Genomic DNA, 175,524 nt, shown 5'->3' on the forward strand with positions numbered 1-175,524 from the left:
TAGCGCGGTGTCTGGGCCAGGTCGCCGGCGACCTTATTGCCCTCGGCGTCCGCAATCAGATAATTGAAGCGACCAATGGTGGGCAGGTTGCGCTGGTCCTGCAGGTACTGCTCGACACCCGCCAGCTCCTGCCCCGCATACACCACCTGGAGTGTTTCCAGTTCATCGAGGATGGAGGACCGCAGGTCGGTGAAGTAGCCGTAACTAAAGTACCCATAGAGGACGGCCAACAGTAGAAACACGGTGGCACTGAGCGCAGTCACATACTTGGCGATGTAGCGAAAGGTGAGGCTCTTGACGACGTCGAGGAGCTGCATGGTCGCCTAGCTATCGCCGAGGCTATAACCGGCACCACGCACGGTAGACAGCAATTGCGGCGTAAAATCCCGGTCGATTTTCTGGCGCAGTCGGGAGACGTGCACATCGATCACATTGGTTTGCGGGTCGAAATGATAGCCCCAGACATGCTCAAGCAACATGGCGCGGGTAACCACCTGGCCTTCATGCCGCATCAAGTACTCCAGCAGTTTGTATTCCCGCGGCTGCAGGCTGATCAACTCTCCGTGGCGTCGTACCTCCTGCGTGAGCAGGTCCATCTCCAGATCCGCCACCTGCAGGCGGGTTGGCACTTCCGTACCGACCTCACGCGCATGCCGGGCAAGGATTTCCAGCCGAGCCAGCAACTCGGCCATCGCAAACGGTTTGACCAGATAGTCATCGGCGCCGCAGTGCAGGCCCTGTACACGGTCATCAACGCTGCCCAGGGCACTCAGCAACAGCACGGGGGTGCGCTGCCCTCCCTCGCGCAGGCTGCGCAACAGCGCCAGGCCATCCAGGCGCGGCAGCATGCGATCGACCACCAGCACATCGTGCTGGCCACTGCGTGCGGCGGCAAGTCCCGACTCGCCATCAGCACAGTGGCTACAGACATGCCCGGCCTCCTGCAGCTCCGACACAATGAACTCGGCAACGGCACGGTCGTCCTCCACCAGCAGCACTTTCATCCGTCTATTCCCTGCGTGATTGATCGCGCAATGTAGCACTGCCCTGTGCGGCCGAACAATTTACAATGCCGTAATACGCGGCCGCGACGTTGACAGTGCTAGAATCGCTCCCGTCGCCACGACGCGCCCGCCCCCGCTACAGGCACCAGGAGACCGCATGTCAGAACCCGATGCATCAGGCCCGCCATCGCTGCTGCGCAGGCTCGCGGCCCTGCTCTACGACACGCTGTTGGTCATACCGCTGATTGGTGTGACGGTAGCCATCGCAAGCGCAATCGAAATGTGGCTGCTCGGCATTCGCGAGGGCAGCGATTACTACCAGATGAATCCCCAGGTGGTGCAATTACTGAGCATAGGCTGTGTGGCGGTGTTTTTTACCCTGTTCTGGCGCAAGGGCGGCCAGACACTGGGCATGCAGGCCTGGCGCATAAAGCTCGTGGATGAAACGGGCGCCACACCGGGCACTGGGCGCTGCCTGCTGCGCTGCGGCGCTGCTCTGGTCTCTTTACTGCCTGCGGGGCTGGGCTACTGGTGGTGCTTGATCGACAAACGCGGACTGTACTGGCACGACCACCTCAGTGGCAGCCACCTTCTGCTGCTGCCCAAGCGCGAGAAATAACCGCCGCCGACCACCCCCGTCAGCGGGTACGCAGCAGTAGCACCAGCCCCACGCCAATACACAGCAACACCGGCGTCAGCGCAGCATAGAGCGGCGGGAATCCGAACACCAGGCTGGCGGGCCCCAACAAGTCCTCACTGATCTGGAAGGCCACCCCCACCAGAACACCCGCAAAAATGCGCAAGCCCAGGGTACCGTCACGCAAAGGGCCGAAAATAAACGCTATCGCCACCAACACCAGACCGGCTATCGATGCCGGCTGCAGCAGCTTGCGCCACATGGCAATCTCGAAATCATCGGCATCCAGCCCCTGCTGCTGCAGATAGTGGCTGTAGCGCTGCAGATCGATGAGCGGCAAGCGCTCGGGGGAGACCACTTCCATGGTCAACAACCGCGGTGTAATACCGGTATCCCAACGCAGTGTTTCGGCCCGCGTGCGGGTGGTTTCCCAGCTGCTGAAATCGGTTTTCACCACATCTTCCAGCACCCAGTGATCCCCGGCGAAGCGGGCCCGCTGCGCGCCCAGCGATGCGATCATCCGACGACGCTCGTCCAACTGCACCAGCAGCACACCGCGCAGGGCAGTTTCACTTTCCACCGCGTTGAAATACAGGTAGGAATCGCCCTCGCGGTTCCAGATACCGTAGCGGCCGGCAAGGCCGCCGGGCGCGCTTTGCGCCAGAGCCCGGCGGTTTTCGGCCAGCTGTTCCGCCGGCGGGGCGACCACCTCCCCCAGCACAAAGCCGACCAGCGCTACCAGCAGGGCGTATTTCATCACCACCACCACCAGGCGCGCGATGGACACGCCCGCACCGCGCATAATTGTGAGCTCACTGGCCGTGGCCAGCTGGCCGAGGCCCACCAGGCTGCCAATCAACGCCGCCGATGGAATGAACTCGTACAGGCGGCCGGGCACGGTCAGTGCAATGTAGGCCGACATTTCCAGAAAGGTATAGCTTTCGCTGAGGCGACCCGACTCATCGATAAACACGGAAACGACATCAATCCCCACGATGACCAGCAGCACCAGAAAGATGGAGGCCAGCAATGTGCGCCCGATATACCAGTCAAGCAGACGCATCGGCAACTCCCCTGGCCCTGCGGGCATACCAGCGTCGACGCAGCGTGTCGCCGTACAGCAACCCCAGCGCCAGGGTGCCGTAGAGCAGGTGCACCGCCCAGAAGACCAGCGGCCCCGCACCCTCTTCCATGGCGGCGCGCGCCTTGGTCAACAACACGAGGTAAATGAGGTACAGGGCGAAGGCCGGCGCCATCTTGATGTAGCGACCACGCCGGTGGTCCGTGCGGCTCAGGGACAAGGCAATCAGGGCTACGATTGGCACAGTGACTGGCAGCGACAGCCGCCAGTGCAGCGCAGCGCGCTCTTCGGGCAGCGTGGATTCCAGCAGCGCCCGGGTGGGCCTGGCATCAACGCGCGGCACGCTGCGAATACCGCCTTCCGGCTCTGGTATGCGCTCACCAAAACGCTCGAACTCAACCACCTCGTAATCCAGCTCGCCGGGCTGGCCGCTGTAGCGGTAGCCATCGCGCAGCTCCAGATAGCGCGCACCCGTTGTGCTATCGAGGACGATCTCGCCCTCAGAGGCGACGGTAATCGTCAGCCGGGTGCCGCCGCCGGGTGCGGCGGACTGCTGCGAAAGAAAGACCGAGTGCATGACGCCGCTATCCGGGTCGATGCGCTCGGCGTAGCTCACGATACCGTTGGACTTGCGATACTGGAAACGCCCTGCCGCCAGAGTCTGCAGCCCCTGCGAGGTTTCCGGGTCATCCAGCAGTGCCGAAGACCGCGCCGCACCCAACGGGGTGACCAGCAGGCTCAGCAGCGCCACTAGCGCCATCACCAGCAGCGCCGATACGAGGGTATAGCCAGCCAGACGAGTGGGGCTTACCCCACAGGCCGACAGCACGACCATTTCGCTCTCGACATAGAGCCGGCCGTAGGCCATGAGGATGCCCAGAAAAAGGCCTAACGGAAGAATCAACTCCAGAAAACCCGGCAGGCGGAAGAACATCACGGGCAGCAGGATATCACCCGCCAGATTGCCTACCGCAGCCTCCGCCAGATACTTCACGAAGCGACCACTGAAGATGATCACCAACAGGGTGAAACTCACCGCGACAGTATGTTGCAGGACATCGCGCGTCAGATACGCCAGGATTTTCATGCAGGTCCAGGTTGCAGCGTGGCAAGCGCCCGTGCCGGGCGATCGCCAGAGGTTCAGTTTCTTCGCTGTACATCATACACTAGCGGTCTTTTCCACGCCCACGAAAACTAGCAGGCACAGACCATGAGCACTCTTACCTTTACCGCCCGCGCCAGCGCGGACCCCAGCAAAACCAAAACCCGCTGCGCCATTGTTGCCGTGTTCGGTAGTGAGCTGTCCGCCACGGCTACCGCACTGGATAGCGCCGGCGCCCTGAGCAACACCCTGAAGCTCGGCGATTTCCAGGGCAAACCGGGGCAGACTCACCTGCTGCCCGGCATCGGCAATGCCGAACGCGTCATGCTGCTGGGTTGTGGTGATCGCGCCCGTTTCAGCCACGCAGCCGCGCGCGAGGCGTTTCAAGGCCTGAGCACCGCGTTGAATGCCAGTAATGTAACAGAGGCGCTGCTGCACACGGCTGACCTGTTGAGCGATGCGGTCGATGGCGCCTGGCTGCTGGAGCTGGTCGCGCGCACCCTCACAGTCAGCAGCTATCGCTATACGCGCACGGTTTCCAAGCCCAAAGATCCGCTCGCGTTGAAAAAGCTCGTGGTCAACCCGGGCAAGGGGCTGCCAGCAAAGCGCGCGCAAGCAGCGCTGGACAATGGCGCAGCGCTCGGCCGCGGCATCAATTACACCCGCGAACTGGGCAACTTGCCCGGCAATATCTGCACACCGTCGTATCTGGCCAGCGAGGCGCGCAAGCTGTCTCGCGGCAACAGCAAGGTCCGCACGCAGGTGCTGGAAGAGAAGAAAATGCGCGAGCTGGGCATGGGCTCGCTGCTCTCGGTATCGGCGGGCAGCGACGAACCCGCCAAACTCATCGTCATCGAATACCGCGGCGGAAAATCCGGTGCAGCACCGCAGGTTCTGGTGGGCAAGGGGATCACCTTCGACTCCGGCGGCATTTCCATCAAGCCCGGAGCCAAGATGGATGAAATGAAATACGACATGTGCGGCGCGGCCAGCGTGCTGGGCACACTGCAGGCCGTGATCGACATGGCACTGCCGCTGAACGTCACCGGCATCATTGCTGCGGCAGAAAACATGCCCAGCGGGCGCGCCACGAAACCCGGCGATGTGGTCAAGAGCATGTCCGGCACCACCATCGAAGTACTCAACACAGACGCCGAGGGCCGCCTGGTGCTCTGCGATGCCCTCACCTTCGCCAGCCGTTTCAAGCCCGCCGCGGTGATTGACATCGCGACACTCACCGGGGCCTGTGTGGTTGCCCTGGGCTCCCACGCCTCGGCCGTGTATGCCAACGACGAAGCGCTGGCCGAGCAACTGCTGAGCGCTGGCACCGACAGCCACGACCGCGGCTGGCGCATGCCGCTGTGGGACGACTACCGCAAGCAGCTGAACAGCAACTTCGCGGATCTCGCCAATATCGGCGGCCCTGAAGGTGGGTCGGTCACCGCCGCCTGTTTCCTGGCGACCTTCGCCGAGAACTATCCCTGGGCGCACCTGGATATCGCCGGTTCCGCCTGGAACAGCTCGCCCAAGGGCGCCACCGGCCGTCCGGTGGCCATGCTCACTCGCTACCTGCAGGGGCGGGCCGCGGACTGACATGACGCGGGTAGGCTTCTACGTCATCCAGCAGGCGGGCGAGGCACAGCGCCTGCAGGTCGCAGCGCGTTTGGCCGACAAAGCGTTTCAGCGCGGCCATCGCATCTACATCCATGCCCGGGATCAGGCGCAGGCGCGCTCACTGGATACACTGCTCTGGTCCTTTCGCCCGGGCAGTTTCCTGCCCCATGGCCTCGCTGGTGAACCCGGTTCAGACCTGGTCGCCATAGGCTGGGGGGAGGAACCTGCCGGGCATGACGACCTGCTGATCAACCTGCGCTTGGAAGTGCCGGCGTTTTTCGGCCGTTTCCACCGTGTTGCCGAGGTGGTTACCCAGGATAACGCCAGCCTTGCGGCACTCAGGGAATCCTGGCGCTTTTATCAGTCGCGGGGTTACCAGTTGGAAAAGCACGACCTCGGCGGCGTATAATCCCGCGCTTTTCGCACCCGGACAGCAACCGCGATGGACAAGACCTTTCAACCTGCCGCAATCGAAGCACAGTGGTATGACCACTGGGAACAACAGGGGTACTTCAAGCCCCGCGGCGGCGAGCACAGCTACAGCATCATGATCCCGCCGCCGAACGTGACTGGCAGCCTGCACATGGGCCACGGTTTCAACAACGCGATCATGGACTGCCTCATTCGCTACCACCGCATGTGCGGCGACAACACCCTGTGGCAGGTGGGCACCGACCATGCCGGCATCGCAACACAGATGGTTGTGGAGCGGAAGCTGGCGGCGGAGGGCACGTCCCGCCACGACCTGGGGCGGGAAGAGTTCCTGCGTCGCGTGTGGGACTGGAAGGCGGAATCCGGCGGCAACATCACCCGCCAGATCCGGCGCCTTGGCTCCTCCGTCGATTGGAGCCGAGAGCGCTTCACCATGGACCCGGGGCTCTCCGCGGCCGTTGGTGAGGTGTTCGTGCAGCTGTACGATCAGGGGCTGATCTACCGCGGGAAACGTCTGGTGAACTGGGACCCGGTATTCAACACCGCCATTTCCGACCTCGAGGTGCTGAACGAAGAGGAACAGGGCTCACTCTGGCATTTCCGCTATCCCATCGAAGGCGAATCCGGACACCTCGTAGTGGCCACTACGCGCCCGGAAACCGTTCTCGGCGACAGTGCCGTTGCGGTACACCCGGAGGATCCGCGCTACCAGCATCTGGTCGGCAAACAGGTCCGCCTGCCGCTCACCGACCGCCTGATCCCCATCATTGCCGACGATTACGTGGACCCGGAATTCGGCTCCGGCTGTGTGAAGATCACCCCGGCACACGACTTCAACGACTACGAAATCGGCAAACGCCACAACCTGCCGCTGATCAATATCCTCGACCGCAACGCGCATGTTCTGGGCGAATTCACGGTACTCACCTTTGCCGGGTATGCTGCCCAGCACGGGGAGCGGGCACCCGCTGAGTATGCGGGCATGGAACGCTTCGAAGCGCGCAAGGCCATTGTGGGCGCCTTCGAGACCCTGGGCTTGCTGGAGAAAATCGAACCCCACACCCTCAAGGTGCCCCGCGGTGACCGTTCCGGCGCGGTGGTGGAACCCTGGCTCACGGACCAGTGGTACGTCAGTGTGGCGGACCTTGCCCAGCCCGCCATCGAAGCGGTCGAGGACGGGCGCATACAGTTTGTGCCCAAACAGTACGAGAACATGTATTTTGCCTGGATGCGCGACATCCAGGACTGGTGCATCAGCCGGCAGCTCTGGTGGGGACACCGCATCCCGGCCTGGTACGACACACAGGGCAAAGTCTACGTGGGGCGCGATGAGGCCGAGGTGCGGCAAAAGTATGCGCTCGCGCCGGACGTCGCGCTGCAACAGGACGAGGACGTACTGGACACCTGGTTCAGTTCCGCTCTCTGGACCTTTTCGACCCTGGGCTGGCCAGAAGACACAGCAGACCTGCAGGCGTTCCATCCCAGCAGCGTGCTGGTAACCGGCTTCGACATCATCTTCTTCTGGGTGGCACGCATGATCATGCTCACCCTGCACTTCATCAAGCACCCGGACGGCAGCCCCCAGGTACCGTTCAGCACCGTGTACGTCCATGGCCTGGTGCGCGACTCGCAGGGCCAGAAGATGTCCAAGTCCAAGGGCAACGTGCTGGACCCGATCGACCTGATCGACGGCATTGAACTTGAGCCATTGGTGGAAAAACGCACCCAGGGCATGATGCAGCCGCAACTGGCAAAGAAGATCGAGCAGCAGACCCGCGCCGAATTCCCGGAGGGCCTCGCCGCCTACGGTACCGATGCGCTGCGCTTCACGTTCTGTTCGCTGGCCTCCACCGGTCGCGATATCAAGTTCGATATTGGACGCATCGAAGGCTACCGCAATTTCTGCAACAAGATCTGGAACGCCGCACGCTATGTGCTGATGAATTGTGAGGAGCACGACTGCGGCACCGACAGTAGCCTGCCGGTGCAGCTCAGCCTGGCCGACCGCTGGATTCTCTCGCGCCTGCAGGGTACCGCCGACGCCGTCGCAACCGCCATCAACCAGTATCGCTTCGACCTCGCCAGCCAGGCACTCTACGAGTTTATCTGGAACGAGTATTGTGATTGGTATCTCGAACTGTCGAAACCCGTGCTCTGGGACGAGCAAGCGGACCCTGCACTGCTGCGTGGAACACGCCGCACGCTGATCACCGTCATGGAAACCTGGCTGCGGCTGCTGCACCCCTTCATGCCGTTTATCACCGAAGAGATCTGGCAGCGCGCCGCGCCGCTGGCGGGGATTTCCGGCCCCAGCATCATGCTGCAGCCCTGGCCAGAGAGCGATCCCGGTGCCGTGGACAGTGCCGCAAATGCGGATATAGAATGGTTGAAGGCGGTGATTGTCGGTATTCGTAACATACGCGGTGAAATGAATGTACCGCCGGGGCGGGGCGTGGACCTGCTGTGTCGAAACGGCAGTGAAACCGACCGCAGGCGCCTGCATGACAACGCCAGCTTCCTGAAAAAGCTCGCGAAGCTGGATAGCATTGAATGGTTGGACGCCAGCGCACAGGCCCCCGTTGCCGCCACCGGCCTGGTGGGTGACCTGGAGCTGCTGGTGCCATTGGCGGGGCTGATTGACCGCGATGCGGAACTGGCCAGACTCGGCCGGGAACTGGAGAAACTGGAGAAAGAGCGCGGCCGCCTGCAGGGCAAACTCGGCAACAGCAACTTTGTTGACCGGGCACCGCAGGACGTTGTCGACAAGGAACGGGAAAAGCTGGCGGCGCTGGAGCAGGCGCTGCAAAAGCTGCGCGGTCAGGCAGACTATATCGCGCGCCTGTAGGCTCAACACTCGGTGCACGTATTCAGGAGCCAACGCGAGCGGCGCGTTGGCCATAATAAAAAGCAGCAGAGAATACCGAGGAAAGGGGTATGAATGAACGTGTAAGTGGCACGGTAAAATGGTTCAATAATGCCAAGGGTTTTGGCTTTATCACCCGGGAGGAAGGCAGCGAAGACGTTTTCGTGCATTTCCGGTCAATCCAGGGTGACGGTTATCGCACTCTCAATGAAGGGCAGGCCGTTGAGTTCAGCCTGGTTGAAGGGCCCAAGGGCCTGCAGGCCGAGGACGTGCAAAAAACCTGAGTCGCGGTTCGCCGTGTCGCGCGACACGTCCCGGTTCATCGAATATACCCGACCTTGCTTGCCCGCGGGCACTAACGCCGCGGGCCGAGTTACATGCGCCTGGCTCTCCATCACAGGCATTCACCCTACCGTTAACGAGGAACAACATGCGCTTCATGTCCCAACTGATTGTCACCCTGCTCTTTGCCCTGGCGCTGTCCGCACTGGCGGGCTCACTGCTGGGCCTGCCCTTCCCTGACCTCACCCTGCTGCTGCTGTTCGCTGTGGCAACGACCGGTTCCGCGCTGCTGGGTGCACTGTGGCCCGTATCGACGGCGCAACCCGCACCCAGGCAGCAGAAAAGCAGCAAAAAGGCAGCGGTAAAACCGGCGCGCAGCGCGAAGCCGGCACAAGCGGGTCGTGAACAGGGCACCGTCAAGTGGTTCAACAGCGCCAAGGGCTTCGGCTTTATCACCTGCGATGACGGTAGCGAGGTGTTTGTGCACTTCCGCGCCATTCGCGGCGAAGGCCGTCGCAGCTTGCGCGATGGGGAACGCGTTGCATTTCATACGGCGGCGAGCGACAAGGGCCCCCAGGCCGAGGACGTAGAACTGCTGGAACGGTCGCACTGAGATGGCAAACAGCGGTGGTAAACCAACGCGCACCGAGCGCCGCTTTCGCGGCATGGTTATGCCCACGGCGGCACACCCAGCGATTCGCCGCGTGCGCCGTCAGGGCAAACTGCCGAGCATTCACGGTAACAAGCTGTGGAAATCCAGCTGTCTGCTGCTGGATTACCTGCACAAAAATCCGCCCGCCCACACCGCACAAGTGCTCGATGTCGGCTGCGGCTGGGGCATCGCCGGGATCTGGTGTGCATCCAGACTGGGCAGTGCAGTGACCTCGCTGGACGCGGACCCGGATGTGTTCCCGTACCTCGACGCCGTGGCGACACTCAACGGCGTGAGCACCCGTCCGCAGGTGAAGCGGTTCGAGCAGATCACGACCCGTGAACTGGCACGCTACGACATGCTGCTGGCGGCCGATGTGTGCTTCTGGGATGAACTGGTGCGCCCGGTCACCAACCTGGTCAACCGGGCGGTGAAGGCCGGCGTGAAAACAATCATCATCGCGGACCCGGAGCGCTCCACCTTTCTCGACATGGCACAGAGCTGTGTTGACCGGCACTGTGCCGAACTCCTGCCCTGGCGCTGTCGCGGCAGTGTGGAAGCGCGCGGCGCGCTCATGGTGATCGAAAACGCCTGATGGCCTCCCGGTCCAGATAGCGGTAGGTGCGCTCTATGGGGTCACTCGCAACGGGCACGCCCGCTTCCATACGCGGACGAAAACGTGTTCTCAGCAGTTTGCGATACAGCCGCATGGCAAAGCCTTTGTCCGCTTCATCCAGCGCTTCTGTTTCCACATCCTGTGCCACACCCCGATCGTTTATCCGATAGCGTGCCGCAACAAGCGCTCCACCTGCCCCCGGGTCGCGAATGAAGGCACCGTTGTCGGGCAGCTCGACCGGCGCGCCGAACCACGCCTCGAGCGCAGACTGCTGCCCTGTGGTTTGCAGATGCAGCGCCACGGCGCGGTAATCCTCCAGCGCATCGCCCTGTGCACCGTTCCACTGGCGCCAGTCTGCAAGCGCCAGCCAGGCCCGGGCGCGGAGTGCCTCATCCCGCAGGTCCGGTGCCGCAATGAACGTAGCCAGGAGCTCCGTACCCCGGCCCTCCGCCAAACGTTGTATTGCCGCCAGCCGTTGTTGATGAATATCCAACTCCTGCACCGGCTCCTGGCGAAAACCAAAAGACGGTGACGCAGTGCTGCGGACCGCAAATGTATCGGGGCGGGCCCGGGCCTGAATCAGATAGAGGTTGCGCAACTGGCTGTCGACAAGGTGCCAGCGCTCAGCGGCCGGCAGCGTATTGTCCACGGCCAGCAACAGTTGCTCGTTGCTCTCGAAGAGTTGCACCAGGCGCTGATCGTCGCTGCTGTCCAATTCCCGACGCAGGGCCTCGCGCTGCCAACGAAAGTACTCAGCCGCCCCGCGGGCATCCTGCATTGCACCGGTTCCGTGCAACAGACGGTAGTAGTAATCATAACGGGCATCCAGCGCGCGCCAGTCCCCCAGGCTGCGGTGCACGGCCAGCAATTCCTTGATCAACGGCAGCTGGTTCTCACTGTACAGTCCCTCGTTGACGCGCATTACATGCAGGGCGCGGTTGAAACTGCGCAAAGCCGCACCGGGATCACCAGCCTGCGACAGACTGCGACCCAGTTCGGCCAGAGGCTCAGCAAGCCCGGGCGCATACGGTCCCTGCACCGTTTCCATCTCCTGCAGGCGCTCCCGTTGCCGCGTCGTTAGTGCGGGATCGAGCGCCGCGGCCGGGTCGAGGCGAGCCGGTAGCGGGGCCTCATCCGGCCATGACTTGCCCGCGCGAATAAAGTCGTGCCCGTAACTGATGCCCGGCGCGGCCCAGGCTGCGGCCAGCGGAACGGCACAGAACAACAGGCAACAAAGTACAGCCAGCCATTGTCCGCCCGGTACCGATCGTCCCTGCTTCATCGCCAGCCCCTCGTCACCACTTGCCTCCTCCGGGTGCCGCTAGAGCAAGCCGGGCATTAATGATATAACGGCGGGCAGACAGACTCATCATTCTTCCTCCACTTCATCGGCGACCCGGAGTCACCTGCATGAAACAGCTCGGCATTCTGGACGCTGCCTTCATCAACCTGGAGCGCGGCAGTACGCCACAGCACATCGCGAGCCTGGGAATTTACGACCCGTCTACCGCCCCGGGCGGGAAAGTGCGCTTCAAACAGCTGATTGCAACCTTCGAAAGAAGACTGGATAACCAGCCCCTGTTTCGTACCCGGCTGGTTCAAGTGCCCGGTGGCCTGGACCGCCCTTACTGGGTGAAAGACGAGCGCTTCGACGTGGAATTCCACCTGCGGCATATCGCCCTGCCGAGCCCGGGGGACTGGCGTCAGCTGTGCATTCAGGTTGCGCGCCTGCATTCCCGCCCTTTGGACATGTCCAAGCCACTGTGGGAAGCCTACATTATTGAGGGCCTGGACCGTATTCCGGGCCTGCCCAAAGGCAGCTTCGCTATCATGGTCAAGATCCATCACTCACTGGTCGATGGCATGGGGGGCAACTCCATCGCCGCCCTGATCCACGACCTGGTGCCCGACCCCGCCCCCGCCGACAGCGATGAGCCCCTGCCACGCCTGGTCGATATCACCCCCGGTATGGCGGAATTGCTCTCACGCGCCACAGTCAACGGGATCAAGAATGTGGCGGGCGTAGTCAGCGGCGCCGCGGGCAACTCCCTGCGGCTGGCACGCTACGCGGCGGGCGTGGCTACCGGCGACTATCCCGGTATCGATATGCAGGCGCCGAAAACCCGCTTCAACCACTCGGTAAGCCCGCACCGGGTGTTCACGGCAGCTGAGTTCAGCTTGCAGGATTTCAAGGCCATCAAGGATGCCGCCGGCGTCAAGATCAACGATGTGGCACTGGCGGTTGTCGGCGGCGCCCTGCAGCGCTACCTGGATGACCTGGGAGAGGCACCGTCCGCGGCACTTGCGGCGGCGATTCCAGTCAACATGCGCGCGCGCCGCGAGTCCAGTGAAGACCATAACCAGGTCGGCTCGATTTTCACCTCACTACACACCGACATTGCCGACCCCGCCGCCCGTTTACAGGCAATCCACCATAGCTCACTTGATGCGCAGCGGGCCGGCGACGCAAGCCCGCTGGTCGATATGCTGAAGCTGGCCGGCGTATTCACGCCGGCAATCACGCGTCCGGTTGCGAATTTCTGGGCACGCAACCACCTCTCCAGCTACCTGCCGGTCAACATATCCACAGTGGTGTCCAATGTTGCCGGCCCGGACCAGCCGCTGTACTGTTCCGGCGCCCGCCTGATGGACTATTACGGTCTGGGCGTGCTGACGCCGGGCGTGGGGCTGTTCCACATGGTATTCAGCTACTGCGGCAAGATGACCGTATCGGTACTCGCCGACCGCGCCATGCTGCCGGACCCGGAGCACTACAAGCGCTGCCTTGAGGCATCCTTGCAGGCACTGGCGGCTGCCGTGCTACCACGCACGCGGCGCACGCCGGCGCCACGCAAAGCGCAAAAAAAACCCGCCAGAAGGCGGGTTTGAAAGTGTCACTTACTGGACCTGGATGGGCGTTTCCGTCACTCAGCAACGGAAACTCTCATGACATGGGAACAGTGTAGGTTCCAGGCCGATATACATCCAATGTATTTTTATTATGTTCGCCATGAAAATGATTCATAATTGACCGGTGGACACGCTCACCCTGCACAAGACCGACCTCAACCTGCTCGTGGCCCTGCAAGCGCTGCTCGAGGAGCGCAGCGTGTCGCGCGCTGCCGAGCGCCTGCACATCACTCAACCGGCCATGAGCAAGACCCTGAGTCGCTTGCGGGCACTGTTCGGCGACCCGCTGTTTACCCGCAGCAACCGCGGTATGCAGCCCACGCCCCGAGCGCTGGAACTGGCTGCAGAACTGAACAGTGTGCTGGACGATATAAACCGCCTGGTATCAGGGTCGCGTTTTGACCCTTACACCTATAGCGGTGAGGTCACACTGGCCTTGTCGGAATACGTGGGTATTGCCCTGCTACCGGCATTCATCCAGCGCCTGCACCGGCTGGCCCCGCGCCTTTCCATTCGCACCATCACCCGGCTGGAACATCAACTTGATGCCCTGGCGACCGGCACCCTCGATTTTGCCATTCACATTGCCCAGTCCCACTATCCAGCGGAGTACCGTGCTCAGCAACTGGTAACGGCACCAGCCGCCATTCTGGTACGCGCGCAGCATCCGCTCACCACGGGGGAGGTCACCTGGGACCGCCTCGCCAGTTTCCCGCTGATTCGCGTGTATGTGCCCGATCTGGAACAGGCCGAGCTGGCCCGCAGCTCGGACGCTTTCATGCGGGTGCGCAGCCCGTCGCAGGGATCTCTGGAAACCTCACACCTGATGACGGCAATGGAAGTACTGCGCAGTACGGACTACTTTCTGCCCGGCCCAGCCTATGTACTGCAGAACTCGCATATCACCAGTGGTATTGTCGCCCTGCCAACGCCCCCCGGCAGTGACTACGCCCTGAAATACATGCTGGTCGCGCACCGCCGCACGGATCAGTCACCGCTGCACCAGTGGCTGTGGGCGCAGATCATCGACACAATTACCGAACTGGAGGCGCGATGAGTAAAAGCAAGCGGCGCGACATACCCGTATTTGCCACGCCATTAATCGAGACACATTGCCACCTGGACTACCTTGATGCCGCAGAACTGCAACATACCCTGGTCCGCGCTCGCCAGGTGGGCGTGGAGCGTATCGTTACCATTGCCGTATCGGCGGCCAATCTGGACAACGTGCTGGCGCTGACCAGAGCGGCACCGGACATCTGGGGCACGCAGGGCATTCATCCGCACGAAGCCGAGGGCTTCGATAGCGCGGTCGAGGCGCGGATTCGCGCGCATGCGGGCGACCCACGTATTGTGGCGATCGGCGAAATCGGCCTGGATTACTACTACGACCATGCGGACCGGGCGGTGCAACGCAAGGTATTTGCTGCGCAGCTGGCGCTGGCAGTCGAGCTCGATCTGCCGATCGTGGTGCACACCCGGGAAGCCGATGAGGACACCCGCGCCATACTCGCCGAATACGCGCCGCAACTGCAGCGCAAGGGGGTGATCCACAGCTTCACGTCGGGGTTGCCGCTGGCGGAATTCTGTCTTGATGCCGGGTTCATGCTCGGGTTCAACGGTATTACCACTTTCAACAGCGCCGACAACGTCCGCGCCGTGGTGACCGCAACACCGCTGGATCAGCTGGTGTTGGAAACCGACGCTCCCTACCTCACACCCGTGCCCTACCGGGGACGGCCCAATGCACCGTTCTACCTGCCTTTCATCGCCGAGCGGATCGCCGAGGTACTGGAAATACCTGTGGAAACCCTGCTGCAGGCCGCCTACCGCAACAGTCTTGCCCTGTTTTTCCCCGCGACAGGCGAATAATGGGGGCAATTTCCCCGCGCGCTGCCCGCAAGCCTCAACCCGGCAGCCTGTCGGTGGTAGACTAGGCGCCTTTTGCGGGCCGTACGCCAGGGCCCGGCAGCAAATGGGACGCTATGGAATACATTGTCGGTCAACGCTGGGTAAGCCACGCGGATGCGCAGCTGGGTTTGGGCATTATCGTCGAGGTCGAGCCGAGGCGCGTTACGCTGAGCTTTCCCGCCGTTGGCGAAGAGCGCACGTACGCAGCTGAGAGCGCCCCACTCACCCGGTTACGCTTCAAGGCAGGGGATCACATCTCCACCGTACAGGGGCTGGAACTCGCCATCACCGAGGTGACCGAGAGCGCGGGCCTCCTGCTCTACACGGGTACGGACCACCACGAGGAAAGCGTGACGGTGTCCGAGCTGGAGCTGGACCCGTTTGTGCAGATCACCACACCGCAGCAGCGCCTGCTGAATGGCCACTTCGACAAGACCAGCGACTTCGCGCTGCGCGTGGCAACATTTACGCACCTGGACCGTTTGCAGCGTTCCGCCGCCCGCGGTCTGATGGGCTCGCGCACCAGCCTGCTGCCCCACCAGGTGTATATCGCCAACGAAGTGGGGCAACGTCACTCCCCGCGCGTGCTGCTCGCGGATGAAGTCGGCCTCGGCAAAACCATTGAGGCAGGTATGATCCTGCACCAGCAACTCTTGACCGGGCGCGCATCGCGGGTACTTGTGCTGGTACCGCAAACACTGCTGCACCAGTGGCTGGTGGAAATGTTGCGTCGCTTCAACCTGCATTTCGCCCTGTTCGACGCCGAACGACTGGCGGAGGCCGATCCGCTCGACATGCTGGACGAGGATCCGCTGCTGGATGTGGAAGAGCACAACCCGTTTGACGCCGAGCAGCTGGTGCTGTGCAGCCTGGATCTGTTCCGCGATTCCCAGGAGCGCCAACTGCAAGCGTTGACCGCAAACTGGGACCTGGTGGTGGTCGATGAGGCGCACCACCTGCACTGGTCGCCGGACAACCCGGGAGAAGACTATCGCTTCGTGGCCGCACTGGCCCGCCAGAACCCCGGGCTCCTCTTGCTCACCGCCACACCGGAGCAGGTCGGTCTGGAGAGCCACTTTGCACGCCTGCAGTTGCTGGACCCGGAGCGGTTCCACTCGCTGTCCGCCTTCCGCGAAGAAGAGCAGCAGTACCGGCACTGGAGCGACCTGACGCTGCGCCTGGAGCGCGGCGAACGCCCTGCAGGGCTACCGGAGGGGCTGGACGCGGATGCACCGGCAGAAACGCTGATCGAGCAGATCCTCGACCGCCACGGCACCGGGCGCGTGATGTTCCGCAACACCCGTGCTGCCATCAGTGGTTTTCCCCAGCGCGTGCTGCACCGCTACCCGCTGGAACAGCCCGATGCCTACCGCCACGCCAACAGCGATATCGCCGAGGCACTGCATCCGGAGTCGCCCTACCACGACGACAGCTGGCTGTCCTTCGATCCGCGCGTCGCCTGGCTGGAGCAGACGCTGAAGGCCCTGCGCCCGGCAAAGGTGCTGGTCATCTGCGCCCGGGCGCAGACGGCGGTGACGCTGGAGCATTATCTCCACCTGCGCGCCGGCATCCGCTCAGCAGCCTTCTACGAGGGGCTGTCCATCATCGAGCGAGATCGCGCCGCCGCCTATTTCGCCGACGAATCGGCTGGCGCACAAACCCTGGTGTGCTCTGAAATCGGCAGCGAAGGCCGCAACTTCCAGTTCGCCCACCACCTGATACTGTTCGATCTGCCCCTCAACCCCGACCTGCTCGAGCAGCGCATCGGGCGCCTCGACCGCATCGGGCAAACAGAGGACGTGCAGATACACGTGCCCTTTCTCGCAGGCGGTGCGCAGGAAGTTCTCCTCGAATGGTACGACCGCGGCCTGAACCTGTTTCGTGAAAGCTGCTCTGCAGGCACCATGATCCTGGAGCGGTTCCAGGCCCGCCTGCTACCCCTGCTGCAGGACCCGGATGCCACCCTGGAAGCGCTGATTGCCGATACCGCCGCCTTCACCGAGAAAACCCGGCGCGAACTGCGCGAAGGTCGTGACCGCCTGCTGGAGCGCAACTCCTGTAAGGCAGACGTGGCGCAACAGCTGATCGCGGAAATCGCCGGCAACGAAGAGGACGACGCGCTACAACAGTATCTGGAGGCACTGTGCGAGGCCTATGGCGTAGAGCACGAGTACCATTCAGAGCACGCGCTGGTGCTGCGGCCCACCGACCATATGCTGACCGGACACTTCCCCCACCTGCCGGAAGACGGCACCACGCTGACGTTCTCCCGCAGCAAGGCACTGGCCCGGGAGGATATGGCCTTCCTCACCTGGGAGCACCCCATGCTGGTAGAGGCGATGGACATGGTGCGCTCCACCGAGCTGGGTAACGCGGCTCTGGGCACGATAAAATTGAAGGGCATTGCGCCCGGCACCATGTTGCTCGAGTGTGTGTTCACCATCAATTGCGTGGCACCGCGCGGATTGCAGCTGGAGCGCTTCCTGTCGCTGTCCCCGTTGCGCCTGCTGGTCGATGCCCGCGGCAAGGACCTCGCCGCGCTGGTGCCACATGAGCGGCTGAACGGCCTGGTCGAACGTGTCAACAAGAGTACTGCCCTCGCCATTATCAAGCAGGTGCAACAGGACGTGGACAACAAGATGCTGCTCGCCACCCGCCTTGCCACGGAGCGCCTCGCGCCGCTGCTGGCAGATGCAGAACAGCGCATGCGCGCGGAGCTGGGTGCGGAACTCGAGCGCCTGCAGGCACTGCGCGCGGTAAACCCCTCCATTCGGCAGGAGGAGCTGGACCATATGTCTTACCGGATTGAAGAATCGGCGCTGCATATCGGCCATGCCAGCCTGCAACTACAGGCGCTGCGCCTGATCATTACAACCTGAAACCAGGGAGACCTCTACATTCCATGCTAGCAAACCTACGTATCTGCGCCCTGCTGGGTTTTTCACTCCTGGCGACAATGGCTTCTGCGGACTATCTCAACACCCGAAACGAGTTCCGCACGACACAACCCGAAAACGTTGAAGCGCTGGTCGTTCTCGTGCCCGAATTCGAGGGTGCTATCGCCGCACCCGAGGGCTGGCCCGGGGCGACTGCAGCGCAATTTCAACGCGCGCTGGAGGCACAGGCTTTCACCGGTGCGCTGGGTGAACAGTTTGAAATTCTTGCCCCCACCGGGCTTGAGGCGCAGCGGCTGGTCGCACTCGGCGTGGGCGCTGGGCAGAGCCTCCCGCGCGCTGATGCGGAATCGGTGGGCGCGGCACTCGCCACGCTATTGTCAACGCGAGCGTCCAGCACCGTGGCGGTGAATACCAGTCTGTTACCGCAGGGTAGCGACCACGGCAGTACCGTGGCAGCGCTGGCCCACGGCGCAGACCTGGCAAACTACCGCTTCGACCGCTACAAATCGGCACCGGAACCGCGCCCGGCGCAAACGTATCACTGGCTGACAACCACCCCGAATACCGCCGAAGAGCGCTACACGGAACTGCGCGCACTCGCCGAGGGCGTATTCACCGCCCGCGAGCTGACCAACCTGCCTGGCAGTGATGGCTACCCGGCAGCATTCGCCGAACAGGTCAGGTCACGGCTGGAACCCCTGGGGGTCAAAATCACCCTGCTGAAGCCCAAGCAGATCCTCGAGGAAGGTATGGAGGCTCTGTATGGTGTCAGCCGTGGTAGCCAGCACGGCTCGCACCTGTTGATCGCCCAATGGCGCGGCAGCAAAGCAGCCCCCATCGCGCTGGTCGGCAAAGGCATCACCTTCGACAGCGGCGGCTACAACCTGAAGCTGGACGCCAACTCCCTGCTCGCCATGACCGGCGACAAGGCCGGTGCAGCGGCAGTGGCCGGCACTATCGAAGCACTGGCGCGCCAGCGTGTCCCCATTCACGTTGTCGGCGTTATGCCCCTGTCACAGAATGCAGTATCCGGTACCGCGCAGTTGCCCGGTGACGTGGTGACCTCCGCCAGCGGCATTACTATTGAAATCGCCAATACGGATGCCGAGGGACGCCTCGTGCTCGCAGACGGTATCTGGTACGCGCGGGAGAAATTTGAGCCGCGAGTCATTGTCGACATCGCCACCCTGACCGGCTCGAAAGTGCGCGCCCTGGGCAGTGATTACGCCGCTGTGTTCAGCACCGACGACAACCTGGTTGCCAGCGTTACCGAAGCCGGCGAGTTGACCCGCGAGCGCGTCTGGCGGCTGCCCCTCGGGCCCTATGAGAAAATCATCGACAGCACGGTGGCGGATATTCGCAACACCGGGAGCCCCGGTGCGCAGGCGGGCGCGGTGTTTCTGCAGCGGTTCGCGGGCGAGACTCCCTGGGTGCATATCGACATGGCCGGCAACGGACGCCATGACGCCGCGAGCCTACCACCGCAAACCGGCGCCACAGGCTACGGTGTTCGCCTGCTCACCGAGTGGGTGAAACTCTACGCGCGCCCTCCGGCACAGTAGCAGGCACCGACTGCCGCCGCTGGCCCGAGGCCAGCCGGCGGCAGGATTTTCAGGACTCCGCTACCAATCCGCCATCGAGTACCAGCACGTGACCGGTCACCCAGGCAGAGGCACGGGCACTGAGGTAAATGGCCGTGCCCGCGGCGTCTTCCGGCGAGCCCAGCCGGGCGATCGGGAAACCTTCAACCAACTCCGCTTCATGCGCCAGCATGTGCGCCGTCATCTTGCTCGGGAACAAGCCCGGCGCTATGGCGTTGACGTTGATGCCCTCTTTCGCCATATCCGCACCCAATTGCCGGGTCAGCTGGTGTACCGCAGCCTTGCTGGCGCTATAGCCGTAGTTGTTGCCATGCGCGTTGGTGATGCCATTTACTGAGCCGATGTTGATCACCCGGGCCGGGTCGTCGTCGCGGCGGGCAGCGCGTAGCGCCGGCAACAATTGCTGGGTGAGAAAGAAAATCGATTTGACGTTCAGGTCCATGACCTTGTCCCAGCCACTCTCGGGAAAGTCGTCTATGTCCGCACCCCAGGTGGCGCCCGCGTTATTGACCAGGATATGCACCGCGCTTTCCCGCTCACGTACCGCAGCGGCGAACTGGGTGATGCCGGACAGGGTGGAGAGGTCCGAAGCGATGGGAATACACTCCCCCAGGGCAGACAGGCGCTCCGCCGTCGCCTCCAGCTCCTCGGCCTTGCGTGCGGTGATGTAGGTCTTCACGCCGTTGGCCACAAAGCCTTCGGCAATCATCGCCCCGATACCACGTGAGCCCCCGGTCACCACGGCCACTTTCCCACTGACGTCAAACAGGTTGTGCATGCTTTTTCTCCCTAAAAATGAGTCATCAGGCGCCATGGCGCGGGCTGGCACCCGGTGGGCCTGCGGACGGTGGACAGACACCCGCCGCACAGAGCGCCCGGAGTACCGTCGCACGCGTCTCCGCTGGGTCAATCACGGCGTCGATTTCGAGAAATGAAGCCGCTTCCGACGCCTTGCCCGCTTCGTACATCTGCGCCAGCAACTGATCAAACAAGCGCTCGCGCTCTGCAGGATCGTCCACAGCCTCAAGCTCTTTACGGAAGCCCAGGCGCACCGCGCCCTCGAGCCCCATGCCACCGAACTCGCCGGTGGGCCAGGCGGCGGCATAGACAGGCGCGACAAAACTGCCGCCGGTCATGGCCATGGCGCCCAACCCGTAGCCCTTGCGCAGAAAAATCGCCACGACGGGCACCTGCAGGCTGGCGCCCGTGATAAACAGGGACGACATGCGGCGCACCGCCGCCTGCCGCTCACTCGCCGGCCCCACCATAAAGCCCGGCGTGTCGGTCAGCGACAGCACCGGCAAACCGAAGGCGTCACACAGGCCGAGGAATCGCGCCGCCTTTTCCGCCGACTCAGCGTCTACGGCACCGCCGAGTTGCTGGCAGTCGTTGGCGATCAGTGCAACCGGCAGCCCTTCGAGGCGGATAAAGCCGGTGATGATGCTGCGCCCATACACCCGGCGCAGTTCCAGAAATGAACCCGTGTCGGCCAGGGTTTCAATAACCTTGCGCACAGGGTAGGCCCAACGGCGGTCCTCCGGTACGGCGTCGCGCAGGGGCTCCTGCCCGGCGCATGACCAGGCCTGCACCGGCCCCTGGAAATAGGCCAGTAACTGCTGCGCCAGGGCCGTGGCATGCGCTTCGTCATCTGCCGCAATGTCCACGACGCCATTCTTCAGCTGCTCTTCCAGGGGACCGATGTCCGTGGCCGCGACCTTGCCCAGGCCGCCCCCTTCAATCATGGCCGGCCCTGCCATACCAATCCACGATGTCTGCGTGGCAATAGTGAAATCGGCACAGCCAAAAAGGGCTGCATTGCCCGCAAAGCAGTAGCCGTTATTCACGGCAATGCGGGGCACCTTGCCTGCGAGACGTGCCCAGGTGCTGAATGACTCTATGTGCAGACCAGCGATGTGCGTGAGAACATCGGTGTCACCGGGCCGGCCGCCGCCGCCCTCGGTGAACATGATGACCGGTAACGCGTGCTGCTCCGCCAGTTCGCACATACGGTCCAGCTTGCGGTGATGAAAAAAGCCCTGCGTGCCGGCGAGTACCGCATAATCGTTGACTACAACCGCCGCACGCGCCGCCTGCGCACCCACCTGATCGGCGTTGATTGTTGCCGTGCCGGTAATGATGCCGTCACCCGCGGTGCTGCTCTGCAGCTCAACATAGTCGCGGCGCGTGCGCTGGGCGGCGACAGCCAGCTGACCGTATTCCTGAAAGCTGCCGGCGTCCACCAGATCGTCAAGGTTCTCGCGTGCCGTGCGATACCCCGCAGCGTGGCGCCGCTCGCGGGCCTCGTTTCGGTAGTCGTCCCCGGTGCGCCGCAAACGCTCGCGCAGGGCCTGTAACTCGGGGCGCAGAGACTCCTTCATGCGTTACCTGTCATGGTCGAACCCCGGCGCTGGTGCTTCGTGAACGCAGCCTACTTGCCTTGCCAGACGGGGGCGCGCTTGCCAATAAACGCTTCCACCCCCTCAACAGCATCGGCGCTGCCGATGCAGATTTTCTGCAAGCGGGCTTCCTCGGAAATCGTGGCGGGCAGTTCCTGCTCAAGGGCGAAGTTCAGGGATTCCTTGGCATAGCGCAGTGCCAGCGGCGCCTTCCCTGCGAGTTCCTGCGCCCACGCCAGGGCATCGGCAACCAGTGTGTCTGCCGCCACGACCCGGTTGCACAGCCCGAGCTCATGACAGCGCTGCGCCGGGAGTTTCTCGCCGGTCACGATCAGCTCGTATGCGCGTTTGCGTCCCAGAGTGCGTGCCAGGTGCCAGGTGGCGCCACCGTCCGGCACCAGGCTGATCGCCGCGAATGCCTGATAGAGGTAGGCGTTCTCGGCCATAACCGTGAGATCACAACCCATGGCAAAGGCGCTGCCCACGCCCGCTGCGGCGCCATTCACAGCGCTGACCCAGGGCATTGGGGCCTGGTGAATAGCCATCAGAACCGGCTTGTACTCCTGGTTCAACTGGCTCTCAACATCAAAGTCGGCGCCCGTAACCTCAGCGAGATCGGCGCCGGCAGAGAACGCTCGCCCCGCTCCGGTAAGTACCGCTACGCGAATCTCAGGGTCGGCATTCACTTCCTCCACGGCCTGCAGTATGTCGGCCCGCAGCGCAGCATTGAATGCGTTGAGGCTGTCCGGGCGATTGAAGCTGACCAAGGCCACGCGCTCGAAACGCTCCACCGTCACGGTGTCGTAATTTGCCATAGTGTCTATCCTTCCTGCATGCGTGTTTAGCCAATGGTGCCCGCTTCGCGGAGTGCCTGGATTTCGCTTTCGGCAAAACCCATGGCGGACAAGGTAGAGACCGTATCCTCACCCAGCCCACGCGGACCGTGCGCGACGCTCGACGGCGTGCGACTGAAACGCGGAGCCGGTGCCGGCTGGGTCACACCATCGACTTCGACATAGGTTTTGCGCGCCACATTGGCCGGGTGGCTGGGCGCCTCCGTAAATGAGAGTACGGGGGCGAAACACACATCGGTACCCTCCATCAGCTCGCACCACTCAGCCTGGGTCTTCTGTTTGATGACCGCTGCCAGCTTCTCGGTCATCTCCGGCCAGCGCGCCGCATCATGCTGATTGCCAAATTCAGCGTCCGGCAAATCTGCCAGCTGCATCAACAGCGCGTAGAACTGCGGCTCAATGGAACCGAGAGAAATGTAACGGCCGTCAGCACACTCGTAGGTGTCATAGAAATGTGCCGCACCGTCCAGCAGGTTGGACTCACGCTGCGTGGCATCCCAGGCGCCAACGGCTTCAAAGCCGTGGAACATCCACATCAACTGTGCGGCGCCATCGACCATGGCAACGTCAATCACCTGCCCTTTGCCGGAGTTCGCGGCCTCCAGCAGAGCTGCCAGCACGCCGTTGACCAACAGCATACCGCCGCCGCCCATGTCGCCCACCAGGTTCAATGGCGGCACCGGTTTCTCGTCGCGCCGACCGGTTGCGAACAGTGCACCGGTCAGTGAGATGTAGTTGATATCGTGGCCAGCGGCGCGGGCCAGGGGGCCATCCTGCCCCCAACCTGTCATGCGTGCGAACACCAGCCGCGGGTTGCGAGCAAGACAGACATCCGGGCCAATACCGAGCTTCTCACAGACACCCGGGCGGTAGGGATCGATCAGCACATCGGCGTTCTCGACCATGCGCAGCAGGGTCTCAACGCCCTCCGGCTGCTTGAGATTGAGTACAACAGACTTCTTGCCGCGCGCGCTGACATCCTTCAGCTGCTTCAGGTCCGCCGCATTGGCACGCTCAATGCGAATCACCTCGGCACCCATATCGGCCAGCATCATGCCGCCCATGGGAGCCGGGCCTATACCGGCCAACTCGATTACGGTAAAACCGTTCAAAGGTCCCATGGTGATGTCTCCCTAGCGAGGCTGCATACGAATGGCACCGTCCAGACGGATACACTCGCCATTCACGTAATCGTTTTCGGCAATGAACACGGACAGATGAGCGATCTCCTCGGCGCGACCCAGTCGGCGCGGGTAGCAGACACTGCTGGCCAGCGAGTTGTAAGCCGCTTCCGGCAGGCTCTCGAACAGGGGCGTGTGAATCAGGCCGGGAACAATCGTGTTGACCCGGATGCCATAGCTGGCCAGATCGCGCGCCATAGGCAGCGTCATACCGACAATGCCACCTTTGCTGGCACTGTACGCTAACTGGCCGACCTGCCCTTCCATCGCCGCAATAGACGCCGTATTGATGATTACGCCCCGGCCGTCATCACCGTTGACAGGTGAATTCTTGGCCATCTGCTCGGCGGCGTAGCGGGCTACATTGAAGGTGCCCACCAGATTGACGTTGATCACCGGCAGGAACTGATCCAGCGGGAAAGGGCCATTCTTGCCCAGGGTTTTGCAGGCACTGCCGATGCCGGCGTAGTTGTTACAGATATGCAGGGCGCCAAACGTTTCAACTACGCCTGCCACGGCGTCACGCACCGACTCTTCATCGGCCACGTTGACATTCCAGAACGCGACATTGTCGGCGCCGAGGTTGTTGATGACGTCCTGCGCATTGGCCTCGTTCATGTCGAAGATGGCGACCTTGACGCCCTTGGCGACATAGGCCTCGACGGTGGCCCGACCCAAACCGGACGCTCCGCCTGTGACGATGGCTACTTTTCCTGTCAGATCCATGATGTTCTCCTGCTGGTCTATTGTACGTTGCGGTGGTCAGAAATTCCGTGTGTTGAACGGCGTGTAGTTGTCCGACAGGCAATCGCGGCTGATGATAATCTTCATCACCTCGGAACTGCCCGCATAAATGGTTGCAATCTTGGCGTCCGTGCACTGTCGACTGATGGGGTATTCATCCATGAAACCGGCGCCGCCATGCAGCTGCACACCCAGATCTGCCGCGGCAATTTGCAGCTCGCTGGTGACCAACTTGGCCTTGGCGGCATCCACAGCCGTCAGGGCGCCATTATTGAACGCGCGCACGCACTGGTCGACATAAATCTGTGCGATATCCAGTTCTGTGCGCATTTCCGCCAGCTTGAACTGGGTATTCTGGAACGCCGCCAGCGGCTTGCCAAACGCCCGGCGTTCGCGCACAAACTCCGCCGTCAAATCCCAGGAGAGCTGCGCGGCGGACAAATAGCCACAAGCACCGATCAGGCGCTCCTCGGCTAATCCTTCCATCAGATAGATGAAACCCTTGCCCGGCTCACCCAGCACATTGGCCTTGGGCACCTTGACGTCGTTGAAGAACAATTCCGCCGTGTCCTGCGCCTTGAGCCCCATCTTCTTCAGGTTTCGGCCACGTTCGAACCCCTCCATGCCACGTTCTACAAGAAACAGCGTCATGTGGTGAGGGTTGTTTTCGGGATCGGTCTTGGCCGCAACAATGACCACATCGGCGTTAATGCCGTTGGAGATGTAGGTCTTGGAGCCATTCAGCACCCAGTGGTCACCCTGCTCAACGGCGGTGGCGCGCATGCCGGCGAGGTCGCTACCGGCATCGGGCTCAGTCATGGCGATGGCAAGTATGCGCTCGCCGCTTACGCAGCCGGGAAGAAAGCGCTGGCATTGCTCCTCACTACCAAAGCGTGTGAAATACGGACCTACCAGACGACTGTGCAAGGTGCTGTACCAGTCGCCGGCACGCGCGTAGGCGGTCTCCTCGATGATGATCTGTTCAAAACGGAAGTCGGGGTCACCCATGCCGCCGTACTTCTCTTCTGGCCACACCATCAGGAAACCCTGATCGCCCGCTTTGCGAAAAGCGGCGCGATCGACAATACCCGCCTCTCGCCAGGCCTCCATATGTGGCACAATCTCCGCAGCGAGAAACTTGCGGTAGGCATCACGGAACATGTTTTGTTCATCCGTAAAATCGCGTTGCAGCATGCTTTGTTGCCTCTGGTAGTTGGCGGATTAAAACGACAGTATGGTGAGCACGGAACCCGCCAACAATGACCCGTGCAGACAATTTTATTGACCTAAACTAACAGCCATCTGCGACCGAGCCCAAGTCCGACATGACGAGCAGCCTGCTTGATACAATCACCCCCCTCCTCTGCGGCGCCATGCTGGCGCTCGTCGGCGCACAGCTGTTCATTCTGCACGTACTGAGCGGCGTGCGCACACCGCCGCGAGGTCTGGGCCTGTTCACCCTGTACTTCCTGTTGTTGCTGCTGGCGGTGGCCGCCGTGTCGGTGGCGCAATTCACCGCTTTCAGCCTGCCGCCAGGCGTCGCCTTTGCCGCCTCGCTGCTCAGTAGCAGCCTGCTGCTGCTGGCCGGGATGCAGCGCAGCGAAGCCCGCACCGGCCGCGCTGCCATCGCTACATTGGCAGGGACCGCCACGCTGGGCCTGCTGGCACTGCAAGCGCAACACGCTGCCCTGCTCTACACGACCGCCAGTGCAGTGCTCGGCGTCGCCATTGCCCTGCTGCATGCACGCCGCAGCTGGCGTGGCGGCAACGCGGGTGACGTGCTGGTCGCCCTTGCGGGGGTTGCCCTGACCCTCGCAATGCTGGAGTCGCTACGCCTGCTGCTGAGCCCGGCGGCCATGCCGTTTGGCGGTGTCGCGGCGGCGTTGCACGGCGCTGCCCATGTGCTGGTGATGCTCGGCTATCTGGTGGCGATGATGCTGGAGCAACAACAGCAACTCCTGCGCATGAATACGCTGGACCCTCTAACCCGCCTGCTCAACCGTCGCGGCCTGGAAAGCGCGCTGCATGTCACCCTGGCCAACGCCGCCCGGCACGGCCAGCCAACCGCGGCAATCATGCTGGACATTGACCATTTGCGACAGTTGAACAGTAACTTTGGCGACGGCGCAGGGGACCGCGCACTGCAACAGGTGTCGCGCTGCCTGGAGACCGAATGCCGCGCGAGCGATGTCATCTCCCGCTACGACGACGACACGTTCCTCGCGGTGCTGCCGAACTCCACGCTGGAGGGAGCGCGCAATCTCGCTGAACGTATCCAGGAACACCTGGCGACGAAGGGTTTGCATATCGATGATCACCCCATCCCGCTGACGGTGAGCCTTGGAATAGCCGATGCCCGCGCCGAGGGCACGCTGGAGCAGCTTTGCGCGGATGCGCGACGCGCCCTGATGTTGGCCAAGCACACCGGTCGCAACCGGGTGGCCGCCGTGGAGCACCGGCCGCTGCAGATTTCGCGCAATGGCGGGAAGACCTGATGCGCGACCTGTCCATTTCGGTTTATTTCGCGCGCGCGGTGCTACGCAACGCCGTGGCGATTGGTCTCGATCCGATGGAGCTCCTGCGCAAGAACCGTATCTCTCCGCGCCTGATGCTGGAAAAGGGCGCGCGTATTTCCATCGAGCGCTATGCCAACCTTCAGGTAAGCACCATGCTGGCGATGCAGGACGAAACCCTGGGATACTCCACGCGGCGTCTGCCCATCGGCACCTGGTCCATGATGTGCCATGCTGTTATCGGCTGTGAAACGCTGGGCCAGGCACTCAATCGCTACTGCCGCTTCTTCCAGCTCTTCGAATCCTCCCCCTGGCCCTGCTTTATCGAAGAACCCGACCAGGTGAGCTTGCGCCTGCAAGCCCAGGAGGGCACCACCCTCGAAGCCTGGCCCGTTGAGTTGATGCTGTTCAATGCCCACCGCTTCAGCAGCTGGCTGGTACAGGAACACCTCCCCATCCAGGCGGTGAACCTGGCCTACGCGCCGGCCGCACAACCGGAAGACTACCGTCACATGTTTCTGGCCAACCCGGTGTTCTTTGAAGCACAGCACAGCGAGCTGGTGTTCTCCCGAGCGCTGATGGAAAAGCGTATCACCCAAACCGAGCAGGGTCTGCGGCACTATCTGCGACACCCGGCACTGATGATGCTGACGCAGGATTTTCCGCGCAACAGCTGGACAGCCCGGGTGCGTGACCAGATCCGCCACAGCCTGCAGGAAATGCCCGAGCTTGGCACCGTGGCCGACGCTCTGGATATTCATCCGCAGACCCTGCGCCGGCGCCTCGCCGCAGAGGGCGCTACCTTCAAGGACATCAAGAACCAGCTGCGTCGCGATACGGCCCTGCATTTTCTCGGCAAGCAAGGCATCTCTATTGAAGAGATCGCACACCGCTCGGGCTTTTCCGAAGCCAGCGCATTCATCCGCGCTTTCAAAAGCTGGACAGGGCTGACTCCCTACACCTACCGCAAGGGCTTGTAGGCACCCACTGCGACCCGGCATCAATTGTCGTATAGTGATGGCTCACGATAGATTTCGGAGGTCGACCCGTGCGCAGTGCCGTTAAAGGCCTGATCATCGCCTACACCGTATACCTCGCCTGCAGCATGCTGATCCTGTTGCCGGCACTCAATATCCTGCCGCATCGATTCCTGCAGGACCAGTATGGCCGCCAATTGAATACCGAGCTGATTCTGTTCAATCCATTCACGCTCGCGCTGCAGGTGCGTGAGGCCGCCCTCAGTGAGCCAGACGGTGAGCCCTTCATGGCCTTCAGCTACGCCGAGGTAAACCTGTCGCTGACCTCGCTGATCCACGCCAGCCTGGTGCTCGATAAAGTCGCTCTGCAAGATCTCTCGGTACACCTGCGCCGCGAAGAGAATGGCCAGCTGAATATTGCCGATTTCCTGCCCGCTGACAGCCCGGATGACGACGAGCCCGATGCACCACTCCCGGGTATCACCATCGCCGACCTGGCCCTCAGCGCGCGCCGTATCGATTTCACGGATAACAGCCATCCGCAGAACTACAGCACACATATCGATGACTTCAGCCTGGCGGTGACCAATCTGTCTACCGTGAAGGAGGCGGGTCAACCTTATCGACTGAGCGCAAACACCGAAGGCGGAGGTCAGGTGCTGTGGGAGGCAGAGGTCTCACTGCCGGCAAGTCAAAGCAGCGGCCGACTGCAGTTGACAAACATTGACCTGCGACCGGCGTGGCGGTTCGCACGCCCGTGGGTCACCTTCGCGCTGGCGCGAGGCCAGCTCGATATGGGACTCGACTACACGCTTGATTGGTCCGATGCCCTGCATTACACCCTTGCGGGGGGCACACTGGGTATTCGAGACGTGTCGTTGACCCCGGGCGAGGATGCACAGCTGCCCGACACCGGCATTGCGCTGCAGGCGCTGAACCTTGCGGGCTTCAGCGTCGATAGTGCACCGCAAACCGCGACCCTGGATTCACTGAAAATACGCGGGCTAGAGGTCAGTGGCTGGAGCGAAGGCAGCCGCGTCAGCCTGGCCGAGATGCTGTTGCCCCCACCCGGCGACGCAGAGGCAGACAGTGCGCCAGAGCCACCGACAGAGCCCGCTGAATTCGACTGGTCGCTACAGCTGAAACTCGCGGAAATGGAGCAGAGCGCCCTGCACTGGCGCAGCGAATTCACCGAGCCGGCCCTGCTGCAGGTAACACCGCTGACCGCCGAACTGCGTGATGTGCGCTGGCCCGCCAGGGAGCCATCGGCCTTCTCCCTGTCGCTGGCAATCAATGATGCCGCCAAATTCGATCTCGCGGGCGCCCTGCATGCCGGCACCGGCGAAGGCGATGTCGCTTTCGCGCTGGAGTCCCTGCCGCTGGCCTGGTTTGCACCCAACCTGCCCGCGGTGCTGCGAGCCGAGATCGGCAGCGGCGAAGCGCGTACCGCAGGCACCGTACGGCTGGAGAAATTCCTGCCCCAAACTGTCAACGCCGACGGCGCCGTCATCGACTTTTCCATGCGCCTGCGCGGAGCGGACGATGCGCTGACGCGCTGGGACAGCGTGTCCTGGACGGGGCTCGATGTGCAGCCACTGGCTCGCAGTGTGAACCTGAACGAGCTGCACATAGAGGGCTACCAGGGACGTCTGCACATACAGGAGGACGGGCAGCTCAATGTACAACGACTGTTGGCGCAGGAGGCCGCAATAGAAGCCCCGCAAGCGCCGCCCAGCGAAGAACCCGAGCAACCTGCCGATACCACACAGGAAGCACCCTGGACGGTGGAGCTACCTGCGATTTTCGTGTCCAACAGCACCTTGGATTTCCTCGATGAGTCGCTGCCGATCCGTTTCCGCACGGTGGTCGGTGATCTCGATGGCAGCATCACCGGCCTGAGCAGCCGCAAAGGGCAGCCTCTGGAGGTAGACCTGAAGGGGTCGGTGGATGGTTATGCACCAGTGACGTTCTCCGGCACCGCGAGCCCCCTGCAGGAGCCGCCCTCACTGGACCTCAGGCTGCGCTTTCGCGGGCTGGATATGGCCCGCCTGACGCCCTATTCAGGGACCTACGCAGGCTATGCCATCGAAGACGGCGTGATGACTGTTGACCTGCGCTATGGCCTGGAAAACAACCGCTTGCAAGGCAACAACCAGATCGTGATTGACCAGCTCAAGCTCGGAGAGCGCATTGAAAGCAGCAAGGCGCTGGACCTGCCGCTCCGCCTGGGCATTGCCCTGCTGACCGACAGCAACGGCGTGATTGATCTTGCAGTACCGGTCAGCGGCGATGTCAACAATCCCCAGTTCAGCCTTGGCAGTGTCATAGCGGGGGCTTTTGTCAATTTGCTCACCAAGGCCATCACCGCACCCTTTGCCCTGCTGGCAAACCTGGTGGGAAGCAGCGAGGACCTGGACACCGTGGACTTTGCGGCCGGCAGCAGCGAACTGGATGACCATGGTCAGGGCAAGTTGCGGGATCTGGCTGCAGCGATGCAGCAAAGGCCCGAGCTGTCTTTACAGATCAGCGGCAGGCTGGAATTGGACAGTGACCGCACTCAGTTGCAACGCCAACTTGCCCGCTCAGCGCTGCTCGACGCCGGGCTGAGCGAACAGGACATCCGCGACCGCACCCGGGCCTGGGAGGACGTGGTGACAAATCTCTACGCCGAACTCCCCGCGGCAGAACCCACCGACGCCGATGCAGAGGGCCCGTCTGTGCTGCAACAGGCGCGGATACTCCGCGATCAGTGGCCGGTGCCGGATGAGGCACTCACCACACTCGCCACGCAGCGCGCCACCACCACGAAGGATTTCCTGCTCAATGAAGGTATCCCGGCAGAGCGACTGGGCGTCACTGCCAGCGAAGAAGAGAGCACCGAGAAGCGCTTTAGCGGCGTGGAGCTGGCGATAACGGTGGACTGAAGCGGCGCCGGCCGTCAGCCGGCTGGGCGTAGCACGCCACTGCAATAGCGGCACAGGTAGCGAGCGCGCCCCTCGCGCATGCGGTTGTGACGCACGGTGGATACCGCGTGCTCGCGACAACCACAGTGGTAGGGATGGCGGCGCTGGCGACGCATCGGCACACCGTCCAGCGCAAGATCGAACGTCACCCGGGGCGGACGCCCAAACAACTGCATCACCTGCTGCCACTGCGGCCCGTGCGGCTTCAGGCGTCGACGCGGATAACGCATATGAACCACATAGTGTGCGACTTCGTGCGGTACCGTGTGTTGCAGGTTTTCGTCGAAGTGACGGGCAAAAATCCAGGGGTTGTAGCGAATACTGCAGCTCGCTCCCTGCACCCGGAACATCCCCGCACTGCCGCCACTTAAGTCAAAGAGCACGGTGGGCAGCGCAAGTGGTTGCGCCAACAGGGCCACTGCACGGTCAACCCAGGCCTGGGTTGCAGCGATCACCTGCGCACGTTGCGCCGTGCCAATCGGCTCGATGGGTACGCTGGCGGATTTGTCGTCGCTGCTCATGGGCCCATTGTAACCGCGATGTGCGTGCGGCTTCACCACGCCTGTTCGTGACAGAGTGCCAGCCACTCGCGCAGTGCGGCGGTATGAAATTTCTGCCGGTGCAGCACAATATGCAGGCGCCGCGTGAAATCGCGATGCGGAACCCGCAAGGGTACCAGAGAGCCGCGGGCAAAGGCCTCAACCAGGCTAATGCGCGACAGGCAGCCGACGCCCAGACCCGCCTCCACGGCACGTTTGATAGCCTCGGTGTGCTGCAGTTCAAGGGCCAGACGCAATGCAGGCAGGATGCCATGCATGGCGCGATCAAAGGTCTGCCGGGTACCGGACCCCGGCTCCCGCACAATCCACTCCAGCGACAGCAGGTCATCATCAGTGAGCGCGCGGCGCCGCGCCAGCGGGTGGCCGGGCGCCGCGAACACGGTAAGCTCATCCGCCTGCCAGGGCTCACAGCTCAAATCAGCGTGGCTCAGCTCACCCTCAACCAGGCCGATATCGAGTTCATAGTGTGCCACCTTCTCGGCGATGGCCGCCGTATTGGCCACGCTGAGCGCCACATCGGCCGCCGGGAAGCGCGTACGAAAAGCCGCAATCATGGGGACCGCAAGATAATTGCCGATGGTCAGGGTGGCACCGAGCTGGAGCCGTCCGCTGACCTCTTCCCCCAGCATGCCCTGCTCCAGCGCGCGCGCCCGATCGAGCAACTCCTCCGCTGCGGGGCGCAGCTGTCTTCCCAGCTCGCTGAGGCGCAGCCGTTTACCGAGGCGGTCGAACAGCTGCACATTGAATTGCTGCTCGAGTTCGCGCAGCGAGCCGCTTGCGGCTGACTGCGACATGGCAAGGTCCGACGCCGCCCGGCTGATGTTCTCGTGTTGCGCCGTGGCAATGAACACCTCCAACTGTCTCAGGGTGTAGCGCATAACGGCTCCTATATCGGTTTTACAGCTATCATATATTTATAAAAACTGTTTTACCAATATACACCCCGTGCTTACAGTAGCGCCACTGCATACGACTACTCGGGAGAAAGAACATGGCGACGTTGCTGCGCGAACGCGTTACCGAAGTACACCACTGGACAGACCGCCTGTTCAGCTTCAAGACCACGCGCAATCCGGGCTTTCGCTTCGAAAACGGGCATTTCACCATGATTGGCCTGGAGCGCGAGGGACGGCCGCTGTTGCGCGCCTACAGCATGGCCAGCGCCAACTACGAGGACCAGCTCGAGTTCTTCAGTATCAAAGTGGCTGATGGCCCCCTCACCTCACAGCTGCAGAACATCCGCGTCGGTGACGAACTACTGGTCAACAGCAAGGCGACGGGCACGCTGGTCCTCGACAACCTCCTGCCGGGGCGCAACCTCTACCTCCTGGGTACCGGCACCGGACTCGCCCCCTTCCTGAGCATCATCAAGGATCCCGCCATTTACGAGCGCTTTGAGCGGGTCATCCTGGCGCACGGTTGCCGCAACGTGAGCGAGCTGGCCTATCAGGATGCGATTACCCGTGAGTTGCCGGCGCATGAATACCTCGGTGACGAGATTCGCGGCAAGCTGATCTACTACCCTACCGTCACCCGCGAAGCTTTCCGCAACACCGGCCGTCTGACCGACCTCCTGCACAGCGACAAGTTGCCGGCCGATGTGGGGCTGCCGCCAATCGACCCCGACAATGACCGTTTTATGCTCTGCGGCAGCCCCAGCATGCTGAAAGACATGGGCACCCTGCTCAACGGGCGCGGCTTCCAGGAATCACGCCACGGCAAGGCCGCCCACTACGTCATTGAGCGGGCCTTTGTGGAAAGCTGATTAATCTGCGTCAGCGACCTGCAGGGATTCGCGGAGCTCGCGCTTGAGAAACTTGCCACTGGCGTTTCTCGGCAGGGGCTCCGGCAAAAACCAGATATACCGTGGCACCTTGTAGGGTGAAAGCTGGCCCGCGCAATGGGCCCGCAGTTGCGTGGCGTTGAGCTCGACGCCGGGCTGCAGATACACCGCGGCCCCCACCTCCTCGCCGAGGCGCTCATCCGCTACCGAGAACACCACACACTCCGCCACCGCGTCATGGGCAAACAGCGCGTTCTCGACTTCTGCGCAGTACACATTTTCCCCGCCCCGCAGCACCATGTCCTTGGCCCGGTCGACCAGAAAAATAAATCCGTCCTCATCGATACGCGCGATGTCGCCCGTATGCAACCAGCCGTCGGTGATCGACTCGGCGGTGGCATCTGCGCGGTTCAGGTAACCCTTGATGACCGGCGCGCCGCGCACCCAGAGCTCACCGATAGCGTTGACACCGAGGTCCTCACCCGAGGGCCCCACACACTTGGCCTCCAGCGTGGGCACAGCGGGGCCGACGCTGGACGGCTTGTCGACAAAAAATTCCGCTGACACCGCGGCGATGATGCCTGATGTTTCGGTCATGCCGTAGCCTGTATTCGGTCGCGCCGCCACTGAACGGGCCTGTATTTTCTCCACCAGGTCCGGTTGCAGCGCCGCCCCCCCGCCGCCCAGCACCAGCAGCGACGAAGTATCGCGACGGGCAAAATCCGGGTGCATGAGAATCTCGCGCGCCATCATGGGCACGCCGTTGAATGTGGTAATCGTTTCTTCTTCAATCAGCCGCAGTGCATCCGCCGCATCCCACTTGTACATGTGCACCAGCTTGCCCCCGGCCAAGGTGGTGGCATGCGCCACACAATTATTGGCGGTGACATGGAACAGCGGAGTTGCCAGCAGGGAATTGGGGGCGGGGGAAGAACCCGGCGCTGGTGGCGTTGTGCCCTTGGCCAAGGCCACTGCCATGGGCTGCACGGTGTTGATGAACGCCACATTCATTACATTGGCAACACAGCCCCGGTGCGTGAGGCGCGCCCCCTTGGGGCGCCCGGTGGTGCCTGATGTGTAGAATATACAGGCATCGTCTTCCGGGGCGATCGCAACCGCCGGCAGGTCCGGCCTGGCGTTGATGACCTCAACCCAGTCTGTCGCCCAGGCTGGCGCTTCGTCCTGCAGGCGCACCGCAACGACCTTCATGGTGGAAAAGCGCTCACGGATCTCACTGAACCGCTGCAGTCGCTCGCGATCACAGATCAGCACCCGTGGCACCGAATCCTCCAGAGCAAATGCCATTTCCTGCGCAACCCACCAGGCGTTCATCCCCACCACCACAGCTCCCATGGATGTGACCGCCCAGTAGGCGAGCATCCACTCGGGATAATTGCGCATGGCGATCGCCACCCGGTCACCGGGGCCAACCCCCGCATCGTGCAACCAGCGTGCAATACTGGCGGTGAACGTGTGGGCTTCGCTGTAGGTACAGCGCTCGCCGCTGAATACCAGGTAATCCTTGTCTGCGTGCCCGGCGGTGCTCAACCAGATTTCGCGCAGCGAAGGCGGCGCGTGGCGGAAGGTGCGAATCGGGACACTGCCCACCGTCTCGGTTGTCACCTCAAACGGCTGCCCCGGCCCTGTCAATTCCTGCCATGCCTGCTTCAAATGCTCGTACACAGTAAAACCTCTGTTAGACTTCTGCTGGTGAGGAAGCGGCAGCATACCCCGAGCCGTTGGCATGCTCAACGCTCGTCCACGGTGTCGGCGCAGGTCAACAATATTGTCGCCCCGCGTCATTGTTGCAGCCCTCGCGGCGCGCCAGACTACACGTTTAATAACACAAGCCAAGGGATCATCATGAGCTCGCAGCAACTGGATACCAGGCGCCTCTCCGCCTACCTGGCAGACCACCTGCCCGACATGGACGACAGCCTTACCGCAGAGAAATTCCCCGGCGGGCAATCAAACCCCACGTTCAAGCTGACCGCGGGCGAGCGCTCCTACGTATTGCGGCGGAAACCGCCCGGTGAATTGCTACCGTCCGCCCATGCGGTCGACCGTGAATTCCGGGTTATCAGTGCGCTGCAGAACACTGACGTGCCCGTGCCCCGAACCCACGTATTGTGTGAAGACGACTCGGTCATTGGCTCAATGTTCTATGTCATGGAATACATGGAGGGCCGTATTCTCTGGGACCCGGTGCTGCCGGATGCCGCAGACAACGCAGAGCGCAGTGCAACCTACGATGCCATGAACGCGACCATGGCAGCGCTGCACAATGTCGACGTCGACGCGGTGGGCCTGTCTGACTACGGCAAACCCGGGAACTACTTCGAACGTCAGCTGGCGCGCTGGACCCGACAATACCGTGCCTCCGAAACCGAAACCGTGGCCAACATGGAAACCCTGCTGACCTGGCTGCCGGCGAACATGCCGGCGGACGACGGCACCGTGAGCCTGGTACACGGCGACTACCGGCTGGACAACATGATGTTCCACCCGACCGAGCCGCGCGTGATTGCCCTGCTCGACTGGGAACTTTCCACCCTCGGCCACCCCCTCGCCGATCTCGCCAACCAGTGCATGGCATGGATGCTGCCGCGCGACAGCAGCATGAAAGGACTGGCCGGGGTGGACCGTGCATCACTGGGCATCCCCACGGACGAGGAATACATCGCGCGCTACTGCGAGCGCACCGGCCGCGCGGGCATCGAGAACTGGAACTTCTACCTGATCTTCTCGCTGTTCCGCCTGGCCGCCATTGTGCAGGGCATCAAGAAGCGTGCGCTGATCGGCACCGCTTCCAGCCAAGAGGCCGACGCGAGGGCAAACCTGGTGGGGCCCCTGTCACAGCTGGCCGTTGACCTCATTCGCTGACGACTGCGACCGCGGCGGCGACTGCGCCGAGTCGCCGCCAAGAGAAGCATCCAGCAGGCGCCACCGCGCGTACATGGAGGCATACCCATCACTAGAGGTGGCACACGCCAATGCCCGATACACTCTATTACGATGGCCAATGCCCTTTGTGCACACGTGAAATGGCCAAACTCGGAAAGTTATGTGATTCACAGCTGCAGCTGGCCGACATTCATTGCCTGGCGCCGGAAGCGAGTCTGGAGCAGACGGACGGTTCAGCGCCCACAGACGCCCTGCCATCGCGGGACGCGCTGCTGAAAACGCTGCACCTGCGCACGGCAGAAGGCCAATGGCTAACCGGCATTGATGCCAACGTTGCGGCCTGGCAACACACCCGGCTGGGCCCCCTGTGGCGCTGGCTGCGCTGGCCGCTGATACGCCCCGTAGCCGATCGGGTTTACCGGCTCTGGGCTGAGCGCCGCTACTGGCGCCTGTACTCTTCATAGGAAGCACACATGCATTTCACCGCACACGATATCGGCGCGATGGCGTCTCGCTACCGCGCCGCATTTGTCAATTCCCTGAGTGGCTTCAAGCCCGCCAACCTGGTGGGTACCGCCGATGCCGCCGGCAACAGCAACCTGGCCATCATCAGCTCCGTGGTACACCTTGGCTCACACCCTCCCCTGCTGGCATTGATCGTGCGCCCCAGCCCGGTTGAGCGCCACACGCTGGAAAATATTCTCGACACGCGGTGCTACACCATCAACCACGTGCACCAGAGCTTCATTGAAGCGGCGCACCAGACAGCGGCGCGGTATCCACGAGAGCAGTCCGAATTTACCGCGACCGGATTAGGCGAGCATTGGGTGACCGGGTTTGCGGCGCCTTTCGTGCGGGAAGCTACTGTGCGCATGGGCCTGGAGCTGCGCGAACACCACCATCTGCATATCAACGATACGCATCTGGTGATCGGGGAAGTCGTGCTGGTTGATGTGCCTGATAAGGCCCTGGGCGAGGATGGTGCCATCGATATCAATGCCGCGGACAGCGTAGCCCTGAGCGGGCTGGACAGCTATTACACGACCTCGCGCGTGCGCCGCATGGCCTATGCGAAACCGGACCTGCCGCCGAGAACCATTGACTGAGCGTCACTCCTCGGCCTGTTCCAGCTCCTGCACCTGGTAGTCCAGCTCGGCCATTTTCTCGTTGAGCAGACTGCGGGCGTCAGCCAGCCCACGATTATAGAAATAGGGACCGAGCTCTTCTGCCAGAAAGTCCACCAGGAACTCGGCGTCAAAGCTGCCGATTTCCTGCTGCAATTCATCGCGCAAGTACCCCTTGACCTTGCTCGCCATGCGCTCTTTCTGTTCCCGCGAAAACTCCGGCGCCTTCACGCCGCAGCCTCAATCATGCTACCACCGTCATGCAACTGCTCGCCCCGGCTCTCCCGACGTGTCTTTCTTTGCCGAGGCAGCTGACCGCGACGGGCTCTTGCGCCGGGTCTTCACCCGCGCCTTGGCGCTGGTACGCTTGCTCTTAGGGGCAGCATCAAGCGCCGCCAGCTGTTCGCGCTGTGCTTCACGGTCAGACCGCGTCGGTGGTGGCCGGCGCCGTGAAGCACGCGGTCGCCGGTATTTTTCGCTATCGGGGCGCAGATCGCCGTACTCGAAGCGATTGAGAATCTCTTCCATCGCCCGGCTGATCTTGGTGCAGATGCGTATGGCCTCAATGTTGGGGAAGGCCGAGTGCGCGCCCCCTTCCATCAGCGCCACCAGCTCCTTCTCGGACAGGTGGGACAGAATCTTCGCCGGGTTGTACCAGCGAAAACTGGGCACAATGTTGATATCGCCGCTGTACTCCTGGTCAATCAGGGAGTGGATACCGTTCATCAACAGGTTGAAGCGCGGCCAGTTGTCGCCGTTCTTTTGCACCACACCGCGGTAGAAATTGAGCACTTCGCGGCCGATACCCACGCCCAGAGTGCCCAGGGCCGCACTGAGGCCATTGCTCTTGTGGTTGCCGCGCAAAAAAGGCGTGGCAATGGGGTTCACCATGCTGACGATATAGTGGTTTGTGCTGAACAGCCGCGACAGCCGCTTCGCCGGCAGGTCGTCGGCGATGGAGCCATCAACCCACTTGCGCGTAGGCAGGTAGGGTTGCGATTCGCCGTGCACGTTCTTCGCCATCAGCATTACGGGCGGGAACACCCCAGGGACCGCGCAGGAGGCCATCACAGCCGAACGCACATAGACGTTGGGGGACGTAATGGCGTTCAACAGCCGTGAGCGCTGATGCGTTTCCGCCGGCGCAACTGTGATGCTGATCTGGCGCCCGGTCTTTTCGTAGGCTTCCTGAAAGGTCATTTCGGGAATGAGGCGAGCGATAATGTTCTCCAGGTCGCGCACATCAATTTGCGGATTGCGCCCGAAGAACATGCGTGAAAACACGCTCGCCTCACGCTCGGCCTCGAAGTGCACGTTGCCGGGATCAAAGAAATGCCGAAGCTCTTCGTCCGTGTGGGAGCCAACAACGCCCGCCACCAGGGAGCCTGCGCTGGAGCCTGAAATAACACGCGGCAGCAGGCCCTGTTCCAGCAGCGTCTTGACCACGCCGAGGTGATAGAAGCCCAGCACACCGCCGCCACTCAACATCAGGGCTGACCGACCGAAGCAGATGTTGGCGCGATAGAAGAAGTCGAGCTTCTGCTGCAGGGTGACGTCATCGCTCTCCAGCTCGGCGAGATAGCGCAGCGAATCGGCCACCTCGTCAATGTACTGCTCGATAAGATGCTTGGTACCGAACTTGGCATTCTGGTAGAGCGCGCTGCGCCCCATACCCCCCATGTTGCCGTGAATACCCTCGTTGAGAGTGAACAGCAGGCCCTGATAATCGTGGCGGGAGCGCAGGCTGCGCAGGCGGTCGAGACGCAGCCGGATCTGGCTGTAGTCGTATTGCGTAGTCTGGTCCACCTCGCGCCAGCGGCGCTTGCCGGACTGCTCGTCGTGCGCGATGGCGGCCTCGCGCCACTCGTCGTAATTTGAACAGCTCGCCATCTGGCGTTCCAGCTGGGCGAGTTTACGGGAAGTTCTCATGGGCTACCTCTTTGCCGGAGACTCTCTAAAGGATACTGCAAAGGCCACCGGCAATACAGGTTAAATCTGGCCAGAGCCTGTGCACCAAAAACGCCGCGCACAGGCTCTACTGGCAGCCCAGTCGTAGTCAGGAAGGTTTGTCGCTGTCCTCTTGCCCCGGCAAATCCCGGTGCACACCGCGGTATTCCTCTACCAGATGGCGCTTGTACAGCTTGCCATTGTCCATACGCGGCAACTGCTCGTGGAAGTCCAGGGAGCGCGGCAGCTTGATGTGTGAAAGGCGCTCGCGCAGCCACTCCATGATCTCGATCGCCACCTCATCCGTCGCATCCGCCCAATTCATGGGCTGTACCACGGCCTTCACCTCCTCGCCAAACTCCTCGTTGGGAATACCGAACACGGCAACGTCCGCCACCTTGCCGTGCGTGATCAAGAGGTTTTCGATTTCCTGCGGATAAATGTTCACACCGCCACTGATGATCATGAAGTTTTTGCGGTCCGTGAGGTAAAGGAAACCGTCCTGGTCCAGGTAGCCCAGATCACCTGTGGTCGCCCAGCCCCGTTCGTTGAAGGCCTCAGCGGTTTTTCCCGGTTCGTCGTGGTAGCTGAACTGGACCTGTTCACCGCTGAAGTAAATGGTGCCGATTTCACCCGGCGGCAGTTCGTTACCCTCGTCGTCCACCACATGCACCGATCCCATCAGCGAGGGACCCACAGAACCTTTGTGCGTGAGCCAGTTGGCGGAGTCGATCATCGTGATACCAATGCCCTCACTGGCGGCGTAGTACTCGACAATGACCTCGCCCCACCATGCGATCATCTGTTCCTTTACTTCAATCGGGCACGGGGCCGCAGCATGAATGGCAAATTGCATGCTGCTGACATCGTAACGCTCACGCACGTCCTCGGGCAGCTTCAGCATGCGTACGAACATGATGGGCACCCACTGGCTGTGTGTCACCCGGTGCTCTTCGATCAGGGCCAGCGCAGCTTCGGCATCGAACGCCTCCATCACCACGCTGGTGCCGCCCTGGTACAGGGCCATCATGTTGTAGTGCAGGGGTGCCGCGTGATAAAGCGGCGCGGGTGACAGGTAGACCGTTTCCTCACCAAAACCAAACACCGCGCCCAGACTACCCGCCAGCGGGTGTACCGCATTGACGTCGTCGCTGGCAGGCGGCAGGAATACGCCCTTGGGCTTGCCGGTGGTGCCCGATGAGTAGAGCATGGGCACACCATTGGCCTCGTCCGCGATGCGCTCGGCCGGCTGCAGGCCAATGCTGTCATCCCAGGACTCGTAGCCGTCCAGAATGCCATCCACCATCAAATAGTGTTTGATGCGCGAGGTCCCCAACGCAAGGATTTCGCCTGCCACAGCTGCCAGCGAGTGAGATGCGATGAACAGCTTGGCCCCACAGTTTTCGAGGATGTAAGCGGTTTCATCACGTTTCAGGTGGGTACTGATGGGCGTGAAAATCAGCCCCGCTCGCTGGGCTCCCCAGCAGATTTCCAGGAACTGGCGACAGTTCACCAGCATCATGCCGATATGGTCACCCTTCTTCAGGCCCAGTGAGCGAAACAACTGTGCCGCCTGGTTGCTGCGCTCGTCGAGCTCGGCGTAGGTCACCACCTCGCCGGTCGCGCCCATGATGATGGCTGGCTTGTGAGGGTACGTCTCTGCGGTTATTGCGGGATGCGGCATGTCACGATCCTTGCTGCTGGCTATGCGGGATAGCGGGCCATCATAAGACGCGATATGCAGCGAGGCAATGTATCAGCGTGCCCGCATCAGGCCCTGCTGCGATGCGGAGGCGACCAGCACCCCTTCGCGATTATAGAAACGCCCGTGGGCGAGACCGCGACCCGCAGCAACGCGCTCCGCCTCCACCGTGTGCAGTAGCCACTCATCCGCCCTGAAAGGGCCGTGAAACCACAGCGCGTGATCCAGGCTCGCCAGTTGAATGTCATCACGCAGGTAAGAGCGACCGGTGACAGCGAGGCAAACGTCGATCAACAGCGTGTCGGAAAAATAGGCCAGCAGGCTGGCATGGACGGCGTCCGGCTGGTTCAGGGAACCGTTGGTCTTTACCCAGGCTGAGAGCACCGGCGGCAAGGGGCGTGGATTGTGCCAGTCGACCGCGGTGACCATGCGTACGTCCAGATCTTCTCCCGTGACCAGTGGAAAGGAATCATCGAAATCGCCGGTTTCAAGCGCTTTCTGCCGCTCGCTGATGAGGCTCTCAGGTGGCGGCACCTCCGGTGCCGTGCGCTGGTATTCAGCACCCGCGCCGGTGGTCTGGAACGATACCGATGACACCAGTATCGGCTTGCCGCGCTGCAGGGCCACCACGCGCCGGGAACTCAGGCTGCCGCCGTCCAGCGCGCGATCCACTTCCAGACGGATCGACTCGGCCGGGTCTCCGGGGCGCAGGAAGTAGGCGTGCTGGGAGTGCACCGCCCGCTCGACCGGCACAGTGGCAGCGGCCGCACGCAAGGCCTGTGCCAATACCTGACCGCCGAACACGCGCGGGGCCCGCGGGTGCATGTTGTCGGCGATGAACACATCCTCACTGACAAAACGTGGCGTGAGTACCTGCAACAACTGGTCGAGCATGAGGTGAATCCACTATGATGCGCTGATGTAACGCGCATTATCCCGGATACGGCCCGCCAGCTCCAGACACGAGGCCCACCCAAACCCAGCGAGGATCCTGATGCACGCTTCGCCCACACCAGCAGCTCTGCGCCAGCGCATTCGCGCGGGTGAACACACGGGCAATACCTCAGGCTGCGCGCCCGGCTTCGTTCAGTGCAACATCGTGATTCTGCCTGAGGCCTGGGCGAACGACTTCCTCCGTTTCTGCCAGGCCAACCCCAAGCCCTGCCCCCTCATTGCCGTTGCCGCCGCCCCGGGTGACCCCGCCCTGCCGCTCCTCGGTGACATCGATATTCGCACCGACGTACCCCGCTACCGGTTGTTTCGCAGCGGCGTTTTCGAGACCGAACTCAGCGACCTGAGCGCCCTCTGGCAGCCCGACCTGGTGACCTTTGCACTCGGTTGCTCATTCTCCTTCGAGGAGGCATTGATCGCCGATGGGCTGGATGTGCGCAATGTGTCCGAGGGGGTGAACGTGCCCATGTACCGTACAGACCTGCCCTGCACAGCGGCGGGCCCTTTCGCCGGCAACATGGTGGTCAGCATGCGTCCCATGCGCGCCGCCGACGCGATTCGCGCGGTACAGATCTGTACCCGCTTCCCCTCGGTGCACGGCGCTCCGGTACATCTCGGCGATCCCGCCCTGATTGGCATCACTGACATCAACAGGCCCGACTACGGCGATCCGGTAACCATTGCAGCAGGCGAATTGCCAGTATTCTGGGCTTGCGGGGTGACCCCCCAGGTAGCCTTGGAGCAGGCAAAACCGCCCCTTGCCATTACCCACAGCCCGGGCTGCATGCTGGTCACCGACCTGCGCAATAGCCAGCTGGCGGTGCTCTGATCGCGCCCTTTACCACAGGAAACCACCGTATGCTCCTCAACTGCGACCTCGGCGAAAGTTACGGTAGCTGGCACATGGGCATGGACGAGGCCGTCATGCCGCATATCGACCAGGCCAATATCGCCTGCGGCTTTCACGCCGGCGACCCGCTCACCATCGACCGCACACTGGCGCTGGCCGCGCGGCACGCGGTGCAGGTGGGCGCGCATCCTGCCTATCCGGACCTGGTAGGCTTCGGCCGGCGCAGCATGGCCCTGAGCGAGCAGGAACTTGCCAGCAGCCTGCGCTATCAGGTTGCCGCGCTGGACGGCATGGCCGCCTGCCACAATCTGCAGGTGGCCTACGTCAAGCCACACGGCGCGCTGTATAACGACATGATGGTTGACCCCGTCGTGCGCGCCGCGGTCATGCGCAGCGTTGCCAGTTACCACCGCCCCCTGGCACTCATGCTACAGGCGACACCCGAGGCTGAGGCCCACCGCGAGGAAGCGCAGCAACACGGGCTTGCGTTGCTGTTCGAGGCCTTTGCCGACCGTTGCTACGCGGACGACGGCCGGCTGCTGTCGCGCCGCCTGCCGGGCGCAGTGCATGACCGTGAGCGCATGCTGGCCCAGGTACGGCAATTGCTTGATCATGGCACCATCACCACCCACGGGGGCAAGGTGCTGGCCCTGGCCGTTGACTCTCTGTGCGTACACGGCGACAACCCCGAGGGTGTCATGGCCATTGAGGAGATACAGCAGTTGACCTCGGTAGGTTCGGAGCACCCATGCAGCTGAAACATGCCGGTGAAAATGCCGTGCTGATGTCCTTTGCCGAGGAGAACGCCGCCGCGCCCCCCGGCCCCCGCGAGGCGGCACAGGTTCGCGCCGCAGCTGAGGCGGCTCGGGGGGCCCTGCAGGGAGACCTGATCGACCTGGTGCCCTCCTATGCCTCGCTGCTGGTGATCTACGATGCCCTGCGCACCGACCATTTCAGCGTTGTGCACCGTTTGCAGGCGCTGCAGGGGGCCATCGAAGCGGCCACCGCCGGTGGCGGCGGCCGCGAGATCGAATTACCCGTGTACTACAGCCCGGAAACCGGTGCTGACCTGGAACGCCTGGCGCGGGAGGCGGACCTGACTGTGGCCGAGGTGATCACGCTGCACTGCGCCACCCAATACACCGTCTATGCCATTGGCTTCGCACCCGGCTTTGCCTACCTCGGCCACGTCGACACACGTATCGCCGCGCCGCGACTGACGACCCCGCGACAGCGCGTGCCACGGGGCGCGGTGGCCATTGCGGACCGGCAGACCGCTGTCTACCCCGCCGTGTCACCCGGGGGCTGGAACCTGATTGGCAACTGCCCGCAACGCCTGTTTGATCCGCACCAGGACCCGCCCATGCCGGTTGCCGTGGGCGATAGCGTGCGCTTTGTCGCGATTGATCGGCAGCGTTTTATCGAACTGGGAGGCGAGCTCGCGTGAGCCTGCGTGTGCGGCAACCGGGGCTGCTCAGCCTGCTGCAGGATCGCGGCCGCTTTGGCCAACACCATCTTGGCCTCACCACCGGCGGCCCCATGGACCTGGAGGCGTTTTTACTCTGTCAGCGCTTACTGGGCAACGATCCGAACTGCACGCTGGTAGAGTGCAGCTTTGGCGGCCTGGAGCTCGATGTGGAAACCGACACTCTGCTCTGTGTAACAGGTGCCGAGGCGCCGCTGCTGATCAATGGTCAGCCGCGGGACCTCTGGACCGGTCACCGTGTTCAAGGCGGCGACCGGGTGCAGCTCGGCCACGCTGAACACGGTTGCCGCAACTACATTGGTGTGGTCGATGGCTTTGCGGTAACCCCGCAATTCGGCAGCACGGCGACCGTGCTGCGCGAGGGACTCGGAGGCCTGCGCGGCGAAAAGCTGGCGCCCGGCGATGTCCTGCCGTGCCGGCCGGACACACAGCGTCAACGGCTGCAGCTGGCCGCAGCCGAACGACCCCGCTACGGTGCGCAGCTGACGGTACGTGTGGTGCCCGGCTACCAACAGGCGCATTTCCCGAGGCTGCAGCAACGACGCTTCTACAGTTCCCCGTGGACGGTATCGCAGCGCGCTGATCGCATGGGTTATCGTCTGGAGGGCCCGCCCATCAAGGGCGATATTACCGGCATTGTCTCAGAAGGCATTTGTCTGGGCGCGATCCAGGTACCGGCCGATGGCCAGCCTATCGTTCTGCTGAATGACCGGCAGACCATCGGCGGCTATCCAAAGCTGGGCGCCGCGCTCTCGGTCGATGCCGCACGCATGAGCCAATTGCGGCCCGGCGCTACCGTGCACTTTGCCGCCATCAGCCCCCATGCGGCACACAACGCCTTGCACCTGCAACACTGGCGCATGCGGCAAATACCGCTGCAGTCACCACCTGAGGAGTAAACGCCGTGGACGAACAGGCCCTGAGCGAAGCCATCGAGACCCTGTTGGTGGCACGCAATCCACGTCAGATGCAGGTAGCCCGCGCCGCGCTCCCCGCGGGCTACTACCTGCGTGCAGCACAGCGCTTGCGCGATATCCGCGGTACCGTATTGATCGGCACCGGCTTTCCGGTCGCAGGCACCTTCGAGACCGATGGCCCGGTCGGCGCCATTGCCCTGTACCAGGCCCTGCAGGCGCTCGGGGCCGAGCCGATGATTGCCTGTGCGACACCGCTGGCTCAGGTGCTGGCGAGCGCCTACCGGATCCTGCCGCTGGAGCGCGAGCCAGCGGATGACGGTTCGGCGCTGGCCGCCGGCTGGCTCGCGACCCATGCACCCAGCGCTATTATTTCTATCGAGCGCCCGGGGATGGCGGCCGATGGCCGCTACTACAACATGCGCGGAGAGGACATCAGTGCCGGTTGTGGCGTATTCGACCCCTTCCTGACCCTGGCCGACTGCCCCACGATCGCCATTGGCGATGGTGGCAATGAGATCGGCATGGGGAATATTGCCAACGCCATCGCCGGGTTGGACATACAGGTATCGGTCACCCCCTGTGACGAACTGCTGGTCGCTGACGTTTCCAACTGGGGTGCCTATGGTCTGCTGGCGTTCCTGGGCCTGTGGTCAGAACGCGATCTGCTCGCCGAATTCTCGCCACTGGCCACCCTGCGCTACCTGTCCGAACGCGGCAGCGTGGATGGTGTCACACGCAAGAACACGCTCACAGAAGATGGGCTGCCGCCCTCCGAAAGCGAATCGGTCATCCGCCAGCTACGCACGCTCACCGGGTTTCTCGAGGCAGCGGCGTGAGCACTTTGCACTCTCAACACAAGGAACGGCTATGAGCATCGTTTATCTCAACGGCAGTTACCTGCCCATGGATGAAGCCCGCATTTCCCCCATGGACCGCGGCTTCCTGTTCGGCGACGGCATTTATGAAGTGGTGCCGTCCTATGCCGGAAAGCTGGTGGGCTTTGGCCCCCACATGCAGCGCATGCAGCAGGGCCTCGATGCGATTGAACTGAAAGTACAACTGGACGAGGCCGAATGGCGCACCATCGCCAAGGAGCTGCTGGAGCGCAACGGCGGCGGCAATCTCGGGCTGTATTTTCACATCAGCCGCGGTGCGGATCTGCGGCGCAACCATGCCTATCCCGAAAACATCGCGGCAACGCGCTATGCCTTTGTTTTTGATATCGCGCCGCCTCCGGCGCCCGACAAGGCCGCCGCGCGCAGCTTTCACGTTTCCACCACGGAAGACCTGCGCTGGCGACGCTGCAACATCAAATCCACCGCCTTGCTTGGCAACGTGATGCACTACCAGCACGGCCACAGCCGCGGCCACGGAGAAACCCTGCTTTACAACGAGGCCGGTGAATTGACCGAGGCCGCTGCGTGCAACGTATTTATCGTGAAGGACGGTGCAGTGGCAACGCCGCCCCTGGATCACCAGAAACTGCCCGGCATCACCCGACTCATGCTGCTGGACATCCTGCGCAAGCACAGCAGTATTCCAGTGAGCGAACGCATCGTGACCATGCAGGAGGTCCACAGCGCCGATGAGGTGTGGCTGACCAGCTCCAGCAAAGAAGTTGCCCCGGTGCTTTCCATAGACGACCAGCCCGTGGGCGATGGCCAGGTCGGCGATGTCTGGCTGGCCGCGCAAACGCTGTTTGCCCGGCACCGGTACGACTACTGATGGCACGCCCCTGCGAAGCGCGCCTGGACCTGGCCGCGCTGCGCCACAACCTGGCGCTCGCGCGCACGCTGGCGCCACAATCGAGCCTCATGGCGGTGGTCAAGGCCAACGCCTACGGCCACGGTGCCATTACCATGGCCCGCGCCCTGGAACCGCTGGCAGACGCACTGGCGGTGGCCTCCCTGGAGGAGGCACTGGAACTGCGTGGCGCAGGTATCCAATGCCCGCTGCTACTGTTGCAGGGTGTATTTCACCCCGATGAGCTGCCACTCGCCGCCGAGCAGCAGCTGTGGTTGACCATCGATAACGCCACACAGGTCGCATGGTTGGAGCAGGCCACGTTGCCAGCGCCTGTGCACTGCTGGCTGAAAATCGATACCGGTATGCACCGCCTGGGCGCACCACCGGGACAGGTCGCGGAGCTCCATCGCCGCCTGCTGGCCTGCGGCAAGCTCGCGGGGCCACCTGTACTCACAACACACTTCGCCTGCGCCGACCAGCTGGACCATCCCGCCACCGCCGTGCAGCTCGAGCGCTTTGAGCAACTGACCGGACCGCTTGCGGGTGTGCGCAGTGCCGCGAACTCGCCCGCCACCCTGGCCTGGCCGGCCAGCCACTACGACTGGATTCGCCCGGGTTTCATGCTCTGGGGCAACTCCCCGTTCACTGTACCCCACCCCCAGGCCGACACGCTGCGCCCGGTGATGACCCTGGCTTCCAGCGTAATCTCCCTGCGCGAGGTGGAAGCTGGCGAGTGCGTCGGCTATGGCGCCACGTGGCAGGCCACGCGGCCCTCGCGCATTGCCACCGTTACTGTGGGCTACGGTGACGGCTACCCGCGCGGTGCGGGCAACGGTACCCCGGTGCTGGTCAACGGCCATCGCGCCGCACTGGCGGGCCGTGTGTCCATGGATATGATCACCGTGGACGTCACCGATCTACCGCCTGTGGCGATCGGTGACCCCGTGGTGCTCTGGGGCAACGGGCTGCCGGTTGGCGAGGTTGCAGAGCACGCGCAAACCATCGGCTACGAACTGCTGACCCGCATGCCTGCGCGGGTGCCACGACGTGTGGTCGTCGACTGACCCTCTCAAGGCGCATCTCAACGATCTGGAGCGCGTCGCAGCCGTCTGTGATATACTGGCCGGCCGTCCAGCCTGAAGAGACCCTGATATGTCTGCCAAGCCACAACGCGCGCCCGCCAAGAAAAAACAGCCCGCGGCGGTAGAAACCTCGAATTCGATCGAAGAACAAACGCGCGCTTTCTTGAAGACCGGGGGCAAGATCCAGAACATCCAATCGGGCATCAGCGGACAACCGGGCGGCTATGCCGCACGTCCCTCCGGCGCAGGCCGCAAATAACAACCGCGCCAGCAGCGCATCCAGACAGCACGGAAGCGCGTACACTCTCCATCGGTCTTACCTGAGCGGGAAGCACCATGGACAATATTCTGGAACCCACCGTCAACACCCGGGACGGCATCCAAATCCGTACGGTCGCAGCTGCGCATGCGGCGCTGGCATTAATACTGTTGGCGCTGTTCGCAGCGGCAAATAACTGGTACCAGTCCTCATCACTCATACTCGCCGCTGTGCTGGGCGTGGTGAGTGGCGCTGCGGCGGGCGGCATCATTTGCACCCTGGTGCACGAATGGTTTCATTACCTCGGAGCCCTTGCCGCGCGAGGCCAACACAGCCGTCCGGCACGCCTCGCCCTGTTTGCCTTCGAGTGGGACTTCAAAAGCAACAACCGGCATCAGTTTCTCGTCATGAGTTACGCCGGTACGCTGGGCTCCCTGGTCGCCATCGCATTGTTCGCGATTAACATTCCACCGGCAACGCCCTGCAGCATTGCCTTGCTGGCAGCCAGTGTGGGCAGCCTCGCCTTTGCCGGCGCCATCGAATGGCCCGTCATCGCCCGCGTGCACGCCGGCGGTGACCCGCTTGGCGAGCTCTCGCGCACAACGCCGGGCGTCGTTAAGCGCAGCGCCACTATTGGCCTTGTAGCGTTACTCATCACCGCCTACGCCCTCGCCTGACTCGCTTCCCCCGTGCGCATGCTCCGGGCATCCGGTATCATGGTTCTTTCGGCAATTCTCTGCGGAGTCGCACCTCTTGTCGCAGCCCCTACAACCGCCGCTCGCCGATGGCAGCCTGCTGGCGGCTATCGACCTCGGTAGCAATTCTTTCCACCTGATCGTCGCGCGGGTGGAACACGGCGAAATGCGCCCGGTGGAGGCGCTGGCAGAGAAAGTCCAGCTGGGCGCCGGCCTGGTGGATGGCAAACTGTCCGCAGAAGCCATCGCGCGAGGCCTAGATTGCCTCGCCCGCTTCGCCCAGATGCTGGGCAGCGTGGACCCGGAAAGAATCCGCGTGGTCGGCACCAACGCCCTGCGCATGGCGGATAATCGTCGGGAGTTCACCCTGCCCGCACAGCGCATCCTCGGCGCGCCCGTCGACGTGGTTTACGGCAGGGAGGAAGCGCGGCTGGTATACCTGGGTGTCGCCCACACCCTGGCGGACGACGCCCAGTCACGACTGGTGATCGACATCGGCGGCGGCAGCACCGAGCTGATCATTGGCCAGCGCTTTGAGCCGCAGCGGCTGGAGAGCCTGCAAATGGGCTGCGTATCCTTTTCCGACATCTGCTTTGCCAACGGCAAGGTGAGCCGCAGCAACTACCGCACGGCCTACGAACGGGCGAGGCTCGAAGTCTCTCACATCCGCTACCACTTCCACTCTCGCCACTGGGCGGAATGCGTGGGTTCCTCGGGCACCCTGCAAGCCATTGAGTCAGTGCTTGTCAGCCACGGGTGGAGCGATGGCGGCATTACGCGCAAGGCGCTTTCCCGGCTGGAAAAGCGCCTGCTGCAGTTCAAGCACTTTGATGCCATCGAACTGGAGGGGCTGAGCAGCCAGCGCCGCAACGTTATCGCCGCCGGCGTGGCAATTACCAGCGCCCTGTTCGACGAGCTTGGCATTACACGCCTGCGCACCTCGCGTGGCGCCTTGCGCGAAGGCGTGATCTACGACCTGATGGGGCGACTGGGGCACGAGGATGTGCGCGAACGCACCATTAACGCCTTGATGCAGCGCTACAGTGTGGACAAGGTGATGGGCGAGCTGATGGCGCGGCGCGCGCGCACGCTGTTCAACGCCAGCCGCGAAGGCTGGTCACTGCGCAAGACCGACCGGGATCTGCTCGAGCGCACGGCACTCACCCATGAGGTGGGCATGGCGATCTCGCACAAGCACTACCAGCGACATACCGCCTACCTGCTGCAGAACGCCGACCTGCCAGGCTTTTCGCAGGAAGAGCAGGAGCAGATGGCACTGCTTGCCGCCACCCAGCGCGGCAAACTGGACCACCCCCTGTGGGCCGCAGTCACCGACGCCGACCGCCCCCGGTTATTGCGCCTGATCACCCTGTTTCGGCTGGCGCTGCTGTTCAAGTACGTGGAACAGTTGGAGGCGCTGCCCGACTTTGCGGTGCACGCGCACGAAAACACGATTGGCCTGGAGTTTCCGCCCGAATGGCTGCAACGCCATCCGCTGACAGCGCGGGAACTGGAGCAGGAAGTATCGCTACTCGGCAAGGAAGGTCTGCAGCTCACCCTGCACTGAGCTAGCATAGCCTGCGCAGGGCTTCCAGCAGCGCAGCCCGTTCAGTCAGCCGGCAGCGTGTCCTGCGCCACGATATCTGCCAGGTACTCGAGCAAAATCTCATTGACCGCTGCCGAGGCTTCCAGCTGCACCATGTGCCCTGCGCCCGGGATCATGCGTACAGTGCGCAGCCGGGGGAATATGGCGCGAATCTGGCCGATTGGGTCGTCGCCATGAAACCCCTCCAGATCCACATCGTGCTCACTGCCGAGGAAATACGCTGGCACCTCGCTCTGCACGCCTTCGAACGGTTTGCGTTGCGCCCATTTCAGGTCAAATGCCCGATACCAATTGAGGCCACCGGTGAAGCCGCTGCGGCTGTATTCGGACACGAAAAATTCCAGCTCCAGCTCGGAGAGCCACGGCCAGGGTAAAGGCGGCGGCTCCTCCATGGCATCGATGTACGACGTGCCGGGGGGATGTTGAAACATCTCGAAGTAATTGCAGGCACCGCTCAGGGTGTGAAACACCTTGTGCAGGAAGCGTCGTGGTTCCGCGGCCAGCTCCCGGTCAGCGCGTGGCGGCTCGCGGAAATACTCGATGTGCAGAAAGTGTTGCTCGCCCATGCGGCGGTATTCGGTCAGCGGCGGCTCGTCGGGGTTGTGCGGGGCCGCCGGGTTTTCCAGGCCAATGACCGCGATCACTTGCTCGGGATGACGCAGGGCCAGGTCGTAGACCGCGAAGGCGCCGAAATCCAGGCCGGCGAACACGGCACGCGGTTCACCCAGGTGTTCCAGCAGCCCGAGCAGGTCGGCGGTGATGTGGTCAATATCGTAGGCTTCCACCGCCGTCGGCGCATCGGTCTGCCCCATGCCACGCATATCCGGTGCAATCACACGATAACCGGCCTGCGCCAGCGCGCTGATCTGTCGGTGCCAGCTGAACCAGAGATGGGGAAAACCATGACACAGCACCACCGGCATGCCCGAGCCCTGTTCAACGTAGTGCATACGGATGCCATTGATGGTGGCGTGGCGATGTATCCATTCCATGCTCGGGGTCCCCTGGACTGCGTCGGGCCGGGAAAGCCTGCGCATTCTGTGATTGAAATCCGGCCCATCCTGATGCATAAGGAAGCGTGACCTGCTTCATCTGCCGCCAGGGAAGTGCTGCCCATGCCTGAAGTGTACTCCGCATCATCCACCGCTGTGAACCGAACCGCGCGAGCTGAACACAGGCGACCACACCCCGGGGACGCTGAGACACGGGAGCACCGGACATGAAGCTGACCGGACGCTGGCAATGGCTACAACGCAAGGTCTCCCGCAAGCTGTGGCTGATCGCCCTGCTCTACACGTTTGCCGGGCTATTTTCGGTGTTGCTCGGCATCTGGCTTGCACCCTGGATTCCACCGCACATGTCCGGCCTGGTGACACCCGATGCAGTGGGGCGCATTCTCAACATCCTGGCGTCCAGCATGCTCGCAGTTGCCACCTTCTCACTGGCCACCCTGGTCACCGCGCACGGCTCGGTGACGGTGAGCACCTCACCGCGCGCCACGGCCCTGGTTATGGACAACGAGGTATCGCGGCACGCCCTCAGCGTGTTTATCGGTACGTTTCTGTTCAGCCTCATTGGCCTGGTTGCGTTGAATGCCGGCATCTACGGCGACCACGGGCACATTGTGCTGTTCCTGATGACCGTCATGATCATCACCTTGATTGTGATCGCGCTGATACGCTGGATTGAGCACCTATCCGAGCTGGCCAAGGTGACGTCGACGGTAGAGCGGGTAGAGGCAGCCGCCACCCGCGCCCTGACAGGACGGGCGCGCTTCCCCGGCATTGGTGCGCGCCCCTGCGACGATGTTGCCGCACGTATTCCCGCGACTGCAGAGCAGGTGCTGACAGATCAGCTGGGCTACGTAGAACACATCGATGTCGCGGCGTTGCTGCAGTGCAGTGCCGAGCACGGTGTGGAAATCTACGTGCGGGTGGAACCGGGCACGTTCGCGCACTTGCGCACGCCACTGGCCTGCGTGGCCGGGGCCCCCTGTTCGGACGTGATCATCGACACGATCAGGGCTGCATTTTCCATGGGCACGACGCGCACGTTTGACTACGACCCGCGTTTTGGCTTGATCGTACTGGGGGAAATTGCCTCGCGCGCACTGTCACCCGGCGTCAACGACCCCGGCACCGCCATTGATGTCATCGGGCGCGCCACCAGGGCGCTGTCAACCTGGGCGACAACGGAGGCGGAAGATGAGGGTGATTCATCGACCCCGGATGCCAGGGTGTGGTTTCCCACACTGGCAGTCGATGACCTGCTTGAAGACGTATTTGGGTCCATTGCCCGCGATGGCGCCGCCAACCTCGCTGTGCAGATCAGGCTGCAGAAGGCCTTTGCCGCCCTCGCGCAGCTGGGGCACGAAGCATTACGACAAGCCGCCTGCCGCCATTCTGCACTCGCCTGGCAACGCGCGTACCAGGCCCTCGCCATGGACTTTGAACGCGATATGCTGCTGCCGCTCGTGTTACAGCGTGAGGACTGAGCTGGCGGCTAGCGCTTACAGGTTGACCCAGCTGTTCAAGGCACGCAGGCGAAACTGCTCCCCATCCTGACTGAGCACAACAGAATCGGGCAACACCTCCTCTACCCGAACGCCGCGCCCCACCGACTGCCCGGCGGATGCCTGCTGACCGTTGATTGTCACGCTGGAGCCGCCGTCCTGACGGTAATCGTGCTGCAAATACATCAGGGTTGGAATGGCATCCTTGCGCTGCTGCGACAGCTCGCCGAGAAAAGGCGCCGGGTGTTCCGCCAACCGCACGTCTTCCAGGGCCTGCTCGGCCGCGGCCGCCAGGGCCGCAATATCCACGCTGCTCTCCGTCTCCGTGGATGGCTTCGTCTCGGTCGGGCTCGCCGCGGCGTCCTTCAGCGCACGCTCGTCGCTCACGGTCGCCGGTGGCGTTGCCACAGGCGCTTCCTGCACGGCCGGAGAGGTACCGGCATACAGCGCGCTTACATCATCCGCGCTGGCTTGGGGTTCAGGGGACGGTTCCGCTGCGCTACTTTCGACCGCGGCTGGTGTCGGCGCATTAGGCTGCACGGCGCTGGCAGCGGCATACCCGGCGCCTACAGGCTCTACAGAAATCGGCGCGGCCGCGTCTACAGACGTCGGCGGCACTCCGTCTGACTGCACTGCCGTCGATGATGTCACCTCGGCGTGTTCGGGAGCTGACTGCACTGCTGGACCTTCAGCACGGTTGAACAGCCCGCCGAGCAGGAAACCGGCAAGCAATATCAGGCCGGCAGCGGCTAACAGCCACAGCCAGCGCGCACTACGCCAGTTGGCTTCGGGTTCAAAATGCACGCTGTCCACGCCCGGTACCGGGCTCGCATTCTGCTGCTCACGGCGCGAGCGGTTCAGCGCTTCCAGGATCAATGACACTGGCGATGCTCCTTCACTGCGGCGCGGCCACTCATTGCCCTGCCGCCTCTGCCGCGAGCCGTTGGGCCGCCTCCGCCGCGGTCAGGTCGCGTCCGGCCAGAATATTCAGGCGCAGCAGAGTCTGCTCGCCCACCACCCCGTCAGCGCGCAGCTGCTGGCTGGCCTGAAACAGGCGCACACGCTCCGCCAGCGCGAGTGAGTACGCGCCGGTAGAGAGCGGTGTGGCCTGACCATCGAGCTTGGCAAACAGGCCGGCGATATCGGCCACGACAGGGCCCGAGTCCGCCCGACCCACCGGGCCGGAGAACCCCTCCGGAGGACGCCAGAGCAACCGGTAAGCACCCCGCCAGCGCGGCGCCAGCTGCGTGAAAGGCACGCGCTGCAGCCCCGCTTCCGACCACAACAGGGCGTTGCCCGCAGCCTCCCCCAGGAACACTGCGGCAGCCGCAAAGCGATCCGCGGTAATCAGGTCCAGGAGCACCGGCCGGTTGAGTGCGATCACGTCCTGCCAGGTGTCGGCGGTACCGCGGTGGCAGCTCAGGGGAAAGCGCACACTGTCGTCACAGAGAAGTTCCAGCGGCGGAGCCGGCCCCGCCGCCTGCAACTGCCAGAGCGCTTGCAGGCCCTGCGCCGGGGCAAGTTCCCAGGAAGGTGTGGGCGAGGCCACGGCCGCAGCCGGCGTGGCAGGCAATGCTGCAGCATCCTTGCCGACATCGGTCGCAGCGGGGGCCGCAGGTGCGGGGGCCTGTGTCGGCACCGGTGCCGGTGCAACCACTGGCACCGCGGGCTGGCCGACTCGTGCCAGCCACCACACCGCTGCGATCAGCAACATGATCCCGGCAGCCGCTGCTACAACACGCAACTGCTGCCGCCGACGCGATGCCGGGCCCTCTTCCCCCAGTACCTCTGCAATGGCCTGCGCCAGCACCTGCCGGTCGGCCTGTGTCCGGTTGCGACCATACGTGCCCAGCAAAATACGATCGCACAGTACATTGATCAACCGGGGAATACCGCGAGTCGCGCGGTGAATCCCACGCACCACGTCCGGCGGAAACAGCTCGCGGCCAGCCGGCAGGCCGGCAATCTGCAACCGGTGACGAATATACGCTGCGGTTTCCGCCGGGTTCAGCGGCGCCAGCGTGTAGCGCGCGGTGATGCGCTGGTTGAGCTGACGCAGTTCAGGCCGCTGCAGCAGCTGCGCGAGCTCAGGCTGGCCAATCAACACAATTTGCAGCAGTTTCTCGCTGTGCGTTTCGAGGTTGGTCAGCAGGCGAATCTGCTCCAGCACATCAAAATCAAGATGCTGTGCCTCATCGATCAACAGCACCGTCTTGCGCCCCTGGGCGTGGTTCTCCAGCAGGTAGCTATGCAGGCTGTCGGTGAGGGTTTTCAGCGAAGGCTGGTTGCCGTCGTAGGCAATGCCCAACTCATCGCACACGGTGGCAAGCAACTCCTGCGCATTCAAGGCCGGGTTCAGCACAATGGCGATATCGGTATCGGGCGGCAGTTGCTCCAGCAGGCAGCGGTTGATTGTGGTCTTGCCGGTACCCACCTCGCCGGTGAGCAGAATAAAGCCCCCGCCACTGCCCACACCGTAGAGCAGGTGCGCCAGCGCATCGCGGTGCCGAGGACTCATGAACAGATAGCGCGGATTTACCGCGATCGAGAAGGGGGTTTCACTGAGGCCGAAATACTGAAGGTACATAGTTGCCTGCGCTGCCTGGGCCGGAGCAGTGGAAAGCCGGTGTCACACCGCTACAGCGGCTTACCGGACCGGTGTATGTACCAGGTCAGGGACACATCCACGCCGTGTAGTCGCCGGTACCTTCGTGAATGGATTCACGTACAACCGCATTTCCACCCATCGTCAGTGCACGTTCGCGCGCGAGGTTGTCGAGTTCAACCCGAACCTTGTTTTCGCCGCGCTCAATGCCCGCCACTTTCCACGCCACGTTCGTGGTAATGCTGCCAAGGCGTTTGCACTGCGCCACTTCAGAAGCTTCCAGCAGGGGCAGGGCTCGCGCGTCATCCGGGATTTTGACCCAGGTACAGCCTGCCACCAGCGCGGATACAACCGCAAGCGTGGCCAAAGAGCGAACCGTGTGCGCGTTCATGCGTTACCTCCAAAAAGTCAGCCGGCAGATTACCACAGGCGAGGCACTGCGGGTACAGCTGCCCGCCCCTCACGCCGCTGCGATGCAGCCTCAATCGTGGTCCGCCGGAGGGGCTCTGGGAGACCGGTAGACCGCCTAGAGGATTACCGTGCGCTGTCCGTTCAGTTGCACTCGCTCCTCGCAATGCAGCCGCACCGCATGCGACAGCGCCGTCGCCTCGGTATCGTGCCCCAGGTGAATCATCTGCTCCACCGAGACCTGGTGGTCAATCGCCTTCACTTCCTGGGCGATAATCGGGCCTTCATCGAGATCCGACGTGACGTAGTGTGCCGTGGCCCCGATGACTTTTACCCCACGATCATAGGCCTGGTGATAGGGTCGGGCGCCCTTGAAACCGGGCAGGAAAGAGTGGTGGATGTTGATCGCGCGCCCTGCGAGTTCAGTACACAACGCATCCGAGAGGATTTGCATATAGCGCGCCAGCACCAGCAGGTCAGCCTGCTGTTCGCGAAACAGTTGCAGCAACTTCGACTCCTGCACCGCCTTCTGTTCCGGGCTGACTGGCAGGTAGTGATAGGGCAGCCCGTACCATTCCACCAGTTCGCGGCAGTCTTCGTGATTGCTGACCACGCCAACGAGCGTGGCCGGCAGTGCACCAGCGCGCCACTTGGTCAGCAGCGCCACCAGGCAGTGGTCGTAGCGGGAAACCGCCAGCAGCACACGCGGCAGTTCGTCCGCCGGTCGCAGCCGATAGCGCATGCCCATATCGTCGGCGAGCAGCGCAAAACGCCGACTGAACTCGGTAAAGGGCACCGTCATCGCGCGATCATCGAAGACACACCGCAAATGGAAGGTACCGCTTACCGGGTCACTGAAATTGGAAATCTCGGTGATGAAGGCGCCCGCTTCCAGAAACAGCTGGGAGTAACGCGCCACGACACCGAGTCGGTCCGGACACTGGAATGACAGAATATAGGCGCGCGGCACAGCGCCCGATGTTGGCTCGGTCACGAAAATCCTCTCTCAGGTTTGGTCGCACCCGGGGGCGAACCGTCAGAAGTTGAACCCGTTGCCGGATACCACCGGTACATTGGTCCACAGATCATTGGGGTCACGATACCAGCCGGCCGCCGCGAGTGCACCGCCATCGAGATTAATTGTCGTGCCGGTCACCCAGGCCGACAGCCCGGAAGCCAGAAACAGCGCGCAACCCGCGGCGTCCTCCGGTGTACCAAAGCGCTCCAGCGGTATCCAGCGACGGGTATGCGCCTGATGCTCGGGTGCAATCAACTCCGAAGGCCGCACCTGCGCGGTCTCGGTGGTTTCCGGGGCAATGGCGTTGACGCGGATGCCATCCGGACCGAGCTCCAGCGCCAGGCTGCGGGTGAAGCCGGTTATCGCGTGTTTGAAGGCACAGTAGGTCGTTACCATGGGAATGCCGCGGAACGCCTCGATGGAGGAGATGCTGATGATGCTGCCGCCGCGACCGCGGGACTGCAGCAGTGGGATAGCGGCGCGGGTGACCGTGAAAATATGTTTCAGGTTGACGCCGTACAGCTGCTCAAGGTCTTCATCGGTGCAGGCCGCAAACGGTTTGATGATGCCGAGGAAATCACCCACGTTGTTCACCAGCACATCCAGGCCGCCAAAGCGCGCTTGCACCTGGGCCATCAGCGCATCGACAGCTGCCCGGTCGCAGACATCGGTCTGCGACACCAGCGCTTCGGTTGCACTGGCATCCAGAGCCGCCTGCAGGTCGGCACAGCGGTCGGCATCTTTCTCGGCAACGACCAAGTGTGCGCCACGTGTCGCGAAAGCTTCTACAATGGCACGGCCAATACCGGCACCGCCACCGGTAACCAGAACGATCTTCCCTGTGAAATCGAGATCCTGCATATCCGTCTCCTGCTTAAATTATTCGAGCAGTTGATATACCAGATGCGCCTGCGCAATGCATGCGAACGCGCCTGCGCAGACCACGCCCCCCGCACAGAGTTTATGTAGTTAGGCCGCGCCGCGCAGGCCGGGCCGGGCCGCGTAGGCCGGGCCGCGCAGGGATCCGCCGTTACTTGTAGGTCACCACCAGGTAGCCCCGCAGCGGTGTGTCACCCAGCGACTGAATGCTGTGCTCCACATCCGCCCGGTAATGCGCCGAGTCGCCGGCCGCCAGCTGGCACTCGGTGTTTCCCGCCACCACCTGTGCCGCACCCGCCGCCAGGGTCAACAGTTCGCGCGTACCGCTGTAATGCGGCGAGCTGTCGAGGCTCGCACCGGGCTGCAGGAGCAATTCGTAGAATTCCACGTGTTTTTCCATATGCAGTGGCGACAGTGTGCGAATCTGGCATTCGTCATCGGCACGGAACAGGCTGGAGGGGTCGTCCGCCCTCACTACTTCAATCAGGCCACTGGCCAGCGGGTCATCCACCAGTTCGCCTATACTGAGTCCGAAGGCCTGGGCGATACGGAAGGTTACCGCCAGCGTTGGGTTGGCCTGACCGCGCTCAATCTGGCTCAACATGGAGCGGCTGACGCCGGACGCAGCTGCCAGCTGATCGAGTGTGAACCCGTGAACCTGGCGCAGTTCGGTGACCCGCTCACACAAGACCTTGCTGGCGGGGTCCAGCGCTGATTTGGACATGCAATTTTCCAGTTTAGTAGAAGGATTTCTTGTATCCGGGATATTACCCATCTACTATACCGGATAAATTCCACTATAGTGAAATACCGTTATGCAAGCACTGGTCAAGAAAGAAGCACGTCCCGGCCTCTGGCTGGAGGAGGTACCGGAACCGGCATTCGGCATCAATGACGTGCTGATCAAGGTCAAGCGCACCGCCATCTGCGGCACGGACATGCACATTTTCCACTGGGATGCCTGGGCGCAGAAAACGGTGCCAGTTCCCATGATCGTCGGCCACGAGTTCGTCGGCGAGATCGTTGAAGTCGGCTCCAACGTAGTGGACTTCCACCCTGGCCAGATTGTCTCCGGCGAGGGCCACGTGGTCTGTGGCCGCTGTCGCAACTGCATGGCCGGCCGCCGTCACCTGTGCGCTAAAACCAGCGGCATCGGGGTGGACCGCTCCGGCGCTTTCGCCGAGTACATGGCTCTACCCATGTCCAACGTGTGGGAGCATTCAGCAGGGATAGATCTTGATGTCGCTGCCCTGTTCGACCCCTTCGGCAACGCCGTCCACACCGCATTGCAATTCGACCTGCTCGGGGAGGACGTGCTCATCACAGGTGCCGGGCCTATCGGTGCCATGGCCGCTGCTGTGTGCAAGCATGCCGGTGCGCGCCACGTGGTGATCACCGACGTGATCGATAAACGCCTGGAACTCGCTGCCACCCTGGGCGCTACACGCACCGTAAACGTGACCCGCGAGAGCATTGCCGATGTCCAGCAATCGCTGGGCATGGACGAAGGCTTTGATGTGGGCCTGGAAATGTCCGGCAACCCGCAGGCGTTTCGCGATCTGCTGGCCAATATGTGTCACGGGGGCAAGGTGGCGATGCTGGGCATCCCCAGCGAGAACACAGCGATAGACTGGAACACGGTCATCTTCAACATGCTCACCCTGAAAGGTATCTACGGCCGGGAGATGTACGAAACCTGGTACAAAATGTCGGTCATGATCGAGTCCGGGCTGGATATTTCGCCCGTGATTACCCACCGCATGAGCTTCCGCGACTTTCAACACGGTTTCGATGTGATGAGCTCCGGCGAGGCGAGCAAAGTCGTACTGAACTGGGAGGACTGAAACACCATGTACAGCGCATTTCAGGAACACCTGGCCGGCCAGCTGGCCGATATCGAGTCCGCGGGGCTGACCAAGCACGAGCGTCTCATCACAACGCCCCAGGGCGCGCACGTAGGTGTGGCAGAGCGGGAGGTGCTGAACCTCTGCGCCAACAACTATCTCGGCCTTGCCCAACACCCCGCCGTGAATGCTGCCGCGGCCGAGGGCCTGCGCGAGTGGGGCTATGGCATGGCTTCCGTGCGTTTCATCTGCGGCACGCAAACCCTGCACAAACAGCTGGAACAGAGGCTGTCTGCATTTCTCGGTATGGACGACACCATCCTCTACCCCTCCTGTTTCGACGCCAATGGCGGCCTGTTCGAAACCCTCCTCGGTGCAGAGGATGCGGTGATCTCCGATGAACTCAACCATGCCAGCATCATCGACGGCATACGCCTGTGCAAGGCGCAGCGCTTCCGCTACCGCAACAACGACATGGGCGACCTGGAAGCACAGCTACAGGCGGCAGACGCCGCCGGTGCCCGTTTCAAGTTGATCACCACCGACGGTGTGTTTTCCATGGACGGCTATATCGCGCGCCTGGATGAGATCTGCGATCTCGCCGAGCGCTATGGCGCGCTGGTGCATTTCGACGACTGTCACGCTACCGGCTTTCTCGGCGCCAACGGCAAAGGCACACACGAATACCGCGGCTGCATGGACCGCGTGGACATCATCACTGGCACCCTGGGCAAAGCCCTCGGTGGCGCCAGCGGCGGCTACACCGCTGCGCGACAAGAGGTGGTGGACCTCCTGCGCCAGCGCTCACGCCCCTATCTTTTCTCCAACACGGTAGCCCCACCGGTCGTAGCCGGCGCAATCAAGGCACTGGAACTGGTGGAATCCGAACCGGACCTGCGCCGGCAGCTGATCGAGAATACTGCCCGCTTTCGGGAGGGACTCGAAACACTGGGCTTTGAGCTGTTGCCGGGGGAGCACCCCATCGTGCCCGTTATGCTGCACGATGCAGCAACGGCAGCGAAGTTTGCCGATGCCATGCTCGCCCGCGGCGTTTACGTGGTTGCCTTCTCCTTCCCGGTAGTGCCGAAAGGCAAGGCGCGCATTCGCACGCAGATGTCGGCAGCGCTGAGTGCAGACGATATTGAGCAGGCACTGAGTGCTTTTGCCGCCGCACACGCTGAACTGGCATCCTGACGCAGGCGCACGGAGCAGGCCTCACCGCAGCATTCCGGGTTCGCGGGCCATCATGGCGGCGGCTGTCACCGCCGCTGCGTTTCAATGCGCGCAGAGCCTGGATTCCGTGCAGTGAAGGCAAGGTCCATAGGCGATTGCTTGCCAATAGCCCCTCCTCTCTGCCTATACTTGTTACGCCCCTCTCGCGTTTTGAGTATTTTATGCTGCATTCAACCATCGAGTCTGTCACCGATCGTATCCATGAACGGAGCCGCGATAGCCGCAAGCGCTACCTGGACAAGGTAGACACTGCGAGCCAGCAAGAGGTGAGCCGCAAGCGGCTGTCCTGCGGCAATATCGCCCACGCCATGGCAGCCTGCAATGACGAAGGCAAGTCGCTGCTGGCCTCCGACCGCGCCGCCAACCTGGGTATTGTCTCAGCGTACAACGAGATGCTGTCTGCGCACCAACCCTACGTTGATTTTCCGGACATCATCAAACGGGCCGCACGTGACGCGAATGCGGTTGCCCAGTTCGCGGGCGGGGTACCCGCCATGTGCGATGGTGTAACCCAGGGTCGCGACGGCATGGAGCTGTCGCTGTTCAGCCGTGATGTGATCGCCATGGCGACCGGCGTGGCACTCTCCCACGATATGTTCGACGGCGTACTGTGCCTGGGTGTGTGCGACAAAATTGTGCCCGGCCTGCTGATTGGCGCACTCTCTTTTGGCCACCTTCCCACCGTATTCATTCCTGCCGGGCCCATGCCTTCAGGCTTGCCCAACAAGGAAAAAATTCGGGTGCGCCAGTTGTATGCTGAAGGCAAGGTTGGCCGCGATGCGCTGCTCAAGGCCGAAAGCGAGTCCTACCACAGCCCCGGCACATGCACATTCTACGGCACCGCCAACAGCAACCAGATGTTGATGGAAATCATGGGGCTACACCTGCCTGGAAGCTCCTTCATCAATCCCGGCACCGAAATGCGCGACGCGCTGACGGCGGCAGCAGTCAAACAGCTCGCCAAAATCACTAAACAGGGGGACGCGTTCACACCGCTGGCGGATATTGTCAATGAGCGCAGTCTGGTCAATGCTATCGTAGGGCTGCTGGCAACCGGCGGCTCTACCAACCACGCCATTCACCTCATTGCGATCGCGCGAGCTGCCGGCATCTTGATCAACTGGCAAGACATGTCGGAGCTCTCGTCAGTAGTGCCCCTGCTCTGTCGCATCTACCCGAATGGCGAGGCGGACGTGAACCATTTTCAAGCCGCCGGTGGCATGCCATTGCTCGTGCGCGAGTTATTAAGCGGCGGGCTACTCCATGATGACGTCAAGACGATTCTCGGCCAGGGGGGGTTAACAGCCTATTGCAGCGAACCCTTCTTCAACCCCGGCGGCCACGATGAACCGCTTGAATGGAAACCGGGTGCTACCGCGTCGGCGGACCCGCAGGTGCTTGCCAGTATAAAAACACCTTTCAGCCCGGAGGGTGGACTCAAATTGCTGACCGGCAACCTGGGGCGCTCCATCATCAAGGTGTCTGCGGTCGCCAAATCACACCAGAAGTTGCGCGCGCCTGCGGTGGTTCTCTCGCACCAGGACGAACTGAAAGAAAAGTTTGAAGCCGGGGAACTCGAGCGGGACTTTGTCGCAGTGGTCCGCTTTCAGGGCCCCAAAGCCAACGGCATGCCGGAACTGCATAAACTCGTGCCGTATCTGGGTATATTGCAGGACAGGGGCTTCAAGGTTGCCCTCGTAACCGATGGCAGAATGTCTGGCGCTTCGGGCAAGATTCCCGCCGCGATACATTTATCCCCGGAAGCACTGGATCAGGGCCCGATCGCAAAACTCCGGGACGGCGACACCATTGAGCTGGACGCCGAGGCGGGAGCGCTGAATGTACACGCAGCGGATTTCGATTCCCGACCGGCGATACCAGGCGACGGACAGCCCACCCAGGGGATGGGGCGAGAAATGTTTCAGGTGTTTCGCAACCAGGTTAGTGCCGCGGAAGACGGTGCTAGTGTGTTTCAGCAGTAGAAGACGACCATACCGTTATGACAGACCCGTTCGATATCGTGATTTTTGGCGGCTCAGGCGACCTGGCCCTGCGCAAACTGATACCCGCGCTGTACAAAGCGTTTACCGCAGAAGAGCTGGCGGAGGGCACGCGCATATTCACCACCACGCGGAGTGAAGAAGCGACCGCAAGGTATCTCGAAACGGCCCAGGATAGTCTGCAGGAGTTTCTGGTTGCCGAGGAATTCAACGACACGAAATGGGCAGCGTTCAAGACGCTTCTGTTCCCTGTTACGCTGGACATTGCAAACCGCGACGCAGGGTGGAAGGAGCTCAAAAGTGCGCTGAACACCCTCCCGGACGCCACGCGCATCTTCTACCTTGCCACACCACCCGCCGTATTTGGTGCTTGCTGCAAGCACCTGAGCGAAGAAGGCTTGATTTCAGAATACAGCCGCCTGGTGGTGGAAAAACCACTGGGCTACGACGCAAAATCAGCCGAAGCCATCAACAACGAAATCGCCACGTATTTTGAAGAAAAATCCATTTACCGTATCGACCACTACCTGGGAAAGGAAACCGTGCAGAACCTGCTGGCGCTGCGGTTTACCAATTTGATTTTCGAGCAGTTGTGGGATGCAAAGTCGATCGACCATGTGCAAATCACCATTGCCGAGACGGTGGGACTGGAAGGCAGAGCGGGGTTCTATAACGAGGCCGGGGCACTGCGGGACATGGTGCAGAACCACCTGCTGCAGCTTTTGAGTCTGGTGGCGATGGAGTCACCACACACCATGAATGCTGAAAACATTCAAATGGAGAAGATCAAGGTTCTGGAAGCCCTGCGCCCTATCACCGGCGCCGACGTGATGAAAAACACGGTCCGCGGTCAATATGTGGCGGGCGGCCATCAGGGCAAGCTGGTGCCCGGATACCTTGAGGAGCTGGGATCAACCCATAGCGCAACCGAAACCTTCGTTGCCCTGCGCGTTTATATCGACAATTGGCGCTGGGCGCGGGTACCTTTCTATTTACGTACCGGCAAACGCATGAAGTCCCGCTTTGCGGAAATCATGATTCAGTTTAAAGAGGTTCCGCACCGCGTCTTCAGCGCCGGCGCCGGGAAAATGGACCCCAATCGCCTGGTGATTCGCCTGCAGCCCGAAGAATCCATTCAGCTGAGTCTCATGTCGAAAAACCTGGACACGTTGGACATGCAGTTGCAACCCACCGCTCTCAACCTCAACTTTTCCGACACCTACAAACATTTGCGCAGTAGCGCCTATAAGCGCCTGATCCTGGACGCTGCCGCCGACAACTCCAGCCTGTTTATCAGCCGCAAGGAAGTCTCCACCGCATGGGCCTGGATTGACCCCATCATTGAAGCCTGGCAAGCCTCCTCCAGCTCACCGGAGTTGTACCGCGCAGGCTCCTGGGGCCCCGACGAAGCCGATGCACTGCTCGCGGAGGACTGCCACGCCTGGTACAACGCAGGTGATATCGAGGAAGTCTGCGCGGATGATTGAGGAGTTCTTTTTCGCGCAGAGAGCCGAGTTATTCGAGGCGCTCACGACACACTGCGCCAATGTCTTGCGGCGTGGCATCGAAGCACATGACCACGCAACGGTTTTCGTTTCGGGCGGCAGCACCCCATTGCCCCTGTATCGCCAGCTCTCGCGTCAGGAACTGTCGTGGGAAAAGGTTGATATCGCCCTGGTTGATGAGCGCTGGGTAAACCCCGGCCAGCCCGGAAGCAATGAGACGGCTATCGTCGACAGCTTACTCAAGAACCGGGCATCCGAGGCCGCGTTCTTCGGTATGAAAACCGCGGCTGCAACTGCCACGGACGGCGCAGTGGAGTGCGAAACGAGATACAGGCGCATCCATTGCCCCTTCGACCTCTGTATTCTGGGGCTGGGGGCCGACGGCCATACCGCATCGCTTTTTCCTCATGCAGGGAACCTGGCGTATGCGCTTGACGCGAACAACGCCCGGTTATGCACGCCTATCCAAGCCAGGGAAAGCGCGGTGACGGGCAAGCTCACTGAACGCATGACGCTCACACTGAACGCGATTCGCGCCTGCAACACCATTATCCTGCTGATTACCGGCGAGGAGAAACTCGAGGTGTACCGAACCGCACTTCATTCCCGGGACACTCTCGGCCTGCCTGTGAGCGCCTTGCTGCACGGCGCTGGCAGCAAAGTATCCGTATACTGGGCGCCCTAGAAACCCCGAAACCCCGTTCCACCCATCGCGAGCGAACACAATGACGAAGCAATTGAACACTGTACTGACCACAAGCCCGGTCATTCCCGTTATCGTCATCGAGCGCGCAGATGATGCCGTGCCCCTGGCTGAGGCGCTGGTGCGCGGTGGACTGAAAGTGCTGGAAATCACCTTGCGCAGCGAGCACGGCCTGACAGCCATTGCAGCCATCAAGAAACACGTCCCCGGGGCGATCGTGGGTGCGGGCACTGTTCTCTCTGCGAGCGACTTCCAGGCATCTGTCGATGCCGGTGCCGAATTTATTGTTAGCCCCGGGACAACAGCCGCACTGCTCAAGGCGGCAACGGCAAGCGGCACCCCGTTGCTTCCCGGTGTGGCAACGCCGAGTGAGGCCATGACAGTTCTGGAACATGGCATTCACTGCATGAAGTTTTTCCCGGCTGAAGCCGCTGGCGGCACCCGCATGCTCAAAGCCATCGCCGGGCCCATGCCGCAGATTAAATTCTGCCCCACAGGCGGCATCAACCTGGCGAATGTAAAAGACTACCTGGCGCTCGATAACGTCTTGTGTGTCGGTGGAACCTGGATGCTGGACAGCGCCGCAATTCGGTCAGGGGATTGGGCTCAAATAGAGGCAGGCGCCCGTGCTGCGGCCGGGCTTTCAGCCAGGCGCTAAAGCTGCGGGCGCCAACGGCGTGTCGGCGGCGTAGCTCGGGATCGCCTACTCCCCGAGCATTCAGCCACCATCAGTTTCCTTGCCATCCACCGTTGCCAGAATGGCCTGAGCCTCGTCACACCAGGCCAGAAAGTGCTCTCCCTGACGGATGCCTGCCAACAGGGCCAGAAACACACCCTTGCGCCTTACCGGCAGGGCCGTGGGGTCTGCATAGTGGCGTCGGCGGATTTTTTCGTACAGATAGAGGCGCTGCATCATCTGCTCTCGACGCTGGCCAATCTCCATCGCGAGATGCGCGGCGTTGCTTTCGGCAAGGTTGTACAACTTGACGAACAGGTCGTCCTTGCCCTCCTGCACGCGCGAATTGCCCATCACCCACTCCGCCATGGCGCTGCGCCCGGCGCCGGTAAGCGCGTAGACGATCTTGTCGGGCTTGCCCGCCTGGGCGACCGTTTCGCGCTGCAGCCAACCGCGGTCGGCCAGCTTGTGCAGTTCCTGGTAGATCTGTTGATGGCTGGCGCGCCAGAACAACCCCAGGGAGATATCGAACGCCTTGGCCAGTTCATAGCCCGACATGTCGTCTTCCAACAGGGCGGTCATGATTGCGTGAGAGAGTGCCATGGCTGCTGCTGAGTACCTCGTATCGCGTGCGGCGTGAGCTTGGCAGCTTAAACCCGGAACGCTTTTCATGCAAAAGGTTGCATATCAATTAAATATGCAATAAATTGCATAAAACTGCAACCCGTAATGGAGTTTCACCCCATGGCACTACCCGCTGTTCTGCAAGACAAACTGCGCCTGCCCGCCGTCGCCGCCCCCATGTTCATCGTTTCCAACCCGGACCTGGTGATTGCCCAGTGCAAGGCCGGCATCGTCGGTTCATTCCCGGCCCTGAATGCGCGGCCCGCGGAGCAGCTCGACGTCTGGCTGGAGAAAATCACGCGTGAACTGGCGGCGTGGGACGCAGAACACCCCGACACACCCGCGGCACCGTTTGCCGTGAACCAGATTGTGCACGGCTCCAACGACCGTCTGCAGCACGATCTGGAAATGTGCGTGAAGTACAAGGTGCCCATTGTCATTACCTCTCTCGGTGCGAAGGAAATGGTAAACGAGGCGGTACACAGTTATGGCGGGATCGTGCTGCACGATGTGATCAACAACCGTTTTGCCCACAAAGCCATCGAGAAGGGTGCGGACGGCCTGATCGCCGTGGCCTCCGGCGCCGGTGGCCACGCCGGCCCCCTGTCGCCTATCGCCTTGATTCAGGAAATTCGGGAATGGTTCGACGGCCCGCTGCTGCTTTCCGGCTCAATCGCCACTGGCGATGCCATCCTCGCCGCACAGGCCATGGGGGCAGACCTGGGCTATATCGGCTCGGCGTTCATCGCCACCAAAGAAGCCAATGCCGAGCAGGCCTACAAGCAGGCCATTGTCGACCACGGCGCCGGCGACATTGTCTACAGCAACCTGTTCACGGGAATCCACGGCAATTACCTGCGCCCCTCTATCGAGGCCGCCGGGCTGGACCCGGACAATCTGCCCGAAAGTGACCCGTCTGCAATGAACTTCGGCTCGGGCGGCAACAGCGACGCCAAGGCCTGGAAAGATATCTGGGGCTGCGGCCAGGGCATTGGCGCCGTGAAGGAAATTCTCTCCGCGGGTGACCTGGTAGCGCGCCTGCAGCGCGAATACGCCGCGGCGCGCGCCCGCCTGCTGGGGAGCTAGGCCGCGGCCTCAGCGGCGGCCGGGAAGCCCGGCGAGTTCGCTGAACTTGACCACGCGGGCGTGTACCGGCGGGTGCTCACTGGCACCTATCCAGCGCCAGCACAGGGTGCCCGTGTGGTGGCCCGCGGTTTCCACCCAGTTCGCCTGCGGCGGCTTCTCGTGCGCCACCACGATCACCACCCCGCCGTCCTCTTCATAGGCGGCGGTGTGTTTGTTGAAGTGAATCTGGTGGTAACGGAAGTCCAGTGATTCCATCCACCAGTTCTGCAGCACGAAGTTCCACGTCTGACAGGCCGGCACCACGGGCGCCTCAATCAACAGCGCCTCGTCCGGTGCGAGCTCCCAGGCACTGTGAAAATAGTAGATATTGGGGTCGCCGCCAATGGCCTGGCAAAATGCTTGGTCCGCTGGCGCCACCTGATTCAGGGTCGGTAGGAAGCTCGCCGCCCAACCTTCAAACAGCCCGGTGGTGCTGCGCATGAACTGCACCGCGCCCTGCAAGGCACGGTCGAGCTTTTCCGGCGATAGCGGCTCGGGCCGCTCGTGCTCCGCGCCGATACGCTCTATGCGAATTTCCGCGCGCGTCTCGCCACGGCGATCCTGGAACGTCTGACGCACGTTCAGCGAGTTGGTCTCGGGCCCCATGGGCAGCCAGTTGCCCGGCTGCTGGCGCTGGCTGACAATGATCTCCAACGTACCGTCGGGGTTGATATCCATGTCCCGCGAGTCGAGCCAACCATCGGTTTTCATGCCACCGCCACTGCTGTAACGATTGATCACGGTACCAAAGCCCAGATAATTCACCGTGCCTCGCGTCCCCGTTATCCGGTAGTCATACTGCGGATCGATGGTCGCCGTCTGGTAGTGGTTATCCGGGTTGTCGGCACCGAGCTTGATGGTTTCGTGTGCCGGGCAACGCAACTCGGGAAAGCGCGGGTCACCCGCTTCGAGGAAGCTCTCCAGCCCGGCGCGCAACATACGCGATAAATAGCGGTAACCCTCGGCGCGGGTAAACGCATCCTGCGGAGCGTTCTCGGCGTCCACCAGACTACCCGCCTCTTTCAGCGCATCGCAGAACTCACTCCAGGTACTGCCATCCATCACGCGCTGTTCTGCGTTCGCCGGTTCATTCATACCGTTGCCTCTTCATCCAGTGTCAGGTCGTAACGTTGCATGTAGTCCTTGAACAGTGCCGCCACCTCTTCACGAGTGATGGCGTAGTCCTCAAGCCGATAGCGGTGCAGCCCGTGTTTGCCGCGCGGGTGATTGTCCAGCCAGGCCTGCATACGCTGCCGTACATCCGTTTGCAGCGGCATGTCGCGCAGGGCATACAGCTGTTCCAGCACTCGCCATGGGTTGGCGACGAATTCATCGTGATACACATCGAGGAATTGCCCCGGGTGCGTCGGTTCCAGCGCGGCGCGATCTGCTTCGAATGTACGCGTATAGGCGGTCAGCATGGTCATCCAGTCACGGCCGATTTCCGCGCGATCAATGCTGTCGCTGCTGCTGCGCCGCAGCACCTCGCTGAAGCTGCAACCTGAACCGACAAACGCCAGCGGTGCGCGGTGGGTCTGGACGATAATGGCATCGGGGTACACCCGCAGTATCTCCCGCAGGCCGAGCTGATGAAATGGCGCCTTGAGCACCCACTGCCCGGGATGCCGCGACTGCAGCAGCTGTAACTGCCGGCGGTGATAGTCGTAGCTGTCAGAACGACACAGATTCGCATACAGCCAGTTGGCGTAACTGGGCACGTGAAAGAGCGCGGAGTATTCAACCGACATGAAATTGCGGTTGAGCAGCATGTAGCACTCGTCCGGCTCTTCGGCATCAATCAGGTGAGTCTGGCGAAAGCCGGGGAGAAACGTCTCGGTCAGGGCCACGCCCTCGGCGCGCGCCGCAATACGCGGATCGCTGGTGTAGGACGCCGTCTCCGGAGGTGGCACAGGCTGCTGGGCCTCCCACAGGCGCAGGGTGCGATTGCGGGGATCCTGGTTCAGCAGGTGATGCAGGGCCGTCGTGCCGGTGCGCGGCAGGCCCAGAATGAACACCGGGCGCTGTACCTGCTGCTCGCCAACCTCCGGGTGAGAGGTGAGGTAATCTTCTATCTCCAGGCGCCGCGAGAGCCCGTCAAGGATGGTCATTTCAGCCCGCATGTGACCAAACTCATTCAGCCTCGCTTCGGTGTGCAGCGCCTCGAGCAGGCGCTCCAGTGCCTCGTAAAAGGCCGGGTCGCCAAAATCTTCCAACCCGGTATCCACCATCGCCTGTTGGCGCAATGCTTCCAGTTCCAGCACAGGGACTTCCTTTTCATCGTCATTATTATTATGGCGTTTCCGCCGCGCTACACTCTACAAAGCTGCGCGCGGGCAAGCACCCCCGAAAGCGAGACTGCCGGTTGCTGGTATAACAAACGAGACCAGCGACCCGCCCACCAGCTCTGGCTCAGATGGGGGAGCCCGGAGGAGCCACGTGCGGCTGCAATCCCTGCAGGACACCCGGCGTGTCCAGCAGGTGCTGTATCTGCAGTCGCCCGAAACGGTAGTGCGCGCGCCAGGCAGGTGAGACCACTTGTGCCTGCTGCTCCAGCCAGCCATGCAGTGCCAGCAGTGCGTCCAGGCTTTCTGCGCGTACCTGGGGCTGCACCTCGGCGGTGCGCGCCAAACGCAGCAGCCGCGCCAGCGCTTCCATATTGACAACCCGCTGCAGTGCGCCGGTATTGCCCTGCGCGGGCTCCGCATACCAGCTGCGCTTGAGCACGGCATCCAGCAGCTCCGGGAAGCCGGGCTGGGCGGCGGAGCGGGCCTGGTTATTGTTCATGCGCACCGCACGGGTGGGGTTCAGCAACATATCCAGAGTCAGGCCCGCGGCGGTGGCCGCTGCCGCATGAGGGTCGAACACGTAGCCGGTGTCGCGGGGGAACAGCTCGCGGCCGTCGCCATACCCCGGTGGGCGCGGCGGTATCAGCGCCAACAGGTCCGCAGGCATGGCCAGCACATCCGGTGCCAGCGTTGCCAGCAACGCCTCCAGCGCGGCGCGCTGCTGCGCGGGCAGCACCGCGGCCACGGGCACCTGCCCGTCACCACGCAATGCATAACTAAACACCTGACCACCAATGAGTGTGGCCGCCGCCTGTAATTGATAGCGATGCATCAGGTACATCGGCACCAATACATCCTCCAGCTGGGCCAGAGGTCGACCCAGCCGCACACTGCGCTCGGAAAAGCGCGCCAGCACGCTAGCCCGCAGGTCCATCAGCCGATTCAACTCTTGCACCGGATCACTGCCGTTGTCCCACAGACTGCCCAGCGGGTGTGCCGGGCCGGCACCGACGGCGAAGGCGTCGCCACGGGAATGCACATCGGCCACATAGTGCAGGCCCGCCGCATAGGTATCGCGAACAATCTGCTCTCGCGCCGCGGCGGCATCCACCGCATCGGGGAAATGCTGGTAGCCATGCAGAATGGCTCGCTTGTCCCACTCACCGAGGCCCGTGGTGTAGGCCTGGGAAAGATCAGGCTCGCCCGCAGCGTCCAATATGACGTACGGGTGGGGGTAATCCATCACCGACGCCCGCCCGTCCGCACTCGCCGCAAAGTTGTGCTCCAGGCCAAGGGTATGACCCACTTCATGCGCCGCGAGCTGACGAATACGCGCCAGGGCAAAGTCCAGCATGGCCTCAGGCACACTGCCGTCTTCCGCATAGGGCGCCAGTAACCCTTCCGCCAGCAGGTAATCCTGCCGCACGCGCAGCGAACCCAGGGTTACATGGCCCTTGATGATTTCCTGGGTGCGCGGGTCGCGCACGCTGGCACCGTAGGACCATCCGCGCGTGGAGCGATGTACCCATTGAATCACGTTATAGCGCACATCCATCGGGTCGGCGTCCTCGGGCAGGAGACGAACCTGGAAGGCGTTGTCATAACCCGCCGCTGCAAAGGCCTCATTCCACCAGGCGGCGCCTTCCATCAGTGCACTGCGCACCGGCTCGGGGGCTCCCCGGTCCAGATAGTAGACAATTGGCTCCACGGCCTCACTGCGTTCCGCTTGCGGATCCTTCTTCTGCAGTCGATGGCGCCAGGCATAGGGCTGGCGAACCGGCTCACCGATGGGCACCGCATAGTCGACCCGTTGCCGATCGTAATCCGGGTCGATAAAGCCCGCACGCGGGTCGTAGGGCAAGGGCTCGTAGCCGGGCTCGGGGAGGCGAACGAAGGAGTGATGCTGGTGCACGCTCAGTGACCGCGGATCGGGTGTGACGGTGGCCAGCTGCTGGCCGGCAGGTTCGCCTGCCAAGGTGACCAGCGCATCCACCTCGGTGTTATCGGGAAAAGCGCGGGTACGGGGCAGGTAAATGGCAGAGCGATCCGGATCAGCGCGGTAATCACCCTCCTCGCGGTCCTTCAGCCGCCGCGCGACACCGTGCACATCGCTGACAAAGTAATCCGTGCCATCCACCAGCACACGATCGCCGCTGCGGGCCACCACGGGGAAACTGGCCAGCGCGGAACGGGCAAAGGCCTCCTCCACGGCGCGACGCTCGTCTGCGTTGCTGCTGCGCGCCGTGTACACGGGGTTATCGGCCATCAGTAGTACCTTGTCACCCACCCGGCTGAACCGCGCCAGACGGGTGTTGCCGAGCTGCCCCCGATCAAGGCCCAGATCGTTGGAACCGACACCGCTGGACAAGCTGCTGACGTAAATGAAGGGCTGCTCGAAGGCGGTAATTTCCAGGTACAGACGTCCGCCTGCGTCGTCCCAGTAAAGGTTCTGGAAGCCCGCCAGGTACTGCATTCCCGCCGTGTGGGCCTCGACTTCCGGAACGCCAGACGTGCCACCCTCTTGTGCAGAATCACTGCAGGCGGCCAGCACAAGTACTGCACATGCCCAGAAAAGGCGCTTCACCATATCCCCTCCTGTGGCGTGGCCAGGCAAAGCGGCTACAGCCCGCGCCGCGTGCGCACGGCAGCCGCCAGTTCTTCAAGTAGCGTTTCCGTGTGCTCCCAGTCGATACACGGGTCGGTAATACTCTGGCCATAAACCAGCGATTCACCGGCGACCACATCCTGGCGCCCGGCGATCAGGTTGCTCTCGATCATCAAGCCAAAGATGGCGCTGTTGCCCCGCGCCACCTGGGCGCCGATATCACGAATCACATCCACCTGCCGCGCGGGTATCTTGCGACTGTTGGCGTGGCTGGCATCCACCATGATGCGTGCGGGCAGGCCCGCCTTGCGGAGCATGGCGGCCGCATCGTCCACCGAGAACATGTCGTAGTTGGGATGCTTGCCACCGCGCAGAATGATGTGGCAATCCTCGTTGCCCGCTGTCTGGAAAATCGCGGAATGGCCCTGCTTGGTCACCGACAGGAAATGGTGCGGCTGGGACGCCGACTTGATGGCGTCTATCGCCACCTGTATGTCGCCATCGGTCGCGTTCTTGAAGCCCACCGGGCAGGACAGCCCCGAGGCCAGTTCGCGGTGCGTCTGGCTCTCGGTGGTGCGTGCCCCGATCGCGCCCCAGGCCACCAGGTCCGCCACATACTGGGGACTGATCAGGTCCAGGTATTCGGTGCCGGTCGGCAAGCCCATGGCGGCGAGGTCTGCCAGCAATTGACGGGCGAGGTGCAGGCCCTTGTTGATCTGGAACGTGTTGTTCAGGTCCGGGTCGTTAATCAGCCCTTTCCAGCCCACCGTGGTGCGCGGTTTCTCGAAATACACCCGCATGACCACCTGCAGGTCGGCCTGCAGCGACCGCGCCACACGCTGCAGACGCTGGGCATAATCCCGGGCCGCATCGGGGTCGTGAATGGAACAGGGGCCCACGACCACCAGCAGGCGGTCATCCTTTTCGGCCAGAATATCGTGGATGCTGCGGCGTGCCGCACTCACGCTCTGCGCCGCCGCCTCGTCCAGGGGGATATCACTGATGAGTTGCTGGGGCGCAACCAGTTCATTGGTGCGCCGGATGCGCAGGTCGTCTGTGTTGGTGGTCATGGGATCCCGATATCTGGTTCAGAGCCGACCACTATACCACCGGGCACTTGCTGCTGGCAGCCTGAGCGCCGCCGGACCGCCCGATCCCGGCGAGATCAGAGGGGAAATCAACGTCGCTGAGAATACCGGGGTCGGCAACTGCCAGCAGCGTACGCTGCGCACCTGCCTCGCGCACCAGCGTGCGTGCACCCATGTCTCCACGCAGGCCTGCAAGGCGGCCAAACCAGCGGCTACCAAAGCCCACGGGGTGACCGCTGCTCCCCCGCCAGGTGGGCACCACGATGGCATCCTCCCCCAGCGCCGCGGCCACCTCGGCAAAGGTCGACGCTTGAATGGCAGGCATATCCGCCAGTGCCACCAGAACTCCCTGCCATGCCGGCAGCTGCGCAACGCCCTCCGCCAGCGTGCTACCCATGCCGCAGCGCGCGCGCTCGCAGGCGATCACTTCCTCCGGCTGCAAGCCTGACTGCTGAGCCAATTGCGCTTCACCGGGACGCAGGCAGACCCGCAGCGGCAGGCCCGTGTCACGAATCACAGCGATGGAAGTAGCCAGTACCGTCTGCCCGGAAGGGACCTGCGCGCGGCGCTTGTCACGGCCAAACCGTCGCCCCTCACCGGCGGCGAGCAACAGCACGCCAACGGTCACGCTGGCCGGCGCCCGCGGCGCAGGCTCACCAACTGCGCCATGATCGATACCGCAATTTCCAGCGGGGTCTTGCTGCCGATATCCAGGCCCACCGGCGCATGCAAAGCGGCCAACTGCGTATCGCTCACGCCGAGCTGCCGCAGCCGTCCCAGGCGTTTCTCGGTGGTTTTCTGGGAGCCCAGCGCGCCGACGTACCAGGCCTCGGTTATCAGCGCCTCCATCAGCGCCATGTCGTCGATGCGGGGATCGTGGGTGAGTGTAATCACAATGCTGTGGCGATCACTGGCGTGCGTGCGCACGGCGTCATCCGGCATGCCGTCCAGCAGGGGCACGGCGGGCCCCGGCCACTGCGCACGCACGCTTTCGCGGGGGTCCACCACCAGGACATCGTAGTCCATCGCCAGTGCCAACTCCGCCAGGGATTGGCTGAGTTGACCCGCGCCCACCAGCAGCATGCGCATTTGCGGGCCGAAGGTCTGCACCAGTTCGGCTTCCAACAGCTGCAACTGGCCGTGAGTCGCAACCGGTAACCATTGCGTGATACCGGTGGGAATCGACACCCGGCGCTGCAGGCAGCGCCGCTCCGCCAGCGCCGTTAGCGCTGCCTCCAGCCACGCCTCGTCCCGGTTGGGTTGCAGCCGCTGCACCAGTACCTGCAAGCGGCCGCCGCAGGGTAAACCAAGGCGTTCATTCTGCTCCGCGGTCACGCCATACGGCACAAGCTCGGCACCCGCCACCGGCAGTGCGGCGGAGCGCAACCGCTGCATCAGGTCTTCCTCGATACAGCCACCAGAGAGCGAGCCCACGTGCTCACCCTGCGCATTGCACACCAGCAATGAACCCGGAGGTCGTGGTGAAGAACCCTGCGCGGCGGCGACCGTACACAACCAGACGGCGGTCTCCCGCCGCTGCAGCCAGGCAAGCGCCGCCTCGAGAACGGCCTGATTGGCACTCTGCACGGCTACGCCTCGCCGTCTGCGGCTGGCTGGGCCGCCCAGTGAGCATCCAGCAGCCTGCCAATAGTATTGGGCACTACCAGGTGCGCCGCGTACCAGGTGTGCAGGCAGCGAATACGCCCTGAGTCGGCGATTCCGCCAATGCCGCGCTGTCGTAACACGTCGGCAAAGCCCAACTGTTCCAGCGCCTGACGCTCGTCCGGCGTCAGGTGTTCATCACGCAGTTTGATATGGGCCGCGTGGTCTTCGGCCATGCACTTCTGCAAGGCCGGGTCCTCATCGACCTGACGCTGGAACCGCGCGATCAGCCCACTCGCCTCCTCCCGGTCAATCCGGTAGTTCAATGCGGGGTCGACCAGCCAGAACATGGTGGGAAACGGCGTGCGCTCGACCAGCGAAGCGACACGAATCACCCGCGGGTGACCGGCCTCATCCGCTACCGCAATCTCTCGCAGGCCGCGGGGCTCGCGGCCGAGGCGTTCTGCCACCTGCGCTCTCTGTGTTGCCAAAACTGTCATGACTGCCCTCATCGCACCACGAGCTGTGCATTCTACGCCAAGCAAGACGACAGAACGACGCCTGCAGCACCCGGACACAATCTGGACAATTGACAGCCCGCCCTGTGGGCTCTACAGTGCGCGGCGTACCAGGTGCCTGCCGCTGGTGTCGCTTGACACGGCTGGGCAGGTTAAATGGGAAGTGAGGTAAGGCACAGCGCCGATCCCTCCGCTGCCCCCGCAACGGTAAACAGAGTCCTCTGTGAGCCCGATACCTGCCTGTTACGAGCAACGATGGAGCGGAGGGCTTCATTGAAGGTTGCATGATGCCTCCCCGCATTGCGTTCCCTGATCCCCTCCCTCAATCGCCACCCGTGTCACGGCATTGAGGACTACCTATGAAAGCAGTAAAACTCGCCGGCGCCGTTGCGCTGGCTACCAGCCTGCCCGCCCTGGGCAATACCACTAACCCGGCGCTGGAAGAAATCGTTATCAGCTCTTCGCGCGTCGCCATGCCCCTGCGCGAAGTTGCCACCTCGGTATCGATCATCAGCGCCGAGGACATCCAGCGTCTGGGGTTCGCCAGTCTGCAGGATATCCTGCGCACGGCACCTTCCGTGGCGGTCACCAACAACGGGGGCGCGGGCAAGGTGTCCTCGCTGCGGATACGCGGTGAAGAGGCGTATCGCACCCTGCTGCTGATTGACGGAATCAACGTGTCCGACACCACGGCACCGCAGTTCGGTCCACGTCTTGAGCATCTGCTAAGTAGCGGTGTACGGCGGGTGGAAATCCTGCGCGGACCCCAGGGACTGATGTACGGCGCTGATGCCGGTGGCGTTATCAACATCAGCACTCGCGCCACACAGCCCGGTGCGGGGGGACAGCTCGCCGCTGAAGCCGGGCGCTACGGCACCTCGCAATACAGCGCGGAATTTCACGCCGGCAACGAGCATCTCGATGGCAACCTGTCACTCGCTGACTACAGTACCGACGGCTTCAATTCGCGCACGACCGACACCGATCCAGCAGACGACGACGGCTACGACAACCGCACCTTGCACGCGCGGGCAGGCTGGAATGTCAACGATCAACTGCGGCTGGAACTGGTCGGCCGCGATGTCGACAGCGACAATCAATACGACAACTGCTTTACCGTCGATACCTTCGCACCCAGTAATCGCTGTGCAGACAGCTACGAGCAACAGGCGCTGCGTGCAGCCGCCAGCTTCCGTGGCGAACAGTTCCAGCACGAACTTGCCTACAATCGCAGCGAAACAGAACGGCAGCTGTTTACCGCTGGCCTGCCGGGTTTTGGCACCGAGGGTGACCTGACCCGTGTTACCTACCTCGGCAGTTATGCACCGGGGGAAAACCTGCAACTGGTGTACGGCGTCGACCACGAGACACAGTCACTGAACGATGGCACGTTCGACACCGAGCGCGACCAGACCGGCTACTACCTGGAGTACCAGGGCAGCGTCGCCGACCAGCTGTTTTTTACTGCCGGTGCACGCTACGACGACAATGAAGACTTCGGCAGTCACGACTCCTACCGCGTCAGCGCCGCCTACCTGCTGCCGGCCCTCAATGCCGGTGAAGTGAAACTCAAGGCCGCCTGGAGCACCGGATTTCGCGCGCCCAGCCTGTATGAAGTGGCCTATAACAGAAGCTTTTTTGCCAGCCCGCCCGCAGCAGGCATTGAACTGCAGGAGGAACGCAGCGAGGGCTATGAGCTCGGTGCCGGGTGGTACAGTAACAGCGGGCTGGTGCTGGAGGCGGTGTATTTCACGCAAAAGCTGGAGGACGAAATCTACTTCGACCTGGAGAACTTCTCGGGCTATTTGCAGGGCAGCGACAACAGCGACTCCAGCGGCGTTGAGCTGACGGCCGACGTACCTCTACCAATGCGACTCAGCCTGCAGGGCAACTACACCTACAACGATACCGAAACCGCGGCCGGTGGCCAGCGGGTGTATCGCCCGCGGCATCTCGCCAATCTGGGTCTGCAATGGCATTCACTCGGGGAACAGCTGCTGCTCAGCCTGAACCTGCGCGCATCCCGTGATGCCCAGGAGTTTGATGGCTCGAAGCTAGACGACTACGAAGTGGTCGACATGAACGTCCGCTACCGCTTCACGCCGCGCCTTGAAGTGTATGGCCGGGTCGAAAATCTGCTGGATGCGAGCTATGAGGAAATCCCCAGCTATCGCAGCAGCGAGCGCGCCGCCTACGCGGGCGTTCGCTACAGTTTCTAGGAGCACCACCATGACAGACGAGCGCAAGAACGAACGACACAAGAAAGCCATGCAGAAGCAGAAGGCGAGTGTGGATGCCAGCATCAGCGCCGCCAGCACAGAGCGTGGGGTCAGTATCCTGCTCACCGGCAATGGCAAGGGCAAATCCAGTTCTGCTTTCGGCATGGTCATGCGCGCTCTCGGCTACGGTTACAAGGTGGGTGTAGTGCAGTTCATCAAGGGTGAACAGCTCTCCGGGGAGGAAATCTACCTGCGGGAGCAGTGCCCGCAGGTAGATTTCTACCAGATGGGCACGGGGTTCACCTGGGACACCCAGGACCGCAGCGCAGATATCGCGGCCGCCCAGCGCACCTGGGAGCAGGCCGCGGCCATGCTGGCCAACCCTGCGTACCACCTTGTTGTACTGGACGAACTCACCTACATGCTGGCCTTCGACTACCTGCCTGAGGAGACGGTGCTTGCCGCGCTTGCCGGCAGGCCGGCCGAGCAAAGCGTGGTGGTCACCGGCCGTGGCGGCGGCAAGGCACTGCAGGAGATCATGGACACCGTCTCGGAAGTGAAGGAAATCAAACACGCCTACAACGCCGGCATCAAGGCCCGGCTCGGCGTTGATTACTAACGTCATCCACCGTCGACGGCGGGCGCAGCGCTTGCTGTTGCTGCTGGCCGCCTCGCTGCCGCTCGCCATGCTTCTCGCGCTGGGCAGCGGCGCAGTCAAAATCGCTCCGGGTGACACGGTGGCCGCACTACTGGGCGTTGACCGCGGCCAGGCCAGCCTCATTGTGCAGCAGATACGTCTGCCGCGTGTGCTGTTGGCCGGCATCATCGGTGCCACGCTGGCGATGAGTGGCGCGGCCATGCAGGGGCTGTTTCGCAACCCGCTCGCGGACCCCTCCCTGATTGGCGTAACAGCGGGCGCGTCGCTGGGCGCCTCACTGCTGATTGTGGCCGGGGGCAGCAGCCTGACGGGCTTTATGGGCCTGAGCCTGGTCTCGCTGGCGGCTTTCGTCGGCGGCGTGCTCGCCGTACTGCTGGTCTACCGCTTGGCCAGCTCTGACAACGGTACCTCAGTCGCCACCATGTTACTGGCGGGTATCGCGATTACCGCACTCGCGGGTGCGGCCGGCAGCCTGCTGGAGTTTTTCACAGACAACGAGCGCCTGCGCCAGATCAGCCTGTGGAAAATGGGCGGCCTTGATGGTGCCACACTGCCCCGCCTGTTGCTCGCCACGGTGGTAGCAGGTTCCGTGCTTCTGGCGCTTCCGCGCTATGCACTGCCACTGAATACACTGTTGCTCGGCGAATCCGAGGCCCGGCATTTGGGTATCGCGGTCAACCGCACAAAACTCGCGCTGATCACCTGGGTGGCCATCGGTGTGGGGACGTCGGTGGCCCTGGTGGGCACCATCGCCTTCGTCGGTCTGGTGGTACCGCATATCGTGCGCCTGCTGATCGGCCCCGACCACCGTACCCTGCTGCCCGCCAGCGCGCTGGGCGGTGCCATTCTGCTGGTGTGCGCAGATGCCCTGTCACGGACCCTGCTGGCCCCCACGGAATTGCCGGTCGGTATCATCACCGCACTCATCGGCGTGCCATTCTTCATCTCGCTGCTGCGCCAGCGACACCACTATGGTATGCAAACGTGAGTTTGCTCGCGCTGCAGAGCGTGGATGCCGCACCCTGGGGCGACCCGGTGCTGACGGACATCAACCTCCGACTTGAGCCCGGCGAAGTCATCGGGCTCATCGGCCCCAACGGCGCCGGTAAATCGAGCCTGCTGCGCCTGCTTGCCGGCGACTTTGCAGCCACGAGCGGCAGCCTGCGCTTTGCGGGTCGCGCGCTGGATAGCTGGCCGCGGCAGCAGCTTGCGCAGCGGCGGGCTTTCCTGCCGCAACTCTCCCTGCTCAATTTCCCCTACACCGTGGAGGAAGTGGTGCTGCTGGGGCGCACGCCGCACAGCACCGGCCTGCGTGCCGATCAGGACATTGTGCGTCAGGTATTGCGCGCGACAGATACACTTTCTCTGCGCAACCGGCTGTATACCCAGCTGTCGGGTGGCGAGCGGCAGCGCGTACAGCTTGCCCGCGTGCTGGCGCAGCTGTGGCACAGCACGGACATGAGCGGTACGCTCCTGCTGCTGGACGAACCGACAGCAGCGCTGGATCTTGCCCATCAACAGCAGCTGGTCACGGTCATCGCCGACATCGCCGCGCGGGGTTGTGCCGTCATGCTCGTGGTGCACGATGTCAACCTGGCCGCTAGCGTCAGCGATCGGCTGCTGGTGCTGGACGCAGGGCAGGCGGTAGCCAGCGGCAGCCCAGAGGCCGTCCTCACACCGGCTCTTTTCCGGGAACTGTTTCACGCCGAGGTGCTGGTGCAGCCGCATCCCAACGGGCGTCAACCACTGGTTATTGGCCTGTGAATCGTATTCTCGCGTTGTGCTGCCTGCTGACGGGCTACGCTGGCACCCTCATCGCCGGGACCGTGACGGTAGTGGATTTCGCCGGGCGCACCGTGACACTGCCAGAGCCCGCACAGCGCATCGTGGCGCTAGCCCCACACATTGTGGAGAACCTCTATAGCGCCGGGGCCGGCGACCGCCTGGTGGGTGTAGTGAGCTACAGCGATTTTCCCGCACAGGCCCGCAGTCTTCCCCTCGTGGGCTCTTTCAACGCTTTCAGCCTGGAGCAGATCCTGGCCAGCAAACCCGACCTGATACTGATGTGGGGCTCCGGCAACGGGGCCGGCGCTCTGGAGAAACTCGAGCGGCTGGGCATTCCCGTCTATGTCAGCGAATTACGCTCACTCGACAACATCCCCGCAAGCATCCGCCGCCTGGGGCAACTGGCGGGTACCGAGGCGCACAGTGAAACCGAGGCACAACGCCTTGAGGACGGATTTGCGCGGTTGGCGGCGGAGTACGGCGCCGCGCCGCCCCTGCCAGTGTTCTATCAGATATGGCACCAGCCATTGCAGACCGTGAACGGTGAACACCTGATCAGCCAGATCATTACGCTTTGTGGCGGCAGGAATATTTTCGCGGATGCAGCAACACTCGCACCCCGGATCAATCTGGAATCCGTTCTCGCGCGCAATCCGCGCGTAATTGTGGCCGGCGGCATGGAGACGGCACACCCCGAATGGCTCGAGCACTGGCGACAATACCCGGGGTTACGGGCGCTGAGTGGCGGCCTGCTGTCGGTCAACCCGGACCTGATTCAGCGCCCGACCGCCCGCGCCCTGGACGGGGCGCGGGACCTCTGTAGAAAACTGGAGGCCGTGCGCACCGGGAAATAAGCGACCCTGAGGCTACTGATCACCACCGCCCTGGGCACCTTGCTCAATTCCTTTCAGGAACTCGCCTAGCTTGCGTCCGGCCTCCTCGGGGGACATCTCTTCCATGCCCTCAAATTGCTCACCCATCTCCTCCATCCGCGCATCCATTTCACGCGAGGCACGCTCGCTACCCAAGCTGGTGAAGATGAACAGGACCGCAAGCACGCCGAACACAATCTGCGCCGTCCTGCGCGGCCGGGCATGCACGGCAACGCTCGCCTCAACCAACAGCCATGCCCCCCAGGCGATCGTTACGATGCCGCCGATGTAGGGCACAATGCCGAGCAACGCACTAACCGGGTAGAGCGCAGCGAGAGCCGCCTGGCAACGAAATGCAGTCTCGTAATCCTCCGTCGACCCCATAAGCTTCCAGATGACATAGAGCACGGCGGCCCCGATAAAGGCACCGAGCACTGCCATCAATGGGCCGAAAATCAACGCACCGAACACCGCGGCCAACAGGCCACCGGCAGAGCCAAACAATGCGAAGACTGCGGCGATGACGCCCGCCACGGCGCCCATGACGGCCACAAATAAGACCGGGTCACCGAACCCGCCGGTCTTTTCCATCGATTGAAAATAGTTGACTGGCCGCGTGATCACCTCGCGAGCCTGCGCGATGATCTGCTGGATATCGAAACCGTTATTTACGCTCATGACGCCTCCATTCCTGTTTATTGCTATTGTCAGGGACCGCAGGGAAATACTACGTGCGCAACGGCACAAATACCATCGGTATGGATTTTGCCAACGCCACTGGTATTCTCCTTGTCCAAACCAGACAGGTCTCCGGTTAACATGGTCACTTTGCACAAAAAGTTGTTCGCTACTCTGTTCTCCCTACTGCTCCTGTCCTCGGCGGCGAAGGCAGCAGACTACGAGATTCTCTACCGCGCCAAAGTGCACCCGGACAGCGATGTTGCCCGGGTGGAGATACGCCTGCGCGGTGAACGACTGCCCAGTCAGCTGACCCTGAGCCTGGACCCCGAAAGACACCGGTCGGTAACAGCGGAGCATGGACTGCGCCTCGACGACAACAGCGCCGTATGGAAACCGCGCGAACCGGAAGACAGCCTGCACTACGAGTTTGTCATTGACGAACAGAAAGCGAGCGGCAGCTATGACTCGCTGCTCACTGAGCATTGGGCAATACTGCGCAGTGACAAGCTGGTTCCGCCGATTGCAGCGCGTGTACCGAAAGGCCTGGAGGGGCAGGCAGAATTACAGTTCCTCTTGCCCGAGGGCTGGTCGGTTGCCGCGCCCTATCCTACCCGCGAGGAAGATAGCGCGAGATACCTGCTCTCGGACCCGGGGCGCATTTTCCCGCGTCCCAAAGGGTGGCTGATCCTCGGGGAGATCACCAGTCGACAGGACATCATTGCCGGTACCGACGTGCGCGTTGCTGCACCGGCGGGCCAGGGTGATCGCCTGCAGGACACCCTCGCGTTCATCGGCTGGAACCTGCCGGCGGTCAAAGCGGTGTTACCCGGGTTTCCCGACCAGTTGCTGATCGTGACGGCGGGCAAACCCATGTGGCGCGGCGGCCTGTCCGGCACGCGGTCGCTGTTCATGCACGCGGATCGCCCGATGATCAGCGGCAACCGCACCAGCAGCTTGATCCATGAGCTGATCCATGTCGGCACCGGTATCAGCGGCGGCAAGCGGGCGGACTGGATCGTCGAAGGGCTGGCGGAATACTACGCCTCCGCCATCCTGTTTCGCACCGGCGGCATGAGTGACTGGCGCTACGAGCAGGTGCTCGAGTGGAAAACCGACTGGGCCAGGGAAGCAGACACGCTGTTCGCGCGGCGTTCTTCCGGGCCGGTGACGGCCCGCGCCGCCATTTTCATGCACCGGCTCGACCAGGCGCTGGCAAAGGCGACAGACGGTGCCGCGGGCATTGATGACGTCGCCCGCGCACTGGCGCAGGATCGCGGTCGTGTCTCCCTGGCACAGCTCAAGGAGATCGTCGCCGAACTTGCCGGGGACGCGGTCAATGTGGATGCACTGATCGCAGGCCTGGAGAACGCCGGCTGACCCAGCGCGGCATGACTTTTTGCCGAAGATAATTGCGCCCCGCAGTCTGTCACGCCGGGCGAGCTGGCAGTATGATCTGCGCCGTATTCCCTTGCCTGCCGGTCGCCACACCCCATGCGCCAACATCCCTTTCTCGCCCGTCTGTGCAACGCCTGCCATGGCGCAGTGCTGGCATTGTTGTGTGCCGCTTCAGCCACAGCCACCGACATCGTACTGCCTCTCGAGCTGGACCTGGCCATCGTGGAAGAGGCGCTCGCGGTACAGCTGTTCACGGGGACGGACGCGAAAGCGGAACTGTTCCACGATTCCCAGTCCTGCAACGCGCTGACGCTTTCCGAGCCCAGGGTAGAAGGCACCGAGTCTGGCCAGCTGCGTGTCACCAGCCGTATTGAAGCGCGGATAGGATTGTTGCTGGGTGGGCGCTGCCGCCTGCCAGTCGCCTGGAACGGACTCATTGAAACCTTTGAAGATATTCGGGTGATGCCAGGCAGCGATCAGGTGTCGTTTCGCGTGACCGACTCCAACATGCTCAGCAGCGAGGATGGCAGCCGCAAATTGCCGGGCATGATCTGGGACTGGATCAAGGGCCAGGTCCACCCGCGCCTCAGCGCCATCACGCTGGACTTCGGCCCGGCACTCACCGAGTTGCGCTCGCTTATTCACGATGCCCTACCCGCGGATCTCGCCGAGCGCAGCGCGGTCGCTCACTCGCTGCAGTTGCGGGGAGCAGAGGCCCGCCCGGGCGCAATGACGGTGCTCCTCACCCTGCAGGCACCCAGCATACCCACGCTCGCCACGGCGACGGGCGATACGGGTCCTCTCAGCAGCGCGGAACTCGCCGCGTGGGACGAGGCCTGGCAGGCATGGGATGCCTTCGCTACCTGGCTGGTCAAGGATCTGGCTGCACCAGCGGACCCGGAACTGCGCGCCGAGTTGCTGGCCCTGTTGATGGAGGCACGTTACGAACTTCGTCAGGCACTGGCCAGCGAACGCACGGGGACGGACCCGGTACGTAGCCTGTTCCTTTCCACCTGGACACGCCTTGCCCCGCTGCTGCGCGAGAATGCGCCTGCCATTCCCGGCGGTCGCAGCCTGGAGCTGGCGGCCTTTCTCAGCGCCGGGAACGCGCTGCAGGCGCTGGACAACGCCGCGCCACAGCTCGGCCTCGCAGTCGACAGCCAGACCCTGCGCCGACTCGCGCGCCTGCTGGCGCCCAGCGTCAGCGACGACGAACTGGCCTACAGCACGGCGGTGGACCCGGAACTGCGCACGCTGCTGGGCTTGCCGGCGCAACTGGACAGCGAGCCTCTGGGGGAAACCACCGCGTCCGGCCCTTTTGCCTGGCTGATTCGCCCTGCGCACGCCAGCTCGGTGAGCAAGAGCCTGATACAGCTGCTGACCGGCTGGGTGCCGGCAACCGCTGACCTGGACCGCTATCTGCTGGCCATGGAGCAGCTGCTGGATGAAAGCATTGCCGCAGAGCGCGCGCGCGGCGCAGTACCCAGCGAGTTCTTTACGCTGTATCAGGATCTGGTGCGAGCTACCGCCTGGCAGGAGTCCTGCTGGCGCCAGTTCGTGGAAGAAGGCGGCAAGGTCACCCCAATTCGCTCCTCTGCCGGCTCAGTAGGGCTCATGCAGATCAACCAGCATGTCTGGCGCAATATTTACGACCTCGAGGCCCTGCAGAATAATGTCGGCTACAACGCACGCGCGGGCAGCGAAATACTCTCACACTATCTGGTGGACTACGCCATCAAACGCGGCGAACACAAAGTGAACGGCAACGTCGACGACCTCGCGCGCGCTACCTACGGCGTGTACAACGGCGGGCCGCGCCACCTGACGCGCTATCGCCAGGGGAGCAGAAGCGCTTACCTGCGCGGCGTCGATGAGGCGTTCTGGGAGAAGTACCAGGCCATTCGCAGCACCGGTGCCGCCGCGGTCAAGCAGTGTTACGGCGGTGCCTGAAGCGCCAGCCCGAACAATTCCCCCGTCATAAACAGCACAGCGGTGCCAGACAGCTGCACCCGCTCGCCCTGCAACGCGATGCCTACCTCGCCGCCTCGCGGCGATATCTGGCGAGCCGAGAACACGGTTTTATCGAGTTGCTGTGCCCAGTAAGGCGCGAGCCGGCAATGGGCAGAGCCGGTGACCGGGTCTTCCGGTACACCCAACCGGGGCGCGAAAAAACGGCTGACAAAGTCGTGCCGCTCACCGGGCGCCGTGGCGATCACACCCAGCGCATCCTGCTCGCCGAGTCGCGCGAAATTGGGCTGCAGCGCAGCCACTTCGGCCTCGCTCGTATAAACCGCGAGCAGGTAATTGCCGCCCGCCTGCACCTCCAGCGGCGCGCAACCCAGCGCCTCACCGAGGCCTGGCGGCACCGCGCAGGGCGCTGTCGGCACGGCGGGAAAGTCCATCACATAACGCGCGCCTTCACGCCGAACCCGCAACTCACCACTGCGCGTGTAGAAGCGCACACACTCCCCGGTGTAACCCAGCTCGGTGTACAGCACATGAGCACTGGCGAGCGTTGCATGACCGCAGAGGTCCACCTCCGCAGCAGGGGTGAACCAGCGCAGGTCGTAACCCTCTCCCGCCGCGACAAAAAAGGCCGTCTCTGCAATGTTGTTTTCCATGGCAATGGCCTGCAGCAGCGCATCGTCCGGCCAGGCACCCAGGGGCACCACGGCAGCCGGATTGCCCTCGAATACCTGCTCCGCAAACGCATCGACCTGATACTGACGCACCGTCATGACTGCACCCCGCCAACCGCCGGCTGAAACAGCCTCGACTGATCCGCGGCATAGGTGTACACCACATCCGTACTGGAGTTCAGGGCGGTTTCCGCGGAATCCTGGATTACACTGATCACGAAGCCAACCGCCACAACCTGCATGGCCACATCCAGCGGAATGCCAAACAGGGAGCAGGCCAGCGGCACCAGCAGCAGGCTACCCGAGGGAACACCACTGGCACCGCAGGCAGAGAGCGCGGCAATCACGCACAGCAGCAGCGCGCCGCCCAGCGACACCTCAATGCCCAGCGTATTCGCGGCAGCCAGCGTCAGCACGGTGATGGTGATTGCGGCGCCGGCCATGTTCACTGTGGCGCCAATCGGGATGGTTACCGTATACAGCTCCTCGCTGATACCGAGCTTCTTTGCCAGGTTCAGATTCACCGGAATATTCGCCGCCGAACTGCGGGTAAAGAACGCGGTGATTCCCGACTCCTCCAAACATTTGAGGACTATCGGGTAGGGATTGCGCTGCACCACCAGAAATACCAGCAACGGGTTGACCACGAGTGCCATGATCAACATGCAGCTCACCAACAATACCGCGAGGCTGGCGTAGCCGGCCAATGCGTCCAGACCCGTCGTTGCGACCGTACTGCAGACCAGACCGAAGATGCCCAATGGGGCGAGACGAATCACGTAGCGCACAATGTCGCTGACACCGATGGCCAGGGTCTGCAGGTGTTCGCGAAAACTGCTGCTGGCGCGCCGAAAGCTCAAGCCGAGTAGAATTGCCCAGGTAAGGCAGCCAAGAAAATTACCCGTGAGCAGCGCGTTCACCGGGTTATCGATCAACTTGAACAACACATCAGATAACACATCGCTGACGGCTACCGGTGGGCTTCCCCCGGCCACCCCGGACAGCACGATTTCCTGCGGAAATGCAAAGCTCAGACTTACGGCGACCACCGCAGCACTCACCGTCCCCGTCAGGTACAGCAGCAGGGTGAATGCTGACTTGCGCCCATCACTGCCGCTTTCATGCCGGTTGGCAATTGCGGACATCACCAACAGCATCACCAGCAGGGGCGCAACGGCCTTGAGCATGCCGACAAACAGTGCCCCGAGCAGCCCCAACGGCTCGGCAACCGCGGGCGCGATAGCGCCCAGCGCAGCACCGAGAGCAACACCGATCAGAATCTGGGGCACCAGGCCCAGTGACATCAAACGCATGCAGCGGCTCTCCGATAATCAGTGTTCACAACCCTGGGCGCTCCCTAGACATCGAGATGTTTACCCAATGGGAGCTCGCGAATGCGTTGCCCGCTGGCGGCAAAGACCGCATTGGCAACGCTTGGCGCAACAGGCGGTGTAGGCGGCTCACCCACGCCGCTGGGGGGCGCAGCGCTGGGCATGATATGCGTTTTGATCACCGGCGGCACCTGTTGCATGCGAGCGATCGGGTAATCATGGAAATTGGACTGCTGTGCCTCACCTCGTTCGAACGTGATCTCGCCATTGAGAGCGAGGCTCAGGCCGAAGATCATGCCTCCCTCCATCTGCGCATGCACGCGATCGGGGTTGATGACGCGACCGGCATCCAGCACGCCGTGCATTTCCAGCACCCGCAGCTGGCCATCGCGCACCTCCACCTTACTCGCCACCGCCATATTGCTGAGAAAACTGTTCGCCGCCGAGAATCCCCAGCCCTGGCCCGCCGGGAGGGATTGCTTCCAGGGCACGCGCTCAGCCAGCGTGCGGATCACGCCGGCCAGACGCGCGGTATCGTAGGGAAAATCCTCCAGCGAGCGGCCATAATTGCTGTAGTTGAACCCTTCGCCGGCAAAGTCGAGCCTGCGATCCTCGCCGAGCAGATCCAGCCAGAATGCGATGGGGTCACGCCCCGCCGCGTGTGCCAGCTCGTCAACAAAACTGCCAACGCCAAAAGCATAGGGAATGTTGTATACCGAGCGCAGCCAGCCGATGCGCACATGGGCCGGAGCCGGGTGACTCTCAATGCGCAGGTTGGGCACCGCAAACGGCACGCTGGCAAAGGTTTGTGACAACCCTCCTTCGCTGTTCATTTGCACCGAGGGGTCAAACGTGGCGCCAATCGGGGGTGCAGCTTCACGCGCCAGCCACGCGGTCACCTGCCCCTGCGCATCGAGCGCACCCTGGAAATGCTGCGCGCTGCAGGCATGGAAGTAGTCGTGACGGATGTCGTCCTCGCGGCTCCACACCACCTGCACCGGACGTCCGGCGCGACTCGACAGCCGCGCCGCCTCCACGGCAAAGTCCGGCTTGGACTTGCGCCCGAAGCCACCGCCAAGCAGGGTGACATGCACCACAACCGCATCCACGTCCAGCCCAAGGGCCTCGGCAACCGCCTTCCGGGTTGCCTGCGGGGTCTGGGTGCAGGCCCAGATCTCACAGCTCCCCGCGGCAACACGGGCCGTTGCGACCGGCGGCTCCATCGAGGCGTGGGCGAGGTAGGGGGTGCGGTAGGTGGCCCGAACCATCTGCTCGGCGCGCTCCAGTGCTGCGCTGACATCGCCGCGCTCGCGCCGCACCTCACCCGGGCCACTCTCCACCAGGGCTGCAAGACCATCCAGATACTGCGTCGCACTGTGTTCACTGTGCGCGCTGGCTGACCAGCGCAGCTTTAACGCGTCGCGTCCGCGCAGGGCACTCCAGTTATTTTCGGCCAGCACCGCCACACCTTCGATCGGATTGAACCCGGGTGCGCCGTCCGCTGCTTCCAGCGTCACCACATCAACCACACCGGCCATCGCGAGCGCTGCGTCGCTTTCCAGTGACTCGATTTTTCCCTGCAGCCAGGGGCTGCGTTCAATACTGGCATACAGCATATCGGGGAGCTGCACATCAATGCCATAAACCGCCTCGCCTGCGAGCATGGCGTCGAGGTCGACAATCGGCAGGCTCTGCCCCACGTAACGGAAATCTGCCTCGGCTTTCATGCGCAGGGTCGCCGTGTCCGGCATGGGCAGCTTTGCGGCGCGTGCCGCAAGCTCGCCAAAACCGAGTGTTTGGCCACCGGGGCCATGCACCACATGCTCGCGCGCCCTGCACTGCGCCGCCGGCACGCCCCAGGTATCGGCTGCAGCCGTCTCCAACAGCGTGCGCGCTGCCGCGCCCATCTGCCGCATGACCAGATAAAAATCGCGCACCGAACGGGAGCCGTCCGTGTTCTGGCTGCCGTACGCCGGATTGGCCTGTGCCTGTATGACCTTTACACGCTGCCAGTCCGCCTCCATTTCATCCGCAACGATCTGCGGCAGGCCGGTGCGAATACCCGTGCCCATTTCCGAGCGATGCGCGACAATCTCCACGATGCCATCGGCGCGTACGCTGACAAAAATATTCAGCGCCGACCCGGTGGCCTCATCCAGAACACCCGCGAGCGCCCCGGGGCCCGGCACGCGAGCACCAAGCACCAGTCCACCAGCGGTGAAGCCTGTGAGCTGCAGAAAACGGCGCCGGGAGACTTTTCGCAGTGTGTTCATGCCTCGTCCTCCGCCTTCTCTACCGCCGCATTGGTATATTGGGCACTCTTTATAGCAGCGTGAATGCGCGGATAAGTACCGCAGCGACACAGATTGCCCGACATGGTGCTGCGAATTTCGTCGTCTGATGCGCCGGGGTTCGCTGCCAGCAGCGCACTGGCGGCCATTATCTGCCCTGGCTGGCAGTACCCGCACTGGGGCACGTTGTGCTCGCGCCAAGCCTGCTGCAGAGGGTGCTGGCCATCGGCGGATAGCCCCTCGATAGTCGTGATTGCGCCGCCGCTGGCGTCGGCGACGGTCACTTGGCAGCTGCGCCGGGCCTGGCCGTCAAGGTGCACCGTGCAGGCACCGCACAGTCCCTTTCCACAGCCGTACTTGGTGCCGCGCAGCTGCAGCAGGTCACGCAGTGCCCAGAGCAGGGGCATGTCAGGCTCGCAATCCACTTCCCGCTGCGTTCCATTCACCGTGAGCTTCATCAGCAACCTCCTGAGGGGGATAGAAAACGCTACTCTATACCCTTCAGCTTGCAGGGCAAGTTGAGACCTGCCGGCGCGGCACGGGGTCTTGCCAAGCACACTGCGTCTGCTACCCTCCAGCCCAACCAAAACACCTTAGCGAGCGTACAACCGACCATGAAACCAGCAACTATCGCCCTCCACGCCGGCTACGATGGCGACCCAGCCACCAATGCGGCAACTGCCCCCATTTACCAGACCACCTCCTACACCTTTAACGACACCCAGCACGGTGCCGACCTGTTCGACCTCAAGGTGCCCGGCAACATCTACAGCCGCATCATGAACCCCACCAATGCTGTGCTGGAAGCGCGGATGGCCGCGCTGGAGGGCGGCATTGGTGCGCTCGCCGTGGCATCCGGCATGGCTGCCATTCGCTACGCTATCGAGGCCATTGCCGAAGTCGGCAGCAACATTGTCAGCACATCACAGCTCTACGGCGGCACCTACAACCTGTTCGCCCATACATTTCCCCGTCAGGGCATTGAGACACGCTTTGCCCAGGCCGACGATTTCGACAAGGTTGCCGCGCTCATTGACGACAACACCAAGGCCCTGTTCTGCGAGTCAATCGGCAATCCGGCCGGCAACGTGGTCGACATCGCGCGCTGGGCGGAGATTGCGCACGCGGCTGGCGTACCACTGATCGTCGACAATACCGTTGCCACACCCACGCTTTGCCGGCCCTTCGAACACGGTGCGGATATCGTGGTGCACTCGCTGACCAAATACATCGGCGGCCACGGCACCACGATCGGCGGTGCCATCGTGGACTCAGGCAAATTTGACTGGGCAGCGCAGCCGCGGCGTTTCGCCATCATGAACACGCCCGACCCTTCGTATCACGGCGTGGTCTACACCGAGGCCATGGGGCCTGCCGCCTTTATCGGCCGCTGCCGTGTGGTGCCATTGCGCAATACGGGGGCCGCGCTGTCTCCACACAGCGCATTCCTGCTGATGCAAGGACTGGAAACACTGGAGCTGCGGATGCAGCGCCATTGCCACAACGCCAAGAAGGTTGCCAAGTACCTGCACAAGCACCCGCAGGTTGAGTGGGTCAACTATGCCGGGCTGAAAGACAGCCCCCATCGCGCCACCTGCAAGAAAATCTGTGGCGGCAAGGCATCCGGCATTCTCAGCTTCGGTATCAAGGGAGGCAGTGAAGCCGGCGCCCGCTTCATCGACGCGTTGCAGCTGATTCTGCGTCTGGTCAATATCGGCGACGCCAAGTCCCTCGCCTGTCACCCGGCCAGTACCACACACCGCCAGCTTAACCCGGAAGAACTCGCCTCCGCCGGTGTCAGCGAGGACATGGTGCGTATCTCCGTGGGTATCGAGCATGTCGACGACATCATCGCCGACATCGAACAGGCGCTGGAGGCGAGCCAGAGCTGAGCTGAAGCTGCGCGGCCGTCACCGTTTCCGATACGGAATATCGCAGTAGGTGATCGGCTGCGCCGGCGTCGCGCCGGCGTTACGCAAATAGAGCGACAGGGAATTCATCGACAGGTCGATGTTGCTGGTGGGCCCAAGAAAAACATGTTCGATGGCAAGTTCTGCTGAGGCATTGCGCAGGCAGAATGGATACCAGGGAATGAGCATGGAGGTGCCTTCCCTGAACTGCACCGGCGCGGAGGCGGGATCGGAAATCGTGGGGGACACGATCCGCCATTCCTGCTCTTCCTCAAAAGCCGGGTGCTTGAGAACAGCCGAAATACGCAGAAGATCACCTTCGATACTCTGGAACAACGCCATCCAGCGTTCGTTTTCTGACTGTGCCCTGTCGTCGCTTGGCGTTTGCCCTGCGAGCGTTTCAAGCGTATCGATAATCTCATTGATCATTTTCGCCTGAAGTGCCGGCTCGTAGACGCACTGGCCCACCTCAAAGCCCTGGCGCAGCGCACAGTCCAGAATATGCGCTGGATCGAAGCCAAGGCTGACACCCTTGCCGTGCACACTGTAACCACGCCACTGACTCAACAGATTGCCGTTGCCCCGAAACGATGCGCAGAACAGCATTGGGCCACTCACCACACGGTGCGTCAGCCAGTCGAGGAAGGTGGTCAACAGTGCCGGGTTATCCACCCCTGAGAGAATACGCCGGGTTACGTGGTCACTGAGCAAATCCAGTGTATGACGCAATTCCGTGGAATCGTTCATGTAGCGTATATCGCTACAGCGCAGTTCCGCCGCACCCACAATGCCCAACAACCCACTGAGCGTGGTGTAGTGGTACAGCGTTTCCTGCGGCGCATCCGCAAACAGGCGCTGTGATATCAGGTCGAACACGCGGCACGGCTCCCGGTTTGCACTGTCATTGCCACACTACCATTGCCGCACTACGCGCCTGCTATGACAGTCAAGGGTTACAGCAGCGCTTCAAAGTGGTCGGTAAGCACGCAGTCCCGGCGTCGCGCATCGTACTCACGCAGGGGCTCCACATCCTCCGCGCGAATCACCTGCTTGGCTACAGCCTCCTGCAGCGCTTCATCCAGCGTGTCCGCCTCCAGCTCGCCTTTGCTCCACGCTTTCTGCAGGGCCACAAAGGGCTTCTCCACCGCCAACAGCATCTGGTAGGTACTTTCCACTCTACCCACCGCGTCCTCGGGATCGATACTGAGGTAGACCCGCTCGGACAACGTGCCGCGTACCGGGTTCGGGGCCATGATGAGGTCGCCGAGGTCGCGCACCATGGCGTCATTCGGTGCTGGATAGATACGCCCCAGCGGCAGGCAAAGCGCACGCAACGCCAGTCCCAGCGCACGCGGCTGGAAGTTCGCACAATACGCAATCAATGCTTCCTGGGCGAGATGCAGCGAGCGTTGTAGCGCATACGCCGCGTGCGCATCCGCCTCCTTGCTGCGTGGCTGCGTGGCATGAAACTTCAACAGACTGCTGGCAATCAGCAACTGGCTGTGCAGGTCGCCGAGGCGGGCCGAGAGCAATTCGCGCCGTTTCAGGTCACCGCCCAGCACACCCAGTGCCACATCGGCGCAGATCGCCAACGCGGCGCTGAGATGGTTGATACGCTGGTACCAACGCTTGCTGAAATCATCGGCCCCTGAGGGGACTCCACTGAAATGCGCGCCGCTGAGGCCCAGCATGAGGAGCCGTGCAAAATTGCTACCCGCATGCCCAAGATGACTCATGAGCAACGGTTCAAACGCGCGCAGCCCCTCGTGCTCCTCCTTCGCCTCAAGCGTCTGCATCTCGTCGAACAGATACGGGTGGCAGCGCATGGCTCCCTGACCAAAAATCATCAGTGACCGGGTAAGAATATTGGCACCTTCAACCGTGATCGCCACTGGCAGCGCGTGATAGCCCGCCGCAAGAAAGTTGCGTGGGCCCAGCTGTATACCGCGACCGCCCACCACATCCATGCCGTGATTGACCAGCGTGCGCATGAGCTCGGTTGCGTGGTACTTGGCCATCGCGGTCATCACCGAGGGCGTGCCGTCTTCCAGGGAGCGAGTGATCAGTTCACGCAGCGCCTCCAACGTGTAAGCACCCGAGGCAATCTCGGCGGTGGCTTCCTGTACACCCTCAAACTTGCCAACTTCCATGTTGAACTGCCGGCGGATGCGCGCGTATGCACCTACCATCAGGTAGCACATCGCACCGCTCGCCGTGGACAGCGCCGGCAGGGAGACACCGCGACCGGCGCCCAGGCATTCGATGAGCATCCGCCAGCCCTTGCCTGCCATCGCGGGGCCGCCGATGATCCAGTCGACGGGGATGAACACGTCGTGCCCCTGGATGGGCCCGTTCATGAAGGGTGCGCCCGGGTTGTGCCGGCGGCCTATTTCCACACCCGGATGCGTCGCCGGCAACAGGGCGCAGGTGATGCCGTAATCGGTTTTTTCCGGATCTCCCAGCAGGCCTTCCGGGTCCTCCAGTTTGAACGCCAGTCCAACTACGGTGGCCACGGGTGCGAGCGTGATCCAGCGCTTGTGGAAATTGAGGCGCAGACCAATAACCTCCTCGCCCTCGAACTCCCCCTTGCAGACCACGCCGAGGTCGGGAATTGCTCCGGCGTCGGAGCCAACTTCAGGGCCCGTGAGGCCAAAACAGGGTAACTCGCTGCCATCGGCGAGTCCGGGCAACCAGCGCTGCTTCTGCGCCTCGGTACCGTATTTGACCAACAACTCACCCGGACCCAGTGAATTGGGCACCATCGCCGTGACCGCCGCGGTTATCGAGCGGCTGGCAAGCTTGCCCATGATTCGGCTCTGCGCATAGGGACTGAAATCACGACCGCCAAACTCCTCGGGGATAATAAGCCCGAAGAAGCCCTTCTCACGCAGATAGCTCCATACCTCCGGCGAGAGATCCTGACGCTGGTGCACGTCCCACTCGGTGATCATGCTGCACAGGGTGTCGACTTCGTTGTCCAGAAACGCCTGTTCACGCTCACTCAGCGCTGGAGGGTGCGTTGCGGCGAAGGCCTGCCAGTCCGGCTGGCCACTGAATAACGACTTGTCCCAGCCCGTGGTGCCGGCCTCCAGTGCCTCGCGTTCGGTACTGCTCATCGACGGCATGGCCTTGCGCAGCAACTTGTAGACGGGGGCAACCAGATACTCCCTACGCCAGGACTCAACGTTCAGCATCAGAAGCACCGCAAGGGTGGGCAGAAATATGAACCACATACCGCCCTCCCCCAGAGACAGGAGCAACGTGCCCAGGCCGACCAGCACCGAGCCCGTGGCGAGGGACGGGCGCAGCAGCAACACGGCAAGAACAAGCAGGATATAGAGAACGATCGACAGCAACATGGCGGAACACCTCGTGCAAGCGCACCGGGCCGGTGCGTAAGGAACAGCCCACAACCTACCATAAAGCATTCAGGCGACTGCGCACAATCACGGGCAGAACGCCGCGCAACCACCCGGTCGACGGGCAAACTGGCCAGCCCCCGGTCATAAACGCTATACTCAGGGCCTCGCTGGACCACCTCCAATAATAGCGCCGGCTTTTTCACATTCGGCTGGCGACACAATGCATACAGTCTGGACGATGGCCAACTCATGAGTTCTGAAAATTTCGGAGGCAACAACATGGCTTTTGAACTTCCCGCACTGCCCTACGCACGTGACGCTCTGGCGCCGCACATTTCCGCCGAGACCATCGACTACCACTACGGCAAGCATCACAACACCTATGTCGAAAAACTCAACGGCATGGTTCCCGGCACCGAGTTTGAAGGCAAGTCACTCGAAGAGGTGATCAAGACCAGCTCCGGCGGCGTGTTCAATAATGCGGCGCAAATCTGGAACCACAGCTTCTACTGGGAATGCCTGAGCCCGAATGGTGGCGGCGAAGCCAGCGGCGCTGTAGCCAAAGCGATTGATGCCGCCTTTGGTTCCTTTGCCGACTTCAAGAAAGCCTTCACCGATGCCGCTGTCGGCAACTTCGGGTCCGGCTGGACGTGGCTGGTGAAGAACAGCGATGGCAGCGTTGCCATTGTTAACACCAGCAATGCGGAAACACCGCTCACCGACAGCAGTGTCACACCGTTGCTCACCGTGGACGTGTGGGAACACGCGTACTACATCGACTATCGCAATGCGCGCCCGAAATACATGGATGCCTTCTGGGCGCTGGTCAACTGGGACTTCGTGAACAAGAACCTGGCCTGACCCTACCTCCGCCGGTGCTCCCACCGGCGGCACTTCACCCCAGCGGCAATGCGGTGGTGGCTTTTATTTCTTCCATCACGAAGCTCGCAGACACATCGAACAGATCCGCTTCAATCAGGCGTTGATACAGGCGGTCGTAGCCGGGCATGTCTGCGACGACCGCCTTCAACAGGTAATCAAGCTGCCCACCCAGCCGATACACCTCGAGTATTCCTTCAACATCCTGCACGATCCGGTTAAACCGCTGCGCCCAGTCTGCATTGTGCTGGTTGGTGCGCAGGGTGATAAACACCGTGAGGCCCAACCCCACACTGGCCGGATCGAGCAGCGTAACCCGCTGGCGGATGACGCCCGCTTCCTCCAGTTTCTGTAACCGGCGCCAGCACGCCGACTTGGAAAGCGCCACCCGCTCCGCCAGATCGCTCACCGACAACGCCGCATCCGCCTGCACCAGCCGCAGAAGCTGCCTGTCCTGATTATCGAGCACCAACATGTTGCGATTTCCCCGAGATGAAACGATTATGCCACTATAAAACAATTATTCGGAACAATGTGCCCAATATTACTCATTTATGCGCACAAATTCGGACAATGTGCCACGACGTCAAAGGTACACTGTACCCTTGAATCTGGCTCGTTACCCCCATCGCGCAGGAGCAACCGCATGTCCTCTCTCATCGCCCGCATACGGGATGCCGTCATTGGACGGCAGCAGCGCATAACCACCCCTTTCGGAGAGAAACCGCTGGTCTATGCGGACTACACCGCCTCAGGACGCAGCCTGGATTTCATTGAGGACTATATCCGCGAGCAGGTCCTGCCGTTCTATGCAAATACGCACACGGAAACCGCCTACACCGGTGCGCGCACTACTGCGTTGCGCGAATCCGCGCGCAGCACGATTCGCGCAGCGGTCAACGGTGGGGTGAACGACAAAGTCATCTTCTGCGGCTCAGGCGCCACAGCCGCAATCAACAAGATTATCGACATCATGAACCTGCGCCTGCCGGCCGATCTCGACCAGCGCTATCAACTCGCGAGCGCCATTCCCGAAACGGAACGCCCGGTGGTATTCATCGGCCCCTATGAGCACCATTCCAACGAACTCCCCTGGCGCGAAAGCCTGTGCACGGTTGAGGTGATTCCATTCGATGCACAGGGGGCCATTGATCAGCAGGCACTCGCGGCCGCGCTGGAAAAGCACGAGGAACGCAGGCACAAGATCGGTAGCTTTTCGGCGGCCTCGAATGTGACAGGTATCAAAAGTGATGTCAGCGGCATTACGCGCCTGCTCAAGCAACACGGCGCCCTGGCGTTCTGGGACTACGCCGCTGCGGGCCCCTATGTTGCCATCAACATGAACGGCGCCGATCCGCTGGATGCTATATTTCTGTCGCCGCACAAATTCGTCGGCGGACCGGGCACGCCCGGCGTACTGGTGGCCAAGGCTGCACTGTTCCAGAACCGCGTACCAGCACTGGTGGGAGGCGGAACAGTGAGCTGGGTAAATTCCACAGCGCATGTCTACGCAACCGATGTGGAGCGCCGGGAGGAAGGGGGAACACCCGCCATTATCGAATCCATTCGGGCGGGGCTGGTGTTTTCGCTCCAGCAAGCAGTGGGTACCAGCAACATTGCCGCACTCGAAGGAGAGCTCGCGGACCGCGCATTGCAGCGCTTCAGCAAGTGTTCGAACCTGGAGGTGCTGGGACACCCAACAGCGGCCCGCCTGCCCATTTTCTCACTGCGTTTTCGCCACGGCGAGCGCGATCTGCACCATGGGTTTGTGGTCGCGCTGCTCAACGACCTGTTTGGTATTCAGGTCCGTGGCGGCTGCTCCTGCGCGGGGCCCTACGCCCACACCCTGTTGGATATCGACCGTGACACAAGCGAACACTTTGAGCAGGCCATCATTGCGGGCGACAGTCTCATGCGACCGGGCTGGGTACGGGTGAACTTCAACTACTTTATTGGCGCAGAGGAATTCGACTACCTGCTCCGCGCCATCGAACTCGTCGCCGAGCATGGGTGGCGCATGCTGCCCAGCTACGCATGGAATGCTGCACACGGTGTGTGGCGACATCGCCAAGGGCACAAGACGCCGATGCCGTCATTTGCCACACCTGGCTGGCTGGAGCAGGCTGATACCCCCGAGGACCGCCCCACTGCGCTGCCCCTGGGCCCACAACTGTTACAGGCAGAAAGAATGTTGCAGCAGGAACCCGGAAACACACAGGCCTGCCCACTCCAACTGACCCCGCAAAACGAAGCGTTGCGCTGGTTCGTGTTGCCACAGGAAGTGACCAGCGGACCAGCAAGCGCAACTGCTTGACGAAATTGAACACGCCCCCTGCTCGCTCGGCGGCTCTCTCCGGTGCGGGGCGAGAAGCGCCGGCGTCTGCTACACTCGGTTCACCTTTTTCACTGCAGGGTTCCGTATGCCGCAGGACGTGACACTGTGCATTACCCCAAGGGAGCGTTTCAGCTGCGCTGTTGCCTCCCTTGAGGACATCATACGCAATACCAGCGCGGGCTACGCATTGGTGTATATCGACGCAAAATCACCCGCATCTATTGCGCGCGAGCTCAAACAACTCTGCGCTGAACACGGTTTCACCTACGTCCGGCACGATCATTACCTGGCGCCCAACCAGGCCCGTAACATGGCACTGGAGCACTGCACCACACGCTACGCCGTATTCGCCGACAACGACCTGTTCGTGACGCAGGGATGGCTGGAAGGGCTGCTCGACTGTGCTCGCAGCACCGGCGCATGGGCGGTAAGCCCGGTTATCCTTGAAGGGGGGACCACGCCACAGGTGATCCATATGGCCGGCGGTGAGCTGAGCGAGCATCGCGCCGACGGCTACAATGCGGTACATCAGTCGCACCGCTACATGCTGCATGCGCTGCGCACCGTACGCAGCGAACTGGTGCGCGAAGCCGTGGGCATGTTTGAGTTTCATTGCGTGCTGTTAGACAGGCAAGCCTTCGCGGAAACCCGCTTCCTCGACGAGGCATTCCTCTCGCACCACGAGCATCTGGACCTGGCGCGTGAAATCCGACTCGCCGGGGGACAGGTGTTCTTTGAACCGACTTCCGTGGTGCGCTACGACAATGCCTCACCGTTCCAGCCCTGCGATCGCGAATTCTTTGAACTGCGCTGGTGCCTCGAGTGGACCGAGAGTTCACTGGAACATGCTCGTCGCAAGTGGCACCTGGCCCCGGGCGATGCCGGGCTGGAACGCGCTGCGCGCTGGACGGAAAAACACCGCCGTCTTTTTGAGAGCACGCAAAAATCCTGGTCTGTACGAGTGCTTCCCATCGTGATGCGGCGCGCTGTGCGCCGATGGGTGCAGAACATCAAGTCAAAGCCAGCCAGCGCGCGTCCCTGACTTCAGATGCTCGTCTTCGATTTTGCACAAACCAACCTGCAGCTACGGAGACAGCTCGTCGCACTCGGCTACAGTGAGCAGGATGTCGCCCGCGTCGATACGGCCTACCAGCTCGGCGTGCCACTGTTTTCGGCGCAATACCGGGCCAGTGGCAAGCCTTTCATTGCGCATCTGGTGGGTACCGCCAGCATTCTCGCCTCGCACCATGCAGCTGCAGATACACTGATCGCGGGGCTCTTGCACGCCACGTTCATGACAGGCGACTTCGGCTTTCACCCCGGTCGGCGCCGCAGCCACCGACAGCGAGCCTGGTTGCGCCATCACCTTGGTGCACCGGCAGAACAACTGGTTGCCACCTACGATGCGCTCCCCTGGAACGCTGCCGCCATTGCCACCTACAGGCAGACCTACCCTACGCTTGATGCCATTACACGCGAGGCCATGCGCATTCGCCTGGCGAACACCTATGAAGACTTCATGGATGACGCCCTGTGCCTGCGGCGCGGAGGCAAAGCACTGCTCTATCGGGATCCAGGCGTCCGGGAGAGCATTCTGGCATTGACCGATCTCGCTGACTGGCCAACGCTGAACCGTTTGCTCCGCGATGCGTTTCAGGATCTCGAGAACACGTGGGCAACGATGTTGCCCGCTGAAAACCGGAAGGGCACCTCTGCACTGCGCCTGCCCGCCTCCGCCCGCCGCCGTCTGATGCCAGCCGCAGAGGGCTGGCTGGCTCGGCGAATCAGACGCCTGCTGGCGAAAAGGACATCCGCCCCGACGGCACAGGGCTGAATGCGGGTCCATCACACGCGCTCCCGATTCGGCGCAAGAAACGTCGGAGCAGCCGGTGCCGAAAGGTTTGGCGAATTTGTAAAAAATTTACAATGCCGTTGAGCTAAAGCTGTCACAAAACGTTGCACTATAGGGTCGCTGAAACGAGCTGTTGGCGCGCAAGTGCCAGTACCCAGTATCCGCGTAAGCACAGGTGTACGCTATGCCAATAAGAATGAAAAGCGCGCTGCTGCCACTGCTGGTAATTGCTGTCGCGATCGCCGGCTATGCCGGGCTGCACGCAGCCGCCCCCAAACCGGAACAGGACACCACACCAGCACGTCCGATCAGCGTATTCACCGCCACGGTACGCGCGGAAGAAACACGGTTAACGGTGCACACACAGGGTGAAGTACGCGCGGCGACCGAGCTGGACCTGGTCGCCCAGGTAGGCGGGCGCATCGTAGCGGTTGCACAGGAGTTTACCGAAGGCGGCCGCATCGCGGCAGGCGAACCCCTGCTCGAGATTGAAGACACCGATTACAGGCTGGCGCTGAGTGAAGCCCGCGCTGTCGTCGCCGAGGCCGATGTCAGGGTGCAGCAGGCGCTGGCTGACGCCGACGTCGCACGGCAACAGTTGCGCAACGAACCCGGCGCCTCCCCGCTGGCTCGCAAACAACCGCAGCTCGCCGAGGCACAGGCTGTTCTGGAAGCAGCCAACGCGCGTCTGGAGCAGGCGGAACTGAATCTTGAGCGCACCCGCGTGCACCTGCCCTTCGACGGGCGCCTGCTCAGCACCCAGGTCAATGTCGGACAATATGTGACACCCGGCACCCCGCTGGGACGGGCCTTCGCCACCAGTCGAGTGGAGGTGCGGCTGCCCCTGAGTGATGATCAGCTGGCCGCACTCGACCTGCCGATTGGCTTCACCGCGGAAACGGGGCAGGAACCCCCAGTCACGTTCAAGGCCACCGTGGCGGGTAAGCAGCACCAGTGGCAGGGACGCCTGCTGCGCCTGGATGCCGCCCTGGATCCGGGATCACGCATGCTCTACGCCATGGCAGAAGTGCAGGACCCCTACGCGAGCGGCGCCTCGGCAGAAGGCATGCCCATGGCAGCCGGGCTTTTCGTCGAAGCCACGATACCCGGGCGCAAGCTGGAGGCAGCCCTGCTGATACCACCTGCCGCGCTGCGCCCGGGCAACAAGGTTCATGTACTTGATGACGATGGCCGCCTGGCGACACGGGATGTGGAAGTACTGTCGCGCAGCGCCACACGCGTCGTGGTAGGACGCGGCCTGCGTGCCGGCGAGCAGGTGATTGTGTCTGCTATACGCAACCCGGTGCAGGGCATGGCGCTGGCGGCGATCGCCGAGCCGGAGAACGGATAAGTGCGCAACTTCATTGGCTGGTGGGTACACAACCCGGTTGCGGCCAATCTGCTTATGCTGGGCATTCTGCTCGCCGGGGTACTGGGCTTCGTCAGCATGGAACGCGAAGCCTTTCCGCGGTTCGAAGTGCATCAGGTCGAAATTGAAGTCACCTGGCCCGGCGCTGCCCCCCAGGAAGTCGAGGAGCAGATTGTATTGCGCATCGAGGAATCCCTCGACGACCTCGATAACGTCAAGCGCGTATCGTCTACTGCGTCCGAAGGCCTTGCGCGGCTGGAGGTCAGCACCTGGCCCGATGTCGACCTCGACCAGTTTCTGAACGATGTGAAAAACCGGGTCGACGCGGTAACAGCGCTGCCCCGGGATATCGAGCCGCCGCGGGTAAAACGCAGCGACTTCCGCGAGGAGATGATTCGCATTGCAGTGCACGGTGCGGTCAGCGAGCGCGAATTGACTCGTCTGGCCGAGGATCTGGGCGACGAGGTCGCCGCGTTGCCGTGGATCTCACTGGTCGAACTGTTTGGCACACGCCGTGAAGAAGTGACCATCGAACTGTCGCAGGCCGCCATGTTGCGCTATGACGTCAGCTTCGACGAGGTTGCCAACGCCATTCGCGGCAGCTCCATCAACCTGTCATCCGGCCAGGTGCGCACCGCAACCGGGGATGTGAGGTTGCGCGCACGCAATCTGGCCGACAGCAGCGAAGACTTCAGTCGAATTGTACTGCGCCAGAACGCGGCAGGCGCGACGGTGACTATCGGCGATGTGGCCACGGTGATCGACGGCTATGAGGAAAACGAGATTCTCGCCACGCTCAATGGCGAACCGGCGGTTCTCATCCAGATGCTCGCTACCGACAACATGCAGGTGGTCAAGGCCAGCGAGGCCGTAAAAGCGTGGATGCAGCGCACGCGCCCCAATCTTCCGGCAGGCATCAGCCTCACACTCTGGTTCGATACCGCCGACATCTACGAAAGCCGTATGGACCTGATCGGCAGCTCCGCCTGGCTGGGCCTGCTGCTGGTGTTCCTGGTGCTGATCATGTCACTGCGGCCCAAGGTCGCCCTGTGGGTGACGGCCGGCATTGCCGTCGCCTTCGTAGGGACCTTTGCCGTGTTGCCCGCCAACGATGTCTCGCTCAACGTGATGTCCACGTTCGCGTTTCTGCTGGTGTTGGGCATTGTGGTGGATGATGCCATTGTTGTGGGCGAGAGCATTCACCAGCACGCGCACACCGGCGGGGGAACGGAAGCCGCGATTGACGGTGCGCTGGCTGTGGCGCGGCCGGTGATCTTCGCCGTGCTCACCACCATGATTGCCTTCGCACCGTGGTTTTTCGTGGACATTGAAGGCGGCAACATGACGCGCCAGTTTTCCATTGTGATTACCGCCGCGCTCACCATTTCACTGATCGAGGCATTCTGCGTACTGCCCTCTCACCTGCGCCACCTGGAGCACCGCGAGCACATCGGCACCTGGAGAAAGCGGCAGCGACAGTTCGAGGAGAGCATCGTTGCCTTTGCCAACACGCGCTACCGTCGCCTGCTGACACTGGCCACAGAAAACCGCTATCTCACCGCCAGCCTGTTCACCGCCGCTTTCATCATCAGCCTGGGCATATTCACTGCGGGCTGGGTGAAATTTACGTTCTTTCCGGAAGTACAGAATGAACAGGTGCACATCAATGTGGTGATGCCCAGCGGGGCACCCTACTCGCGCTCGCTGGCGGTCCTGGCGCGGCTGCAGGAGGCGGAAAAGCAGCTGATTGCAGAAGTCGAATCGCGCGCCGCCGCCGAGGGTGGCAGCGGCAAACTGGTGCAGGGCTGGTACACCCGTTCGCGCCGCGACAGCGTCATCGCCATCGTCAGCCTGTCCCCCCCGGAAGAGCGTGCGCTGTCTGCCCGCGAAACCGCCGAGCGCTTCCGCGAACTGGTTGGAGATATTCCGGATGCGGAAGAAATCGAAGTCAGCTACACACTCAACGACCAGGGCGCGGCAATCACCTGGGTACTGCGTCACCGGGACCTCGATGTGCTGCGTGCCGCCAGCAGTGATCTGCAATCCCAGCTGCGCAGTTATCAGGGAAGCTACTACGTGCGCGACAGCCTGCGCGCCGGCAGCGAAGAGATTCACCTGAGCCTGCGCCCGGGCGCGGAAAAACTGGGGGTGAGCCTTGCCGATGTATCCCGGCAGGTGCGCCAAGCCTACTACGGTGAAGAAATCCAACGCCTGCCGCGGGAACACGGGGATGTGCGCGTCATGCTGCGCTACCCCTCGGAACTGCGCGAACAACTCGCCAGCCTCGACAGCTTCCGGGTGAGAACCGGCGACGGTCGCGAAGTGCCATTGTTGACCGTCGCCGCGGTAGAAGTGAACAACGCCGTGGACCGGATACAGCGCCAGGATGGCGAGCGCATGGTGCGCATTTCTGCGGAAGCAGCGCCAGAGCTGGTGAGTGACATGAACAAGGACCTCACGGATAATTTTCTGCCCGTGCTGCAGGAGCGCTATCCGCAGCTGGTGGTCCTGCGCGGCGGTGAACAGGAAACCGAGCAGGCCTTTTTCGACGAAATTATCGCCCTCTACGCGGTTGCCCTGTTCGCCATGTATGCACTGATCGCCGTCGCTTTCCGCTCCTATGCACTACCGTTACTGATCATGACCGCCATCCCTTTCGGCTTCATGGGGGCGATTTACGGCCACCTTCTGTTCGCCACACCCATGGCCCTGTTCTCCTATTTCGGCATCGGTGCCGCTGCGGGTGTGGTGGTCAACGACAACCTGGTACTGGTGGACTATATCGGCCGTTTGCGCGAACGGGGCCACACAGCACTGGATGCCGTGTTGGAAGCGGGGGTGGCGCGCTTCCGGCCAATTCTGCTGACCACAGTCACCACCTTCGTCGGGCTGCTGCCGATCATGGCTGAACGCTCGACGGACGCACAGTTTCTCAAGCCCGCGGTATTGTCGCTCGCCTTCGGCGTGCTGTTCGCCCTGCTGGTCACGCTGCTGATGGTACCCGCGCTGTACCTCATCGGGGAGGACAGCAAACGCCTCGCCCGCCGCCTGTGGCCGTGGGGAGCGCCGGCTCCCGCACGCCCCGCTGAGTACAAACGGTAAAAATCACGCCTTCGTACATTGCTTTGTCACACACTGGCGCTATGCTGCGCTCCGCTGGCTGGCTGGCACAAAGATTGCTCCACCTACATTGCCAGTGCCGGAGAAGCGGTTGCAACAGGCACTTCACCCCGGGCATGCACGGCAACGGTGCGCAAGCGCACTGTAACAGGGCTTCGAATGACAGGGAGAGCGATGCAATGGAAACTGACTTGATCAACGCAGAAGGAAAATTCCGGCGCACCGTCGGGGATGTTGTCGTTGCCGAGATGCTCTTCATTCAGGCGACGGTGGAGAGCGCCTCCGTCATCGGCACCGGGCTACAGCAACTGGGCCACCACCTTATGGCCGCGCCCAGCGACCCGCAGCAACCGATCGGGTCCATTGCCAGCCTGCTGCAGGCCACGGCCGATCGCGCGCTGGAACCCTATAGCACACGGCTCGGCTATTTCCGCCAACTGCGGACGCTTTGAGTCGAGCTCACTCGCTCTTGGCAGCCTGCATTCTGGCAAGCTGCTCTGGCGTTGCCTCCCGCTGATACTGCGCCTTCCATTCGTCGTAGGGCATACCGTAAACGCGCTCTCGGGCCTGATCCCGGCTGAGCGACACCCCCTCCCCGGCCGCCGCCTCGGCATACCAGGTGGCCAGGCAGTTGCGACAGAAGCCCGCGAGGTTCATCAGGTCGATATTCTGCACATCCTTGCGTGCATCGAGGTGTGACAATAAACGGCGAAATGCGGCCGCCTCTATGGCCTGTTGTTGTGACATGAACAGTTCCCTCCTCTATCTTTAATCGCCCATGGGGGCGACACTGCTCAAAATAAGCTGCACCAGGCGTGTTTGCCGGGTGACACCGGTTTTGGAAAAAATGGCGCTCAGGTGCGACTTTCCTGTGTTGCGAGAAATGTGCTGCTGCCTGCAGGCTTCGTCCAGTGTGGCGCCGCCGGCGAGTAACAGACTCAGGGTAGCCTCGGCCCGCGTCAAGCCGAACAGCGTCATGAGCACATCGACCGGTGCCTCCCGCTGGTATTCCGGGTCCGAAACAAAAATCGCCACCGAGGGGTTGCGGCTGCCATCCGGCGCTGCCACGAGAGGCAGTGGTCGCATCAGGATGCCCGGTCCGGCACTGTTACCACTGTCGAGACGCAGGGCCTTCACCAGGCCGGGCTCTCCCCGGAGATGCGCCTGCATAACATCGTCCAGGCACTCCCGAAAAGCCTGCTGATCCGCGCGGTGTACCAGACGCAACTGCCCCTCGTGCTCCGTCAGCCAGCGCCCCTCCGCCAGTAGTCGCTGACCGGCCTGGTTGCTGTGGCGAATGCGCGCGCGCTGATCGAGGATAAACGCGGCCAGCGCCATGCGGTCCACCGCCGCCGCAAACAGGGCGCGCTCACTCTCCACACGGGCAATGCGGGCGTGCAGGCGTATGGTCTGCTGGATATGTGGCAGCAGGCAACGGCACAGCTCGCGCTCACGCGCGGCAAAATTATCCCGCCCCGCTACGCGGGCAAACCGCAAGCGCGCGGTATTGCCCAGCTCATCACCGAGGTCTGCGCCCATAATGTGCCGGATGCCCGTGGGCTCCACATACTGACGGAAGTAGGCCGATTCGTAATAGTCCCCAGGCGGCACCAGGGCATCCACGGTGAACACCTCACCGGGGGGCAGGTTAACAAACGGATCCAGGGCAAAAAAACTTTCGTTGTAGGCGTTGACCGCATCAGGCGAAAGCACCACCGAATTGATCACCAGCCCGGAATCCCCCTCCCGCGGGGCGCGCAGAATCAACGTGACATAGTCCGCAGCCAGCGCCTCACCCAGCAGGCGCAGAAACTCCTGCCAGGGCGGATCGGCCACCGGCCCGCGCGATAGCGCCAGCAGCAGTTCGTTCATCGGTGCCGAAATCAAATAGTCGCGCATGCTAGGTACCGGCTGAGTATGGACAGATTGTCACGCCTGCAGCGGAGGTGGTCAAACTCCCTGCCAAAGCCTCACGCGGCGCGCAGCCGGGCGATCGCCCGCGCCGCCTGTGCGTCTTCGGCAGGGTCAGCGGGCATCGGGAACGTGATACTGTCAGCCAGCCCCGAATAGCGGTTGCGCAAGGTGTTTGCAATGTCTTCGTAGGGGCCGCGGGGCACGAAGACCTCAAGCATCTCATCAGTCACAACGGACGAGAGATCGTGCCAGCGACCCTCTCGGGTCAGGGCCTGCAACTGGGCACCGCGCTCCTGCCAGCCAAACAAGTCCAGGCTGGGCCAGTACGCCGGCGTGGAGTAGAGAAAACCCAACAGACGCCGCTGTTGCTCCCACTGTGCAGCAACCGCCTCCTCATCCACGCCTGTGGCCACCAGCGGACCAAGAATGAGTCGCAGAGACTGCGCGTCGCGTCCGGCGCGGTCAAGGCCTTCCTGCAGACGCGGCAGGCACACCTCGCGAATATACTCGGGCGGCGTGTTGGTGGGGTGCGTGATCATACCGTCGGCGACCCTGCCCACCATACGCGTCATGGCGGGGCCGACGGCCCCACAAAACACCGGAATAGACGGGTGCTCAATCGGCCCCGGGTTGAAGAATGGCTGCAGACGTGTGAAGCGGTAGTGCTCACCCTCGAAGCACAGGCGCGACCCATGCTGGAAGCTGTTGAAAATTGCCTTCAACGACTGCACATACTCACGCAGTTGCGGCACCGGCGACACCCAGCGCGCTGAGTACCGCTCTTCGATGTTCTGCTTGATTTGCGTGCCGAGGCCGAGTTCGAAGCGCCCGCCGGACAGGCGCTGCAAATCCCAGGAAGCCACGGCGACTGTCATCGGGCTGCGCGGGAAAGCAACCAGCACCGAGGTTCCCACACGTAACCGGCGCGTTGCCTGCAACGCCAGCGCCGCCAGCAACAAGCCATCATGGATCGCATCGGGCACCTGCAGGCCGTCAAAGCCCATCGCCTCCGCCCGGGCCGCATGTGCACCAATGTCCCAGGGACCCATGGATTCCGGCGTCGTTGCATAAACCTTGAACATGTATTGCCTCCCACGTTTACAGCGGCCAACCGAAAAATACTACCCCGACACCAACGCCGCGGCGAGATCAGTCATACGACGGCGTGCTGGTCGAATCCACGGTGGCGCTGAAGTGGCGTGACAAAGGCGATATCCGTGACCCAGAGGTACACCGCAAGCTGGTCGCCGACGGGGACTTTAAACAGAACGCGCCATCAAGCCTCTCGGGGCAAGCGTATGAACGGCAGCAGCACCAACCCCAGCAGCAGCGCGCCAATGAAACCGACAAACGCCGCACCGTAGCTGCCGCTGGTGTCATAGATCAGCCCCGCCAACGGTGGACCAATCAACGTAAGTGGCATGATCACCGGGTTCATGAGCCCCATGACCCGACCGTAGTTGGCCGCACCGAACAGCACCGCCAGCAGTGACCCCCAGACCGGCAGCATGCCGCCGGCAGCGAGACCAAGGCTCGCACTGCCAATGACCAGGCCGGCATAGGTTTCACTCACCAGATAACAGGACACACCCGACAGCACTAACACCATAGACGCCGCCAATGCGGCACGCAGGTCAAGGCGATCCGCGATAGCGCCAAAACTGAGCTTGCCGACAATGCCCGCCAAAGCGATCACCGAGACGAGAAATGCGGCGCGCTCAGCCGGGGCTCCAACGCCCAGAGCAAAGGGGACGAGGTTTGCCAACAGCGCTGAATACACGCCAAAAAGGAGGCCCATCGCCATTGCCACCAGCCAGAAATTACGGTCGCGCAGCAACGCAGAAGTCGACAGCGGCGGCGGCACAAACGCCGGCCCCGAGGGTGGTGCATCGCCATCCGGATGCAAGCCGCGGTCTGCCGGACGGTTAGCCACCAGCCACACGGCGGGCAGTGTGACCAGCAGCGTACCCACGCCGAGAATGCGCAGCGCATTGCGCCACTCATAACTGTCAATCAGCCACTGCACCAGCGGCGGGAACACAAAACCCCCCACCGATGTACCGACTGCGGCCACGCCGAGTGCAATTCCGCGACGGCGCGAAAACCAGCGGGCGAGCAGGGTTGAGGTTGTCAGCGGGCCGAGCAGGTTGATGCCCAGGACCATCAACCCGGCATAGACCAGGGGCACCTGCCAGCTGGCCGTGGTCACTGAAAGCAGTACATACCCCAGCGCCAGACCCAGCGCACCCAGCAACATCATGCCGCGCAGTGAGCCGCGGTCTATCAGCCCGCCGAGGAACGGCGAAATCAAGCCTCCGGCCAACGTCATGCCCGTCATGCCGAGCATCATGGTCATACGGCTGGCATTGAAAGCCTCCCCCAGCGGTACCGCCACCACGCTGTAGGAATACATGATGCTGCCATTGCTGACCATCAATACCAGAAAGGCAACACCGACCAGCCACCAACCGTAGAACATCATTGCGCTCCGCTTACAGGGGCATGTACTCGCCGCCATTGACGTCGAGCGCAGCACCGGTCACCACACGCGCATAGTCGGACCCGAGAAACACGGCGGCCTTGGCACAGTCGCCATCGTCCGGAATATGGCCCAGCGGAATACTGCGCGTGACCTCGGCCATGAGCTCTTCCTTGCTGCGGCCTGAAGCCTGGGATTGCCAGTCGAAATAGCCCTCTACCGCCGGGCCCCACATCCAGCCCATATGGCAGCTGTTGACGCGAATATTGTCGCCACCCAGCTCCAGGGCGAGGTGCTTGGTTGCCGCGCGCAACGCGGACTTGGACGCACCGTAGCCCCCCTGGGTGGCCAGCGGCTTGTGCTCCACCATGGTCGCAATCATGACGATGGCGCCACCACCGCCGGTACGCATATGGGGAATACAGGCCTGGGTCAGTTGCATGGTGCCAAAGAAATTCACCTCCATACTGCGCCGCCAGCCATTCAGGTCAGCCTCGGCGATCGGTTCAAAGCTGCCCGGGTCGTAGGCGCTATTGAACAGGACATCAATACGCCCAAATGCCTCTACGGTGGCATCAGCCAGCGCCTTGCACTGCGCCTCATCGGCAATATCCGTCACAACCTTGAGTACTTGGGTATTCAGGCCCAGCGCCTGAATCTCGGCTTCAGCGGTATCCAGTTTCGCCGGCGTGCGCGCCGCCAGCACCACAGCACTGGCGCCCTCCCGGGCCGCCAGGGTGGACAATTCCTGACCCAACCCGGGGCCAATTCCTGAGACGATAACGACCTTGTCTTGCAGCAGCATGAGACTTTCCCTCTGTTGTTATATGACGACGCGCTTTCCGCAGCCGCACCATTCTGGCAGGCATGAGGGGCAGAGCAAACGAAACCGGTTAGAGACTCCCGGGCAGTGCAGCAGTTCGAACCGGGCCCCGCCGCTACCCCTTGGTCACGCGTATTGCAATGCAACCTGCGTCTGGCCGACGCAGTCACGCAGCTGCTGCAGGAGCTCATCGCTGGGGGTGACCGCCCAACGCTCGCCCAGCCGGATGCGCGCGCGACCGGCCGGCTGCTGGTACCACAAGGATACCGGGCAACGTCCACCTCCCGCGGCGCCGAGAGCCTGCGCCAAGCGGTCGGCAAGCGCATCGTCAAGGCTGGCCTGTGTCACCTCAATGGTCAGTTCGGCCGCGTGAGATTCGCGGATCGATTGCAGGCTATGCACATCCCGCGCACGCACCGACAATCCGCCTGAATAATCATCGTGGGCCACACTGCCTTCAACAATGACAATCTGGTCCTTCACCAACAGATCGCGCTTTTCACTCAATGTTTCCGGGTAGACGGTAACCTCGATGCGCGCGCTGCGGTCGTCCAACTGCAGAATCGCCATGGTGTCACCACGCTTGGTTTTCATCGTGCGGCTGGCCACGATGAGGCCGGCGAGCATCTGGTTACCCTGCTTGTCGGCGCGCAAATCACCAATCAGCGTAGGCGCGAAACGCTTCAACTCTTCGGCGTACTCATCAATAGGGTGACCGGTAACGTACAGTCCCAGAGTGTCTTTCTCGCCACTGAGTCGCTCGCGCGCAGACCAGGGGCGCGCGGAGCGAAACGCCGCGTACACATCGCCCGCCTCTTGGGACGCATCCGACACCACCTCGCCAAACAGGTCTGCAATGCCACATTCACGGTTGTTCGCGCTTTGCTCTGCTGTTTTCAAGGCGTCGTCCAGTGCCGCCAGCAGCACCCAGCGGTCGGTGTTCAGGCGATCGAATGCACCGGCACGAATCAGCGCCTCAATCGCCCGCCGATTGACCTTGCGCGGATCAGTGCGAGCACAGAAATCGAACAGGTCGCGAAACGGGCCGCCCTCGTCGCGCGCGCGCAGCAGGTTTTCCACCGGGCCCTCGCCGAGCCCCTTGATCGCACCGAGGCCGTAGATGATCGCGTTTTGCGCATCGACGGTGAACATGTACTGCCCTTCGTTGACGTCCGGCAGCCGCAGCGCCAGCTGCATGGCGCGGCATTCCTCGACAAACACCACGATCTTGTCGGTGTTCTGCAGTTCCGAACTCATCACCGCCGCCATGAAATGCGCCGGGTAATGGGTTTTCAGCCAGGCTGTCTGGTAGGAGACCAGGGCATAGGCAGCGGAGTGCGATTTGTTGAAGCCATAGCCGGCAAATTTTTCCACCAGGTCAAAAATGCGGATTGCGAGTTCGCCATCGATGCCCTTGCTGCGGGCACCCTCCTCAAACACCGCGCGCTGTTTGGCCATTTCCTCGGGTTTTTTCTTGCCCATTGCGCGACGCAGCAGGTCGGCCTCGCCCAGGCTGTAACCCGCCAGCTCCTGGGCGATCTGCATGACCTGCTCCTGGTAGAGAATAATGCCGTAGGTCGGCTCCAGAATGGGCCTGAGCAGCAAATGCTGGTACTCACGGTCCGGGTAGGAGATTTTCTCGCGGCCGTGTTTGCGGTTGATGAAGTTATCCACCATGCCCGACTGCAGCGGGCCCGGCCGGAACAGGGCCACCAGGGCGATGATGTCTTCAAAGCAGTCCGGCTTCAGGCGTTTGATCAGATCTTTCATACCGCGGGATTCCAACTGGAATACCGCGGTAGTTTCCGCCGCCTGTAGCAACCTGAAGCTCGCTGCATCGTCCAGCGGGATCGCGCTGATATCCAGCACAGCTTCACCCTGCTGTGCGCGCACGGCGTTGATCATGTGCACAGCCCAGTCGATGATCGTCAGGGTACGCAGGCCGAGAAAGTCGAACTTGACCAGCCCGGCGTCTTCCACGTCGCCTTTGTCGTACTGGGTTACCAGGCCACCACCTGCTTCATCGCAGTACAGCGGCGAGAAATCCGTCAAGCGGGAAGGCGCTATCACCACGCCGCCGGCGTGCTTGCCCACGTTGCGCGTAATGCCTTCCAGTTGCACCGCCATGTCCCAGATTTCCAGTGCCTGGTTATCCTCGGCGAGAAAGTCGCGCAGCACTTCCTCCTGTTCCAGGGCTTTTTCCAGCGTCATGCCCACTTCAAACGGGATCATCTTGGACAGCTTGTCACCCAGGCTGTAGGGCTTGTTCTGCACCCGGGCGACGTCGCGCACCACGGCCTTCGCCGCCATAGTGCCAAAGGTAATGATCTGGGAGACGGCTTCCCGGCCGTAGGTATCGGCGACATAGTCAATCACCCGGTCGCGCCGATCCATGCAGAAGTCGACATCGAAGTCGGGCATGGACACCCGCTCCGGGTTGAGAAAGCGTTCGAACAGCAGGTCGTACTGCAGCGGATCGAGGTCGGTGATCTCCAGCGCGTAGGCCACCAGCGAGCCGGCACCGGAGCCACGGCCAGGCCCCACGGGAATATCGTGCTGTTTGGCCCAGCGAATGAAGTCCATCACGATCAGGAAGTAGCCGGGGAAACCCATCTGGATGATGGTATCCAGCTCGAAATCGAGCCGCGCACGATATTCCACCTGCCGCTCGTGGAAGCTGTCGCTCGACGGGTCGAAAAGACGCACCAGGCGCTGGTCCAGCCCCTCGTGAGACAACTGGCGAAAATAGGCATCCATGGTCAGACCGGCGGGCACCGGATAGTCCGGGAGGTAGGGCTTGCCCAATTCCAGCACCAGGTTGCAGCGCCGGGCTATCTCCACGGAGTTCTGCAAGGCCTCCGGTATGTCGGCAAACAGCTCTGCCATTTCCGCCGGTGAGCGCAGGTACTGCTGGTCGGTGTAGGCGCGCACGCGCCGCGGATCATCGAGGGTGCGCCCCTCGCGGATGGAAACACGCGCCTCGTGCGCCTCGAATTCGCTGGCGTCAAGAAAACGCACATCGTTGGTGGCCACAACCGGGCAGGCGAGGCGCCCGGCAAGGTCGACGGCCGCATGCAGGTGCGACTCATCACCTTCACGCCCGGTGCGATGCAGCTCCAGGTAAAACCGACCCGGGTACAGCGTCATCCAGTGGGCCGCACGCGCCTCGGCCTGCGCTGCCCGACCGGCCAGCAGTGCCTGGCCCACGTCCCCTGCCGCACCGCAGGACAGGGCAATAATCCCCTCGCTGCGTTCCGCCAGCCAGGCTTTATGCACATAGGGCTCGCCGAGGTACTGGCCTTCAGTATAGGCGCGGGAAATCAGCACCGTGAGGTTGCGGTAACCCGCATCGTTCATCGCCAGCAGGCACAGCGGGTAGGCGCGCTCCGGGTCATCCTCGTCGAGAACACGCAGGTCCACGCCAAAAATCGGCTTTATACCCGCGCCCAGCGCCGCCTTGTACACCTTCACCAGCGCGTAGAAATTGCAGCAGTCGGTCACTGCCACCGCAGCCATGCCCAGTGTCGCCACGCGCTCGACAAGCGGCTTGACACGGACCATGCCGTCAACCAGGGAGTATTCAGTGTGCAGCCGGAGATGTACGAAATCGCTCATGGGGCAAGTTTACCCCCGGTGCGTCTCCGGCAACAGGTTTTTGACCGGCGCGAAGCTGCGGCGGTGCACCGGAGACACCCCCAGCTGCCGCAATGCCTGCAAATGCTGCGCTGTGGGGTAGCCTTTGTGGCTGGCGAAGCCGTAGCCCGGATAGCACCTGTCGAGTTCCGCGAGCTCGGCATCCCGCTGCACCTTGGCCAGGATCGAGGCCGCGGCAATTGCCGCGACACTATCGTCACCGCCGATCACGGCCTGGGCCGGATAGGACCAGACTGGCAGACGGTTGCCATCAACCAGTACACCCACGGGCTGGGGCTGCAGCGCTTCGACCGCGCGGCGCATGGCCAGCAGGGACGCCTGCAGCACGTTCAGACTGTCGATTTCGGCCACTGACGCTCGCCCAATCGCCCAGGCCACGGCCTGTTCGCGGATCTGCACGGCCAGGATTTCCCGACGCTTCGCACTCAGCTTTTTGGAGTCACGCAGGCCGGCCACGGGATTGGCCGGGTCGAGAATCACTGCCGCTGCGACCACGTCGCCCGCCAGTGGCCCGCGGCCAACTTCGTCAACACCGGCCACGCCGGGGGTATTCGGGTCTATACCCGGCAGATCGGTCATCGTGCGCGGTCGCTCAGCAGAGCCTCTATCGCATCCGCGCAGCGTTCGCCGAAACCGAGCGCCAGAGACTGATGGATGGCGGCGAACGCCTGGCGTTGCTCGGCGGCGACCTTGGCGTTGTACAGCAGCGGCTGCACGGCCGCCACCAGGCCCGACGGCGTTGCATCCGCCTGGATAAGCTCTGGCACCAGCGCCCGCCCTGCGAGAATATTGGGCAAGGCGGCAAAGGGAATGCGCACCAGCCGCGACACCAGCGCCCAACTCAGGGGCGCCATGCGGTAGGCGACGGCCATCGGCCGCTGTACCAGCAGGGCCTCCAGCGTGGCCGTCCCAGAGGCCAGCAACACCGCGTCCGCCGCTGCCATAACGTCCCGGGAGCGCCCCTGCACCAGCGTGAGTGGGAGATTTGGCGCCTGTTGCAACAAGCTGGCAATCTGCGCCTCGCGCTCTACATTGGCTGCCGGCAGGGCAAAGCGCAGCTCCGGGTCCGCCGCCGCCAGGCGCCGCGCCACCTCGAGAAACAGCGGCGTCAACGCGGCCACCTCGCCACTGCGGCTGCCCGGCAGCAGGGCCAGCAGGCGTCCCTCCTCTGCCAGCCCCAGCGCGCGCCGGGCGTGCTCCCGTTCGGTGAATAACGGAATCTCGTCCGCCAGCGGATGGCCAACAAAGTCAGCGCCGATACCGTGCTGGTGGTAAATAGCGGTTTCAAAGGGAAACAGGCACAACATGCGGTCCACCGCCCGGCGAATGGTGCGGATACGCCCCTGCCGCCACGCCCATACCGAAGGGCTGACCAGATGCACCGTTTTTATACCAGCGCGGCGCAGCCTGGCCTCCAGACGCAGGCAGAAATCGGGAGAATCGATGCCGATGAAAACGTCCGGGGGATTGGCCAGGAAGTGCTGATAGACACTGCGTCGAATGCGCAGCAATTCCGGCAGACGCTTGAGGGGCTCAACGAAACCCATGACCGAGAGGCGGTCCATCGGGAACAGGCTGTGCAGACCCTGCGCCTGCATCAACGGCCCGCCGATACCCTCAACCTGTAAATCCGGGTAACGACGCCGCAGGGCTGAGAGAAGACGTGAGCCCAGGATATCGCCGGACGCCTCGCCAGCGAGTATGCCAACGCGCAGGCGACTGCCCGCCACTAGCGGACGATGCCGCGCTCCGAGGCGCGTATGGAGTCAATCATTACCTGCACCTCGGGCGTGTCGCGCAGCATGGTCTCCAGGCGCTGTATCGCCAGCTCCAGGGTCAAACCCTGCCGATAAACGATCTTGAAGGCACGCCGCAGCTGACTGATGGCCTCGGAGGAAAAACCGCGGCGGCGCAGCCCCTCGATATTGATGGTCTTGGCTTCTGCGGGGGCGCCACTGACCGTGACGTAAGCTGGCACATCCTTGCCTATCGCCGTGCCCATGCCGCTGAAACTGTGCGCGCCAATCTTGCAGAACTGATGCACCAGCGTGTAGCCGCTGAGGATGGCCCAGTCACCCACCTTGACGTGACCCGCAAGCGCCGTGTTATTCACCAGGATCGTGTGGTTGCCGATACAGGAGTCGTGGCCGATGTGCACATACGCCATGATGAGATTGTTGTTGCCAATCGTCGTTTCCGCCCGGTCCTGCACCGTGCCACGGTGAATCGTCACATTCTCGCGAATGATGTTGTTGTCACCAATCACCAGGTAGGTGGGCTCATCGCGGTATTTGAGATCCGGGGTCGCCTCGCCAATCGTCGAGAACTGGTAGATATGGTTACCCGCGCCTATCCGCGTGGGACCTTTGATCACCACATGCGATTCTATCTTGCAGCCCGGGCCGATCTCGACGCCGGGACCTATCAGCGTCCAGGGGCCAACCTCAACGTCGTCGGCAACGGTGGCTGAGGGGTCTACGATGGCCTGGCTGTGAATCATGGCTCAGCGATCGGCACAGAGAATCGTGGCAGAGGCACACAGGGCGCCGTCGACATCGGAACTGACTGCAAATTTCCAGATGCCGCGCCGATCGGAGAGAATCTTTGCCCGCAACATGACCTGGTCGCCCGGCACACAGGGGCGTTTGAAGCGGAGGTCATCGGCGCCGACAAAGTAGTACATGGAACCATCGGCCGGGGTTTTATTCATGGATTTGAACCCCAGAATACCCGCCGCCTGAGCCATCGCTTCCAGCAACATGACGCCGGGGAAAACAGGTTTCTCCGGGAAGTGACCGTTGAAAAAAGGCTCGTTGATGGTGAGGTTCTTGCAGGCGACGATGGACTCGCCAAGGTTCAACTCCAGCACCCTATCCACGAGTAGAAAGGGATAACGGTGCGGCAAATGGTTACGAATTTCGGAAATGTCCATGATCAAACTGCGGGTCCCCCATGATCACTGCTGTTGCTGTTTTTCCAGTCCCGCGAGGCGCTTCTGGATGCTGTCCAACTGTGCAAAACGCACAGCGCTGCGCTTCCAGTCCCGGGTGGAGGCCATCGGCGTTCCCGACGAATAGGAACCGGGCTCGGTAATGGACTTGGTCACCATGGTCATACCCGTGACATGCACGTTGTCGCAGATTTCGACGTGACCAACAACACCAACGCCACCCGCGAGCGTGCAGTTCGCGCCTATAATCGTGCTTCCCGCCAGCCCCGTGCAACCGGCTATCGCGGTATTTTTGCCGATGTGACAATTGTGAGCGATTTGCACCAGGTTATCGATAATCGCGCCATCTTCGACCACGGTGTCTTCCAGGGCGCCACGATCAACCGTAGTACAGGCACCGATCTCCACGCGATCACCAATGCGTACGCCACCGAGTTGGTGGATTTTCTGCCAACCCTCGGGGCTGGGGGCAAAACCAAAGCCGTCGGCGCCAAGCACGGCATTGGCGTGCAACGTGCAATGCTCGCCGATCACCACGTCGCGGTAGAGCACAACCCCGGGGTGCAGGCGCGTACCCGCGCCGATGCGGCAGCGCTCGCCGATCACGCAATTGGCGCCCAGAACCACATTGGCGCCGATGTCAGCACCGGCATCAATCACCACATTGGCACCGACTGACACGCCTGCAGCCAACGTGGCCCGGGGGGACACTGTCGCACTCGGGTGAACGCCGGGCTCAGCGGCGCTTTCATCGACAAACAGCGCGGTGGCCCGGGCAAAGGCCAGATAGGGATTCTCTGCGAGCAGACAGGCGACGGGGCAACGCTCGGCCTGGTCTGGCCGCAGAATAACGGCGCCCGCCCGGGTCTGCTCCAGCTGCCCCAGGTAGCGGGCATTCGCCAGAAAGGACAACTGGTTCGCATCAGCTCGCCCCAGCGGCGCGATACCCGTCACCGTCAGCGCTGGGTCACCGCGCAGGTCGACCCCCAGGAATGTGGCCAGCTCTCCCAGGGTACGCATAAGGGCTTACTCGGTGAAAGCCTGGTTGAGCTTGTCCGTTACCTTGGCGGTAATGCTGTAGCCCGCGTCTGCGTGGATCACGGAACCGCGCTGCAACAACAGGCCAATGCCTTCGGTGGAGATCAGCTCTTGCAGCACTTCCTGCACTTTGGGCGACATTTCCTGCAACAGCTGCTGACCTACTTCTTGCTCTGTCTGCTGCAGCTTGCCCGCGACGTGCTCGAGGTCAGCCTGTTTGCTGGCGAGGCTGCGGCGCGCTGACAACTGCTGGTCCTGGCTCATGACCGCGGAATCCTTCTGGTAGTCCTTGACCATCTTGTCCAGTTCTTCCTTCAGGCGGTCGAATTCCGCCTTGTCGGACTTGTAGGCGTCATTGCTGCGCTCGGCAGTCAGGCGCTTCTGCGCGTGGTCCGTTTGCAGGATCGCCTGCTCCAGGTTGACCACGGCGATTTTGCCCTGCGCCCAACCGAGGGTCGGCAGCAACAGGGCGGCGGTAATACATACGGTTTTGAGGACTTTAGACACAATACACTCCAATGTCAGAAAAAATGATCAGAAACCCCGACCCAGTGTGAACTGGAAAATCTCGCGCTCATCTTCGGGGGACTCGTTGAGCGGTTTGGCAAGACTGAAACTCATGGGGCCGAAACCGGTAATCCATGTAACACCGACACCGACCGAGTAACGGAGTTCATCCGCATCGATATCAAAGCAGTTCAGCTGGTTGCTGGAGCACTTGGTGTTGAACACGTTACCCACATCGAAAAAGAACGCAGAGCGCAGCTTGCTGCGATCCTTCAGGAACGGCAACGGGAACAGCAATTCGACGCTGCCTTCAATCAGGGCGTTACCACCGAAGGGGTCAGGCGTGGTGTCGGGCACGCTGAAGGTCAGCTTGCCGGTATTCGGGTCGTAGCGGTAACCGAACTGGCTGCCATCGGGGCCGCCCACTTCGGTCGCGTTACCGTCCTCGTCAATCGCGGTCACCGGCTGGTTGATGTCATACAGTGCCGCGGGGGTGCCACGAGGGCCGAGAGTGTTGCTCTCGAAGCCGCGCACGGAGCCAAAACCGCCGGAGAAAAAGTGCTCGAAGAACGGCAGGTTAGTGGTATCGCCGTAGCCGTCACCATAGCCCAGTTCGGTGCGGAAACGCACAATCCATTCCTCGGTAATGGGCATGAACTTCTCACCGCGGTACACCAGCTTGTAGAACTGTGCATCGGAGCCCGGAACCGCGACCTCGAACACCAGGGACTGCGCCTCGCCCCGCGTGGCGAGAATACCGCGGTTGAGCGTGGACTGGTTCCAGCTCAGCGAGGTGGTCCAGTTGAGGTACTCATCGCCGTTCAGGTCGAGGAACCCGGGCTCCTCGGGAATGGTCAGCGCACCGTCAGGCAGTTCCTCCAGCGGGCGAAACACTTCCGGTGCTGAAAAGGTGCCGTCGGGCAACAGGTTGCTCTCGAAGAAGCCCTCGACGCCATCGATCAGGCGCGGGCTGGCCTTGATCTCCTGCACGGCAAAGCGACCGGCGGTGATATCCGTATTGGCCACCCCGAAACTGAACCCCAGGCGCTGGGTCTCCTTGATGGGGTAACCAAAGTTGAGCGCTGCACCGAGGGTGTCGGTGGTGTAGCGCGCCACGTTGATCTCGGACAGGTCGGTAGAGCGGTAGAAGACGTTGAAACCGCGGCTCACGCCATCTTCGGTGAAATAGGGGTTGGTGTAGCTGAAGTTGTACAGGTCTTGGTAGCGCGACGAGTTGAGGCCAATGCCGATACGCCGCCCGGTGCCCAGGAAGTTGTCCTGCTGCAGGTTCAGGCCGAAGATCAGGCCGGCATCCTGGGCGTAGCCAAAGCTCGCGCCGATGCTACCGGAGGACTGCTCTTCCACTGTGAAGTCGACGTCGATCAAGTCATCATGGCCCGCCACTTCGGGCGTTTCCACGGTCGCCTTGCTGAAATACCCCAGCCGTTCCAGGCGGATACGGGACTGCTCAATCGCAGAGGCAGAAGCCGGCGCGCTCTCCATCTGGCGCATCTCGCGACGCAGCACTTCATCCGCTGTTTTCTGGTTGCCCTCAAAGCTGATCCGGCGCACGTAGGTGCGCTTGCCCGGGTCAACAAAGAACTTGAGGCCCACGGTGTTATCGTCCTCGTTCACTTCCGGTATGCCGGTGACCTTGGCGAAGTTGTAGCCCTCGTTGCCCAGCCGGCGGGTAATGAATTCTTCGGTGGAAGTGACCTGCTGCTGGGAGAAGGTCTGCCCCTCCCCCACGAGGATAAAGCGTCGCAGGTCGCTTTCGGGCAACACCAGGTCACCCGAGAGGTCGACACTGCTCACCGTGAACTTCTCGCCCTCGGTGACGTTCGCGGTAATGTAGACCGAGCGCTTGTCGGGAGACACGGAGACCTGCGTGGAATTGATGGTGAACTGCAGGTAACCGCGGTCGAGGTAATAGGAGTTGAGCTTCTCCAGGTCCCCGGTCAGTTTCTCGCGGGAATATTTGTCATCGTTGGTAAAAAACGAAAACCAGCCGGTCGTCTGCAACTCCAGCAGATCCGTGAGTTCCTCGTCGCTGAACACCTCGTTGCCCACCACGTTGATGTGCTTGATGGCGGCGACTGTGCCCTCGTCCACATCAATATTGATCGCGACCCGGTTGCGCGGCTCGGGCAGTACTTCCGTTTCGATGTTCGCATCGTAGCGACCCTGTTGAACATACTGGCGCTGTAGTTCGAGTTGCATACCTTCCAGGGTCGAGCGCTGGAACACCTGACCGATCGCGAGGCCGGCACCGCGCAGGCCATCGAGCAACGCCTCGGTTTCGATTGCCTTGTTACCTTCGATATTGATTTCACTGATACTCGGCCGCTCGGCAACAATCACCACCAGCACGTTGCCATCCCGTCCGATACGGATATCGTCAAAGTTGCCGGTCGCAAACAGGCTGCGGGAGGCCGCGCGAATGGCCTCGGCATTAACCAGGTCCCCCACGGCAAGCGGCATCGCGGCAAACACGGAGCCGGCGGAAATACGCTGCAGACCCTCCACGCGAATATCCGCGACGATAAAGGAGGCGTCCTGGGCCTGGCCCAGCGGAGCGAGCAGCAGCAAAGCGAGTGCCAGCAGCAGATTAATGCGTTTTTTCAAAATAGTCCCAACCACTGGTGAGGCCCGACCCCAAGGTCCTTGATGTGTCATTGCCCGGGTTGCCCAACCCTACAGGCGCGCGAAATCGTTATATAAAGCCAGAGCCATTACCCCGAGAATCAGAAACAGGCCCAGCTGATAGCCCACCATTTGCACCTTTTCGGGCACTGGACGCCCCGCCAGCAGCTCCACGGTGTAATACAGCAAATGGCCACCATCAAGCACCGGAATGGGCAACAGATTCAAAACTCCGAGGCTGACACTGAGCAGGGCCAGAAAGCCGATATAGGACTCCAGCCCCGACTTTGCCGAGGCGGACGCCACTTTAGCAATGGTGATGGGGCCACTCAAGTTTTTTGGCGAGATCAGGCCCTGGATCATCTTCTTGATTGAGCTGAGAGTAAAGCCCACCAGGTCTCCCGTGCGCACAAATGCCGCACCCAGCGACGCCACAGGCCCGCGCTCGAACTCCCGCAACATGCCTTCCGGCAACTCCGGCATGGACACGGCGATACCCACCCGACCGATCGTTTCGCCATCCGCGAGGGTTGCCGCCTCGGGGGTGATTTGCATTGCCAGCGCGTCATCGCCGCGCTCCACCGCCAGGCTGATCACCTGCCCGGGGCGCGCTCGCACGTACTCCACCCACTCCATCCATTCCGCCATGAGGGTGCCGTCGGCGCTCAACACGCGGTCTCCCGCCATCAGGCCGGCGCGCTCCGCCGGGCTGTCCGCAACAACCTCGCTCACCACGGGTGGCACAGCGGGCGCATAGGGGGTGATACCCAGGCCAGCCAGCAGATCGGGGGATTCGTCAGCGCCCAGCCACTGCTGCAGGGTTCCCTCGGATTCGTAAATCATGCCCGAGTCAGGATACTTGACGCTGAAGTGGACGGTACCGGTGTCGCCGATACGGTCCAGCAGGCGAAAACTCAGGGCCTGCCAGGTCGGTGTTTCCTCGCCATCAATTGCGACGATCTCCTGCCCCGCCTCGAGGCCGGCGATATCCGCGACAGACCCGGCCTTAACCGCGCCGATAATCGGAGCGTAGCCGCTTTCGCCCGCCATGAACAGAAACCAGTAGGCGACGATCGCGAGCAGGAAGTTGGCAATGGGGCCGGCCGCGACCACGGCAATGCGCTGCAACACCGGCTTGCGGTTGAACGCCAGCGCCTGCTCGCCCGCCGCCACCTCGCCCTCTCGCTCATCGAGCATTTTCACGTAGCCGCCCAGCGGAATGGCGGCCACACAGAACTCCGTTCCATGGCGGTCATGCCAGGTGTACAGGGATTTGCCAAAGCCTATCGAAAAACGCAGCACCTTTACGCCGCAACGACGCGCCACCCAGAAATGACCGAACTCGTGCACAGCAACGAGCACGCCCAGGGTGAGCAGCGTTATTGCGATAGTGTAGGCCAGATCCATTACTTTTCTCCGCCGGGGTTCGGCCGGCCGCCACAGCGCGCCACATGCCATGCCGCAACGTCGCGGGCATCCCGGTCCGCTGCTTCGACCACGCCAAGCGAGGTGGGTTCAACAGAGGGAACGGCAGAGAGCGTCGCCTCGATCACCTGGGGAATGGCAGCGAAGCCGATTCCGCCCGCCAGAAACGCCTCCACGGCGATTTCATTGGCCGCATTGCACACAGCCATGGCGGTGCCACCCGTAGCGGCGGCCTCCCGCGCCAGCCGCAGGCAGGGGAAACGGGTTTCATCCGGGGCTTCAAAGTGCAGTCTGGAAAGTGCCACCAGGTCGAGCGGCGCGACCCCCGCATCAATGCGCTGCGGCCAACCGAGGCCGTAGGCGATGGGCGTGCGCATATCGGGGTTACCGAGCTGCGCCAGCACGGACCCGTCTACATACTGCACCAGCGAGTGCACAATGCTCTCGGGGTGCACCACAATCTCCACCTGTGAAGGTGCGACATCAAACAGCCAGCAGGCTTCGATCAACTCCAGCCCTTTGTTCATGAGGGTTGCGGAGTCCACCGAAATCTTCCGCCCCATGGACCAGTTGGGGTGGGCGCAGGCCTGCGCCGGCGTCGCGGCCGTGATGGCCTCAGCCGACCAGCTGCGAAACGGCCCGCCGGAAGCCGTGAGGAGAATCTTGCTGACCCCCTCCAATCCGGGGGCACCAGCCTGCGCTGCCGGCAGGCATTGGAAAATGGCATTGTGCTCGCTGTCTATGGGCAGAATAACGGCACCCGCCTTGCGTGCGGCCGCCATCAGCAAGTGCCCGGCCATGACCAGGGACTCCTTGTTCGCCAGCAGCAGGCGCTTGCCCGCCTCCGCGGCTGCCAGAGTCGAAGGCAACCCCGCCGCACCCACGATCGCCGCCATCACGGCATCGACCTCGGCGTGAGAAGCCACCTGCTGCAGGCCCTCCGGACCCGCCAGCACCTCGGTATCGCATTCCCCGGCAAGCACTGTGCGCAGGGTATCGGCCGCCTCCGGGTCCATCATCACCGCATAGCGCGGTTGAAACTCACGGCACTGTGCGGCGAGTGTGTCGACCGACCGGTTGGCGGCCAGCGCCCAGGCGCGAAACCGCTGAGGATGACGCGCAATCACGTCCAGCGTACTGACCCCGATTGACCCCGTGCTTCCCAGCACTGCCACCTGCTGCACCCCTGCCACGGCTACCACCCCGCCAGCAGAAGGCCGAGGGCAAATACCGGGGCTGCACTGCACAGGCTATCCAGGCGATCGAGCAACCCGCCGTGCCCCGGCAGCAGTGAACCGCTGTCTTTCACGCCGCTTTCACGCTTCACCATGCTGACCGTCAGGTCACCGACGACAGACGCCAGCGCCGTGGTCACGACCACGGCAATGACCGCAGCGAGGGAGATATGCGCCATACGTGCCGGCAACAGTGACCACAGTGCAACCGCCAGCAGCGTTGCACAGGCCACCCCGCCCCAGAACCCTTCCCAGGTCTTGGCGGGGCTGACATGCACGGCAAGCTTGTGGCGACCGAAGCGGGTGCCGGCAAAATACGCACCTATGTCCGTAACCGCCACAATGACCACCATGGCGACCAGCAACAAGCCGCCGCGCGGAAAGGCCAACAGGTACACGGCCGCCAGCCAGGCACAGGCGAGAATCAGCAAACCCATAAGGCTACGCATCAGGCGGCTGCGCCAGAGGACCGCGCTGGCCGGATAGCTCTTGACCCACAACAGGGAAAACGACCACCACAGGCAGGCTATACCCAGCACCGGCTGCACCTGCTCCCGCTGAGGCGCCAACCCCAGCTCCGCGTAAATGAACAACGCAGCCAGCAGCAGGCCAAGTATCACGACATACACACCGCGCGACAGGGGCCCCTGCCAACCGGCGAGCCGCGCCCACTCCCAGCCACCGAGACAGACCACGGCCGCGAGCAGGCACGCCAGCCAGAACAGCGGCAGAAACAGGACCGCGGCCAGAAAGAGGCCAGCCATGGCCAGAGCAGTGACTACCCGTTGTTTAAGCATCCTGTGCTCCGGAGGCCAGCGCATCGGACTCACGCACGCCAAAACGGCGCTCGCGCCGGGCGTAGTCGGACAGTGCGCGGGCGAATTCCAGCTCACCAAAATCAGGCCACAACGTATGAGTGAAATACAACTCGCTGTAGGCAAACTGCCACAACATGAAATTGCTGATGCGCGCATCGCCTCCGGTGCGAATACACAGGTCGGGGGCCGGCAGGTCGCCCAGCGCCATGGCACGCGACAGCGACGCCTCGTCGATATCCTCCACGGTCATCTCGCCCGCTTGCACTCGCGCCGCAAGTTGCCGGGACGCCTGGGTAATATCCCAGCGGCCGCCGTAGTCAACGGCGAGCACGACCGTGGCTACCGTATTGTCTCGGGTGAGGAACTCGGCGTTTGCCATCAGGCGCTGTAACCGGTCGCTGAAACGGCGGCGCTCACCCATGAAGCGCAAGCGCACACCATCCTTGTGCAGGTCGCGGACCTCATTGCGCAGATACCGCGAGAGCAGCGCGAGCAAGGCACGCACTTCGGGACGAGGACGCCCCCAGTTTTCGCTGCTGAAGGCGAACAGGGTAAGCACTTCAATGCCATGCTGCTGACAGGAACGCAACACGCCGCGGACGGCCTCGACACCCGCGCGATGCCCCGCGGCGCCGGGTAGAGACTGGCGTCGCGCCCAGCGGTTATTGCCATCCATGATAATGGCGACATGACGCGGGACCGGGGTGTGTTCCGGCTGGCCTGGTGATTCGCGGCTGGGCATGCGGCCGGCGGGCTCAAATTTCCATCAGGTCAGCTTCTTTTTCCGCCAGCATTTTCTCAATGCGGTCCGTGAAGCTGTCGGTCAGTTTCTGCACCACTTCCTGACCGCGGCGCTCGTCGTCCTCACTGATATCCTTCTCCTTGACCAGCTCTTTCAGCATGCTCATGGCATCACGGCGGGCATTGCGCACCGAAACACGCGCCGCCTCTGCTTCCGCGCGCGCCTGCCGGGTGAACCCCTTGCGCGTCTCCTCGGTGAGCATCGGCATGGGAATCCGAATCACCTCACCGGCGGTGGAGGGGTTGAGCCCGAGGTCCGACTTGAGGATGGCACGCTCTATTTTCGGTGTCAGGGAGCGATCCCATGCCGTCACCATGAGCGTGCGCGCATCTTCCACGCTGATGTTCGCTACCTGGTTCAGGGGAGATTCGGAGCCATAGTATTCGACGCGGATACCGTCGAGAATACTGGGGTGGGCCCGACCCGTACGGATTTTGTTGAAATGATGCACCAACGCCTCGACACTTTTTTCCATCCGCTCGTGGGCTTCGGCTTTGATATCTTCAATCACCTTTGGATCTCCTTGCGCTGCTATAGGGCTACTGGATCAGGGTCCCTTCCTGGCCACCGCGCACGATACTGAGCAGCGCACCGCGGTCTTCCATTTTGAAGACACGCACAGGCATGCGGTGATCGCGGCACAGGCAAATCGCCGTGAGATCCATCACTTCCAGTTTCTTGTCCAGCACCTCGTCGTAACTCAGCACCTGGTACTTCACGGCATCGCTGACTTTCATCGGGTCTGCAGAATACACGCCATCTACCTTGGTTGCTTTCATCACCAGCTGGGCATCCACTTCAATGCCCCGCAGGCAGGCCGCGGAATCGGTGGTAAAGAACGGATTCCCCGTACCGGCGCAGAATATGACCACGTCGCCGTTACTCAGGGCACGAATCGCCTTGCGCCGGTCGTAGTGATCGACAACGCCGCTCATGGGGATGGAGGACATGACCTGTGTTGCGATGTTCGACCGCTCCAGCGCATCACGCAGGGCCAGCGCGTTCATCACGGTTGCCAGCATACCCATGTGATCACCGGTTACCCGGTCGAGCCCTGCAGACTGCAAAGCCGCACCCCGGAACAGGTTGCCCCCGCCGACGACGATGCCCACCTGCACTCCAATACCCACCAGTTGGCCGATTTCCAGCGCCAACTGGTCGAGGATACGGGGATCAATCCCGAACTTCTCGCTACCGGTCAGGGCCTCGCCACTGAGTTTTAGCAGTATCCGTTTATACTTTTTGTCGCCTGAAGCCTGTGGCATAACGGTTGTCTCCCGAACTGAGCGCATAATACAGGACAAACCCGCCGCACCCTAGTGCCGCGCCGGAGAAAGTCCCGCCGGACCTTCTGCCCCGCCCATAAAAAACGGGGCCGAAGCCCCGTTTTCATTGACCTGACGAGCCTCAGCCCTTGAGCTGGGCAGCGACCTCGGCTGCGAAGTCGACCTGCTCTTTCTCGATACCTTCACCCACCTCGAAGCGGACAAACGACGCGACTGACGCGCCTGCCGCCGAGACCAGCTTGCCTACCGTGATATCAGGGTCTTTGACGAACGCCTGCTCGATCAGGCTGTTTTCGGCCAGGAATTTCTTGATGCGCCCACCGATCATTTTCTCGACGATCTCTGCCGGCTTGCCAGAGTCCTGCGCCTGCACCGTGTAGATCTCGCGTTCCTTCTCGATCACTTCGGCCGGCATGTCCTCAGCAGAAACCACCTGCGGATTCACCGCCGCCACGTGCATGGCAACGTCTTTTGCCAGGTCCTGGTCGCCGCCCTTGAGCTCTACCAGTACCGCGATGCGGTTGTTGCCGTGCACATAGGCGCCGACAACGCCGGCATCGGCTGTTACCAGGGTGATACGACGCACGCTGATGTTTTCACCGATTTTCTGTACCAGCGACTCGCGGGCTGCTTCCAGGTCGCCCGCCATCAAGGCGGCCACGTCGGTTTCGCGGCTTTCAAACGCGGCATTCACAACCCGGCTGACGAAGCCGAGGAAGTTCTCGTCGCGCTCCACAAAGTCGGTTTCGCTGTTCACTTCAACAATCACGCCGTAGCTGCCGTCTTCGGCAATGCGCGTGGATACCACGCCATCCGCCGCGGTGCGGCCCGCTTTTTTAGCCGCCTTCATGCCACTGGACTTGCGCAGTTCTTCAATGGCTTTTTCAACATCACCGTCGGCGGCTGCGAGGGCTTTCTTGCACTCGAGCAAGCCCAGACCGGTGCGCTCACGTAGTTCCTTGACCAATGCTGCAGACATGGGTTTCCTCCTGCTACAGCCCACTGGGGGCCGTGGATTCCTGAAAAGTGCCTCCGCCGGGGAGGCCGGGATAATCCGGGGTTGACCGCGGCGGCCACCCCGGATTGCGAGGCTTACTGCGCCGCTGGCTCGGCGGCGGCGACTTCGACGAACTCGTCGCGCACGACATTCTGGTCACCACCATCCGCCTTGCCCGCAAGGCAGGCGTCGGCCACGGCAGAAACGTATAGTTTGATCGCACGGATCGCGTCGTCGTTGCCCGGGATCACGTAGTCCACACCGTCGGGGTTGCTGTTGGTGTCAACAACGCCAATGACCGGAATACCCAGCTTGTTGGCTTCGGTAATGGCGATGCGCTCGTGGTCGACGTCGATCACAAACAGCGCGTCGGGCAGGCCACCCATATCCTTGATACCGCCGATGCTGCGCTCGAGCTTTTCCATGTCACGGCTGCGCATGAGCGCTTCCTTCTTGGTCAGCTTGGCAAATGTGCCGTCGGCCTGCTGGGCTTCCAGCTCGCGCAAACGCTTGATTGACGCGCGAATGGTCTTGTAGTTGGTGAGCATGCCACCCAGCCAACGGTGGCTGACATAGGGCATACCGGCACGGTCTGCCTGCTCCTTGATGATCTTGCCCGCTGCACGCTTGGTGCCCACGAAGAGGATCTTGTTCTTGTTTGAGGCCAGGCGCTGAATCAGGCCGAGCGCCTCGTTGAAGGCGGGCACCGTGTGCTCGAGGTTGATGATGTGGATCTTGTTGCGGGCACCGAAGATGAAACGATCCATCTTGGGGTTCCAGTAACGGGTCTGGTGACCAAAGTGTGCGCCTGCCTGCAGCAGGTCGCGCATGCTTACTTGCGACATGATAAGTACCTTTCTTGTATCGGGTTAGGCCTCCACATATCCCGTGCGCCAAACCGACCGAGGCCGGCACCCTGACGCAGGTGTCGATATGTGTGCGACGTTAGGTTTTCTTCCTCGAGGCAGCCCCGTTCCGGGCCCACTTGCGACGAAGGCGCGCTTTATACCACAGTCACGCCCAGCAGGGAAGCCGAAATGGCGCGGCCTGGGCACCTCGCTCCCGGGCCACAACCAGTGTTCACACGGCCTGGCACCGGGAGCAGGCAGGCCGGGAGGCGGCCGGCGCGCGCTGCAGGCATGAGGTTACTCACAGGCCCCGCGAATCCTGTAGAATACCTCGCGACGCCCCGCTGCCGTGGCAGCGCCCACTGGCAACCGCCCATCAGGCTTAACGACAGGTAATGCATGGCAGTTTCTATCAAGACAGCAGACGAAATCGAGAAAATGCGCGTAGCCGGGCGCCTGGCCGCCGACGTTCTCGAAATGATACGACCCCGGGTAGAGCCCGGCATCACCACCGGTGAACTGGACCGGATATGCCACGAGTATATAACGGGCGTTCAGCATGCCATTCCCGCTCCGCTGGACTACCACGGCTTCCCACGCTCGATCTGCACATCGATCAACGAGGTGGTGTGCCATGGCATCCCCTCGGATACCAAGAAACTGAAATCGGGCGATATCGTCAACATCGATGTCACCGTGATCAAGGATGGCTACCACGGCGACACCAGCATCATGGTCGAGGTGGGTGAGGTCGCACCCCACGCCCAGCGCCTGATACAGGTGACCCAGGAGTGCCTGTACAAGGCGCTGGACCTGGTGCGCCCGGGCACCACCCTGGGCGATATCGGTGCTGTCATTCAGGAGCATGCCGAGAAAAACTACTACTCAGTAGTGCGTGAGTACTGCGGACACGGCATCGGCAAGGTGTTCCACGAAGATCCCCAGGTGCTGCACTACGGCAAACCCGGCACCGGCCTGGTGCTGGAAGAAGGCATGACCTTCACCATTGAGCCCATGATCAATGCGGGCCGCCGCCACACCAAACTCAACGCCAAGGACGGCTGGACCGTCACCACCCGCGATGGCCGGCTCTCGGCCCAGTGGGAGCACACCCTGGGTGTGACCGCCGACGGCTGCGAAATCTTCACGCGGCGCTCCGATGAAAACTTCTGAGTCTGCCGACGCCACCTACGTAAAGAGCCCGGACCTGCCGAAGGAGCTGTTTGATCGCGCCGCTTTTGCCAGCGCCATCGCTTCCGGTGACACGCTGCAAGCCGGCAAGCAGGCGCTGAAAACCGCAGCCGACTATCTGGACTCACAATTCAATGCCGGCACCCGTGTTGCCGAACTACTGCACCTGCGCTCCTGGTTCATGGACGTGCTGCTGGGCACGCTGTGGGACGGTCGCGACTGGTCGGGCGTGGAGCCCGCCCTGGTCGCCGTCGGCGGCTATGGCCGCGGGGAACTGCACCCCCACTCGGATATCGACATTCTGGTGCTGCTCGGCGAAGACAGCGAACCCTGTCACGCGCAGCTGGAAGGTTTTGTCACCCAGCTGTGGGACCTGGGGCTGAACATCGGGCACAGTGTGCGCACCGTCAGCGAGTGCTGCAACAAGGCGCGCAAGGACATCACCATCCTCACCAACCTGATGGAAACACGGGTCATTCGCGGGCCGCAGGCGCTCATGGACGCCGTGCGCGCCCGTACCGGGCCGGACCAGATGTGGCCTAGCGCCGACTTTTTCCGCGCCAAGCTGGAAGAACAACGGGCCCGCCATGCCAAATTTGCCGACACCGAGTACAACCTGGAGCCGAACGTCAAGAGCTCGCCGGGCGGCCTGCGTGACCTCCAGATCATCGCCTGGATAGCCGAACGCCACTTTGGCGTGGACTCGCTGGAGAACATGGATACGGGCGAGTTCCTCACCCCTGACGAGCGCCGTATGCTGCTGCACGGGCGCGATTTCATGTGGCAGGTGCGCTATGCCCTGCACATGGTCGCCGGGCGCGAGGAAGACCGCCTGTTGTTTGACCACCAGCGCGCCCTGGCGGAGCTGTGGGGCTTCAAGGACGGCAAGAAACTCGCGGTGGAGCAGTTCATGCAGACCTACTACCGCTGGGCCCTGGCACTGGGCGAGCTGAATGAGTTACTGGTCCAGAACTTCGACCACGCCATTCTGCGGGCCGACCAGCTGGACGAAGTGCGCATACTCAACGAGCGCTTTCAGGTACGCAATGGCTACATAGAATCGCTGCGCGGCGACCTGTTCAGCAGCCAACCCAATGCCTTGCTGGAGGTGTTTGTACTCGCGGGCCGCGAGCCCGGCATCATCGGCGTCGGCACCGCCACCATACGCCTGATTCGAGAGCACCGGCACCTGGTCAACAGCGCTTTTCGCGAAGACCCGGAGAACCGCGCCAGCTTTCTGGACATCCTGCGCTCGCCACACAACATGACCCGCCTGCTGCGGGGCATGACCCGATACGGCATTCTCGGCAACTACCTGCCTGAATTCGGCAGAATCGTCGGCCAGATGCAGCACGACCTGTTCCACACCTACACCGTGGACGCCCATACCCTGGAGGTCATCCAGTACATGCGGCGCTTCCAGAAACCGGAGTTCGATGAACGTTTCCCGGTCAGCAGCCGGGTCGCGCGGCGCCTGCCCAAGATCGAACTGCTCTATATCGCGGGCCTCTATCACGACATTGGCAAGGGCCGCGGCGGCGACCACTCCGAGCTCGGCGCCGTCGACGCCGCGCGTTTTTGTGCAGAACACGGGCTCGGCGAAGAAGACGCCGACCTGGTAGTGTGGCTGGTGCGCAATCACCTGACCATGTCGGCGGTTTCCCAGCGCAAGGACATATCCGACCCGGAGGTCATTCAACAATTTGCCCACCACGTGGGTGACCTGAACCGGCTGGATTACCTGTTCACGCTGACGGTGGCCGACATCAACGCCACCAACCCCACACTCTGGAACGCCTGGCGCGGCAGCCTGCTGCGCCAGCTGTATACCGGCACGCGCCGCGCACTGCGCCGGGGCCTGGAAAACCCGGTCGATAAACAGGTGTGGATTGACCAGACGCGCAAGGCGGCCGCGGACCTGCTGGAGTACCGCGGCTTCACCACGGAGGAACTCGACGATCTGTGGCGCGAACAGGGTGAGGACTACTTCCTGCGCGAAAAACCCGAGGATATCGCCTGGCATACGGAGGCCATTGCCGGCCACTACGAACGGGACCAGCCGCTGGTGCTGATTCGCAACAGCTCGGATTCCAGCGTCGCCAACGCCACGCAGATCTTCATTCATGCGCGCAGCCATGCGCAGCTGTTTTCGCGCGTCTGCGCGGAACTGGAGCAGCTGGAACTCAGCGTGCACGATGCGCGTATCTACAACGCGCGCGACGGCATGAGCCTGGACACGTTCTTCGTGCTCAATTCCGACGGCAGCCCGATTGCCGATGAAAGCGCGCGCCTGCGACACATTCGCGATCAACTCACCCGCTCACTGGCCGTCGCCGATTTTGACCACGCGCCGAACATACAGCGCCTTACACCACGACAGATAAAGTCCTTCCCGGTGCCCACCGAAACCAGCATGTTTCTCGACGAAATAAAGCAGGTGACCGTGCTCGAAGTGTCATCCCGCGACCGTCCGGGCCTGCTGGCACGTATCGGCCGTATCTTCGTCGAGCACGATGTGGAGCTGCAGGCGGCGAAGATCCAGACCCTCGGGGAACGGGTTGAAGACGTGTTCTTCATCACTGACGCCGAACAGCGGCCACTGAATGACGACGCGCTCTGCAAGGCCATCCAGGCGGCAATCAAGGTGCAGCTTGACGATCAACTCGAGGATCAGTAACGGCCCATGAATGTCCTGCTTGACGCGTTGCACCCCTACCCCTTCGAGAAGCTGCGTGCGCTGTTCGCCGACCTGACGCCGGCCAGCGGTCAAGCGCACATTGCGCTGTCGATTGGTGAGCCGCGCCATGCCTCCCCGCCTTTCGTGCTTGAAACACTGGCAGCGAACCTGCCTCTGCTGGCTAACTACCCCGCCACCCGCGGCGAAGCCGTGCTGCGCGAGACCATCGCCGGCTGGCTGCAGCGACGCTTCCAACTGCAGAGCGTCAACGCCGAGTGCGAGGTGTTGCCCGTCAACGGCACTCGCGAGGCACTCTTTGCCTTCGCCCAGGCGGTGGTCACGGCAGGTCCGGGAGCCACCGTTGTCAGCCCCAACCCGTTCTACCAGATCTACGAAGGCGCGGCGCTACTGGCCGGTGCGCAGCCCGAATTTGTCAACGCTACCGCCAGCAGTGGCCACCTGCCGGATTTTGCCGCCGTACCGGCAAGCGTGTGGGAACGCTGCCAACTGTTGTATATCTGCACGCCCGGTAACCCCAGCGGTGCAGTCATGAGCATTGAGCAGCTGCAAACGCTGGTAGCACTGGCAGAGCGCCACGATTTCATCATCGCCAGCGACGAGTGCTACTCGGAAATCTATAACGACGAAGCCAACCCGCCTCCGGGACTGTTACAGGCCTGTGCCCGGATGGGCAATGACCGGTTCAAGCGCTGTGTGGTGTTTCACAGCCTGAGCAAGCGCTCCAATCTGCCCGGGCTGCGCTCTGGCTTTGTCGCCGGGGATGCAACGGTACTCGCCGAGTTCCTGCGTTACCGCACCTACCACGGCTGTGCCATGCCATTGCATCACCAGCACGCAAGTATGGCGGCCTGGAACGACGAGGAGCACGTGCGTGCGAACCGCGCGCTATACCGGCAGAAATTCGACGCCGTGCTGCCTATCCTTCAGGGTCACCTGCAGGTGGAGCGCCCGGACGCGGGTTTCTACCTGTGGCCGGAAACACCGGTGGCCGATACGGAGTTTGCCCGGCAGCTCTATCAGCACGCCCATATCACCGTCGTACCCGGCAGCTTCCTCGCCCGTGAAACCGCCGCCGGCAACCCGGGCAGCAAGCATGTACGCATGGCGCTGGTAGCCTCTCTGGAGGATTGCGTGGCAGCGGCTGAACGCATGGTTCGCGTGATCGAGCAGCTGTAGGCCATGCTACCCAAAGCACAGCGCGTCGCGTTTATTCAACAGCGCCTGCAGGAACTCTACCCCGAGCCCCCCATTCCACTGGACCATCGCGATCCCTTTACACTGCTGATCGCTGTATTGCTCAGCGCCCAGTGCACCGACGAACGTGTCAACCAGGTGACCCCTGCCCTGTTCGCCCTCGCCGACAACCCGCAGGCCATGGCGCAACTGGAGGTCGAGCAGATCAGGGCCATTATCCGCCCCTGCGGCCTGTCGCCCCAAAAATCCACCGCCATCAAGCGTCTCAGCGAAATCCTGCTGGCAGAACACAGCGGCGCGGTGCCCGCCGATATGGAGGCACTAGAACGCCTACCGGGCGTGGGGCATAAAACCGCCGGCGTGGTGATGTCGCAGGCTTTCGGTGTGCCTGCTTTCCCGGTGGACACACACATCCACCGTCTGGCGCAGCGCTGGGGGCTCAGCAGCGGCAAGAGTGTGGTGCAGACCGAGCGCGACCTGAAACGGCTATTCCCGGAGAGCAGCTGGAATCGCCTGCACCTGCAGATTATTTTCTATGGTCGCGAGTACTGCAGTGCCCGCGGATGCGACGGCCGCGTCTGCGACATCTGCCGTACCTGCTATCCCGGGCGCAAACACCCCAAACGCACGCAGAAAGCCTGAACAGGCATTCGACGACTGCGAACGAGCCTGTCTCACCGGTTATTTTTTGCTATCCTTGCGCTCCCCGTTTAGCGCCAGAGAGACAGCCATGATCACCGTCTACGGCATCAGCAATTGTGACACCGTAAAGAAGGCTCGCCGCTGGCTGGAGCAACATGCGATCGAATACCGGTTCCACGATGTGCGCAGCGATGGCCTGACACCGGAACAGGTGCGGGCGTGGCTGCAGGAGCTCGGCTGGGAAACCCTGATCAATCGCCGTAGCACCAGCTGGAAGGCACTCGCACCGGCCGCGCGGGAACAGATGGACGACACCCACGCCCTGGCCGCAATACTGGAGCAACCGACCCTGATCAAACGGCCTCTGCTGGATATCGGCCACGAGCGCCACTGCGGTTTTTTAGCACCGGCCTGGGAAGCACTGCTGCTACGGCACACTCTTTGAACCCAACCCGCCACAGGCGGACCCGTCAGGAAACACGTTTTATGAAGCATGCGGCATACGCCCTCGGCCTGGGCTTGGGCACCCGAAACAGCAACGGCGACTGGTTGGAGGTGTTCTTTCCCAACCCGGTGCTATCACCCTCCGACGAGCTGGTGGCGGCTTTGGGCACAAGCGACAACACCACCACGCTTGAGCGCGAGCAGCTGTTGACACTGGAGGCTGCGCTGGCCGGCGCCGGAGAGACAGAACAGGCGCAGATTGCCGCGCACCTCGCCAGCAGCCACGCACCCGCCGTGGTTGTCATCCTGCGTGAAGACGCGGCACCAAGCACGGTTCCGGAAGCCTACCTCAAGCTGCATCTGCTGTCGCACCGGCTGGTCAAGCCGCACGGCACCAACCTGCAGGGGCTGTTTGCGATACTGCCCAACGTCGCCTGGACCAGCGAGGGTGCCATTGACATCAGCGAGCTGCCGGCCCGGCAGCTCGCCGCCCGCCTGCGCGGTGACACGCTGGAAGTCAGCTGCGTTGACAAGTTTCCGAAAATGACCAACTACGTGGTGCCGACGGGCGTGCGCATCGCGCACACCGCCCGCGTGCGCCTCGGCGCCTACCTCGGCGAAGGCACCACCATCATGCACGAAGGTTTCGTCAACTTTAACGCTGGCACAGACGGCCCCGGCATGATTGAGGGCCGCATATCTGCCGGCGTCATGGTTGGTAGCGGGTCCGATCTGGGCGGCGGTTGCTCCACCATGGGCACCCTGTCGGGCGGCGGCAATATCATCATCTCCGTAGGGAGCGAGTGCCTGATCGGCGCCAACGCCGGTATCGGCATTCCGCTCGGCGACCGCTGCACGGTAGAAGCCGGCCTGTTCGTCACCGCGGGCACCAAGGTCGTCGTCCTGGATGCCAGCGGACAGCCTGTCGAAACGGTCAAGGCCCGAGAACTGGCGGGCAAGTCCGGTTTGTTGTTCCGCCGCAACTCCGCCAATGGTGCCGTGGAGTGCCTGACCAATCGCTCGGCGATCGAGCTCAACGCTGAACTGCACGCGCACAACTAGCCTCGGGGCAACGCTATGGAACGCACGCTGGCTTTGACCTGCGAACTGATTCGCCGCCAGTCGGTTACGCCCGAGGATGCCGGCTGCCAGGCCTTGATGATGGAGCGGCTACAGCAACTGGGCTTTACCTGCACCCGCCTGCGCTTTGGCGAGGTGGAAAACTTCTGGGCGGTGCGGGGCGAGAGTGGCCCACTGCTGGTCTTCGCCGGTCACACCGACGTTGTGCCCACCGGCCCGGAATCCGGCTGGGACAGCCCGCCTTTTGAGCCCACCCTGCGCGACGGGATGCTCTATGGACGCGGCGCCGCCGACATGAAAGGCAGCCTGGCAGCCATGCTCGTGGCCTGCGAGGACTTCGTGGCCAGCAATCCGGAGCACAGCGGCCGAATCGGGTTCCTGATTACCGCGGACGAAGAGGGGCCTGCGCACAACGGCACGGTGAAGGTTATTGAGCACCTGCAGCAACAGGGCGAGCACATCGACTGGTGCCTGGTTGGCGAACCGTCAAGCAGCGCACGGCTGGGGGATGTGGTCAAGAACGGCAGGCGCGGCTCTCTGGGCGCGGTACTCACTGTGCGCGGCGTTCAGGGCCACATCGCCTACCCACAACTGGCAGACAACCCGATTCACCGCGCATTACCCGCCCTGCATGCACTCACCTGTCAGGTGTGGGACCAGGGCAATGCCTTTTTCCCCGCCACTTCCCTGCAAATATCCAATATTGCCAGCGGCACAGGCGCAACCAATGTGATTCCCGGTGAATTGCAGGTGGTCTTCAACTTCCGTTTTTCCACCGAAGTCACTGCCCACGACCTGCAGCGGCGCACCGAAAACCTGCTACGCGCCCACAAGCTTGACTACAGCATCGACTGGCACCTGAGCGGCGAGCCGTTCCTCACTCCTGCCGGCAATCTTGTGCAGGCGGTTGTCGAGAGCATTCGCGATGTCACCGGTCTGGAAACGGAGCTGTCTACCGCCGGGGGCACTTCGGACGGGCGATTCATTGCCCCGACCGGTGCGCAGGTCGTCGAGCTCGGCCCCGTGAACGCGACCATCCACAAACGCAACGAATGTGTGATCGCGGCAGACCTGCCGCAGCTCGCCCGCCTGTATCAGGGTGTGCTGGAGCGACTACTGCTCCAGTAACTGCAGCTGCTGCTGCAGATTGGCGCGCACCATCTCCCGGTTCATCTCACCGGGAATCACCGCCACCTCGTCACCCTCCAGCGCGGCGAGGCTCTCGGCCACTACGGCATCGGCCTCCATCCACAGGGCATCAGGGAAACGCGTCTTGTCAAAACCGGCAAAATGCGGCGTATCGTGTATTTCTGTACGTGTCAGCCCGGGGCAGAGGCACTGCACACGAATGCCGTGCGCTGCCACCTCGGCCTGCAGGGACCTGGAAAACGCCAGGAGAAATGCCTTGCAACCGCCGTAGACAGCGGTTTTCTGCAGCTCGAGATAGGCCCCGACGGAAGCGACATTGATGATCGCACCACCGCCCTGCTCACGCATTAAGGGCAGCGCGGCGCGAACCAGTTCCAGGGGGGCGTCAACCTGCAGGCGCACCATTTGCAACTCAACCTCCAGCGAACTGTCGGCAAAGTCACCCAGGGTAGAGAAGCCGGCATTATTGATCAGCAGATCCACCGGCCCCTGCTGCCGCAGGGCCTCTACAGTGCGCGTTACACCCTCTACAGTGGCGAGGTCGGCAACTACCGGGTATACGCGGGTTTGCTTCTCGAGCTCGGTGCGCAGGGCCTGTAACTGCTCGCCGCGACGCCCTACTGCGATGATCGTCTTGCAGCGGCTGGCGAGCTGACGGCAGTATTGTGCGCCCAGCCCGGACGAGGCGCCGGTTACCAGCGCAATTCCTGTGTTATGCATAACTTCTGGCCTTGTTCCAGCGGATGTGCCGCGCGCAGACAGCGCACGCGAGGTGTCGTACCATGCCTGCGGCAGGGCATCACATCTTGAGGAGAAAACCCATGACACGCAAGCGCACAGCGTTGATTACCGGAGCATCCGCGGGGCTCGGCGAGGAGTTCGCACGGCAGCTGGCAGCACAGGGCTACAACCTTGTGCTCGTGGCGCGACGCAAGGAAAAGCTGCAGGCCCTCGCTGCAGAGCTGGCCAGCGCACATCGCTGCGACACGCGGGTAGAAGCGGCGGACCTGTCGGATCCCGCGGCGCCCCAGGCGCTGTACGACAGCCTGAGCACACAAGGTGTGGAAGTCGACTACCTGATCAACAACGCCGGGGTCGCCGGCTCCGATTTGCTCCAGGACCGCGACTGGGCAGATCACGAGGCGTTTTTCCAGCTGATGATGCTGTCCGTGGCGAAGCTCTGCCACCTGTTCATACCCGCCATGCGCGAGCGCGGTTTTGGACGGGTAATCAACATTGCTTCCGTGGCAGGCCGCATACCGCGTGCAGGCGGCTGCAACTACGGCCCCAGCAAGGCTTACCTGATCGCGCTGTCGGAGGACCTTTCCCTCACGCTGCATGGCAGCGGTGTACAGGTTTGCGCCCTGTGCCCCGGCTATACGCATACTGATTTTCACAGCACAGCGGGCCTCCAGGACATGAAAGACGGCATGCCCGAGTTTGTCTGGTACCCGGCGGAGGTGGTGGTCAGAGAAGGCCTGAACGCGGTAGAGCGCGGCAAACCCGTGTATTTGTCAGGCCGCCTTTACCGCCTGCTGGACCCATTTTTGCAATCGGTGTTTACCCGGCGGCTGTTTCGTATCGCCGCGCGCCACTGAGGCTCGGTCAGGCAGGCCCAAGACGACGCAGCACGTACACATCGTAACGCACCGCTTTGCCGACAATCGCATGTGAGGGCTGCCGCCCGGCAAGGCTGACGGCCCGTGCGGGCCGCTTGACAACGACCCGGGAGACATCCTGCTGCAGCGCCCACGCAAACAGTGCCGCCGCGTCGCCGCTCGTGTTGTGGTCGGCAAACAGCGCCTGGAACAGCGCCATGTCCTTTTTCACCGCCGCAGATTTATCCCGCTCAGGGAACATCGGGTCGAGATAGATCACATCCAGCGCGGCAAATGCAGCCGCTGGTACAGTGGCTGCCTCTCCGCGATGCAGACGCATGCGATCAAGCACTGCGTTGAGCCAGCTGTCATCGGCCCGCCTCGCGCGCTCCAGGCCATCAGCCAGCAGCGCGAGCACCACGGGTTCACGCTCGGCGAGTGTTACCGAGCAACCGAGGTCGGCGAGCACGAAGCTGTCACGCCCCAGGCCAGCCGTTGCGTCGAGCACGGCCAGTGCGGGCTTCTTGCCCACCCCCACCGCCTTGCCCAGCAGTTCGTTCTGACCACCGCGCCGCCGATGACGCATGGTGGCGCCACCAAAGTCGACGGTAATCGGCCCCGGTGCATGGCCCCGCCGGGACACGGCTTGCAGGGAGACTCCCTCCGCGCCCAACCAGAGCACCGCCTGAAAACCGGCGCTATACGCTGCGGCTGTTGCCTCGACACAGGGCAAATCCAGGTCTTGCGCCAGCGCCCAGGCCTGCTCATGCAACGCGGCATTGACAGCGGCTACGGCGATCACGTCGCTCAAAGAATCAGGTTGGAGAGGCACGCTGTTCAGGCCGGCGGGCGGGGCGCCAGCCACTGGTCAAGCCGCGCACAGTTGGCCGCGATGGACTCCAGGTAGGGATTTTCGCCTTCAAAGTAGCTGCTTGCGTAGTGATAGGCGCCGGCAAAGTCCCGCTCCAGGCGCGACCCCGCCACGCCGTGGACAAAGCCGGGGGTACGCCGAAGCAAGTCGTCGCGCGAGCGGTAGTGGCAGTGCTCCGGCTGGACCGTATGCTCCGGCGCCGCCATGCCGCTGGCGACAAACTCGTCGTACAATGCGTGGCGACATTTCTCCAGGTAATCGGGTGCCGCCAGCTGTGCCAGCAAGTCTGCGGTGCCCAGCAATGCGCCCAATTGCCACTCCTGGCGGCTGCGCACAGTCAGATGTTCCGGCTTGCGATGGCAGTTGGTGAAATGCACCAGCCGGGCGCATACGGGTGCCATGCCCGTCAGCCCTACCCGCGGAAACTGTGCGCGAATCAATGCCGCTCCGCGACGAACATGGGTACGCGTGTACGCAGCACCGGAGCTGTTTCGGCGGTCCCCGCGGCGACGAAGGTAGCCGGCGTCGTGAAACAGCGCGCTGGCAACCCCGGCCAGTGCGAGATCGGCATCAAACGCCCAGGGACCGGGCCAGCGCTTTTCGCGCCCCGCCATCAGCCTCGCCATAGCCAAGGTGACATCCAGCACGTGCTCCGTGTCGTGGTAGCCGGCATCACAACCGTGGTACTCCGGATGCTCGCCGGTATAGAGCTGGCTGAACAGCCCGCTCAGTACATCCAGTGCGGACCAGTCTCCACCCGGCCAGTGTGCCTCTAAAATGGCGCCCACTTCCGCCATCACAGCGGACACATCACCCAATGCCACCTGGCCGGTGATATCGCGGCGGGGGTTGTCAGCCGGAATTATCATGCTGACTCAGTTGCTCTCCTGCGGTTCACGCTCGAAACGATCCTGTAGCAAAGAGGCCAGCTCTTCAACCTGCTCCTGTAGCGTGGGCTCATCGATGGTGAGGCCAGGCACCACCGCCGCAGTGTGTTCATTGCCGATGGTCGTATCCGGCGCAGCCGTGCGGGAATCATCCGGCAGGGCACTCTCGGGCAGGCCAAGCGTGAGGGTGCGGTCTTCGAACTCAATCGTGAATTCGAGGTTGTAGGCTTGCCGGGACAGACCGTGCTTGTCAGTAATGAGCAAGCGTCTTGCCACCCGTCGGTCGTCATCGCCACCGGCGCCGGACAACCGGCAGTGCAGGCGCTCGACCGTTTTACCCGCAAACTGTATGCCCTGCAGCGCGCTCAGGCCGTCGTTGCACTGCTCGATGAAATCTGGCGCGGACACCGGCCCCGATGGCTCCGTCGCAGGTTCTGGCGCACACTGCGACGCCGTTTCGAAATGCCCGACAAGAACTTGTTGGGGTTGCGCCTTTTCCGCCATGCGCGCCAGCTCTATCGTGACATCACCCACGATATAGCTGTGCACCGTTGGATTGACACCCTCAGCCTGATACAGCTCGTAGTGGCTGCCAACGTGATAGGCCGCACGGATTACGGGCACCGTATTGCCGTGCGATGCGCGACGCGCCACCGCGTTGTCCGCCACGACCAGGAGCAGGAAAAAGAACAAATCGCAATTGGCCTGCGCCCCTAATGCGCGGTTCCAGACGTAGTAACCATCGCCGGTGGTGGTGCGGGAGAAATGCACCTCTATGCCTTTGGCCAACAGCTTGTTGTAGGCGGAGTTCAGCGAGTAGGAGAGGCTGTTCAGCTGGCTGGCCTGCTCAAAAGGCGTAAACAGGGAAAACTCGGCGATGTCGAAAAGCAGCACCGCGCGATCGCTGACATAACTCAGACCGTAGCGCTTGATCAGCTGCTCGACTGCGCTGACCACCGCCGGATCATCGGCCAGTGGCGTATCCAGGCGGATGAAACCGGGGGCAATATCCAGCCGGTTGGCAATGTCGAAAAACTCCTCGCGGGGCTTGCAGCGGCTACCGGAAATCAGTTCGCGCACGAAGGCTTCGTTGTCTTGCGCGCCGTCGACGCCCGGACGGGCGCAGAAATTACCGAGGAAATAGTGCGGCACGAAAATCACCAGAATGCCACGCTCGTCCGCACTCCAGCAGAGAACAATGTTCTGGCCGAGGCGCCACTGCTTGCGCAGGGCACTCTCCAGCGCCTTGAGGTTACCGCGCTGGGATATACTGATTGTTCTGTGATCTGTCGCTGTGCCGCTGGTCATGCCCGCGGATTCACCCGTCCTTGCCGTCATAGCCCACTCGATTCTGTTCGCCCAAGCCGCTACCATTATAGGGTGCCGTGGAGCTTGAATCCATGCGCGATCCCGGCGCACACTGAGCGCCACCAAAAGGAAGATACCGCATGCCCTGCCGATGGCTCATCTGTATAACCCTGAGTGTACTGGCAGGCTGCCAGCAATACGACTTCAGTGTAAACGAGCGCGTGGTCTACAGCCCACGTCCCCTGCTGACGGATTTCCGCATTGATGACTCCGCGCTGCGCGGCTGCCTGGAGCAGGCAATCAACGACAACAAGATCAGCAGCATGGGTGAACTACAGACACTGGACTGCAGTGGCGCGGGCGTGCGCAGTGTCGCAGGCCTGGGCAGCTTTTCCAGCCTGAGCTGGCTCAACCTCGGGGGCAACGCCATCAGCGACATCCGGGAGCTGGCCGTGCTGCTGGAGCTGCGCAGCGTGATGCTTGACGACAACCAGATAGAAGATGCCGGGCCGCTCTACCGGCTGCCGGAACTGGCGGTGGTCAACCTCGATGGCAACAGCGCACTGCGTTGCCCGGGGCCGGGCAGCTGGATATCACTGGAGCGCCTCACCCTGCCCCGGCACTGCCGCTAGGGTCAGCCAGTCGAAACCGGCATTCTGCGCGGCGAACACCACACGCTGGTCGCCGGCACCCATCACGGTCTCCAGCGCGGCGGCGGCTCGCTGCGGGCAGTTATTCTGTTCACTGATGTGCGCGACCACCAGGTGCTGCAGCGTCTCGGTCCCTAACTGGCGCAATAACTCGGCGGCCTGGTGATTGTTCAGGTGCCCCCAATCACTGGCCACGCGCTGTTTCAGGGAGGGCGGATAGCTCCCCGCCCAGAGCATATCCAGATCGTGGTTGAATTCCAGTACCAGCGCATCGCAGCCGCGAAAGCGTTCGACCACATGGCTGGTAATGCTACCCAGGTCGGTGAGCACCCCCAGAGAGCGCCCCGCGTGCGCCAGTCGGTACTGGCAGGGTTCGCGGGCATCGTGGGGCACGGCAACAGGCTCTATGGACAGGTCGCCTATTTGCAGGCGCTCTTCACTATTGAAACAGTTAACCTGCGGGCATCCCTCCAGACGGCCGCTGCGCAGCGTGCCATGGGTAAGGTAGACCGGGATGTTCCACTGCCGCGCCAGGCGACTCACCCCCGCGCTATGGTCGCTGTGCTCATGGGTCACCAGAATCGCGGTGAGATCCTCGGGAGCAAGGCCGAGAAGCGCCAGGCGACGGCGGGTCTCGCGCACCGAGAACCCGCAGTCGATCAGCACTGTTGTCGTGCCGCCAGAAACGACCGTCGCGTTGCCCTTGCTGCCGCTGCCCAGCGATGCAAAACGCAGCATGTCAGCGCCTCAGTTGATATTGCCCTTGAGTAGGGTCAGCAGAGCCTGCTGATCGCGCTTCTCCAAGGGCGCCGCACCGGCCACCGGAGCAATGCCAATGGTGACTGCCTTGTCTCCCGCTGCTGCGACCCTGACCAGGAAATCGCGCCCGATCATCGGGTTCTCGTCTTCATCGGAGAACATCCAGGAGAACCAGCCGCCGTCTTCGTCTGCCGCTTCACCGAGGAAACGCGCATAGTAGAGGCCCTCACTGCGATCGCGATCGGTGATTTCGAAACGTGAGTCCTCAAGGGCCTTGCCCACCGAGGCCCACGCCCGGGTGAACGGCAGCCCCAGACGCAGCATACTACCGCCACCCGGTGCATCTTCCAGCGTCAGCTTGCCCTCGGCACTCATGGCGCGGTCTGCGAGCATCGAAACCGGCGCGGAATCGGCGCTGTTGGCAATGAATTGCGATACGGCGCGCAGCATTTCCTGCTCCTGGGCCGTGTCGTCGGATAGCGCCGGCCACTCCGTGACATCCCCCGCCTGGTGCATCTGCAACACGTGTAATTCACTGCTGCCACGCTGCACGCCCTGCTCGATGCGGAAGCGGAAACGCGAGGCCATGGTCTGCCCCTCCAGCTCCAGCCAGCCTGTTTCAATCAGACCAGCCTGCGCATCCACACGCCCCACGCCGATGCCGGCAGAGGTGAGAAAGCTGCGCACCTGCGGCCAGAGTTGACCGGGTGCGACCGCGATCAGGGCCCAGCTCTCGTCCCCGAGCGACTGGATACGCACCACATCCTCCCCGGCTCCCGCCACCAGGGGCGTGGGGCGAGGAACCTCGAATTCACCCTCCAGCAGCGCCTCGTCCTGCACCGGAGGGATGGGGTAGATTTCCTCCAGTTGTGCCGTCTCCTTGCCCTCCGGCACCTGAATGGGCGCTTGCTCACGCGCATTCTTGTAGTCGTCCGACGTATCGGGGAACATGCCCTCGTCACCGAACAGATAACTGCAGCCCGCGAGGCCCAGCGACAGACCGAGCAGCGCCGTGCGCGATACCAGCTTCATACATTCCGCCATCAAATTCCCGCTGCCTCCAAAGCTGCAAGGACCTGCGCATGGTAGCGCTCATCCAGAGGCGTCAAGGGTAAACGAATACCCGCCTCAATCAAGCCACGCTGCTGCATGGCCCACTTTACCGGTATCGGGTTCGCCTCGAGAAACAGCGCGCGGTTGAGGCCGGACAAGCGCTCGTTGATCCGTGCCGCCTCGCTGCGTTCACCCGCCATGGCCAGACGGCAGAGCTCGGCCAGCGGCCGCGGCGCAATGTTCGCGGTCACCGACACATTGCCGTGGCCACCCGCAAGCATGAGCTCCATGGCTGTGGGGTCATCACCGGAATAGATGGCGAAATCCTCCGGGCAGCGCGCCTTGAAGTCGGGTACCCGCGACAGATCCCCGGTGGCATCCTTGATACCAACGATGTTGTCCAGCTCCGACAGGCGCACAACGGTGTCGTTGTCCATATCAACCGCCGTACGCCCTGGCACGTTATAGAGAATCTGGGGGATGGTGACCGCAGCAGCCACCGCCTTGAAATGTTCGTACAGACCCCGTTGCGTCGGGCGATTATAGTATGGCGTGACCAACAGACAGGCATCCGCCCCGTTGCGGGCAGCCACGCTGGTCAGCTCGATTGCCTCGCGGGTGGAATTGGCGCCAGTCCCCGCGACCACGGGGATGCGGCCGTCAACATAGCGCACGCAATGACGAATCACCTCAAGGTGCTCCGGAACACTCAGTGTCGCGCTCTCTCCCGTAGTGCCAACGGCGCCGATGGCACTGGTGCCCGCCGCAATATGCATGTCCAGCAAGCGCTCCAGGTTACCCCAGTCGAGACTGCCGTCCGGGTGCATTGGCGTCACAAGCGCGACAATACTGCCGGTAATCATGGGAACATCTCCAGAAATGTGCCGGGCGCCGACCACTGCCGCTGAACGCCGGAATAAAGAAGAGCGCAATTATCCATGCATGCAACGCGAAGACAACCGCGATACGCTAAAATGCACCGCGGGCGCGCCGCACGATTCTGCGCCAAAACGAGCCACGGAGTATACCATGAGACCTTCCAGCCCCGCCCAGTGGTTTCTCACCGCGATCCTCCTGCTGCCAGCCGCACTGGCAGGAATGGCACTGCCAGCCAGCGCCCAGCAGCCGGTCACGGTCAGCCCACCGTCCAAGCTCACCCTCTCATTCATGGCGCAGCAGCGCGCCAGCATCGACGAGCTCGCCCGGCGCGAGCTGGGGCAAGCCATCAGCGGCGACCCGGACCGCGACATCCGCCTGCTGCAGCGATTGCTTGACCGGGGCATCGTCAAGGCCGGGGACGTTAGCACGCTGCAGGCCATGGGCGTTGTGCTGGGCGACCTGCTGGCCAGTGAACTGGGGCTGGACTGGGTCATGTACGACGACGCCAGCGGGCGCAGCCGGGCCCTGCACGATGCACAGACCGACACCTACCTGTTTCCGGTGACCATGATCTCGCGCCGCCAGCAGGTGGGTAACGAGAAACCGGTGGCGGCCATCTACGTAGATGCCAAGGCCGTGGTTGAGCAGGCGCGACCCAGGCTGCCTTTCCAGTGAAGCGTCAGCCGCGGCTGGCTGGCCATACCACGGGATTGGGTTTAGCATGGTCTGCCTTTCCATCAGGATGCCCCCGGGTATGAACCAGCCGGCCGCCGGCTTCGAGTTGCACACTGACAGCTCACCGACATCTGCCACCCTCAGCCTCTACGGCAACTGGGTCGACGCCGATGTGGTTCCCGCCTTTCCACAGCTCAGGGCAGAGCTCGCGGCTGCAGGCGCCGATGAGCTGCGTCTCGACTGCACTGAACTGGGCGACTGGAACACGCTGCTGATGTCCTTCCTGCTGCGCTGTGCAAGCTACTGTGCGGAGCGCGACATCACGCTGAATACCGAGGCATTACCCGAGAACGCGAGGCGCTTGCTGTCGATCGCGACCTCCGTGCCGGCCCACAACCGCAAAGAGGCGGCCTCCCTGCCCTGGTGGCAGCTGCGCAGCCCATCGAAGGCGTTGCGTGAGTTACTGGATGACCTGCGCGAGTCACTGGCTTTCTTCGGTGACATCTGCCTAGCGCTAGGCGCGCTCATTGCGGGCAAGGCCAATACCCGTTTCGCGGATTTCCGCACTTTCTGCTACCAATCCGGCCCCGATGCCTTTGCCATCATCAGCCTGACCAGTGTGCTGGTGGGCATGATTCTCGGTTATCTGGGCGCGGTGCAACTGCAGCAATTCGGCGCCGGCATTTATGTGGCCGACCTGGTCACCATCGGCCTGCTGCGCGAAATGGGACCGTTGATGACCGCCATCGTCATGGCCGGGCGCACCGGCGCCGCCTATGCCGCCCAGCTGGGCACCATGCAGGCCAACGAGGAGATTGACGCCGTGCGCACGCTGGGCGTCTCGCCGATAGAATTTCTGGTGGTACCGCGAGTACTGGCGCTGCTGGTAACCATGCCATTGCTGACCATCTACGCGAACCTGCTGGGCATCGTCGGCGGTGGCATCGTGGCCGGCGGCATGGGAATTTCCATGCTGCAATACACCAGCCAGGCCGGACTCGCTGTGAGCCTCGCCCACATCGGTGTAGGCCTGCTGAAAAGTGTGGTCTTCGCCGTGCTGATCGCCATTGCCGGATGCCGTTCCGGCATCCAGTCCGGGCGCAATTCCGCCGGGGTTGGCAGGGCGGCAACAGAAGCGGTGGTGACCGCCCTCGTCTACCTGATTGTGGCTGACGCGTCCATCAACATCCTGTTCCAGCACCTGGGTATCTGATGGCGGCCGCTGAACGCGAAGTGCATATCGAGGTACGCGATCTCACGATGGCGTTTGGCAGCAATGTCATTCAACGCGAGCTCAGCTTTCCGGTCTACCGCGGCGATATCTTCGTGATCATGGGCGGCAGCGGCTGCGGCAAGAGCACGCTGCTGAAACACATGCTGGGGCTACTTGAGCCGGCGGCTGGCGAAATTCTGTTTTCCGGCACCAGCTTCACGCGTGCCAGTGCAAGCGCGCGCGATGTCATGCGCCGCAGCTGGGGCATCACTTACCAGTCAGGGGGCCTTTTCGGCGCCATGACGCTGGAAGAGAACGTGGGCCTGCCCCTGCAGCTCTATACCGACTACACAGCGACGCAGATCAAGGACGTGGTACGCTACAAGTTATCACTGGTCGGCCTGGGTGGTTTTGAAAGCTACTACCCCGCGGAAATCAGCGGCGGCATGAACAAACGGGCAGCCCTGGCGCGTGCGATCGCACTGGACCCCCAGATCCTGTTCTTCGACGAGCCGTCCGCCGGGCTGGACCCGATCAGTTCGCGGCTGCTGGATGACCTGATCCTGCAACTGACCGAATCGATTGGCGCCACTGTGGTGATGGTCACCCACGAATTGCCGAGTATATTCGCCATTGCCAACAACAGTGTTTATCTCGACGCCAGCACACGCACGATGATCGGCTATGGTGATCCAAAACAGCTACGCGAACAGAGCGAGGAGGCCGTGGTGCGACAATTCCTGACACGCAGCGCCGCCGCGGGAGAGGCCGAATAATGTCCGACGAAAGAGCACACAGTGTCGCCATTGGCGGCTTTATCATCGGCGCTTTGCTTATCGCCCTGGCGACCCTGTTGTTCGTACTGGGTTCAGGCCTCGGCAGTGATCGCACCCGTGTGGTGATGGTCTTCGACAGTTCCGTCAAGGGTTTGAGCGTGGGAGCCCCGGTCACCTTGCGCGGCGTTGAAATCGGGCAGGTGACCGGCATCAACCTGCTGCTGGACAGCAACACGGCCAAGTTAATCATGCAGGTAGAGGCCGACCTGTCGGGCGAAAGCATACAGATGACCGAGCAGCCCTCCGTGGCACTGATCGACGACCTCATCGGGCGCGGCCTGCGCGCCCAGCTGAACCTGCAAAGCCTGCTCACCGGCCTGCTCTATGTGCAGCTCGATTTCCACCCGGAAACGCCCGTGGCTCTTCCCGCCATCGACACGGAATATACCCAGATTCCGACGATCCCGACCGAACTGGAGCGGATTGTGAGCCAGATCGAGGGGCTGGATATTGCCCAGATGGCGGCAGACCTGCAGAGCATCGCGACCAACGTGAACGCCTTTGTGCAGCAGGCTCCCTTCCAGCAATTGCCGGCCGATATCGGGCAAACACTGGCGAGCCTCCGCTCGCTCACAGCGCAAGTGGAAAGCACACTGTCCACTGCCGGCCCCGGCATCGACCGCGTGCTGGACAATTCCAATACGCTGGTGAGCGAAGCCAAGAATGCGCTACCCAGGCTGACCTCACTGCTGGAAGACAATATGAACGTGCTGCGCAGCGCAACGGAGCGTTTCGAGGGCACCATGGGAGAAATCGACGGGCTGGTATCCGCCGACTCCGCTACCACCTATCGTCTCAACGAAGCACTGCGCGAACTTGCGCTGGCCGGCAGGGCTCTGCAGATGTTGGCAAAAACACTGGAGGAGCAACCCGAGTCACTGCTCCGAGGCAAAAGCGAGAACAGCCAATGACCCCGATAAAGCTCTTCGCCATCGCCGCTACCCTATTGCTGGTGGCCTGTGGCAGTTCCCCGCAGCACCAGTACTACCTGCTCAATAGCAAGACCCAGGCACCGGCGTCGGGCCAGGCGCCCTCGCTGGGCGTGGGGCCCATCACCATACCGGAGTACCTGAACCGTTCCGGCATGGTATACAGCGAAGACGGCAACCGGCTGCACGTTGCCCGCTACGAGCGCTGGGCCGAACCGCTGGCAGATGGTATCCAGCGTGTGCTGGGGCTGAACCTGTCCGCAGCGCTGGGCACGCAGAACATTCGCCCGCACCCGTGGGCGCGCAATGATATTCCCGAGTACGCCGTGCAGATATGGCTGTTGGGTTTGAACGCTGGTGGCAACGAGGCTGAGCTGGTGGCGGAGTGGCGGGTGACCCGCCGTGGCGAGGAGCGAGATAGCGAGGTCACTCAGCGCATCAGCCGCCTGGCGACGTCGCTCGCGGGGCCCGACTGGCAGGCCGCCAACACCGCCGCGGCCTACAGCGAACTACTGCAGCGCCTCAGCGACGAGATCGCCGGCGTGATTCGCACGCAGATGGAAGGGGCTGCGAGCGATCAGAACTGATCGCTGCGCAGCATGGCGTCCGAACCACCGTCAACAAAGAACACAGAGCCGCAAACGAAATCCGCCTCGTCGCTGAGCATAAAGCGCATCACATTGGCGATTTGCGCCGGCTGCGCGGTTTGGCCCCAGGGCACCATGGCGCTGAAATCACGCATCACGCTTCCCAGCTCTTGATCTGCAAACACCTGCTGCGTCAGGGGGGTATCGGTAATACCAGGGGCTACCGCATTCAGGCGCACGCCGGCTTTGGCCCACGCCACCACATTGCGCCGCATCCATACCGTCAGCGCGTGCTTGGAGGCGGAGTACACCGTCTGGCCCGCTTCCGCCTGTGCCGCATCCAGCGCTGCCGGCTCATCCCCGGCGAGAAATGCCTGAGCCAGCGGATGTGAGGTCTGGGTCATGGGCGCCGAGTTGGAGCTCACCAGCAGCACCGTACCGCGCCGCTTTCCCACCAGATCCTGCACGCCCGTGGCCATGGCTACCGCCGCGAAATAATTCACGGCAGCAATGATGCGCGGCGGTGCTACCGGCGGCAGACCGGCGCAGGGAATAAACCCGTCGAGGCCATCGGCAGCGCGCTCGCGCACAGCAGTCAGGGCGTTGTCACGGCCTTCCTGCGTGGAGAGGTCAGCAATGATGTCACCCTCCTTGATATCAATCGAAATGACTTCGTGCCCCGCCGCGCACAATTGTTCACGCAGCGCAGCGCCAATACCTGTCGCACCGCCGGTCATGGCATAGCGTTTTTTCATGCTGGAACTCCCTGATTATGATTGCTCGAGAAATCAGGCTATTGTCGCCCGTGCGGCGGCGACTGTGTGCATGGGCCTGAAATGCGTCGCCGCAGGCACAACTTACTGAACCGGAGATTCCGCTTGAGGATCACGCTACCCAGTTCTCGCTCGAAAGAGGCTCTCGAATGAGTCAACCCATTCCATCACTGATACCTGCGCTGTGGCGTCGACTGTTGTCGGCCGCCTGTATCCTGATGCTGAGCGCATGCACTGCGGATTCAGACATATCCGGGGGGCCAGCCCACCCCGCTGAGGCCACGGACATTGTGGCACCACTGGGGGTGGACGCTATTGCGGGCGACTGGCAGGGTGTGTTGAGCTGCGGCGGCCGGGATTTTCCGGTTAGCCTTGCTGTGGCGCCTCTCGACGACAATCAACTGGAAGTCAGATGGACTGTCGAGTCGGCCCTGGGACGGCAGGGCTACGTGTCCCCCGACGGTCGCACCGAAATCAAAGACCGACTGCTGCAGGGTGAGCACGACCCCATCACGGGGCATGCCGCTGTTCTGGAGCAGGTCCAGCTCCGGCCACTGGCGCTGCAACTGCTGTTTGGCGATGACATTGCGTTGCTCGGCTATCAGCGCTGCGACCTTGGGCTCTTACAGCGGGCACCCGCCAACGCCTTGTCCGAGCTGCAGAACGAACTGGTGCTGATCCAGGAACCCGTCGTGATCAGCGCCGAGGATCAGCAGGGCGAATGTCCCAAGGAACTGCAGGCGTGGATTCAAGCAGGTTTGGACCTGCCACTGGATAGCAATGGCCGCGGTGATACCAGCGCGCTATGGACTGCAGCGGTGACGCAACCCATCTTCGGCAAACCGGTGGCAAAACTCGGAGCACAGCAGCGAATAGAGCTGCGGCGAGCACTGGCGGGGCGCTGCATGGTGAGCGGCGACCGCCGGCAGAAAGCTGTGGTCAGTGCGCTCATGCATATCACCGACTACCGTTCTTTTCGTGATGGACGCTTGATTCAACTGGCCCAACCTCTCGCACAAGCGTGGCTGGCGGACCGTGCACAACCACTACTGCAAACGGTTCCGTTGCCCTTGCTGTCGCAGACAACAAGCCAGGCGCTGGGTCGTATACCCCACACGTTCAACTTTGACCGCATGTTGGCGGGAACGGCTGGTTACGATGCGCGCACCTACGCGCAACAGATGGTAGCAGTGAACGATGCGCTTGCGGCGCGTCGTCGGGAACAGGACTACCTGGACAACATGCGCAATGCGCGCTTCTTCACGCTGCTCGAGTTGTGGCAAGCGGCGCTGGCACGAGAGGACATAGCCGACGCGCCAACTGAGGCGCTAGTCACGGCAGAGCTGGTGAGCAAGGCAGAAGCGCACATCCATCAAGCGGCAACCGCGAGGGATGCCGCACAAATGGCAGACTGGGTGGCCGGTGTGGAGGCTGGGTTGGTTTGTAGCGAGGAGACACAAGAGGCCTGCGCGGACGCTGCGGAATTGTTTACCGAGGGGCTGCAGGTGTTGGCCAACCAATTCGCGAAAGACGAAGCCAGCGCTCTGGCAACACTGGGTGACCAAACACCAACGCTGCAAAACCTGGCCGCACTCGTGGCCAAAAACGGCGTGCTTTTACGCACTTACGGCCTTGCGGTGAGGTACGGTGACTTTCCCGAGGTCCTTGAGGACTACCAGGCCCTGCGTTTTGACTGGCAACGTGAGTTGGAGGAGGCCCTTACAGCACAGCTCACAGCTGCGCGCACCACCTCCACACTGACGGCGCTGGATGCACGCTACTTTGCGGCCAGTGATTTAACGGCGCGCGCGGAACGCCACCTGAAGCGCCTGGGGAAGGTATACGATCAGCAGCTCTCCGGATCGCGTCCCTTCGTTGATACAGGCGCAGACGCCTACCTCAATGCATTGTACAACCAGGAATTCGCGACCCTGGCCCGAATGGACGCGGAGCTTCTGTCCGCTGTGGCGCCGGTGTTCCGCTTCATGGCACAGCAGATTAACGCGATCAGCGGTCTGTTGGGCAACGCAGGGCGCCCCTTGAGCAGCGCCGCCCGCGAGCTGAACACGCCCAGCGCGGTGACGGCCGTCGCATTGCGCTACCTGTTGGATTTTGAGGACCAGTACGCAGCTTGCTTGGGCCCGGATGCTGCCACCATCACGTTTACGGAGCGCGTGGATTCGGTCACTCGCACCGGCAACGGTATTGAGCTCAGTCGCATTCGCGGCGTACCCGTGTCCACTACCTACCGCATCAAGCGCGAGCACCTGGATGTCTTCCAGGACGTGTTCAGCCGCCCTGAATCCCCCGGCGCAGAGGGCGTGTTCGAAGCGCTGTTCGGGCTGCAGAAAGTCAACGACCTGACCCATGCTGTGACCGAACTTATGGATCAGCACCGGTGTGACTCTGAAGCGGTGCAGGGCTTTGAAAAGGGGTTGTTAGCGTACTACGCGAATCGCAAAGGTCTTTGGGGGCGATAGGCATCCACAAACCTCCGAAGGACCAGCCAATTCTGGAACAAAGATGCTATCCATACTGGACCCTGGGAACTCCAGATCACACATAGGGGCTGATCTCGGCCGGACGGCATGGCGCACTGCTACACCGAATTGTCGCGATGCGGCCTGCTCAGCCAAAGAGCGAGTGCTGCGAGCATCACCACAACCCCCGCCACAACAGCGGCACCCGGCACGCCCAGCACAGCGCTTTCCAGGTTCCCCGAATGGATGGAGCCGCCGTAGCCATCTGCAAGGACATGCGCCACCAGTACGCCGCCCATCACACAGACATTCAACAGGCTGGCAACACCTACTTCATCGCGCCACCAGGCGAGCCACAACGCCAGCAGGCCGAGCGCACAATGGGTTGTGAGCTGCCATACCTCATGCAGGCGTGCGTGGGGCGGCCATGCATCATTGAACACATGAGACGGGTTGATCTCCAGATACGGAATCACCAGCGCATACACCAGCACCCCGAATGTGACACACGCCTTGGCTAGCATTTTCTTTGCCATCAGGGTGCATACCGCGCTCATGCCGCTTTCCCGTTGACGGATGCTGCGGGCGCAGACCAGACACCTGAGGCCGCCACGCGCGCCACATACTCCGCAAGACTGCGCGCCGGGCGGCCCAGCACCTGCTGGACGGTATCGGTGGTGCCTTCATTGCGGCCATCAAGCACATGCACGAACAGCTCCTTGATCAGCCAGGCAATGTCATCCGGCAGGCCCTCGGCCTTCGCACCCGTGAGATAGGCGTCCACCGGCACCGGAATGAAGCCGATGTCGCGGCCGCTGGCCTCGGCAATGGCGTGAACGCACTCGGCAAACGTCAGCAGCTCTGGACCAGTGACCTCTAGCAGCTGATTGCGCAGTGCCGGCTCAGTAAGCGCCGCAACCGCTACCTCGGCAATGTCGTCCACATCAATAAATGGCTCGCGGGCTCGCGGCTGCGGCAATACCAACTCACCCGCTTGAAGACCCTCAAGCATGAAACTCTCGCTGAAGTTCTGCATGAACCAGCTGGCACGCACCACATTCCAGATCAGTCCGCTGTTGACCAGCACCTGCTCCGCGCGCTCGGCGCCCTCTTCACCGCGGCCCGACAGCAGCACCACGTGCTCGACACCCTGCCGCCTGGCGAGCGCGACAAAAGCGCGGATGTCGTCTTCGGCCTGCGGCACCGCCAGATCCGGATAGTACGTCACATAGGCCGCGCTTGCGCCGGCCAGTGCGGCTGGCCAGGTGGCCCGGTCTTGCCAGTCGAACGGAATCGATGCGTTGCGCGACAGTGTCCGCACTGCCCGTCCCCGCTCGCTCAACCGTGTGGCCACTCGCACACCCGTCTTGCCGGTGGCCCCAATCACTGCAATCACTTCGTTGTTCATACTTCCTCTCCGATCCTGAAGGTCTGTTGGATGCGGGTGATCAGCCACCCGATGAGGCCAGTCTAGAGGGTGAAAACTTGATTTTTAATGCCTGTATAGCCATATTTATTTGCAGTTTATCCAAAAAGGTAACCCGTATGGCCTGCCAACGGCCCAGAGACATCCCTGCCCGCGCCGACACCCTGGGCGAGACGCTCTACTCCCTGAGGCTGAACGGCGCGGTGTATGCCAACTCGGAACTGACCGCCCCCTGGGGCATAGAGATGCCGCCCATGGGCGGCATGATGATGTTCCATATTCTCACCGAGGGCGGCTGCTGGCTGCGCTTCAACAACAACGAGAACCTCTATCTGCAACCCGGCGAGCTGGCGCTCATCCCCAAAGGTGAAGGCCACTGCATTGCCCACCAGGAAGACCAGCCCTGTGTGCCGTTCTTTGATATTCCGGTGACCAAACTCTCCGAGCGCCTTGAATACATGCGCTATGGTGGCGAGGGAGAAAACGGCGCAGGTGAAGAAACGCGTCTGATCTGCGGGGTGCTCAGCTTTGATCATATCGCCGGGCAGAAGCTGGTCAGCCAGCTGCCGCAGATCATTCACATCCAGTGCGATCAAGCCGACCGGCCCCACCCGCTGCAGTCGATGATCGAGTTGATGGAACAGGAGGCCGCGTCCATGGCGCCGGGTGGTGAAACGGTAATGGCGCACCTGGCGGATATCATCGTCATCCACGCAATCCGCTACTGGATTGAACACGCGCCGGACAAAAGCAGGGGCTGGCTATGCGCCCTGAAAGATCCGAAGCTGGGCAAGGCACTGGCCGCCATCCACGCCCAGCCGGAGGCCCACTGGACCGTAGAGCGGCTGGCAGAGCAGGCGGGCATGTCACGCTCGGGCTTTTCCGCACGCTTCACCGAGGTGATCGGCACTTCGGTAAAGCACTATTTGACGGACTGGCGCATGAACCTCGCGCGCATGAAAATCCTGCAATCCCCGGTGACGCTTACCGAGCTGGCCCAAGATCTGGGCTATCAATCGGAAGCGGCGTTTTCGCGGGCCTACAAGCGGGTGTTCGGGGTGCCGCCACTGCGGCAGAAGCACGACGCAACATAGCACTACAGCTTCCGACGGGGGAAAATGCGCCCTCCAGCGCTGCCACTCATCATGCTACAGGCTCCAGGCACAACAACGAAGACCCTGTCTGCGTTGACGCTTTCGCCAAAGCCGGGCCATAGCGCCCGGAAGGGAAGGTCTGCATTGGTATACCCACCACCGGAGAAGCGCCCCACCCCGGCCACCCGGTTGCCTGTAACAGGTGCCGGGTAGTACCCTGCAGGCCGCGATTCGGCGGAGTATCCCCATGAATGAGAAACCCCAGGCACCGGCCATTGAAGGCTGGTTCACAATGGATGACAAGCCCCGGCTGATCGGCACTCAGTGCTGTGCCTGTGGCACGTATTTTTTTCCCAAGCAGCAGCGCTACTGCAAGAATCCGGGCTGTGACAGCACCGACTTTCGCGAAGTGGAGCTGAGCAGGACGGGCCGCGTGTGGAGCTACACCAACGCCTGCTACAAGCCGCCGGCGCCATTTGTGGCGGCTGAGCCGTTTGAGCCCTATACCATCGCCGCCGTAACGCTGGAGGAAGAGCAGATGACGGTGCTGGGGCAGGTTGTCACCGGCGTCAATGTCAGCGACCTCAAAGTAGGCATGGCAATGGAGCTGGTGCTGGAGCCACTGCATGAAACCGATGACGACATCAAGATGACCTGGAAATGGCGGCCACTGGCAGAACAGGGGGAGCAGCACTGATGAGCAACGATATCGCCATAATTGGTGCCGGTATGCACCCCTGGGGCAAGTGGGGACACAACTTCGTTGAATACGGCGTCGCGGCGGCGCGCGAAGCGCTGGCTGATGCCGGCATCCCCTGGCAGGACGTCGGCTTCGTTTCCGGCGGCGCCACGGTGCGCTGCGGCTATCCGGGCTATGTTGCAGGCGCCACCTTCGCCCAGGCACTGGGCTGGCAGGGCTGTGAGGTGAATACTTCCTACGCCGCCTGTGCCTCAGGCTCGCAGGCACTGGCCGCCGCGCGCAACAAGATTCTCGCGGGCGCCTGTGATGTCGCCCTGGTCATCGGTGCGGACACCACCCCCAAGGGCTTCCTCGCCCCCGCCGGTGGCTACCGGCCGGAAGATCCGGACTGGGTGCGCTTTTACCTGGGCATCACCAACCCGACCTATTTTGCCCTGTACGCCCGGCGCCGCATGGACCTGTACGGCGACACGCTGGAGGATTTCGCGGCAGTCAAGGTGAAGAATTCGCTCATCGGCAGCAAGAACCCGCGCGCCCGCTACCGCAAATGCTTTACGGCGGAAGACGTCGCGGCCTCCGCCATGGTGGCGGATCCCCTGCGACTGATGGACATCTGCGCCACCAGCGATGGCGGTGCCGCACTGATCATATGCAGCGCCGACTACGCGCGGCGTATTGGCAAAGCCGATGCCCCGCGCATTGCGGCCATTTCCACCGTCACGCCGAGCTTTGCCAGCGCGGTGGTGGAAATGCCGGATATCGCCACCGACTCCGCTGCGGCTGCAGGCATCGATGCGCACAGCTTCCGTGCAGCACTGCCCGTCAAGGCCTATGAGGAGGCTGGTATCGGCCCCGAGGACGTTGACGTTGCCGAGGTGTACGACCTGTCGACGGCGCTGGAGCTGGACTGGATTGAAGACCTGCAGCTGGCACCGCGCGGTGAAGCGGCGCAGTTGCTGCGCCGTGGCGATACCGCGGTCGGTGGCAAAATTCCGGTGAACCCCTCAGGCGGCCTGGCCTGTTTCGGCGAAGCCGTGCCGGCACAGGCGCTGGCCCAGGTATGTGAACTCACTTGGCAGCTGCGCGGCGAGTGCGGTGACCGGCAGGTAGACGGCGCGAAAGTGGGTATCACGGCCAATCAGGGCCTGTTCGGCCACGGCAGCTCGGTCATTATCAAGCGCTGAGTTGCGTGCCGCTGAGGCTAGAGCCGGGCTATATGCTCGGCTGTCGCCAGCACTCGGCGCGCCTCGTCCACATGCATCAATTCAATCAGCTTGCCGTCGAGCACCGCAACGGCGGCACCCGCCTCCGAGGTTTCCTGCCACAGCTGCAGTAGACGCCGGGCGCGTTCCACCGCGGCCGGCGAAGGCCCGAACACGGCATTGGCGATTTCGATCTGGCCCGGGTGAATCAGCGTCTTGCCATCGAAGCCCAGCGCCCGCCCCTGCTCGCAGACCGCCTCCAGACCGGTTTCGTTGCCGATATCCAGGTAGACACCGTCCAGCACCATAACCCCGGCCAGCCGGGCAGCCAACACGCAACGTTGCAGCGCGTAGGACAGCCCACGGCGCGCCTCGTCCGGCGGCAGGCGCAGTTCCGCGCAAAGGTCAGTCGTGCCCATCAGCAGTGCGGCCACGCGCTCGCACGCCGCGATCTGCTCAACGTTGGCAATACCCGCGGGGGTTTCGATCATCGCCCAGATTGCCATGTCACTGCGTCCGCAGGCATTTAGCAGATCGGTCACCGCCTGCAATTGCCCGGTGGACTCCACTTTGGGCAAGCAGACCGTGTGCAACCCGGGGGCTGCCGCAACTGCCTGCAGGTCATCGCGGCCCCAGGGCGTTGACAGGTCATTGCAGCGCACCACCAACTGTCGGGCGCCATAGCCACCAGCCGCAAGCTGCGCGACAACCTGGGCACGTGCCGAGTCCTTGGCGTCAGGGGCCACAGCGTCCTCAAGGTCGAAAATAATGGCATCCGCGGGCAGGCCGCGCGCCTTGTCCATCGCGCGCTGGTTGGACGCGGGCATATACAGCGCCGAGCGCGGCGTCATCTTCATTCCTGTGACTGCTCCTCTACAGGTGGGCGCACGGATGCGCGCTTCAGGTAGGCGACAAGATCCGCACGCTGCTGGGGGTCGGGTATGCCGCGGGCCATCATCGTGGTGCCGGGAAACATGGCCAACGGATCCGCCAGCCAGAGGTAGAGCAACTGCGGGGTCCACACGAACTCGGCATTGCGGAAGGTCTCCGAGTAGTAGTCGAAGCCGGGTTGCTTGCCGGCCACCTGGCCAAAAATACGGTACAGGCTCGGGCCGTTGTTATGGCCGACCTCCGGCTCGGGATAATGGCAGGTACGGCACTGGCCAAACACCAACCGGCCGCGCTCGGCGTCACCCTCAGGCATCGCCGCCGGATCGGATGGCGCCTGCGCCTGCACCATGAGCGTGGACAGTAGAAGCAACAGTAAAGCAACACACCTCATACTGACACCTCACTCGCCGCCGCAACGCCGGCACGGCGCCCGAAGAACGTGCAGTCACCCACAGACAGGCCACTGGCGATGTAGGGTGCCACCGGCAGGCCCGCTGTGGTGCGCCCGGCCGCGTACAAACCCGGTATGGGCTCACCGAAGCCACCGATCACACGCCCATTGATATCCGTATGCAGGCCGCCGAAGGTATGTGCGGTAAAGAAGGCGCGCTTGACCGACAGGTCCCAGGCCTTGAACGGTGGCTTGTCCAGTGGACGCAGATACTGCGCCTGTTTGTGGAACAGCGGATCCCGGCCGATATCGGCAAAACGGTTGTAGTAGGCCACGGTATGCTGCAAAGCCCCCTGGGGGAAGTCGGTGCGCGCCGCCAGGTCGCCGATGGTGGGTGCTTCAGCGACCGGCAGGAAGTTATCCTGGGGGTAGTCGAAACTGCTGCTGGCGTCAGTGATGAGCCAGGCCCGTCCCTCCTGCTGGTAGGCGATAGCATCGCCCAACACGCCGTAATAGCTGTCCTCCGGGACAAAGCGCTGCGCGTTGGCGTTGACCACAATGCCCGCCAGCGTGGACTCAGGGGGGTAAATGGGCGTGATGGCAAATCCCTCGTGCATGTGCAGGGTTTCGCCACCCACGCCGGCGCCCATCATAATGCCCTGCCCCAGGTCCCCCGCATTGCCCCAGGGCGCCGAGCAGTCGAACAGGGCGGGGGCATGGCGCTGCACCATGTCGCGGTTGTGAATGAAGCCACCGCAGGCGAGCACCACGCCGCGCAAAGCGCGAATATTGCGTGTTTCACCCTCCGCCACAACCTGCATGCCGGCCACGCGGCCGTCAGCCTCCACAATCAGGCGCTGACCAGCGACGCCCGAACGCATCGTCACACCAGCCGCCACCGTCTGTGCCAGCAGTGCCTCCATCAAGGTGCGCCCACCGGTCATGCCCGGCGTACCAGGCACGTGGCCGCGGGGTACCGGACGCGCATGCTCACGCGCCGGCCAGGCCAGTTCGTTCCCGGAGTAGTAGAGTGACTCATCGCCGAGGGTGAGTTCCTTCACCGCTGTGAAGCGGTCGTTATAGGGCACCCCCATCGCGACCAGCCAATCGAAATGCGCCACGCTCTCTTCGCAGTAGAGCTGTATTTTCGCCAGCTGAGGATGACGGCCGCTGTTGCCGGCGATAAAGCGGTACATCTCTTCCACACTGTCTTCAAAGCCCGCTGCCTTCTGCAGGGCGGTGCCGCCGCCTGCGTACACTACGCCCCCTGACATGGCCGAAGACCCGCCAAATTTCGGCAACGCTTCAATGAGGAGCACCCGCGCGCCCATGCGCCGGGCCTCAATGGAGGCACTGCAGGCCGCCGAGCCAGAGCCTGCTACCAATACATCCGTGGTCTCGTCCCAGCTGCCCGCCTCACGCGGGCTCAGCGCTGCAGCGGGCCCCGCTGCCAGCAAGCCCGCCGAACCCGCAGCCAGGCCGGCAAGCAGTTCGCGACGACGCCAGCGTGATGCACTCATTCAGCCACCTCGCGGATATACTCCAGCTGGTTGTCTATCATGTAGGTGCGATGGCGCGGACCACTCACCGACTCCGACACGCTCTCGTATCCCGCGTCGTCCTCGTACAGGAAGCACACACCGCCCTCCAACATGATCATGCGCGGTGCGTAGCGCCGTGGCCTGCGCTTCCGCAGCGCGTGCTGCGCGGAAACACAGTCAGAGAAATCAGCCAGATCGACAAGGCTGACAAACGTGGGGGGCATAAGGCGAAACGGGCTGGCGGTATCCCGTATCTCTGCGAAAGCGTCCTCGGGACGCACCCAGCGGTGTGCGGAGATTTCGCCACCGTCCACCGTGATGTCCTGATCGGCGGGCAACACGGCGAGAAAGAACCAGGTGCTGTAGCGACGACGGGCACCTTCGGGGGTGGTCCAGTGCGACAGGAAGTGCAGCTGCTCTGGCCGTATGCATACGCCCGCTTCCTCTTGCGTTTCCCGCATCGCCGCCTCCAGCGCGGCGCGATCGTGGTCTCCCGGCACCCGGTAGTCCGCCGGATCGATGCGACCACCCGGGAACACCCACTCCCCGCCCATGTGCTTCAGGGCCACGTTGCGCTGCAGCAGCAGCACCTCAAGCCCTGTTGGGCCGTCGCGCACCGGCACCACCGTCGCCGAAGGCACAATCGGCACCTCGCCTGTACCCATTTCCAACATGCTGGGGCTCAAGGAAAGAAACGGCTGATGGTATCGATGACGCAGGCGGGGCGATCACTGCCTTCTACCTCGATTGTCACCCTGACCACCACCTGTACACCGCCCTTCACCTCTTCTGCAGCGAGGATTTCACCGCAGCCCCGCACCCGGCTGCCCACGGGTACCGGCGCCGGAAAACGCACCTTGTCACAGCCGTAATTCACACCCATGGACACGTTGTTCACCTGCAGCAGCTGTGGCAGAAACAGGTTCGCCAGCGACAGGGTGAGGTAACCGTGGGCGATGGTCTTGCCAAAGGGGCCTGTGGCCGCGCGCTCGGGATCGACGTGAATCCACTGGTGGTCGCCGGTTGCCTCGGCAAACAGGTCGATACGCTCCTGCTCAATCTGCAACCAGTCGGTGCAGCCCAGCGCTGTTCCTTCAGTGCCCAGCAACGCAGCGGGATTTTCAAATACTGTGGTCATGCGGCCTTTCCTGTGACAAAAAACATGTGACGATGACTATAACACCGGCGGCGCGGGCCGACAGCGACCGTGGTTTAACGTTTCCCACCACGCAGGGGCCACGCACCCAGGACCAGCCGGCCTGCAGGGTCGGCGGTATTGCGGTATATTGAGAGCATTCACACAAAGGAGGCCAGAACATGCTTGAGAATCTCGACCTGAACGAGCTGCTACAGCTCTACGTTATCCCCTGGGGCACACGCATCATTTTCGCCATCGCCATTTTCTATATCGGCCGTATCGTGGTGGCGGCCGTTTCGCGCTGGGTTGAGAAATTCATGCATGCACGACGCATGGATGAAGTGCTGGTGAAGTTTCTCACCGCCATCCTGCACTGGATTCTGCTGCTGTTTGTCATCATCGCGGCGCTCAGCAAGCTGGGCATTGACACCACATCGATGGTCGCTCTGCTCGGTGCGGCGGGCCTCGCCATCGGCCTGTCGCTGCAAGGGTCTCTCGCCAACCTGGCAGCGGGTGTGTTGCTGATCCTCTTCCGCCCATTCACCAAGGGCAATTTTGTGGAAGCAGGTGGTGCCATGGGCACGGTGGAGAACATCAGCATTTTCACCACCACGCTCACCACGCCGGACAACAAGGAAATTATCGTGCCCAACAGCGCGGTGCTGGGCAACAACATCACCAACTTCTCTGCGCGCCCCACGCGCCGGGTTGACCTGGTGTTTGGCGTTTCCTACGGCGATGACCTGCGCAAGGCCAAGCAGTTGCTGGAAGAAATCATTGCAGCAGACGAGCGCGTGCTGAGCGACCCGGCTCCTACCATCGTGGTCGGCGAACTGGCCGACTCCAGCGTGAACTTCCTGGTGCGCCCCTGGGTAAAGTCGGAGGACTACTGGGCGGTTCTCTGGGATACCACGGAAGCAGTAAAGCTGAAATTCGATGACGCCGGTATCACCATCCCGTTCCCGCAGATGGACATCCACACGCCGCAGCAAGACTGACGCAAACACACGTATTAACAGTATTTCACAGCCTGCAACGGTGCCTATGTGATATAAAGGCCGCTTCGCGTCCCCTCTGGTCTGCTCGCCTGTGGCGGGCAACCAGAGCATTAAAACGGTAAAACATGTGGCCACTGTGAAGCGTCAATTCGTTGTTGCCTGCGCACTATTGCTGGCAGCAGCCCTCATCACCGCACTGCTGTACACGATGCGGCCAGACACTGAAATCAGCGAACCGGTATACGTGCCCATTACCGTCGATGTGGTAGTGGCCGAAAAGGAAACCATCCGCATCCCCATGCAGGCGCAGGGCACTGTGTCTCCGCTACAGCAAACCACCCTGCTGGCTGAAGTGCAGGGACGTATTGTGGCGGTGTCGGAGGCCTTCAACGTTGGCGGTTTCGTCAATCAGGGAGATGTGCTGCTGCGCATCGACCCGCGAGACTACCAGGCGCGTCTGGCGCGGGCCGAGGCGGCATTGCGTTCTGCGGAAAGCGAGCAGCTGCAGGAGCGTGGTCGCGCCGACGTGGCCAGGCGGGAGTGGGAAAAACTGCCAGCGGGCAGCCAGCGCTCCGACGAGGCGCGCGACCTCTACCTGCGCAAGCCGCAACTGGCACAGGTTGAAGCGCAACTGTTGGCTGCCCGCGCCGACCTGCAAACGGCTCAAAATGACCTCGACAGAACCATCGTACGCGCGCCCTACAGGGCGTTGATCGGGGCCAAACACGCGGAGGTGGGGCAGTTCGTGACGCCTGGCACCCAACTCGCAGAGGTGTTTTCGGTAGAGCTGGCGGAAGTGCGCCTGCCTATTCCGCAAACACGCCTGCCCTACCTCGACTTGCCCGGTGTGGGCTCCGGCAAGGCCGGCGCTGCCATCGACCTGTACACCGACGTCAACGGCGATGTCACCCATTGGCCCGCCACGCTACACCGCAGCGAGGGTGTCTTCGACGAGCGCTCCAGGGTCCTCTACGTGGTGGCGCGTATCGACGACCCCTACGGCTTGACCAGCCCGGAGCCACAGCCCCTGCGCATCGGTACTTTCGTGACGGCCAATATTGCAGGCCGGCCTATGCCGGGCCTGGTTGCCCTGCCCCGCTACGTGATGCGCGCGGGCGATAACGTGGCCGTCGTGGACGACAACAACCTGGTGCGCAACCGCACGGTCACCACCCTGAACACCGGTGGAGATTTCGTCTATGTGTCCACCGGCCTGGAGAATGGCGACGAGGTGATACTGACCACACTCGACAGCGCACTCACCGGCGCCGAAGTCAGTGTGGTCTCGCGCGTCAGCAGTCGCGAACTGCGCCAGCGCAACCAGGCCGATGGGCGCCAGGCCACCGCTGGCGATATTGCCGGTGATGCCGCCACTGCAGTACCCGGTGAGGCTCCCCCCGCATGAGCACGCATCGCCAGGGCGGCGTTATCGCCTGGTTTGCCCACAACCCCGTTGCCGCCAACCTGCTGATGGCTATTATCCTGGTGGTTGGCCTGGGGTCCGCGTTCAATATTCAGCGGTCGATCTTTCCCTCCTTCGATATTGAGCTGATCTTCATCAACATGTCCTATCCCGGCGCCTCACCAGAGGAAGTCGAACAGGGCATTGTGTTGAAAATCGAAGAGGCCATCAACGACCTGGACGGCATCAAGCGGGTGGAGTCCGACGCGCTGGATTCACACGCACGGGTGATGGTGGAGCCCCAGGAAGGCATCGACATGAACGCCCTGCTGGGCGACATCAAGAACCGCATCGACGCTATCCAGCACTTTCCGGCCAACGCCGAGAAAGCCATCATCAGCCAGCCCGAGCTGCAATTTCCTGCGCTGCAATTACAGCTCTCCGGTGAGCTGGATGAACGCAGCATGAAAACCCTGGCAGAGGATATCCGCCGCGACCTGCTGACCTTGCCGGAGGTATCGGCGGCGGAAGTGGTTGGCGCGCGCGACTACGAAATCTCCATCGAAATCTCCGAATCGCTGCTGCGTGAATACCACCTGACCCTGAGCGATGTAGCCGACGTGATTGCGCGCTCGTCGTTGGACCTGCCCGCCGGCTCCCTGCGCACGCGTCAGGGCGATATCCTGCTGCGCACGCAGGGGCAGGCCTACGTGCAACAGGATTTCGAATCCATTGTGCTGCGCAGCTTCGCGGATGGCACCCGGCTGTTGCTCGGCGATATTGCAACCGTGCGTGACGGCTTCGTCGAGGACAGCGGCTTTGCACGTTTCAACGGCCGCTACTCCCTTGGCATTCAGGTGTTTGCCATGGGCAAGCAGGACATCCTCGACACAGCGAAAGCGACACGCGCCTGGGTCGAGCAGAAGCAGGGGCAGCTGCCCGCGGCAGCCAGTCTGGACATCTGGTCGGATATCACCTTCTACCTGGAAGGCCGCCTGGGCATGATGCTGAAAAACCTGGCCATGGGCGCACTGCTGGTGTTCATCGTGCTGGCGCTGTTTCTGGAAATCAAACTCGCGTTCTGGGTCATGCTGGGCATTCCTGTCTGCTTCCTCGGCGCCATGGCACTGATCAACACACCGTATATTCATGCCAGTCTCAACATGATCAGCCTGTTCGGCTTCATTCTGGTACTGGGCATTGTGGTGGATGATGCCATCATCATGGGCGAAAGTGCCTACACCGAACAGGAACGTCACGGCCACAGTATCCAGAGTGTTGTCAACGGCGTGAACAAGGTTGCCGTACCCGCCACCTTCGGCGTACTCACCACCATCGTCGCATTCGCGCCCACGCTGTTCATGGAGGGTGTGTTTGCCGCATTCCCCGAAGCCTGTGGCTGGGTGGTTATTCTCTGCCTGTTGTTCTCACTGGTGGAATCCAAGTGGATTCTGCCGGCCCACCTGGCGCACAGCACACCCACACGCAACCGGTTTCTGCTCGCCGTTGACCGGCGTCAACAGCAGGTCAATCACGGCCTCAAGCGCTTTGTCGAACACCGTTACAGCCCCCTGATGCAGCGCTGCATCCGCAACCGCTACGTTACCCTGGCCGCCTTCATGGCGCTGCTGGTGCTGTGCAGCGGGCTGGTCGCGGGCGGGATTGTGCGCACGGTCATTGCCCCGGATGTACCCGGCGAGTTTATCTCCGTGCAGCTGGAAATGACCGAGGGCACCCCCGAGGAACGCACCCTGGCAACCATTGAGCATATCGTGGCAGCGCTCGACTCAGTCGAGGCTGCACACCGCGAGGCAACGGGCGGCAAGGAACACCTGGTCAATCATGTGTTCGCCTACGGCAGCGGCCGCACCATCGGTGGCGTGGACATCGAACTGACCAAGGAAGACCAGCGCAGCATTTCCACCCGAGAGGTGGAGCGTCGCTGGCGCGAGGCGGTAGGTGTGCTCCACGGTACCAAGGTCCTGTCCATAACCAGCGCCGATGGTCCGGGCTTTGGACCCGCGATCGCCTTTGACCTCATGCACCGGGATTTCTCCACGTTGCGCGCAGCGGCGGCGGAACTGGAAACGGCGATTCAACGCTACGACGGCGTGTATGACATACGCAATGGCGCCAGCGATACGGCAGATGAGTTCCACATTGAACTGCTGCCCGAAGGCGAGGCCCTGGGGTTGTCGCGCTACGCCGTGGCGAACCAGGTGCGCAGTGCTTTCTACGGCGCCGAGGCCCAGCGCATGCAGCGTGGCCTCGACGAAGTCAAGGTGATGGTGCGCTACCCGCGGGCCGACCGCGAAACCGTAGACACACTTCAGGGGATGTATATCCGCACACCGGATGGCCAGGCAATCCCCTTCCAGACCGTCGCCACAATGGAGGTCAAGCAGGGCCTGCGCAAGGTCACGCACATCAATTACCAGCGCGCCGCCGAGGTGACTGCCGAGGCCAACAAAGACCTGGTGGAGCCGGCGCGCATTGTCGCCGACCTGAAAAAATCCGTACTGCCCGAGCTGCTACAGAAATATCCCGGACTCAGCTATGCCGTTGCCGGCATGGCTGACGAGGAAAGCAAGATGGTAAACAGCATGCTGATCGGCTTTGGTCTCGCCCTGTTCGGCATCTATGCATTGCTGGCAATTCCTACCCGATCTTACCTGCAACCGTTGATCATCATGGGGGTGATACCGTTTGGCGTGATCGGCGCAGTTGTCGGCCACTGGCTCACGGGCTACCCCCTGAGCATGATGTCACTGATGGGGGTAATTGCCTTAAGCGGCGTGGTCGTGAATGACAGCCTGATTCTGGTCGACCACATCAACAATGCGATAAAGAGCGGTGTGGAACCTCTGCGCGCCGTGGTGGAGTCGGGCACGCAGCGCTTCCGCGCCATTCTGCTCACCTCCCTGACCACGTTTTTCGGCCTCGCACCGATGCTGCTGGAGCGCAGTGCGCAGGCACAGGAAATTGTGCCGATGGCGGTGTCACTGGCCTTCGGCATCGTGTTTGCCACGGTGATTACGCTGTTGCTGGTCCCCGCCCTCTACATGATCCTGCTGGACTTGAAGCACTGGCGCAGGCCCGCCACTGGAAACGACCCCCTGCCGGCGCAATAAACCCGATCAGGGCGCCACACAATCCAGGCAGCGCATGTACCGATGCGTGGGGTCATTGAGCTCGGTGAGTGTGCGCGCCGCCGTTGCCACGGGCTGCAACAACTGCTGTAACCCCGTATCCAGGACGGACAAACTGCCCGACATACCGACCCGTGAGGCGAGCTGTCGCAGCAGCATGTCGCGGGGTGACAGGGGTTGTTGCACGTACTCTACCGCGTGGTTACTGCGGTCCAGGCCGCCGAGCTCCGCCGCTGCCGCGACCGCCTCGCGCAGTGAACCGAGTTCATCAATCAGGCCCAACGCCTGTGCATCGGGAGCACTCCACACTCGGCCACCGGCAGCAGCCTGCACGGCCTCCTCGGCCAAACCACGGCCAGTGGCCACGATGTCCAGGAACTCCCGGTAGGTGAAATTCACCCCCGTAGCCAGCGTTGCCGCCACCTGCGGGTCCAGCGGGCGATCCAGGCGCAGCGACCCCGCAAGCTCGGTGGTGCCTACACCGTCGGTGTTGACCCCAAGGCGATCCAGCAGACGTTCGAAGGTCGGAAAAGCAGCGAAGACGCCGATGCTGCCAGTGATGGTGGTGGGCGTCGCCCAGATCTCATCCGCCTCCGCTGCAATATAGTAGCCGCCCGATGCCGCAATGGCGCCCATGGAGATCACCACCGGCATGCCGGCTTCGCGAATGCGCCCGATGGCCTGCCGAATACGCTCCGCGGCCAGCACGCTGCCGCCGCCGGTATTCACCCGGATCACCAGGGCCTTCACCCCCGGCTGTTCCGCGGTCTGGCGCAGCAAGCGCGCCAGGGAGTCGCCACCGATGGTGCCAGGGGGCTGCTCACCGGTCATGATATTGCCCTCGGCAGTCACCACGGCTACGCGGTCCTCCATCATGGGTGTCAGCCCCATGGGGCGCTTGGCGTTGATGTAGGACTCGAAAAATACCGCCTCGTAGAAGCCTTCTTCGTTCGCGGCACCCACCTGTTCCACCAGGTAATCGTTGGCGTCAGGCCGCGACAGCAGTGTGTCAACCAGTCCCTGCTCCTGGGCCACACGTGCCGCATCACCGCCGGCCTCCGCCATACGCTCGGCGTAGCGGTTGATGTAACGGTCAATGCTCCCGGCCGGCAGGTTGCGCCGGGACTCCACTACGCCGACATATTCCCCCCACAGGTCCTGTAACCAGGCCGATGTGATGACTTTCTCTGCCGGCGACATGTCGTCGCGAAGAAAAGGCTCGGCCATCGACTTGTGCTCGCCGGCATGAAACACATGCATGGAGACCAGGGCTTTATCCAGTGCCTCACGGAAGTGATTGCGGTAGCTGGCGAACCCCTCCAGCGGCACCGCGCCCATGGGGTGAAGAATCACCTCATCTGCCTGGCTGGCCAGTAGATACTGGTCCTGCGTGAAATAGTCGCCGAGAGCGATCACCGGCTTGCCGCTGGCTTTAAACTCTTCAATGGCGGCCGCGATTTCCAGGCTTTTGCTGATGCCTGCTGACACCAGGAAATCAAGCTCCATCACCAGCGCGGTGATGGCTGGGTCCTGTGCCGCCTCGCGCACCGCATCCAGCACATCACGCAGCGCGATCTCGCGATCCGCCGGGGAGGGCTCGCCGGCGAGCGCCTGCAGCGGATTCACGTCCGATTTTTCCTCGACCAGCGTCCCACTCAGGTTCAGCAGCAGGGCGGCTTTTTCCGGCTGGGGCGGTGGCCCGCCGCTGAAATACAGCACATAGATAAGCACAAGAAAAGCGAGAAACAGCAGATTCGACAGGGCCAGACGAAACCAGGTCAACCCACGCCAGAGGGCGGAGAAAAAGCGGCGTATCGGCGAAGGGCGGCTCATGACGATGACTCCGGAGAAGGTACAGGGGCGGCGGCCTGCCATTCGCGGGCGCGCGCACGCACGTAGAGCATGGCACTGCAGAACAACAGCACAACAGCCACCATGCCTACCCAGGGCAACGGCGCCCAGGGTGTTGCGAAAAGGCGCTCCACCAGCGCGATGAAGTAGAGCAGGGAGACAAAGCACAACCAGATAAAGCTGCGCAGGCGATCATGTAACATGCCGTGGACAAACAGCAGCAACGGCAACAGACTGCCCAACCAGATTATCCACGGGGGCTGGGTCAAGGCGAGTGACCATGCTGTCTGGCCGATGAGTACCCCCCAGCTCAACCAGGTGAGGCGCCATAGCCAGAGGCTGGCACCTCGACGTTGCGTAATGCTATTCATGAGGCGTCTCCCGAGTGCTGACCCAATGACAGAGCGAGGCGACCGACGCGGGCGCCCAGGGCACGACAGAGCGCCGCTTCCTGCGGGTCCAACCGCTTCTGGTTATCGGGGCCAGCCCAGTGGGAGGCCCCGTAGGGTGTGCCGCCCGCAGTGGCCGTCATCAAACCCGGCTCGCTGTAGGGCAGCCCGGCGACCACCATCCCGTGGTGCAACAAGGGCAACAACATGCTGAGCAGGGTGGACTCCTGGCCTCCGTGCAGGCTTGAGGTCGAGGTGAAGACGGCAGCGGGTTTGTCGATAAGTGCGCCGCTCAACCAGAGGCCTGAGCTCTGGTCGAGGAAATACTTCAGCGGTGCCGCCATATTGCCGAAGCGTGTGGGGCTGCCCAACACCAACCCGGCGCAGGCCGCCAGCTCGTCGAGTTCACAATACAGGGGACCATCTGCCGGGATCGTATCCTCCACCGCCTCGCAGGTCGCCGAAATTGCCGGCACCGTGCGCAGGCGCGCGCCAATCCCGGCGATCGTTTCCACGCCGCGCGCTACCTGCGATGCCATCGCTGCGGTAGCGCCGTGGCGGCTGTAATACAGCACCAGAATATAGGGCTCCGCCATCAGTCGAGCAGCGCCAGCACATTCTCCGGTGGCCGGCCGATCACGGCCCGCTCACCGCGGGTCACCACCGGCCGCTCCATCAGCTTGGGATGAGCCGCCATGGCAGCAAGCAATTCTGCCTCGCTACTGGCAGCGTGCAATCCCGCTGCCTTGAACTCGGGTTCCCCGCGCCGGACCAACGCGCTCGCGGGCACGGCGAGCTTTTTCAGCAACCGCTTGAGCGCCGTCGCGGACAACGGCTGCTCCAGGTAGGGGATCACCTCGGGCTCGACGCCGTGTTCCTGCAGCAGGGCCAGCGTTGCACGCGACTTGGAGCAGCGCGGGTTGTGATAAATCTGGAACTCGCTCACGGAAAACTCCCCAGAGAAAAACGGCGTACATTATAGCAAAAGGAATGAACGCGGCGCCGCCATCCAATCATGGCATACTGCGCCCGCCCGGTATGGAATTCGCGCCATACACGACAAGAGGAGTGCAACACCCGTGAGAACCGCCTGCCTGACCCTGCTACTACTGACGCTGGCAGCGTGCCAGCCATCCGCACCCCAGAGCAATGCCGACCTCTTGCGCGACCTGCGCGGCCAGTGGGTTGTGATCAATTACTGGGCCGAGTGGTGCAAACCCTGTATCAAGGAGATACCGGAACTTAACGCGCTGGACAGTGACTACGACGCAATCACCGTGCTGGGCGTCAATTATGACGGCGCCACTGGCGAAGACCTGCAAACACAACTGGAAACACTGCAGGTAGGTTTCAGAACACTGGCAGAGGACCCGGCTGCACTGCTTGGCCTGAATCGGCCCACGGTACTGCCCACCACGCTCATCATCAATCCCGAGGGGGAACTGCTGGATACGCTGATCGGGCCACAAACGCTGGAGTCGCTGCTTGCAGCGACGGTGCATGCACACGGAGCAGACTGAGTGGCTCCGGCGGGCAGGCGGGTCGGCACTGCGGCGCACCGACCCGGCAAGGCTTACAGACTCTGGTAGTAATCCATAAGGATTTTCGCCACTTCCGGACGCGAGAACTCAGGCGGTGGCGCAATGCCGTTACCCAGCATTTCACGTACCTTGGTGCCTGACAGCAGCACGAAGTCCTCCGGACTGTGGTCGGGCGCATCACGCATCATCACTACCCGGTCCAGCTTCTTGCTGTAGGCGGTGTGGTCCGCACGGTAGATCTCCAGCTGCAGGGAACCCGCAGGCACCTCTTCGTCAAAGATGGTCTGCGCGTCAAAACCACCGTAGTAGTCACCCACCCCGGCGTGGTCACGGCCGACGATCAGGTGTGTGCAGCCGCAGTTCTGGCGGAAGACTGCGTGCAATACGGCCTCGCGTGGCCCAGCGTAGAGCATGTCAAAACCGTAGCCTGTCACCATCACCGTATTGGGTGGGAAATACACATCGACCATTTTGCGAATGGAGGCGTCGCGAACATCCGCAGGAATATCGCCCGGCTTCAGCTTGCCCAACAGCATGTGAATGAGGATGCCGTCCGCGTCCAGGTCTTCCATGGCCATGCGACAGAGCTCTTCGTGAGCACGGTGCATGGGATTGCGGGTCTGGAAGGCCACCACCTTGTTCCAGCCGCGCGAGGCAATTTCCGCGCGAATATCGACCGCGGTGCGGAACGTGTCAGGAAACTCGCCGGGGAAGTAGGAGAAGTTGAGCACCTCAATCGGCCCGGAAAGCAGCGTGCGCCCCAGGGACTTGAAGGTGGCTACGCCCGGGTGTGAAGGATCCAGTGTGCGGAACACCTTCTCGGCGATAAAATCGATCTGCTCATCGCCGACATGCTCGGCCGCCTCAACCTGCATTACCGCCAGCACCGGGTGGCCATCCACGTTGGGGTCGCGCAGGGCGATGCGGCTGCCGGGCTGAATGTCGGTAGCCTCTGTCAGGTTGACGATCGGTACAGGCCAGAACAGACCCTTAGACGTCTGAAGCTTCTCCGCTACGCTCAGGCTGTCGGCCAGGTTCATGTATCCCTTCAACGGGTTGAAATAGCCGGCGCCGAGCATGACCGCGTTAGCGGCCGCAGCGGAGTTCAGCAGCAGTGACGGCAGTTGCTCGGCCTCCTTGAGCAGCGCCTCGCGACGGGCGTCATCGGCAACGTATAAGGCTTGCAGCTCGTCTGAGCCGTGTGGCTTGATCATGATGGTCTCCGTTCGGGGTAAAGGTCAGGACTTGATGATGCCGCGCTCGCGCAGCAGGGCAATGATGGCATCCACCTCTTCAGCCAGCGTCTGCTGGTCCGAGTGCAGGTGCACCTCCGGCTTGAACGGGGCCTCGTAGGGGTCATCAATGCCTGTGAAGTTCTTGATTTCACCGGCGCGCGCTTTCTTGTACAGGCCCTTGGGATCGCGGGCTTCAGCCGCTTCCAGGGAACAGTCGACGTGGATTTCAATGAAATCCATGCCCGCCGCCTCGTGCAGTTCACGCACCTGGTTGCGATCGCTGGCGTAGGGGCTGATAAAGCTGCTCAGGGTGAGGATACCGCAATCCACAAACAGCTTGGAGATTTCTCCGATGCGACGGATGTTTTCCGTGCGGTCGTCAGCGCTGAAACCGAGGTTGCGGTTGATACCCAGACGTACGTTATCACCGTCCAGACGATAGGCGAGTACGCCCATCTCGTTCAGGCGACCTTCCAGCTCGACCGCCACCGTGCTTTTGCCACTGCCGGACAGGCCGGTAAACCAGAGGGTCGCCCCCTTGTGGCCCAACAGTTTTTCCCGGTGCTCACGGGTGATGTCACCCTCGTGCCAGTGGACGTTTGTCGCTTTTTGCTCTGCCATGTGCTCCCTCTCGTGCAGTGATACAGGTTGTTCGCCGCTCGCCCGGCGAAGGTGGAATTACTTCAGGATAAAGGCTTCGCGATAGCCCTTGAATTGTTCCTTGAGCCCTTCCTCAGTGAGGCCGAACTGGTCCAGCGTATAGGCGTGTGCCGGGCGCAGTTCACGTCGATTGGAATCCTGCCAACGCGCCATTTCCACACTCGCCTGGGGCGTAAGGTCCATACCGAGGAAATCATAGACGCGACCAATCTCCACCAGCGGCTGGCTCACCGTGTCCTTGAACCAGAGGTCGAGGAAGCGTTCGGGGCCGAGCTCGCGGCGCACGTCGATCGTATGCTGCATGCCCTTGGCAAACTTGCGCGCCCACTGCCGACCCACTTCCGCCGGGTCCGCGGAGTCGGAGTAGACCTTCCACACGTTGGCGATCATGCTGGCCAGCGAGGGAATGGTCTCGACCGGATCGCGGTGCGATTGTACCACGCGGGCGTCCGGGAAAATGCGAAACACGAGGTCCATGTAATGCAGGTGATGCGGCGCTTTCAGCGCCCAGCGCTCGCCACTTTGACCACTGCGTTTCTTCTGCCACTGCAGGAACTGCAGCAGGAGCTTCAGGTATTCATAGCCGATAGTGTGGTCCTGCGCTTCTATCCAGGCATCGAAACTCGGCACATGTGCCAGCGCCTGAATATTGAAACTGTAGAAGGACTGCTCCAGCAACATGATGTCTTCGTCCGGCTCCATCGCATCCAGCGGGTGCACGGCGAGCAGGTCCGGGTTGCTGTCGACCATCATTTTTACTTCGGCCTTGGCATCGCGTATGCGGCGATCGCCGGCGGCCGTGAAGTCCCAGTCGAGGTCCGGGCAGGGAAAGCGTGTTTCGTACCACAGGGGGGCATACATACGATTATCCGCCGCAATCGTGCGGTGCAGCATGGTCGTACCAGTACGCGGCAAGCCGACGATCACCAGGGGCGCAACGATCTCTTCATCGCGGATTTCAGGGTGACGCCGCAACCATTCCTGCACCCGCAGCCGGGTAGACAGAATATCGAGCATCCGTTGTGCCATTGCCGGGCGCCCGATCGCATTCAGGTCCGCCTCGTGCACCAGCGACCACAACAACCTTTCCAGCGGCTCGCGATAACTGTCGTCCCCAAAATCCTCGAGCCCGTCTACCGCTTTCGCGGCGGCGACCAGTGCATCGGCATCCAGCGCCAGCTCATTTGTGGTCATTGAGTTCTCCTGCCTTGAGTGTGTCCAGCGCAACTACGCGTGTGCGCACCGGGGGATGATCGGAGGCTTCCACATAGCGCAGCAGCATGCTGCCGCAGCTGTGGCCAGCCGTACTCAGCCAGTTGGGGAAGGCGCTGCCGGGGCTCTCCGCCGCCACCACGATGCGCACACTGCCATCCGCCTCGTAGCGCGCACCACTGCGGTTGATGTGAATGCGCTGGAAGCGGTAATCCAGCGACTCCATCCAGAAATTGGATAACTGAAAGTTCCACGTGCGGCAGTCACCGGGCGGCGTGAACTCGATCAGCAGTGCCTCCTCCGGTGCCAGTTGCCAGTAGCTGTTGTGGTAGAAAATAGCCGGGTCGCCGCCGGCACGCAGGCACATCTGCTGATCGTTGGGGGGCAGTTCGTTGATGTGCTCGGCAAAGCCCAGCATCCAGTTGCGGAACAGCCCGGCCGTGCCATTGACGAAGGGCACCACACGCTGCAGCTGGCTGGCGAACTCTACGGGGTCAAGTACCGGCGCATCCTGCTGATCCAGGCATTCAATACGCAACTCGAGCTTGGGCTCCCGCGCGCGGTCGCGAAAAGTCTGACGCACGAGAATATTGTCTGACGCTTCGGTCATGGGCAGCCAGTTTCCGGGTTGCGGCGTGGCGCTGACCAGCAGCTCAAACTCGCCGTTGGGCCCCAGCTCCAGATCATTCAGGGTGACATGCCCGGTGGGCGCCATATCACCCTGCCCGGCGAAGGAGCCGGCCTTGGTTTCCATGCTCAGGTATTCCACCTGGCCCGCATTACCGGTAATACGATAGCTGCGCTGCCCATCCACCGCACAGTTCTGGTAGAAGTTGTCGGGATTGTCATTGCCGATCTTGGCGGTTTCGTGGGACAGGGAATAGAACTGGGGGCACGCTGGATCATTGAACTCCAGGTGTTTCTCCAGGCTCAGGCGCAGCAGCCGCGTGAGGTAGCGGTAACCCTCAGCGCGACTGAGGTCATCCTCGGGTACGCCGGCGGCGAGAATTTCCTTACCAGCACTTTTCAGACCTTCACAGAATTCTTCCCACAACTGGCCACTGCGCAATGCTTCGAGTTCGGACGTCGACATAATCAGCCTCCCCGGGGGCAACCATCAGACTTATTATCGGAACGTCGCAGTGTGCAGTTTTTTGCGCCCGAGCGCATCACCCTGAAGGGTGACCCGTCTACCAGTACTGGCTGGCGAGAGACAGCAGTAACATCAACCCCACCAACGGCAAGAGCCAGCGCTGCAGGCGCCGCACCCGCTCCGCCGGCATGGGCCGGGCAAAACGTTCACCCAGCACTACCATAAGGGCGACGGCGCTGAACACCAGCACCAATAGCAGCAGCAATTGCGTCACCCGCGGCTCCCTGCCCCGCCAGCCTTCAGGCGCCGGACTTGAGCAAGTGTGGCGAGAGTGTTGCGACCATGTTGCGCACCCCTTCGCGCCAGTCCACGCGGGTCGGACCGATCAAATCATGCATACGGGTGGTGTCGATCGCCAGGCTGCCGAAGGCGGTGGGGCTGTCGCGAAACTCGGGCTCCAGCCCGGTCAGCTCGGTCAGAAAGGCACACCAGTCCTCGATGCTGACGGCCTGCGAGCCGCCAAAGTTTACGGTGGTCACCTCGTTGCTCGCAGCACCGAGCAGTAGCGGCAGCTTTTCGATGTAATCATCCGTATGCAGGAGGTTGTACAGATTTGGGCGTTCGGGGTGCACGTCAATGGGCACGCCCTGCTCCATCATCAGCAGGTGGTACCAGGGCCAGCCACCGTTGTTGCCGTAGGGTACGCTGAGCCGGGCGATTGTTGTCGGAATGCCGAACTGGTGCGCCACGAAACGGCACACGGTTTCCGCGGCGATCTTGCTGATGCTGTAGGTCGGGAACATGGAGCGGTGGTTGTCACCCAGCGGCGCGTCCTCGGCCCGCGGCGCATGGCCGGCGTACTCGTACACTGCAGTTGACGACAGGTGCAGGAAGGCCTTGACACTGCGGCAGTGCAGCATCAACCGCCCCAGTCCCTCCGCATTCGCGGCCAGGTCGTAATCAAAACTGTCGGTTTTCACCACGGCAAAGTTCAATACGTAATCGAAGTCGTCGGCCAGGCCGTTCAGCGCCGCGGGGTCTGCGAGGTCGGCCGCCACGCAGCGAACCCCTTTTTCCTCCAGCGCGCTGCGCTGCGCGGGATCACTGAAGCGTGCCAGCGCAGTCAGTTCGGCTTGCCCGGCCCAGGCGTCAATGACCGGTGCTGCCACCTGCCCGGTAGGGCCCGTGATAAGGATTTTACTGCCGGCGATATTTACTGGCTGGGCTGTCATGGCTTACCTCCTGTGGATGCTCAGGGGGCAGTCTAGTGGGACGCTTGATTAATTAGGTAACGCATTCTTTGCTCTATCAACGGCTGCGAGGATACCCTTCGCATCCTTGGTCCATTTGAACGGTTTGGCCAACGTGCGATTGTGGACTTTAATAAAGTCGAGTAATGCTGCTTTGAGCTCTGGGACGCTGGTGAAAACTCCGCGGTAGAGGGCGCGCCGTTCAAGCTGGGCAAACCAACCCTCTACTGCATTCAGCCAGGAGGCACTGGTCGGCGTGAAATGGAAGTGAATGTA

Annotated in this window: 161 protein-coding genes, 1 pseudogene and 1 riboswitch (1 of these 163 running past the window's edge); of the genes and pseudogenes, 74 read left to right on the top strand and 88 right to left on the bottom strand. The window is 62.4% G+C overall.

The genetic code is table 11. The features are described from left to right. Together G533_RS20155 and G533_RS0101925 are read right to left on the bottom strand one after the other, a co-directional pair. On the bottom strand, nt 1-317 hold the beginning of the coding sequence (locus G533_RS20155) for a sensor histidine kinase (protein WP_035525895.1). It extends 1,066 nt beyond the left edge of the window; only the first 317 of its 1,383 coding nucleotides appear in the window; the start codon lies at nt 315-317; its stop codon lies off the left edge, out of view. Between the two features lie 6 nt (nt 318-323). Then, a complete protein-coding gene (locus tag G533_RS0101925; protein WP_027948502.1) occupies nt 324-1,004 on the bottom strand; it encodes a response regulator transcription factor in 681 nt (226 codons plus the stop codon). 157 nt (nt 1,005-1,161) lie between these two features. Here G533_RS0101925 and G533_RS0101930 point away from each other — a divergent pair, with 157 nt between their 5' ends. Next, nucleotides 1,162-1,623 (top strand): RDD family protein, encoded by a 462-nt coding sequence (locus G533_RS0101930; RefSeq protein ID WP_027948503.1) that lies wholly within the window; start codon nt 1,162-1,164, stop codon nt 1,621-1,623. A gap of 19 nt (nt 1,624-1,642) precedes the next feature. Here G533_RS0101930 and lptG read toward each other — a convergent pair whose 3' ends face one another. Further along, nucleotides 1,643-2,704 carry an LPS export ABC transporter permease LptG gene (gene lptG / locus G533_RS0101935; RefSeq protein ID WP_027948504.1) on the bottom strand — a complete coding sequence of 354 codons (1,062 nt, stop codon included), beginning with the start codon at nt 2,702-2,704 and terminating at the stop codon, nt 1,643-1,645. Continuing rightward, complete coding sequence (gene lptF, locus G533_RS0101940; RefSeq protein WP_027948505.1) at nt 2,691-3,809, bottom strand: LPS export ABC transporter permease LptF; 1,119 nt, start codon at nt 3,807-3,809, stop codon at nt 2,691-2,693. The genes lptG and lptF overlap by 14 nt, the downstream gene beginning before the upstream one ends. Before the next feature lie 123 nt (nt 3,810-3,932). Here lptF and G533_RS0101945 point away from each other — a divergent pair, with 123 nt between their 5' ends. The 6 genes from G533_RS0101945 to G533_RS0101970 all read left to right on the top strand — a co-directional run bounded on the left by G533_RS0101945 (nt 3,933) and on the right by G533_RS0101970 (nt 10,262). After that, nucleotides 3,933-5,417: a leucyl aminopeptidase gene (locus tag G533_RS0101945; protein WP_027948506.1), complete on the top strand. Its 1,485-nt coding sequence runs from the start codon at nt 3,933-3,935 to the stop codon at nt 5,415-5,417. Nucleotide 5,418: 1 nt separating this feature from the next. Then, nucleotides 5,419-5,847, top strand: a complete 429-nt coding sequence (locus G533_RS0101950; RefSeq protein ID WP_027948507.1) for a DNA polymerase III subunit chi — start codon at nt 5,419-5,421, stop codon at nt 5,845-5,847. A 33-nt stretch (nt 5,848-5,880) separates the two neighbouring features. Further along, nucleotides 5,881-8,715 (top strand): valine--tRNA ligase, encoded by a 2,835-nt coding sequence (locus G533_RS0101955; RefSeq protein WP_027948508.1) that lies wholly within the window; start codon nt 5,881-5,883, stop codon nt 8,713-8,715. An 89-nt stretch (nt 8,716-8,804) separates the two neighbouring features. Further along, nucleotides 8,805-9,017, top strand: a complete 213-nt coding sequence (locus G533_RS0101960; protein ID WP_027948509.1) for a cold-shock protein — start codon at nt 8,805-8,807, stop codon at nt 9,015-9,017. A 155-nt stretch (nt 9,018-9,172) separates the two neighbouring features. Beyond that, complete coding sequence (locus G533_RS25435) at nt 9,173-9,628, top strand: cold-shock protein (protein ID WP_144079756.1); 456 nt, start codon at nt 9,173-9,175, stop codon at nt 9,626-9,628. Nucleotide 9,629: 1 nt separating this feature from the next. Then, nucleotides 9,630-10,262, top strand: coding sequence for a class I SAM-dependent methyltransferase (locus G533_RS0101970; protein WP_027948511.1), 633 nt, complete (start codon nt 9,630-9,632; stop codon nt 10,260-10,262). Here the strand turns inward: G533_RS0101970 and G533_RS20160 are convergent. After that, nucleotides 10,240-11,565 carry a hypothetical protein gene (locus G533_RS20160; RefSeq protein WP_035525898.1) on the bottom strand — a complete coding sequence of 442 codons (1,326 nt, stop codon included), beginning with the start codon at nt 11,563-11,565 and terminating at the stop codon, nt 10,240-10,242. The two genes, G533_RS0101970 and G533_RS20160, sit on opposite strands and share 23 nt — an antisense overlap. A gap of 128 nt (nt 11,566-11,693) precedes the next feature. On the opposite strand from G533_RS20160, the gene G533_RS20165 reads away from it, so the two are divergent. The 5 genes from G533_RS20165 (at nt 11,694) to G533_RS0102000 (ending at nt 19,563) form a co-directional block, all read left to right on the top strand. Then, nucleotides 11,694-13,172, top strand: a complete 1,479-nt coding sequence (locus G533_RS20165; protein ID WP_051229877.1) for a WS/DGAT/MGAT family O-acyltransferase — start codon at nt 11,694-11,696, stop codon at nt 13,170-13,172. A 145-nt stretch (nt 13,173-13,317) separates the two neighbouring features. Next, the gene (locus G533_RS0101985) at nt 13,318-14,250 is read left to right on the top strand and encodes a LysR family transcriptional regulator (protein WP_027948512.1); all 933 of its coding nucleotides are present in this window, start codon (nt 13,318-13,320) and stop codon (nt 14,248-14,250) included. Further along, complete coding sequence (locus tag G533_RS0101990) at nt 14,247-15,065, top strand: TatD family hydrolase (protein ID WP_027948513.1); 819 nt, start codon at nt 14,247-14,249, stop codon at nt 15,063-15,065. Before G533_RS0101985 ends, G533_RS0101990 begins: the two co-directional genes overlap by 4 nt. A gap of 113 nt (nt 15,066-15,178) precedes the next feature. Further along, nucleotides 15,179-17,983: an RNA polymerase-associated protein RapA gene (gene rapA / locus G533_RS0101995; RefSeq protein WP_027948514.1), complete on the top strand. Its 2,805-nt coding sequence runs from the start codon at nt 15,179-15,181 to the stop codon at nt 17,981-17,983. Nucleotides 17,984-18,006: 23 nt separating this feature from the next. Beyond that, the gene (locus G533_RS0102000; protein WP_027948515.1) at nt 18,007-19,563 is read left to right on the top strand and encodes a leucyl aminopeptidase family protein; all 1,557 of its coding nucleotides are present in this window, start codon (nt 18,007-18,009) and stop codon (nt 19,561-19,563) included. A 49-nt stretch (nt 19,564-19,612) separates the two neighbouring features. Here G533_RS0102000 and G533_RS0102005 read toward each other — a convergent pair whose 3' ends face one another. The 6 genes from G533_RS0102005 to G533_RS0102030 are packed head-to-tail and all read right to left on the bottom strand — an operon-like array spanning nt 19,613 to nt 25,971. Next, the gene (locus tag G533_RS0102005; protein ID WP_027948516.1) at nt 19,613-20,380 is read right to left on the bottom strand and encodes an SDR family NAD(P)-dependent oxidoreductase; all 768 of its coding nucleotides are present in this window, start codon (nt 20,378-20,380) and stop codon (nt 19,613-19,615) included. Between the two features lie 25 nt (nt 20,381-20,405). Beyond that, a complete protein-coding gene (locus tag G533_RS20170; protein WP_051229878.1) occupies nt 20,406-21,980 on the bottom strand; it encodes an acyl-CoA carboxylase subunit beta in 1,575 nt (524 codons plus the stop codon). Between the two features lie 50 nt (nt 21,981-22,030). After that, nucleotides 22,031-22,813 (bottom strand): enoyl-CoA hydratase/isomerase family protein, encoded by a 783-nt coding sequence (locus G533_RS0102015; RefSeq protein ID WP_027948517.1) that lies wholly within the window; start codon nt 22,811-22,813, stop codon nt 22,031-22,033. A gap of 26 nt (nt 22,814-22,839) precedes the next feature. Then, nucleotides 22,840-23,973 carry a CaiB/BaiF CoA transferase family protein gene (locus tag G533_RS0102020; protein ID WP_027948518.1) on the bottom strand — a complete coding sequence of 378 codons (1,134 nt, stop codon included), beginning with the start codon at nt 23,971-23,973 and terminating at the stop codon, nt 22,840-22,842. 12 nt (nt 23,974-23,985) lie between these two features. After that, a complete protein-coding gene (locus tag G533_RS0102025; protein WP_027948519.1) occupies nt 23,986-24,759 on the bottom strand; it encodes an SDR family NAD(P)-dependent oxidoreductase in 774 nt (257 codons plus the stop codon). 36 nt (nt 24,760-24,795) lie between these two features. Continuing rightward, on the bottom strand, nt 24,796-25,971 hold the full coding sequence (locus G533_RS0102030) for an acyl-CoA dehydrogenase family protein (RefSeq protein WP_027948520.1): 1,176 nt from the start codon (nt 25,969-25,971) through the stop codon (nt 24,796-24,798). A 131-nt stretch (nt 25,972-26,102) separates the two neighbouring features. Here G533_RS0102030 and G533_RS0102035 point away from each other — a divergent pair, with 131 nt between their 5' ends. The 3 genes from G533_RS0102035 to G533_RS0102045 all read left to right on the top strand — a co-directional run bounded on the left by G533_RS0102035 (nt 26,103) and on the right by G533_RS0102045 (nt 31,191). After that, complete coding sequence (locus G533_RS0102035) at nt 26,103-27,272, top strand: GGDEF domain-containing protein (protein ID WP_027948521.1); 1,170 nt, start codon at nt 26,103-26,105, stop codon at nt 27,270-27,272. Continuing rightward, nucleotides 27,272-28,270, top strand: coding sequence for an AraC family transcriptional regulator (locus tag G533_RS0102040; protein ID WP_027948522.1), 999 nt, complete (start codon nt 27,272-27,274; stop codon nt 28,268-28,270). Before G533_RS0102035 ends, G533_RS0102040 begins: the two co-directional genes overlap by 1 nt. 68 nt (nt 28,271-28,338) lie before the next feature. Next, the gene (locus G533_RS0102045; protein WP_027948523.1) at nt 28,339-31,191 is read left to right on the top strand and encodes a DUF748 domain-containing protein; all 2,853 of its coding nucleotides are present in this window, start codon (nt 28,339-28,341) and stop codon (nt 31,189-31,191) included. 14 nt (nt 31,192-31,205) lie between these two features. Here the strand turns inward: G533_RS0102045 and G533_RS20175 are convergent, their stop codons facing one another. Both G533_RS20175 and G533_RS0102055 read right to left on the bottom strand, forming a co-directional pair. Then, complete coding sequence (locus G533_RS20175; RefSeq protein WP_035525901.1) at nt 31,206-31,751, bottom strand: SprT family zinc-dependent metalloprotease; 546 nt, start codon at nt 31,749-31,751, stop codon at nt 31,206-31,208. Nucleotides 31,752-31,783: 32 nt separating this feature from the next. Continuing rightward, nucleotides 31,784-32,668, bottom strand: coding sequence for a LysR substrate-binding domain-containing protein (locus G533_RS0102055; protein WP_027948524.1), 885 nt, complete (start codon nt 32,666-32,668; stop codon nt 31,784-31,786). 113 nt (nt 32,669-32,781) lie between these two features. Here G533_RS0102055 and G533_RS0102060 point away from each other — a divergent pair, with 113 nt between their 5' ends. Beyond that, entirely contained in the window at nt 32,782-33,555 is a 774-nt protein-coding gene (locus G533_RS0102060; protein WP_027948525.1) for a ferredoxin--NADP reductase, read from the top strand. Here the strand turns inward: G533_RS0102060 and G533_RS0102065 are convergent, their stop codons facing one another. Then, nucleotides 33,556-35,256: a class I adenylate-forming enzyme family protein gene (locus tag G533_RS0102065; protein WP_027948526.1), complete on the bottom strand. Its 1,701-nt coding sequence runs from the start codon at nt 35,254-35,256 to the stop codon at nt 33,556-33,558. A 180-nt stretch (nt 35,257-35,436) separates the two neighbouring features. Between G533_RS0102065 and G533_RS0102070 the strand changes: the two genes are divergently transcribed. From G533_RS0102070 to G533_RS0102080, 3 genes are all read left to right on the top strand, one after another. Continuing rightward, nucleotides 35,437-36,456, top strand: coding sequence for a phosphotransferase (locus G533_RS0102070; protein ID WP_035525903.1), 1,020 nt, complete (start codon nt 35,437-35,439; stop codon nt 36,454-36,456). Nucleotides 36,457-36,566: 110 nt separating this feature from the next. Beyond that, the gene (locus G533_RS0102075; RefSeq protein WP_027948528.1) at nt 36,567-36,941 is read left to right on the top strand and encodes a thiol-disulfide oxidoreductase DCC family protein; all 375 of its coding nucleotides are present in this window, start codon (nt 36,567-36,569) and stop codon (nt 36,939-36,941) included. 9 nt (nt 36,942-36,950) lie between these two features. Further along, nucleotides 36,951-37,583, top strand: a complete 633-nt coding sequence (locus tag G533_RS0102080; protein WP_027948529.1) for a flavin reductase family protein — start codon at nt 36,951-36,953, stop codon at nt 37,581-37,583. A gap of 3 nt (nt 37,584-37,586) precedes the next feature. On the opposite strand, the gene G533_RS0102085 is transcribed toward G533_RS0102080, so the two are convergent. The 4 genes from G533_RS0102085 to G533_RS0102100 all read right to left on the bottom strand — a co-directional run bounded on the left by G533_RS0102085 (nt 37,587) and on the right by G533_RS0102100 (nt 42,144). After that, complete coding sequence (locus tag G533_RS0102085; protein WP_027948530.1) at nt 37,587-37,832, bottom strand: DUF2164 domain-containing protein; 246 nt, start codon at nt 37,830-37,832, stop codon at nt 37,587-37,589. Nucleotides 37,833-37,859: 27 nt separating this feature from the next. Further along, the gene (locus G533_RS0102090; RefSeq protein ID WP_027948531.1) at nt 37,860-39,530 is read right to left on the bottom strand and encodes a DUF3336 domain-containing protein; all 1,671 of its coding nucleotides are present in this window, start codon (nt 39,528-39,530) and stop codon (nt 37,860-37,862) included. Between the two features lie 127 nt (nt 39,531-39,657). Beyond that, the gene (locus G533_RS0102095) at nt 39,658-41,232 is read right to left on the bottom strand and encodes an acyl-CoA synthetase (protein WP_027948532.1); all 1,575 of its coding nucleotides are present in this window, start codon (nt 41,230-41,232) and stop codon (nt 39,658-39,660) included. A 72-nt stretch (nt 41,233-41,304) separates the two neighbouring features. After that, complete coding sequence (locus G533_RS0102100) at nt 41,305-42,144, bottom strand: acyl-CoA thioesterase (protein ID WP_035525911.1); 840 nt, start codon at nt 42,142-42,144, stop codon at nt 41,305-41,307. A gap of 100 nt (nt 42,145-42,244) precedes the next feature. On the opposite strand from G533_RS0102100, the gene G533_RS0102105 reads away from it, so the two are divergent. From G533_RS0102105 to G533_RS0102150, 10 genes are all read left to right on the top strand, one after another. Beyond that, entirely contained in the window at nt 42,245-43,030 is a 786-nt protein-coding gene (locus G533_RS0102105) for a putative hydro-lyase (RefSeq protein WP_027948534.1), read from the top strand. Nucleotides 43,031-43,059: 29 nt separating this feature from the next. Then, nucleotides 43,060-43,809: a 5-oxoprolinase subunit PxpA gene (locus tag G533_RS0102110; protein ID WP_027948535.1), complete on the top strand. Its 750-nt coding sequence runs from the start codon at nt 43,060-43,062 to the stop codon at nt 43,807-43,809. After that, nucleotides 43,800-44,498 (top strand): 5-oxoprolinase subunit PxpB, encoded by a 699-nt coding sequence (pxpB, locus tag G533_RS0102115; protein ID WP_027948536.1) that lies wholly within the window; start codon nt 43,800-43,802, stop codon nt 44,496-44,498. Before G533_RS0102110 ends, pxpB begins: the two co-directional genes overlap by 10 nt. Then, on the top strand, nt 44,495-45,436 hold the full coding sequence (locus G533_RS0102120; RefSeq protein ID WP_035525913.1) for a 5-oxoprolinase subunit C family protein: 942 nt from the start codon (nt 44,495-44,497) through the stop codon (nt 45,434-45,436). Before pxpB ends, G533_RS0102120 begins: the two co-directional genes overlap by 4 nt. Before the next feature lie 5 nt (nt 45,437-45,441). Further along, nucleotides 45,442-46,290 (top strand): glutamate cyclase domain-containing protein, encoded by an 849-nt coding sequence (locus tag G533_RS0102125; protein ID WP_027948538.1) that lies wholly within the window; start codon nt 45,442-45,444, stop codon nt 46,288-46,290. A 31-nt stretch (nt 46,291-46,321) separates the two neighbouring features. Beyond that, entirely contained in the window at nt 46,322-47,179 is an 858-nt protein-coding gene (locus G533_RS0102130) for an aminotransferase class IV (RefSeq protein WP_027948539.1), read from the top strand. Further along, nucleotides 47,179-48,264 carry an alanine racemase gene (alr, locus tag G533_RS0102135; protein ID WP_027948540.1) on the top strand — a complete coding sequence of 362 codons (1,086 nt, stop codon included), beginning with the start codon at nt 47,179-47,181 and terminating at the stop codon, nt 48,262-48,264. Before G533_RS0102130 ends, alr begins: the two co-directional genes overlap by 1 nt. An 88-nt stretch (nt 48,265-48,352) precedes the next feature. Continuing rightward, complete coding sequence (locus G533_RS0102140) at nt 48,353-48,541, top strand: PFL_1563 family small protein (RefSeq protein WP_027948541.1); 189 nt, start codon at nt 48,353-48,355, stop codon at nt 48,539-48,541. Between the two features lie 77 nt (nt 48,542-48,618). Continuing rightward, the gene (locus G533_RS0102145) at nt 48,619-49,218 is read left to right on the top strand and encodes a hypothetical protein (RefSeq protein WP_027948542.1); all 600 of its coding nucleotides are present in this window, start codon (nt 48,619-48,621) and stop codon (nt 49,216-49,218) included. Nucleotides 49,219-49,294: 76 nt separating this feature from the next. Further along, on the top strand, nt 49,295-50,803 hold the full coding sequence (locus G533_RS0102150; RefSeq protein WP_027948543.1) for a Ppx/GppA phosphatase family protein: 1,509 nt from the start codon (nt 49,295-49,297) through the stop codon (nt 50,801-50,803). A gap of 41 nt (nt 50,804-50,844) precedes the next feature. Here the strand turns inward: G533_RS0102150 and G533_RS0102155 are convergent, their stop codons facing one another. Further along, on the bottom strand, nt 50,845-51,834 hold the full coding sequence (locus G533_RS0102155) for an alpha/beta fold hydrolase (RefSeq protein WP_027948544.1): 990 nt from the start codon (nt 51,832-51,834) through the stop codon (nt 50,845-50,847). A 227-nt stretch (nt 51,835-52,061) separates the two neighbouring features. Between G533_RS0102155 and G533_RS20180 the strand changes: the two genes are divergently transcribed. Continuing rightward, nucleotides 52,062-53,336, top strand: coding sequence for a DUF2254 domain-containing protein (locus G533_RS20180; RefSeq protein ID WP_051229879.1), 1,275 nt, complete (start codon nt 52,062-52,064; stop codon nt 53,334-53,336). A gap of 15 nt (nt 53,337-53,351) precedes the next feature. On the opposite strand, the gene G533_RS0102165 is transcribed toward G533_RS20180, so the two are convergent. The 6 genes from G533_RS0102165 to G533_RS0102190 form a co-directional block, all read right to left on the bottom strand. Then, nucleotides 53,352-54,236: a general secretion pathway protein GspB gene (locus tag G533_RS0102165; RefSeq protein WP_027948545.1), complete on the bottom strand. Its 885-nt coding sequence runs from the start codon at nt 54,234-54,236 to the stop codon at nt 53,352-53,354. A 31-nt stretch (nt 54,237-54,267) separates the two neighbouring features. Continuing rightward, nucleotides 54,268-55,941, bottom strand: coding sequence for an ExeA family protein (locus tag G533_RS0102170; protein ID WP_027948546.1), 1,674 nt, complete (start codon nt 55,939-55,941; stop codon nt 54,268-54,270). 85 nt (nt 55,942-56,026) lie between these two features. Beyond that, entirely contained in the window at nt 56,027-56,350 is a 324-nt protein-coding gene (locus G533_RS0102175; protein ID WP_027948547.1) for a DUF4156 domain-containing protein, read from the bottom strand. A gap of 135 nt (nt 56,351-56,485) precedes the next feature. Beyond that, nucleotides 56,486-57,361 (bottom strand): formyltetrahydrofolate deformylase, encoded by an 876-nt coding sequence (purU, locus tag G533_RS0102180; RefSeq protein ID WP_084638742.1) that lies wholly within the window; start codon nt 57,359-57,361, stop codon nt 56,486-56,488. A gap of 42 nt (nt 57,362-57,403) precedes the next feature. Further along, nucleotides 57,404-58,246, bottom strand: a complete 843-nt coding sequence (locus G533_RS0102185) for an SDR family NAD(P)-dependent oxidoreductase (protein ID WP_027948549.1) — start codon at nt 58,244-58,246, stop codon at nt 57,404-57,406. 169 nt (nt 58,247-58,415) lie between these two features. Then, nucleotides 58,416-58,988, bottom strand: a complete 573-nt coding sequence (locus G533_RS0102190) for a helix-turn-helix domain-containing protein (protein WP_035525919.1) — start codon at nt 58,986-58,988, stop codon at nt 58,416-58,418. A 91-nt stretch (nt 58,989-59,079) separates the two neighbouring features. Between G533_RS0102190 and tdh the strand changes: the two genes are divergently transcribed. The 6 genes from tdh to G533_RS0102220 all read left to right on the top strand — a co-directional run bounded on the left by tdh (nt 59,080) and on the right by G533_RS0102220 (nt 66,207). Then, nucleotides 59,080-60,108, top strand: a complete 1,029-nt coding sequence (tdh, locus tag G533_RS0102195; protein WP_027948551.1) for an L-threonine 3-dehydrogenase — start codon at nt 59,080-59,082, stop codon at nt 60,106-60,108. Nucleotides 60,109-60,114: 6 nt separating this feature from the next. Then, the gene (locus G533_RS0102200) at nt 60,115-61,302 is read left to right on the top strand and encodes a glycine C-acetyltransferase (RefSeq protein ID WP_027948552.1); all 1,188 of its coding nucleotides are present in this window, start codon (nt 60,115-60,117) and stop codon (nt 61,300-61,302) included. 200 nt (nt 61,303-61,502) lie between these two features. After that, nucleotides 61,503-63,323 (top strand): phosphogluconate dehydratase, encoded by a 1,821-nt coding sequence (gene edd / locus G533_RS0102205; protein ID WP_035525922.1) that lies wholly within the window; start codon nt 61,503-61,505, stop codon nt 63,321-63,323. Nucleotides 63,324-63,340: 17 nt separating this feature from the next. Continuing rightward, nucleotides 63,341-64,828: a glucose-6-phosphate dehydrogenase gene (gene zwf / locus G533_RS0102210; RefSeq protein ID WP_027948554.1), complete on the top strand. Its 1,488-nt coding sequence runs from the start codon at nt 63,341-63,343 to the stop codon at nt 64,826-64,828. Further along, nucleotides 64,821-65,531 (top strand): 6-phosphogluconolactonase, encoded by a 711-nt coding sequence (gene pgl / locus G533_RS0102215; RefSeq protein WP_027948555.1) that lies wholly within the window; start codon nt 64,821-64,823, stop codon nt 65,529-65,531. Before zwf ends, pgl begins: the two co-directional genes overlap by 8 nt. A gap of 40 nt (nt 65,532-65,571) precedes the next feature. After that, entirely contained in the window at nt 65,572-66,207 is a 636-nt protein-coding gene (locus G533_RS0102220; protein WP_027948556.1) for a bifunctional 4-hydroxy-2-oxoglutarate aldolase/2-dehydro-3-deoxy-phosphogluconate aldolase, read from the top strand. Between the two features lie 60 nt (nt 66,208-66,267). Here G533_RS0102220 and G533_RS0102225 read toward each other — a convergent pair whose 3' ends face one another. After that, nucleotides 66,268-66,828, bottom strand: a complete 561-nt coding sequence (locus G533_RS0102225) for a PadR family transcriptional regulator (RefSeq protein WP_027948557.1) — start codon at nt 66,826-66,828, stop codon at nt 66,268-66,270. A gap of 141 nt (nt 66,829-66,969) precedes the next feature. On the opposite strand from G533_RS0102225, the gene G533_RS0102230 reads away from it, so the two are divergent. Further along, on the top strand, nt 66,970-67,935 hold the full coding sequence (locus tag G533_RS0102230) for an NAD(P)H-dependent flavin oxidoreductase (protein WP_027948558.1): 966 nt from the start codon (nt 66,970-66,972) through the stop codon (nt 67,933-67,935). A gap of 9 nt (nt 67,936-67,944) precedes the next feature. Here G533_RS0102230 and G533_RS0102235 read toward each other — a convergent pair whose 3' ends face one another. The 7 genes from G533_RS0102235 to G533_RS0102265 all read right to left on the bottom strand — a co-directional run bounded on the left by G533_RS0102235 (nt 67,945) and on the right by G533_RS0102265 (nt 76,054). Continuing rightward, on the bottom strand, nt 67,945-69,069 hold the full coding sequence (locus G533_RS0102235) for a DUF1214 domain-containing protein (RefSeq protein WP_027948559.1): 1,125 nt from the start codon (nt 69,067-69,069) through the stop codon (nt 67,945-67,947). Beyond that, on the bottom strand, nt 69,066-70,235 hold the full coding sequence (locus G533_RS0102240) for a sulfotransferase family protein (RefSeq protein WP_027948560.1): 1,170 nt from the start codon (nt 70,233-70,235) through the stop codon (nt 69,066-69,068). Before G533_RS0102240 ends, G533_RS0102235 begins: the two co-directional genes overlap by 4 nt. 148 nt (nt 70,236-70,383) lie before the next feature. Further along, nucleotides 70,384-72,846 carry a zinc-dependent metalloprotease gene (locus G533_RS0102245; protein ID WP_027948561.1) on the bottom strand — a complete coding sequence of 821 codons (2,463 nt, stop codon included), beginning with the start codon at nt 72,844-72,846 and terminating at the stop codon, nt 70,384-70,386. 32 nt (nt 72,847-72,878) lie between these two features. After that, nucleotides 72,879-73,934, bottom strand: a complete 1,056-nt coding sequence (locus G533_RS0102250) for a 3-deoxy-7-phosphoheptulonate synthase (protein ID WP_027948562.1) — start codon at nt 73,932-73,934, stop codon at nt 72,879-72,881. A 31-nt stretch (nt 73,935-73,965) separates the two neighbouring features. Then, nucleotides 73,966-74,580 carry a nucleotidyltransferase family protein gene (locus G533_RS20185; RefSeq protein WP_051229880.1) on the bottom strand — a complete coding sequence of 205 codons (615 nt, stop codon included), beginning with the start codon at nt 74,578-74,580 and terminating at the stop codon, nt 73,966-73,968. Then, nucleotides 74,577-75,539, bottom strand: coding sequence for an XdhC family protein (locus G533_RS0102260; protein WP_027948563.1), 963 nt, complete (start codon nt 75,537-75,539; stop codon nt 74,577-74,579). Before G533_RS0102260 ends, G533_RS20185 begins: the two co-directional genes overlap by 4 nt. 2 nt (nt 75,540-75,541) lie before the next feature. Next, complete coding sequence (locus tag G533_RS0102265; RefSeq protein ID WP_027948564.1) at nt 75,542-76,054, bottom strand: DUF501 domain-containing protein; 513 nt, start codon at nt 76,052-76,054, stop codon at nt 75,542-75,544. 124 nt (nt 76,055-76,178) lie between these two features. Further along, nucleotides 76,179-76,320, top strand: a riboswitch (cobalamin riboswitch). 111 nt (nt 76,321-76,431) lie between these two features. Here G533_RS0102265 and G533_RS0102270 point away from each other — a divergent pair. The 5 genes from G533_RS0102270 to G533_RS0102290 all read left to right on the top strand — a co-directional run bounded on the left by G533_RS0102270 (nt 76,432) and on the right by G533_RS0102290 (nt 81,588). Next, on the top strand, nt 76,432-78,291 hold the full coding sequence (locus G533_RS0102270) for a TonB-dependent receptor plug domain-containing protein (protein ID WP_027948565.1): 1,860 nt from the start codon (nt 76,432-76,434) through the stop codon (nt 78,289-78,291). Nucleotides 78,292-78,301: 10 nt separating this feature from the next. Next, the gene (gene cobO, locus G533_RS0102275) at nt 78,302-78,910 is read left to right on the top strand and encodes a cob(I)yrinic acid a,c-diamide adenosyltransferase (RefSeq protein ID WP_027948566.1); all 609 of its coding nucleotides are present in this window, start codon (nt 78,302-78,304) and stop codon (nt 78,908-78,910) included. 67 nt (nt 78,911-78,977) lie between these two features. Beyond that, entirely contained in the window at nt 78,978-79,937 is a 960-nt protein-coding gene (locus G533_RS0102280) for a FecCD family ABC transporter permease (protein ID WP_144079764.1), read from the top strand. Then, entirely contained in the window at nt 79,934-80,713 is a 780-nt protein-coding gene (locus G533_RS0102285; protein WP_240472340.1) for a heme ABC transporter ATP-binding protein, read from the top strand. The genes G533_RS0102280 and G533_RS0102285 overlap by 4 nt, the downstream gene beginning before the upstream one ends. Beyond that, nucleotides 80,710-81,588 carry a cobalamin-binding protein gene (locus G533_RS0102290; protein WP_027948569.1) on the top strand — a complete coding sequence of 293 codons (879 nt, stop codon included), beginning with the start codon at nt 80,710-80,712 and terminating at the stop codon, nt 81,586-81,588. The genes G533_RS0102285 and G533_RS0102290 overlap by 4 nt, the downstream gene beginning before the upstream one ends. 12 nt (nt 81,589-81,600) lie before the next feature. Here the strand turns inward: G533_RS0102290 and G533_RS0102295 are convergent, their stop codons facing one another. Further along, entirely contained in the window at nt 81,601-82,284 is a 684-nt protein-coding gene (locus tag G533_RS0102295; protein ID WP_027948570.1) for a YIP1 family protein, read from the bottom strand. A 141-nt stretch (nt 82,285-82,425) separates the two neighbouring features. On the opposite strand from G533_RS0102295, the gene G533_RS20190 reads away from it, so the two are divergent. Both G533_RS20190 and G533_RS20195 read left to right on the top strand, forming a co-directional pair. Then, nucleotides 82,426-83,664, top strand: coding sequence for a hypothetical protein (locus tag G533_RS20190; protein ID WP_035525928.1), 1,239 nt, complete (start codon nt 82,426-82,428; stop codon nt 83,662-83,664). Nucleotides 83,665-83,778: 114 nt separating this feature from the next. Continuing rightward, nucleotides 83,779-85,632 (top strand): lytic transglycosylase domain-containing protein, encoded by a 1,854-nt coding sequence (locus tag G533_RS20195; RefSeq protein ID WP_051229882.1) that lies wholly within the window; start codon nt 83,779-83,781, stop codon nt 85,630-85,632. Here the strand turns inward: G533_RS20195 and G533_RS0102310 are convergent. The 4 genes from G533_RS0102310 to G533_RS0102325 are packed head-to-tail and all read right to left on the bottom strand — an operon-like array spanning nt 85,617 to nt 90,404. Next, entirely contained in the window at nt 85,617-86,420 is an 804-nt protein-coding gene (locus G533_RS0102310) for a PhzF family phenazine biosynthesis protein (RefSeq protein ID WP_027948571.1), read from the bottom strand. The genes G533_RS20195 and G533_RS0102310 overlap by 16 nt on opposite strands. Further along, nucleotides 86,417-87,634 carry a serine/threonine transporter SstT gene (gene sstT / locus G533_RS0102315; protein ID WP_027948572.1) on the bottom strand — a complete coding sequence of 406 codons (1,218 nt, stop codon included), beginning with the start codon at nt 87,632-87,634 and terminating at the stop codon, nt 86,417-86,419. Before sstT ends, G533_RS0102310 begins: the two co-directional genes overlap by 4 nt. Before the next feature lie 44 nt (nt 87,635-87,678). Further along, nucleotides 87,679-89,925, bottom strand: a complete 2,247-nt coding sequence (locus G533_RS0102320) for a xanthine dehydrogenase family protein molybdopterin-binding subunit (RefSeq protein ID WP_027948573.1) — start codon at nt 89,923-89,925, stop codon at nt 87,679-87,681. Beyond that, a complete protein-coding gene (locus G533_RS0102325) occupies nt 89,922-90,404 on the bottom strand; it encodes a (2Fe-2S)-binding protein (RefSeq protein WP_027948574.1) in 483 nt (160 codons plus the stop codon). The genes G533_RS0102320 and G533_RS0102325 overlap by 4 nt, the downstream gene beginning before the upstream one ends. A 153-nt stretch (nt 90,405-90,557) precedes the next feature. Between G533_RS0102325 and G533_RS0102330 the strand changes: the two genes are divergently transcribed. Next, nucleotides 90,558-91,835: an O-acetylhomoserine aminocarboxypropyltransferase/cysteine synthase family protein gene (locus tag G533_RS0102330; protein WP_027948575.1), complete on the top strand. Its 1,278-nt coding sequence runs from the start codon at nt 90,558-90,560 to the stop codon at nt 91,833-91,835. 18 nt (nt 91,836-91,853) lie between these two features. Here G533_RS0102330 and G533_RS0102335 read toward each other — a convergent pair whose 3' ends face one another. Together G533_RS0102335 and G533_RS0102340 are read right to left on the bottom strand one after the other, a co-directional pair. Further along, the gene (locus G533_RS0102335) at nt 91,854-92,729 is read right to left on the bottom strand and encodes a DUF2971 domain-containing protein (protein ID WP_027948576.1); all 876 of its coding nucleotides are present in this window, start codon (nt 92,727-92,729) and stop codon (nt 91,854-91,856) included. A 77-nt stretch (nt 92,730-92,806) separates the two neighbouring features. Beyond that, nucleotides 92,807-95,212 (bottom strand): acyl-CoA dehydrogenase, encoded by a 2,406-nt coding sequence (locus G533_RS0102340; protein WP_027948577.1) that lies wholly within the window; start codon nt 95,210-95,212, stop codon nt 92,807-92,809. A 282-nt stretch (nt 95,213-95,494) separates the two neighbouring features. On the opposite strand from G533_RS0102340, the gene sodB reads away from it, so the two are divergent. After that, nucleotides 95,495-96,076 carry a superoxide dismutase [Fe] gene (sodB, locus tag G533_RS0102345; protein ID WP_027948578.1) on the top strand — a complete coding sequence of 194 codons (582 nt, stop codon included), beginning with the start codon at nt 95,495-95,497 and terminating at the stop codon, nt 96,074-96,076. A gap of 34 nt (nt 96,077-96,110) precedes the next feature. Here the strand turns inward: sodB and G533_RS0102350 are convergent, their stop codons facing one another. Then, entirely contained in the window at nt 96,111-96,569 is a 459-nt protein-coding gene (locus tag G533_RS0102350; RefSeq protein ID WP_035525932.1) for an Lrp/AsnC family transcriptional regulator, read from the bottom strand. A gap of 171 nt (nt 96,570-96,740) precedes the next feature. Between G533_RS0102350 and G533_RS0102355 the strand changes: the two genes are divergently transcribed. From G533_RS0102355 to G533_RS0102380, 6 genes are all read left to right on the top strand, one after another. Beyond that, nucleotides 96,741-98,408, top strand: coding sequence for an aminotransferase class V-fold PLP-dependent enzyme (locus G533_RS0102355; RefSeq protein WP_027948580.1), 1,668 nt, complete (start codon nt 96,741-96,743; stop codon nt 98,406-98,408). Between the two features lie 106 nt (nt 98,409-98,514). Then, complete coding sequence (locus G533_RS20200; protein WP_051229883.1) at nt 98,515-99,471, top strand: glycosyltransferase family 2 protein; 957 nt, start codon at nt 98,515-98,517, stop codon at nt 99,469-99,471. Between the two features lie 6 nt (nt 99,472-99,477). Next, the gene (locus tag G533_RS23265; RefSeq protein ID WP_027948581.1) at nt 99,478-100,263 is read left to right on the top strand and encodes a DUF6817 domain-containing protein; all 786 of its coding nucleotides are present in this window, start codon (nt 99,478-99,480) and stop codon (nt 100,261-100,263) included. A 202-nt stretch (nt 100,264-100,465) separates the two neighbouring features. Beyond that, entirely contained in the window at nt 100,466-101,632 is a 1,167-nt protein-coding gene (locus G533_RS0102370; protein ID WP_027948582.1) for an efflux RND transporter periplasmic adaptor subunit, read from the top strand. Next, a complete protein-coding gene (locus tag G533_RS0102375) occupies nt 101,633-104,752 on the top strand; it encodes an efflux RND transporter permease subunit (protein WP_027948583.1) in 3,120 nt (1,039 codons plus the stop codon). It abuts the gene before it with no gap. A gap of 197 nt (nt 104,753-104,949) precedes the next feature. Continuing rightward, nucleotides 104,950-105,222 (top strand): hypothetical protein, encoded by a 273-nt coding sequence (locus tag G533_RS0102380; RefSeq protein WP_027948584.1) that lies wholly within the window; start codon nt 104,950-104,952, stop codon nt 105,220-105,222. Nucleotides 105,223-105,229: 7 nt separating this feature from the next. On the opposite strand, the gene G533_RS0102385 is transcribed toward G533_RS0102380, so the two are convergent. The 21 genes from G533_RS0102385 to rpsB all read right to left on the bottom strand — a co-directional run bounded on the left by G533_RS0102385 (nt 105,230) and on the right by rpsB (nt 128,186). After that, a complete protein-coding gene (locus G533_RS0102385) occupies nt 105,230-105,517 on the bottom strand; it encodes a DUF1244 domain-containing protein (RefSeq protein WP_027948585.1) in 288 nt (95 codons plus the stop codon). A 21-nt stretch (nt 105,518-105,538) separates the two neighbouring features. Next, nucleotides 105,539-106,669 (bottom strand): helix-turn-helix transcriptional regulator, encoded by a 1,131-nt coding sequence (locus G533_RS0102390; protein WP_051229885.1) that lies wholly within the window; start codon nt 106,667-106,669, stop codon nt 105,539-105,541. A gap of 71 nt (nt 106,670-106,740) precedes the next feature. Continuing rightward, nucleotides 106,741-107,766 (bottom strand): TIGR03617 family F420-dependent LLM class oxidoreductase, encoded by a 1,026-nt coding sequence (locus tag G533_RS0102395; RefSeq protein WP_027948587.1) that lies wholly within the window; start codon nt 107,764-107,766, stop codon nt 106,741-106,743. Between the two features lie 194 nt (nt 107,767-107,960). Beyond that, nucleotides 107,961-109,166, bottom strand: a complete 1,206-nt coding sequence (locus G533_RS0102400) for an MFS transporter (RefSeq protein WP_158413385.1) — start codon at nt 109,164-109,166, stop codon at nt 107,961-107,963. A gap of 10 nt (nt 109,167-109,176) precedes the next feature. After that, entirely contained in the window at nt 109,177-109,968 is a 792-nt protein-coding gene (locus tag G533_RS0102405; protein WP_027948589.1) for an SDR family oxidoreductase, read from the bottom strand. A gap of 144 nt (nt 109,969-110,112) precedes the next feature. Next, complete coding sequence (gene dnaE / locus G533_RS0102410) at nt 110,113-113,601, bottom strand: DNA polymerase III subunit alpha (RefSeq protein ID WP_027948590.1); 3,489 nt, start codon at nt 113,599-113,601, stop codon at nt 110,113-110,115. Nucleotides 113,602-113,610: 9 nt separating this feature from the next. Further along, nucleotides 113,611-114,219, bottom strand: a complete 609-nt coding sequence (gene rnhB, locus G533_RS0102415; RefSeq protein WP_051229886.1) for a ribonuclease HII — start codon at nt 114,217-114,219, stop codon at nt 113,611-113,613. Further along, nucleotides 114,216-115,370, bottom strand: a complete 1,155-nt coding sequence (lpxB, locus tag G533_RS0102420) for a lipid-A-disaccharide synthase (protein WP_027948592.1) — start codon at nt 115,368-115,370, stop codon at nt 114,216-114,218. The genes rnhB and lpxB overlap by 4 nt, the downstream gene beginning before the upstream one ends. After that, nucleotides 115,370-116,140, bottom strand: coding sequence for an acyl-ACP--UDP-N-acetylglucosamine O-acyltransferase (gene lpxA, locus G533_RS0102425; RefSeq protein ID WP_027948593.1), 771 nt, complete (start codon nt 116,138-116,140; stop codon nt 115,370-115,372). The genes lpxB and lpxA overlap by 1 nt, the downstream gene beginning before the upstream one ends. A gap of 3 nt (nt 116,141-116,143) precedes the next feature. Next, nucleotides 116,144-116,572: a 3-hydroxyacyl-ACP dehydratase FabZ gene (fabZ, locus tag G533_RS0102430; protein WP_027948594.1), complete on the bottom strand. Its 429-nt coding sequence runs from the start codon at nt 116,570-116,572 to the stop codon at nt 116,144-116,146. A 24-nt stretch (nt 116,573-116,596) separates the two neighbouring features. Further along, nucleotides 116,597-117,610: a UDP-3-O-(3-hydroxymyristoyl)glucosamine N-acyltransferase gene (gene lpxD / locus G533_RS0102435; RefSeq protein WP_027948595.1), complete on the bottom strand. Its 1,014-nt coding sequence runs from the start codon at nt 117,608-117,610 to the stop codon at nt 116,597-116,599. Between the two features lie 6 nt (nt 117,611-117,616). Continuing rightward, nucleotides 117,617-118,135, bottom strand: a complete 519-nt coding sequence (locus tag G533_RS0102440; protein ID WP_035525938.1) for an OmpH/Skp family outer membrane protein — start codon at nt 118,133-118,135, stop codon at nt 117,617-117,619. A gap of 27 nt (nt 118,136-118,162) precedes the next feature. After that, nucleotides 118,163-120,811, bottom strand: a complete 2,649-nt coding sequence (bamA, locus tag G533_RS0102445; protein ID WP_084638746.1) for an outer membrane protein assembly factor BamA — start codon at nt 120,809-120,811, stop codon at nt 118,163-118,165. Nucleotides 120,812-120,829: 18 nt separating this feature from the next. Then, nucleotides 120,830-122,185: an RIP metalloprotease RseP gene (rseP, locus tag G533_RS0102450; RefSeq protein WP_027948598.1), complete on the bottom strand. Its 1,356-nt coding sequence runs from the start codon at nt 122,183-122,185 to the stop codon at nt 120,830-120,832. Continuing rightward, nucleotides 122,185-123,396, bottom strand: a complete 1,212-nt coding sequence (gene ispC, locus G533_RS20210; RefSeq protein WP_051229887.1) for a 1-deoxy-D-xylulose-5-phosphate reductoisomerase — start codon at nt 123,394-123,396, stop codon at nt 122,185-122,187. The genes rseP and ispC overlap by 1 nt, the downstream gene beginning before the upstream one ends. A gap of 2 nt (nt 123,397-123,398) precedes the next feature. Then, nucleotides 123,399-124,235, bottom strand: a complete 837-nt coding sequence (locus G533_RS0102460; RefSeq protein ID WP_027948599.1) for a phosphatidate cytidylyltransferase — start codon at nt 124,233-124,235, stop codon at nt 123,399-123,401. Then, entirely contained in the window at nt 124,228-124,998 is a 771-nt protein-coding gene (gene uppS, locus G533_RS0102465) for a polyprenyl diphosphate synthase (protein WP_084638747.1), read from the bottom strand. The genes G533_RS0102460 and uppS overlap by 8 nt, the downstream gene beginning before the upstream one ends. A gap of 13 nt (nt 124,999-125,011) precedes the next feature. Next, entirely contained in the window at nt 125,012-125,569 is a 558-nt protein-coding gene (gene frr / locus G533_RS0102470) for a ribosome recycling factor (protein ID WP_027948601.1), read from the bottom strand. Between the two features lie 28 nt (nt 125,570-125,597). Beyond that, on the bottom strand, nt 125,598-126,323 hold the full coding sequence (gene pyrH, locus G533_RS0102475) for a UMP kinase (RefSeq protein WP_027948602.1): 726 nt from the start codon (nt 126,321-126,323) through the stop codon (nt 125,598-125,600). A 142-nt stretch (nt 126,324-126,465) separates the two neighbouring features. Continuing rightward, nucleotides 126,466-127,323: a translation elongation factor Ts gene (gene tsf, locus G533_RS0102480; RefSeq protein ID WP_027948603.1), complete on the bottom strand. Its 858-nt coding sequence runs from the start codon at nt 127,321-127,323 to the stop codon at nt 126,466-126,468. Between the two features lie 113 nt (nt 127,324-127,436). Then, entirely contained in the window at nt 127,437-128,186 is a 750-nt protein-coding gene (gene rpsB, locus G533_RS0102485; protein WP_027948604.1) for a 30S ribosomal protein S2, read from the bottom strand. A gap of 402 nt (nt 128,187-128,588) precedes the next feature. On the opposite strand from rpsB, the gene map reads away from it, so the two are divergent. The 7 genes from map (at nt 128,589) to dapE (ending at nt 136,566) form a co-directional block, all read left to right on the top strand. Then, the gene (gene map / locus G533_RS0102490; RefSeq protein ID WP_027948605.1) at nt 128,589-129,362 is read left to right on the top strand and encodes a type I methionyl aminopeptidase; all 774 of its coding nucleotides are present in this window, start codon (nt 128,589-128,591) and stop codon (nt 129,360-129,362) included. Then, nucleotides 129,349-132,057, top strand: a complete 2,709-nt coding sequence (gene glnD / locus G533_RS0102495; protein ID WP_027948606.1) for a [protein-PII] uridylyltransferase — start codon at nt 129,349-129,351, stop codon at nt 132,055-132,057. Before map ends, glnD begins: the two co-directional genes overlap by 14 nt. 6 nt (nt 132,058-132,063) lie before the next feature. Further along, complete coding sequence (gene dapC, locus G533_RS0102500) at nt 132,064-133,254, top strand: succinyldiaminopimelate transaminase (RefSeq protein ID WP_027948607.1); 1,191 nt, start codon at nt 132,064-132,066, stop codon at nt 133,252-133,254. Nucleotides 133,255-133,257: 3 nt separating this feature from the next. Continuing rightward, nucleotides 133,258-133,914, top strand: a complete 657-nt coding sequence (gene nth, locus G533_RS0102505) for an endonuclease III (RefSeq protein ID WP_027948608.1) — start codon at nt 133,258-133,260, stop codon at nt 133,912-133,914. An 88-nt stretch (nt 133,915-134,002) separates the two neighbouring features. Then, complete coding sequence (locus G533_RS0102510) at nt 134,003-134,359, top strand: ArsC family reductase (protein WP_027948609.1); 357 nt, start codon at nt 134,003-134,005, stop codon at nt 134,357-134,359. A 41-nt stretch (nt 134,360-134,400) separates the two neighbouring features. Beyond that, the gene (gene dapD, locus G533_RS0102515; protein ID WP_027948610.1) at nt 134,401-135,420 is read left to right on the top strand and encodes a 2,3,4,5-tetrahydropyridine-2,6-dicarboxylate N-succinyltransferase; all 1,020 of its coding nucleotides are present in this window, start codon (nt 134,401-134,403) and stop codon (nt 135,418-135,420) included. Nucleotides 135,421-135,435: 15 nt separating this feature from the next. Continuing rightward, entirely contained in the window at nt 135,436-136,566 is a 1,131-nt protein-coding gene (gene dapE, locus G533_RS0102520; RefSeq protein WP_027948611.1) for a succinyl-diaminopimelate desuccinylase, read from the top strand. On the opposite strand, the gene G533_RS20215 is transcribed toward dapE, so the two are convergent. After that, nucleotides 136,552-137,307 (bottom strand): SDR family NAD(P)-dependent oxidoreductase, encoded by a 756-nt coding sequence (locus G533_RS20215; RefSeq protein WP_051229888.1) that lies wholly within the window; start codon nt 137,305-137,307, stop codon nt 136,552-136,554. The two genes, dapE and G533_RS20215, sit on opposite strands and share 15 nt — an antisense overlap. A 101-nt stretch (nt 137,308-137,408) precedes the next feature. Between G533_RS20215 and G533_RS0102530 the strand changes: the two genes are divergently transcribed. Beyond that, nucleotides 137,409-138,185 (top strand): SDR family NAD(P)-dependent oxidoreductase, encoded by a 777-nt coding sequence (locus G533_RS0102530; RefSeq protein WP_027948612.1) that lies wholly within the window; start codon nt 137,409-137,411, stop codon nt 138,183-138,185. A gap of 7 nt (nt 138,186-138,192) precedes the next feature. Here G533_RS0102530 and G533_RS0102535 read toward each other — a convergent pair whose 3' ends face one another. Genes G533_RS0102535 through G533_RS0102545 form a run of 3 tightly spaced genes read right to left on the bottom strand, consistent with a single transcriptional unit; the run spans nt 138,193 to nt 141,281 of the window. Further along, complete coding sequence (locus G533_RS0102535; RefSeq protein ID WP_205622520.1) at nt 138,193-139,017, bottom strand: class I SAM-dependent methyltransferase; 825 nt, start codon at nt 139,015-139,017, stop codon at nt 138,193-138,195. Nucleotides 139,018-139,022: 5 nt separating this feature from the next. Beyond that, on the bottom strand, nt 139,023-139,925 hold the full coding sequence (locus G533_RS0102540; RefSeq protein WP_027948614.1) for an HD domain-containing protein: 903 nt from the start codon (nt 139,923-139,925) through the stop codon (nt 139,023-139,025). Nucleotides 139,926-139,931: 6 nt separating this feature from the next. Further along, nucleotides 139,932-141,281, bottom strand: a complete 1,350-nt coding sequence (locus G533_RS0102545) for a hypothetical protein (RefSeq protein WP_051229890.1) — start codon at nt 141,279-141,281, stop codon at nt 139,932-139,934. A gap of 110 nt (nt 141,282-141,391) precedes the next feature. Between G533_RS0102545 and G533_RS0102550 the strand changes: the two genes are divergently transcribed. After that, nucleotides 141,392-141,883, top strand: coding sequence for a leucine-rich repeat domain-containing protein (locus G533_RS0102550; protein ID WP_027948616.1), 492 nt, complete (start codon nt 141,392-141,394; stop codon nt 141,881-141,883). Here the strand turns inward: G533_RS0102550 and G533_RS0102555 are convergent. Genes G533_RS0102555 through dapA form a run of 3 tightly spaced genes read right to left on the bottom strand, consistent with a single transcriptional unit; the run spans nt 141,845 to nt 144,576 of the window. After that, nucleotides 141,845-142,639: an MBL fold metallo-hydrolase gene (locus G533_RS0102555; RefSeq protein WP_035525944.1), complete on the bottom strand. Its 795-nt coding sequence runs from the start codon at nt 142,637-142,639 to the stop codon at nt 141,845-141,847. The two genes, G533_RS0102550 and G533_RS0102555, sit on opposite strands and share 39 nt — an antisense overlap. A 9-nt stretch (nt 142,640-142,648) precedes the next feature. Further along, the gene (gene bamC, locus G533_RS0102560) at nt 142,649-143,692 is read right to left on the bottom strand and encodes an NlpB/DapX family lipoprotein (RefSeq protein ID WP_035526159.1); all 1,044 of its coding nucleotides are present in this window, start codon (nt 143,690-143,692) and stop codon (nt 142,649-142,651) included. A gap of 11 nt (nt 143,693-143,703) precedes the next feature. Then, nucleotides 143,704-144,576 carry a 4-hydroxy-tetrahydrodipicolinate synthase gene (dapA, locus tag G533_RS0102565; protein ID WP_027948619.1) on the bottom strand — a complete coding sequence of 291 codons (873 nt, stop codon included), beginning with the start codon at nt 144,574-144,576 and terminating at the stop codon, nt 143,704-143,706. 166 nt (nt 144,577-144,742) lie between these two features. Here dapA and G533_RS0102570 point away from each other — a divergent pair, with 166 nt between their 5' ends. From G533_RS0102570 to G533_RS0102590, 5 genes are all read left to right on the top strand, one after another. Then, nucleotides 144,743-145,267, top strand: a complete 525-nt coding sequence (locus G533_RS0102570) for a DUF3806 domain-containing protein (RefSeq protein WP_240472341.1) — start codon at nt 144,743-144,745, stop codon at nt 145,265-145,267. Between the two features lie 79 nt (nt 145,268-145,346). Beyond that, nucleotides 145,347-146,480: an MlaE family ABC transporter permease gene (locus G533_RS0102575; protein ID WP_027948621.1), complete on the top strand. Its 1,134-nt coding sequence runs from the start codon at nt 145,347-145,349 to the stop codon at nt 146,478-146,480. Beyond that, nucleotides 146,480-147,256, top strand: coding sequence for an ABC transporter ATP-binding protein (locus tag G533_RS0102580; RefSeq protein ID WP_035525947.1), 777 nt, complete (start codon nt 146,480-146,482; stop codon nt 147,254-147,256). Before G533_RS0102575 ends, G533_RS0102580 begins: the two co-directional genes overlap by 1 nt. Further along, the gene (locus G533_RS0102585; RefSeq protein ID WP_035525950.1) at nt 147,256-148,227 is read left to right on the top strand and encodes an MlaD family protein; all 972 of its coding nucleotides are present in this window, start codon (nt 147,256-147,258) and stop codon (nt 148,225-148,227) included. The genes G533_RS0102580 and G533_RS0102585 overlap by 1 nt, the downstream gene beginning before the upstream one ends. Next, nucleotides 148,224-148,832 (top strand): PqiC family protein, encoded by a 609-nt coding sequence (locus G533_RS0102590; RefSeq protein ID WP_027948624.1) that lies wholly within the window; start codon nt 148,224-148,226, stop codon nt 148,830-148,832. Before G533_RS0102585 ends, G533_RS0102590 begins: the two co-directional genes overlap by 4 nt. Here the strand turns inward: G533_RS0102590 and G533_RS0102595 are convergent. Continuing rightward, nucleotides 148,823-149,587 (bottom strand): SDR family oxidoreductase, encoded by a 765-nt coding sequence (locus G533_RS0102595; protein WP_027948625.1) that lies wholly within the window; start codon nt 149,585-149,587, stop codon nt 148,823-148,825. The genes G533_RS0102590 and G533_RS0102595 overlap by 10 nt on opposite strands. Nucleotides 149,588-149,754: 167 nt before the next feature. Between G533_RS0102595 and G533_RS0102600 the strand changes: the two genes are divergently transcribed. Beyond that, nucleotides 149,755-152,085: a hypothetical protein gene (locus G533_RS0102600; RefSeq protein ID WP_027948626.1), complete on the top strand. Its 2,331-nt coding sequence runs from the start codon at nt 149,755-149,757 to the stop codon at nt 152,083-152,085. 119 nt (nt 152,086-152,204) lie between these two features. On the opposite strand, the gene G533_RS0102605 is transcribed toward G533_RS0102600, so the two are convergent. Continuing rightward, nucleotides 152,205-152,642 (bottom strand): hypothetical protein, encoded by a 438-nt coding sequence (locus G533_RS0102605; protein WP_051229891.1) that lies wholly within the window; start codon nt 152,640-152,642, stop codon nt 152,205-152,207. Further along, nucleotides 152,639-153,493, bottom strand: a complete 855-nt coding sequence (locus G533_RS0102610) for an NmrA family NAD(P)-binding protein (RefSeq protein WP_027948628.1) — start codon at nt 153,491-153,493, stop codon at nt 152,639-152,641. Before G533_RS0102610 ends, G533_RS0102605 begins: the two co-directional genes overlap by 4 nt. Nucleotides 153,494-153,630: 137 nt before the next feature. On the opposite strand from G533_RS0102610, the gene G533_RS0102615 reads away from it, so the two are divergent. From G533_RS0102615 to G533_RS0102625, 3 genes are all read left to right on the top strand, one after another. Beyond that, nucleotides 153,631-154,605: an AraC family transcriptional regulator gene (locus G533_RS0102615; protein ID WP_027948629.1), complete on the top strand. Its 975-nt coding sequence runs from the start codon at nt 153,631-153,633 to the stop codon at nt 154,603-154,605. Between the two features lie 247 nt (nt 154,606-154,852). Further along, nucleotides 154,853-155,302, top strand: a complete 450-nt coding sequence (locus tag G533_RS0102620) for a Zn-ribbon domain-containing OB-fold protein (protein ID WP_027948630.1) — start codon at nt 154,853-154,855, stop codon at nt 155,300-155,302. After that, complete coding sequence (locus tag G533_RS0102625) at nt 155,302-156,489, top strand: lipid-transfer protein (protein WP_027948631.1); 1,188 nt, start codon at nt 155,302-155,304, stop codon at nt 156,487-156,489. Before G533_RS0102620 ends, G533_RS0102625 begins: the two co-directional genes overlap by 1 nt. 17 nt (nt 156,490-156,506) lie before the next feature. Here G533_RS0102625 and G533_RS0102630 read toward each other — a convergent pair whose 3' ends face one another. Genes G533_RS0102630 through G533_RS0102650 form a run of 5 tightly spaced genes read right to left on the bottom strand, consistent with a single transcriptional unit; the run spans nt 156,507 to nt 160,468 of the window. Next, the gene (locus G533_RS0102630) at nt 156,507-157,364 is read right to left on the bottom strand and encodes an HpcH/HpaI aldolase/citrate lyase family protein (protein WP_027948632.1); all 858 of its coding nucleotides are present in this window, start codon (nt 157,362-157,364) and stop codon (nt 156,507-156,509) included. Next, nucleotides 157,361-157,768, bottom strand: coding sequence for a c-type cytochrome (locus tag G533_RS0102635; RefSeq protein ID WP_240472342.1), 408 nt, complete (start codon nt 157,766-157,768; stop codon nt 157,361-157,363). Before G533_RS0102635 ends, G533_RS0102630 begins: the two co-directional genes overlap by 4 nt. Before the next feature lie 17 nt (nt 157,769-157,785). Beyond that, a complete protein-coding gene (locus G533_RS0102640; RefSeq protein WP_051229892.1) occupies nt 157,786-159,309 on the bottom strand; it encodes an FAD-dependent oxidoreductase in 1,524 nt (507 codons plus the stop codon). Continuing rightward, complete coding sequence (locus G533_RS0102645) at nt 159,306-160,004, bottom strand: NUDIX hydrolase (protein WP_051229893.1); 699 nt, start codon at nt 160,002-160,004, stop codon at nt 159,306-159,308. Before G533_RS0102645 ends, G533_RS0102640 begins: the two co-directional genes overlap by 4 nt. Before the next feature lie 8 nt (nt 160,005-160,012). Beyond that, nucleotides 160,013-160,468, bottom strand: a complete 456-nt coding sequence (locus G533_RS0102650) for a MaoC family dehydratase (protein ID WP_027948636.1) — start codon at nt 160,466-160,468, stop codon at nt 160,013-160,015. A 179-nt stretch (nt 160,469-160,647) separates the two neighbouring features. Between G533_RS0102650 and G533_RS0102655 the strand changes: the two genes are divergently transcribed. The 3 genes from G533_RS0102655 to G533_RS20225 all read left to right on the top strand — a co-directional run bounded on the left by G533_RS0102655 (nt 160,648) and on the right by G533_RS20225 (nt 165,999). Next, nucleotides 160,648-161,466 carry a mechanosensitive ion channel family protein gene (locus tag G533_RS0102655; RefSeq protein ID WP_027948637.1) on the top strand — a complete coding sequence of 273 codons (819 nt, stop codon included), beginning with the start codon at nt 160,648-160,650 and terminating at the stop codon, nt 161,464-161,466. Nucleotides 161,467-161,602: 136 nt separating this feature from the next. Continuing rightward, nucleotides 161,603-162,871 (top strand): efflux RND transporter periplasmic adaptor subunit, encoded by a 1,269-nt coding sequence (locus G533_RS20220; protein WP_144079757.1) that lies wholly within the window; start codon nt 161,603-161,605, stop codon nt 162,869-162,871. Next, on the top strand, nt 162,868-165,999 hold the full coding sequence (locus G533_RS20225) for an efflux RND transporter permease subunit (protein ID WP_051229895.1): 3,132 nt from the start codon (nt 162,868-162,870) through the stop codon (nt 165,997-165,999). The genes G533_RS20220 and G533_RS20225 overlap by 4 nt, the downstream gene beginning before the upstream one ends. A 6-nt stretch (nt 166,000-166,005) precedes the next feature. Here the strand turns inward: G533_RS20225 and sppA are convergent, their stop codons facing one another. From sppA to arsC, 4 genes are read right to left on the bottom strand one after another with little or no spacing between them, the layout of a single operon-like run. Next, nucleotides 166,006-167,850, bottom strand: coding sequence for a signal peptide peptidase SppA (gene sppA / locus G533_RS0102670; protein WP_027948638.1), 1,845 nt, complete (start codon nt 167,848-167,850; stop codon nt 166,006-166,008). Beyond that, nucleotides 167,847-168,239 carry a DUF2069 domain-containing protein gene (locus G533_RS0102675; protein WP_027948639.1) on the bottom strand — a complete coding sequence of 131 codons (393 nt, stop codon included), beginning with the start codon at nt 168,237-168,239 and terminating at the stop codon, nt 167,847-167,849. The genes sppA and G533_RS0102675 overlap by 4 nt, the downstream gene beginning before the upstream one ends. Continuing rightward, nucleotides 168,236-168,853: an NAD(P)H:quinone oxidoreductase gene (gene wrbA, locus G533_RS0102680; protein WP_027948640.1), complete on the bottom strand. Its 618-nt coding sequence runs from the start codon at nt 168,851-168,853 to the stop codon at nt 168,236-168,238. The genes G533_RS0102675 and wrbA overlap by 4 nt, the downstream gene beginning before the upstream one ends. Further along, nucleotides 168,853-169,203 (bottom strand): arsenate reductase (glutaredoxin), encoded by a 351-nt coding sequence (gene arsC / locus G533_RS0102685; protein WP_027948641.1) that lies wholly within the window; start codon nt 169,201-169,203, stop codon nt 168,853-168,855. The genes wrbA and arsC overlap by 1 nt, the downstream gene beginning before the upstream one ends. A 133-nt stretch (nt 169,204-169,336) precedes the next feature. Here arsC and G533_RS0102690 point away from each other — a divergent pair, with 133 nt between their 5' ends. Next, complete coding sequence (locus tag G533_RS0102690) at nt 169,337-169,777, top strand: TlpA family protein disulfide reductase (RefSeq protein ID WP_027948642.1); 441 nt, start codon at nt 169,337-169,339, stop codon at nt 169,775-169,777. A gap of 53 nt (nt 169,778-169,830) precedes the next feature. Here the strand turns inward: G533_RS0102690 and sat are convergent, their stop codons facing one another. The 7 genes and pseudogenes from sat to G533_RS23790 form a co-directional block, all read right to left on the bottom strand. Next, nucleotides 169,831-171,012: a sulfate adenylyltransferase gene (sat, locus tag G533_RS0102695; protein WP_027948643.1), complete on the bottom strand. Its 1,182-nt coding sequence runs from the start codon at nt 171,010-171,012 to the stop codon at nt 169,831-169,833. A gap of 24 nt (nt 171,013-171,036) precedes the next feature. Continuing rightward, nucleotides 171,037-171,654 carry an adenylyl-sulfate kinase gene (gene cysC / locus G533_RS0102700; protein WP_027948644.1) on the bottom strand — a complete coding sequence of 206 codons (618 nt, stop codon included), beginning with the start codon at nt 171,652-171,654 and terminating at the stop codon, nt 171,037-171,039. Between the two features lie 57 nt (nt 171,655-171,711). After that, nucleotides 171,712-172,887 carry a sulfotransferase family protein gene (locus G533_RS0102705; protein WP_027948645.1) on the bottom strand — a complete coding sequence of 392 codons (1,176 nt, stop codon included), beginning with the start codon at nt 172,885-172,887 and terminating at the stop codon, nt 171,712-171,714. Beyond that, on the bottom strand, nt 172,874-173,998 hold the full coding sequence (locus G533_RS0102710; RefSeq protein ID WP_027948646.1) for a DUF1214 domain-containing protein: 1,125 nt from the start codon (nt 173,996-173,998) through the stop codon (nt 172,874-172,876). The genes G533_RS0102705 and G533_RS0102710 overlap by 14 nt, the downstream gene beginning before the upstream one ends. A gap of 97 nt (nt 173,999-174,095) precedes the next feature. Further along, nucleotides 174,096-174,272 (bottom strand): hypothetical protein, encoded by a 177-nt coding sequence (locus tag G533_RS24765; protein ID WP_158283551.1) that lies wholly within the window; start codon nt 174,270-174,272, stop codon nt 174,096-174,098. A 25-nt stretch (nt 174,273-174,297) separates the two neighbouring features. Then, on the bottom strand, nt 174,298-175,230 hold the full coding sequence (locus G533_RS0102720; RefSeq protein WP_027948647.1) for an NAD-dependent epimerase/dehydratase family protein: 933 nt from the start codon (nt 175,228-175,230) through the stop codon (nt 174,298-174,300). A gap of 48 nt (nt 175,231-175,278) precedes the next feature. Beyond that, a pseudogene (locus tag G533_RS23790) lies at nt 175,279-175,524 on the bottom strand (IS630 family transposase); the annotation flags it as partial.

The sequence above is a fragment of the Haliea salexigens DSM 19537 genome (assembly GCF_000423125.1).
Classification (GTDB): domain Bacteria; phylum Pseudomonadota; class Gammaproteobacteria; order Pseudomonadales; family Halieaceae; genus Haliea; species Haliea salexigens.

Bases quoted from the DNA above. Each gene is read 5' to 3' on its own strand.
- G533_RS0101925 (WP_027948502.1), bottom strand. From the start codon at position 1,004: ATGAAAGTGCTGCTGGTGGAGGACGACCGTGCCGTTGCCGAGTTCATT.
- G533_RS0101930 (WP_027948503.1), top strand. From the start codon at position 1,162: ATGTCAGAACCCGATGCATCAGGCCCGCCATCGCTGCTGCGCAGGCTC.
- lptG (WP_027948504.1), bottom strand. From the start codon at position 2,704: ATGCGTCTGCTTGACTGGTATATCGGGCGCACATTGCTGGCCTCCATC.
- lptF (WP_027948505.1), bottom strand. From the start codon at position 3,809: ATGAAAATCCTGGCGTATCTGACGCGCGATGTCCTGCAACATACTGTC.
- G533_RS0101945 (WP_027948506.1), top strand. From the start codon at position 3,933: ATGAGCACTCTTACCTTTACCGCCCGCGCCAGCGCGGACCCCAGCAAA.
- G533_RS0101950 (WP_027948507.1), top strand. From the start codon at position 5,419: ATGACGCGGGTAGGCTTCTACGTCATCCAGCAGGCGGGCGAGGCACAG.
- G533_RS0101955 (WP_027948508.1), top strand. From the start codon at position 5,881: ATGGACAAGACCTTTCAACCTGCCGCAATCGAAGCACAGTGGTATGAC.
- G533_RS0101960 (WP_027948509.1), top strand. From the start codon at position 8,805: ATGAATGAACGTGTAAGTGGCACGGTAAAATGGTTCAATAATGCCAAG.
- G533_RS25435 (WP_144079756.1), top strand. From the start codon at position 9,173: ATGTCCCAACTGATTGTCACCCTGCTCTTTGCCCTGGCGCTGTCCGCA.
- G533_RS0101970 (WP_027948511.1), top strand. From the start codon at position 9,630: ATGGCAAACAGCGGTGGTAAACCAACGCGCACCGAGCGCCGCTTTCGC.
- G533_RS20160 (WP_035525898.1), bottom strand. From the start codon at position 11,565: ATGAAGCAGGGACGATCGGTACCGGGCGGACAATGGCTGGCTGTACTT.
- G533_RS20165 (WP_051229877.1), top strand. From the start codon at position 11,694: ATGAAACAGCTCGGCATTCTGGACGCTGCCTTCATCAACCTGGAGCGC.
- G533_RS0101990 (WP_027948513.1), top strand. From the start codon at position 14,247: ATGAGTAAAAGCAAGCGGCGCGACATACCCGTATTTGCCACGCCATTA.
- rapA (WP_027948514.1), top strand. From the start codon at position 15,179: ATGGAATACATTGTCGGTCAACGCTGGGTAAGCCACGCGGATGCGCAG.
- G533_RS0102000 (WP_027948515.1), top strand. From the start codon at position 18,007: ATGCTAGCAAACCTACGTATCTGCGCCCTGCTGGGTTTTTCACTCCTG.
- G533_RS0102005 (WP_027948516.1), bottom strand. From the start codon at position 20,380: ATGCACAACCTGTTTGACGTCAGTGGGAAAGTGGCCGTGGTGACCGGG.
- G533_RS20170 (WP_051229878.1), bottom strand. From the start codon at position 21,980: ATGAAGGAGTCTCTGCGCCCCGAGTTACAGGCCCTGCGCGAGCGTTTG.
- G533_RS0102015 (WP_027948517.1), bottom strand. From the start codon at position 22,813: ATGGCAAATTACGACACCGTGACGGTGGAGCGTTTCGAGCGCGTGGCC.
- G533_RS0102020 (WP_027948518.1), bottom strand. From the start codon at position 23,973: ATGGGACCTTTGAACGGTTTTACCGTAATCGAGTTGGCCGGTATAGGC.
- G533_RS0102025 (WP_027948519.1), bottom strand. From the start codon at position 24,759: ATGGATCTGACAGGAAAAGTAGCCATCGTCACAGGCGGAGCGTCCGGT.
- G533_RS0102030 (WP_027948520.1), bottom strand. From the start codon at position 25,971: ATGCTGCAACGCGATTTTACGGATGAACAAAACATGTTCCGTGATGCC.
- G533_RS0102035 (WP_027948521.1), top strand. From the start codon at position 26,103: ATGACGAGCAGCCTGCTTGATACAATCACCCCCCTCCTCTGCGGCGCC.
- G533_RS0102040 (WP_027948522.1), top strand. From the start codon at position 27,272: ATGCGCGACCTGTCCATTTCGGTTTATTTCGCGCGCGCGGTGCTACGC.
- G533_RS20175 (WP_035525901.1), bottom strand. From the start codon at position 31,751: ATGAGCAGCGACGACAAATCCGCCAGCGTACCCATCGAGCCGATTGGC.
- G533_RS0102055 (WP_027948524.1), bottom strand. From the start codon at position 32,668: ATGCGCTACACCCTGAGACAGTTGGAGGTGTTCATTGCCACGGCGCAA.
- G533_RS0102060 (WP_027948525.1), top strand. From the start codon at position 32,782: ATGGCGACGTTGCTGCGCGAACGCGTTACCGAAGTACACCACTGGACA.
- G533_RS0102070 (WP_035525903.1), top strand. From the start codon at position 35,437: ATGAGCTCGCAGCAACTGGATACCAGGCGCCTCTCCGCCTACCTGGCA.
- G533_RS0102075 (WP_027948528.1), top strand. From the start codon at position 36,567: ATGCCCGATACACTCTATTACGATGGCCAATGCCCTTTGTGCACACGT.
- G533_RS0102080 (WP_027948529.1), top strand. From the start codon at position 36,951: ATGCATTTCACCGCACACGATATCGGCGCGATGGCGTCTCGCTACCGC.
- G533_RS0102090 (WP_027948531.1), bottom strand. From the start codon at position 39,530: ATGAGAACTTCCCGTAAACTCGCCCAGCTGGAACGCCAGATGGCGAGC.
- G533_RS0102095 (WP_027948532.1), bottom strand. From the start codon at position 41,232: ATGCCGCATCCCGCAATAACCGCAGAGACGTACCCTCACAAGCCAGCC.
- G533_RS0102100 (WP_035525911.1), bottom strand. From the start codon at position 42,144: ATGCTCGACCAGTTGTTGCAGGTACTCACGCCACGTTTTGTCAGTGAG.
- G533_RS0102105 (WP_027948534.1), top strand. From the start codon at position 42,245: ATGCACGCTTCGCCCACACCAGCAGCTCTGCGCCAGCGCATTCGCGCG.
- G533_RS0102110 (WP_027948535.1), top strand. From the start codon at position 43,060: ATGCTCCTCAACTGCGACCTCGGCGAAAGTTACGGTAGCTGGCACATG.
- pxpB (WP_027948536.1), top strand. From the start codon at position 43,800: ATGCAGCTGAAACATGCCGGTGAAAATGCCGTGCTGATGTCCTTTGCC.
- G533_RS0102130 (WP_027948539.1), top strand. From the start codon at position 46,322: ATGAGCATCGTTTATCTCAACGGCAGTTACCTGCCCATGGATGAAGCC.
- alr (WP_027948540.1), top strand. From the start codon at position 47,179: ATGGCACGCCCCTGCGAAGCGCGCCTGGACCTGGCCGCGCTGCGCCAC.
- G533_RS0102140 (WP_027948541.1), top strand. From the start codon at position 48,353: ATGTCTGCCAAGCCACAACGCGCGCCCGCCAAGAAAAAACAGCCCGCG.
- G533_RS0102145 (WP_027948542.1), top strand. From the start codon at position 48,619: ATGGACAATATTCTGGAACCCACCGTCAACACCCGGGACGGCATCCAA.
- G533_RS0102155 (WP_027948544.1), bottom strand. From the start codon at position 51,834: ATGGAATGGATACATCGCCACGCCACCATCAATGGCATCCGTATGCAC.
- G533_RS20180 (WP_051229879.1), top strand. From the start codon at position 52,062: ATGAAGCTGACCGGACGCTGGCAATGGCTACAACGCAAGGTCTCCCGC.
- G533_RS0102170 (WP_027948546.1), bottom strand. From the start codon at position 55,941: ATGTACCTTCAGTATTTCGGCCTCAGTGAAACCCCCTTCTCGATCGCG.
- G533_RS0102175 (WP_027948547.1), bottom strand. From the start codon at position 56,350: ATGAACGCGCACACGGTTCGCTCTTTGGCCACGCTTGCGGTTGTATCC.
- G533_RS0102185 (WP_027948549.1), bottom strand. From the start codon at position 58,246: ATGCAGGATCTCGATTTCACAGGGAAGATCGTTCTGGTTACCGGTGGC.
- G533_RS0102190 (WP_035525919.1), bottom strand. From the start codon at position 58,988: ATGTCCAAATCAGCGCTGGACCCCGCCAGCAAGGTCTTGTGTGAGCGG.
- tdh (WP_027948551.1), top strand. From the start codon at position 59,080: ATGCAAGCACTGGTCAAGAAAGAAGCACGTCCCGGCCTCTGGCTGGAG.
- G533_RS0102200 (WP_027948552.1), top strand. From the start codon at position 60,115: ATGTACAGCGCATTTCAGGAACACCTGGCCGGCCAGCTGGCCGATATC.
- edd (WP_035525922.1), top strand. From the start codon at position 61,503: ATGCTGCATTCAACCATCGAGTCTGTCACCGATCGTATCCATGAACGG.
- zwf (WP_027948554.1), top strand. From the start codon at position 63,341: ATGACAGACCCGTTCGATATCGTGATTTTTGGCGGCTCAGGCGACCTG.
- pgl (WP_027948555.1), top strand. From the start codon at position 64,821: ATGATTGAGGAGTTCTTTTTCGCGCAGAGAGCCGAGTTATTCGAGGCG.
- G533_RS0102220 (WP_027948556.1), top strand. From the start codon at position 65,572: ATGACGAAGCAATTGAACACTGTACTGACCACAAGCCCGGTCATTCCC.
- G533_RS0102225 (WP_027948557.1), bottom strand. From the start codon at position 66,828: ATGGCACTCTCTCACGCAATCATGACCGCCCTGTTGGAAGACGACATG.
- G533_RS0102230 (WP_027948558.1), top strand. From the start codon at position 66,970: ATGGCACTACCCGCTGTTCTGCAAGACAAACTGCGCCTGCCCGCCGTC.
- G533_RS0102235 (WP_027948559.1), bottom strand. From the start codon at position 69,069: ATGAATGAACCGGCGAACGCAGAACAGCGCGTGATGGATGGCAGTACC.
- G533_RS0102245 (WP_027948561.1), bottom strand. From the start codon at position 72,846: ATGGTGAAGCGCCTTTTCTGGGCATGTGCAGTACTTGTGCTGGCCGCC.
- G533_RS0102250 (WP_027948562.1), bottom strand. From the start codon at position 73,934: ATGACCACCAACACAGACGACCTGCGCATCCGGCGCACCAATGAACTG.
- G533_RS0102265 (WP_027948564.1), bottom strand. From the start codon at position 76,054: ATGACAGTTTTGGCAACACAGAGAGCGCAGGTGGCAGAACGCCTCGGC.
- G533_RS0102270 (WP_027948565.1), top strand. From the start codon at position 76,432: ATGAAAGCAGTAAAACTCGCCGGCGCCGTTGCGCTGGCTACCAGCCTG.
- cobO (WP_027948566.1), top strand. From the start codon at position 78,302: ATGACAGACGAGCGCAAGAACGAACGACACAAGAAAGCCATGCAGAAG.
- G533_RS0102280 (WP_144079764.1), top strand. From the start codon at position 78,978: ATGCTTCTCGCGCTGGGCAGCGGCGCAGTCAAAATCGCTCCGGGTGAC.
- G533_RS0102295 (WP_027948570.1), bottom strand. From the start codon at position 82,284: ATGAGCGTAAATAACGGTTTCGATATCCAGCAGATCATCGCGCAGGCT.
- G533_RS20190 (WP_035525928.1), top strand. From the start codon at position 82,426: ATGGTCACTTTGCACAAAAAGTTGTTCGCTACTCTGTTCTCCCTACTG.
- G533_RS20195 (WP_051229882.1), top strand. From the start codon at position 83,779: ATGCGCCAACATCCCTTTCTCGCCCGTCTGTGCAACGCCTGCCATGGC.
- G533_RS0102310 (WP_027948571.1), bottom strand. From the start codon at position 86,420: ATGACGGTGCGTCAGTATCAGGTCGATGCGTTTGCGGAGCAGGTATTC.
- sstT (WP_027948572.1), bottom strand. From the start codon at position 87,634: ATGCGTTTGATGTCACTGGGCCTGGTGCCCCAGATTCTGATCGGTGTT.
- G533_RS0102320 (WP_027948573.1), bottom strand. From the start codon at position 89,925: ATGAACACACTGCGAAAAGTCTCCCGGCGCCGTTTTCTGCAGCTCACA.
- G533_RS0102330 (WP_027948575.1), top strand. From the start codon at position 90,558: ATGAAACCAGCAACTATCGCCCTCCACGCCGGCTACGATGGCGACCCA.
- G533_RS0102340 (WP_027948577.1), bottom strand. From the start codon at position 95,212: ATGTTGCTGTCGATCGTTCTCTATATCCTGCTTGTTCTTGCCGTGTTG.
- sodB (WP_027948578.1), top strand. From the start codon at position 95,495: ATGGCTTTTGAACTTCCCGCACTGCCCTACGCACGTGACGCTCTGGCG.
- G533_RS0102350 (WP_035525932.1), bottom strand. From the start codon at position 96,569: ATGTTGGTGCTCGATAATCAGGACAGGCAGCTTCTGCGGCTGGTGCAG.
- G533_RS0102355 (WP_027948580.1), top strand. From the start codon at position 96,741: ATGTCCTCTCTCATCGCCCGCATACGGGATGCCGTCATTGGACGGCAG.
- G533_RS20200 (WP_051229883.1), top strand. From the start codon at position 98,515: ATGCCGCAGGACGTGACACTGTGCATTACCCCAAGGGAGCGTTTCAGC.
- G533_RS23265 (WP_027948581.1), top strand. From the start codon at position 99,478: ATGCTCGTCTTCGATTTTGCACAAACCAACCTGCAGCTACGGAGACAG.
- G533_RS0102370 (WP_027948582.1), top strand. From the start codon at position 100,466: ATGCCAATAAGAATGAAAAGCGCGCTGCTGCCACTGCTGGTAATTGCT.
- G533_RS0102380 (WP_027948584.1), top strand. From the start codon at position 104,950: ATGGAAACTGACTTGATCAACGCAGAAGGAAAATTCCGGCGCACCGTC.
- G533_RS0102385 (WP_027948585.1), bottom strand. From the start codon at position 105,517: ATGTCACAACAACAGGCCATAGAGGCGGCCGCATTTCGCCGTTTATTG.
- G533_RS0102390 (WP_051229885.1), bottom strand. From the start codon at position 106,669: ATGCGCGACTATTTGATTTCGGCACCGATGAACGAACTGCTGCTGGCG.
- G533_RS0102395 (WP_027948587.1), bottom strand. From the start codon at position 107,766: ATGTTCAAGGTTTATGCAACGACGCCGGAATCCATGGGTCCCTGGGAC.
- G533_RS0102400 (WP_158413385.1), bottom strand. From the start codon at position 109,166: ATGATGTTCTACGGTTGGTGGCTGGTCGGTGTTGCCTTTCTGGTATTG.
- G533_RS0102405 (WP_027948589.1), bottom strand. From the start codon at position 109,968: ATGCTGCTGCAAGACAAGGTCGTTATCGTCTCAGGAATTGGCCCCGGG.
- dnaE (WP_027948590.1), bottom strand. From the start codon at position 113,601: ATGAGCGATTTCGTACATCTCCGGCTGCACACTGAATACTCCCTGGTT.
- rnhB (WP_051229886.1), bottom strand. From the start codon at position 114,219: ATGACCGATCTGCCGGGTATAGACCCGAATACCCCCGGCGTGGCCGGT.
- lpxA (WP_027948593.1), bottom strand. From the start codon at position 116,140: ATGATTCACAGCCAGGCCATCGTAGACCCCTCAGCCACCGTTGCCGAC.
- fabZ (WP_027948594.1), bottom strand. From the start codon at position 116,572: ATGGACATTTCCGAAATTCGTAACCATTTGCCGCACCGTTATCCCTTT.
- lpxD (WP_027948595.1), bottom strand. From the start codon at position 117,610: ATGCGTACCCTGGGAGAGCTGGCCACATTCCTGGGGGTCGACCTGCGC.
- bamA (WP_084638746.1), bottom strand. From the start codon at position 120,811: ATGACACATCAAGGACCTTGGGGTCGGGCCTCACCAGTGGTTGGGACT.
- rseP (WP_027948598.1), bottom strand. From the start codon at position 122,185: ATGGATCTGGCCTACACTATCGCAATAACGCTGCTCACCCTGGGCGTG.
- G533_RS0102460 (WP_027948599.1), bottom strand. From the start codon at position 124,235: ATGCTTAAACAACGGGTAGTCACTGCTCTGGCCATGGCTGGCCTCTTT.
- uppS (WP_084638747.1), bottom strand. From the start codon at position 124,998: ATGCCCAGCCGCGAATCACCAGGCCAGCCGGAACACACCCCGGTCCCG.
- pyrH (WP_027948602.1), bottom strand. From the start codon at position 126,323: ATGCCACAGGCTTCAGGCGACAAAAAGTATAAACGGATACTGCTAAAA.
- tsf (WP_027948603.1), bottom strand. From the start codon at position 127,323: ATGTCTGCAGCATTGGTCAAGGAACTACGTGAGCGCACCGGTCTGGGC.
- rpsB (WP_027948604.1), bottom strand. From the start codon at position 128,186: ATGTCGCAAGTAAGCATGCGCGACCTGCTGCAGGCAGGCGCACACTTT.
- map (WP_027948605.1), top strand. From the start codon at position 128,589: ATGGCAGTTTCTATCAAGACAGCAGACGAAATCGAGAAAATGCGCGTA.
- glnD (WP_027948606.1), top strand. From the start codon at position 129,349: ATGAAAACTTCTGAGTCTGCCGACGCCACCTACGTAAAGAGCCCGGAC.
- dapC (WP_027948607.1), top strand. From the start codon at position 132,064: ATGAATGTCCTGCTTGACGCGTTGCACCCCTACCCCTTCGAGAAGCTG.
- nth (WP_027948608.1), top strand. From the start codon at position 133,258: ATGCTACCCAAAGCACAGCGCGTCGCGTTTATTCAACAGCGCCTGCAG.
- G533_RS0102510 (WP_027948609.1), top strand. From the start codon at position 134,003: ATGATCACCGTCTACGGCATCAGCAATTGTGACACCGTAAAGAAGGCT.
- dapD (WP_027948610.1), top strand. From the start codon at position 134,401: ATGAAGCATGCGGCATACGCCCTCGGCCTGGGCTTGGGCACCCGAAAC.
- dapE (WP_027948611.1), top strand. From the start codon at position 135,436: ATGGAACGCACGCTGGCTTTGACCTGCGAACTGATTCGCCGCCAGTCG.
- G533_RS20215 (WP_051229888.1), bottom strand. From the start codon at position 137,307: ATGCATAACACAGGAATTGCGCTGGTAACCGGCGCCTCGTCCGGGCTG.
- G533_RS0102530 (WP_027948612.1), top strand. From the start codon at position 137,409: ATGACACGCAAGCGCACAGCGTTGATTACCGGAGCATCCGCGGGGCTC.
- G533_RS0102540 (WP_027948614.1), bottom strand. From the start codon at position 139,925: ATGATAATTCCGGCTGACAACCCCCGCCGCGATATCACCGGCCAGGTG.
- G533_RS0102545 (WP_051229890.1), bottom strand. From the start codon at position 141,281: ATGACGGCAAGGACGGGTGAATCCGCGGGCATGACCAGCGGCACAGCG.
- G533_RS0102550 (WP_027948616.1), top strand. From the start codon at position 141,392: ATGCCCTGCCGATGGCTCATCTGTATAACCCTGAGTGTACTGGCAGGC.
- G533_RS0102555 (WP_035525944.1), bottom strand. From the start codon at position 142,639: ATGCTGCGTTTTGCATCGCTGGGCAGCGGCAGCAAGGGCAACGCGACG.
- bamC (WP_035526159.1), bottom strand. From the start codon at position 143,692: ATGAAGCTGGTATCGCGCACGGCGCTGCTCGGTCTGTCGCTGGGCCTC.
- dapA (WP_027948619.1), bottom strand. From the start codon at position 144,576: ATGATTACCGGCAGTATTGTCGCGCTTGTGACGCCAATGCACCCGGAC.
- G533_RS0102570 (WP_240472341.1), top strand. From the start codon at position 144,743: ATGAGACCTTCCAGCCCCGCCCAGTGGTTTCTCACCGCGATCCTCCTG.
- G533_RS0102575 (WP_027948621.1), top strand. From the start codon at position 145,347: ATGAACCAGCCGGCCGCCGGCTTCGAGTTGCACACTGACAGCTCACCG.
- G533_RS0102580 (WP_035525947.1), top strand. From the start codon at position 146,480: ATGGCGGCCGCTGAACGCGAAGTGCATATCGAGGTACGCGATCTCACG.
- G533_RS0102585 (WP_035525950.1), top strand. From the start codon at position 147,256: ATGTCCGACGAAAGAGCACACAGTGTCGCCATTGGCGGCTTTATCATC.
- G533_RS0102590 (WP_027948624.1), top strand. From the start codon at position 148,224: ATGACCCCGATAAAGCTCTTCGCCATCGCCGCTACCCTATTGCTGGTG.
- G533_RS0102595 (WP_027948625.1), bottom strand. From the start codon at position 149,587: ATGAAAAAACGCTATGCCATGACCGGCGGTGCGACAGGTATTGGCGCT.
- G533_RS0102600 (WP_027948626.1), top strand. From the start codon at position 149,755: ATGAGTCAACCCATTCCATCACTGATACCTGCGCTGTGGCGTCGACTG.
- G533_RS0102605 (WP_051229891.1), bottom strand. From the start codon at position 152,642: ATGAGCGCGGTATGCACCCTGATGGCAAAGAAAATGCTAGCCAAGGCG.
- G533_RS0102610 (WP_027948628.1), bottom strand. From the start codon at position 153,493: ATGAACAACGAAGTGATTGCAGTGATTGGGGCCACCGGCAAGACGGGT.
- G533_RS0102615 (WP_027948629.1), top strand. From the start codon at position 153,631: ATGGCCTGCCAACGGCCCAGAGACATCCCTGCCCGCGCCGACACCCTG.
- G533_RS0102620 (WP_027948630.1), top strand. From the start codon at position 154,853: ATGAATGAGAAACCCCAGGCACCGGCCATTGAAGGCTGGTTCACAATG.
- G533_RS0102625 (WP_027948631.1), top strand. From the start codon at position 155,302: ATGAGCAACGATATCGCCATAATTGGTGCCGGTATGCACCCCTGGGGC.
- G533_RS0102630 (WP_027948632.1), bottom strand. From the start codon at position 157,364: ATGAAGATGACGCCGCGCTCGGCGCTGTATATGCCCGCGTCCAACCAG.
- G533_RS0102640 (WP_051229892.1), bottom strand. From the start codon at position 159,309: ATGAGTGCATCACGCTGGCGTCGTCGCGAACTGCTTGCCGGCCTGGCT.
- G533_RS0102645 (WP_051229893.1), bottom strand. From the start codon at position 160,004: ATGTTGGAAATGGGTACAGGCGAGGTGCCGATTGTGCCTTCGGCGACG.
- G533_RS0102650 (WP_027948636.1), bottom strand. From the start codon at position 160,468: ATGACCACAGTATTTGAAAATCCCGCTGCGTTGCTGGGCACTGAAGGA.
- G533_RS0102655 (WP_027948637.1), top strand. From the start codon at position 160,648: ATGCTTGAGAATCTCGACCTGAACGAGCTGCTACAGCTCTACGTTATC.
- G533_RS20225 (WP_051229895.1), top strand. From the start codon at position 162,868: ATGAGCACGCATCGCCAGGGCGGCGTTATCGCCTGGTTTGCCCACAAC.
- sppA (WP_027948638.1), bottom strand. From the start codon at position 167,850: ATGAGCCGCCCTTCGCCGATACGCCGCTTTTTCTCCGCCCTCTGGCGT.
- G533_RS0102675 (WP_027948639.1), bottom strand. From the start codon at position 168,239: ATGAATAGCATTACGCAACGTCGAGGTGCCAGCCTCTGGCTATGGCGC.
- wrbA (WP_027948640.1), bottom strand. From the start codon at position 168,853: ATGGCGGAGCCCTATATTCTGGTGCTGTATTACAGCCGCCACGGCGCT.
- sat (WP_027948643.1), bottom strand. From the start codon at position 171,012: ATGATCAAGCCACACGGCTCAGACGAGCTGCAAGCCTTATACGTTGCC.
- cysC (WP_027948644.1), bottom strand. From the start codon at position 171,654: ATGGCAGAGCAAAAAGCGACAAACGTCCACTGGCACGAGGGTGACATC.
- G533_RS0102705 (WP_027948645.1), bottom strand. From the start codon at position 172,887: ATGACCACAAATGAGCTGGCGCTGGATGCCGATGCACTGGTCGCCGCC.
- G533_RS0102710 (WP_027948646.1), bottom strand. From the start codon at position 173,998: ATGTCGACGTCCGAACTCGAAGCATTGCGCAGTGGCCAGTTGTGGGAA.
- G533_RS0102720 (WP_027948647.1), bottom strand. From the start codon at position 175,230: ATGACAGCCCAGCCAGTAAATATCGCCGGCAGTAAAATCCTTATCACG.